The sequence below is a fragment of the Paenibacillus sp. FSL M7-0656 genome (assembly GCF_038003225.1).
In the GTDB taxonomy this organism is placed as follows: domain Bacteria; phylum Bacillota; class Bacilli; order Paenibacillales; family Paenibacillaceae; genus Paenibacillus; species Paenibacillus amylolyticus.
Window position 1 is genome coordinate 3,633,300 of the sequence record NZ_JBBOOT010000001.1, and the last position, 230,686, is coordinate 3,863,985.

Here is a 230,686-nt window from a genome sequence, read left to right on the forward strand (position 1 = left end):
ATAGACAACATTAGAAGTAATGCCAGTGACTTTTTAAGTGGTTTTCTCATGGCTTGCAAATACACGCTCCCGTTATGGTAAATTATTTTTTTGCTTCTGCATCTGCAAATGAGTAAGAAAGACTCTATACAGATGTCTGATCTGCCGTTACTGTAGCATTAGGGAGCGTTTCGCATCTATAGAACAAATTCCGTTTTATATCAAAATCGTACGTTCCGGAGCTTATATGCCAAGAAAAATGGAGCTAGATACTACATTTATCAATTAAAATACCTACTTTTGTAAACGCTTTATTAACTGAAAGTAAATTATGGAGTGGGAGTTTGTTAAATTTCGATCAACATGATTTCTAGTCCTCGGCCTGCTATATAATGATGAAGTTGTTTAGAAAAGAGACATGAAGGGGGAAAAAGAATGCATAAGCCATTTCAAACTGTAAGATCCAAGATGGTTCTTTCCTACCTTGCTGTTGTTCTTGTCATTGCACTTCTTTTCGGCTCCATTCTATACCTCTTCTTCTCCCATCAATACAGCAAAGAGATTCGAATCAATAATCAGCTGTCACTGAAAAGCACTGTCAATTATATTGAGAGCTCCGTTATCCAGAAGGTGAATCAGGTCTATCTGTCCCTGGCACTCGGTAACGCCGCTAGTATCGATTTAGATAGCTTAAAAGGAAACCATAGCAAAATCCTGGACATCGAACAGTCCCTCAAAAATATGGTGCAAAATTACTCCGATCTCATTGAAGCTATTCATGTGTACGATACGAAGAACAACTTCATCGTCTCATCTGTATATGGGCTATTGCTCTATGAGGACACGCCTTCGAGTGTGGATCATACGACGGATTGGATTGCTGCGATGAAAGAGACTCCAGAAAGCTCCTTATGGATGAAGACTCGCATGGTGCCTCAGGATGTCTATATCGAATCACGGGAACAAAGCAAGATGAGTCCTCTAATTTCCTATGTCCACAGTTACCCGTTTCAATCTTCTGGACAAGACAGTAAAGCCATGATTGCGATTGATATCAAAGAATCAGCGATCAGTCAGATCATTAAAAATATGCTCCCTGCTGACTATGCAAATACATTAATCATCGATCAGGATGGAACTGTCATATCTGCCGCGGACAAAACGTTGATAGGCAGCTCCACGGAGAAGAATCTGACGCAGTCGCTGCTCAGCTTTCATTCTTCAGATGAGAGCTTCACGCCTGTATTTAACTATGACTCTCATGTCGTTACCCAAGATCAATTTAAAGGAAATGCATGGAGAATCTACACAACCACACCTAATGAAAGCTTCTATTATAAATTGGATAGCTTGAAGGAGATTTCGGTTCTTCTGGGTTTATTGGCTGTTGCGGTTGGAATAGCGATGTCGTCCATCTTTACCAGGGCCAACTATAGTCCTCTTAAACGAATCATGAATAACATCAAGAGCCGGATGGATAGCCCAACCAGCTTAAAGCAGGACGAATATCGGTTCATCGATACAACGTTTAACAGTCTGTCCAATAAAGTTGATAGTCTTGAAGAAACTTTACAGGCCAATCACAGAATGATTAAGCATAGTATCATGCTCAATATGTTAAATAACCGATTTACACCCGAGGAACTTACGGAACAGCTCCAGTCTATTCACATTTCAATGGCCTACTCTCGCTTCCGTTGCATCGTCATTGACCCTGTTAATGAGAAGTGGAAGGATCTGCAGCCACGACAGTTGCAGCATACGTTGTATACGATGATCCAGCAACTGGAGATCGCAGAAATGGATGGAACTCAACTGCTGGCAGAGGAATTGCAGGATCACAAAATAGCAGTAATCATCTGTACCAACCAACCCGAAGAACCGCTCTCTGATCACATTGTAGACTTTATTCACGCTGAGGCGAGCAGCAGATTTGGTCTGGAATTTGTACTATCGTTAGGCGGATGGGTAGAGCACTTCACCAAGATTCACACAAGCTATCATCAGGCGAATACCCTGATTCGATACAGCTACTTCTTTCCCGAGCAATCTGCCATTCAGGATCTTGATCTTCTGAACAGGGAAGCCAGCAGTCTGGAGATCCCGGAGTCATACCTCGTAAACTTTGAAAAGAAATTGCAGACTCGGGATGTGCAAGGTACGGTTCAGGCCATTCAGGAATTGGTCGCGACAATAAAAGAAGGCCCCTATTCAGCCGAATACAGTCGGATCATCTTATTAAAAATGGTATCTATTTACGCTGAGTGTATTAATCAGGTGCGCCTGCAACCCACCGAGGCGAGTTCATTGAATATGTACAAGCAATTTTCATTGTTCTACAATATCAACCGATATTCGGAATGGATGATTCATCTCGTGACCGAATTTGTGATGCAGATGGAGAAGCGAAGCGAGGTACGAAGTGTGGATACCATCTCGGCTGTCAAAGCCTATATTCACGAGCACTTATCAGGCGATCTCACGCTGGATCATGTCTCAGAGCAAGTATTCATCAGCCCTAAATATCTGAGTAAACTTTTCAAGGAAGAAACCGGGATTGTTTATTCCGAATATGTTACGAATCAGAGAATGGAACGCGCACGGGAACTCATGACACAGCGTGAAATTACGGTTGAGCAGGTCGCAAGTACGGTTGGTTACCGTACCCCTGCCTATTTCATTAAAAAGTTCAAAGAAATTCACGGCTGTACGCCAAAAAACTTCATGCGCAATCTAATGGAGCAGGGATCTATATAGGATCAATTAGGAATATTTACACGGACACTCCGATGACAGAACAACCTTCCGATCGCTGTTATTCCCAGATTTCTTCGATCCCTTTTCTAAAAGGGAAAATCCGGGAATAGCGTATGCTTTCGAAGTAGTTTTCTTACAGAAAACTTGTAGCTTCGCTTCTTCAGGTTCTTTCTGTCCTCTCCGTTATTGTGTAAATGTTAAATTGAAGCTATATAGAATTTAAAATTAGTAAAGGAGCTGCTATGAACATCAACCATTTAAGAACGCTATGTCTATTGATTGCTACATCTATTCTTATAGGATTGATGAGCGGTTGTACCTTTCTAAACAGGGAAGGATCACAAGTGCAACAGCGAGACCATCTAGCAAGCGCTGAGAAGGATACAGCACCGCAGTACACGATATCCTGGACCATGCATCAAAATATCCCTGTTCCTGAAGACGCGGAGATGATTGCATATATTGAGGATAGGTTTGATGTCGATCTGAAGGTGTGGAATCTTGAGAACAAGCGGTACGAGGAACTGCTTGATCTGGAGCTTGCTCAAGGGAAAATACCCGATCTGTTCCGAATCAGACAACCGCATGATCTGCTTAAGTATCAAATGCAAGGGGTCTTAGCGGAAATCCCCCCGGAAGTCCTTGAACAATATGCGCCAAATATCGTACAGCGAATTCGCGATTATGATTCACGTTACCTAGAGTATGGAAAAATAAACGGCTCCTTATATGGAATTCCGGCCATTAATCAGACCAACATCTATCGAACCCCTGTTGTATACCGAGAGGACTGGCTTAAGCAGCTTGGTCTGGAGGTGCCAAAGACATTAGATGAATTTGAAACGGTTATGTATGCTTTTGCCAAAGATGATCCAGACGGAAATGGTAAACAAGATACGTATGGCCTATCCAGAGAGGGCTTAAATGTCGTGTTTGGTGCCTTTGGACAGGCCGTTTTCACCGAGCAACTGTATTTTAATGAAAAAAACAACCAACTCGTGATCGGTGCTTTGGAGCCTGAGATGAAAAAAGCCCTGACTTATATGCAAAAGTGGTATCGGGACGGGATTATCGACCCTGAGTTCATAACCGGTGAAAACAAAGGTGGCTATAAACATCTATCCCATGCTTTTATTAATGGAAAAATTGGGATGACCTCGATGGGCAACTATTATCATTGGAATCAAGAGGGAGACTATAGTGTCCTTAATGAAAATGGCCAAGAAACCCCTGTGGGAGCCTCGTTCAATGTCAGTGAGCTACTACAGAAGAACGCAACTGCAGAGGTTGTATTTGGTTCTCCTGTTATTGGTCCTGAAGGACATAGCGGTTCAAAAGGGAACAATCTGCTGATGAATTTTATTACTATAGGTGCTGAGGCTGCAAAGGAGCCGGGAAAACTGGAGAAAATTTTGGAGATACTCGATTATGTAAGTGCCAACCCCGATCCGGAGGAGCAGATCAAAATGGAGTATGGCCTTCCAGGAAAACACTGGAATTGGAGCGCTGAAGATTCAAACTCGTTCCATTTACTTTACCCATACAACAGAATGGAGAATTATATTAATATGATCGGCTCAAGTATCGGCATGACGGTTCCAGGTACACCCTCGGATAAACGTGAACAGTGGGCTGCATCTGCAGGGTTGACGGAGAATGGTATCTATAATCGCCTGGAGGTTGCAACCCCTGCCCTGATTCAATATTCATCTGAATTGATTCGCATGAGAGACAGAGCGTACATCTCCATCATCACTGGCGATCAGCCTGTGGGGTATTTCGATACCTTTGTGGAAGAATTCATGGATGCAGGTGGGCAACAGGTACTGCTCGAAGCGAATCATTGGTATAAGGAGCATATGGAGACAAGTCGTGCCCAATAGGTAGGATGGTTTGGAACATGCATTTCCCATGAGTTTCTGGATTTTACATGTGTTCCTATGCACCTATCTTCGCTTCCCTCACGTCACTCTCTATCCCTTCGCACTCGCATTTGATCCGCGTAGTGAACGGGCTGAACTGCTTCGTGCCGTGCTTCCGGATTTGGAGGCGCTGCCTGAGGGCGTGTTTTCAAAACGCTTACGTTCGGTCCGCTCCATCTGCACAATCTGACCTTCGTGCACCACGATATGCAATGAACCAAACTCCATGTCATTCAGCTGTCCGGCAATTCGGTCCAACCATACCTCATCCACTTTTAACGGCTTAGCCATAGAGCCGCCTCCTCTTCTCGGGCTACTGCCCGCCATATTCCTAAGTGCGCTGTCATCCAACGGATTTATAAATCATTCTTATCCAACCTATATACTTGGTTTATACATTAGCAGGGCTTCCAGTAGCTGTCAATCTGTATTTTCTTCTTCTCATAATCACTTTTCTGAAACGGCTTTGTGTCCAAGCCAGCTCTTGAGTAGCAACGTGGCAAGAGCCAGAATCAGGAGCAGGGAAGCTACGGCAAACGAAGCCGAAAATTGATATTCGTTATACAAAATCTCGACATGAAGTGGTAACGTATTGGTCTCCCCGCGGATATGCCCGGACACCACAGATACGGCTCCGAACTCGCCCATAGCGCGGGCATTACACAGAATAATACCGTACAGCAGTCCCCATTTGATGTTGGGCAAGGTTACACTCCAGAAGATTCGCCACCCGGAAGCACCTAGCGTAACCGCCGCTTCCTCTTCCCGGGTTCCCTGGTCCTCCATTAGTGGAATCAACTCCCTCGCTACGAACGGGAAGGTAATAAACAGCGTTGCAATGACAATGCCTGGCAGCGCAAAAATGATTTTAATATCATGTTCGGACAACCACGGCCCTAACCACCCATTCGAACCAAAGACCAATACAAAAATCAACCCGCCCACCACAGGCGAAATTGAAAAAGGAAGATCAATCAGGGTGATCATGAGTCCCTTACCCTTGAACTGGAACTTGGTAATGACCCATGCAGCGGCCACACCAAATATCGTATTCAGCGGTACGGTAATCGCCGCAACTAATAACGTGAGTTTCAGTGCAGACATGGCATCCGGCTCGGTAAGAGCCGCGATGTACACACCCCAGCCCTGCTTCAACGCCTCCATGAGCACAATGGCCAGTGGCAAAATAAGCAGCCATATGAGTACCAGGCTTGCCAGTCCAATCAACAACCATTTGACCCAGGGAGCTTCCGTTGTTGCACGGTTAGTTCCACGGCTGGTCTTAACGGGTGGAACAGGGCTCAGTGGAACAGAACCCGCCATATGCTGCACCTCCTTTGGTTTGGGTGAGTGACGTCTTTTAATATCCTTATTCCACCATGCTTCATTGTCATGCTCTGCCCGCCTTTCGGCTCCAACGCTGCAAGGAATTAATAATCAGCAGCAGGATGAAAGAAACTAGAAGAAGCAGCAAAGCTACAGCTGTAGCGCCTGCATAATCGAACTGCTCCAGCTTGGCCATGATCAGTAAGGGAGCAATCTCCGTTTTCATCGGCATATTGCCTGAGATAAATACAACCGAGCCATATTCGCCAATGCCTCGGGCAAATGCCAGAGCAAAACCCGTCAGCAGCGGTGGAATCAGATCTGGCAACAGAATCGTGCGGAATATCCGCCATCTTCCTGCCCCCAGTGTAGCAGCCGCCTCTTCCACCTCTGCCTCCAGCTCCTCCAACACCGGTTGCACCGTGCGAACTACAAATGGAATTCCGATAAACATCAGCGCCAGCGTAATCCCGGCCTGTGAATAAGCGAGCTTGATGCCCAAAGGCTCTACAAACTGCCCAATCCAGCCATTGCCGGCATAGATCGCCGTAAGAGCAACCCCTGCTACCGCTGTCGGCAAGGCAAAAGGCAGATCAATGACCGCATCAAACAACCTTTTGCCCGGAAATTCATACCGAACAAGCACCCATGCCAGGAGTAACCCCAGCACGAGATCAATCAGCGCCGCTGCACCTGCGGTCAGGAAGCTGACCTGGAAGGAAGCCAGCACCCTGGGATTGGTCGCAACCTCAATCATGGTTGCCCACGTCAGCCCTGTGGAGTTAAATAACAGCGCAGCCAGTGGAATAAGTACAACCAGGCTCAGGTAGAACACACTGTAACCCATCGTTAATCCAAATCCCGGCAATGTGCGTCTCCGCGCCACAACCACCTTGCTCATGCACGTTCATCCTCTCTGCCTTCAGCCGGTAAGGCTGGTTGGCCGCTCACAGCGCGATTGATCAGGTGTTCATTGAACAGAGCAACCTTAGCTGCCTGGAACATAGATCTGGTCGAAGATACCACCGTCATTAAAATGTTTGGCCTGAGTATCCCGCCATGTGCCGAATACATCTTTCAACGTGAACAGCTCAAGTGCCGGGAACTGATCTTTGAATTTTTCCTCCACGCTGTCCAGCGTTGGGCGGTAATAATTTTCAGCAGCAATCGTCTGTCCTTCTTCACTGTACAAATATTTCAGATAGGCATCCGCCACGTCGCGGCTTCCTTTTTTGTCTGCATTTTTGTCCACAATCGCAACGGGCGGCTCTGCCAAGATACTAACCGAAGGCACGACAATGTCGAATTTGTCCGGACCCAGCTCTTTTACCGATAAAAAAGCTTCATTCTCCCAGGCAAGCAGCACATCACCAATGCCACGTTCAACAAACGTCGTTGTAGATCCGCGAGCACCCGAATCCAGCACAGGCGCATGTTTGAACAATTCACCAACGAATTCCTTCGCCTTCTCTTCATCATTGTTATTATGCTTAAGGGCATATCCCCATGCCGCCAAGTAATTCCAACGCGCCCCGCCGGACGTTTTAGGATTTGGGGTGATGACTTGCGTATCCCCTTTGATCAGATCATCCCAGTCCTTGATGCCCTTTGGATTACCCTTACGTACAAGGAAGACAATCGTAGAGGTATACGGAGAGCTGTTATGCTCGTATTTATCCTGCCAGCCTTCATTAATCAGACCTTTATCTTCAATCGCATCAATATCGTATCCCAATGCCAGCGTCACCACGTCTGCATCCAGTCCGTCAATAACAGAACGACTCTGTTTGCCCGATCCCCCATGGGATTGCTTGATGGTTACTTCCTGGCCCTTCTCTTTCAACCAATGCGCCGCAAACGCTTTGTTATATTGTTCATAGAGTTCCCGCGTTGGATCGTAAGAAACATTCAGCAGTTCAATGGCCTTGGCCCCTTCTGTGCCGCCTTCCGCTCCCCCCGATGTTCCTGCTGCACTGGACCCGCCGCTATCCGATCCGCATGCTGCCAGTACCCCTGTTAACACCAGTGCCAGACCAACCAAAATACCCTTATGAATTCTCTTTTTCATAAATAACACTCCCCCCGATATAGATCTGCATGACTACCTCAGGCCGGCTGAACAGGATCAAACGCCCCGTAAAAAACAAGAAGACGGAGGAACCCCCGCGCACTTCTCCCCATAAAGTCATGCCGGCTTAAAGGCCGTGCATGCTCCATCTGGAAAGGATGCGCTGCGGTGTTCCTCCGTTTATACGGTGAGAACGTTATTCTGTTCAGGTTGTATGGTTGCATCTGTCTGTAAAATGACCGTTTTCACAATGAAAACAGATTCATTTTTATTATTCCTACCTGTTTAGTAAGTTATATACGTATAATAAAGGCAGTCTATATACCTGTCAAACGTTTTTTCCGATTTTTACCGAATTTCTGGCCTATTGGTAAAAAAAAGAGGAACAACGAACCAGCGTCCGTTGCTCCCTTCAGCGAATCCCATACTTCGCTGGCTATTGAAAACATGAACGGAATTGGACAGCCACACCTTGTCCACTCCTCATCTGCCTGCATACCGGATATTGGGTACCGGCGGTGTGCTCATGCCTTCTCCCAGATAAAAACCGGTGTGTGGCGGTTGATTGTAGGCTACATTTTGCCAAGCGACGCCAAGACGGTACACTGGATCATGCATCAGCGTATAGATGCGTTTGTCCGTAACTGCTGTTGTGGTATAGATCCGCAGTGCTGAACTGTCATTCGTCCGCCATACCACTTCCTCTCTCCAGTCCCCGAACAGATCGGCCTGCAGATTCGGCGTAGACTTGGTTCCGTTGTTGGAAGATACGCCGGAAGCGGTGAGCAGGTTCATCGTTGTGCTGTTAGCATAGTTCCACTTATCGATTCGGTTGCTGTCCAGCAGTTCACGGAGCAGATCCCCATCCCACCAGATGCCAAAATTCGTGGAGGAAGGCAGGGTTGTCCCGAGTTTCTGCCCTTTGGCTGTGTACAGACTGCCGTCTGCCCATACTTCGGCACCTTTATATCTTGGATCGATATCTGCCGCCATGCCACGTCCAATATCCTTTGTTGTTTTGACTCCCCAGATTAACTGGCCTGTACCTGCATCCCGGAACTCCACTCCGGCATTGGATGGCGTCTCATGAACCTGAAATACCTCAAGTCCAGGGCGGTCCGGGTCGAGGTCACTCAAATGCATGGCATCGCCATGATGAAGCCCTGTTGTGTACAATCCTTTGCCGTTATCATCCACCGCCATGGCACCATAAACGATCTCGTCTTTCCCATCTCCGTCTACGTCCGCCACACTCAGATTATGATTGCCCTGCCCGGCATAACCCGAGTTACCGGAGGTATTGGAATCAAATGTCCATTGTTTGGTCAGCTGTCCATTCCGCCAGTTATAAGCCACGAGCACTGTGCGGGTGTAGTACCCACGCGCCATGACCAGACTTGGGCGCTCTCCATCCAGATAAGCAATGGCGGCAAGGAATCGGTCCACCCGATTGCCGTAGTTATCTCCCCAACTGGATACATTGCCACGCGCCGGTTCGTAGTTCACCGTGGAGAGCGCTTTGCCAGTCTGTCCATTGAAAACCGTCAGGAATTCGGGACCAGACAACACATAACCGCTAGAATTACGGTAATCCTTGCTTGCATCCCCGATGACCACGCCAGTGCCATCCTTGGTGCCATCGGCTGTTTTCATCGCAACTTCGGCTTTGCCATCACCGTCGAGATCGTACACCATGAACTGGGTGTAGTGAGCACCCGCTCGGATATTTTTGCCCAGACTAATCCGCCAGAGGCGTGTTCCGTTTAATTTGTAGGCATCGATAAACACTTCCCCGGTATAACCACTCTGGGAGTTATCCTTAGAGTTGGAAGGGTCCCACTTCACAATCAATTCATACTCACCATCACCATCCAGGTCACCTGCACTGGCATCATTGGCACTGTAGGTGTAGGCTACTCCATCGGGCGTTGTCCCACCTGCGGGTACACTAAGAGGAACAGACAGATAGTTGTTGCCCCACACGCTCGCTGCCGCTGAAGCAGCCTGCTCCGTTCCACTGACGACAGCGCGAACCGTATATTTGGAACTGCTTGTCCCGCTTGCATCCTGAAGGTTGGTGCTGTTTGTTATGGGCGTAGGGTTCACCTTGGTTCCATCCCGGTATACGTTAAACGATACATTCGATCCTTCCGTTCCCAGAAGCCGCCAACTGACAAACACACCTGTCCCGGTCTTCACAGCCACCACACCGCGATCCAGATATTCCATCTGCCTTGCTCCCGCTGCATGTGTTACCGGCGTGTTGCCAAGGCCAAGCGAAGTGACCAGTAACGCGGAACTTAGCAGTGATACTCCGGCTGTACGTAATGTGCGCTTCCACAGTGATGATCGATTCCCCATAAACAATTGCCTCCCCAATTGGTTTGGTAAGCCCGATGCCCTTGTAGCGCCATCTTTTTATGTAAGCGCTTTAATATATTCATTTTAAATTAAACATATAATTCCATCTATAGGTCTAATTTAGTAATTGGTTGGTGGTACATGAAAAAAACCAAAGGATTTCTCCTTCGGTTAGCCGTTGCCCATTCTTCGAATTGCTTCAGTCGACTGGAGTCGCAATCAACTGACTCACGGATATGGGACGATTCCCATGTTCGCATAAAAAGCCTAAAAAAGCTGTAAAACCATGTGTGCCTCCATGATTTTACAGCTTATAGACCACTTTTTAGATGTAATATTCCACGTTTACTTCACCGTATTACAACTTTTATACCAGAGGAGCAATACATACCGGACGAGGCAGTTCCAGCTTGAACCCGTTATGCGTCAGACGTCCGTCTTCTTCACTGATCTGGAAACCTACGAGGTTATTGCTGTCCTGATTCGCCACGACCAGAATCCCGCCTGGCAAAATATTAAAGTTACGTGGTGTCTGCCCAATCGTGGACGTCCACTCTACAGCTTCCAACTCACCGCTCTCCTGGTCAATATGATAAAGTACGATGCTGTCATCTCCCCGATTGGATGCATACAGGAAACGTCCACATGGAGATACACGGATGTCTGCAGCCGTACCCTCTCCTTTATGCCCTTCTGGAAGTGTGGAAATGTGCTGTACCGTAGTGAACTCCCCTCTGCGCTCATCGTACAGGAATGCCGTAACCGTGTTGTCCAATTCGTTGATTACATATGCCCACTTCGAGTTGGGATGGAACACAAGATGCCTTGGCCCTGCGCCCGGTGGCTGATCCATCTCACGATGGGTAACCAGACGTCCCTCTTCCAAGCGATACACAATGATCTGATCCAGACCGAGGTCACATACGACAGCATACTGCCCGGACGGATCGGGTTGAATGGAGTGTGCATGCGGCCCTTCCTGGCGTTCTTCGTTGATTCCACTTCCCGTGTGCTCCACCCATGCACTCATCTCACCAAGCGTCCCCTGATCGCCAACCGGGTATACATTTACACTGCCGCTGCTATAGTTGGATGAGAACACCCACTGACCATCCTTGGAGACAGACACATAACATGGAGAAGCCCCTCTGGTCTGTTTTCGATCCATCAGGTGCAGCTCACTCGTTGCCGCATCTCTCCGATAGACCAACACCTCTCCCTCGTCCGTCTCACTCGCCACATACAGACAGTCTCCATCCGGGCTTAGCGCCAGATAAGACGGATTATCCACACCATCCATGTGATTGACGGTTCGCATCTCTCCTGTATCCGCATTCAACGCACATAGGAATATTCCGGGTTCATCCGCTGAAGCGTACGTACCTGTATAGAAAAGCGTTTCCTGTGTTTTGACTGGTTCCATATCTAAATCTCTCCCTTTTCCTGTATATTCACTGTTCTGATTCTTCCCACTGGTATGTACTTACCCAATTCACGGGCAACTGCTTCACTTCCTGTAACGTGGCTTTCTAAATCGAGAACACCTCCGGTGAGCGCTCTCATATCTGTCATTGACTCCCTTATCGTCTCTCACCATAATACAAAGTATGAGACCTAACAACAGACCACCCCTACTGCGTAAATCTGACGGATTTCGTATGCAAAAACTCATTGTGCTGCCGGACTCCCTGTTGCAAGAAACCGCAGCTTATCCGGTCACGTCCGGATTATATGTTACCGATATCGGTTACTTTCACGAAGCGGAGCATCATTACCGTGATCGTCCCGATGGTTGTGAATCACACATTCTGATGTACTGTGCCCAAGGCACAGGCTGGTATACGATGGATGGCAGCAAGACTTATGATGTCAGCCCGGGAAACCTTGTTATATTACCTGCACATGTCCCTCATGTGTATGGTGCCAACGCAGCTGAACCTTGGAGCATCTTCTGGATTCATCTGCGCGGGAAACACGCTTTATCCTACATAGAACCCTTGTTAACTCATCATATTACTACCATGCCACCGGCCAAGGCTCAGAAATGGCTTGAGCTGTTCCATGAATGTTACGGCGCGTTAGAGACGGGTTACTCCATGCAGACGATGACATATGCCTCCCAGATTATCGGTTATATGCTGGGCATGCTCGCTTATGGACCGGAGACGACAGGAACAGATGGTGGGATCGTGAGCAGCAAACGTGCGGCCGAACAATCCGTCCAATATATGTTGGAGCACCTGGAGAATGGAATCACCCTCAAGGAACTGGCGGCTCACGCGCGGTTGTCTGTCCCTCATTACTCTCAGTTATTCAAGCAAGCTACAGGGCATTCGCCCATCGATTATTTCCTGCGGCTGAAGATTCAGCATTCCTGCCGCTATCTGGATTTTACCGATTGGACCGTGAAGCAGATCAGCTCCGAGCTTGGATTCAAAGACCCGTACTACTTCTCCCGTCTGTTCAGCAAAATGATGGGACGTTCACCCACGGATTATCGAAATAAATCCAAAGGTTAGAGGCAGTGCCTTCACTTAGCCCTATCTGAATGATTATGAATTCAGTTGGAAAATTCCAGCAACCTTTTGAACAGAAGGGTCGTCTATAGGGCAAATAACTTTTATATAAAGGGATCATCCCTGGAAAAGTGAGGCGAACCTATCATGAAAAAAAATATACTTGCTACATTAACTGCAGGAGCTCTGCTCACGCTGTCTCTAAGTGCAGGCCCGATCAACGCTGCGCAGGCCCAATTCACGGATATTCAAGGTATCGCAGGAGCAGACAAAATCGAATCTCTCCATAAAGATGGATTCATCAAAGGTGTGAGTGACAGCTTGTTCAAACCTGAACTGGAGTTAAATACCGCTCAGGGCATTCAACTGATTGCGGACGGCCTGAATCTGAATCTGGACACGATTCGTTTTATCAAAATGCCGGTACCAAGTGACTACTTCTCTGCTGTAAAAGATGGCGTATGGTACAGTGATGCATTTATCCGCGCACAATATAATGGCATTCAGATGTCACAGAATATCGATCCGTCCAAACCGCTTACTCGTGAACAATTCACACTGTTCCTGATGCAAGGCATCGAGGCCAAAGGCGGTCTGCCGATGATTAATATCAAACCTGTGGACATTACCGACGAAAAGGAACTTACGCCAGAGTATCAAGGTGCCATTCAGCGTTCACTCGTTCTTAAAATCAATGAACTGGATGCCGACGGAAACTTCAATCCCAAACAAACGATTACTCGCGCCGAAGCAGCAGTGCTGATGTATAACGCAATCGAGTACATGGAATCGTTCCATGCACCACAAATCCCGGAAACACCTGAGAAGTAATCATTTCATTGTGGAAGCTAAGAACTCACTTGAGTGGTGAACCCGCTCGATTGGAGTCACCGTGAGTGGGCTTTTCCATACAACCCCAATATGCCAAACAGCCGCACCTTCCCTCAACAGGAAAGTGCGGCCGTTTGTATTATACCTATATCACTGATGCAATCATCAGATTTAACTTTCTAACTTAGAAAGAACCTTTAACAACTACCTCAGACAACGGTAAACGTCCTGACGGGCGAGCTGGCTGTGCAGCTTTACCTACAGTAATCAACAATGTTGGCACAAATCGTGCAGGAATGTTGAATGTTTCGATCAGTTTTTGTGGATTATATCCACCGATTGGACATGTATCGTAACCCAGGGAGCGTGCAGCAATCATAATATTTTGGGAAGCAAAAGATGCATTGCGGATCGCTTCATCGCGAGCGATTTGCGGGCTTTGGTAAGCACCGTTGATCTGTCCAACCAATGCGTCACGAACCTCAGCAGTCAGTGCGCCTGCTTCAACAGCTTGATCGTAGATTACGGTGTTACGGTTTGCTTCCAAATCTCCGAGAACAGCAATCGTAACCGAACTTTCCACGATCTGACTTTGACCGTAAGCAACTGGCAGCAATTTCGCTTTGTCTGCTTCGGATTCAATCACGAGGAATCTCCAGTGTTGCAGGTTCCATGAAGATGGTGCTTCCGCAGCTGCTGTCAGAATCGCATTGAGATCAGCTTCAGGCAATTCAAACCCTTTTTCGTACTTTTTGACAGCATGGCGTTCGCTAATAACGCGAAGTGTTTCATTTTTTTCAATGCCTGACATGTGTTCCACTCCCCAGAATCTAGTTTGTTTATACTTCTTTTACTTTCGCAAGGTGATCTCGAAGTTTACTCTACCAGGGATTTTCCTTCCGAAAATAACATCAGCGCAGACGATCTCTCCTCATCTGTGTTCAGGTTATGCCCGGAATCGCTTGAGAACATCAATGGATCTTTCACCGGAGCATACGCCCATGCCGTAACTTGTCCACCATGCCTGACTAAACCAAGACCATATTCATGGAGGACCATTCGTTGTGGACTCCGTCAGGACTTCTCCTTTGCAGATAATCTCTTCAGCGATAAGTTCAACGTTTCCCCATGACCTATGCGTTCTTTCACATCCTGAATGGATATACGATCAAAATAAGCGCTGAGCGCCTCTTCGCCACCATTATAAATGTTCCCCATCACATCCTGCATATTGGAAGATACCACGCATGATGAACCGGACTCCCCTGAGCACCAGCTGGGACCGAGTGAACCACCAGCTACCAGTCTGTACAATTCTCCAAGCTTGATCTCTTCACTCGGACGGCTAAGCAAGTACCCACCATGAGCACCTTCCTTGGTCGTCAGGTAACCATGCTTGCGCAGAACACTAAGTACCTTACGGACTCTGGCCGGGTGTGTACCCACACTCTGGGACAAATCTTCACTATTGGCCATACACTCATCTCTCATCGACAGAAAAACAAGACAATGCACCGCTATGGTAAATTCGCTGTTCATAACTTACTCCTTCCCGGCTTACAACACCGATGAACTCCAACTCAAGGTAAGTATAACTGTCATTATATGAATAACAGTTATGTTTGTCAACTTTCACCCAGCGTGGAGATCAAACGTGATTTTTCCTGTTATACCAATACTTACAGCTCATCAACACAATTAAGCTAGGATGAACATCCCGTCTTCATTTTAATCCAAAAAGAACAAAAAAGTGAGCCTTCCGCTACGCGAAGGGCTCCAATAAGATAGACATATGAAAGGGCTTACGTGATTATTATAATCGGTAATCTCCAATTTGAAAACGCTTTTTTTGTAAAGTGCATCATTATTTTAAATTTTTTTTATTTGAATAAATTAAACAACAGGTATTACTAAAACTAATCCCATTAGTTATTATACTAATACCATTAGTTTTAAGGAGGGTTTAACGATGCGTATTACCCGAGAATTTGATGTCGTTCAAGTTACGTTTTTCCCAAGACTCTTCCCTGTGAACGTATACCTGGTTGAAGAGGAAGATGGTTTAACCCTGATTGATGCCGGAATACCGGTCAGTCTTAAGGGGATTTTGGCAACTGCCCAGTCTCTTGGAAAACCCATTACCAAGATCATTCTGACTCACGCGCATAGCGACCATATTGGTGCGTTGGATCGTCTCACAGAGGCACTGCCCCAAGCCGAGGTCTTCATCTCCAGACGAGATGCACGTCTATTGACGGGTGATACTTCCCTTCTTCCCGGTGAGCCACAAACCCCGGTACGCGGCGGCGTGCCTAAGCCCAAAGCGGTGCGCACCCAGCCAAACCACTTGCTGGATGACGGTGACCAGATTGGTTCACTGGTCGCCGTTGCCTCACCAGGACATACGCCGGGGCATATGTCCTTCATGGATACGCGCAGCCGCGTGCTCATCGCTGGCGACGCGTACCAGCTGCAAGGCGGCCTTGCCGTATCCGGCCGCGTGCGCCCGCTCTTCCCGTTCCCCGCGCTGGCGACGTGGAACCGCGAAGCGGCTCTGGCCAGCGCGAAGCGCCTGGCGGAGCTGAAACCGTCCGTGCTGGCTGTAGGCCACGGACGGATGCTACGCCAGCCCGCGGCCGCCATGCGCGCGGCAACCGCTGATGCACAGCAGCGGTTTGATCTTGCCGGGGGGCAACTATGAGCCCCCGGCAAGGGCTGGATCGCGGCGCCCTGCTCAGCACCGCAGCCCAGCTTGCTGACAGCGACGGCTTTCAGGCGCTGACACTCGCCGCGTTGGCACAGCGGCTGGATGTGCGCTCGCCGTCGCTCTACAACCACATCAGCGGACTTCCCGGGCTTCGCCAGGAAATGGCGCTGATGTCCGTACAACAGCTTAGCCGCGCATTAACCGCGGCTATCGCTGACCACACTGGCGATGATGCCATTCAGGCCATCGCTGCGGCATACATTGGCTTCGTCCGCGAGCACCCCGGGCTCTACGAAGCCTCATTTCATGCCCCGGACCGCGAGGAGCCACAGCTCGCCGCGGCCAGCACAGCCACGCTGGAGTTGCTGCTGCACAGCTTGCAGCCCTACCCGCTAACCGAAGCGGAAGCATTGCACGCCGTTCGTGGTTTGCGCAGCCTCTGCCATGGATTTGCCTCCATTGAGGCACAGGGCGGCTTCGGCATGGACTTTGATCCGGACGAAAGTCTGCGTCTGACCGTATCCGCCTTCATGCACGGACTCCGGCATCTTCACCAGGACTAGTAAGGCACGCATTGCATCATGAAAAAGGACTGCAGAGGATCTGCAGTCCTTTTTCATTGCCGTATACTGGTACATCCCACAGATTTGACAGTAATAATGCTATAGTTGCGCCAATGAATTTTTAACACATTAACATCCACTTTGAATTCATCTTTCATCGGCTTGTATTCTTTATAATTTCTTTCTTTATAATTTCATTTAATACAGAAGAAAAAGGGCGCCTCGGTTGCGTGATGCCATGATCGGTACCCTCTGACCAAAATCTAACGAACCGAGGACACGCTATAACGGCAATTAAAGCGAATAACAACAACTAACAAACTCCACACGTCCTATTTCGCAGAAAACTGGCTGCGGGACAGGAATAATGAGTATATTCCGTCATTTAACGTGTCTGTTGGACCTATGTCAAAAAAGTAGACACTACGCTGCGGATTTGTCCGTAAATTTCATCGCAAAACGAGCAGGGGAAAGATACCCTAGCGCGCCATGCATTCGCTTGCGGTTGTAATAGAACTCGATGTACTGGTAGATGGCAGTATAAGCCTCTTCCGGTGTCTTAAAACGAGGGGTGCAGTAAATGAGTTCCTTCTTTAAAATACTGTGCCATGACTCAATACAGGCGTTATCATAACAGTTTCCTCGGCGGCTCATGCTTGATTCCATTCCGTATGATTTTAGTTGCTCCACGTATTCTTTGGACGTGTATTGAGAGCCGCGATCCGAGTGATGGAGTAATCCCGGAGCGGGGCGTTTGGCCTTGTATGCTTCCTCCAGTGCACCCATCACCAAACTGGTTTCCATATGGTTATATAGACGCCAGCCTACAATTTCACGTGTGCACAAATCCAGAACGCTGGCGAGATATAGACGACCTCCTCGGCAAGGAATGTAGGTGATGTCGGTAACCCATACCGTATTCGGTTTGGACGTTTTAAATTGCTGATTCAGCGTATTTGGTGCAAGGGGATGGTTGTGTTTGGAATCCGTCGTCTGAACGCGATATTTGGGCATGACCACAGAACGTAGATTCATTTGACGCATGTATATACTGACGGTACGTGAAGAGATTCGCAACCCTTCTAAATGGAGCAGATACGTAATTTTAGGACTTCCACACCGCATCTGGTGGTCGTAAAAATGATAGCGAATACGCTTCATGACCTCGCCTTTGCGGTCCTGCCGCTTGCTGGTTCGGTCCATTCGCCATTTGTAATATCCGCTCCGTGATACTTGAAAGGTTCTGCACATCTTCTCCAAAGAAAACTCGGAGCGATGGTCTTCCACAAACTGAAATCTTAGCTCTTTGGTTTGCTGAAGATGTGCACTGCTTTTTTTACAATCGCCAGTTCTTCTTGTGTATCCGCAAGCGTGTGCTCTTTCTCTTGAAGCAACCGGCGCATCTCTTGGAGCTCTGCTTCCAGTTCCTTCACTCGATCTACGCTTGCAACAGGCTCATGTTTTAGTTCGCGGTACTTACTCATCCATTGGTGCAACGTACTTTTTGGAATGTTGAGTTCTTCTGCCAAATCTCCAAGTGTCTTCGTCTGCTCTTGAATAAATTTGACCGTTTGTTTCTTGAATTCTTCGTTATATCGTTGCCGCTGTTCTCCCATGTGGACACCTCCGTTAGTCTTATTATCCTTCCGTCCGTTAACGGGTGTCCACTTTTTATTCTAGCTCCATGTGATTCGTTACATTTACCAACGTACCAAATTAGGACAAATAAGATGTGCTCAGTTCGTTAGAACGTGCTATGTACGGTGCTTCAGATCACGATGCCATAGACACTCGTCCACTCATCATATTGACGCATAAGTCCAGACACACATTGTGTTATGGAGCTAAATACGGAGCGTTCATGCTCCAAATTGTATTGATCAAGCGGATGCGGGTACATGACTAGATAAGGATCTTACCTTGCTCGTAATGCACATGGTAGTACATGCTTTATTAATATTCATGTATAGATCACGCTATAGTTCAGTACACACATTAGGGCGATTCTAGATACGAAGCTTACCCTGGTAGTGATGCACACTTTAGTACTTGTTTTAATTCGTGTCCTAATACGAATCATTTAATAGATCACACTACATCTACGCCGCAGCGGGATGATTCTTGTTTTGGATCTAGCTACAACTCCCATTGTTCAGGGCGGTAAGAGTCTGAAACATATTCGATCTACCCAGTCCCAGTCCCATTTCACCTGGCATTCTGATCCTTACTTGATACGCCCTGTCTCTCAACCGCACTTTTGCCTTTCACATCTACGCGCTTCTCTAATATGTACATCTCCCGTTCCTCTCGCAAGGTGGAATGGACTTTGGCTTCCCTTTTTCCATCGAAACGGTTCTCGATAACCTATCTATGGCCATTGCTGCCGTCCATCCTGCACTTCATTCAAAATATGCTTCATCACGGGCACATACACCTTCCAGTAGAACATGTCCGGAATATCTTTTTGATCTGGCGTAAGCTTGGACCGGACGACCTCCCATCCACGGATTCGGCGCCAGAAGGAATAATGCTTCATCTCTCCAAAGGACCCTGCCATGTAATACGACCGATTATAGTCGTCGTACCGGACCAGTGCAGCAAATTCCGCAGGAATTCCTGCATCCACCAGCTTCTGCTCACCTGTCTCCGTCAGATCCGTCTTATACCAGGCCAGTATGGAGTTCTTCTGTTGCGGCACAATGATATCGAACCAGCCACTATAATGTATATCCTGGGTTATGCCGCTCCAATCACTGCCTTCCGGTGTAAATGCAATCTGTAGATTGCCTGTCTTCACATCCGGACCTTTCTCCAGTACCATGACCTGTCCATCCATATGTATCAGCAGCATACCCGCTCCGTGATAAGACCATTTCTTCTTCTCCTGCTGCTCATAGTGCGCCCTAACCCAGCGAGGTACTTCTTCTATACTTTGCAGATTAGATACCGATTTCCCTTGCCATCCACTGCTGTTCACTCCCAAAATGGGATACAGTTGCTCCCTGGTCATCTTCGAAGCCGTATTTGCCAATGCACTGTATTCGGCGACAATCGTTACACCTTTATACGCAGCCTCGCGGATTTTCTGCACATCGTATATCGTTAATCCTTCATAGATTCCGCCTTGTTTCCCTTCACTCTTCTGTGCAGACAGACTACTCCGATTCGCCGTCAGATAGATCAGATCTGTATCTGTCACCTCATCAGGCAGCAGTTGCTTCATCCGTGGAAGCCCGTTCTGAAGATCATAACCGTAATAATCCTCTTCATACGAGTAGTATTCCCCTGTGTGCTGTACAATCTTCTGTTGATTCAGAAGCCAAACCAACCCCTTGTGCCCCTGATAGGACAAGTCCGGTCTGCTCTTGTCAATAATCATGATGTTCAGTGAAACCGGGGCCTGGGATTGCCACATAATCCATGGGACAACCAGCACCACCGATACCACTGTAAAACAAGCCAACGTCCACATCGTGGCTGGCCTGTAACTTTTTTTCATGAAGCGTATTCCTCCTTGCTCTGTTCCAAGGTATTGTCAGGATCGATCGTTAGATTACCCTAATCCATGTCTGCTGTCCTTTTCCTCTGCCTTCCGCAATCCCATAGCCTGCAACATGCCATATATACGGGATATGTTATTCAGCGGTCTGAACCAGAACGTCTCCGTACATGCATACAACAGCAGACGTGTCACCTCTCGGGACGTATATGCCTTGCGTGAACACCATATTTCGAACATCACCACACTTGCGGACAACAAGGAACCATAGAGGGTCAGTAGCAGAACGAGAATGATGCATAGGTTAATATCCACCCACTGTAGCCCTATGCCTGCAATGAACAGCACGATCGCTCCCAGTTCCAACACAGGCCCCAACAATTCGATCAAAATAAAATAAGGGATGGATACCATCCCCATCCAGCCATAGGCCGGATTGAAGATCATGCTCCGCTGAGTCCATAGACTGCTTGCAAGCTGCATGTGCCAACCGATACGCTGTCTGCACAGCTGACGCCATGTACCGGGTACTTCTACCCTGCAGATCGGATCGGGAATATATATAATACGGCCACGTTTCCGAATCTGCTTCATATGTTTCTGCAACCGCATCACCAGTTCCATGTGAGCGACCTGGTCATCGCGCTTGTATCCTCCAACTTCCAACACCCGGTTCTTTTTGAATATACCGAATACTTCAGACGTAAATAAAAGCACATTAATATTATAACGAACAAGTCCCACGCCGCTAATCAGAAAAGCACGCACGTATTCAATGGTCTGCATTACATACAACGTACTGCCTCTCCTTCTTGCGCCGTTGTCGGTTAAATCCGTTTGATTCGTATTTCTGGGGGCCATGAGATCTACTCGTCCACTACAAGCAACGACCTCTTCTCCTGGGAGAGCATCCATAACGGGTTTCATAATCTTCACCAATGCATCTCGTTCCAGAACTGTCCTGGGTCCAACAGAGGCGATATAAGGATATTGCGAGATATTCAAACCTGCATTCAGGGAGTCCATTCGTCCCCCATACGCCTTGTCGATCACAACCAGACGATGATGTAATCTGGATTGGTAGACACATTTAATCTGAGCTATCCTCTGGCCGAGTCCCGAATAATGAACTTTACTCCGAATGGGCATCAGGTCATAGGTTTCTTTTAGACGCCGTATGGTCTCGTCCTCTGATCCATCATTAATGATAATAACCTCATAACGTGCATACTGAATATCCAGCAGACAGCTGATTCGCTGTACGATCGTATCCTCGCTATTCCGCACCGGAACAAGCAGGGATACCGCAGGAGCCAGTTCTTCATCCAGCATCTCATGATATTGCAGCGGGTCCAGATCCCTCCGGCGGATCATTGTGCGAGCGGCAGCAACTACCAGAACACTACACATCACAATCGCTAACACCAGATAGATAAATATCCCCTCGTAACATGCCAAAACAAAACTCCGCAGCATCTCAATCCATCTTTCGTCCATACTGCATCCTTTCCAGCGTTTCCTCCGCTATCTGCCTTGCATATCTATCCGGATGGTTTACAGCCGTATCCCGGAGTTCTTCAAGTCCCTGCTCGTACCGGGCAAGACAGTTCGCCGCTTCCTGTCGGATCTGAAAAGAAGGATCACCCATCATTACCTTCAGTCTAGGAATAAAAGCATCCGCATGAACAGTACCCATAAGCTGGGTCACTGTTAGTCTTTCAAAGCGTTGCCTCTCCTCACCAGATTCGTTCCATACCAGCAATAGCCCCTTCAGCAAATCTTCACGACCTCTGCTCACTTGAGCCAATGCCTGATACGCATGGGTACGGAGCAATGCATCCTCTCCAAGAATGAGCTTCTCCAGTAGGACAACAGCACCCTCCGTCTGATCATCTCGAATACGAATGGCATGGACGATATTAGACTGGACCTGGTAAGGTACATCCTTGAAATGATCCTTCAGACGAGTCCAGGATGAATCGGTAAGCAACAGCAGAATCTGCAGATACTGTGAATCGGACCATACATATTGCTCACGCATCAATTCCTTCACGATTCTGAAATAACCGGTTCTGGCATATATGCGCAATATGATGAAGCGTTCAAGCGGCGTACAGGAAGTAACCCGCAGCATATCCTCTAACCTGGGCAGAAGCTCTATCATATGAAACTGTTCAATATATAACAACGTGTTGACCCGTTCACTCCACTTTCCCGTCTTCAGAACCGACCGGTATGAACTTCCAAAGACTTGCCAGGATAACAGACGAATTCGCAGAGTCTCGTGCTCTTCCGGACTTTGAGCAAGCCGTTGCAATAACAGCTGCTGCAAAACACTCTGTTGATCTCCACTCATGTTCAGTAAGTCAGCTTTCACTTCTCCTTGGCCCAGATACTGCTGTAACACTGAATCTTCGGAAAGTAATTCCTGCATCAGTACCGTCTTAACCTTTTCCCTGCGTCTACTGCTATATTTCATCCATAAGATGTAACTGTAGATAACCAGCAAAAAAGCTAGTACACTTGCACATATGAGGCTGACCACATGTACTAACCAATCTGTATTACCTGCAAGCCATCCTCTATGATGTGAGCCGATAAGCTTGATATACATCCATTGTTGTCCAATCATTGCATGATTTCCCCTTAATCGAATAAACAGCCTTACAACGGGCACAATAATACAAAATTTTCAAATACACCCTGTGAATACATATCGGGTATATGATACACTAAGCTTTCTATCGGCTTTCTGCGTTTGTGATATAATAGGAACTGAAAATTCCGGCAATTCGTATTGGGTTCCGGATCTCCGGATAACATATTATTCCAGAAAGAGGGAGTTCTACGTGGCTCAAATCAGTCCGTACTACCTGCAAATCGGAGCAACCGTGGGCATGCTCGTCATGGCACTGCTTGCCATCTTCATCCGCATGAAAGCCAGTCACAGACCGGTGACCATTCGTAAAATCCTTATTCCTCCGCTCGGCATGAGCACAGGATTTCTCATGTTTGTTGTACCGGCAACACATGTTCCTCTACTCTGGGCATTCTTTGCGTTTCTGGTGGGCTGGTTCCTCTTCTCCTATCCCCTCATTCGCAGTACACGGTTTGAACGAGTAGGTGAAGAAATTTTTGCCACACGTTCTCGCAGCTTTGCTTTTATCTTGCTTGGATTGCTGGCCGTACGCCTGATCCTGCATGAAGTCATTCAGCGATATGTAAGTATTCCGCAAACAGGCGGATTGTTCTTCCTGCTGGCTTTTGGCATGATTGTACGCTGGCGTGTATATATGTACAAACACTACAAAGAAGTGCTGGTCGCCGAACACTAGTCACCCTACATAGACCACGCACAGATTTACAGATAAAAAAGACACGTTCTGCTGCACCCTCGGTGTGCAGAACGTGTCTTTTCGTTTTCAACCTAATTGTACATGTAAACCATTCAATATCTATTCAGGATCTGCAACCTTAACCAGTTGCTTGCCCAGATTATCTCCCGAGAAGAGACCCAGGAATGCTTCCGGCGTCTGTTCGAACCCGTCCACAATGTTTTCTTCATACTGGATATGACCTTCCTTGATCCATTTCGCCAACTTGGCGCGGCCTTCCTTGAAGGATTTCGTATAGTCACCCAGCAGGAAACCTTTCATTAATGCTGTATTTGTTAACAGCAACGTCTGTGGTCGCATCCCGATATCCGGCTTCTCCAGATTATAGGACGAGATCTGACCGCATAACGGAATACGTGCATTCCGATTGATGTGGCGCAAGACTGCATCCGAGATGTCACCGCCAACATTGTCAAAGTAGACATCTACGCCGTCCGGGCAAGCCCGTTCAATGGCCGCTGACATATCCTGCTCCTTCTTGTAGTTCAACACCACGTCGAAGCCCAGCTTTTCTTTCAAATAAGCGCATTTCTCATCAGAGCCTGCAATACCAACCACGCGTGCTCCCACAATTTTACCAATCTGACCTGCAATCATGCCTACCGCTCCGGCTGCTCCCGATACAACAACCGTTTCGCCGTCCTTCGGTTTGCCGATGTCCTCCATACCAAAATAAGCCGTCAGACCCGTCAGGCCCAGCGCACCCAGGTAAGCCGTGATTGGTGCTTCTTCGGTATCAATTAGCGAAAGATCAGCCGTATTCACTGCGGCATATTGTTGCCAGCCCCACATACCGGATACGAGGTCACCTTTGCGCAGATTCGGTTCCGAAGATTCCACAACCTGTCCAATGGCTCCACCCTTAATCACTTCATTTAACGCGTACGGTGCAGCATAGGATTTTGTATCTTTCATGCGGCCCCGCATGTATGGATCAACCGACAAATATAATGTACGTACCAGGACTTGCCCAGCTTCCGGTTCAGGAAGAGGTGCATCAATGAAGTTGAAATTCTCTCTGGATGGGGCACCTTCGGGACGAGAAGCAAGTACGATCTGTTTATTTAAAGACACCAAAATTACCTCCTTGTTGCCAAGTGGACGCAAGGTTAACCCTTGTCAGCTGAGATCACTTACCACTGGCTCTGTGTTATCACTTCTTAATAGTTTAAACCGAAACAGGCGGTTCACAAACGTGGGCCGCCTTGAAATATGCAAATATCGTCACATTGTAGCTGCTTTTGGCTATTATTGTGCTGTCAAAATCACTGGACCATCCGCCGTAATCGCAATCGTATGTTCATACTGGGCAGACAGACTTCCATCCAAAGTACGAGCAGTCCATCCATCTGAATCCAGCTTACTTCGGAACGTACCAATATTCAGCATCGGTTCGATCGTAATAACCATGCCTTCCTTGAGACGCGGACCCCGATGAGGCGGACCGTAGTGAGGGACTTGTGGTTCCTCATGCATCTTCTCACCAATGCCGTGTCCGATAAACTCACGCACAACCGATAGGCCTTCACCTTCTGCATACACTTGAATCGCATTGGAGATATCTCCGATCCGGTTGCCCACCACGGCAAGTTCAATGCCTTTGTACAGAGAGTTTTTCGTTACATCCAGCAGATGTTGTGCTTCCGGAGTCACTTCACCTACGGCATATGACCAAGCCGAATCCGCCAGCCAGCCATTCAGATTAACGACCATGTCGATTGTAACGATATCGCCGTCTTTCAATGCATATTTTCCCGGAAACCCGTGACAGATCACATCATTAACCGACGCACATGTCGCATATTGGTATCCGTTATATCCCTTTTGTTCCGGCGTAGCGCCATTTTTCTTCATAAAAGCTTCTGCAAACTGGTCGATCTCCTGTGTCGTAATGCCTGGACGAATCATCTTTGCAATTTCTCTATGGCATGCGGCGAGAATTTCTCCGGCTTTTTTCATATATTCAATCTGTTCTTTGGTCTTTATTGTAATCATAACAACTACTCCTGTCCGTTAAAATCTTATCCTGTCCTCTATTGTAACGCTAAACACTCAAAATAAAAAATTCCGTGCGATCAGCAACATCCTATTATACGCCAAGCTCCTGTCCAATGAATACAATTATCCATGAAAAAATCGAAACCCCTTCTGATTTAGCTGCGTATATGCTTAAAACAGTTGAAGTCGAAAGGGTGAAAGCTCATGTTCAAAAAGATTATCGGCAAACTTATCGATTCCAAATCTTCATCTCACCGCAAACGTCATAGCTCCTCCGACAGGCGCTCATATAAACGTCACAGCAGTTCCTCAGGCAAGCGCTCATACAAGCGCTATTCTTCTTCAGATGTGAAATACCGGGATAGCCGCAGTGGCTCGGGGTATTACAAAAGCAGAAAATACAGCTCCAGCTAAGCGGCTTCCACGACTGCTTTTAAAGAGCAATGATCACACCAGCTTATTGGACCCTACAATAAATGAATATGTAAAGGGGTGTTCGCCAGCCATACTTACGGCCAGCAGAACACCCCTGTATTGTTTCTATATAAGTATGTATCAATTTTCCTGAGTAAAACGAACACTTCTGATTTGAGCGAGAGCCTGTCTTGCTGAAGGTGTCCACTGGATCAACATCTATAAATTCCCTTTTTCAATTGCGTCAATTATATCATCTGTAGAGTAGACCCTACCCGAAGAAATATCTTTTTTGGCTTGCATAATTAAAGTTTTGAGCTCCAGATCACTTTCTATTTCTTCCTGAACCACGTTTTCCAGCGGCTTGATTAAATAATGCTTACCTTCAATATCCACAATGGTGTCTTTTTTGCTATGAAACCATGTTTTGAATAATTCGGCATGATCGCCTTCCAGTTTTTTAAGCATATGATGAATCGCCTCCTTCAACGTATAATTGTTATTCATTATATCATTCAACCCACTGTTTTGATACGTTTTGCATTTATCAGCAAAAAGGAAAAAGACCCCTATAGATATCATACGAAGAGGTCACGGATAACAAATATAGGTCCGCCTACAGAGCTATTTCATTGTAATCTCAGCAACACTTTCTCGATCTCTGCCTGTAACTCTGTAGCCCCACCCTCATAACTTGGCCGGAGTCCAAGGAGTCGCTCCAGCATCTGGTGCAATTCCGGCGTAAGCTTAAGTTCCTCCTGCCAACTGGCGGGTTCACGGCCCTTCTCTGGCTCATAAGCCGAATACAGCATAAAGAGAAGAAAGTGGCCGATATCCTGCAAATCATGATCCGGTGTAGCCGGCTCATCTTCAGGCTCAGGGACTTCACGCATACGTCGCTTTAGCTCCGGCAACAACGGCTCCCCCAAGCGTCTCGCCAGGCCAAAGTCAATCAGATGCACCGTCCCTCCACGTAAAATAACATTGGGAATCCGCACATCTCCATGAATATATCCCTGCTCATGCACATGAGCCACCGGAGCCAGCAGTTGACCTGCTAATTTCAGACATTCCCGCTCCGTATATCGAAGACCCTGCTCAAATATACAATCTTCCAGCGTCTGTCCACGAATATACTCGGTAACGATATAACTTCGTCTCCCGGATGTGAACACATCCAATAGATCAGGGATCGCCGGATGATGCAGACGTCTCATCACGTCCGCCTCCCGCTCTAACAGGTGCGCAGAGAGTCTGCCCTTGCTAGGTTTGGACTCCTTCAATGCCACTTCCCTGCCGTTCTGGTCATCTGTACACAGGTATGTCAGCCCATAGCTCCCCATACCCAGCAATTCCTGTATTTTATAACGCTCAGCAATGGTCGTGCCTTCCCGCCGAGGACGATCCGTCCATAGTCCGAGCAATCTTTGCCAACTTCGTCGCAGCTCCACAGATCCTCCCACGCCAGCTTCCTGATCCACTCAGTCTTTATCTATACTGAGCAGTTCGTTGCCAGTCTTCATGTTGTATGGAGCTTATTATATCAGGCCCATAATGCAAAATCACGATGGGTAAATGCCTGTTGCTCAAGCTTCCTTATGCTTCTTGGGCAGGAACCCAAACAACATACGTAGGGATACTCCTTTGGGTTTGCGTTTTCTTCCCTGAAAACTGCGCAGATTGGTTACGAGTTCACGATCCCGCTCCTCTTCCAGCTTCTCGTTCATCCATAGACGCTGTTTTTCCATCTGTTCCTGAAGCGCCATATGTGTATCAGCCAGATGCTGAAGGGTCAGCTCCAGTTCATCAACCCGCTGTTGCAGCAGCTGTACCCGATCATCCTGCTGTTGTTCTACAGCACCATAAGTCACCTCACTTACCAGTTGCCCCAGACCTTCATAGGATCTCAGATTACCCATTATTTCAGGTTCTTGAGGGAGTACAGATGACATGACTGTCGCTGCACATTCCGTCTCTGACAGACCTTCAATTCCCATCACCGGGACATCTACTTCTACTACAACTACAGGTACTTCTGGAGCCAATACAGTCACCACAGCATCAGCCAGGGGTAGATTATGCTCTCTGAGTTCAGTCATCAGGCGTTCAATGCACTCGATGTCGTCGGACTTGAATAGTCTGGATTTGTTGGCGGACCGTTCGAACCGGTATCCCTGTTCTTCCAGTGCCGCCGCATATTTACGAAGAGTACTGGCACCTATGCCCAGGCTCTTGGCCGTTTCCGTCGTTGCTCCTGCTTCTTCAATCATCATTAATTCCCTCCCGGAATGAAGTCTTTTGGGAATCAATTTCATAATACCTTTAGTGAGTTATGAAATTGATTCTTGAATAAAAACATTATGGCTTCAGCGTTCCTTTATGGAACCGTCATCGGATCGGGGCAACCTGTCTCATGGATCAAGTATGCTTATCTTTTGCTTGTCCGTATGTATTCGTCAGCTTCTCGGCAGATCCCTTTGGCGGTTTTGTTCTGTTTCTGCGGATTCCTAAGAAGTTTTGTCAGGTATATGATCCGCACAAATAACCCCCCATCCGACAACAAGCATGAATGCTGTCATGTCGAATGACACAGGTGCAAACGCCGTCAAATCTTATGATTATGGATTATTCATGTCAATTTTGTTAACTCCGTTACTCCAATACGCTCCCGCGATAGCGGATATCATTGCTGCACAGCTTTTTCATGTGTTATCTTATGTAACGTAGAAGTGGATTACAGCATAAAATAAAGGACTATACTTAACATAGGACGCATGAGTAACGGATAAATATCAACCTAAATGGGGGCTGAACGGCAGTGTTAGGCAAATCAGGCAAAGTAGCGGTGATCGGGGCGGGTCTTGTCGGTTCGAGTTGTGCGTATTCCATGATTAATCAATCGATATGCAGGGAAATTATGATGGTGGACCGGACGTATGACCGTGCTGTAGCACAGGCACTGGATTTTTCCCATTGTATGGACTTCACACATAACCGAACCAAGGTATATGCAGGCACGTACGCCGATTGTGGCAATATGGATGTTATTATCTTAACTGCCGGGGCAAATCCCAAGCCAGGACAGACACGGCTGGATATTCTGGAGGAAGCGGAGTCGATTGCCAAAGACATCGTGGTCCCGATCATGAACAGTGGATTTAACGGGATTTTTGTCGTCGCTGCCAATCCGGTTGACATAGTAACTTATATGGTATGGAAATTATCCGGCCTCCCGCGCGAACACGTCATCGGTACAGGCACGTCCATTGACTCTTCACGACTCAAAACACTGCTGTCTGAAGTCTTCTCCATCGATCCACGCAGTGTGCATGGTTATGCTCTCGGAGAGCATGGAGAATCCCAGTTCGTGGCCTGGTCGCATGTGACCATCGGTGGCAAACCGATTATGCACATCATGGATCAGCACAAGGAGCGCTTCAAACATCTGGATCTGGAGGATATTGCACGCAAAACAAAGGATGCCGGCTGGGAAATCTTTACCCGTAAAGGTTCTACCCAATTCGGAATCGGCAATGCCCTCGCGCATATCACTCGTTCCATCCTCAATGACGAACACAAGATCATCGCCGTATCAGCTATCCTGGATGGAGAGTATGAGCAACATAACGTCTGCGTCGGTGTTCCTGCAATCATCGGTGGCAATGGTATTCAAGAGATTATCGAATTGAATCTGGATGCAACGGAACGTGAGAAATTCAACAATTCCTGTGAAATCCTATCAGGTAACATCAATCGTCTGACATTGGTATAAGCCATTCGTATACAACTCCACTTTGTATGCTTCGGCTCAACTTCAAAAGCCTGCCGACACAAACATGCCAATAACACTCCATCCGAGGAGTTTTATTGGCATGTTTGTGTTTATTATTTTTCACAGCCAGATGAATCAATTTCATAATTGATTTGAGTAGTTGTTCAATTCGGTGCAAGTTGAGGTTCGTCCCTTGGTCCCCATTGCTGTAACACTCGCTTCAACTCACTCAGCATAACCGGTTTGCTAATGAAGTCACGCATACCCATCTCCAGACAAGCTTCCTTGTCTTCACGTTTGGCATTGCCTGTAACTGCGATGATTGGAGGTATGCGATCCTGTGGAATTAGGCGGCGTAACAGGTCTGTCGCCTTCAGTCCATCCATCACAGGCATATGAATATCCATCAGGACAATATCATAAGCATTCTGAGAGATGGCATCAATTGCCTCTACACCATTAGTACATACATCTGCGTGGTATCCGAGCTTCTCCAGATATTCTCGCAAAATCTTCCGGTTTACCGGATGATCCTCCGCCACCAGAATACGCATGGCGACCTTGTCACTTTGACGTGTGCGATCATGATGGAACTGACTTGCTGTCTGTTCTGCTGAAGCATCTACACTCGCCGCAGGAACAGCAAACCGGAAGGTTGAGCCTTCCCCTTCTATACTCTCGACACTGATACTGCCTCCCATGATCTCCACGAGTCGCTTGGAGATGACCAGTCCCAGTCCGGTACCACCATACTTCCGGTTAATCACCGGGTGTAGTTGAGAGAAGGACTGAAACAACTGATCCAGCTTGTCAGCCGGGATGCCAATTCCCGTATCTTGTACCGCAAAATCAAGAACGCTGTCTTCAGGCTTTCTGCCCTTGATAATATCCACGGCAACCTCAATGCTTCCCTGATCTGTGAACTTGAGCGCATTGCCAACCAAGTTCACCAGAATCTGCCGGATACGTATTGCGTCACCGACCATGAACTCAGGAATGCTTGGATTGAGACGATATCTGATCTCCAGATGTTTCTCATCTGCACGCGGTTTAAACAGTTCGGCAACCTGTTCCAGCATCTTACGTAATGCAAATGGTTCATAAGCCAGTGCCATTTTCCCGGATTCCAGCTTACTGAAGTCCAAAATATCATTAAGGATGTTCAGCAGAGCATCGCCGCTGTCTCGAATAATCTCGGCATATTCACGCTGCTCTTCCGATAAATCGGTACCGATCAACAATTCTGTCATCCCCACGATCCCGTTCATCGGTGTCCTGATCTCATGGCTAACCATCGACAGAAATTCCGACTTGGCCTGAGCTGCCAGCTCAGCTGTCTCTTTGGCACGTACAATTTCACGTTCGCCAGTCACATCATTAAATACAACCACCGCGCCCTGAATCTGTCCCTGTTCAATAATCGGCGTCACCTGATACTGCACCAGAAAGCTGCTTCCATCTTTACGCCAGAACACATCTTCCTTGATTGAACGTATCTGTCCATCCAACACGGTCATGTGGATCGGGCATTCTTCTTGTGGCAAATGACTTCCGTCTGCACGGGTGTGATGGATGATGGGATGTGAGTTTTTGCCAATGAATTCTTTCGCCTCATAACCGAACATTGAAGCTGCTGCTGGATTCATAAACATGGTGATTCCATCCGCATCCAAACCAAATATTCCTTCCGTAACCGTGTTGAGAATCAGCTCATGTTGCTTGCTGAGCTCCTGAATCCGTTCCGTGTATTCCTTGCGCTCGGTAATATCGGACACGATCCCATAAACGCCCACCATTTCCTTATCCACAATAATGGGCACATTCGTAACAGATACTTCAATCTTCCGACCACTTGAATTGACAACTCGGGTCTCATAATATTGCGGTTCGCCTTGCTTCACCATGTCAAAATAATGTTTGCCATGTTGCACTTCGCATTTATCCAGATTGGATAAAAAAGATTGGCCAATAAGCTTATTGCGTGGAATATCCAACATTTGCACCAGTTTGCTGTTTACTGCACTGTATTTACCTTCCAGATTCAATGAATACACAGCTGCCGGGTTATGTTCGAACAACGATCTGTATCGCTGACGACTTTCTCGAAGACGTCGGTCCGCATCCTTATGTTGGGTAATATCCCTGCTGATGCTTACAATCTGGACACTCTTTCCAGACTCTCCAGCCACAGGTTTCGCCAATGTCTCCATCCAGATATAATGTCCCTTCTTGTGCAACACACGCATCTTGCAGCCATTGCCGATCTTGGAAAGATCCATAGGGTCTGGATAATCTCCCGAATAACAATAATCCTTGAAGGAATTTCCTATGACTTCCTCCGGCTTATAACCCAGTAAGGTGTACACGGAAGGGGAAACGTATAACAACTCGCCATCCGTAGCACAAGTTGTAATCAGATCTTGTGCATGGTCAGCCAGCACCTGATATTTCTCCTGTGCCTCCTTAAGCTCACGTTGCACTTCCAGGATATCGGTAACATCTTTGGCAATGCCATAGATTCCTACAACTTCTTTTTCCTCCGTTATAGGCACATACGTTACCTCTGCCTGTTTCAGGGATCCATCTTTATGATAAAAAGTAATGGGATTACTGACTGAACGTCCAGCCAGTACCTCTTTAATGTATTGTTTACGTGAATTTTCACTGTCCGGAGGACAGATCTCCCTCTGATTCATACGAATCAAGTCATCCAGTGTATACCCAGATATCCGCTCTACCGAGGGATTAGCATCAATATAGTTTCCATGGATGTCCATTACATAAATGGCATCCGGATGGTTAAAAAACAGTGATTGGTAAGAACTTCCCTCAGAAATAATGCGCTTCAGGGTTTCCGTTTTATTAATATCCAAGGCTTACCCCTCTTTTCTCAGCCAATATCTTCATCTAACAGCAGGGATTAATTATCCCTTACAAAAATGGGCCTACCCTCGAATAACCATGTAAGCCTGCCTAGAAACAGCTTTTTTTATTTTACCAGATTCTCGTCTCATTTTGCTTGTAATCTATGATTCAATTCACGTGATGTGTGAGGTAATACTTGGAATTTTGATTTACTTAGGAGGTGCCTGCAAAGGCAGACATTTTATACAAAGATCAAATTAAGCCTCTAACAAGCTTGAAGTTCAATTCCACGTCAGCTGATTCTGGCGGATGGCTAAACGATTTTCTAAAGAACCCAGGACATCTTATTTAGCGTCCATGTGCTCTTTTTATATTTTAAGGAACATCAGACACGTTAATCCCCATAATCTCCTGTCATATACGCTTCCAACGGTTGTTTCATTGGATATAACATGTCTCAGGTTCCTTAGATTGCTGAGATCACTTCAAATCCATGATTAAGACTCCTCAGGTTCGTTAGCGAGCTAACCATTCATGATGGGTGGGTCAGACATTAGAAAAAATCCTCCTGAAGCCTACATACAATGGAGTTTGCATGTTTTGCTTAAAGAGGATTTTGATCTACGATAACCAAGGGTGTAACGGATTATTCAGATTTCTTTTTTTGCAAAATACATCATGCCGATTCCAATGAAAATAACAGCACTGCCTCCAACAACCGCCAGCATTGTGACCAGTGGAACATTGTAGGCTCCGAAACCTGTGCCGTCCACGGGTGTCATCAGAATCATCGGTTGTGCCCATGGATAATACGGCCCATATGTCGCCGAGTTTACAATGAGAATATTCGGTATGGTCAGTGCAAAATTCAGTGCGAGCGGTGCGGCAAAGCTGCTCCACACCAATGAAACGAACATCTGCAGGGCAGCCAGGGGTACACAGGCCAGCAAGCCAAGCAGCATTTTGCCTACCAAGAATCCCCAAGGTACTGGCATCGTAATGCCGTGAAACATGCCTGCCAGCAGAATGGACATCAGCAATAATACTTGTGTACCCGCCAGAAGCATGAGTACAATCGTCAGTTTACCTGCATATACACCTGAACGTGTGAGCGGTAAAACCAGCATCTGCTTCCACCCTCCACCTGCATGTTCAAAACGGCAGACAAAGGACGTAAACACGCCAGTCAGCATCGGTAACAATAACAATCCGTGCAGGAAAACCATCGTGGTCATCAATACCTGCCAATTTCCCGATGGCGTGGACAACAGCCCGATGAGCAGCGCAATGAGTGGACTCAGCAGAATCAGGAGCCATATGGGCGATTTGCTCATTTTCAATCGTTCAGCGGACAAAATTCGGAAGTACGTTGTCGCAAAGCTCATATCAGGCCACATCCTTCCGGCTAAAATGCACCATACCCAGCAACAGGATTAATAACCCTAGACCTGCCCCCATGCCTGCATACAGGTATGGATTAGGCCCATTCCAGGCCATCTGTGCCCATGCGAGCGGAAAGCTCGGTGAGATACTGAGTGAGAACATACCCGTTATCGCGAGAAAGATGCCCAGGGTGACGGGAAGCGCCTGATTTTTGTTAACCATCGTGAGCCACAACTCCAGTGACAACACCGGAAGTGCACCAGCCAAAGGCAATAGCCCCAGCTTGATTGCATGTGTCCAAGGTATTTCGCTGGCATGGAATCCGAGGATCAGACCCAGACCTACAATGCCTGCGGTTAAGAGCAGGCAGGAGATCACCAGTAGCACACAAGCAAGCAGGAACTTGGCTAAATACACGGCTGATCTGGGAATGGGCATCGCGAGCAACTGTTTCCAAGATCCCTGTTCATGCTCAACATTAGCGATCATGGAGCTGAGAATGGTTGCTCCCAGCATCAGAGACAAGGGCACAAAGACAACCACATTGCCGAGCAATCCGCCCCACAGGTTATCTGCATATTGCTCTTTCAGATAGTCTAGCCGTAAGCCAAAATTAAGCGCCTGCATTGCTGTCAATCCAAGAGGGGCCAGAAAGACAAGAAACCAGATCCCTTTCCCCCGAATCTTGAGCCAGTCTGACGATAATGCTCGCCCGGTCATATGGAAGCCCCCTCGCCAATGACCCGCATGAACAGATCTTCCAGCGACTGACGCTGTTCCTCTACACGATACACATCATGATCCTGCTCAATTAATCGGCGTACAAGCAGTGCCACTGAACTGTTATCCATATAAGGGAACGTTAATGCAGCACCTTGTTGCTGACCAAATTGTCCCTGTTCTCTCGCCAGCTTCATAGCCTCTTCCGGCTCGGAAACCGTTAACCGGATAGAGCTACCCGTCTGACTATGCAGACTTGCGATAGTATCCTGAAGCACCATCTTGCCTTCACGGATAATACCAACACGACTTGCCATCTGTTCGACTTCACTCAGCAAGTGGCTGGAAACCAGAACGGTAATGCCATGTTCCAGCGGCATGCGTTTGATCAGTTCCCGAATCTCCTGAATACCGGCCGGATCAAGCCCATTCGTTGGTTCGTCCAGAATCAGCAGCTCTGGTTCACCCAGCAAAGCGCTGGCAATACCCAGACGTTGCTTCATCCCAAGGGAATACCCCTTCACTGAACGTTTGGCATCCTTGGTCAGATCTACAATGGACAGCACTTCAGCAATTCTTGATTTTGGTACATTGATGATGCGGCGCAAAGTTTCCAGATTCTCTACTGCGTTCAGATGTCCGTAATAGGACGGATATTCGACCAAGGAACCCACACGGCGCAAAATATCCATGCGATCCTTGCGGATGTCCTTGTCGAAGACACGGATCACGCCTTTGGTTGGTTTAATCAAGCCGAGAAGCATGCGAATCGTTGTTGTTTTGCCGGCACCGTTGGGACCGAGGAAGCCATAGATATCTCCCTTTTTAATATGCAGATCAAGTTCACGGACCGCTGCACGGTCCCGGTATGTTTTCCATAAATTCGCCGTTTGAATAATATTTTCACTCACTGTATGATCACCTCGGAACTATCGTAACCTTCCAAGGTTAAAGCCAAAGTAGTCTCTAGTTTAAGTTTAGTTTAAAAAAGCTAATTCAGCGGTTTATTGTTTCCCTGTTTCCCTTACCACTGTAGATATATGTCTGGACACCCGTATCGGAACTGTCTACCCGCTTGCGCAGACCCATCTCACGAATCAACAGGTCTACAATGGATAAGCCTAGACCTGTGCCTTTTGTGTCGGAATTCGGTTGCATTCCCGGACCCCGATCCTGAATAACGATGGCCGTCTCACCCTGAATCTCCTGAGTAGATATACCAATATATTTCCCGTTGGCGGCATGACGGATCACGTTTTGGAACAAATTATCAAGAATACGGCGCATGCCCTGTTCATCCATATGCCAAATCAACGGTTCCTCTGGCAGGTCAATATCAATATCGAATTGCTCTTTCTCCCAGACCGGGTACCAGGCGGCCGCCGTTTCCCTGACGATCCGCAGTATATCTTTCTCTTCCAGCTTCAGTGTATATTTCCCACTTGTGAGCAAATTGTAGGATAACATGTTGTCAATGAGCCCACCGAGGTCCTCCATCTTTGCTTCCATGCGATGTAATGAACGGTCACCTTGCTCGCTCAGCTCTTCCTTGTGCAAAGCATGCATATGTCCACGAATCACCGTTAGCGGGGTACGCAGATCGTGGGAAAGCCCTGCAATGAGACGTTTGCGCAATTGTTCTTCCTCGCGTTCACGGTGGCGGCTGTCGGACAGTTGATGCACCATCTGATTGAAGGATTCTTCCAGTTGACCAATCTCGTCTGTCCGGCGGATATCTACCGGAAGCGGGAGACCTTCCTTGCCTGTGGTCATCATGGCCGTCTGCAACCGAATAAGTCGTTTGCGAATGCGTGCGAAGAAGAGAATCGACATAATGATAAAGATCAGAAAGATGAGGGTCATTACGATACCAAGATACAAGAGTTCCATCGGCCAGTTACTCTGATTCATTTGCAGAAGTGACCGTGGCACTTCAATGATCATGAATCCCTGTCCTTTGTCCTGCTCAGCTCCTCCAATATATGCAACTACGGTCAGTGGATCGCGAAAGGAAGCTACTTTCATGAATTGCACCGTATTGTTTACATTCCATAAGGCTGGAATATAAGTCTCTGTCGTTTGCCCGGAATCCAGTGACCATCTCAATGTCGTGTCTGTCCTCCCGTCCGGCGACGTGGATTTCAGAAGCGTTACATCTTCACCCCCAAGAATAAAGAGGGTCTCACCGCTCACACTCACACGATACATGGAAGATTTGGGATACGAGCCATGTAATTGCTCCAACCGGGCCTTAATCTCTTCATCCGAAGCACCATCCAGGTTCTTCGCTTCATGTGACCAGAGGTTACTGATCTTAGTAACATCACCGTAAGGCGCGGCGCGGTTCATATTCGTGTCCGTGTTATTCACTACAACAATATATATAACGGATATGATCGGAAGTACAACGGGCACAAATAATACAGCCGCCAAGATCAGGAGGATGTATCTGGACATCAAGGACCGCCCAAAGCGAAGCTTGCGCCGCCCGGATTGTTTTTTATTCATGGCTTCTTCACACGATATCCCACACCACGGACCGTCTGAATAACTACAGGATTGGCCGGATCAAGCTCCAGCTTTTCGCGTAGATGTCGAATATGTACCATTAAAGTTTTGTCCCCATCCAGATAGGGCTCGTTCCAGACGGCTTCATAGATCTGCTCTTTGGTTCGAATCATGCCCATATGTCGTAGCAGGTAGGCGAAGATGTGGAACTGTTTTCCCGATAAAATAATCTCATCTCCCGTCTCCTCATTGACGATCCGGTTGTCCTTCTCATAGATGGAGAGATGATCCAGCTTCAGGGCTGTATCCGATGAGACCGCTGTTCCTGCCTTACGCAGTTGTACTTCAATCCGGGCAGCCAGTTCATCGGGGTGAAATGGTTTGGTCACATAGTCATCGGCAAAATCAAGACCGTGCAACTTATCGTCAATGGACGTTCTGGCCGAGAGCATGACAATGGGCACGGCGGGATGTTCTTTTTTCAGTCGCTGGCCCACCGTAAATCCATCCAGCCCAGGCAGCATGACATCAAGAATAATGAGTGAACAACCGACAGCAGCCTCCGCTGCACCTTCACCACTGCCGAGCCATACCACCTCATAACCGCGCTCCTCCAGATCGGCTCTGACCCAAGTCGCAATTTCCGTATCATCTTCAATATATAACAGTTTGGTTTTCATCCGAATATTCGTTTCCTTTCTGCCCCCAATGGGTTAATGATATATCTGAGCATCATCATGATAAAAGCTGTCTATATCATATGGATTCATGTCTTGTTGAGCAAATGTTGAAGTCCTTTACGTTACCATACATGCTAATTATAGCTTATCCATTAACGTGGGGAATGTCATATTAATCAAGTCTACCAAGTACATATCAGTGCTACACCTGACGGGAGGAAATCATTATGTTGCTGGAAGCTATTTATCATCAACCGAAACGAAACTGGGCCTATGCCTATGACCAAGATACAATCCATCTGCGCCTGCGTGCCAAAAAGAATGATCTGACCGAGGTACATGCCCTGACCGGGGATAAATATGCGTGGGATGCAACCAAAGCGCTGGTTCCCTTAACAAAGTTCACCTCTGACTCCATGTTCGATTACTTCGAGGGTGAGGTGAAACCTCCCTACCACCGACTGAAGTACTCTTTTCTGCTCAAAAACGGAGACGAACAGATCTGGATGACCGAGACGGACTTCCAGGAAAAAGAACCAGACGATCCGGGTCGTATGTTCCAGTTCCCTTATATTCATGCTGGAGCTGTATTCACACCCCCTGCATGGGTTAAGGATGCAGTGTTCTATCAGATTTTCCCTGAACGATTCGCCAACGGCAACCCGGATATTAGTCCGGAAAAGGTAGAGCCGTGGGGTGGTGAGCCGACACCTTTCAATTTCTTCGGCGGTGACCTTCAGGGCGTGATCGACCATCTGGATTACATCAGCGATCTTGGCATTAATGCGATCTACTTCACACCCATCTTCGAAGCCACTACCAATCACAAATACGATACCGAAGACTACCTGCAGGTAGACCGGCACTTTGGTGACGCAGATACCGTGAAACGATTGGTCGAGCTGTGCCACGCACGTGGAATTCGCGTACTGCTGGATGCCGTGTTCAACCATTCCGGGAAGACATTTGCTCCGTTTGTTGATGTGCAGAAGAACGGAGAACAATCCAAATACAAGGACTGGTTCCATGTACATGAATACCCGCTGGACGTGAAGGACGGCATTCCAACGTATGAGACATTCGGATTCGAAGCGCATATGCCAAAGCTGAATACGGAGAATGCTGAGGTTAAGGCCTATCTGCTGGAGGTTGCCGAGTACTGGATCAAGGAAGTGGGTGCGGACGGATGGCGGCTGGATGTGGCAGACGAAGTGGACGATGCATTCTGGCGTGATTTCCGCCGTGTAGTCAAAGCGGCTAATCCGGATGCCTATATTCTGGGCGAAGTATGGAACGAGTCTTCCTCCTGGCTGCAAGGTGACCAGTTCGATGCGTCCATGAACTATCCGTTTACCGATGCCGTGAATGCTTTCTTTGTGAAAAATACGATGCACGCCGAACAGTTCGCAAACTCCATCGGGCGACAGTTATCCCGTTATCCGCTTCAGGCCAGCGAAGTGGCGTTCAACTTGCTGGACAGCCACGATACCCCGCGGCTGCTCACACTGTGTGAAGGCGACCAGCGCAAGATGAAGCTGGCTGCGTTATTCCAGTTCAGTTATATGGGTGCTCCGTGCATCTATTACGGAGACGAGATTGGCATGGACGGCGAACATGATCCGGGCTGCCGTAAATGCATGGAATGGGATGAAGCAAAGCAGGACCGAGAGCTGTTTAACTTTTATCAGAAACTGATCTCCCTGCGTCATGCTCATCCTGCCCTGCGTGCAGAAGGCACCGTTCGTTTCTTGCAGGCTCGTCCCGATGGCAGCCAACTGGTATTTGAGCGACAAAATGAGGAGGAACGCATTCTGGTTCTGTTCAATCGATCAGAAGAGACGGCTATTGTCGAGCTGGAGGCTGGTGACGAGGAATGGACCGAGTTATTCGGCGGAAACCATCGTACTGCCAAGGAAGATGGCATACTCGCCATTGAACTGCCCGCGTATGGATATGCCGTACTGAGTACGGCTGTGAGCCAGAACTAGAGTCATAATACACATTCATCTGAAGTCAAATATAAGTATCCTAACTTCGCTTCATCTGGCAGCATAAAACAAGCGTCCTGCATAACCCGGATTCGGGTTCGCGGACGCTTGTTTTGTAATTTTGTATTCGCCGTTATACATCATAATGTCACTGATTTATATATCGGTGGTCCCGGTTCAGCTTAAACCTGAGTACCCTTGTCCACTTGAGCATTGTCCGCCCCACTTGTAGTTGTGTCAGAATCCGCTGGTTTCGACTCCTGCTCAGGCTCGGCACGCTTTGCCTTTGGTTTAGCCAGCTTTTGCATCATTTTGCGGCCTGTTGGCGTCTGGGCCAACCCGCCTTGGGCTGTCTCCCGATGGCGGCTCGGCATCGCACTGCCTACTTCCAGCATGACATCGATGACTTCATCTGACGGAATGGCACTACGCACTCCGGCCAGGGCCATGTCAGCCGCAGCCAGCGCCGTAACTGCACCCAGTCCATTACGGACGATGCACGGGATTTCAACAAGGCCTGCGACCGGATCGCAGATAAGGCCCAGTGTATTTTTTAACGCCAAACCAACGGCATGAACGACCTGTTCCGGTGTACCTCCACGCAGTTCAACCATGGCACCCGCAGCCATGCCGATCGCGGAACCCACTTCCGCCTGGCAGCCACCTTCGGCCCCGGAGATAAATGAATTGTTGGCAATAACATAACCAATCGCTCCCGCACAGAACAACCCGTTCACCAAATGTTCGTCCGTCCAGCCAAATCGCTCCTGTGAGCTAATAAACACACCGGGGATGATGCCGCAGGAACCGGCTGTTGGTGTTGCCACGATCCGACCCATGGAGGCATTCACTTCAGATACACACAGGGCATACGCCATGGCAAGTGCGGAAGCATCTCCCGAGCAAGTCTCGCCCTTGCGAATGTACTCAGCCATTTTTTTGCCGTCTCCACCTGTTAATCCACTGCGTGATGTCGTATCTTCCGTTAACCCTTTGCGTACCGCTTCCTTCATCACCTGATAATATTCAGACATCTGCTTCACAACATCCGCTTCCGGTGTATTGGTCTCCTGAACTTGCTCCTCAATCATTAGCTGAGCAATGGTTTTGGATTCCGCTGTACAGATCGTATTCAGTTCGTGTAAATGTTTAAATCGCATCCGAATCAACTCCTCTCTTCAAATCAATAACACGAATGTCTAGCACATGGTCCAGCTCCCTTAGACGCTTGAGCATATCGGGATTAGGCAAACCATCCATTTCCATCGCGGTAAGTGCCTCGCCATCACGGGCTTTCCGGTCCACCTGCATATACCCGATGTTAACCCCGGATGAACTGATCGTGGACGTTACCGATGCAAGCACCCCTGCTTTGTCCGCATGTCGCAGAACGAGTGTTGGAAACTCACCACTAATCTGAACACGAAAATCATTCATCGAATGCACCGATACGCTTCCACCACCAATGGATGCACCGATTAAGGAGCAGGCACGTTCTCCATGCCACAACTCAATTTTGACCGTATTTGGATGAGGAGCAGGCAGGCCACTTGTATAAAACTCAACCTCCATGCCCGCTTCCTCTGCGTATTGCTCTGCATCCGGGATACGCGGATCGTCTGTGACATAATCCAGCAGACCGCCGATCAGTGCCAGATCTGTTCCGTGCCCCTGATACGTATCTGCAAATGAACCGTACAGTGTCAGCCGGGCACGATCTGGCGTACATCCTAGCCACTGTCGAGCAATTCTCCCTAACCTTGCCGCTCCAGCTGTATGTGAACTTGAAGGCCCCGTCATCGACGGACCAATAATTGAGAAAACATCTTTAAATCGCACTTGTAAACCTCCATTATTAATCATGATTCATATTTGTAAAATGTATTCGTCATTTCGATCCAGGAGTTTCATCCACAATGTCCCTTATTTAGATATGATGACATCAAAAAAGGACAGAAGAAGGCCTTAGGCCCTCTCTCTGTCCTCGATACCTGAGAGTTTCACGATCAGCAGTGTCTCACGACAAGGGTGCACTGCCTGCGATTACAGACAAGTTCACCGGGCTGACTGATCATATACCCCTTGGGTGGCGCAGTTCGCGCACTCTCCAGAGTTGCGTCCAACGATGGTACATTTACCTGAGAGATTAACCACTGCGCCGGGTGCGCAGCAGCTTGCTCCTTCGGTGCCTGAACACTAGCCATATTGCTCGGCTAACCCAGGTCTCTCCCGCTCGTTATCATCCGCTGTATTATCTTAATTCGATTCGAATTGGTACATTTCTAAGTTTTTGATCATGATCAAGCATACCCATAGAGTAATGTACAACATCATATATGTCAACAAAAGTAACGTGTAATTATCATAAGTTCGATGTCTATTTTAACTGAAGCGAATAGCATTAATATTTCTCACTTCCGCTGAGGCACTAGTGACGCTTGTAGTGGTTGTAAATTGGATGCTTATCGTGTATGCGTTAGTCGTTGTAGCAGGGGCAGTATCCACGTAAGTGTTGGAGGAAAGAAACCTTAACGTTCCCGCAGCATTACCGCTCCTTGAGAGTTGCAATTGATTAATTAGAACTCCGTTACGTCTCAGATTAATGTTATATGCGATAGTCCAGTTAGAACCTACTACTACTGCTACTTGTGTACTGTTGTCTATTTTCACGCGTTGACCTGCCACTACAGGTACATTAAGTGTCTGAATCGTCGTTTCAGCTACTAATGAAAGACCCAACGCTGCGGTCTGGCTATCAGCAAACAAGGAAGAGTCTGCCGGAGCCGAAGCTGCAGTTGATCCGGTCGCACCTGTAGCCCCAGTAACTCCGGTCGTCCCCGTTACGCCTGTCGCACCTGTAACCCCAGTGGCTCCGGTCGTTCCCGTTACGCCTGTTGCGCCTGTAACACCAGTGGATCCCGTCGTTCCCGTCAGTCCTGTTGCTCCTGTAACACCAGTGGCTCCCGTCGTTCCCGTCACGCCTGTCGCGCCTGTATCTCCAGTGATTCCGGTGGATCCCGTCACTCCTGTCGCTCCTGTAACACCAGTGACTCCCGTCGTTCCCGTCACGCCTGTCGCACCCGTATCACCAGTGGATCCGGTGGATCCCGTTATACCTGTTGCACCTGTATCCCCAGTAACTCCAGTCGCTCCCGTTACTCCTGTTGTACCTGTGTCACCAGTAACTCCAGTAATTCCAGTGGATCCCGTCACACCTGTCGAACCTGTATCTCCAGCGACTCCAGTCGTTCCCGTCACGCCTGTTGCACCTGTAACGCCAGTAACTCCCGTAGCGCCTGTGACGCCTATCGCACCTGTATCGCCAGTAACTCCCGTAGCGCCTGTTACCCCTGTAGCACCAGTAGCTCCGGTGGATCCCGTCACACCTGTCGCGCCTGTATCTCCAGTAATTCCAGTCGTTCCCGTCACGCCTGTCGAACCTGTATCTCCAGCGACTCCAGTCGTTCCCGTCACGCCTGTTGCACCTGTAACGCCAGTGACTCCAGTGGATCCCGTGACACCTGTCGCACCTGTATCTCCAGTAATTCCGGTTGCTCCTGTCACGCCTGTCGCGCCCGTATCTCCAGTAACTCCAGTCGTTCCCGTAACTCCTGTTGCACCTGTATCCCCAGTAACTCCAGTCGCTCCCGTCAGTCCTGTCACACCCGTATCTCCAATAACTCCCGTAGCGCCTGTATCTCCAGTGACTCCTGTTGCTCCCGTCAATCCGGTTGCACCTGTAACACCAGTATCTCCGGTCGTCCCCGTTACGCCTGTCACTCCCGTATCTCCAGTAACTCCGGTGGCACCCGTTACGCCTGTCGCACCTGTAACACCAGTATCTCCGGTCGTCCCCGTTACGCCTGTTGCGCCTGTAACACCAGTGACTCCGGTCGTCCCCGTCAGTCCTGTCGCACCTGTATCCCCAGTGACCCCAGTCGTTCCTGTTATTCCCGTACTACCGGTGACACCTGTGGCTCCAGTAGACCCTGTCTCCCCTGTGCTCCCGGTGACTCCAGTCGTTCCTGTTATTCCTGTACTCCCAGTAACACCCGTCACTCCGGTAAGCCCTGTCTCTCCTGTGGTCCCCGTACTTCCAGTAGCGCCCGTGACTCCTGTCACTCCGGTAGATCCTGTCTCCCCCGTGGTCCCAGTGACACCGGTCTCTCCCGTCGATCCCGTAGTTCCTCCAGGAGGACCAGTAACTCCTGTCAGTCCTGTAACACCTGTAGCCCCTGTAGGACCAGTTGTTCCCGCAACCCCTGCTGTCCCTGTAGCTCCAGTCGCACCCGTTACCCCGACTAGACCGGGGTTCGCTCCTAACAATTCCTCAGACACCAAACGATGTGCCGTTACCAGTTGACCGTTCTCGTTTTTCCCCCATACGGAAATCTGAACTTCATCCTCCGCATCATCACCTGTGGTAAATATAAACTCAAATGCATCCAAATCTGCATAATAGTCTTTTGTTATAACCTGGTTAGGCAAAACATTAAACAATTCCTCAACGTATAGTGTGCGAACGCCATTCAAATAATAGCCTTGAACCAGAACGGTAGAGAAACTAGTGAGACTCCGATTGTCTAATTTCACTGTAATTCTCTGTGTAGGACGCTCGCCGCTTCCCACCACTATATTATTTTCAATTGGCCCTGTTGATAAAACAGCCATCCTGCGATGCCCCCTTCTCCTGCCTCCATCACCAAATCAAGATTGTCTCCTATAAATATGCATATTGAACTGTAAACGTGAAGTTGCCCTCTTGCCTTTTTGGAATGGACTGAAAGGAGATCGAATAGATATCCACCACACCAAAAGGAGAATATACAAAAAAAGCTGCCGCTTCGTTTCTGCGGCAACCTTATTATTATTCTTTAGCTCATCTAGACGGATTGGGAAGGGTCAGTTCTTCCGCCCAAGCTTGCAGCTTTGCCTTTGTCCATCCTTCGTTTTCACCCATGATGGAGTACCGTAAGTCATTCTCACTCCATGATATGTTCCGAATGCTCTTCATATATGAACCCTCGGTGTTACGAACCTTAATCTCGGCTTCATCCGGTATTAGTGTATCGTCCACATTTTCTTCCGGCATCTTGAATACCGTCAGGCTGACTTCTACCTTGTCGTTACTTACATAATACAAGGTTACTTCATCTCTGCTCAGCTCACCGCGCGATGTAGACATTTCGATCCGTGATAGTTCGAATTCTCCACTCATGTCCTGTAGGAACGGCTGTTCCAACGCTTTTTCCGCTTCATCTAGGGTCACTTCGGAATTCTGCATCATATCGTTCAAGTCCTTCACATCGACCTCCTTAGGGATATCAATCACGAAAGTATCCTTTGTGAATTCAGGGTCATACTGAATCGGATCATAGACCATTTCTGATTTTCCATCCCCATACGCGCTGTTTACTTTGACAATCATCCACGTTTTGGGATCTACCCAATACTCTGAAGATATGGAGAATGCGCCTTCTTCTTTTGGTGTCAATTCAATATGAATGACGTCCTGTCCATGAAGTTTCTCCTGTCCCATCATATTCACATCATGCGTAGTACGTAACCGCTCTAGTTGATCGAGCAATATTTGCTTCTGGGTTTGATTAGGTTGTTGTGACACGGATGATGCATCCATGGAATATGCTGCCCCTGTTTCTTTTTCATATATGATGATCTTCTTTCCATCATTAACTGCGTAACTGACATTGCCATTCTCTGATGTTTCCGTGCGCTTTCGTCCGGTTTCACCATCTACCCATTCCTTTATTTGCATCGTGTTAGTCAGCTTGTCATCCGCCCATATCTTCATCACACCTTCCGCATAATACGAGGCGGGTTCTGTTTCTGCTGAGACAACCTTCTCAATCATCTCATCTCCTGACATAGCCAGCATATCCTTCTCCGCGCAACCTCCAAGCAGGGCGCCTGCCAACACAGCAGTACCCAGCATCATCCATCCTTTTTTCATCATCTTATCCACCCTCTCTGCATTTACATTCTCCATGTTCAGGCAATCGGCATGCTGCCAGCGTTCCATATCCTTCGTATGACCACATGCGCATATCCCCTCCGTGCTTTATTGCAACCCGTTTGGCTATACTCAATCCCAATCCCGAACCACCTGCATATGTCTTCTCCTCCTGATTCTGGTGTTGAACATAGGGTTCGAAGATACGAATGAGCTGTTCCTCAGGAATAGCAGGACCTTCGTTTTGTACTAAGATCAATGTTGCTCCCGCCCTGTAGTTATCCAATTCAGCTCTAAGCGAAGGAATAATCCATTCAGGAAGCTCCCAATCTGAAGCAATAACCCCTAGTCCCATTACACCGTTCGTCCTTGTGTGGCGTAGTGCATTATTTATCAGATTATCTGTCAGGCGCATCAGTTGTTCGGGATGAACTCGGTACAGTTGATCTGTGCGGACATCCATCTTCACGTCAATCTGACCACGCTCGGCAAGTCCCTCATAGCTCCCAAGCAGCATATCAAAAAACTCTTCACCTTCCACCTTAACCATGGCCATCTCCGATTCACTGGAACCCAACGCCGTATACATCTCAAGTTCACTAATCATCTGTTTCATCCGCTCCACATTTCCGAGCAGCACATCCTGATATTCCTGCCTTTCAAGGCGTTTCAGTTGACGATCACCGTTAAGTACTTCCGTATAGGCACTAATGGACATCAACGGTGTTTTCAGATCATGGGATAACGAGGCGATCATGAGCTCTTTTTCTTTTTGCTCCCTCTCCACATCGGCCTGAGTATGTCTGATCTTGTCTTGCATTGCATCAAACTGTTGGAGCAAGATGCCCATTTCATCATGACGAACAGGTACCACATCCGTAGCAGCCTCTCCCCGTGCAAAAGCATCCATTCGTTCTATGAGATATTTCATCGGCCGAAAGAGCTTTCGGGATAGCAACCACAGCACTGTTCCGTATAACAGAATAAAGAAAGTAGCAGCGAGACCCATGACCCAGGTAGTCCGCAAGGATATGCCTTCCAGCCAATCTCCACGCAGCATGACGATTTCGTAAATGCCTACCAACTCACCTTTTTCCCATACGGGTTTCTTCAACGAGAATGTACGATGACGAATCTGTAAGTTGTACAAATTACGATACAGCTCCGCCCCCCCAACGGTGTAAGCTCCAGCAGACCATGTACTCCCCTCTGATGTGTACACCCGAATCCCTGTTGGTAAATACAGAGCAAAGTTCACCCGACCATTCTCCAATTCAGAGAGTGCAGCGAAAGCATCAGGCGAGTGCAGCTGGTACAGTCCCGGGTCAGATAAAGCCAGTTCAATAGGAGCCAATTGTCCGGACAACTCCACATATTCCGTTACGGCACGCTGATCATTGTAATAGTTATACAGGGAGTACAGCGCCCACCCAGCAGCGACAGGCAGCAGCATTACAATGAGGAAGGCAAGCATTAACCAGTACTTCAACTTCATTCCTCAGTCTCCCCCACGAACCGGTAACCACTGCCCCACACCGTCTGAATCCAGCGTGGATGATGGGGCTCGTCACCAAGCTTGGCCCGAAGGCTCTTCACATGAACTGTGACTGTACTCGAGTTCCCCGCCTCTGGCTGACTCCAGACATGTTCATACAGTTCCGCCTTGGTAAACACCCGGCCAGGATGAGAAGCAAGCAGTATGAGCAAAGCCCATTCCTTGTTGGTTAGTGCCACATGATCTCCATGAACCTGTGCGCGCTGATTCAAATAATCAATCGATAACCCATCGTTATACTGTCTATCTGTCGAATCCGGCTCTACGCCCTGATATCTGCGGTACCTATTCAGATGAGATTTAATGCGAGCTGTAAGTTCCGTTAGACTGAAGGGCTTCGTAATATAATCGTCAGCTCCCAGCCCAAGCCCCCTGACTTTGCTCTCTTCCTCGATTCGAGCACTCATCATGAGCAGCGGAACATCGCTGATCAGTCTAATGTTTTTGCATACCGTGAACCCATCCATTTCCGGTAGCATCAGATCCAACAAGACTAATTGATAGGTTCCCTCCCTAAAGTCTTCCCAGCTCTCCAAACCGCTTGATGCCCAAGTTACCCCATAACCCTCATGACGTAGATGATCTCTCAAAATACGGGCAATCTCCGGATCATCCTCCACCAGCAATATATTCTCGCTGTCTCTCATCGCTGCTTCATCCTCCCATGACTATATTGTAGCTAAGAAAAGTTGACTCTCCTCAGAGTTTATACTTTCTTCATAGGTGTCCATTAAGATCGTTATCTAATGCATGCAAAAAGAGCACCCCGATTGTTCAGGACGCCCAGGTAATATTCACAATCTTAATCCTAAGTTATAGCTCCTAGAAAAGGAAACACCTCATAACTCATAGAAGATGCTCTCGTTCTGTACATAGGGTCTACAATACTTGCTGCACAGCTGCGGCATGCGATCTTTCATCCATTCGTGCCTCGACTCATTCGCCATCTGAAAAGCATAATAACCCAGTGTAAAGATCAACATGAACCCTTCCATCAATCGAATATCACGATCCGTCAGTGGTGCGATCTGTTGGGTATAACCGGATAAAAATATGTCACGTTCCTCCCGATTGAACATAAGTGCTGCCCCTCCGGCATCAAAAAGATAATAACCATAACCGTGTAGACAAAAATCAATCATGGAAATCCCCTGCTCCGTTATCAGCAGATTGTTGCGAGTAATATCCCCATGAATGATCCCCCATGTCCCTGCGTAATGCGGGTATGTTTCTAACTGCTCATTAATGTTCTCAAACGTCTCACGAAGCAGATCAAAGTCTTCCGTTGTAAAAATCCCCAGTCGGACACCTTCCTCTAGCTGCCCTAGCATGACCAAGTTCTCATGGCTATTGCCATATGCCGGCCGCACCTTTGTTCGATCTGTCTGATTCTGCTCACGCCCATATTGATGAAGCATCTGCAGTTGTGCCCCCAGATCATAGATCTGCTCTGTTGTCAGGCGTTCTCCCTGCTGGATGTCCCTTCCCTCAATCCACTCCAGTACTGTACAGCAGATTTCTTTACCCGCTTCACTTTTCCATACCGTGACCCAGTCTCCCGATACATTCCGTACCGGATGCTGCACGCGCAATGCTGTCGTTGCGTTTAACTCATGAAGCAGGTTCATCTCTGCCTCCAGCGCATGAAGCGTATGCTGAATGCCTGTCATACTTGCATAGGCGGCTTGATGGATACGTAGCAGATACTTCTGCCCGCTTGCTTCATCAACGACATGATATGTCAGATTCTCATTATGACGAATATATGAAACGACAGGTTTCTCAATAGTGTAGTTCTGTATAATCTGAGCTGCCATATGGTCGTAAGACATCTGATCCGTAGTGATTATCAACATCTCCTTCGAAGTCATGTAAACGTTCTCTTCACACTAAATATCGTAGCATAATGTTTATCCCGCATACAGAAAATCCCACTAAAATATAAATTAAAAAAGCACAACCCCCGAACAACCGTCCAGGCATTGTGCTTTCTTTTGTCTCTATTATTTCTCTATCTCTCTGTCTGTTGCTCTATGTGACACTCCATGATCCAATTAACCGAAACGACCCATAATGTATTCTTGCGTCAGACGATTGTCCGGGTTCGTGAAAATATGCTCTGTATCCCCGTGCTCAATCATGCTTCCCAGATAGAAATAAGCTGTATAATCCGAGATGCGTGCCGCCTGCTGCATGTTATGGGTAACAATAACAATCCGCAGCTCCTTCTTGAGCTCGGTAATCAACTCTTCAACTTTACCCGTAGATACCGGGTCAAGTGCAGATGCCGGCTCATCGAGCAGCAGAATCTGTGGTTCAACAGACAAAGCGCGAGCGATACACAGGCGCTGCTGTTGTCCCCCAGAGAGAGACAGAGCTGACTCATGCAGTCTGTCTTTTACTTCGTCCCAGAGCGCAGCACGGCGCAAGCTTTTTTCCACAATTTCATCCAGTGCCTTCTTACTCTTCGTACCGCGGTAGCGGGGGCCAAACGCGATATTGTTGTAGATGGACTTATGAAAAGGATTTGGCTTCTGCCACACCATGCCAATCTTCTGGCGAAGCTTGATTACATCGGTTCCAGGCTCATTCAGGTCGTTACCGTCCATCCAGATATGTCCCTCTGTACGGGAACCGGCAATCTCGTCGTTCATTCGGTTCAGCGACCGGAGGAACGTGGATTTACCGCAACCAGACGGTCCAATAAGAGCCGTTACGCTTGCTTCAGGAAACGTCAGGCTAATCTGCTTGACCGCCTGGAAATGTCCATAATATATGCTTAACTGTTCCGTACCAAAAGGTATGGCCATGTTGGTTCCTCCTTATTTCGAAGCTGTCATGCGGCGGAATACAACCCGACCGATCCAGCGTGCACTTAGATTGAACGCCAGCACGAGAATGACAAGCACGGCGGATGCCCCTGCTGCCACTTCTTTGGAATCTGGCCCAATACCTTCACTATTTACTTTCCAGATATGGACAGCAAGTGTCTCTGCCGGACGGAAAGGATTAAGCGGTGATCTTGGACTCGTCGGATTCCAATCTGTAAAGTCCAAAGGTGGACTGCTCATACCTGCGGTGAACATCAGCGCGGCTGCTTCACCGAAGATCCGGCCCGATGCCAGGATCGTACCCGTAATCAAGCTCGGTAATGCCACAGGCAACAGAATGGAAGTAATGATTTTCCACTTGGACAGCCCAAGCGCCAGACCTGCTTCCTTCTGCTCCTTCGGAACGGCACGGAAGGCCTGCTCCGTAGTCCGCACCATCAGTGGCAAGTTAAAGATCGCCAGAGCCAAGGCACCCGAGATCAGGGAGAAACCAAGACCAAATTGATTTACTAGCAGCAAGAGACCAAACAAACCGATAACGATGGATGGGAATGATGACAATACTTCAACGACCAGACGAATGAAGCTGGTAATCTTGCCTGGTTTGGCGTATTCCGCCATGTAAATCCCGCCGCCCCATCCGAGTGGAATGGTAACAAGCAAGGTCAGAACAAGCAAGAATACGGAGTTGAAGAGCTGTGGACCAATCCCGCCGCCACCCTTAAGCAACTGTGGTGCACTTGTAAGGAAGTTCCAGCTAATATGTCCAATGCCTCTATACATGATGAAGCCAAGCAGACCGAGCAATAGAATAACAATGAACAGGGCTAGTACAACGATAACGGATGTTGCAATTTTATCTACCGTCTTTGCCTTCATTTTCATACCCGGTTTCTCCTTTCAAGCAGGCGAACCAGAATGACGAAGACAAATGTCATCACCAACAGGACAAGCGCCATACTCCACAGTGCATTGTTATGAACAGAACCCATCGTGGTGTTACCCATGCTGAGTGTAATTACACTTGTTAATGTTGAAGCTGATTCGAGCAAGGATGTTGGAACATGCGGTGCATTACCGATAACCATCTGTACAGCAAGAGCCTCACCAAAGGCACGGGCCATACCCAAAACGACACCTGTCAACAAAGCTGGCAAAGTTGTTGGAATAATGACACGGTAGATGGTTTGCCAGCGAGTGGCACCCAGTGCATAGGAGGATTCACGCAATCCTTTTGGCAACGCGGACAATGCATCTGCCATAATACTTGTCACCGTAGGAAGAATCATTACCGCGAGAACAAGACATCCGGCTGCAATCCCGACGCCTGTTCCACCAAAGATACTGCGCAACAAAGGTACGATGACGCTCAGACCGATAAATCCGTATACAACGGATGGAATTCCGGACAAGAGTTCAATCGCAGGCTGCAAGATCTTTTTGCCTTTACCCGGAACAATCTCTGTCATGAAGAGCGCTGCACACAGGCCAAGCGGACTTGCGATCAATGCTGCAAGCAAGGTTGTAATGAAAGAACCTGTGATGAACGGTAATGCCCCGTAGAACGCAGGTTCTCCGGTCGGATTCCACGTTTTTCCACCAAGGAATTCGCTGATGCTTATTCCATTTTGGAAAAATGTGGACAGTCCCTTGGACGCTACAAAATAAACAATGGAAAACATGACAACGATCAGGAAAACGACACAAATCGACGTATAGATCCGTCCCGTCCACTCTTCCCAATAATGTTTCTCTTTTAAGGGCCGGCGCGGTTTCAACTTGTTATTCATTACCGTTCCCCCTTCGGTCTGTTCCATAACAACCATCCTTCTATAGTAGAATTAATGCAAAATATGGGATTATTTTAGAGCAAACCGCGTAAAGAGGCGGGACCTAAGTCCGCCTCTTTCGCTGTATGCGCAAGTTCAAAGATTACTCAACCACATTACCTGCTGCATCGCGTTTTACTTTCATACCTGACATTGGAATGTATCCCAGTTCTGTCACGTCATTTTGTTGAATTTCGTCACTCAAGATGTAGTCCAGGAATGCTTGTGTTGCTGCATCTGGCTTACCTTTCGTGTACATGTGCTCGTAAGCCCACACTGGATAAGTTCCTGCTTCTACGTTCTCAACTGTTGCTTCTACACCTTCGTATTTCAACACTTGCAAGCTGTCATCCAAGTAAGACAAGGCGAGGTAACCAATAGCACCTGGCGTTTCAGATACCAATTTTTTTACGTTACCAGAAGAATCTTCTTGAATCGAACCTTGGATATCACCCATTTTTGCACCCAATGCATACTTCTCAAAAGTTGCACGAGTACCGGAACTGCTCGGACGGTTTACAATAACAATTGCTTTATCCGCGCCGCCAACGTCTTTCCAGTTTGTTACTTTACCGGAGAAGATGTCGATCAGTTGTTGCTTCGTCAAATCTTCTACACCTGCATCTTTGTTGCTAACTGGTGCCATAGCTACTACTGCTACTTGATGATCAACCAGTTCTTTTACTTTGGCTTCGTCCTCCAGTTTCTCTTCTGCAAATACATCAGAGTTACCGATTGTAGCTTGTCCGTCAGATACTTGTGTCAAACCAGTACCACTACCGCCACCTTGAACTTGAACCGTTACGTTCTTATATTCATCAACTGCCATAAATTTCTGTCCAGCTTGTTCTACCAGAGGTAGCAATGCTGTCGATCCGACTGCCAGAATGTTACCGCTAAGCTCAGTAGCAGCTTCTCCTGATCCATTGCTTGCGGCACCCTCTGTACCAGCGTCATTTTTCGATCCGCATGCTGCGAGTACCAGTACGAACGTTAAGGTCATCAAAATAAACGGCAACTTTTTAAACATGTTTTGTTTTCCTCCCCCAATGTAGTGATGGCGTTTTGTGAATTTGTTTGTTCACCATCAACTCTTTACTCATTGTAGTTTCGGTATGTCATCTTAAAATCAGTGTTTTGTAAACGCAATGTTAAAAATATCGGCTGTATATTGAAAATCATCCGAGACAAATTGCGCTGAAGTGCCGCTTCGGGAACGGACGTTGTTACAATCGCTGTTATCCCCGGATTTATATGATTTACTTTTTCTATGGAATACATCCGGGGATAAAGGCGAACGCTTCGCTTTTCCACAATCGTTCCGTTCCCTTCGCTGTGTCAGCGCTCGTTGGATCTCAGGCATTTCAATCTCCTGCCTGGGAAGTAGGCAAAAAAGGCCAGCCCTATAAAAGGCTGGCCTTGTGTAAATACTTAATGTAGATATTGAATCAATCCGTTATATAGAACAATCAACTGCCTCACAGCCAGTGCATGGCACCAGGTGGTTAGAGAATTTATGCAGATTTCATAGTTGTTAAGGCTTTTTTATCTGACGGGTCGCTTGAATTACTTTTTGGTTGATATACAGGTTTCTTTAACAATCCAATCATACAAGCTGTAATGATGGAACCAACTAAAATACAGACAATATACAATAATGGATTACTTGCCGCAATGGGAATAACAAAGATTCCACCGTGAGGAGCTTGTAACGAAATGCCTAGAGCCATGCACATTCCTCCACCAATCGCTGCACCTACAATATTGGATGGAATAACTCGCAAGGGATCATTTGCGGCAAACGGAATCGCGGCTTCTGTAATAAACGATGCACCCATAATATAAGCGGCTTTGCCTGCATTACGTTCTTCGATTGAAAATTTATTCTTAAATAATGTTGTAGCTAATGCAATACCCAGTGGCGGAACCATACCTCCAACCATCAGAGCAGCAGAAGGTTCAAAGATTTGATTGGCGAACATCGCCAGTCCAAATGCAGATGCTGTTTTGTTAATCGGCCCTCCCATATCAGATGCCATCATTCCTGCCAGAAGTGCTCCTAATAAAATAGCATTAGAACCTGTTAAACCATTTAGCCAACCTTGTAACGACTCATTGATCCAAGCCATCGGACTGTTGATGACAAAATACATAATCAAGGCGGTTATAAATGAACCTACTAATGGCAAGATCAGCACAGGTGACAGGCTTTGCAGTGAGTCAGGAATGCCTTTGACTAATTTTTTCAGAGCTATGATCGTATAACCGGCGATAAATCCAGCCAGCATACCTCCCAAAAAGCCGGAACCTCCAATAGTTGCCAGCATCCCACCAATCATACCAGGTGCCAATCCTGGACGGTCAGCAATACTATATGCAATATACCCTGCTAATACAGGAACCATCAATGCAAAAGCAGCACTACCCCCTGCTGTACTTAAAAAAGCGGCGAAAGCATTATAGTCCGGGCTATTTGGGTCAGCCGCATGAATACCAAACATAAACGAAAGCGCAATCAATATACCGCCTGCCACTACAAAAGGAATCATAAAGGATACACCATTCATAATATGGCTGTATATTTTAGGCTGCTTTAAACGTGTTTTTTCTTTTGCTTCTTTAAGAGTACTGTTGCCTTGATTCAAAACGACACCTTTTCCAGCAATCGCATCTTCAATTAACTCTTGTGCATGATGGACTCCATTTTTGACAGAGGTTTTGATCACTGGACGATCGCCAAAAACATCCATATCGACTTTGACATCTGCCGCCACAATAATACCATCAGCTTCAGCAATATCTTCAGGAGTCAATTGATTTCCAACACCTGTTGATCCATTGGTTTGCACTTTAATGTGTACACCGAGTTCCTTGGCCGCATTTTTCAATGCTTCCGCGGCCATAAACGTATGGGCAATTCCTGTAGGACAGCCTGTAACTCCAACCACTTTTTTGCCATCATACTTTTTAGGACGTTGAAGTGCCTGCGCATCCTGCTCTTCTGCCTGTTCAAATAAACGGACAATCTCTTCTTGATCTCGAGCAAGGATAAGTTTAGCTCTAAATAGTTCATCCATCAAAAAGGTCGAAATTTTGGATAATGTTTGCAAATGCTCTGATGAAGAGCTTTGATCGACTGCAATCATAAAAAATAAATTACATGATTCGGTACTATATTCAATACCGCTTAATGATCTGCCCATAATAATGGCAGGGGACTGTACTCCAGTAGACTTGGCATGTGGAATGGCTATTCCGAATCCCACTTCTGTAGGAACCTGTTCTTCACGTGCCCAGATATCTTTTTTAAATTGCTCAATATCGCTTAAATAGCCGTTATCGTTTAACTTTTGCGACAATTCATCTATTAATTCGGCTTTGGTCGTAGCGGTGACATCTAATATGATATTTTCTGGTTTTAAGACATTAGAAATCTTCATGATGGATCTCTCCTCTTAAATTTCTCCCAGTTTATAAAGGGATGCTTTACCTGTAGAACCGAACAGATCCATTTTTTTCTTCACCAGTTCTGTTGCCGCTTTGGTCGCCTCAGGCATCAGTTGATCCGGTTCATATGCTTTCGGATTCGCATCGAGTGTCGCTCTTAATTGGTTGTAGAATGCTCGCTTCATATCGGTTGATAAATTGATCTTCGCTATCCCATGCTTTACTGCTTCTCTAATCTCTTCATCAGGATTATCTGATCCACCATGCAGCACTAACGGAATTTTTACTTTTTCATGAATTTGTTTCAAACGATCGATTTTGATCGAATGATCTTTGGATTGAGGATAAATACCATGTGAAGTACCTACAGCAACAGCAAGTGTATCGATACCTGTTTGTTCTACAAAAATCGCCGCTTCTTCTGGATTCGTATACAAAATCTCGTCAGCCCCACCTTCCGAGCTGCCTTCATTACTCCCAATCGTGCCTAGTTCACCTTCTACAGATACATCGACCAGATGAGCCAGTTCAACCGCTTCCTTGGTTGCCGCAATATTCTCCTCAAAAGGTAAATGAGATGCATCCATCATGACTGATGTATACCCATTGCGAATCGAACGCGTAATATCTTTGATCGTCGCTCCATGATCCAGATGAATAACAAACGGTACTTTGGACTTGGATGCCGCTTCTCGCACATAAGCTATAAACCCATCAGTGACTAGATCAATTTCATTCGGGTGAATCTGCATAATTGCAGGCGAATTCTGCTCCTCTGCGGCTGTAATGACCACTTTGACGAACTCGCTATTGGCTACATTAAATGATCCGACTGCAAATTTATTTTCATACGCTACTTTAAGTAAATCCTTCATATTAATTAACATTTGAATTCCTCCTAGATTTATTTGGAAGACCAGACTTCCAAAAATTCATCGTAATTGGTGATATGGAGTAGTTTTTCTGTCATATTGGTCTGTTTAAACACATCGTAAATTTCTTCGAAAAATTTGGTGTTATTCACCTTCTGATTTTTCGGCGGAATAAACAGAAAAATGATCTGCGCCATCTGATCACCCCATAGCATTTTCTGCTTATTAATCGCTACCAGTACACGTAGTTTTTTGTTATCTCCACAATCAAATGGATGGGGCATCGCGACCAAATTCCCAATATTGGTACTCGACATTTTTTCTCTTTCCACAATACTGGTATATAAATGCTGAATATCGCCTAGTTCTGTAAGTTTTTTTAACAAATCAATTGGATTGTCTTCATTTAGGAAAAAAACATCATCTGGTGATAAATAATATTTGAGTAGTCCACGATTTAACTGAATCGAAATATTCTTCATATCATCACTTGTAATCATTTCACTTACCAGAATGATATTTTGTACATTTAACTGCTGTTGTTCCGCAATCTCGCTCGTTGTGATAATCGTTTCAATTCCTTCGGGAAGAAGATGTATTTCATGATTAGCTAATAGACTATCGATTCTAATATTCGGAAAATAGAGATTAATCTTACGCTCCAATAGCTTGCCGACTAATAGATTTTTGCCATAAATAATAGCAATCCGTTTTCTGTTATCTTGAGAGTTCTCAATAATGCCCATAATGTGTAACGTCAAGTAACCGATTTCATTTTCGGGTATTTTGATATTTAAGCAAAATTGCAATTCTTTTGCCAACACAACTGCGACATTATAAGCATTGGTATATTCTGATTTTATTTGAGCAATAAAAGGATTTTCGACAGGGAAATAATACTTTAATGGGTATAATGATTTGGTAATATGAGCTAATAATCGATCAAGTAACTCTTGGTTTTTGTAGCTGATGAATCCATATTGCTCTCCAACTTTTTGGATCACTGATTTGATTTTTTGTTCCATTTCATTCACGTGTTCATGCCCGATTTCTTCATTCTTTTTAGGTAAGATCTGCAATGCGATCAGCAGGTAACCTAAATACTGATACTCATATTCATCAAAAGGGATATCCATTTCTTGAGCCAGACGGATCAGAATAGATTGGGCTATTTTTAATTCTTCAAAGCTTGTATGATCCAACCTCATATCCTGTTCAGTTATTTTTTGTGTAAGACTTACTCGTTTAAGACTGATCAAAACATTCACACAGATCGAGAATAATTCTTGAAAACTTAGCAATAAATTATACTTGGCAACCTCTTCTTCAATACAAGCGTAGATAAAATGAATAGAAGATTCGTTGAACCAATCGCCAAAATAGTATTGCAGTGCTTCGTCTATCGGCATGTGTTTGAGACAATCGGTAGTGACTAGTTTTTTGAGCAAAATCCGTTTCTCAACTTCGCTTCCTTTAAGCCGGATACCTTGGAAGATAATCGCTTCAATTTCGATGTTCTGCTTTTCTGCTTGAATCGTTTGCACTAATTTTTGCACGTCTTTACGGATCGTTTGAGTCGAAAAATAAAGCGTTCTAGCCAGATCCTCATACGTAATAAAATCAGTCTGCGATAACAGTGCTTTGATAATATGAAATGCTCTTTCTTCGTCATCATCTTCATTTTTATACAGGCTGGATAAATCCCCGACTAATTTGTATCCTTTGCGAGTATTTCCAATAATCATTGCTTTATCTAAATAATTTTCATTCATTTCTTTGATGTCATTGCGAATCGTTCTAGTCGTTACATCAAATAGATTAGCTAATTCGCTTCCACTCACAAAATCATGCTCAGATTGTTTTAAATGCTCTAATAGCTTAATGTAACGTTTTCTCATTTGGCTTTCCTCCTTACACACATACTAATGCAAGCGCTTTATATCCACCAAGCCTATACTCTTTCCTAATAGTTAGGAAGTGATCGTGTATTCGTTTATGATACCCACTTTTTTTAAATTCTAAGTTAGTATTCTATTTAAGAATCGTTTGGGAAGGAAAACAGAACACAAAAAAACCAACCTTCTAAAAAGGTTGGTTTGTGTGTATAGTACCACTACATCCATAACAATAAACGCGATCCCTACAAACACTACCTACACTAGGCCCTTAACGGTTTGTTCTGGTTCCAAATGTAATTACGATTGTACTAACCTATAATCCATAGCCACAACGCCAATCCGGCCAACGTGATCAAAAGTGTCGGGATCGTCAGGATGATACCTGCTTTGAAATAATACCCCCATGTGATCTTCACACCTTTACGGGATAACACATGCAGCCACAGCAATGTGGCAAGTGATCCAATCGGGGTCATTTTGGGACCCAGGTCGGAACCAATGACATTGGCATAGATCAATGCTTCTTGAATGATACCTTCAGTATGTGCACCCTGGATGGCTAGCAGGTTAATCAACACGGTCGGCAGGTTGTTCATCACCGATGATAATACAGCAGCGATGATGCCCATCCCGAGTGAAGCAGCCAGCAGACCATGCTCTGCTATGGCATCCAGCCAGCGGCTCAGATGATCCGTTAACCCTGCATTACGCAGTCCATATACGACGATATACATGCCCACCGAGAACACCACAATCGACCATGGCGCTTCCTTAATTACCCGTTTCAGATCAACAGCCTCGCTCTTGCGTGCCAACAAAGCGAACAGCAACGCAACAGAGCCAACGATAACCGACACGGGAATCGGCAGAAACTCACTGGATGCATAGGCAACCAATAACAGCCCAAGCATGAACCAGGCGATTCGGAACATCCGTGGATCACGTATTGCTTCCTTCGGGTCACGTGCCGCGGAGATGTCGTAGCGAAGGGGTATGCTTTTGCGATAAAACAAGAACAACATCCCCGTACTCGCTACGATTGAGAACAGATTGGGCACAACCATGCGTACAGCATACTCCACAAATGTAATGCCAAAGAAATCGGCCGAAACAATGTTAACCAGATTGCTGACGACCAGCGGTAACGACGTTGTATCGGCAATAAACCCACTCGCCATCACAAAAGCCAACACCATGCGCTCATCAAACTTCAATGCACGCACCATGGCCAGCACAATTGGCGTCAGAATGAGCGCGGCACCGTCATTCGCGAACAAGGCAGACACCGCGGCTCCCAGCAGAATGGAGTAGAAGAACAGTCTGCGACCGTTTCCTCCAGCCAGCCTTGCCATATGAAGGGCAGCCCATTCGAAGAAACCCGTCTCGTCGAGAATGAGCGAAATCATAATAATGCCGACAAAGGCCAGAGTTGCATTCCATACAATAGATGCCACATCCGAGGCATCGTTTAAGCTGACGACTCCACACAACAGGGCAAGTAATGCCCCACCCGAGGCAGTCCAACCGATACCCAATCCACGAGGTTGCCAGATCACCAAGGTGATCGTTACTACAAAAATCAGTATTGCTACGTATACCATAGAGCCTCCTGCTGTACCCTGTATCAATATATTATTTCGTTAATTCAATCTTATACTGTAAGATTACACCGCTCTATGCGCGGAATGACCAGACGATATATTTATACAGGGCAACAGGAATATTGTCTATCTTTATTTTCTTTTAATATAAAATGTGTGGTAAGTTATGGTGTTCCTAATTTTAGAATTTATTCTTTACCCTTATCCTTCGGTGTATCCTCCACCATCTTGAACATGCCAAGCAGTCCTTGTAATTGTTCTGCCATGCTATTCAGATGTGCCGAGGATGATGCAATCTCTTCTACCGATGCCAGTTGTTCTTGCGAAGATGCCGACACGGATTCTGTATTCGCAGCCGATTCCTGGGTCACATTCGAAATATCACTCATCGCCTTGGCAACGTGGGATGCACCGCTCTCCAGTTGCTTCGTTGTTGCGGACAAGTCATCCAATGTATGAACAGCATCTTCCACCGCCTCCCGAATCTGAGCAAAGGATTGTCCTGACGTATTCACGGCCTGAATTCCTTCTCCTACCCGGGTCTGAGCCGCATTCATAGCGATTAGAGCGGCATCCATGTCCTGACGGATATTATGAACCACCTCACCGATCTGCGCTGCCGAACTTCCGGATTCTTCTGCCAGTTTGCGTACCTCACCAGCTACAACTGCAAACCCACGACCCGCATCCCCCGCTCTTGCTGCTTCAATAGAAGCATTTAATGCGAGCAAGTTAGTTTGCTTGGAGATGGATGCAATAACATCAACCATGCTACCAATCTCAACGGAACGGGCATTCAGAGATTGAACCACCGTTCCCAGCTGCTCCACCGTTTCCTGGATACTGTTCATCTGCTCCACAGCCTGTCCTGCTGCCTCATTCCCAGATGAAGCCGCTCCGGACGTATGCCGCATATTTGCCGTAATCGATTGTACACGCTCCGACATCATTCGAACATCTTCTGCCATTCGGCTCATCTGTCCCGATCCGTCTTTCACGCTGTTTACCTGCTGCTCTGCACCTTCAGCCAGTTCCTGAATGGCCAGTGTTGAATGTTCAATCGCTTTGGTAGTTTGTTCTGCACTGGCAGACAACTCTTGAGAAGAAGCAGATACCTGCTCTGTCGTTTCCTGTACGCCCAGAATCATCATCCGCAGGTTATCGACCATACGTTCAAAATACTTCGCCAGTTCTCCGACTTCATCTTTACGCCCTGTTTCCATTTTCACGGTCAAGTCACCTTTACTCACGGCTCTGGCAGATTCCTGCAGTCGTTTAATTGGACGCAGCATGGAGCGTGTAAACCATATAATAAAGAGGAGTGTAAGGAACGTAGCCGCCAGAATAACAATAAATGTGGCCATGCGAATATCCTTACTTGCATTAGTTACTTCACTCTTGAGCATCGTGCCGGCAATTTTCCAGCCTGTTGCTTCATTTGTTGAAAAAATCATCATCTTCGGCTGATCGTTGAACACGTAATCGAATTGACCTTCTGGACCTTCATACATCTCATCCAGCAAGCCACTCGTTTCCGGCGTACCTGCATCTGCTACAGGGGATACGACATAGTTTTTGTTTGCATCCATAATAATGACGTAGCCTTCTTTGCCCACCTTAATGGATGTCTGCTCTTGCAGGTCTGTCAGGTCCAGAGATAACCCGATGACACCGGATTGATCCTTTAATGTTTTGGAGATAAACACAACGGCAACACCATCGGTATTAACAGACACCGCTGATACAACAGCTGTACCTGGTTTTTCCATCGCTAGTTTGTACCATTCCCGCTCCCTAGGATCATAAGCATCTCCCCGTGTGCTGCTCGCTGTTGGTTTACCTCGAACCATAACTCCGTCTGTTGTTCCTACAAAAATGTTCATGGCATCGGGATGCAAGCCCAGATATTGCTCCAGCTTCAACTGAAGCTCGGGACTATCGTTCTCCCCTTTGATCAGGCTCGGATCAAGAGCATCCGCGAAATAGTTAATGTCATGAATCTTGTAATTCACTTGGCTTTCTACAATGGTATTGGCAGTGCTCACACTTTGCATGGCACTATCCACTAATTGTCCTTGTACGCCATCTTCAGCCATCGTTAGTGTGATTAAGCCGACTGCCAAGCTTGGCAGGAGTAGAACGGCCAGGAAGGAGACCAATAGTTTGTTCCTTATATTCCAGACAAAACCTTTCTTTTTCTTCTTTTTATTTTGACTATGTTTTGGTTTGGTAGGTTTCGCTGCTTTCATTGGTTTATTATCCTGAGTTTCACTCATGTCTTTCTCCCCCTCAAAATGTAAAAATGCCCTCTTTCTTTGTATGTATGGATCAATCTAAAAGGCTTATCTTATATATCGGCTAAATGAGGGTATTTATTTGAGAGAAAAATGTGCAGGCACGCCAAACAAGCCACCTCTGATCAGAAGCGACTTGTACAAGGTACAGGTTACTAATTATTCCATGAATTAGATGAAGTATTAGAGTAAGGACCGCCTGGGGGTTGCGCAGAGGGTTTACCAAAATAGTAGCCCTGTGCAAGCTCAATACCTATGGAACGACAGAATTCAAACTCTTCCATTCGTTCGATCCCCTCGGCAAGGACTTGCCCTCCAAATCGACTCGACATCTCAACAATATGAAGAATTTTCTCTTGTTTGGTCGAATCCTGATCACAACGATCAATAAGACTTCGATCTATTTTGACAAAATCCGGTTCTAACCGATTCATCAACTCTATTGTCGAATATCCGGCACCCACATCATCCAGTGCAACCGACATTCCACGGGAACGATATACCTCAAAGATTTGCTGCAAGATAGGCATATGCTGAATCTGCTCTGTTTCCACGACTTCAAACACAAAATCTTTGGGGTCCAGCGAAAGGCGTTCAATCGCTTCAAACGTATGTGTCAGACAATATTCGGGATTGTATATGGAGGAAGGCAGGAAATTTACGAAGCGTTTGACACCATGCGGCAAAAAAAGGGCACTGGTCTCAATAGCAGTAATACGCGCCAATCGATCCAGAAAAGAATGTAGTCCGGTCTCACGCGCAACTTCAAATAATTCATAGGAACTGAAGGATTTTCCATTCTCCGCAGGACGAAGCAAAAACTCATATCCGATAATCTGCTCCGATGCATCAACGATGGGTTGCATATGACTGCTGAATTGATGCTCCAGAATAATGGAAACAAGCTCCGCATGTTTGAAACGGGACTCCTGCATGGTTAGACTAATCCAGCTTTCTTCATTAGCCTGTTCGTAAATAGGCATAATCTGAACGGTTAGGGAATCACGTAATGTCGGATCAATTTCGCCGATCTCTTTTATTAAATTTTGAACCGTCTCAAGATTCGAAAAATCCATCCACATCATGTCATCCGACGTCTCGATAAGTCTTCCCGGCGTTTGTAGCGCTTCCAGCAAAGCGGGGGAAATGGGACGCAAGTACAAGGTACCTTGGCCCTCTATAGGATAGATTGGACTGCAGCCACTGCAATTCATGTAGGACCCCCCTTGCCAATTTAGATTCCATGTCCATTAATGTTCACTTGTATATACCCAAAGTTTGTAAATATTATATCATGGGTCTTAAAATTAATCTCTACTGTTTTGATGACTTCCTGTATGACGGTTCTTGGAACAAATATATTCAAATTTGCAGAAAAAAAGACCGACAGTCTGATGACTGTCGGTCTCCCTCAACTTATTAAACTTTAAGAAGCGGGAATCACGATTTTCTGTCCAACTTTCAGGTTATGCACATTTGAGATTTGGTTAGCTGTCGCAAGCTTGCGCCAGTCTACACCATATTTCAAACCTATGCGGTACAAGTTATCGCCTTTTTTCACCACATATACCACTTTGCCGCCCGCTGGTTTCTCAGGCTGTGGCTTGGTCGTTGGTTTGGTTGGAGTAGTCGGCTCCATAGGTTTAGTTGGCTTTGTAGGCGTAGGAGCAGGCTCCGTACCTGGTTTCGGAGTTGTTGTTGCTTCTCCAGTCAATTTCATGCCGTATTCAGCAAAACCATCATCATTTGTACCAATGAAAGACATCGCCGGGTTTGCTTCAACCAGATCTTTTGCATCCGGGGAAGAAGCAAACACAACTTCAAGATCGTTCAGCGCTGCTGCGGTTAACCCAGCAGATGGCTTAATTGGTGCCAGGGACCAGTTGCCGTCCGCTGCCGGATTAATCGTTTTATTCTCACGGATGTAGTCGATGATCACTTGACGGTTCTCATCCGGTGCAGCCAGAACGATACGTTTACCGTCCGGGTTAGCCAGCTTGGACGAAGAAGCACGGTAGTTATTCGTCGCTACGATGAATTTTTGCGCTGGGTCAATCGGTTTACCGTTAAAGCTCAGATCCTTGATCCGGCTTGCCGATGCATTTACAACGGTTGCTTTGCCGTCATACTTGGCTGGTTGTGTCACATCAATCTGATACGTTACACCATCGATAACATCGAAGTTGTACGTTGGGAAGTCATTGTTGATCAGTTGTTGTTGTCCACCTTTAGCCGGGTCGATCTGGTTGAACTGGCCTGCAGACCATTCCAGCCATTCTTTCAGTTCTGCGCCGTTAACCATTACAGCATGTACCGTATTTGGATACACGTACAGGTCAGCAACGTTTTTGATGGCAATGGTGCCTTTAGGAATATTCGTGTAATACGAAGCGCCTGAACGTCCACCGGCTTTGAACGGTGCACCTGCGGACAATACAGGGATTTTCTCATATTCCGTACCTTGCATATGTTTTTCGACATACCATTTCTGTGCATTCGTTACGATCTGAATGGATGGATCATCCTGAACCAGAGCGAAGAAGCTGTTGATGGGTGCAGTCGTTTCGCCCACCGGACCACGAACATACTCCAATGTACCTTCATGCTCTTCATGAACCGCATCAATGATATCCTGATCAGCCTCTACCAGTGGTTTTTTGTTGGCTGTGTCATAGATTGGGCGTGCTTCCGTTTTGGAATCGACCACTTTCCATTTGCCATCCACTTGTTCTAGATCCAGATCAATAATCCCCAGGTGATCCCCCCAGAATCCTGGCTCTACAGCAGGAACGCCGTTAATGGTGCCCTTCTCCAGGTCTACCCCTTTTTTGCCGGCAAAATCAGCACTTGGGAACACTTTGTGGGCATGTCCAAACAGAATAGCATTAATGCCTTCAACTTGGCTCAGATACAGAACGGAGTTCTCCATCAGATCCGTTTGAGGAATTTCCTCAAATCCGGAGTGAGGAATAGCTACAATAATGTCGGCACCTTTGGCTTTCATTTCAGGAATGAATTTTTTCGCGGTAGCAATAATGTCTTTGGCGATTACTTTACCTTCAAGATTAGCGCTGTCCCATTGCATGATTTGTGGCGGTACAAATCCGATCACACCTACTTTGATCGTATGTTCTTTGCCAGTCTCATCCGTTACTTTTTTATCCAAAATCTCATACGGTGTGAAATAGTTCTTGTCATTTGTCTCATCATCATCACCATCGTCTACATAAACATTGGCATTAATGTAAGGGAAGTTCGCTCCCTCCAGCGTCATGTCCAGGAAGTCCAGACCATAGTTGAACTCATGGTTACCGATGTTACCTGCATCATAATCGAGCAGATTCATCGCTTTATATACAGGGTGAGTCTCACCCTTTTTCAGTGGATCAATTTTGGCAGTGTAGTCTCCCAGCGGATTCCCCTGAATTAGATCCCCGTTATCAAACAGCAGGCTGTTCTTCGCTTCGTCACGGGCTTTCTTAATCAGTGTTGCTGTTTTAGCGAGTCCATATTGGTCTGTCTCTTTGTCGGAATAATAATCATAGTTAACCAGATTGGTATGAATGTCTGTGGTCTCCATGATCCGCAGTTTAACTTTGGCAGCATCCGCAGCCGACACAGGTACCGGAAATACCGCAAGCACGTTTAATGCAACCAAAGCGGCAGTCAGGCTTGATAATACTTTTTTTCTCATTTTCAAAATAACCCCTCCCGGTTATGTACATTGAATCATGTATTAATGGGCAAACGAAGAGCGCAGAAAAAAGATAGATTTCATGGGTTGTGCGTACTGACGCTCTGATGACATGCATCGGAATTTCAGGTAAGTTTATCTCACATGAACATCTATTTATGTCTGTGCTTGTCGTTTACATTCCAAATCATAACGCAATGTTCAGTCATTGAAAAGCATTATTTTTTACATTACCCGCACATACCTAGGTAAGTTTACATTATCATGCGTGATTTCGACATTTTTTTCAACATTTTAGTAGGTATTTAGTGCTTATTATCTTTAAAATACGTATATTACATGTGCCTTACATGTATATCCAATTCAGCGTTATTCATCCATACCAAAAACCGTGAAACCTTAATGGCTTTCACGGTTGGATTAAACTCTGCGCGTATTTTCGCATAAGGACGCTACTTTGCAGAGGTTATGTTCATATTCGGATTATTGTTCCCACACATGATGTTCATGATCTTTCCCTGTATATTCGATACGAGCCGGGGTGATGTCCAGAATGACATAGTTCGGATCATTAGGTCCATCGAACCACGCCTTCAGTTCATCGTTCCACACTTGCTCACGCAAGCCTTCGTTCTTTGTCACTTCACAGGTTCCTTCAATCTCAACTACTTCCTTGGAACCACCAGCCTCATAACCTAGTAGCAGGCTAACATTCGGATTATTCTCCAGTTCCTCTACTTTGTGTGTACGGCGGTTCGTTGCCAGATGAATGTTCAGTCCATCGTTGAAAAGCGCCATATAGCGGGATTTCGGTTTACCATTCTCCACAGTGGAGAAACTGCAAAAAGGGTTGTTTTCCAATGCTTTTACAATGTTTTGTTCCAATTCAGTCTGGTTCATGGGAAGTGCTCCTTTCGGTTTGGGGGAATGTTGGAAGGACTATGTAGGCCGTTGCGGGTACGGATCGTTCTTTGGATCGCTGTTATCCCCGGATTTTTTTGATTCCCTTTTCTCAAAGGGAAAATCCGGGGATAAAGGCGAACGCTTTGCTTCCTCAGAATCGATTCCGTCCCCTCCACTACGTCTACTGTTCTCCCAATTTGAGGAGTGGGTAAGCTAAAGTTCAAACAGAAACCTGTACTTAACTTTGCAGGTTTCATTTCTTTAGGTTTTATCCGCTCCGTTGCTGTGTATAAGTACAGTCAACTTACGTTAGGTGTAATAAGCCTGTACTTATAGTGTACCCACCTCACCTATGGTGAATCCATGAACCGATACGCTAACGTGACAAAATTGGAAAAGTTCTTTATAAAAATGTTTACATAAAGGGGTTAGCACGATATTTCTTCATGGTTAATTTAATTCAGATCTCCAAGATAGATTGAAGAAGAGCCTGATTTAAGAAGCAATTCGCCAATTGTTTTTGGATATAAACGAATGTTGGACAGGTCTTCAAGTGCAATCCATTCCACGGCGACTTGGTGGTCATCTGGATTGGAGCCTTCAAAAACGGTTGCCTCCGGATCGATCAGGCTGCACGCAAAATAAAATTCAACCTGATGGATATCTGCATCCCACTCGGCGAATTCATGATTTTTTCCGATATACTCCCGGATATGTAACAGCTCTCCCACATTCACGGCCTGACCAATCTCCTCCAGACATTCACGTGCGACCGCCTCCTTGAGTTCTTCACCTTTCTCCTGTCCTCCACCTGGGAACACATAAGCGGTACCATATTGGTCTTCCAGCCGGATGACCAGCAATCGTCCATCCTGTACAATGACAGCTTTCGCCGAGTTGCGTATGGGTTTCATTCTGTTGATCCACTCCTTGTCATTCTAAAATTTCAAAGTTCAATATGAACAACCTGATACTACTATTGTTCTGCTGAACATTCGTATCATCCCGTGGTATGCGCGGATAACTTAATGCCTTCCGATTCCAACACACGACGAATCTCTTGAGCAAATGCGAGAGCATATGCTCCGTCACCATGGATACAGACCGTCTCTGCCTTAATGGGAACCAACGTACCATCCGTGGATACAACGACTTCGTCTTTCACCATCCGAAACACTTGAGCAATCGCTTTTCCCGATTCTTCAATGAGGGCTCCAGCTTGGCTGCGAGGAGTTAACTTTCCGTCCGTCCCATAGGTTCGATCCGCAAACACTTCGCTCACACTACGCAGACCGATGCGATCCGCGGCATGAATCAGCTCACTGCCCGCCAGACCATACAGATACAGTTCAGGCTGTACTTGATAGATCGCCTCGGTGATGGCTTCAGCAAGCTTCGCATCTTCTGCGGCCATATTGTATAAGGCACCATGTGGTTTTACGTGATGCATTCGCCCTCCGCTTGCCCGGACAAAGGCATCCAGCGCACCAATCTGATACACCACCATGTCATATGCTTCCCGTGGCGTAATGTCCATACGTCTTCTGCCAAACCCTTGCAAATCCGGCAACCCGGGGTGGGCTCCAATTGCCACCTGATGCTCCAATGCCCTCTCTACCGTCAGCCGCATTGTAGCCGGGTCTCCTGCATGAAACCCGCAGGCAATATTGGCTGATGTAATCAAGGGTAGAATGGACTCATCGGATAGCGTGCGATATATACCATAACTTTCGCCCAGATCACAATTGATATCCAAGGTTTTCGAGGTATTCATTAAGCGCCCCCCATTCCTGCCATTCTCCTGCGTATCAGTTTATCGATGAGCTGCATGTTGCGTTCCTGTTCCATGTACAACTGACGGGCTTGATCATGCGTAACCTTTTTAAAAGAAATTCGGGTTCCTGGCCTAGTCTGAGCCAGGATTGGCATATCCACCCGAGCTACCTGTGCAATGACAGGATAACCTCCGATCGTCTGATGGTCTGCCATCAAGATGATGGGCTGTCCATCCGGTGGCACCTGCACCGTGCCATAGGTAACGGCTTCAGACAGCCGATCCAGGGGCTGATCCAGCTCCAGTCTGGAGCCTTGCAAGCGATAGCCCATCCGATCGGATTGTGAAGAGATCACGTATTTTTCGGCATAGAATTGTCCCAGACTTTCTTGGCTGAACAGCGAACTATCCTTGCTCTCCATCACACGAATAACAGGTTGCCCATAATAGTCAGGTCTTTCACGTTCAGATAAAAGCCACGCAGGCGCCAATATTCGGTGGTCCCGCTCACTCTGCTTTACCTGCTGCTCCATACGCTGCATCCAACCTTGCGCTTCACCAGAAGGTTCACCTATGGATAACAGATCCCCCACGCGCAAGGCTCGGCCCTCCACACCACCAAGACCTGTCTTGAGGTCTGTACTTCGACTGCCCATCACTTCAGGCACAGCTATTCCACCCGCAATCGCCAGATATCCACGCAAGCCATGACGACAGTGGCCAAACTTCAGTACACTTCCAGCCCGCACCAGCACCGGACGCCACAAGGGTACAGGCAGATGATCCACCGTTGCCGTCAAATCAGCTCCACATAATGAGACTAGCTGGCTCTCCCGAAATCGAAGCTCTGGCCCCGTCATCGTCATCTCCAGCACTGCCGCATGTCGGGAGTTGCCCACAAGCATATTGGCTGCTCTGGCTGCAAAGGTGTCCATGACTCCCCCAGGATGAATACCATACCGGCGATAACCGGTTCTGCCTTCATCCTGAACGGTAGATAACAGGCCAGGGCGAATCACTTCAATACTCATCGTTCGCCCTCCTTCTGCTTCAACGCCAGATACTCCTGCATCGTAATCTGTTCAAATCGAACCCGATCACCTGCTGCCAGCAAACTCGGCACGTTCTCTTCCGGCCGAAACAACCGGAGTGGCGTTTGTCCAATACATTGCCATCCTCCGGGTGTGTCCACCGGATAGATTCCCGTCTGTTTGCCACCGATACCTACTGTGCCCGCCTCAACCCGAAGCCTTGGCGTTGCCCGTCTGGGCGTAGCAATCTGTTCAGACAACCCGCCGAGATACGGAAAACCCGGTGCAAATCCAATCATATGTACGAGATACTCCCCGGATGTATGAATCGCAATAACGTCCTCTGCGGTCAGTCCATGTTCACTGGCAACATAGTCCAGATCAGGGCCCCACTCACCACCATAACATACGGGAATCGTGACCGTTCTGGGTTTGTATTGTACGGATTCCTTCATTTGATTCAACTGCTGAAGCAGAATCTTGCTTAACTGAGGGTAAGAGGAGATGAACGGATCATAAAATACTGTAACGGACGTATATGAAGGCACCCATTCGATCATGGCCGGCAGAGTGCTTTTTTCCAGCAAAGCACATACAGACATCACTCTGCGCTGCACAGGGTCAGACAATTGATCTCCACACTGGATGATAACCGCTGTCTCACCCAGCGGAGATAAGATCTCTTCCGTCCATGAATACGGCTGTTTGGTCATGCGCCATCTCCCCTTTTTCCAAACGTTTAGCGTATCGTTATTTATCTCTCTCCAATGCCTGCAATACCAGTGAACAAACTGCCGGAAACGGCTCATCTTCTTCTGTACGTATCGCAAGATACAGTGTCTGCAAAAACAGACGCACATTCAGGTTCCTATGACTGGTTTCCAGAAGTGATCTGTTCACCGCCTGGTCTCCTTGATGAAGGGAATCGATCCACGTCGTAATATCCTTTGGCTCCAACAGATTGCGACGCAGAATGGTAATCACAGCATGCGCTATTCGCTGATCTTCATCATGGATGTAAACCACACTTGATTCCGTTATTTTTACAGCGAGTGCATGCAGAAGTTCCAGCAGATCCGTTCGCTCCAGATATGGTGATTGTGCCAAGTCTTCAACCGCATCCGCCGCGTGTGCAGGGGCATGCGCCCAGCCCTTGTTATCGGCGTAGCCGCGAACATCTTTTTCACGTTCCAGATATGTAGTCAACCGATGATGAATCCCTGCGATATCCTCTTTGTCCAGGAAAGGACGCTGACGATCCACATTCAGAATGGGAGGCAGTAACAATACGGAGAACGTCCGCGTAAACACACTATCCGTCCCCTGCTCTCCGATCCCATAGAACAGGTGCTGATCGTCCAGCGCCAACTGCAACATATGCCTTAGCTGATCTTCCGAAAATACACCCTGTCCAATCCATGTTGCAAACGCAACATAGATCAATTCATCCCGCAGGACAGGATCAGTACTACCAATATGCTTCATCATATGCAGTGCCAATTCGTAAGGCTGTTCCTCGTGATCAATGGAATGATTAGACGACTGAATATGCTGTAATTTTTGTTTTAACGTCAGAGCATCCATCTATTAAGACTCCCTGGACGAATCCAAATGTACGCTGCAATTGTACAGTTCGCATTGCCACACATTCTCATTCTTGGCGATCCGGGTAATGGATGTGTTGGACAGCTTCACACTGATATCCAGTTCAGGCACCAGACCTCGCAGTGTATTCCGCAGAACGGCTCCGTGACTGACAACGATCACTCTTCCATCGGGGTGCTGCTGTACAATATCTTCAAGCACCGCACTGCCTCGAACAGTCCCTGCATCTGCAAGCTCCCGTCCAAGATCCAGAGTACTCCAATCCGCTCCCCACTTGGCTAACCGTTCCTCTTCCGTCGTTCCTTCGACCTGTCCTCCGCCCATCTCGCGAAGTCTAGGGTCCAGATGAATCTCCTGAATGCCCAAGCGATCACCAATGATGCGAGCTGTCTCACTTGCACGTTCCAAGTCACTTGCATAGATGGCATCCCAGGATTCGTCGGCCAGTCTCGCGGCAAGTAATACCGCCTGTTCCCTGCCTTCCTGATCCAGCGGATTATCCGTCTGTCCCTGCGAACGTTTTTCCTTATTCCACGCTGTACTTCCATGGCGAATCAATGCAATTTGAGTCATTGTTGTTCCTCACCTTTTTCTATATGAAGTTCATCTTCTGTAAAATGTTTGCGTGCCTTCGGTTTGGCAAATTTGCCGCCGTTATATTGATCTGACCCATTTCTCGGAATCGAGAGACTGTCCCAAGCTGTTTCTTTAAGCATTTTCGCGGCAAATACAATCTGCCCAACATGATACGGATAATGCGCCAATTGCCGAATAATGGCCTCCATGACGGTATGACCTTCATTCCGAATATATATGATATGAGACAATTGTTCCGGGGTAAATGAACGAATGGATTCGAGTAGACAATTCCAGCCTTCTTCCCATTTGGAGAGCAACTCTTCCCGGGAAGAAATATCATTCACGAATTCGGCGTCCCGTTCACGCCACGGTTTCTCACCATCTGTTGTCAGTACATCCGTCCAACGGGACAGCATATTGCCCCATAGATGTTTTACGATTACCGCAATGCTGTTCGCGTCTTCATTCCAAGATTGAAACAATTGCTCGGACTCCAGTTGCGCCATGGCTTTTTCCCCGAGCTGCTTGTAATACAAGAATTGCTTCTCCACTGTCTCCAGAAAAACCTGATTCATATCCATCCGTTAACCACCCTTCGGAAAAGTAATATGACCCCTGATCACGTTCAGAAAGATACGTCACATGTTATTTTATTCAGGAAATGAGAATGTACCGTCTGCATTCGGTTCTAATGGAATGACTTTGCGAACCGCATCCAGATTGAGCTCACCATAGATATGTGGATATAGTTCATTCAATTCGTAGAGATCCTCATACACCAGTTCCGGCTTCAACGCCTTCTCATCAATACTAAGTAATAACAGATCTGTACGGCCTGCATAATATTGCCCGGCTACCCATGGGATCTGTTCCTTAGTGGAACAATGAATGAATCCGTCTGTCTCCAGGCTATCTGGTGCATACTCAGTCCCTTTTGACACTTGCTCCCACAACGAACGGGAAATAATACTATAGATCATGGTTCCGCCTCCTTCAATTTCTGCGATGTACCCTATGTGTCATTGGAAGTATTATAGATCATCCCGGATACGGGAGTACAATTTTTGATCCGTAAATACACCTTTGATCTTCAACTGTTTGCGTAACAAACCTTCGTACGACATGCCCAGCTTCTCCATTACGCGTGCAGAGCCTATGTTGCCTGCATTACATTTCCCATCCAACCGATTGCAGTCCAATTCCTGAAAGCAATAATCCACGATGGGTTGCATCGCTTCTGCTGCGAGCCCCTTACCCCAGTGACTGCTGGCTATCGCGTACCCTAGTTCAGCACTCTGCATGGGTTCGTTGAGATGAAAAATGCCACCCCTCCCGATCAAGGTCCCTGTTTCCTTTAAAACAAAAGCCCAGATATGTACCGTTTTCTGTTCATAATTATCCAGCACCCGCTGAATATATTGAATTGAATCCTCCACCGTCTCATGGCAGTTCCACAAGCTTTGCTGACTCACTCGGGGATCAGAGGCAAATGCATAATATTCATCGAGATCATCCATCGCAAGGCGTCGCAGCTTTAACCGCTGTGTTTCGAATTCCGGCGATTCGGCAAAAAGTTTTTCTACATTCATTCAGCACACCTCCATGATTCACTTGAGTTCATGATCCAGCCATCTTATTTCTCAGGAAATAACGATCTATCATAACCATGCACAGAATACCGACCGTATATCGAATCAGATCGATCACCAGAAAACCATGTCCCAAAATAAGAGCACCTAATACGGTAAAGCGTATCTCAATCAGCCAAGGCGTCTGAATCAACTGCGAGAACTCAATCGTCCAGCTGAATACACAGCTCAAACACATCGCCCATACAAGGCTGCGATGAGGCCACACCATGCGTACTCCGAAATAAATCATGCCCGCCCAACATGCATCTCCGAAATGTTCATGCACCCAATCCGGCAATCGATTACCAAAGTGTCTGGATGCGAGTCCTGCCGCCATGGTCATCATGACTGCGAAGAAATAGATCAGCCTGTCTTTGATAAGTACGCTTTTCAATCAATCACACGCCTTCATCAAGCACTTGTAAAATAAATTGCGTTTTGGCAGCGGTATACGATTCCCTATCTTCCTTGTTCTCATCAGCAAGCTTTGTCTTCAGGACGGCGTAAGCTTCCACCAGATCTGGGCGTGTTCTCAGTACATCCCGAAACCGAATTTGACGATCCCAGCGTTCTTCTCCCGGGCGCATCAGATGAAGGTGTACAGCTCTCTTGCCATCCTTAACCCTGACCCAGAATCGTCTGTACTCCCGTCCATCCAGTTCAGGCGGAACGTAGTTCCAGCCCAACGGATTCAGCTGATCCGCAATCAGATCCATGTCATCCCATGACTGTACCTCTGCCATCAGATCAATAATGGGCTTGGCGGGTAACCCTGGAATGGACGTGCTTCCGATATGTTCGAATTGATGAATATTAAACTGCTCTAGAAGACGTTTGAGTTGGCCGATTTCATCCTGAGCCTGCGCATCCCAATTGGGGTTGGCCGGAGCAATCTCTACCGACTCTGTCGCCCAGGCAGGCCAATTTTCCGGTTGCATTGGATCTTTCATTCAGGTATCTCCTCTTCACCATGACATTTTAAATGGTAGCCTTCTCTGTATTTTTCATAGGTGCGTTGCTTCATGCGCTTAATCGTAGTACTCCGTTGAAATGTAAGTATGGAACTTAGGGATAGAAAAAGATATTTCAGGTAAGCCAGATCACTAGAGTTAGAGTCTGAGCTTATAATCGAAGCTTTCATATTCATCCCATCCAATCCCCTTATATAGTTGTTGAAGCAGAAGGCATTTCAGATACATATTTCTATATATCCAAAAAAGGAGCGTATGTCTACGCCCCTTGGTTGTCTGTTACCTTGATGATATTGATGATTTTAACGATGTCATGTACTGAAACTAATTTTTGGATCATGCAAGATGCTTTATTATATGAAGATTTATTTTACCGTAACAGGGATCGTCACTTTTTTGTTGCCCCATTTGGCCGTGATGGACGTTTTCCCTTTGCTTACAGCCACGATCTTGCCATTTGTTACTGTCGCTACGCCCGGCTTTGTGCTACTCCATACCGCGCTGTTCGTCACAACAGTGGTTTTACCCGTATCATACTGGGCCATCACACTCAACGTTGTACTTCCCTGTGGGGACAAAACCAGTTTTTTCTGGCCTGTAATCAGCTTTTTGAGCAAAGGTACAACGGTAACCTCTGCCTTTATTGTCTGATTTTGATAAGTTCCTGTCAAGGTGGCTTGTCCTTCTGTCAGTGTCTTAACGGCTCCATTTTTCACGATAGCTACATTTGTGTTGGAAGAGGTCCATATGATTTGTTTCGAAAGGTTGATCGTTTTGCCATTCGCGTAGGTGCCGATAACCTTCAACGCTTTGGACTTCTTGATATTCAGCTGCATAGTTGCAGGGGTAACCTCGACTTTGGTAATCTCGTCCGTCACAGCAACGGGGACTTTCACGATCGTTGTTCCATATTTGCCTTGCAGCAATACTCTGCCAGGTGTAACGCCTTTGATTTTACCGTTTTCCAGCACAGCCGAAGAAGTGGATACGGACCACACAATCTCAGATGTCACATCCTCTTCCTTACCATTCGCACGGGTAATGCTTACTTTCGGAAGGGTGCTTTCACTGCCTTTAACAAAACTGTAGGATTTCGGTGAAGCTTTGATGCTTTTGATCTTCTCCTGAACTTGGACAACCAACTGAGCTTTAGCCCCGTCTACCTGTGCAAAAATGGTTGCTTCGCCCGCGGCCACGGCCTTGACTTTACCTTTCACCATCGTCGCAACCGCTGCATTACTGGTGGACCAAGTCACGCCTTGGGTAACATCCTGCTTGTTATCAAAACCTTCTACCGTTGCCATCACCTGAAGCGCAGCTGTTTCGGAGACACTCATCTTCTGCGGGCTGCTATTGGTAATTTCAATCGATGTCACGTCACCGGTAGCCGCCAAAGCCAACGAAGGGACCAGTACGGTCAATGCAATCATTAGAGCAAGTGTGCCTCGAAGCGCCAGTTTGATTCTATTCATTTTTAATTTCCAACTCCCATAATCCAATATTTTACTTCTATTATATTATATCGGATACGAATTGCATAAAGTTGAATAACATAAGTGAGAGTCTTGGAACAATTCATGATTTTCATTGTATAATATGGGAAGGTCGCGTAATACTGTTTTAATAAACCTAAAAAATGGGGTGGGATATTGTATGATCGAAAAGAATTTGCTTGATATGGTTTCACCTAAAAATAACCGTAAACGTATGAAAGCTATCGTCACTTCGACATCCACCAAGATTCGTCCTGAAGACGAAATGGTTCTATTGATGAAAACAGCCCGCAATCGTTTCAAAAAAGCCCTTGAATCTGGACAAATTGAAATCATTAACGAGCGTGAATGGAAGCTGCGTTGACATTTAAGAAATAATTTTATTTACTTACATAAACGAAGAAATTTTAATCAAAGAAGCAAGCTATATCTGAGGTTCAAGCACTTACCGGATCAGTTCAGCACAACATAGTAGGAAATTGGCTCGTTAAATAGTGTTACCATTGAAAATGGGATGCCCATCGTCACATGCAACATGACGTTTGGAACATCCCCTTTTTGAATTACTAAAGTGTTACCTAACCTCTCTACTTCACTTCATCCTGCTCTGGCAAAATCAAGCTCTCGGCGCCGCCCATATATGGCCGCAGGGCTACCGGAATGCGAATGCTTCCATCCTCCTGCTGATGATTCTCAAGCAACGGAATCAGGATACGCGGCGATGCCACCGCCGTATTATTGAGCGTGTGACAATACGCCAACTTGCCTTCGGCATCGAGGCAACGAATATTTGATCGGCGAGCCTGAAAATCATGCAGATTCGACGACGAATGTGTTTCTCCATATGCACCGCGGCTTGGCATCCAGGTCTCGATGTCATACTGTTTGTACGTTTTCTGCGACATATCTCCGGTACATACAGCGACAACACGATACGGCAGTTCCAGTAATTGCAGCAATTCTTCGGCGTGTCCTGTAATCTCTTGCAACATGCGCTCCGATTCTTCCGCATCAGGAGCACAGAGAATGACCTGCTCAACTTTGGCAAATTGGTGCACACGGTATAATCCGCGTACATCCCGTCCGCCGGAGCCAACTTCACTGCGGAAACACGTCGATACCGCAGCCAGCTTCACAGGCTCTTGAACATCAACAATCTCATCCGCATAATACGAGACCAGCGGCACTTCAGAAGTTCCCACCAGCCACTTGTTCTCCCCTTCGAGTTCATAGACCTGATCTCGACCAGTTGGGAAGAATCCGGTGTTCACCAGTGCATCCTCCCTGACCATCAGCGGAACCTCCATCGGTGTGAAGCCGTGCTTCAGAAGCAAATCAAGCGCAAGTTGCTGTACTGCTCGATGTAATAACAGGCCAGCGCCTTTTAATACATAGCTTCGCGTACCGCCAATCTTAACTCCACGGGGAATATCGATGAGATCATGCAACTCCCCAAGTTCCACGTGATCTTTGGTGTTATACTCGAACGTTGGCACCTCTCCCACACGTCGTAGCTCTACATTGTCTACGTCCGACAAGCCATTGGGGGTATCCGGGGACACGATATTGGGTACCAGCCATTGTAGCTTGGTTACTTCCTCCTGCACAGGGGCGAGCCTCGCTTCCACCTGTTCCAACTGTTCATTGATCTGTTTCACCTGAGCCCGCAAACCCTCGGCCTGTTCCCGATTCCCGGCCTGCATGAGTCTGCCAATGTCCGCGGATAACGTATTGCGCAATCTGCGTCCTTCTTCCGATTCCTGCAAAAGTGCCCTGCGTTCCTCATCCCGCTCTAACAATGTGCGAATGTTGATCTTGATTTTTTTCGCGTCTGCCGCTGCCTGAACCTCTTCTGCATGTGCCCGAATCCATTTCATTTCTAACATGGTCACCGTCTCCTTTGGCTGTAAAAATACAAAGAGCGCCCTCATCCCTTGGGACGAGGAGCGCTCTGCTCGCGGTGCCACCCAACTTGCTGAATCAGGATATCCTGCTTCCAGCCTCTTGGTCCGCGATAACGGGCGGTTCCGGTTAACTTGGGGAAATATCGCTCCCCTGGCGAAAACGCCTCCGAGTTGGATGCTCTTCAACGGCATGGTCCGATCTGTAATTGTTGGTCTCAGTATATACGAACGCCGGACCAGATTGCAACCTTCTGTATCGATCAGGAATTCATGGTACAACTTAACATGTCCTGTTATGATAGACTTTGTCTTCAAGATTGCGCTTTATTGTGATCCTCAATTTATGTATATAAGTAGAAGGAGTTCTTTATGAAAAAATTACTTTGGATCGGATGTCTGTCCTATTTCCTGATTGGACTTGCCCACGTTGTGCTCGGTTCCATTCTACCGGTTGCACTTGAACATTACGGCAAAGATTATAGCCAAGGCGGAACGCTGATCTTTGCCCAATTTGCCGGATTCCTGGGTGGTGTATTGTTATCTCCATGGCTGAACAGACGCTTTGGTAAACGGGGAGGCCTGTTAATCGCCACAGCGTTGCTCTGTATTGCAGAATTATCCTACATGCTGCTGCCACCATGGGGCTGGATGTTCGTCATTGCACCCGCTGCCGGCTTTGGATTCGGAATGGTTGAAGCTGTTATTGGCACCATTATCATCGCTGCAATCAAAGACAATACAGCCGTTGCTATGAGTCGACTGGAAGTGTTATTCGGGATTGGGGCGATGGTCATGCCGCTCATTGCCAGCGGTCTGATTGCTGCCGGATACTGGCGTCTCTCCTTTCTCGTTGTTGCGATCTGCGCAGCGCTGACCTTTGTTTTCTGGGCGAAAGGATCATTCGGTGAACTCGATAAGTTTCTGGAGCGACAGAGTTCAAATCATGCTTCCGTAAATACGCACTCTGCTGGGACATCGGGTGAGATGCATCCCGCATCTGCAAGTACATCCAGTCCAACCTATCGTGGCCGTAACAGGACTCTTCTGGTATTATTCGTCCTGTTCTTCTTCCTCTATGTTGGCACAGAGATGAGTCTTGCGAACTTCATGCCGGCGATCCTGATTGAGAAAATGAACATGAAGGAAGCCGGAGCAGCCCTTAGTGTCACCTGTTTCTGGATTGCCATGTCCGTGGGACGGCTCTTCGCCGGTTATATCGCAGAGAAATTCCAATACCGCGTATATGTCCTGTACAGTTGTCTTGCATCTGTTCTCTTGTTAATGATATTTCCATTTACAAACCAAATCTGGTCTGCATTTCTCATCATCTTACTGCTTGGACTTGCGATGTCAGGGATATTCTCCATTGCCCTTGTCTTCGCCAGTAAACTGCTGCCCGGAACAGAAGAATCCACACCCAGCATTTTGATTGCCTCAGGTGGGGTTGGCGGTGCCATTCTGCCTTTGACTACGGGATGGAGTCTTGATCATCTGGCGGTTAATCAGTCTGCATGGATGCTTGCGATCTTTGCAGTTGGCCTGCTTGTCATTAGCGTAATCACGTTTCAATGGCAGAACAAACATATAGCCAATTCTGCGACTTAACAGTTCTGTGTTGATCCAGTCCTGAGGATTAGAAATACCTATTAAAGAAATTGAAATGTCCACCGCCATGACCTGACGGTGGACATTTTTTTGTAGCGTTACTCTGTTGTAACGAACCTAACACACGCTATCCCCCTCCATTTCCGCATGTTTGAAATCTAACGAATCCTAGAGACGTTATTATAGATAATTAGCTTCAATTAAATGTCTCGTTGGAGGTTTTTTGCATAATAACACCGCTGAGATTCGTTAGATTTTCATTCCCTTAGAAACTGGCCTAATAAGGTGTCCTCGATTCGTTAGCGCTGTAATATGGCGGCAAGTACCCTATCTTTGCCTCTCTCATCTCCTTTCATTAAAGGTGAGAATAATATCTATTCATTTGCACAAGATTGCCCAGGAAATACTTATGGTCAACCAAATCACACACTTTTATTAACGACAGGCAATACAGGCCCGTTATCCTTGATGAATTTACCGAATACATATCGGACGAGTGGTCCCAGAACGATCAACTGATATGGAAGCGCAAGGCTGAAGTTACGAGCAATGGTATGGAGATACGTACGGAGTACGGATGACCCACTTAATTGATCAGCGAGATATGCCGAGATCATTCCATACATGGACATGATCAGAACCATGCCAATCACCATGAAAAATGAAATGACGAGCACACCTAAAATCTTATTGGACTTGTCGAAGGGCAAGGAGAATGCAATCTTTCTCGCCACAGGACCAACAATGAAAGACTCCACCAGAAACGCGATGACAAAACATAATATGAATTGAAGCAGTATTTCAAGCGGGGACATCTTGCCGAGTAACCCACTGTGCCATAGATTGAAGAACATCATGACCAAGACCATTCCTATACACATCATTAATCCGAAAATAATTTGTTCCTTCTTGCTGGTTGGCAATTCTCTCATCCTCTCTGTTTACCTTCGTAATTATAGAGATGAGGAAACCCTTCACATAAGTGAACATTTTGTGAACAATTATGATTTTTCCAATTTAAAATTGGATTTGACAACCATGTAGTACAGCTCTATGATATCCCTTAAAATGGTAGAACCATTCACTACATAAGGAGGTTTTTGATTGTGAGTTTTCAAAAGCGCATTGACCACGTCGGCATTGCCGTTCGTGATCTGGAGACCACGCTGCGTTTCTACACGGAGATCGTTGGTCTTGAATTGAAAGACCGGGTGACCCATACCAACGGTATCATTCAGCTCGCCTTCCTTGGCTTCAATGGAAGTAATGAGACTGAGATTGAGTTAATTCAAGGATACAGCGACAAGCTGCCTTCTGAAGGTACGGTGCACCATTTTGCGATCCACGTGGATGATCTTGATTCTGAGTACAAACGCATTCAAGCCACCGAAGCCGAATTTATCGACGGAGAGATTATCACACTGCCTAACGGTTACCGCTATTTCTTCATCTATGGACCTGAAAAGGAATGGATTGAGTTCTTCCAGCGCTAAGAATTGGAGCTGATTTCATGAACATTTTAATTACTGGCGCAGGCGGAAAAATTGGACGTGACTTGTCCCAACACTTGTCAGAGACATTTCACCTGCGACTAACGGATTTGAATATCGACAGACTGCATACGTATCAAGGGACAGGCCATGAGATCATGACACTGGATGTGACAGACCCCGAAGCCTGTCAGCATGCTTGCGAAGGCATGGATGTGGTTGTACATCTGGCGGGAGATCCTTCCCCGCATGCCGGATTTTATGAATCGTTGTTGGACATCAATATCAAAGGCACATTTAATGTATTCCGTGCAGCCAAGGACCAAGGTGTACGAAGAGTCATTCTGGCAAGCAGTGCACAGACGATCGAGGGGTATCCCATTGATGCTCAGGTCTATCCGGACATGCCGACACGCCCACGGAATTTGTACGGGGTTAGCAAATGTTTTGGAGAATCGCTCGCTTCCTATTTTGCGTATACCGAAGGTTTACAAAGTGTAGCAATACGTATAGGTGCATATGATGATTTTCAACCGGACGGACCCGTGCTGGAGGCAAGGGATATGAGCGCGTATATTAGTCCGGCTGACTTGTGTGATTTGATGTTCAAAGCAATTACAACTACCGATCTGGAACCCTTCACCATACTGCATGGGATCTCGAATAATCGGTTTAAACGATTAAATCTGGAAACCACTCAGAAACAGGTAGGTTATGACCCAAAATCCGATGCTTTTGCACTCAGTCAGATTGCCTTATATGATTCCCCACGATAATTATTGAAAATAACACATCCAAACAGGCTGTTATACATATGTATAACGGCCTGTTTATAACTTATACGTGTCCCTATCCAGTTCATGACTGGACAGGTCCTACCCTCTGGCCTATAATTACACCTAGTAATGCCCGTAACTTCATAGTTTCCCAGGGGAGTCGGAATTGGCCGGCTGAGAGTGTATCCCACCAAGATACTAACCCTTAGACCTGATCTGGATCATGCCAGCGTAGGAATCGGAGTATATCGAAATGGCACAGCCCTATGGCTGAACGCCACCTCTCTAACGCCTGCACGCGTCCCGGAATACGGGGCGCTTTTTTAATGTTCTTTTATATAGCCAGAGAGCTAAAAAAAGTGACGTTATCCAGATCTCAACTGGTATAAATCAGTCGATTTATGCAAGATGATTGGATATGAAGCCAAGGAGTACCCCGTGCCAACCGGCCGGACATACCGAAGGAGAGAACCACAGATGAAATGGCGTAAAACGATGGGATTGTTGCTCTTATGCGTGCTTATGGTGACTGTAGCCGCATGTGGTGGCAAAGAAGCTGCCCCAGCTGGGCAGAACGGCAACACAAATACGGAAAGCAGCAACGAAGGTGACACTGCCGCCCTGAAAGATATTAAAGTGGTGCTCGACTGGACACCAAATACGAATCATACAGGCCTGTATGCAGCTGTAGATCAAGGTTTTTATAAAGCCGAAGGCTTGAACGTGGAGATTGTACAACCAGGTGCCGGTGGCGCAGATACAATGGTTGCCTCCAATGAAGTGCCTTTTGGCGTAAGTTATCAGGAGAGTGTAACTCAAGCCCGCACACAGGGTGTTCCATTGGTCTCCATCGCAGCAGTTATTCAGCATAATACATCTGGTTTCGCTGCTCCGGCGGATCGGAATATCAAGTCACCGAAAGATTTTGAAGGTAAAACTTATGGCGGTTGGGGTTCCCCAGTCGAAGAAGCCGTGATGCAATCCATTATGGAAGGCGACGGAGCCGATGTATCCAAAGTGAAAAACATTAACATGGGTGACGCCGACTTTTTCACCGCAGTGAAACGAGACATTGATTTTGCATGGATTTTCTACGCTTGGACGGGTATTGAAGCCGAACTGCGCGGGGAACCGATCGACATGTTATATGTGAAGGATTATTCAGATGCATTGGATTACTACACGCCTGTCCTCGTAACAAACGAGCAAACGATCCAAAACGACCCTGAGTTGGTGAAAGCATTCCTGAAAGCCACCTCCGAAGGGTATCAATACGCAATTGATCATCCCGAAGACGTAGCCAACATTCTGATCAAGGCCGTACCGGATCTGGACAAAGACCTCGTACTGGCAAGCCAGAAATGGCTCAGTCCGAAATACACGGATGACGCCCCGCGCTGGGGTGAGCAAAAACAGGAAGTGTGGCAGAACTACACCGACTGGATGTTTAGCAAAAAACTGCTTGATGAACAGATCGATGTGAGCAAAGCATATACAAACGAGTTTTTACCCCAATAAAATTTCTCATATAAAACGAACTTAAATTTTACACGAGGACGGAGAGGACAGAAATAACGTGAAAAAGCGAAGCGGTCGCCTTTATCACCGGATTTTCCCTTTAGAGAAAGGGAATCAAAAAAATCTGGGGATAACAGCGATTGGAAGGTTATTCTGTCGTCGAAGTGGCAAGTGTAACAGTCATTAGTTCATTTTATATATCACGAAAGGAGCCGTGATCTCTCATGGCAAGCACACTACTTAGTATTCAGGTTATCCCGAAAACGCCAAATGGCGAGAACTCTTATCCTTACGTTGATCGCGCCATTGAAGTTATTCAGCAATCCGGCCTAAAATATCAGGTGAACGCGCTCGACACAACGATGGAAGGTGAACTGGAGGAACTGCTGGAAGTTGTCCGTAAAATGCACGAGGTACTTGTGGAGGCTGGCAGCCCAAGCATCATCTCCCAGATCAAAATCGCCCATAGCCCTGCTGGCTTCAGCATGGATACCCTGACGGAGAAGTATCGCTAATGCCTGCCTATTTCAAAAGTGTATGGCCGCCCATTGTGGCGGTTATTCTCTTTATAGCGATATGGCAGGGAGCCGTCTCCCTCTTCCATATTGAGAAATGGATGCTGCCTGCACCGTCCGACATCGCCCGCGAAGCGGCAACCCAGGCCGAACGACTTGGCATGCACGCTTCCGCAACCATTCAGTTAACGCTGATTGGATTCGCCGCTGGAACAGCGGTTGGATTACTGATCGCGATGGTGCTGCATTTGGTCCCTTTTCTCAAGTCAGCCCTGTATCCTTTACTTATTCTTAGTCAAAATATCCCAACCATCGCGCTCGCGCCGCTCCTGTTAATCTGGTTCGGATTCGGGCTGTTGCCCAAGCTGATTACCATCATCCTCGTCTGTTTCTTCCCCGTTGCAGTGGCGGCCATGGACGGCTTGACCCGTACAGATGCAGCGATGATGAACTATATGCGCATGGCTGGTGCGAAACGTCATCAGATCTTCTGGAAGCTGGAGCTTCCCCATGCACTGCCATCCGTGTTCTCCGGTGTCAAAATCGCCGCTACCTATAGCGTGATGGGCGCCATCATCGCCGAATGGATTGGTGCAGACAAGGGTATTGGTTATTATATGATGTTGCAAAAGTCGGCTTATCGTACGGACCGCCTATTCGTGGCGATCATGATTATTGTCGCGCTCAGCTTGCTGCTCTTCCTGTTCATTGCCCTGCTGGAGAAGCTGCTCGTGCGCTGGCGGCCACAAAAGCGGTAGTAAAGAAGTAATCTGTATATTAGGAAGTGATGACCATATGAATCGGCAACAGGATGAACAAGTCCAGCCTGGACGAGGAGCAAGTGTAATGGAGCCAACGCACGGTGAAAAGTTTAACTCGGCTACGCCTGATCGACCTGCCAACACGACTCCTGCTCCGGTTCCACCTGCACTGGACGTTGTTAATGTTCATGCATCATTCCGTGAACGGCGTAGCAAGCTACCGGTTCTGAACGACCTGTCCCTGACTGTGGAGCAAGGCGAGTTTGTTGCTATCGTTGGACCTTCTGGCTGTGGCAAGAGCACCCTGTTCCATATCATCGGCGGTCTGCTTAAGCCACAGGAAGGCCAAGTGCTTATGAACGGTCAGAATGTAACGGGACAGCGTGGCAAGATTAGTTATATGCCGCAACAGCCCGCCCTTTTCCCGTGGCGTACCATTGAAGATAATGTACTGCTTGCTGGTGAAGTAGCTTCAAGTGCTCCACCTCGGGCCGAAGCACTTGCAGAGGCTCGAAAGTGGTTAAGCAGCGTGGGTCTTGCCGGGTTCGAGCAGGCCTATCCTCATATGCTGTCGGGCGGAATGCAGCAGCGTGCTGCATTTCTGCGTGCCCTGCTCAGTCCGCAGGAACTCATGCTGCTGGACGAACCTTTCAGCGCACTGGATGCACTGACACGTAGCGACATGCAACGCTGGCTGCTCGATATCTGGGAACAGAACCGCCGCTCGGTGCTGTTCATCACCCACAATATCGAAGAAGCATTGCTACTTGCAGATCGGGTCTATGTATTATCCAACCGACCTGCAACGGTGTTGCACGAGGTACATGTTCCTTTTGATCGCCCAAGACGAGAAGAAATTACGGAGGAATCCGCTTTCCTGGAGCGTAAACGGCAGATTGCACAGTGGATGCGAGAAGAACAGCAGAAAGCCCGCCTATCTTGATAGTGCGGGTTTTTAAGTTATTTATTTCCTTTAATGGGTGATCCGCCATAAGAAATTCTGCGTAACATAGTTAGAATATAACTGAACACAAGGAGGAATTCCCTCGTGCATTCTCAAGCTTTTGCACCATTAATTGATGCTCATATTCACTTCGATCAGTATACCCCTGACGAACAACGCGAGATGCTGCTATCGTTTCCGTCTCAGCAGGTCGAAGCAGTCATTGCCGTGTCCATGAATCTCGCTTCTGCCAAGACCAATCTGGAGCTTGCAAAACAACATCCACGTAATATCTATCCGGCCTTCGGTTTCCATCCGGAACAGGAACTGCCGTCCATTGCAGAAATGGACCTCTTCTTCCAATGGATCGAGAAGCATATGGGACAAGCCACAGCCATAGGAGAAGTTGGCCTTCCCTATTACAATCGTCAGGAAGCGGAGCAGGCAGGGCAACGCTTCGATCAGAGCGGGTACATTGAACTGCTTGAACGTTTCATCCAACTTGCCAAAAAGCATAACAAACCACTTGTCCTTCATGCGGTATACGATGATGCGGATATCGTCTGTGATTTGCTGGAGCAATATCAGTTCCGACGTGCTCATTTCCACTGGTTCAAAGGTTCTCGCCAAACCGTAAGGCGCATGGCGGACAACGGTTATTTCATTTCCTTCACGCCGGATATTCGGTATGAAGAAGAGATTCGTGAACTCGCCCGGCAATATCCATCGGAACAAGTGATGGCCGAGACCGACGGACCGTGGCCCTTCGAAGGACCATTTCAGGGACGAATGACACACCCGGCCATGACCAGACAGGTCATCCAGGCATGGAGCGAAATCACTGGCATGGGAACCGAGCGGGCCGCCCGGCTCTTTTATCAGAACACAAAGCGTTTCTATAGCTTAACTTGAGTACAATCAGGTAACAGCAAGTACTATCGCTTGTCCTGCCAGCACAACACAAAGAAGCCAGTCGGCTTCGCCCCGACTGACTTCTAGTCTACTATTATATATCAGTTGAACTAAATTTTTACACAGGAACGTAGAGGACAGAAATAACCTGAGGAAGCAGAGCGGTCGCCTAAAAGCTTTCTGAAAGAAAGCTACTTCGGAAGCATACACTATCACTAGATTTTCACCTTCACAAAAATTGGATCAAAAAATCTGGGGATAACAGCGATCGGAAGGTTGTTCTGTCATCGGAGTGGCAAGTGTAACTACCTTCAGTTCAACTTAACGCTTCAAGAATCCTTTGCCTTCCAGGAACGGTCTCACTTGCAACCGTGTCGGCTCAGTCAGGCGCTTCGCCATCAGTTCGGACCATGGAGTCGTTCGTTCACCATTAGTCCGTGCTTTCATGTACGCCGTCGTTGTCTCATCATACTGCTCAACACCTTTGATGCTCTGCTCGGCATTATAACGATTACGATGCAGAACTGCATTAAGTGGCAGACGCGGGCGAATTCCAGTTTCCTGATCTGCAACACCAATACACATGCCATACACCGGATATACCCCTTCCGGCAATTCCAACAGCTCAGCAACTTCCTCAATCCGGGTACGAAGCCCGCCAATATATACGATTCCGAACCCTAGTGACTCCGCTGCAAGAGCGGCGTTCTGGGAAGCCAGAGCAGCATCAATCGTGGCTACCATGAAATTCTCGGTTGAATCGGCATACGATTCCTTCTCAGGAAGATGACGTTTCGCAGCATCACTCAGCCGATACAGATCAGCACACCATACGAGAAACACCGGACATTCATTGACATAGGCCTGGTTGCCTGCCAATTCAGCCAGCTTGGCTTTTTGCTCTAAGTCAGTCACAGCAATTACGGTATAGGCTTGCACACTACTTGAAGAAGAAGCCATCTGCCCTGCAGATACAATGGCTGCAAGCTGCTCATCACTTACCGGGTCTGGCTTGAATTTGCGTACAGAGCGGTGTTTCATCATCAACTCAATGGTTTCATTCATAGCTGTTCACTCCCAATCCTCGTAGTACGAACTCAATTGTCTGCTCAGCAAGCTCGTCTGTATTCATATCCTGATAATCAAAGCCAAATCGTGAATTCTTGGCCCGTTTGTGCGCCAAAGCCACACCCATAACCTGAAGCATCGCATAAGATACGGACTCGACCTGGAACAATCCCTGGTCTTTTCCTTCTTGCAACAGGTCCCTCACTCGGGTCCATACAGGGTCTAGAAAACGAAATACGGTTGCTGTACGATGTGTACGCAGTGTAATTTCAAGCTGCACAATATCGCTCATCTCCCGATCCGTCATCGTGAACTTCACAACTTCACCAATAATTCGTCGGATACCTTCCACAGGCGAGGACATGGACTCTTCAGCCAGCGCGTTCATCATATGCCCAGGGAAGAAATGCTCAAATAATGCTTCGAACACCTTTTCTTTGCCGCCAAAATGATAAGACACCAGCGACACATTGGCACCTGCCTCATCACATATTTGACGAACACTCGTCCCGTCATACCCCTGCTGTGCAAAAAGCTTCTTGGCTGCAAGCAATATCCTCGTTTTGATATCCAACTCCGGTTCAGTCATTCCGTCCCGCTCCCTCTTGTCCGTTCATCTCATTCGCTCCAGCTCAAGGACTGCAGCCAGCGAATCATTTGTCTATTATATTACACCAAGCCCCCCGATGAAAATCATCGGGGGGCTTGTCCTATCCTATGATGCAATGGTATACATCTGCTGTATTAGTTGTTTGCTTGAGCAGGGCTTGGAGCCATAGCTGGCATGCGTTGTTTTTTCAACAACGTCACGACCAGTGACAACGCAACGGCAACCAACAGCACAATCACGATAGAGCCCGCAGCAGACTGAACTCCTGGGCCTCCCAACTGCACGCTCAGAATACCCTGAACGGCGTATGTTGCAGGCAGGTACTGCCCAATGCCGCTATAGAAGCTGTTCAGCAATTCACGCGGTACCATTGCACCGGAAGATACCAGTTGCAAGGACAGTGAGATGATGTTGAACAGACTTCCTGCAGGTCCGAAGCAGATCAGGAAGAACTGGGAGAAGAACATGAACGTGCACAGGAAGAGCGCCTGGAACAACCAGAATGCAACGAATCCTTGTGCAATCTGTCCTCCCAGTGCCACAATCAGTGAAGATCCCAGCAAGGAAACGACCAATGCAGAACCCACGTTAATGACTACTCTCGCGCCAAACAAAGTCAATCGGGAATAGGTAGATGACAGCATACCCATGGCTGTCTGGAGGTTCATCCCCATGATCATGGCACCTACATAGGAAGCCAGTACCATCATCATCGGCACCATCTGATTATTCATCCCGTTAACCGGGTTGATGGACGTTGTCGTTCCTTCCACTCGGGTAGTCAGGTTTGTAGCGGCTTCAGCAGCCTGATCGGCAGGCGCACCTGAAGCGGTTAACACCGTCTGTACTCCTTGTGCTGTAGCTTGTTTGTTAATCGTGTTTGTCACACTTTGTGATACACCTTGCATCATGCTTTTGATCGTAACCGGGTTCGCTTCATTAATGGTGTATTTAATCTCGGCGGTTGAGCTAGCCGTCTGAAGCAATTCGTTAAACCCAGCCGGGATATCCAGCACCATGTGTACTTGGTGATGATTCAGCTGATCCAAAGCTTCAGCCGCACTTAGATTGGATACGGTATGGAAAGGCAGTGTTCCTGCGAGCGAATCTGCGATTCCTTTGGACATTTCTCCGTCCTCGTTCACAATCGCAACCGTCAATTCTTTCGCACGGTCATTTACTCCAGAATATGCGGTCATCCAGATCACGCTAAAGATCACTTGGAACATAAGTGCTGTTACGATCCCTACAATCACTGGCGGTTTTTTAAACAATGTACGTAAAGCCTGTAACATAAAAGGTGTCCTCCATTACTCAAATAGTTCTAATTTGATTTAAACAGTTGTTTGAATCAAACGATCGTTTAAATTTTATGTGAATATGTCCATATTGTCAACTCATTTTTTGAAAAATTCAGAAAATATAAGCTATATTCATGAATGCAATTGATCCATTTTCACAAAAGAGCATTATGCTTTCCTTTCTCCGTAGAAAAGAACATCTAATACCAACGATTCAGGCTTATTTTCTGGCGACTCAACTGTATTTTTCTCAACAAAAAACACGGTCCGCCGCAGCGAACCGCGTATTTATTCATCCTCACTTCATTGACAATGAGGCGTTGAATATATCTCCAAACAAAGGTCGGTCAGTCATTTCTCTTCAGCTTCATGCGTTGCAGACGCAGCGAATTCAGTACAACCGACACGGAGCTGAACGCCATCGCCGCCCCTGCCAGCCATGGAGCCAAGAAGCCAACTGCCGCAATGGGAATACCAATCACGTTGTATCCGAGTGCCCAGAACAGGTTTTGTTTGATGTTACCCATCGTGCGCCGGCTCATCTCAATCGCATCTGCAATGCTGTTCAGATCACCACGCATCAACGTAATATCCGCCGCTTCCATCGCTACATCCGTTCCTGTTCCGATCGCCATCCCAATATCCGCTGTAGCGAGTGCCGGAGCATCATTAATGCCGTCACCTACCATCGCGACTTTCAGACCACTCTCCTGAAGTTTCTTCACTTCCGCAGCCTTGCCTTCCGGCAGAACCTCAGCCAGAACTTTACCGATCCCTGCCTGTTCTGCTACAGCACGAGCTGTTCGCTCATTGTCTCCCGTGATCATGATGACATCGATCCCCATCGCCTGAAGACGACCGATGGCTTCACGAGAGGTATCCTTGATGGTGTCAGCCACAGCCACGATCCCTGCCCACTGACCATCCACCGCTACCAGCATCGCTGTACGCCCTTGTTCCTCCAGACGGTTCATCTGCTGAACGGTTTCCTCAGAGACATTCACCTGTGCATCTGCAAGCAAACGACGCGTGCCGACCAGGATCTCCTGCCCTTTTACTGAAGCTCGCACGCCGTATCCCGGTATGTTCTCGAACTTCTCTGTTGGGGTTAGCTCCAGACCCTTCGCACGAATACCTGCAACAATCGCCTCTGCCAGCGGATGCTCGGAACTCTGTTCGGCCGCTCCCACGCGCTCAAGCAGATCAGATTCCGTCCAATTCGGAGCCGTGACAACATCGGTAAGGACCGGTTTACCTTGGGTTACTGTACCTGTTTTGTCGAGCACCACGGTCTGAATCTGTTGTGCCGACTCCAGATGTTCTCCCCCCTTGAACAGAATGCCATATTCAGCCGCACGTCCTGATCCAGCCATGACAGAAGTCGGCGTTGCCAGCCCTAGTGCACATGGACAAGCAATGACAAGCACGGCAATCGCTTTTTCAAGGGAACCGGCGAAGTCACCCGGACTTGCAAACAGATACCAGATCAGGAATGTCAGCGCAGCTATGCCGACAACAATCGGAACAAAAATGCCTGAAATGACATCTGCGATCCGCTGGATCGGTGCTTTGGAGCCCTGAGCTTGCTCGACTACTTTAATAATCTGGGACAAAGCCGTATCCGATCCCACTCGGGTCGCACGCAGTCGTAATACCCCGTTTTTGTTCAGCGTAGCACCTGTAACGGGATCTCCTGGCTTTTTATCCACGGGAAGGCTCTCTCCACTAAGCATGGATTCATCTACTGAGGATTGCCCTTCTTCAACAATACCATCCACCGGGATGCTATCACCCGGCTTCACCAGAACCAAGTCACCCACCGCGACATATGCGGCAGGAACCAACACTTCCTGTCCGTCCCGGATGACACGGGCTTCACGTGGAGCCAGTTCAATCAGGCTTTTGATCGCCTGTGATGAGCGGCCTTTCGCCACAGCTTCGAACCATTTTCCCAGTAGAATTAACGTAATAAGAATTGCACTTGTCTCATAATAGAGTTCTACCGAAGGCATGACGGCTGTACTCGTTCCCATTGCACCATGATCCATGGTTGTAGAAGGTAAGTACCCACTGGATAACGTCAGATAGAGACTGTAGAAAAACGCTGCACTGGTCCCCAATGCGACGAGAACGTCCATATTGGCACTGCGGTTACGTAGGGCTTTGTACGCCCCCACATAGAACTGCCATCCAATCACGAACTGTACCGGCGTTGCCAGCAGTAGCTGGAACCAAGGGTTCATGAATAGTTCGGGGACATAGATTCCGGATGTGAACGAGAAATGCCCGACCATTGCCCACAGCAACGGAATCGATAACAAAGCAGATATCATCCATTTCCACTTTTTGCGTTGCAGCTCACGTTCACGAACCGATGTGGTCTCTTCTTGCGTCAATTGTAGTTCAGCACCGTAGCCCATCTGCTTGATCTTGGCGGTAATATCCGAAGGTTTCAATGCACCAGCGGCATATTCGATATGCCCTGTTTCCAGCGCCAGATTCACATTCGCCTGAGATACCCCCGGTAGTCGGGAAAGACCTTTTTCAATCCGGGCAGAACAGGCAGCACACGTCATACCCGTAATGTTCAGATCAACCGATTCGGACACCGTACCGTAGCCCAATGCTTCCACCTTATCTCGCAAGGCACTCACGTTGGTTATCTTCGGATCATAGGAAACAGTCGCCTGTTCAATGGCAAGATTCACATTGGCCTGCTGCACGCCTTCCATACGAGACAAGCCCTTCTCCACTCGCGTTGAACATGCGGCACAGGTCATCCCCGTGATGTGCAGTGTTGTCTTTAATCCTGTTGCATCTGCCATAGGTGGCATGGGTGTGGGTTCGGATGATCTATCCATTGGTTTATTCGTTGCATTATCCATCATGTCAGCTCCTTTCATATCGATTCATTTCATTATATCTCTTATCAACATACCCCTCAGGGGTATATACCAGACAGAAAATTAGGCTTAAACCTGACTCTTGGGAAAAGGTACTCTGACCTCTTTTTCGCCCATGAGCATGTTCGGTTTAAGCCTGTGATCCCTTTAGACTACATCGTACCCCTGATCTTCAATCGCAGCTTTGATCTGATCCACGTTCACCGTCTGCTCATCATATTCCACAGCTACTGTTCCCGCTGCCAGATCAACCTTACCACTCGCACCGGTATTCTTCACAGCTTCTTCAACTGATTTCACGCAGTGATTGCAAGACATTCCCGTAACGTTCAATGTAACATTAGACATTGTAAATTCCTCCTTGGGGTATATTAAAATGATAACTTTATTTGGTAAATAATTTCAGATTACTTCATTAACTTCCGCATCGTAACCAGCAGTTCATCCACAACCTCATGTTCACCAGCCTGAATACGCTCAACGATACAGCTCTTCATATGGCCTTCAAGCAAAAGTTTACCTACTGAATTAAGAGCAGACTGAGCCGCCGCAATCTGCGTCAGCACATCATCACAGTACGTATCCTTCTCGATCAATCCCTTGATCCCGCGAATCTGACCTTCCACACGGTTCAAACGAGAAACCAGGTTACTCTTCATCTCCTGCGAATGGTGACTCTTGCGCACATGCTTCCCATCACTGCCCTCGGCATGACAGGATACTGCTTCATGGACTGTAGCCAAAGCTTCCGTTGAATCTGACTTGGAGGATTGCAAAGGTTCCTCGGGATGGCTCTGATGATCCATCATGAACACCCCTTTTCTTTCGTTCTTTTCTAAGAGTAACATACCCCATGGGGGTATTCAAGAGGATTCTGATATTTTATTAAAAATGATGAATCCTTACTAATTAAATAGAGCGATGTATCTTACAAGGTATACTCCATCCTGCTGCTGCGGACGACCAGACCCATCTGTTCATAGAAAGCCTGTGCCCCAGAGTTAAACGTTGACACGGACAATTCCATGCTGTCTGCCTGAAGCTCTCTCCCTAACTCGATGAATGCTTGTAGTAACTGTTTACCTGTTCCTTGGCCCCGATGTTTGGTATCCACTACAAGTTCATGGATGTACAACATCTTGCGATCCACCATCAATGGGTTATCCTGAATTACACTTAACTGCGCGCTCCCGTAACCCAGAATCAAGCCCGTTTCGGAAGACTCGGCAACATATAGGTAACGCTTGTCCGTTTCCAGCAGTTCGATGAACTCCTTTTTCTCCATTCTGGTCTCCAACGCTCTGTATAGATCCGGCCGCGCCTCGACATGCATCTGGTGCAGCTCATCCATCAACAATGACACGCCAGAGTAGTCCCTCATTTCTGCCTTTCGGATGTTAATCGTACCTGTACTCATCCCAATCACTCTTTCGTCTACTGAATTTTACATTATTATACAACCAAAAAGCAGATACCATAAGGGTACCTGCTTCGCTAAATTTATCTTCATTCCATCTAGCCCATATGATGCTCATGTTGTTTATTTTTTCGAAGAAGGATTTCCTTCATTAAAAGCAACAGGTGATGGCTTCGCTGCCCATTCGTCCGCCTGCGGCTCAATGTCTACTCCGCTCAAAATCTTCTTTTTCTCCATCAAGGAATCCCCGTCTTCATCCAGCTTGTTGCGAATTTCCGCCTCGTCCTGAGGTTGATTGTTCTGTGTCATCATAGAGTCCTCCCTTTTTTCGTATTCATGTTGATGTTCCTTTATATAACGTGCCCACTTTCTGCATTATCATTCTCAGCAAGGGACAGGCCGTCCCCAAGTTAAGCTAAATCCATCTCTAAACCCTTTCGTTAATCGAAATCAACCTGTTTATCCAAAATGATTTCCTCTACTTTGTATTCCATCTCTGGTATTGAGGGAATCAAGGAGAATCGAACGTTTTCCAGAGAAGAAGGAAGAGCAGGAATCACTCGGAAACTAATTTGCGTCTCCCCACCTCCTCCACGACTGCCATGTCTCATGGTGATATGTCTCTGTTCGCTGAATATTTCCAGAGCCAAATGTGGAACCATTTGTATACGCTCAGCTTCATTCCCCTTATATTGAATCTCCACATAAACGAGGCTTTCGCCTTCATATTGCATCGAATGCGTGATCATATACTCACACGAATCTTTGATCATTTTCTTCATAATCGGCACCACACTCGTCAATTGAAGAGGTTCACTTGGAAAGTAGTGTCTTTGCGGCATCGGTTGCACGCTACGGAGAACATATCGGATATCTTCCTCCTTCATATCCAGTAAGCTCACCCATTCATCGATGGTATTTTGAGGGGGTTGGTATTGGACTGCTCCGGTTATGTCCTTTCTGGCTGCAACCAGTTTCAAAAGTTGCTCATCAATCCGCTGTACCTCATCGCTGTATTCATTAGGAATTTCACGTAATTCACTCCAGCCCATATTTAATCACTCTCCTAATTTAATGACATGCCATGCAAATACAATTCGCCACTGTACCTGCATCCCCCTCTTAAAAAGGAAAGGACGCCCCTTGGGTCATATTCATGACCTTACGGGACGCCCTTTTTATATTGTCCACCTCAAATGGACATCATCTACTGTTTTGCTTGTAACAATGAGCAAAAATGTATACTTGCCTTAACCAACCTACGCCTGATCTTGGCGAGCAAGCGCGGCTAGTGCGCGTAGCGCTGCATTAATCTCGCGCTCCACCGCTTGTCCAACCGCATCCGTATGCGGATCATACTCGGCTGCCAGGTCACTGTCCGCGAATCCATCGATCGCGACAATGGCTCCGGCGCGAGCGCCACGCAAGGTACTGACGATGTAGAGCGCCGCAATTTCCATCTCAGCCGCAAGTGCTCCAGCCTGCTTGTACTTGCGGTGTGGAATCTCTTCCACGCCTGCAAAGAATGCATCCAGTGTTACGGTAATACCAACGCCCACTTTGCCTGCAAAGGTTGCAGCATCCGCGCTTTCTTGCTCACGAGCAGCTTCGATCAACGCTTGTGTCACCCCAATGTCCGCTACCGCTGGAAAACCATCCGGCACCAGTTGGCGAGTCAACCCGTCCGTACGAACAGCGGCTGTACTCACAAGCACACTGCCTGCCGGATAATCCGCTGTATACGATCCCGCTGTACCTACACGAATCAGAGTTGTTACACCCGCCCGAATCAGTTCCTCGAAACACACAGCTGCTCCAGGCGAACCTACACCATGACTGACCACAGCGATCTGTACCCCTTCATACAATCCAACAAATGTACGATACTCCCGACTGAACGCCAGTTCTCTCGCCTGCTCCAGTTTACAGGAAATCTTCTCCGCACGTGCCGGATCACCACAGACGATGGCATATGCCGGCATGTCTTCCGAATGAATCTGCAAAATAGGCATCAACATATCAATCAAACTCCTTCTTCGTCCACTCGTCTTCCGGAATCGGCAGATCTTCACCCGAGAAGCGTTGTTCCTTGAACGGATCGGCAAAATGGTGGAAACCATTCACTTCCCAGAATCCGTTACGGTCTTCTGTCATAAACTCCAGACCACGTATCCACTTGGCACTCTTCCAGAAGTAAAGTTGTGGCACAACCATACGCAGTGGAAAACCATGCTTGGGAGTAAGTGGCTCACCGTTATATTTGAATGCAAGCAATACATCATCATGCATCAATTCTTCGAGCGGTACATTTGTTTCATAATCATGATCTGCATGGATCATGACGTATTTTGCCTCTGGCTTAACCCCCAGAAGTTTCACAAAATCGGAGAAGCGTATACCTTCCCAGGGCGTATCGAATTTCGACCAACGGGTAACACAGTGAATATCACTCACCGTGTTCACCTGTGGCATCGCCTGCAACTCAGCCAGGGAGAACACCTTTTCCTCTTCCACTTCGCCGAATACCTTCAGGTCCCAGGTGGACAGGTCATATTCCGGCACTTCCCCTTCATGCAGAATCGGGAATTTCTCCGTCAGCATCTGTCCTGGCGGCAGCCGATCTCCGTGATCGTTACCTGTTTTGGGTGCCGGGGTTTTACTTTTTTTCAAACGTTCAGCCTTGTTATGCAAGTGGAATTCCTCCTTCTTTTACTGTCTCTAACATAGACATTCAGAATTAACGCGAGCTTCCGCCCGCTTTCAGTGCATCCTGTGCATAGGTACGGTCTTTGAAAAAGAACATCGCGACCAGCGTCACAATATACGGCAGCATCAACGTGAAATGCGTTGGCAGGGAGAATCCTTGCAGACGAATACTCAATGCTTCCATGAAACCAAACAGTACACTGGAGCCCATCACGCCAAGCGGATTCGCTTGTCCTAACATTGTTGCCACCAGCGCTATAAAACCACGACCAGCAGTCATGCCTTCGGTAAACATCGTCACCTGACCGAGCGACAACTGTGCTCCAGCCAGAGCGCACAACACACCGCACATCAGAACGGCACCATACTGGATGCCACGTACCTTGATCCCGATGCTCTGTGCTGCAATCGGGTTCTCACCGACGGAGCGCAGGCGGAAGCCGGATACACTTTTGAACAGATAAAATTGTAGTGCAATCACGAGCACAATACCGAGGTAAACCAGCGGACTATGTCCCGATATTACATCGCCCACCCACGGGATGTCCTTAATCAGCGGAATATCCCACTTGGGAAGTCCCACCATGTCTTTGTCGTAGTATGCACCTTTTACATCAAAAATCGCACGCAGTGCAAAGGTCGTCACCCCCGCAGCCAGGAAGTTAAGCGAGATCCCGACCACGATGGCGTTGGCTTTCAGATTAATGCTTATAAAGGCAAAGAGCGCCGAGAATAACATCACAATTATAATGGAAAAGAGTACCGCCAGCAGCACATTGCCAAACAGATAATTACCGACAATAGCGGAGAACGCACCTATCAGCACCAGTCCTTCGAGACCCACGTTAAACAGACCGACACGAGAACATAAAGCCCCACCGAGCGCTGCAAGCAGGATTGGAGTCATAATCCGCAAGGTTGAGCCAAACATGGCTGCATCAAACAGTTGTTGCATTGGACTTTTTCTCCTTTCTCCGCTTCAGGAATGAATAACCGATCTGAGCTGATACAAATAACGTCAATACAGCTTGGATGACACTGCCAACTTCCAGCGGTACATCCGTGTTCCGTTCCATCCCCATGGCACCCGTCTGTAGCGCAGCCAGCAAAATAGCTGCTACAGCTGTACCGAGTGGATGCGAGCGGGCAAGCAACGTGGCCATAATGCCGCTCCATGCGTAACTTGCCGATGACAATGAGCCATCAAGGAAACGGTACTGTGTACCGAGCACTTCCCCCGCACCCGCGAGTCCAGCAAGTCCACCACTGATGACCATGGACAGCATCATCATGCGAATGCGGCGAACACCACCGTAGGTTGCAAAGGACGGGTTGCTTCCGAGCATGCGGATCTCGTAACCGGTCACCGTTTTATGTGTGAACCAGTAGATCAGAATGGCCGCTACAATGGCAATAATGAAGCCTGCATGCAGCCCCATGCCCTGGAACAACTTCGGCAACCAGATACTCTGGTCAATCATGGGTGTCTGAGCCATTGCTGCAGATCCTGTGCGGTCCTTAAATGGATAGGAGACCATGTAGCCCCCGAAATAAATGGCAATATAGTTAAGTAGTAAGGTTGTGATCAACAAGTTCATCCCGAAGCGTGCATCCAGCCAGCCTGCAAACAGGGACCAGATTCCCCCGGCAATAATACCTGCCACAATCGCAGCAATACACACAAACCAGCCTGGTCCTGGCAGATAGAGCGCCGTGAGCGCGGCACTAAGCCCGCCAAGAATCATCTGGCCTTCGGCTCCCATATTGAAGAATCCGGCACGGAATGCCAATGCTACGCCAAGTCCCGCCAAGATGATTGGTGTGGAACGAGCCAACGTATTGGTGAAGAAGTAGAAGTTACCGAAGGCCCCTTTCCACATCTCCGCATACGTATCCACCACATTACCGCCAACGATCAGAATCGCCACAGCCCCTGCAATCAGACCGATGAATACGGCAAGCAGCGGCTGTACGAGTCCGCGAAGTGTTTCTTTTACCCGATTCATATCCGCTCTTTCCCTCCTGCCATTAACAAACTGATCTGTTCCTCAGTCGCTTCTTCTGCTCTCAGTTCTCCGGCAATTTCGCCTTCATACATGACAATAATCCGATCAGATAATTGCAAAATCTCCGACAACTCGGATGAAATGAGCAGAATACCCGCGCCCTCACTGCGTTTACGCAACAATTCGGCATGTATCGTCTCCATCGCTCCGATATCCACACCACGTGTTGGTTCGGCTGCAATCAGAAACGGTGTATCCTGTGCAAATTCACGGGCAGCAATCAACTTCTGCAAGTTTCCTCCGGACAGAAACTGTGCCTTGGTTTCCGCAGAACCCGTCTTGATGCTGAACTGTTGGATCCAACTCTCTACCATTGTTCTTGCTGCTTTGGCTTTGATAATACCGCGTGACTGCAAGCGATGATGGTGTCCCATCAGCCCGTTTTCGCGAACACTCGCATCCTTGGCCGCTCCCCACATATAACGATCTTCCGGGATATGAGCAAGTCCATGCTCCCGAATGCGCCGTACCGGCCAGTTGGTTGTATCCTGCCCGGAGAGTACAACGCGACCACTATCCGCCTTACGCAGTCCAGCAATGACCTGAATCAGTTCCGACTGGCCGTTACCTGAGATGCCTGCTATGCCCACGACCTCACCTTTACGAACTTCCATATGGATGTCCTTGAGCGCCGAACGATCCTTCGCTCCGGACAGATTAACCCCTTCCACCTGAAGCACCGCTTCTGCTGGTACCGATGGCTGCTTGTCCATACGCACAAGTTCACGACCAACCATCAGACGGGATAACTCCTCCACATGTGTATCCTTGGCTTCCAACGTACCTGTCACCTGACCATCCCGAAGCACCGTGATTCGGTCGGCTACATCCATGACTTCTTGCAGCTTGTGCGTGATCAGTACAAAGGTTTTGCCCAGCTTGGCGAGAGATTTCATGTTCGCCAGCAGTTCCTTCACTTCAAGCGGTGTTAGTACCGCCGAAGGTTCATCCAATATAATGATGTCTGCGCCCTGATGCAGCACCTTGAGAATTTCAACTCGCTGCTGCATGCCAAGCGGGCACTCGGACACTTTTTTCCACGGGTCAACCGGCATGCCATATTGTCTGCCAAGCTCGTTCACCTGAGCCGCTGCTTTTTTGCGGTCAAATGCGCCTGCCTTAGCCGGTTCGCGTCCAATCACGATGTTCTCCGCCACCGTAAAGGAAGGGAACAGCATGAAATGCTGATGCACCATACCGATGCCACTTGCCATCGCCTGGGACGGGGTGGCAAAGCTCACCTCACGTCCACGGACTTTGATTGTGCCTGACGTGGGCTGTTCCATACCATACAGCATACGCATCAAGGTTGTTTTACCGGCCCCGTTCTCACCGACAAGGGCATGAATCTCTCCCTCACGCAAATTAAAACGGATGTCACGATTAGCGGTGAAGCCGCCGTACTTCTTCGTAATCTGCTCCATCTCCAACAGCATATCTCGCGTTCGCTCCCCTCAGTTCAACTTAAAAAGGTTACACTCGCCACTACGATGACAGAACAACCTTCCGATCGCCGTTATCCCCAGATTTTTTTGATTCCCTTTTGACACGGGAAAATCCGGGGATAAATGCGAACGCGTTGCTTCTTCAGGTTATTTCTGTCCTCTTCGTTATCGTGTAAACGATAAGTTGAACATATACTGGTCATTTAATAGCAGCAAAACCGGCTGCCTGATCGGGCAGCCGGCTGATCATTTCCATCACTCATTCATTGAAAAGAACATTCAAAACTATTGTTGCAATGGATCTTTGACTACGATTTTGCCGGATACGATATCATCCTTGATTGCTTTAACCTTGTCGATCACTTCTTGTCCGACAAAAGCATTCAATGGAGATTCGCTGTCACGTGTAACGTACGTCAGGCCTACACCGTCTTCTTTCAAACCGTAGTTAACAGCGCCAGCTTTGAAGTTGCCTTCTACGAAATCTTTCACGGTCTCATAAGCAACCGTATCCGTTGACTTCAATTGAGACAATACGATATGTTCCGGGTCTTCAACCGTACGGTCCGTATCCTGACCGGAAGTGTAGAAGCCTTTTTCCTTGGCTGCTTCGAACACGCCGAGATCACCTACAGCGGATGCGCCAGCGATGAAGTCAGCGCCTTTGCCGAATTGTACCAGCGCCAATTCTTTTGCTTTGGCCGGGTCATTAAATCCACCTACATAGTTCACGAGGAATTCTGCACCCGGATTCACGGATTCCAATCCAGCTTTGAAACCTTCCGTATATTTCTTGATCAATGGTACATCCATTGCTGCGATCATGCCGACTTTGTCTGTTTTGGTGGACAATCCAGCAGCTGCACCGAGCAGGTACGCCCCTTCATATTCACGGAAACCAACGCTACGAACGTTAGGAAGATCAACGGTTGTATCTACAATTGCAAAGGACTTTTCCGGATTCTCTGCTGCGACTTTCTTCAATGCATCTTCTGCCTGGAAAGTTGCTGTAATAATCAGATCATAATTCTCGGCAACCGCAGCACGCAGATTTTGTTCAAATGCTGCCGGGTCTGTCGATTCAATCGTCTTGGTATCTACTTTGAATTCTTCGCCTGCTTTTTTGAAACCTTCATCCATCTGTACAAAGAAAGGGTTAACCCCTATTTTTTCGGGAAGAACGAGGGCCATCCGAAGAGATTTCTCCGAATCACTGCCTTGGGCGGATTGTTCGTCTTTGGAAGCCGAATTCCCACAAGCTGCCAACAAAATAGCCAACATGATGATCGATAAGACGAACGATAAACCTCTTTTCATTTTGAAAATACCCCTTTTCAACATTCTTTTTTCTTATCCTAGCGGATACTGTCGATCCTTGTCAATAAATCTTTGAGCGTATACACTCAAATAGAATATAATTGACAATTCGCTTTCTACCAAGCTTTGGAAACCGTTCTGTATCAAGCTTTTTTTCGTTGACATCCAGCGCGTCTCCGTGCTAAAGTCAATCCAATTATTCTATTCTGATAGGAATTGTCAGAATTATAACCCAAAGCTGATTATTTTCCAACCCATTTTAAGGAGGCTATTCATTTGAAAAAAATCACCCAGATCACGTTGGCGGCCCTACTCGCCGCTCCGGTAACACTCGGCAGCCTTAGCTTGCCCGCTTCCACTTCTGCAGCATCTGCAACTCCGGCTAAACCCGCCACCTCACAAAGTGTCAAAGGACCGGTAGCTCAGGCGCCAGTTGCCTATACGGAAAGCGCAGCGGATTTTGCTCAATTCTTGCAAGCGAAATACAACATTCAATTGCCGCAACAGATTACCAAAGGTGATTTCATTCAAGCCATTGCAGCCATCACGGAAGCAACTCAAGCAAGTGACAGTGAAGCCAAAGCTCCTGTCTTTACCGATCTGTCTTCTGGTGATTCTTCATATGATGCTGCCGTATCCTTATACAATAATGGGGTTCTTACGGGTACAGAAGTACGTGCCAAGGATCAACTGAGCACTTATGCAGCGGTCTTCATCGCGGTGAAAGCAACCGGATTCAAGGAACTGGCTTATACTTATCCTGCAGAGAAAACAGCCAAAGCGCTTGCCAAAGCTGGCATTAGCCCAAACCGTGTTCAGGGACAAGCCGCACAGGAGCTGGCTGCTGCGATCGATACAGGCCTGATTCCTGAAAGCCTATACCCCGCTCTCCTTAAGGGTGGCGTAGCAAGTAAAGATTTCGCTGATACTTTGCTTGGACGCGTATTGGTCAGTCAAGGGAAATACAAACATGAGATTGGGCGTTCCGGCGATGCGGACATCTATTCCAAACTGTATGCTGCATATCGCACAGCGGATCTGATCGAATCACCTGAGCTGAGAAAGATTGTGGATCAGGCGCTGCGAGATGATCTCGTAACAGGTTACAATCTGAAGGATAGCCGCTTTGATTCCAACTTTATCGATGAACTGACACTTACCTACGGCCACGATAATATTCAACATGCTGTACAGTTGGTTGGTTTGCTGCGTAGCGAAGGTATTGATGCTGATGTGCAATTCCAGCCGAAGACATCTGCCTTCATTTATTTGAAGGAATGGGGCGAGCCGAAGGAAACGCCAGACTATAGAGTGACACAGATCGAGAACGGTAACTATATTGCTTCTGCGAAGGAATATGATATTCAGTTCGAGTTCAACAATGTGGCAGACAAAGTTCGCTTCAACGACATTGTGCTGAAATATGCCAAAAAGAATAGTGACAGTACATCTCCACTGATTCTCAGCTCCTGGTGGCAACCGCTGTATTATTCACCAACCGCATTGGCGAACTACCCTGTCATTTCCAATAATAAGATCGCGCTTGGCAATTACTATGCTCAGTCCTTCTCTCTGAAAGAAAATGCCAAATCCATTCGGGAAGGTTTCCTGAAACTGGCACCTGATGCGGACATTACGACGTATGACTTCTGGGTGGACCAGCCTTTCTTCAACTATCTGAACGGTGGATCTGAATAAAATAAATTCCGTCTTCAACCGAATTAAAGCTCGTATTTTGGCACCATAAGTAGCCGTCCTTACCGAATTTTACAGGGGTTTCGACCCCTAGATTCGTAAAGGCGGTTTTTTGTTCAGCATTTTGCAAATTTCTTCTACAAAATCATTTTTCTCATGCAGGAATTACCAATATAAGGTCGAATCCTTTATGTACACAAACACGCAATCATATTGCATATCTCCGCACGAACAGGAGTTACTCCATGGTATATGACGGTATTCTACTAGGCTTGATCGTTGGATTTTTTCGGGGCGGGTTGCGGCATGGGCTCAACCAGTTTGCAGCACTCAAGCTGCGAAGTGGCTGGATTTTCCCTGTATTGCTGCTAATCCAGTTCTTTATTTTCTATCTCCAGGAACGATTCGAATGGGTGGCATCCATTAATGGATATCTCTTTGCTGCCGTCTACATTACAGGGCTCGCTTTCCTGTGGCTCAACAGACACCATACCGGTTTCATGCTCATCTGGATTGGGGTATTTCTCAATTTTGCCGTTATGGCTGTAAACGGTGGGCGCATGCCTGTTTCTGTAGAAGCCTCCGCTGTACTGGGCCCCTACTATGTAGACATGCTCAGGGAAGGCGGCGCCGTATCAAAGCATTTTATGATGGATGCATCTACAAATCTGCCTTTTCTCGGTGATATCATCCCACTCTCCAGCCCTTATCCACGGACTCAGGTCATCAGCATCGGTGATGTGGTCATGAATATTGGCATATTCCTTTTTATTCAATACATGATGGTGAATCGGGACAAAAAGGCTGTGCAACCTGCTAAAACTCATCAGGCTTGAAGAAAACAGGTAGACTCCAAGGAAGGGAGGTCTTCTCCATGAAAAAATTTGAAGGTGTGAAATATTCCCGCATTGTCATCAACGCAATCATCGTGGCTTCTGTCGTTGTAGCATTAACTTCGGGATACAAGCTGGGCGGCTAGTATCCATACCGCCAAACAAGACAAACAGGCTGCCAGCGGCCTGTTTTTTCTGTCTGGATTTTTGACAGGCAACTTGGTATGTTATACATCTATATAGTATATCCCTATAGAAGAAAACCAACTATATACACATCAAGAGTAGACTAAACTCAAGCAGGAGATTTTTTATGAACTTTATTCGTAACCTTATCCATAAGGCAGATCGAAGCAGTATGTATGTTATTTTGCTTAGTTGTACCGGGATCGGTGTTTTTCTATACATGAATAAGTGGTCTTACCTTCATCTAACCACGGCGGATTGGGTTATGGTCTATACCATGCTGGGTGCGGCGTTAATTCTGGATTATTTCACGTTCCAGATTCCACCCAAAGGTAATCAGCAATCCATGGATTCATCGGTATACCTTGCCTGTATATTCATGTTTGGCGGAGCTTTCAGTTTATCTGTACTGCTACCTGTCTCCATCATTTTGTTAATCAAAGAGCGCAAACTCACTTGGTGGAAACACATTGTCAATTTCAGCATCTACAGTATCATGATTACGGGAGCAGCTGCCGTGTTTGAGTGGACTGGCGGGCAATCGGGAACTCTGGACGACTATAACTTGATTCCTTATTTTGCAGCACTCGCAGCTTACTTCATCATCAACACGATCACACTTGGCTTATTCTTTCATTTCTCAACAAAGGATGCATTACAGCAGATGAAGCGGGCATTCGTTACCGAATCCCTGCTGGTTTATCTGTGTACGCTGATTCTGGCGCTGGTCCTGACAATTCTGGTTGTGCACAATGGCGTACTTGGCCTGTTGTTGTATCTAAGTCTTAGCATTCTGCTCTCCCATGCATTCAGGCAGTTGTTCGTGATGTATCAGACGATTGAGGAAAAGGCCAACACGGATCAACGTACGGGTCTGTTCAACCATAGTTATTTCGAAAGCATGTTAGAAAGCGAACTGACTAACGCTCGAACGCAGGGAACCCAGCTCTGTCTGGGGCTTATTGATATTGATGATTTCAAAAAGTATAACGATCGGTTTGGCCACCTTCAAGGTGACAGTCTGCTAGCCCTGCTGGGGGATTTTCTAATGCGAAAGACGGAAGGCACACCTGTTACCGCCTTTCGTTATGGAGGAGAAGAGTTCACTTTGCTCATGCCAGGCATGGAGTTGGACGAATCCTACAGGTTTATGAACAAGCTGCGTAAACAACTGAACGACACGCCGTTTGAAGGCGTTGAAGTGTTTCCACACGGTTGTCTCTCCTTCTCTGCTGGCGTCGCGCCCTATCAGGTGGATATGTATAACAAATCCCAGCTTGTGGATCAGGCGGATAAAGCACTATATTATGCGAAGAAACAGGGCAAGAACAACGTGCACCGCCACGGCAGCAATGATGGCATGGAACACGAGATTGATCTGGTACAGGACGTTCGTGACATCGAGCAGCAACTCAATCTGTTCAGATACAAGGATATGGATACGTTTAAACATTCCAAACGGGTCTACAAATATGCACTGGATATCAGTGAATTGCTCGCACTGGACAATGCGGAAAAACGTCGTTTCGTCCTGGGAGCACTGATTCATGACATCGGCAAACTGGAGATTCCTTGGTCCATTTTGAACAAAAAGGACAAGCTCACCGCAGAAGAATGGGAAACGATCAAAGGACATGTCACCTGGGGCAAAAAAATGGTGATCACGAACGATCGCTTCGCCGATCTGATTCCTTATATTGAACTTCACCACGAGCGCTATGATGGCAAAGGCTATCCTTACGGCCTGAAGGGTAACGAGATTCCCCGGCTCTGCCGGATGCTGACCGTGATTGACTCCTTTGATGCCATGACGACAGAGCGGCCGTATCAGGAAACCAAGAACGTGGAAGAAGCCATTCGGGAGCTACGCTCATGTTCGGGTTCACAGTTTGATCCGGAGCTTGCCGAGTTGTTCATTCAATATATTGAGAAAAGAACCGCTCAGCAACAGTTGCAGTAAAATAAACAGAACTTCTTCTATAAGCCCAGAAAAAGTAAAAGCGCTATCCCCGGTCTGATCGGAGATAGCGCCATTTTCATTTTCATGGAATGAATCGTACACCAGACAACTTCATTCTCGTGCAGATTCTACATTAAGATTTGGTATTCAGCTCATGTGAGGTCTGATGCAGCTCTTTAATCATCTGCTGCAAAAACATGTTGTCTTGGCGACTGATACCGTGCTGATTGTCTTGAACAAGCATCTGATGAATGTTCTTTTTGAGCAATTCACTGCGACGTTCCAATACTTCTTGACTCATGTTGTTGCTTCACTCCTTAACATGTTTTGTAATGAATTCACGTTCTATATTAAGTATAGAGGACCTTCTCCGATAGGGAAAACGGACTCAGCCTTCCTCAGCTGGTCACACCAACCCTCACCTAGCGTGACAACATTTCACCCCTTGTCGTTCTTAGATATCCTTCTAAATACTCCCTGATCCTCCCCAGCTTTCTCCAAAGACACAGACTAGGGTCTTGGACAAGCTTGGGTTATAATGATCCCATCCCTGTATAAATTAAAGTACCTAAATAAGCTAATCCTAGATCAAAGGAGTTCTGCATTCATGTCCTATAAACAAATTAAATGGATGATTCTGCTGATCCCCACATTCACGGTTGGCATCTGGGAATACATTCGCCATCAGTTTCTGATGCCATACCTTTCGATGGATGCTGGAAACTGGTTAACACCCGTCATCGTTTACCTCGTCAGCGTGACACTGCTCAGCCGATTGTTCCACATGCTCGAAGGTGCCAGGGCTGCTCTGGAGCAGGAACGTGCAGCAAAAGCAGCGCTGGAAGCTCGTGACCAATTGGCAAGAGAACTTCACGACGGCATATCTCAGTCTCTTTTCCTGCTCTCAGTGAAGACCGATAAAGCAGGCCGTAGTTTGGCAGGCAGCGGACATGAGCATGAGATCCAGGAGATTCAAAAAACCGTGCATGAAGTCAATACATATGTAAGGCAAGCTATTGCCCAGTTGCGTTTTGTTCCTGCCTCTACGGTAACATCAGAAATTATTTCACTGCATGCGCAGGTCGAAGTGCTTGTCAAGGAAACGGTACCTGGTGCACAGATTCATTGGGACCTCAAGGGTGTAACGTTCTCTGCCAAGGAACAAGTGGAACTGCTCGCTTGTATCCGGGAGGGACTACTGAATGTACGCAAACATGCGCAGGCTACCCGCGTTCAGGTTCACGCGGAAGGTAACCCAATTGCCTGGTTCATTTATATTCAGGATAATGGGAATGGACTAAGTGGAGATCCTCTTCATCTGAAGGATCGGTACGGACTGCGAATTACGAAGGAGCGTGCTGCCGAGATGGGTTGGTCTTTCACCCTCGATTCAAGACCGGGGCATACACGAATGACGATAGGAAAGGAGCATGCTTAATATGGAACATGTACGTGTATTGGTTGTTGATGATCATGCGCATGCGCGTGAAGCGATCTGTAGCATTTTATCCGAGGACAGCCTGTTTGAAGTGATTGGTACAGCTTCGAATGGACAGGAAGCGCTGGAGCTCACCGGACAATGGATGCCCGACCTGATCCTGATGGACGTGCAGATGCCGGGCATGGATGGGCTGGAAGCCACCCGTCAGATCAAGCTGCGATTCCCTTATGTTATTGTTGTTATGGTCACGGTATCGGATGATGTGACGTTTCTGTTCGAAGCACTGAAACAAGGCGCTCAAGGCTATTTGCTCAAAAATCTAACGCCTTCCACCTGGCTTGAATACCTGCGCGCCATCGTCAGTGACGACGCACCGCTCAGTAAAGAACTGGCCTACCGGATTTTGCAGGAGTTCCCCGCACCACGCAGTGAAGATGTGCAAGATAACCCGCTAACGGCGCGGGAACTTGAGATTCTGCAATGGGTATCTGCGGGATATACCAATCGGGAGATTGCCGATCAACTCGGTATTTCAGACCAGACGGTGAAGAATCATCTCAAAAACATTTTGCAGAAGCTCCAGCTTGAAAACCGGGTACAACTCACCCGCTACGCACTAGAAAGCGGGCTTGCAGGACGTAAACTTCGCAAATAAACATTGTTAATTCGGAGTCAATGATGCTTCCGACATAGGTGAGAAATGACATAGCATTCATGCTTTTGTCACAATTATGTAGACCAAACCGTTTTTTTATAGCCCAATGTAGTCATACGCAGTCATTTTGGACAAAGTTATAATGGGTTAGATTGTGTTTAAGGACCATGAATGACTACAAATCTATAACCTGAGGGTGATGATTTTTTGATTTTTACACGCTTTACCCTGAAATGGGGCAAACGGCACTGGGCATTGGTCACCTGTCTGTTGCTCGTATGTTGCCTTGTTATGCCACAGTGGGCATCTGCCCATGCTTATATTGTTAAGGCTTCGCCAGGAGAAAATGAGATCCTCGTAGCTGCTCCGGAGCGGCTGACGCTGGAGTTCAACGAATCCTTGCAGACGGCCTTTTATGATATCAAAATAACCGGCCCTGACGGCAATCAGGCAGACGATGGAAATGTAAAGATTGATGTGGATCGCCCTCATATTCTGGAGACTGGCCTGCAAGCTGGACTCGGGAACGGGACTTATGCCGTTAACTGGAAAGCTGTATCTGCCGATGGACACCCAATTCAAGGGGCGTATGTTTTCCATATCGGTGAACCATCCGGTTCTCCTGCCGGACTGAGTGATCTTACATCCGGTTCCGGTTCAACAGGTGGGCCGCTGAAATGGATTGTATCCCTGACAGACTGGATTCAGTATCTCGGATTGTCTGTCATTCTGGGGACACTTGCATTCTTACTGCTGCGAATCGCACCGACATCCATGACAAGAGAACCTATGGACGTTCCGGGCAGCTACAGATTGTTATGGATCAGTTATGCTGCTGCTTCCTTTGCCGCTCTGGTCAGCCTGCCACTGAATACGTTATATGAATCTGGTGTGGCTCTGAACGAACTAAGCTGGGCACTGATCGGAAGTGCGCTCAAGCTGACATCCTTTGGTCAGATCTGGATGTTACAGATACTCATTGTAATGCTGCTGGCCGTCACGATTCTCTCCGGATATGATCGCGATCGATCCATCCGTGCTCGCATCTGGTCTTCCTATGGCTCACTTGTGCTCGTGCTTGGATGGCTGTTCACGCATGCCATGACGGGACATCCGGCTGCGGCGGATCAACGTGCTCTCGCGATTGCCATGGACTTCGTGCATCTGATCGGTGCCGCTTTCTGGATTGGCGCACTAACCGCCATGGCGATATGTTTGCCTCCACTGGCGGATAAGCTACCATCGAAGGTGCGAGGAGAGGTCTACTGGGTTGCTATTCGCAGGTTTACCGCCTGGGGAATTGGCGCCGTAGCCGCTCTGGTTGCTACAGGGATATACAGCAGTCTGATTATTCTACCAGCACCTGTGCTGACTTCCCTGTTCACTACAGCTTATGGCCTTGTCCTGATCGGCAAGATCGTCCTGCTTATTGTAATGCTTGTCTTCGCCTGGCGTCATGCCAGATTGGCAAGAGCAGCAACAGGAAGCAGATTATCCGGTAGCCTGAAAGCGGAACTTGCCACCGGTGCTGTCATTCTCGCTCTTGCTGCCGTACTGACACACCTGTCTCCAGGACAACCCGCTGCGGTCGGACCGTATCAGGAGACAAAGACTACAGAAGACGGCTCGGCGATCACACTTCAGGTGAGTCCCAATATAACGGGAGAGAACCAATTCGAAGTTGATGTGAAACGGGCAGATGGAAGTATCGTTAATGATCTGGAACAGATCACACTGTCACTCACACATCTGGACATGGATATGGGGATCTATGAGATTACCATTCCGAAAAACGACACCGGTGTGTACAAGGCTGAAGATTACATCTCCATGCCTGGACGTTGGAATATCAAGGTACATCTCCTGACCAAGACGTTGGATGCACTGGATGCCGAATTTGAGATCGACACCGCCAAGCCATAGTTACACAAAGATCAAATTGAAAAGTGACCCAATCTAAAATTAGTGTTTCTACAAACTGCAAATGTAGTGAAGGGAAAGAAATTGATTCTGGAGAAGCGAAGCTAAAAGCTTTCTGATCTACACGAGAACGGAGAGGACAGAAATAGCGTGAAGAAGCGAAGCGTTCGCCTAAAAGCTTTCTGAAAGAAAGCTGCTTCGGAAGCATATGCTATCCCCGGATTTTACCCTTTAAGAAAAGGGAATCAAAAAATCTGGGGATAACAGCGATCGGAAGGTTATTCTGTCATCGAAGTAGCAAGTGTAACCTGCTTTTAATCACTCGAAAGAACAATTCGTAACCGAAACGGCCTTTGCAGAACGTAGACACTCATTTAAGAAAATGGGCCGAATCTATATGATAAGAACTGAGAGGGGTTATTTATTTTGAAGAACACATCATGGATTTCCAAACTAACATCCACTATCGCAACAGGTACCGCAGCATTCATGTTATTCGCCGGATTCGCTAGCGCTCACGTTACCGTTAGCCCATCCGTTGCACAGACAAGTGCATGGCAGACGTACACCATTAAGATTCCATCCGAGAAAGAACTGCCTACAACCAAAATCACGATGAAAGTTCCAGAAGGTGTTGCATTCAAGCAATATCAACCACTGGCAGGCTGGAAAATCACTACAGAGAAGAACGATTCCAATGAAGTAACATCGATTACGTGGGAGATTGACGGCGATAACGAAGGCATTCTGGCAGGACAATTCCAGCAGTTCAACTTCGTTGCACAGAACCCTAAGGCGGAAGCTGAAGTAGCTTGGGATGCATTCCAATACTACAGCGATGGCAGCATCGTAGAATGGACAGGCCAACCAAGTGATGCCAACCCGCACAGTATCACAACGATTAGCGAAGATCCGGCTGCTGCTGGTAATGCTGCGGCAGGTGGAGGTCATGCCAACGATGGACATGATAGTGCAGGTACAGAAGGCGCCACTGGAGATAATGCAGCTACCGACGATAGCAAAGCAAACGATGACACCACGCTGGGCGATGCACTCAATGACACCGTTACAGGTGAACCAAACAACACGGATACAGACCCGGGTACGCTGAAGCTTCAACAAGCAACATTGATCGTATCCATTCTGGCCCTGATCCTGTCCTTCTTGGGGATTGCATTGGCTACGCGTCGCAAAAAACGTTAAGAACTAACTTACAGTTTTACGATAACTTGAGACAATTTCAGATAACAAAAAGCCTATGGCATACGGGTTCAAACCCGATATGCCGTAGGCTTTTTAGCTATCATCATTTTGATTGGCTACCCATGTTCTTTACAATCCGTGGTTAAGGCACTAATCATGCCGCTCCACGGTCACACTCTTATCCACGCTGATTACCATCCGCAATTTGGCATCAGCCTTACCACCCTTTAGCGTTCCTGATCCGTCTGGATCATGATCTCAATGTATTGCAGCAAGCTTTTCTTCTGCTGTTCAATGGATTGAATACGTCTGGACAGGCCCGCAAAAAACTCTTCAATCTGCTGTCTTGTATGATCTGCGGACTGGCCTTTCCAATCGTTCAAGCGACTATATAGCGCCCGCGCTTCCTGTTCATCGGCTTGCAGACGGGCAAGCAGCTGTGTCAGTTCTTTTTCCGCAATCCGAAGATCATTCAATTCCACCAGCAATTGTCCACCCACTCGTGTTCCCCTCCCCTATGTACGTGATATCAACGCTAGCCACCCAGAAATCCTAATTAAAAATGAACCGGACTCTCGTCAGCCTGCCGGAAAGCATCCGCCTTCTCATCAATAAAGTTCAGGAACTGGCTGGTGTGTTTCATATGCCATGTGCCAAGTTCATGAATGGATGCGTCCAATTGGGTGACAATTGGCTCCAGTCTGCGACTGCGGCTCGTATGCAGATATTGGGCCATGCGGGTTCGCACCTGATTCAGCTCCGCATTGCACTGTTGTGCATTTTGCTTCCACCGTGAAGCGACACTTTTCAGTTCTTCCGGCGTTACCTGAATTAGTCCGGAAGCTCCCCCCACTGAGCCAACACCTGCAACCATCTTGTTAGTCTGCACACCAAAGCTACGCATAACATCCGAAAGCTCCGTCATGATATTGGAAGGTTCACGGGGAGTTTTATTGATTTTCTCACCAGTGGTAGGGTCGTATAGATCATTGGAAATATAACCATTCTCGAACTGATACTGCTTCAGGTCGTGGTATTCCTTCCCACCAAAGGTGTTACCCATCTTATCTCCCATGCTCATGTTGTCATTCATGTCCTTGTAATTAGAGTTGATGTAATACATGGAACCAACATGACGATCATAGCCACCAAAGAATCCACTGGCAACAAAGTCACCCGGGTGACCAAAGTTTACGATCTGATTATCGAATCCACCCTCTTCTGCCTTGCGTTTCAGTGATGGAGTCAAGCTGGATATTACAGATGGCGCACTAAAGGTTACTGCCGTCATTCCCGTATGCGCTGCTGCATACTGAGCATTTCCGCCGCCTAATGAATGCCCTGTCAGAGAGAAGTCCAAATTCTTGTATTTGTTCTGCATATCCTTCGCGTAGTCTTCTGCTTCGTACATTTGATTTGGAAAAGGATTCAGCTTTTTATCAATCTGTCTATCCAGCTCACCCACCGCATTATCCAAATGAGTCAGTCCGGTGACGTCTTTTACCTTTTGAATTCCACCTGATAACCAATCGGGTGTGAAATCGGTAGATTGTTCAATTTTTCTGCCCAGTTCGGGGATCGCAATCTGACCATCCGCCAGAAAATCAGGCCCTTTACGATCCCATCCGGCACTTCCTTCTGTTCCTCGGTAAGAAATGACCGCCTGCCCCGTTTCCGGATTGTAAAAAGTCACTGCGTCAAACCCGGAATAACCGTTGCCATGCGTATCCTCAAGCACTTGCCAGCCTGGTAGATTCGCATATTCAGTACCTGCTTTGGCATTTTCATAAGCCAGTTCCGACATCAGACGGTATGTTTCATCATCAATTCTTGGTGTATCCCCCATGTTATGTTCACCTCCCAAAATTCAATACAATCTACTTGGCAAAAGGATCGTAGCCTTTCTCAATGATGGCTGCCTTGATGGCAGGGCTCATTCCAAAATTTTTGATTTTTTTATCATTATAGTCATAGGAAATAGTGAACTCCTGATCCTCCTGCTCTACTACATGCCCTTCCATTGCAATCGAGTCCAGTGCCATTTCGGGTAGCAACTCCTTGCTTGTAATGACAACGTTCATCTCATACTTGTCTTTGAAATATTTGACCGCTTTTGCTTCTGCTTCTTGAAAAAGTGCCTGTTTCTCACTTTCTTTCATGTTCTGACAGCCTCCCAAAATAAAGATAGATAGCACAATTAGTAAGAATACACATACCTTTTTTTGTATTGGCCTCATACCAATCACCTTCTTCTTATGATTTCAATGTATATGTGCACCCAATGAATCAGGATCATTCACCCATGCCTTCTGCTTCTGTTAACTGAATCATAGTACAAAATCAACATGACCACATCGGCTGAGAGCATCGTTTTTATGTATCTTTCTTCCTAATATGATTCATACGCGTGTTCGCGTGTATATTACCCGATTTCCTGAATTTTGCATCAGTTTAGCTTCTCGGATTTTCCATATATAACAAAAAAGCATTCTCTTCAACACATATTGTGTAGAAAAGAAAGCCTTTTGTCTTCCGTCAACATCATCCTCACTAGCCTCATCCATACTGTCTGGCCCCGGTTTCGTCCAGTTGTTCACACACGAGATCATTGTAGGATTTACACCGTCCAATCAATTCATCATGTGTTCCAGCATCCACGAGTACACCCTGATCCAGTACATATATGGTGTCCGCGCTTCGAATGGTACTGAGTCTGTGAGCATGATAATCTGGGTGCATTTCAACATATTCAGATTATGGGCAATCGTCGCTTCTGTAACAGTATCCAAAGCACTAGTTGCCTCATCCAACAGAAGAACTTTGGGTCTGCTTACCAATGCTCGCGCGAGAGCGACACGTTGCTTCTGCCCTCCAGACAGATTCGAACCCGCTTCAGAGATCAGTGTGTTATACTTCATTGGCATCTTCTCAATATCGTCATGAATATCCGCCAGCTTCGCTGCGAACATTACATCCTCCAGCGTTGAACCCTCTGCATGTAGCCTGATGTTGTCATACACGGTGTTGTTAAACACAAAGTTATCCTGAAGCACGATACTGATCTGGCTGCGAATATCCTGCTGCTCCAGTTCTTATACAACCACGCCGTCAAAATAGATATTACCCTGTGTGGGCGTATACAGCCCTACCAGCAATTTCGCCAAGGTACTCTTTCCTGAGCCTGATTTGCCAACCAAAGCGACCCTTTGCCCTGCTTTAATCGTAATATTAATATTTTTCAGCACATCTTCCCCGTAGTCGGTATACCTGAAACTGACCTGATCAATTGTAATATCCCCATTCAGCTTTACATCTCGGAGGGTCGGTGTTTTCTTCTTGAATTTATTACTTTCCTCGGCTTGAATGACATCATAGATTCGATCCAGCAGCGCATCCGCCATCACGAACTCGTTCAGCATCAAAGCAAGCGAGTTCAGCGGCCCCAGAAACAGCGCGGCCAGGGACTGGAATGAAACGAGCATACCAAGTGTCATATTCCCCTGCATAATCTGATATAGTCCCACCAGCAGAATGAGCATCGGAGTCATAAAACTCAGCGTATTCGTCACGGTATTTACTCTTGTCTGAAAAATAGCTTTTTCCTTGACCGTTGCAAGCTGACGCATGAATAGTGCTCTCCATTTTTCCCCGGTACGCTCTTCAATCCCAAGTGATTTGATGGTCGAGATGCCTTCCAACACTTCCGTCATGAATGATCCAGCCAAACTTTGGGCAACAATTTGGGTCTGTGTCAGTTTCTTGAATCTGCTGCGTGTGTATACAAAAACAAGAATTTGAACCAGTCCAACACCAAGCAGTGTAAAAGCGATCAAACGGGACTGGATTACAATATACGTGAAGGTCACAACAATTAAAAATAGATTGATTAGCGTAGAGATCATCTTCTGGGATAATATCTCTCGAATGGTCGTATTGCTATTAATCCGCAGCATCAAATCCCCGCGCGAACGAATTTCAAAATATTGATAAGGCAGTTTGAGCATATGAGAGACAAAGTTTGTCGTCAGTTGGGAATCCAACAATTCCTGAAGCCGTACGATGCACATATCCTTCATATAACTGAAACCGATCTGAAATAGGGTTAACAGCACAATGCTGGTGATCAGGACAGGAAATAACGAGTAGCCCTCACCGCTAGTGGCCGCATCAATCGAAACCTGCATCAAGAACGGAAAGGCCACCGAAACCAATTGCAGCCCCAGAGCAAGTAGAACGGTCCAACCAAAATATTTTTTGTTACTGCGAATCAAATCCTTGAAGTACGCCACTTTACTAATCTTTTTCTCGGACAAGGGTACAAAGCCCTCATCCGGATATACGAGCAAAAAAATACCTGAATATTTCTCCGCAAACTCCTGCGTACTGATAACCAGCCTTCCCAAAGCCGGATCAACAATAATGAAGTGCCCACTCGTCTTGATCCGCTCAAGCACGACAAAATGATTGTCCTCCCAGAAACAAATGACTGGCAGAAAATCATTGTTAAGTGATTCAACAGGCGCTTTTTTGGCTATCCCTTTCAAGTGATAGGTCTGAGCAACCTCTTTCATTTTGAGCATGGAGCTACCATCCCTGCCGTTTCCCAGCATTGCAAAACGTTCCCTCAGATCGGTGAAATCAGCTTCATAGCCATGATATGCGAGTAACATGTGCAAGCAACTGGGACCACAATCATATTGATTCATTTGCAGTTTGACAGGGATTTTGCGTTGTCTCTTCCGGCGCAGACGGAATACAGGCCGTTCAGGCATGATGCTGCCCCATATGGGATGACTGCTCCATAGTAGTCATCTGCTGCTGAGCGGACGCCGTTTCCATAGCGTATGTCTGAGCCATATCCCTTATCCCCTTGCCCTTTGGTCCTTCCATCATCAGTACTGAAGGCAGGTCACGATTGTACAGTCGGAGCAATTGATATCCAATTCCTGCAAGCCCTAGCATCAGTCCTGGGATTTGCTGACGACCCGGAATGCCGCATCTCCAATGATGGTTATCACGTCTCACCTGTGTCACAATGTAATTTGCCATCTGAACCGAGAACTCTTTCAACTCTTCATCCTGCAAGTAATCGGCTGCGAGAAGGAACAGCTCCAGATTGCCCATATCCCCATGGCAGAGCGAATAGCTAACTTCTGTAAACCCTTCTTCCATCGTCTTGGCTAACGCCCTGCGGATATCTGTCTCTATCGTATCCATAGCTCCCAATGACCTCAATTGCTGCGCTATCCCTACGCGGGCGATCCCTAGACCGGGTGCGCCATTACACCAGTACATAACATAGTGTTCTTCCGGCATGTTGCCATCGGTGAACCGCAGATCTTTCCAATTGTTTACTTCAGGGCTGTAGAGGGCTTCCTCATACTTCAGTCCTTCCATACAAGTTTCAAGATAGGCTTTGTTGCCTGTAGCACTGTATAGACGAGCCAGACTCAGACAGATACCTGCGTTGCCATGTGCAATACCGCTAAGTGGCGTTTTATTGATCGCTGACGTCACCCAAGCCATACCTTGATCCATCGGCTGGGCAAGATCCAGCAATCGGTCTGCGCATCGCACAGCCACATCCAGCGCTTTTTGCGATTGGAAGCTCGTATACATGTCTACACATGCCATCAATGTGCCCGCACAACCTGAGATCACATCCAATTGCTGATCACTATCAATCATATCGTCCAAGATATCGAGTAATTCCAGCGTATCCGGGTTGATCCCCGGCTCGGAACATACGTTAGCTTTATGCACCAGCAGATAGAGAAGCGACCCGTAGCCAGTGAACAATGAGATGTTTTTGTCGATGTTTTTGCTAATCATTTCCCAGGCAGTCTGAATGCACAGATTAACCATCTGCATATATTTGTGGTCACCTGTCTCCTGACTCAGATACAGATAGAAATAGGCAATACCGGTTACCCCGTTATATAACCCCAACTCGGAAGATTTGTAGATCAGCTTCTCGTCTGCATCCATACCCATACTGATCCATGACACCGAAAGACCTTCATCTCCCATAATAGCAATATCTTTTATGTACTCCCCAATCCTCACGGCTTCTTGCAAATATTCTTCTTTGGTCATGTGTATTTGATGTTCATTCAATATTTCCGGTCGGACGCTTTCCGTGCTTTTCTCCATGGCGAATGAGCGTTCCAGGACATATTTAGTCTGAATTGTACGCTCGGTAAACTCCCATTGCATATCCATGTCTTTGGGATTCATCGCCTGCACTTTATCCGCGGTCTGCGTTAAAATATCGGAGGAAAACACGCCGTCAATCGCTTGGTTGTCGTAGTGGTGGAACAACATTTGCTCACCGATAAACGTCTGGAACATGGGTACATCGCCGTGCAATAGATCATGGCACTCATATCTCACCAGTTTTTCACGATCACGATCCTGCCGCACAATCATCCACATCATGTCGAACAACAGATTCTTATCCAACCCGTCTCTGAGATATTTCGGATGGGAACTGGCTTCAATCAGCGTAAAATACGTAACGGTCGGACGAACAATGGTACGTACAGCACAACCATGGAAGTCATTGCGGACTGTTGAGATAAATGACTCCTTTTGCTCCATAATAGCACTGTATATGCGATAGAAACCCTCCTTCAAACTTTGGATATATCGCTCAGGTTTAATGGGTGTATGTTCATATGAAGGCAAATGACTAAATCGACTCACACTCACCTTGCTTCGTTGGATTCTCATGGTATCGGTGTTTTTATCATGAATCTCATACGTATTGAGTACCTGATCCACATCCCCTGCAAGTCCGCTCAGATCACTGTGATACAAAGCGTTGGAATCCAACGTTGGTAACATGCTCGTTTTTAACACGGAATCATTCAATATCGAAAGGGTCTTCTCCAGTGCTGTATAGTGTGCCTTCTCCTCCTCATATTTGAAAGGTTGATTATGCAACAGTGATTCCAGATCGACGAAGAAGGGATGCTCGCCCTGAGCAACAATGTTCTCCATATGCATGTCTGTTGCATTAACGGCATACAAAATAGCGAGATACTGCCCCTGCCGTTCAAAAAAGCGTTCCGCTCCCTCCAGACTGGTGACTTCCTCATAGGGAATGAATTGCTGCCAGCCATATTCGGTGCGATCCAGCGATTTGGCAATACGGAAGGGTAATCCTATTCGCTGATCGTTAAACCATTGCAACAGACTGGCAAAAGCGGTGTCGATGGCCATGTTCCTAGGTTTGTACATGACATTGACCCCTTCGGCAAATGCCAACCGCAATACACTAGCTCCACCGTTATGGGAATCCCCGAGAAATACGATATCCTCCAGCTTATCTAGCTTGAAATCAAAAAAAGATTCCAGTTCACGACGATCTCTTGTCAGCCGCTCCAGAACACGCATCATATTCAGACTGATCCGAAGAGTGTGCTCGACAAGTCCTCGTGCAAGAACAGGATATTCCAGTAGTAAGGAGAGAATCTGATCTCTGGACTGCATGTTCTGGTTCACAAAGTGCAGATACCGCTGCCGGGAATCCTCACCTCTCAATTCATCTTGCAATCTCGCTTTATTTAATTCATAGATTAGTGTCTTGGCAGACATGTGGAACACTTTATCCGAGACGGTCTTCAGAACAAGCCCAGTAACACGTCGTTTGTCCAGCCATTCATATCCATCATTCAAGCCGTCCGTCATGATCTGAATGGATCGTTGCAGGAAGGGTCTAGAAAACTCAAAGAACGGGATTTCTTCCGTATTCCCCTCAATAAAATATTCGATCTCCAAATGCTCATTCTCCAGAAATGTGCTGCAGAGTTCCTGATGCCAAGGCATCTGCACAAAGTCGTACATGAAGCCTGTATCGTTAAACATAGCCTGCACCGTCTCCATATTCATGGATTCAGCCCGGAAGCGATTGGACAATAGCTCCTGGTCCTGAAAAAACTTTTCAAGCCATTTCTGCATCCTTTCCGACTCGGAAGTGTGCTCCACAGGCATGTCCCCATGCTGAACGTCAGCAGTTATATTTTTTTCATTTATATCAACAGCAATTTCCTCGCTAAATAAGAGATCATTGGGAACTTGGGCAGCATATCGCTGCACAAACTGCTTGTATTTCTCCGTTAAGTAGAGTGCATCACTCCACCGGGAGTCATGTAACCGCTCCTGTATGCTCATCGTTTTATCTCCCCTTCTATTGGATGGTTCGTGCCCAAAACCTCATATAACAAAATCAAGCACATAACTGAAATCAGCTATGTGCCCGAAGATAAGAGTAAAAATTAACAACAAGTCAGCCAAGAAGAAGGCGAAACCGAATTATAATGACATTCATGACTTACCGTACAGAATACACCGCCGCTTGCTTCAACATCAATTACAGATACCGCACCTGTAATGACCATCAGCTCATCATCACTGATGTCCTCGATTGCTCCCAATGCTTCGAGATTGAATTGTTTCATTGAAAAAACCTCCATTCAATTTTTTTTATATGTATAGCTTAAAAAAAGCTAAACACCAAGGTTGAATTCAAGTCTTTACAATCCCAAAATATTTAATTTATGTAATTATTTCCTATATTCATCCTAGCACAATTTGCTATTTTTTTGTAAATCCATTCTTTGGATTTTCGCGTCATTTTGACAAGAAACATTACTTTTACTATGACGATGACAAAATTGCGATAGTTCGTTGTTACATGTATAAAGTTTTAAACACCTGTCCAAGGCAGGTGTTTTTCTAAGTAGCAGGCAACTGCAATACAGCTCTAAACCCTTCCCCACTGTCACTCGTGAGAATAAGCCTTCCCCGATGAGCCTTTGCAATCCTTGATACCATTGGAAGCCCCAAGCCATGTCCCTGGCGGGAGGGCCGTACACGTCCTGCGGCATAAGGGAGTACCACCACATCGTCCAGATACTCTTTTGGAATTCCTATCCCATCATCAGATACCACAAATTCACAACATAAATCCTCCGCTGAACGGCTCGTTTCCAGCACAATTGCACATCCATCCGGGTTATGCCTGATACTGTTATGTATCAGGTTCGTTACTGCACGATACAGTAATCGCTCATCCCCCATAACCTGAAGACTTTCGTCCTGAACATGAAGCGAGATCGGATAACGTTCATCCAGGCCATTGTTCAAAAAATCCGACACGACCTGTCTTGCCAGAACAGAGAGTCGAATCGACTTCAACTGCAAGGGCTGCATCTCATACTCCAGCATGGACACCAAATTCAGATCACTGACCAGTGACCGCAGACGTTCACCCTGGCGACGAATAATGGATGCCTGCTGTTTTTGCTCAGCTGGCAAATCCACTTGCTCTTCCAACTCGCTCGCGTAACCCAGAATCATGGACAATGGCGTCCGTATATCGTGAGAAATGCCTGCGATCCAGTTGGATCGAGCTTCATCTCTCGCTTTAAGAGCATCATCCTTATCCTGAAGCATGCGAGATGTTGAATTGATGCTTTGAGACAGATCATTAAATATACCCTTGGTCTCGACATGAACAGGCTCTTCCTTTGCCAGCGCATGAATGCCATTGATCAACGGTCGAATACTACGGATTACCCGTGTTCCAATTAATACGGAGACCAGAAGAGCAAGAGCCACATTACACACCAATAATAGGATGATCCGAACAGGTAATGACTTAAGCCACTCTGCCAAAAAGTCGAACTGGTATTTTCCGTACGTATTCTTGGGGTAGCCTACGACCAATAATCCGTCTTTACGCTCCCAAACATACACTGGGTATTCCATAAGATAATATCGGGAGAACTTCGCAACATCCGTCACGTTATAAGAGCGCGGGATTTCAGCCGGAAGCTGTTCGCTCCACTGTACCTTGCCTTGGGGATCAAGCAACATAGCCCAAGCCTGATATGTATCCAGCAATTGCATTCCATCGCTGTCCAGCGCATATTCCCCCTGCTCTCCCTTGCTCAGGCCACTAGCCATCTGCTTCACAACCGCACCAGGGGAAGGCCCTTCATGAATTTCCTTGAAGATCAGCGAACCTAGCAGAATCAGATTGAATAGTAATAGCACCACAGATACCAGAATGGTTGATCCGACGAACCTTCTTAGAATTCGAACAACGCCATCCATTACCTAGACTCCTGAACCATCAATTTATAACCAAGTCCCCGTACCGTCAGCAGAAATATCGGTTTGGATGGATCTTCCTCAATCTTCTCCCGGATTCGCCGAACATGCACCATCAGGGTATTCTCATACCCATAACTCTCGTCTCCCCAGACGGCTTGACACAGGGCATCACTGGTTACAATTCGGCCCTGATTCTCATACAACTTGATCAGTATGGCATGCTCCTTAGCTGTCAATGGAAGCTCCCTGTCTGTCCTCTGTACAACAGCGCTCTCCAGATCAATGGTTTGTCCACCCAAACGAAATACAGGCAATCTCTCCACTGTGTTGGAAGCATATACCCGCTTCAGGATAGCCATAAGCCGGAGAATCAACTCTCTTGGCAGAAAGGGCTTGACCATATAATCATCTGCTCCAAGCCCCAGACCGAGCAGTCGATCCTCATCTTCACCACGTGCAGACAAGAACAGAACAGGCATGTCCGAGAATGACCGGATCGAAGAGAGCAGAGAGAACCCATCTCCATCCGGAAGCATCACGTCCAGAATAGCTGCATCCGGCTTTTCAAGTCTGCATACCGCCAAGGCATTCACGAAGTTACCAGCCGTATAGATCCGGAAAAAACCTTCTTTCCGTAAAAAACGTTCAATCATTTCCCGTATTTCGGGCTCATCATCTACGATCAATATTTTCTTATTCTTCAATAATTCCATTGATATCACCCTTTTTATTATACATCATAAAGGCAATCATCCGATATTTTCCATTTCCATTTAAGGTAATTGTAAGGTTATCTTCAGCTACGAGCAAGAAGCCTGATCTATATTTAGAGCAACAGAGACATTAGTGAAATGGAGTTGAGATCAATGATAAACAGTTCCCCCATCGTGGAAACGCATAACCTGTCCAAATCTTATGGCGGTACTAACCGCGTACATCAGGTCAATCTGGCAGTTGAGACGGGACAGATTTTTGGCTTCCTGGGTCCTAACGGAGCAGGCAAAACAACCACATTAAAAATGCTGTTGGGTTTGATCAAACCTACCGAAGGCACTGTAAAGGTGTTTGGCAAAGATCTGAATAAACATCGCCCTTCCATTCTGAATCAGACAGGTTCACTGATCGAATCTCCATCTTATTACGGCCACTTGACTGGACTTGAGAATATGAAAGTCATGCAGCGACTACGGAACGTGCCGAATAAAAATATTGATGAAGCTCTCAAAATTGTTCGACTTGAAAATCAAAAACATAAACAGGCCGATCAGTATTCGCTGGGGATGAAGCAAAGACTCGGTATTGCCATGGCCCTGCTTGCCTTTCCAAGCCTGCTTATTCTGGATGAACCTACGAACGGACTTGATCCGTCCGGGATCGGTGAGATCAGGGAATTGATCAAGTCCCTTCCAGGTCAATACGGCATAACAGTCCTGCTATCCAGCCACCTGTTATCAGAGATCGAACAGATTGCTACCTCAGTCGGCATTATCAGTGATGGCAAACTTCTGTTTCAGGGAAGCATGCAGAGTCTTCAGGCCAATAACAAGGCTACCATTCGTTTTCAGACGACGGATACGGCAAGGGCAGAGAAAATCCTTTTGACTCAAGGCTACATGCCTACAGTCCAGGGCAAACAACTGGTGTTCGACTACCTTCGTGACGAAGAAGTCTCGCAGATGAATAAGGTGCTAGTACAACACGATATTCCTGTGATTCGTATCGAGGAATACAAGAAAAGTCTGGAAGGTATATTCCTGGATCTGACCGGAAAGGAGCGGAGCCTGTAATGAAAGCTCTATCCTTAGAGTATTTTAAAATCCGCCGCAAAAAGATCTGGGTCATGTTATCTCTTTTTCTGGCCGCTGAGATGATCTGGGCCTCCATGTCCATGAGTATCTCCATCTCCCGAAGTGCAGCCAATGCAAGCTGGGAAGCCTTGATCTTCAGCATCGCTTCCATGAACGGTCTGTTTCTGCCCATTATATCGGCTATCGTTGTATCCCGCATCTGTGATATGGAGCATAAGGGGAACACCTGGAAGATGCTAATGACGACCAACACCGGACGTAATCATGTCTACACAGCCAAATACATATGTGCGAACAGCCTGATCCTTTATGGTATCCTTGCGCAAGCTGTGTTCATTGTCGGTTTCGGTTTATCCAAAAATATTTCCGGTCCGCTGCCACTTTCCCTGCTTGTGCAGTTCGCTATAGGCACAATGCTAACTACACTCGCCATCACCGCTCTTCAGCAATGGTTGTCTCTTACAGTACGCAATCAGGCTTTTGCGTTATGTCTGGGTATGCTGGGCGGATTCATTGGAACAACATCCGGGTTGTTTCCAGCAGGTGTACGTCACCTTTTCATCTGGTCTTACTACATGGATCTGAATCCAGTCACTTATATTTACAGCGCATCTTCGGGTACCTATGTATCGGGTATGCTGCCTGTCGGTCTTTTCTTAACCGCCTTGTTGATGGCTGCTATCTTCTATTTTGCAGGGAATATTCATGCTTCAAGACAAGAGATTTGAGGAGGGGAACACATGCTGAGGAGCATTTCCGCAGAATGGCTTAAACTTCGGCATTCCCGGATCAGCCTGGTACTGGCCATTCTGCCTATTATCAGTCTGCTTATCGGATGCTTTAACTTTTATTTCAATCAAGCGGCTTTACAAAACGGGTGGTACAGCCTGTGGACACAGGTCAGTTTGTTTTACGGAGAATTCTTCCTGCCCATCCTGATCGCTATCTGTTGTGCCTTTGTATGCCGCCTGGAACACAGCAATCGCAACTGGAATATGATTCTGGCTTCTCCTGTGTCAGTCACCAGCCTATTTGTTGCCAAGTTGGTCATTGTTGGCATATTGATCTTCTCGGCTCAAGCCTTCTTCATGCTCATGTACTGGGCAGCAGGCAAACTGTTCGTCATTCCGGGTCCGTTCCCGATGGAGACCGTCGTATGGAGCCTGCGAGGATGGTTTGCCGCTATCTCTATTGCTGCACTGCAACTAGGGTTGTCGATCCGGATAAGAAGCTTTGCGACGCCAATTGGCATCAGCCTTTGTGCAGTCTTTCTGGGACTAGGCATGTACGTGCTGAAAATCGGCATGTTATTCCCCTACTCCTTGTTAACTATAGGCATGGGCGTTCTGAGTCAAAAGGGACTGACATCCTCGGAGAATATCGTTTTTCTTTTCATGAACAGTCTCTTTATCCTTCTGTTTGCTACCTGGTCGATCCGCCGCCTGAAATATAAAGACATCGCATCGTCCTAAATTTACCGAGATCAAAGGAGGACAAGAACATGAAAAAAGCATTCACTATTCTCGCATTGGTACTCGTTATTCTGACTTGCCTGTGGCTCTTCTTCATGGACCCTGCTAAATTGACTCCCGATAACCCTGCCGGCAAAACAACCTACTATACCACTGTGAATCAGACTACAGTCAACAAGGATGACAATGGCAGATATGCTTATGAACTGATCGGCTATACAAACGAAGGAAAATCAAAAACACTAAGCTTCTCCACCAGTAAGCTACTCAAAAATGGGGCCTATCTGAAACTATATGTATCCACGCTGCGTGGTGTTACACACTGGGAAGAGGTCACAGCGGACGATCTGCCGGGGCAAGCCAAGCAGTTAACCTCTAAATAGAAAAAAGATGCGTATCTATATCTCCATTGATATTTGCATAACAAAGAGAGCCTTGCCCCATTACTTCAAGGGTGGCTCTTTTAGGTTATGCCAATGCCATCTGCAGCGCAGTCAGCGCAATCCCGATAACAAATCCGGTAACAGCTCCGTTGATCCGAATCCATTGCAGATCCTGTCCAACCTTATCCTCAATCATCGAAACCAAAGTGGCATTGTCCATTTTGTCCACATTTTCGCGTACCAGTTTACCGATTTTAGAATGATTTTTCTCCAGCAGTGTTGTGACGCCATTTACGATCTTGGCATTCATGCCTGTCATCAACGCGTCATCTGCCCGCAGATCAACCAATACCCGCTCAATGGCAGGCAGTGCATACGTATCTACATACTGTCCATCTTCCATCGCGGCGAGCGCCTTGTCTCTCAGTTCGGTGAGTTTGTTCAGCACCGTTTCCTCTGCGTTCCAGCCCTCCAACATATTGTTCTTCCAGCTGTTGATTCCATCTTGCATAGCCTCGCTCATTGCCAAACGCACCGTCTGGGTACGTACCATATCAAGCACCTTGTACCTTAGAGCGCTGCCTTCACGTTTCATATCCTCTACCCGATCGAAGAGATATCCTTGTAAAATGCCACCCAGACGCTCCTCGTTCATATAACCCAGGAACGCATTCATCGCAAACTGCATCAATCCGTTCATCTGAATGCCGCTGATGGCTTTCATGCCGCTTTCACCCAAAAACATGATCGTCTCGGGTTTAACCAGCCACTCCTCGGCTTGCTTCAGTCCATAGTCCAGCGCTTTGGCGTCGTAACCCCGCTCTGTCATCTGGTGGGCAGCCCGTTCCAGAATCGGACCCAGATCAAAGGCGCCCGCTTGTGACTTGATCTCACGTGCCACGAGCGGAGCAATCTGCTCTAACGGCAGACCAGCCAGAATTCGCTTGCAGAGCGTATCAATCATCGTCTTGATCCCGTCACTGTGAAGCTCACGTGTCAACGTATCGAGCACTGTCTCTGCTGCTTTGAAATCTGCAATTTTCTCGGTAATGCTGTCTTTGTTGAGCAAGTTATTCTCTACTGCGGAGACCAGACCTTCCGTCATTTTATCGCGATTTTTCGGCAGCAATGCCGTGTGTGGAATTGGAATGCCGAGCGGGTGACGGAATAGTGCGGTAACTGCGAACCAGTCCGCAAGTCCACCCACGAGTCCCGCTTCAAATGATCCTACTAGCAACTTGCCCACCGGAACGCCTTGGAACGGCAAGGATGCAGCAAATCCTGCTCCCATGACCACGAGAGACCAGGCAGCAGCTTTTTTGGTTTGTTTAGGTTTAGCCATTATATTCTTGCTCCTTTATCGTTAATCGTACGGTCTGGTCTATACCCGATCCGTACTTCGTCTGTTCTTATGTAAACTCTCCAATTACAAAGTCTTGACTTCCATATTTCGTATACTTCATCTTATCACCCACAAGCGTCAAAACCAAACCTCTGGTTGAAGAAAAAGGATAATAGCGGCGTTTACTTCGTAAAATGAATCACTCCATTTTCCAAGACCAGACAGATTTTAGTATAATCATTCAAGACGGCCCTTCGATATCGATTGGCTGCTGAACAGCAGGGTAATTACATAGTGGAACAATGAATCAATAAGAGGAGGAATTTCGGACCATGAAACACGTGCAGGACACAACCACGCTCTATAACGGAGTCAAAATGCCATGGCTGGGTTTTGGGGTATTCAAAGTTAAAGACGGAGACGAAGTCGTTCATGCTGTCAAAACAGCCATTCAAGCTGGTTATCGCAGCATCGACACTGCCAAAGCGTATAACAACGAAACAGGTGTCGCTCAGGGTATTCGTGAATCTGGAGTAGCTCGTGAGGATCTGTTCATTACCACTAAAGTATGGAATAGTGATCAGGGATATGAATCCACGCTGGCAGCCTTCGAAGCCAGCATGGAAAGACTCGAGCTGGAGTACCTGGATCTCTATCTTATCCACTGGCCGGTTAAGGGCAAGTACAAAGACACATGGCGAGCGCTGGAGAAACTCCATAAAGAAGGACGCATCCGGGCGATCGGTGTGAGCAACTTCCAGATTCACCATCTGGAAGACTTGATGATCGATGCCACGATCAAACCGGCAGTTAATCAGGTGGAGCTTCACCCACTATTGATTCAGTCAGAGCTTCGTGAGTACTGCAACAAACATCAGATTCAGATCGAAGCCTGGTCTCCGCTCGGACAAGGTCATCTGATGGATCATCCGTTGCTGAAGGATATCGCCGCCAAATACAGCAAGTCCCCCGCACAAGTAATTCTGCGCTGGGATCTGCAGAACGGCATCGTGACGATACCGAAATCCGTTACTCCTGAGCGTATTCACGCGAATGCCGATCTCTACGATTTTGAGCTAACTTCGGAAGAAATAGAGCAGATTAACGGCCTGAACGAGAACAAACGCTTTGGTTCTGATCCAGACAACTTTAACTTCTAATATAAGCAAATTAATTCGATTACACCCGCCTTCGATCTTAGAAGAGCGGGTGTTTTGGTATGTGATGTTATAGGCAAACTATTCGTTGTTAAGAATGGAGGCGAGGCTCGTTATCCTATTCAGGGCCGAAAGAAAAAAAATTCTTGACCGTTTAGAACTATTTCTTCTCCTCACCAGTCTAACGAGTGTCAAACGAACTCAAGCACTTATATAGGATCCAGGCCTGGAACGAGCGGTGACTTGAATATTTAGGTTGATCAGGGGGGATCAGGAGTGATTAGACTGAACCATAAAAAGACAAAAGAAGAACAGTTCAGCGAAAAAATAACAGTGATTCAAAATAAATTATATCGACTGGCATACTGCTATGTTAAAAATGAACAAGAAGCGCTGGATATCGTATCCGAAGCGGTCTATAAAGGGTACATCGCTTATGGGAAGATGGAGTCCATGACGTATTTTGATTCCTGGATGTCACGAATTGTGATTAACACAGCGATAGATCATATTCGACGCAACCAGCGAGTGACCTATATGGAGGATCATGTGCAGGAGTTTGTAGCTCCAGAGCGAGGGGCGTCGCTAGAAGAAAAAATGGATCTATATGACGCACTGGATCGACTCGTGCCCGAAGATAGAGCCTATATTATATTAAAGTTCTTTGGTAATATGCGTTTCCGGGAGATCGCTGAAGTGCTCTCCCTGTCGGAGAATACCGTTAAATCAAAATTCTATCGGATTATCAACAAATTAAAAATGGATTTAATTGAAGGAGAGGTTGAGAACGTATGACAGGAAAAGATCGTTACGAAGATATTGAAATCCCTGCTCAACTTACTGACGTTATTCATCATGCACAGAAAAGAGCCACTGCTCGCAAGAATTCATCTCGAATGATTCATTATGCTTCAGTCATAGCGGCATGTGCTGCTTTTCTCTTTGTGGTAAACATCCCTTCCGTAGCAAACGCCATGTCCAAAATACCTGTGGTCGGCTCTATTGTTCAGGTGTTGCAATTTGGCGATGGAGGCAAAGTTACAGATGGAGTAACTGTGGGATCAGAAGCAACCGAAAATACGCTTAAAATCAATTTTAGCACCGACGATCAAAATCAGACTAATGATGCGCCCCATTATAATGTGGTACACAAAGAAGCACCGAATCGTATCCTCTTCACTTTTAGCGGTGCACGTTACATGGATATAAAGAAAGTCAAAGCCGACTTCATGACCCAGCCTTTAGTGAAAGATGTTTATGGTTCCATGATTTTAGACGACTCTTCCGTCGGATTCGTAGTTGTTTTAAAAGAAGGGGTACAGTATGCCGTAACGGAATTCAAGAACCCTGGATACCTGGAAGTGAAACTCACTTCCGACGGCAAACCGGTCACACCTCGGAAGGTATACTCTCTCCGCACAGAATCAATGCCTTTTGGAGAATCGATGGGTATAATTAAAGAATCCTATCCGGATGAGGACATCTCTTTCCTCAAAACGTCCACTGGTGAGTTTACAGCAGTTATTGGAGAATATCTTACCGCTGAAGAAGCTGAACAGAAGCTCAAAGAACTCGCTCAGCAACCGGATTATCATGAGGAGTTTTATGTGGACAGCTGGATGAGTAACGAGAATCCGAAGTGATTAGTCATTGCCAAAAGTGATGCCTATTCAAAAGGGAATGATCTATCCCTGAACTAGGCATAGACCTCAGCATATTTAATACGCTCGATCCAAAAAAATCCCGATTCGGATGCCCTGAGCATCTCGGATCGGGATTTTCACATATTAAAACCTATTCGCTTTTGGATACCAGCTTGAAATCATCAAAGTGGAAACCTGGCGCTACTACGCAAGTTACCAGTACAGGCTCATCGCCCAGCGGACGCGCTGTCTGCCATACGCCGGCAGGAACGAGCACCTGTGGTGATTGCCCCGCAGCAATATCCATCCCCAGAACAAGAACTTCCTCGTTCTCCGGGTTCTCCCCGTTGCCGCCCAGCTTCAGTTCAACCGCACTACCGCTGTGCCACAGCCAAAGTTCATCAGACAGAACCGTATGCCACTCGGAGATTTCATGTGCGTGCAGCAGGAAATACGTGGAACTTGCCGAGAATCGTGGGCCGGAGTATGTATCCGGCAGAACGGACTGTGGAATCTGATAAGATGCCTTCCATTCTTCCTTATACCAACCGCCTTCAACGTGAGGCTGCATATTGAGCGCAGCAACCAATGGCGATAATTCATGTGTCGTCATAACCTGTTTCCTTCCTTCCAAATCATATTGAAGGCACTCCTTAACCAGAGTTTCGCCTCTCTCCCCCTACTCTAAAACATCATTCAAGTTTTGTCACCTTGACAGCACATAAGTGCCATGCCGAATTCATTCTCTCGGTATTTAACGATAGGATTAAAGAAATATTTCATTTCCAATGATAGCGTTTACAAAAAGATGGATGTTCCGTTATGATATGGATATCGTTGTTAATCCGTGAAGCAGAGGGGAGCTGTACCATGAGTCTCATAGAGGACCGGATTGGACCCAAATACCGAATCGGTGAACATTCATTTACCATTGAACATATGCGCAGACATGATGGGAATGGTATGCCACAACCTCACGCTCATCCATTCTACGAACTGTATTACTTACTTGAAGGTGAACGAGTGTATTCCATGAATGGTCAGATTCTGTCCGCCCGCAAGGGTGATTTTATTCTGATTAATCCACACGATGTACATACCACCTCCAAAGGAAGTATTCCCGGCTTCGAACGGATATTAATCGGTTTTTCGCCTGCTTTTGCAACGGGGATGGAACTTGGCATATGTGGTCTGCTGCCTTTTAATTGTTCAAGACTCCTTCGCCTGCCTGAAGCGGAACAGCCCGAGATGGAACGTATATTGTGGCAGATGCTGCAAGAATGCAAAGAGCGACGCCCTCACTATGAGATCGCCGTAAGAAGTCTGCTTGCCCAACTTTTGATCCGTATTCATCGGGTAGAGGAGGACATCCGGCAGTCATGCCCCGGTCCCTTGCATCCAATGCAGGACAAAATCAGTGAAATTGTCACTTATGTGAATAAAAACTATACCGAACCACTTACACTGGAGGGTGCAGCCAATCGTTTTTATATCAGTCCATCCTATCTGAGCCGAATGTTCAGCCGGTTTACCGGGTTTCGATTTAGCGAATATTTGCGGGTTGTTCGTGTCCGGGAAGCACAACGAAGATTACTGTCCACACAAGAGCGTGTCCAGATGATCGCTGAGAAGGTAGGATTTGAACATACGGCTCATTTTAACAAAACATTCAAACAGGTTACCGGTACAACACCGCTGCGCTATCGTAAGGAACACCGGTAGATCATCAGATAACTTCATATAAAAGCCGAGTGGGTAGCCTCGCTCCAGAGATTACGCATTCCTTATATCAAAAGGCATCACGATTACTGGATCATGGCTGCACCACTACGGCTGAATTGGACCAAATTGTATAACCCTACTACATACTTTTTATCTGCGAATGATCACACCACTTCGTACCTCGGGACCCACAGAGATCTGACGACCGTCTGTGTCTGCATCGCCTTCACGACATACAATGCCTGCGGACTCGTGTCCGGTCACCATCAGAAGTCGGCCATCCGCACCTTTTCCCTGAATGCTCTCTAGCTCCGCCCCTTTGCACTGGTGCAAATGAACCAATGGACCTTCGGTGATCTGCGCTTGCAATTCAGCGATATGCAGATGTTTCGCATGAGCACATTGGATACCACTGCGAGCTTGCACGTTGTAACGCTGGATGATCACCCCATCCAAAGGCTGTTCCGGCAATCCACTCACAAGCAACGCAGTGTCGGCACCGGCACAGATCACATCCGATATTCGAATATCTCGGAACACTGGCGTCTCTTCGCTAATCTCCTGAGATAGATCACTGCCCCGGGCAGACCCTTCCTGATTTGCATAGAAAAAGGAAAACGAGATCGCTTCCATAATGATATCTTTCATATATATGCGCTCAATCTGAATGTCCTCAACCACTCCGCCGCGCCCACGTGCGCTTTTGAAGCGAAGTCCAATGTCCGTTCCGATAAACGTACAATCCGACACACGCACATGCCGCACTCCACCGGACATTTCACTGCCAATTACAAACCCGCCATGACCGTGATACACCGTGCAATCCCGAATGGTGATGTACTCCGATGGAAGACCCAGTTCACGGCCTTCGGCATCCTTGCCTGATTTCAGACAGATCGCATCATCACCGACATCGAATACACTATTCTCCACCACCACATGACGGCAGGATTCAACGTCCAGCCCATCTCCATTCTGAGAAAACCACGGATTCCGCACACTCACGTTACGAATGGTGACATGCTCAGATGCCCAGGGGTGCAGATTCCATGCAGGCGAGTTCTGGAAGGTTGGACCGTCCAGCAGTACCCGTTTGCATCTCCGTAAACTGACCATGTTGGGACGTAAAAAGTCTCTGACTTCTTCATAGGCAGCGACATCACGCACCTGCTCCTGATGCAATCGATTCGCGATGGTGCCACCCTCAAGTGCAGCTGCGGTAGGCCACCAGATTTCTTCATCTCCGCCGGATTGCTCTACAACACCACCGGAAGCGACCAATTGGTTCCATTGTGAAGTGGTCATTTTGGAGCGTTTCACCGGACGCCATGCCTCCCCGCCCCCATCCCATATCCCCTCACCAGTAATCGCAATATCCTCCAGTTGATCACCATCGATCGGGGATTGGCAACGTACCACCTGCCAGCCTTCGAAGCTTGATGCAATTAATGGGTATTGATCAAAATCTCGGCTAAACGTAACCAGTGCCCCTTCTTCCACATGTAGTTCGATCCGGCTGCGCATTACAATCGGACCTGTGAGCCATACCCCGGCAGGAATTACGATTCTCCCACCTCCTGCTTCAGCACATGAAGCGATGGCAAGTCGGAACATCTCCGTATTATCTGTTACGCCGTCTCCAACAGCTCCATAGTCTGTAAGCTGAAAATCCTGTACAGGAATGACAGGCAAATTGGCTTCATAAGCTCGAACATCGGACTGGGCACTTGCTCCTGTCGACATTGGGGAGTGATATGTATTCATCGTGCAGAATCATCCTCTCTACATGTAATGGAATTGTTATAGGGTCAATACATCGCTTTTACTTTCCTTACTTACGTTCAAACGGACGCTCTCTCGCTCCATCATATCAATGGCATGACGTGTAGGGTTGAGCTTTCTTGCCATGTACACGTGGAACTTGATGCTATTTGTTTTGTTAATCAGAGTCATAAATCAAACATCACTTTCAGTATACTCTATACAACTATTCCAAAGGTTGGAAAGCAACTAGGAGAATAGATTCATTTTTCTGTCAGGATTCGTCACAAGGAGTTTAATAACATGACAGATATATAACATATTTTCTGGCTATAGCCCTAGGGAACCCATTACTTATGTCATGTTTTATCACAAACCAATTGCCATAAGCAGGATGACTATGTATGATTAAATAACTAGTTTCAATTTATTCCTTATTATTCCTTTTACACACAGACGTTGCAGAAAGGATGGGGTGTACTCTTGATTGAATTTAGGGGTGTCCAGAAACATTTCGGTCATTTTCATGTCCTCAAGGATATCCATCTTCACATTGAAGAAGGAGAAGTCGTCGTCATTATCGGACCTTCCGGCTCCGGCAAAAGCACGTTACTCCGCTGTATTAACCGCCTGGAGACCATTACCGAAGGTGAACTTGTCGTCAGTGGGATTCCTCTACATCAGAAAAAGGTGGACATTAACCTCTTCCGCCGTGACATCGGCATGGTATTTCAACACTTCAATCTTTATCCTCACAAAAAAGTCATCGATAACATTACCCTTGCACCCATGAAGGTGCGCAAACAACCCAAAGAACAAGCAGCCGCAACAGCAATGAAGTATCTGACCCGAGTGGGCATTGCCGACAAAGCAGACAGTTATCCCTCCCAGTTGTCCGGTGGACAGCAACAAAGGGTAGCCATCGCCAGAGGACTCGCCATGGAGCCCAAAATCATGCTTTTTGACGAACCTACCTCTGCTCTCGATCCCGAGATGATCGGGGAAGTCCTCGATGTTATGCGTTCCCTTGCCCATAATGGCATGACCATGGTCGTCGTTACCCATGAGATGGGATTCGCCCGTGAAGTTGCGGACCGGGTCATCTTCATGGACGAAGGCCGAATTGTAGAAGAGGCCAACGCTACTGAATTTTTTGACAACCCCAGAGAAGAACGAGCACAGCAATTCCTGAGCCGTCTGATTCATCATTGAGAATAATCCACTATTCCATTTTGAAAGGGGTCTTTTATTCATGAAGAAATTATTGAAATGGCCATCATTTATGCTTGTCCTCATTCTCTCCCTTGTATTGTCAGGTTGTAGTACAGGTACAGATACACCTTCGACGAGCGGCGGTGTTGACGCCGAGGCGAAAGGCACGATTGAGCGGATTAAGGAACGCGGCAAGCTCATTGCCGGTGTGAAATACGATACGAAGCTGTTTGGCTTGAAAGATCCTGCAAGTGGCAACGTTGAAGGATTCGATATTGATATCTCCAAAGCACTCGCCAAACAAATCCTTGGAGATGAGACCAAGATCGAACTGAAAGAGGTCACTTCCAAGACACGTATTCCGATGCTGCAAAATGGAGACATCGACATCATCATCGCCACGATGACAATTACGGATGAGCGTAAGGAACAGGTAGATTTCAGTGATGTTTATTTCGAGGCAGGCCAATCCCTGCTGGTGAAAAACGACAGTGCGATTACCGGCCTGGAAAGCCTCAGCGGGGTGAAAGTACTCGCGGTGAAAGGCTCCACATCCGCTCAGAACATTCGCGAGAAAGCCCCGGATGCTGAGGTGCTTGAATTCGATAACTATCAGGATGCATTCACTGCTCTCAAAGCAGGTAAAGGCGAAGCGCTGACCACAGATAACATCATCCTCATCGGTATGCAACAGACGGATAACAGCTTCCAATTGGTTGGTGGCAATTTCACAAGCGAACCTTATGGTATGGCCATTCGCAAAGGCGACACTGCCTTCGTGGAGGAAGTCAACACGCTGCTCAAAAGCATGAAAGACAGCGGGGAATATGACACATTACATGAGAAATGGCTCGGCTCCAAGCCCGAGTAACCCGAATTAAGATAGGTAAGCGGCGAATTCGTCTGCTGGATGCGAAGCATGAGCAGACGTAATCGCCGTTTCTACATCTGGAGAACGGAGGCTTCGCCTATATGGGCACATTGGATTTCAGCGTACTGATGCGACACTCGGATCGTTTTCTGGAAGGGTTCCTGAATACGATTCAAGTGAGCATTATGGCTCTCATTGGCAGTTTTATCCTTGGCGCGATCCTGGCTATCTTTCGGATATCCCCTGTGAAACCCCTGAACTGGATCGGCACGGCTTTTGTGGAATTTATCCGAAACATCCCATTGTTGCTGGTTGTGTTTTTCTTCTATCTTGGACTGCCTGCACTAGGCATCTCGCTGGATGGATTTGTCTCCGGTACTCTGGGTTTGACCATCTACACCGCCGCTTTCATTGCCGAAGCAATCCGAGCGGGCATTCAGACCGTGCCGCGTGGACAACTGGAAGCAGCAAGGTCTTCCGGCTTGTCCTATGTACAGGCCATGAATCTGATCATTCTGCCCCAGGCCATCAAGATTGTACTGCCGTCCATCGGCAACCAGTTCATCAATTTGGTCAAAAACTCATCCATTCTTGCCGTTGTCGCCGGTATGGATCTTATGTATTTTGCCGACTTAATTAACTCGGATACGTTCCAGCCGCTAAGTGTGTACACCATTGTTGCGCTGTTCTATCTGGTGCTGACACTACCACTTAGCTTCCTGGTGCATTATATGGAGCGCAGGTTTGGACAGAGCGATGCAGAAGCGCGCAGCACCAAAGGCAAACCGAAAAAGAACAAACCGGCAGGTCAGGTTACCATGTAACAGATTGACTTGTACCTGCGCAGATTTTTAGGGAAATATATCGGCTTGTCCATGCCCCATCTATTGATCTTCGATATTCCATTCCTGCATACAGAAGGAGGCTAATAAAATATGGACTTTAGCGGGGCCTATGCGTGGCCCAACCTTCGTTTCCTGCTTCATGGATTCCTGATTACCCTGCAGGTAGCAGGGCTATCCATTATATTCAGCTTTGTGCTTGGCACTGTGCTGGGTACGATCCGATTTACCCGTATCCCTGTTCTGTCACAGATCGTGGCAGTGATCGTGGACACGATCCGAAATCTGCCGCTGTTGCTCATCATTTTCTTCATCCACATGGTACTTCCACAGCTCGGGATTAAAATGTCCGTCTTCTGGTCCACAGTTGTTGGACTGAGTCTGTTTGAAGGCGCGATGATCGCCGAGATCGTCCGTAGCGGTCTGAAATCCGTTGAGCGCGGTCAGGTGGAAGCTGCCCGCTCCTCGGGCCTCAGCTACATGCAGACCCTCGGTGGCATCATCATGCCACAGGCGCTACGCCGCATGTCCCCGCCGATGGTCAGCCAGTTCATCTCACTCCTGAAGGATACTTCACTGGCGATCATCATCTCTCTGCCGGAGCTGATGCACAACGTGCAGATCCTTGGCGGTCAAAGTTTTGATTACATTATCCCGGCCCTGCTGCTCGCAGCCGTATTGTATTTTGCCATCAACTACGCGCTATCCATTGTCGCAAGACGACTTGAGGCACGGATGAATTGAATGACTGAATGAATGAAGCGCTGAGAATAAGGCATGAGATAATACGAAACATGAAGGAGCATGACGGAACCGAGACCCCATGATTGATCAGATATGAAGAAATGAACTTGAAGGAAAGAACCTAATAGATGAAAAGAATGAGAACGCCCCAAAAACTCTAAATTCACCTATGCTATGTAGTGGATTTGGAGTCTTTGGGGCTACAGTTATGCTCATCAATTCACGAGCTTCCCACCAATTTCTAACGAACTGTGGGAAGCTTATTTAGCTATTTTGGGGATAGTTTCTAATCTAACGAATCGTAGACGCTCTATTCTTCCGATTCACCCGATTCGCCCAATTCGTCCACAATCAGCTCATCCGCTAGATCGCTGCTCCGTTGCGACGTAATTCCGCCTGTAACAGCGCGATCGGCAGTTCCACCGGGTCCAGCTTCATCTTCACTGTGAGTCCAGCCGCTGTTCCCGCGGCCTCCCCGGTAGCCATACAGCTTGGAGTCAACCTTGTCGTTGCATGCGCCTCATGTGTGGTGGAGATGCAGCGTCCTGCCGCCAGCAGATTGCGGATATTGCGAGAGATCAGACAGCGATACGGAATATCGTACGCCCCATCCCCCTCTATAAAGGCAGCCACAACACCTTGACCCGAAGGGTCATGAATATCAATCGGATAACCACTTCTGGCAATCACATCTTCAAATTTTTGTCCTGCAACCACATCCACCTGGGTCAAAGCGTAATGACCTATGATTCGCCTGGATTCACGGATACCAATCTGCGTTGCTACTGCCGAGATCGAAGCCCGTTTGAATCCAGGCACATCACGCTGCAAAAACTCAGCGATCATCAGCACCTGCTTCCGGCCTTCCTGTTCCGCAGAGGTCAGATCCTCGGCATCTGTCGCATCAAGTCCCTGCACCCGGGTACAATTAATCAGCACTTCATCCTCTGCCGGTCCGGTAAAAAACAACACCTGGTCGCGATTAATCGGCACACCTGCTTTTTTCCACTGGGAATAGAAACCACTCACCCCGGTTAACGGAATGCTGTCCAGTTCAGCAAAGGGAGTTTTCACATAGAAATCCTCCGGATGCTCCTGCATGTATTGTTTCACTCGTCCAAGATCCACACCACGCATGCGGAATTTCATGGTCATCGGCTGTGACTGATGGTCGCCGTCTCTTCCCTTTGCCACAGAAGCCCCCGCAAGATAAGCCAGATCCGCATCCCCGCTTGAATCCACAAATACATTCGCCTGGAATTCCATTCTTCCAGATTTGTTGGTCACTCGCACCGCTTCCACCCGATCCTCTACAACGACCACCTCGTCCACAAAGCTGTGCAACAGAAGCCGGACACCTGCCTCCCGCAACATCTCTGCCGCAACCACCTGAAAGATGGCCGGATGGTACGGCGTGACGGTATGAACAAATCCAACCGTATCGCGCAGATGCCCCGGAGAGCCGCCACGTGCCTGCAAACGATCCACAATCTCCTGCGCAATACCTTTAATAACCTGCTCACCGCGCTCCGTATGGAAAGTCATCCAGGGATAGACCATAGCGGCGGTTGACATCCCGCCAACGAATCCGTATCGCTCCACCAGCACTGTTCGTATACCCTGCCGTCCAGCCGCAATGGCTGCCGCTATACCCGCAGGACCCCCTCCCACAATAACGACATCTGCTTCTTCCTTTTTCATGCTCATCCGTTCACGCAAATGTTGTCCCTCCTTCCGTTCTATTGCACGTATTACACGGCTTACTCTTTCAGTCCCGTCATGGCAACCCCCTCAATGAAGCGCCGTTGTGCCAGGAAAAAAACAATTAACAGTGGCAAGGTTGCCATGACGGTGGCGCTCATCAGATATTGCCAGGCTGTACCCACTTCATCTGTAAACAGGGATAATCCAAGCGGCAGCGTCATTAGATCACGCGAGTTAATGAAGATTAACGGATCAAAAAACTCATTCCAGATCGTCACAAACGTGAAGATCGTCAGCGTAGCCATACCCGGCTTGGCAATGGGCAGCATAATTCGCGCATATATCCGGAATCGGTTGCAACCATCAATCATCGCCGCTTCTTCCAGTTCCGTTGGCACCGTAATGAAGAACTGCCGCATCACAAAGATGCCAAACACACCACCCGCCCCAAAGATCGGCAGTAAAATCAACGGAAGATGGGTATCAATCCACCCCAGTTGTCGCATGAATAGAAACATCGGAATCGCCGTGACCTCATGGGGAATCATCATCGCACTCAGCAGGATGAGAAATACCACATTACGTCCTTTAAACGGAATTTTGGCAAAGGCATACCCGGCGAGGGAGGAAAAAAATACCGTTCCCAACACAACCAAAGCAGAAATGTAGATACTGTTCCAATAAAAACGGTGAAACGGAATCAATCGAAAGACATCGATATAGTTCTGAAATCGGAATGGTTCCGGTATCCACTGCGGTGGATAGGTGAATATGCTCTGGGGTTCCTTGAATGATGTCGATATCATCCAGATAAATGGCACAATCATAATGAGGGAAATCAGGGTCAGCAACAAATACGTCCCCAGAGTACTTCCTATCTTCCGCCCCGAAGGACTAGGCATCGCCTTCATTGAATACCCACCTCTTTCGGAGCTGCCATTGAAGCAGCGTCAGAATTAGCACGATAAAGAACAGTACATATGCGAGAGCAGAAGCATAGCCAAACTGAAATAATTTGAATGCTTTTTCCCAGATATAATAAACCAATACCTTGGTGCTGTTGCTCGGCCCGCCCTGTGTCATCACATAGATCTGCCCGAATACTTTGAGTGAACCAATCACAGTCATGACTACGGTCAAAAACACGGTTGGCGTGATCATGGGCAGTGTGACGTGAAAGAAAGTTCCCCTCTTGCCCGCCCCGTCTAATGTTGCCGCTTCGTACAGCGAACGCGGTACCTGCTGAATGGCTGTTATGAACAGCACCATGTTCAGACCGACATTTTTCAGCACACTTGTCACGATAATCGCTGGCATTGCCAGATCCTGATTGTAAAGCCAAGCCGGACCCTTGATGCCCAGCATCAACAGAAGCTGATTAATCAATCCAGACTCTGTCGCATACATCAGCTTCCACACGATGGCCCATACGATCAACGAGGTCATGACCGGAACAAAGATCGCTGTTCGGAAAATTCCGATGCCCCGCAGATTTCTGGACAGCAACAACGCGAGCAACAGGGCGAGCACAATATTAAGCGGCACCAGCCCCGCTGTGAAATAAACTGTATTGGCGAGCACTTTCCAGAACATCGCGTCTGTCATAATATTCCGGTAATTCTCCAATCCAATAAAATGATGATCTCCCAGCAGCGGCCAATCGGTCAGGCTCATGTATAACGCGAGACCCATGGGAAATAACAGCAGCAGGGTAAACCCAAGCACCATCGGCGATACAAACAGCCACCCCGCGATCTGGGCCTCTCTGGCGAGCGGCCCCCCTCTTTTGCGCTTGCGTGAATGGGTCAATCAGGCCTCCCCCTTTTAATCAAATTTCCTCCGAAGCTGAACTCTGCGACGATTCTATATAAGGTGAACTATACATTTACACAAGAACGTAGAGGACAGAAAAAACCTGAAGAAGCGAAGTGGTCGCCTTTATCCCCGGATTTCCCCTTTATATATGGGATTCAAAAAAAATCTGGGGATAACAGCGATCGGAAGGTTGTTCTGGCATCGGAGTGGCAAGTGTAAATATTCTTTAGTTCAACTTATATAGTCCGAACGGTTCAGACTGTCCACCGCATTGCGGAACCCGTTCACAGCCCTTCGCAGCTGTTCTTCCGTGTTGCCTGTCACGACCGCCCCAAGCATGATCGCTTTTACCCCGGTATCGCGCAGCACCCGAACATCCTCCGGCACCAGCTTTCGCTGGGAAGGAACTAATACCGGAACCCGGGCTTGCAAGACCAGACGGCGATACTTGAGTACATCCGCGAAGCTCAGCGGTGTACCATATTCTTTTCCAGGTACAATGGATGCCTCCAGAGCGGTGAAGCCGAAGTGCGCTGCCGATGTTACGAGGGAAGCATCATATTCCTCATTGATCGCAAACGTTGGGTCCAGCCCCAAGTCACTCAGCATGAAAGATGGCAAGTGATGTGCATAGATGGAATAGAAATCAAAGCCCAGCCCACCAAGACGCTCCACATCCTCCCTTTGTGCTCCATCAATACTGCCAGAAGGTACAACCCCAAGCGGGCCACCAAACTCACTGCGGATCGCCCGAAACACCTCGGCGTACATGTCCAATGGACCAAAATGATTCCCGCTGGCGCGATGACCGACATTATAATGTACCTTCAGTGCATCAGCGCCCTCTTCCATAGCTGCCCGTGCCAAAGCAATATCATTCTCAGGCAGGCTGACCACCAGCGACAGCGGTTTCCGTTCAAGTAATTCTTTGAAATTGCCCATTGTTCTCACCTCCGGTTTCGATCAAATGACTTAGGGTTGCAACACGCTTTGGATCTCTTCCTGCATTTGTTTCAGGTTATCCTCAGCTGTCGCTGTCTTTGCAAATAGTCGGTCAAATCCCTGCAATACCGCATTGTCGATATCCTGCCAACGGATATGACCGGGGATTAAGCGCGCTTTGGGCATTTCATCAATGACCGCCTGCACGATATGCTCTTTGCTCGGGTTATTCGGCTGAAGAATGAATGCATCTGAGTTCAGAACAGAGGTACGCGGAGGCACAAAGTAGGTGGCTGTCGCCTGAATCCCCTGCTCACTGGCAAAATACTTCAACAGTTTCTTCGTTTCCTCTGGATGTTTGCTGTCGTTGAACATGGCATATCCGGCCTGCCCCAGCATCGGCACACTGCCTTGAGAACCGGAAGGCATAGGAGCGATGCTCCATTCAAAATCCGTAATTTCTCTTGCTTTGGAAACATAGCTGTAATTATCAAAGAACATGCCCACATTGCCCGCATCAAAGCTGACCTGTTCGCCCGCCTTCGGGTGTGATTCATCGGTGAACATCATGCGTTCCAGCAATTCAAAGGTCTGTACGCCATAGGCATCGTTCCAGGTGAACGTTGTCATGCCTTCGTCGAATGGACCGCTTCCATTGGACCAGGAGTAGGAGGAAAGCACCGCCCAGGTCTTCCAGTCGCGAAAAAAGTTGGCACCATAGATTCGGTTGGTCGCATCCTTACTGGTAATGGCTTTGGCGGACTCTTCGAACTGTTCCCATGTCCATTTTCCTTGGGTGGCAAGTCTGTTTGGATCAGTCAGACCGGCTTGGTCAAACAGCGTTTTATTGTAAAACATGACCACCGGAGGTGTAGAGAAAGGTAGCCCTAGCAGTTGATCGCCATCACGGAACAAATCCAATGTACTTGGAATATAATCATCCAGCTTAAACTGTGCATCTTCCTTGAACTCGGATACATCGGCCAGAATGTGGTTGGACTTGAATTGTGGCACCATTCGCTCCGATACCCAGGCGAGATCGGGAAGAGAGCCTCCGGCGGCAAGCACCGAAATTTTTTGCTGGTATTCTGCGAAAGGTACGGATTCCATCGTTACTTTGATGCCTGGATTTTCCTTTGTGAAGTCATCAATCAACTTGTTGTACACATCCATATGCGCCTGATTGCCCCACATCATGAACTTCAGCTCGACCTCTCCATTCTCTCCGCTTGCACTGCCAGATTCACTGCCGGAATTGGAGCTTGCGCACGCGATTGAAGCCATCATCATGAGTACAAACACCAGTATCAGTCCTGCTTTTTTCATGTAAATCCCCCTTATGGACGTCGTGGTATACATGTGCAACCAAAGTATAACGAAAGCATCGTTCCCCCTTAAATCACGTCAACTACAGAAATGGTATGGTTTTTCAAGAGATACTGAATCGGTCTCGATATTCTCCTGCGGTCCATCCCACCTGCTGCTTGAACACCAGCATGAAGTGTTTGGGGCTCTGATGCCCGGATAACCGTGCCACATCATAGATTTTGAGACCCGTGTTGATCAGCAACCACTTGGCCCGCTCCATACGTGCCTCAGTGATGTATTCGGAATAATTGATGCCTATTTCGTTCTTGAACAATTGGCTTAAATAAGTAGGGTTCAAGTTAACAAGATCGGCTATCGTCTGAAGTCGCAGATCTCCATCGGGATGTTGCTTGATGTGCTCCTTCACATCTCGGATAATCTTCCGTGTATCTCCACCAGCGTGTTCTGTTTTGCCAGATGGCTCAGGGATAGAAAGAGTTGTAATACCGTATCTGCGATCCAGCAGCAATTGAATCTTTTGTATGCATAATGCCAGTTCATAACGATCGATGGGCTTCAACAGGTAGTTCAACACCCCGAACTCCATCGCTCTGCGTGCATATTCAAACTCGCCGTAGCCGCTAATGATGAGCATTAGCAATTCAGGGTACATGTCTCTTGCTTTGCTTACCAAAGTTAGTCCGTCCATTTCACGCATGCGGATATCCGTGATTAACACGTCCGGCACCTCACATCTCAGAAAATCCAGCGCCTCGGTACCGCTCGATGCTTCGCCCGTTACCTGAAACTGAGAAGACACTTGTACGATCAGTTCCCTCAGTCCCTGACGGATGACCGTCTCATCCTCTACAAGCAATACTTTATACATGCGCTTCAATCCCCTTTCGGTAGAAGTTGAATGGATATCGTGACCACCAGGCCCTGCCCGGGACTCCCATCAATGCTTAGGCTGCCGCCTTCTCCATACATGAGGCGAAGCCTCTGAGCGATATTGTTAAGCCCCAGACTGTCCCCGGCATGGCAACGTAATACCTCATTGGAAGGCTGTTTTAATATGGACTCATTCAACTCGTCAATCTTTGTCTGAGTCATACCCTTACCGTTGTCTCGTACACTAATCAGCAGCTCATGGTCGAATTTCAAGGCAGATACCCAGATTACTCCTCCATTTTCCTGCCCTTCAATGCCATGGTAGACTGCATTCTCCACCAGCGGTTGCAGTACCAGCTTGGGAATCAAATACTCGGTTATTGCTTCTTCGATGTCATAGATAATCTCTAACTTGCCGTTGTAACGGACCTGCTGAATGCGTACATAGGATTGTACAAAAGCAAGTTCTTCCCCAAGTGGAACCTTCCGGTCCACCTTATCAATCGTATAACGCAGCAGCTTGCCAAGCGCCGTCACCATGTCCGATACCTCAGCATGCTTCTGGCGAATGGCCATCATGTTAATGGACTCCAGCGTGTTGTATATAAAATGGGGATTCATCTGGCTTTGCAACGCTGACAACTCTGCCTCCCGCTCTTGAATGCCCAGCAGAAACACCTCATTGAACAGCCGATGAATCTCTTCCATCATTCGGTTAAAGCCCCGGCTAATCTGTCCAAATTCATCACTGCTAAAGTGTGCTACACGCTGGCTAAAATCTCCCTGTTCCACCCGAATCATGTGGTGCTTCAGTCGAATCAGTGGCCGGGTGATACGATAGGATAACAGAACCGCCAGAATCGCTATACCCGCCATACATAACACTGCGAACCATATTGTGAAAGTGAGCATCTCACCCGACTCCTTTTGAATCACAGCAATAGGTGTAAGATTGATCACCGAAAGCCCGGAATAGCTGGAATGGTGTTGTACATAGAGATAGGGCTTCCCATCCAGAACAACTTTTTGGTTTCCTGCATAGCTTTGAAGCTGTCCCTGCATTAGCAACTGGTCGTACGCAGACATTCCTCCGATTGAGGTCCGTTCGAACAGCAGACGCTGCTTGCTGTCTACAATCATCAGACTTGCATCTTGCTCATAATTCAGATTGGATAACAGTTGACCGAAGGCCTCCAGACGGATATCAATCAGAATGTAACCCAATCGTTGGAGCGTTCCCGGATCTCGAAGCACTCTGCCCACCGATATATACGATTCATGCTGACCGCCCGTGTAATAACCGGGTTGATGCGGAGGAAGCAGGCGCCATGTCCCTTCCGAGCCTTCAAGCTCTGCAAACCAATCATCCCGCCTGCTGTCCCATACTGGCTTGACCGCCAGCGAATCGAGATTGGAGAACAGGATGCCGCTATTGCTGATCAGATGTATTCCCCGAATCTCGGGCCGGTCATATGCTTGACCCGATGTGTAAAGCTTCATTTTCAGATAATCCTCAGACCTCGCCCATGTTCCCGACCCCATTGAAGCGTTGTATTTCCCTAGAATGCCAAGCACCATCTGATCGTAAAGCGGCAAGAGCGACAGCCGCTCAAAGTCCTTCAGCAGCCGATTCAGATTGGCGTTAATCTGGCGAACCAGTTCAATGGTGAACTGCTCGGTCTTGCGATCCATCGTCTGCGAGAAATGCTTGTAGTTCATCACTCCCTGTAAACTTAGCGGCAGCAACGTCAGCGCCAGGAACAACAGGAGCAACTTGGTGCGCAGGTTTACGTTTTTCCCGAAATAACTGTGTACCTTGTCCATCATTTCCGTTCATCCCTCCCTCTCCCGATCATTGTATGAGCCCCCTTCACAGATCAATCTGGATATAACTGGGGTCATCATATCCAGTTTTAATGATCATTCGCTATCCTGCCAATCCTGGAATTGGTACGGAATTTCAAGTTATCCGCATAGGTTTCAGGGTGAACGCCAAAAAGCCGACTGTATCGCTACAGTCGACTACGCTATTTCTATAGAACACTAATTAGACAAAAATACCGACTGCATTATGCAATCGGTTGTCTGTTCCTGAGATGGCTTTTATATTTGAATCGATTATATTCATTAATCAGCTCGTCCAGTACCATGGACTGTCGGAGGACTTTGTTGTCCTGCATGCCATGATTCTCCGCCAAACGACTCAACTCTTGCCTGTTCCGTTCGATTTTATCTGTGATCTGTATCGGTTCACTCACAGCATGCACCCCCTCTTTGTATAACATTTTAGGATACATTGCCAAAAAATTCATATTTTATTCCTTTGCAGAATAAAATATTTATTTACATAGAGATACTTTCAACATCAAGCAATTTGCATAGAGAGTTGACGTCTCTTCTTTTCTACAAGATGTGGGCAAAGAAAATTATAACATGTCTACATATCGTATTCGAGAATACGCGAATCCTTTACCGTTAAAGTGCGTTATGGACATATTATCCATTTTACCCTAAGTATCTCTCGCACCTTTCTCTCACGAGAAGTTAATAAATTTATCGAAAAGTAATCTATTTGTATAGGTAATTTTCATCACCGTTCTGCATACCAAAATAACGAAGTCTGTAGCCCTCTCGATAACGAGCACGTAATGGATTAATGAAGGAGTCATTCTCAAACTCAATGTAACCTGTTAAATAGAGCAGGATCAGATATTCCTCAAAACATTGATTGCCAAGAGTCATCTCACTCTCTTCCATCCCATAAAATACATCGATCTCAAGAGTTAATAGAAGAGAAAATCCTCGCACAGTGGATCTGATTATCCATGCAAATTCCAGTGGCTCATGGATATCTTCATCCTTGTTCAAGCTAATTAATTGCTTGGTTCCCCTCTCATCCTTAAATACATAAGCTGCAACCGCCTGATCAAATCCGGCGTATGGGTCGTTGCGTAAGTCGGAGAACTCTTCTAAATCCACCTTCTCAGCGTAGTATTTCTTGGTTAGTCGATCATGAATTTGCTCTAAAGTGAATGGATTAGGAAGGTCCAACGTTATATATTTGTCGTAAAGCTTCTGAATATCAATCTGCAATGATAAATCCTCTTTTCGTTATGTATAATAGAATTTTCAACTACGTTATCAATACAAAAAGGCTTACTTCCAATCTCGGAAATAAACCATTTTTAAACCTGATAATTCCCCTTAAAGACTATAAATTACCACCACCATGTGTAGTCGTAAGGGATGTTTCAAAAGGAATTCCATGATCAAATAAACCCAACTGGCTGACATTAACGACTAACAAACTAAGCAAGATGAAATAAACGATTTTCTTTTTTATCATAATTACGCTCTACCCCCATCATTATCTTTTTATACTGTTGTGCATGATCTGGAGTAGATATGTGTCTATATCTCTCATATAACGCTGCACAATGTATAGTCTCTTTTTGGTTATTAATTTTAACTGCTTCGTTCAAACAATATAAAAGTTGATTCATACCCTCAAGGTACTGACCACGATTAAGGTGATAAACACTTTGTCCAAGTAAAAATGTGATATAGATATCCGACCTGACCTGATCGGTGTAACCTTTTAATTTATCAATTTCCGAATAGATTTGGACACTGAATTTATGAAGTATTTCATTGATATCTTGGTTGAATTTATTAGCCACTTCCAAAATATTTGTCATAGCAGGGAGCACTTCTGATTCGTTTATTTCGATAAAATCAACGTATGCTGGCAAAATACTCAGATCACCCATCATTAATTTATAGACATATGTGTTCGCTTCTGCCCAAATCTTAAACTTAGATATATACATTCGATCTTCTTCATTAGAATTATGAATATTCACTACATCTGTATAAACCCCTGTATAGTAAAGTGCTTCTTCATATTTTCCCAGCCCCTCACAAGCAGCAGATTTAAGTAGATTTGAGTATGCTCTATATACAAATAAGGGGTATGCGGTTAACCGTTCACTTTTATCAATTTTTTTCTTTGTATATAATTGTAAAATTTTAGTTTTCTGATCCAACTCATCCGAAAGGGAAAATAACTTGTCCCAGTATCTTAGAGCCAAGTATGTATTCGCCAGGTCTTTTATCGCATCCAGTTGTCGTTCCTCATCCAGCCGGTTAATATATGGTTCAAAATGTACGGCCGCACGAAGATTCTCATGCTGGTCCTGACCGAGAGATAACGTGAAGATGCGATACTGGCACAGAGCCAGACGTTCCGAGTGCTGATACTTCTCACATTCCGCCACACATTCGTACAACATCCGTGCAGCCTTCGTCTGTCCACGTTCAAGCATGCCTTCCGCCATCTCAAACAACTCCGAGATATACGAGCGATCATCCGTCACTTCCTGGATAACCTTATGAATACATTCCAGCTTGTCCAATTCAGCACAGCGTTGCAGGAATGGTTCCAGTCTCCTCCAATGAGGTGCCGATTCCACGAAACATTCAGCCCCATAAATCTCGTAGAAATACCCCTCTTCCAGCTTCATGCCTTGGGTAATCAGATCCAGTTGCGCCATAGCGATGGGCCGAGTCCCCTTAATAATTGCGCTAAGCGTTCCAGCGTTAACTCCCGATATATCGGCAAAATACTGCAGGGTGTACCCCTGTTTCCTGATGTAGTCCTCAATATATGAGCGTATCGTAGTTGTAGGTTCCATGTATCCCACCTCCACAATGAAAATCCATAATTTTGAATTTATATGATAAGCACAATTTTAATCCTAAATTTTACAGCGGTCAATAAAAATCGTGGCAATTCCCTTCACATTTATGCAAGGAGGCCTCGCTGTTCCTGCTTATAGAAAAAATCCATTAGAAGAATCCGTGAGAACGTGATACATTTAATCCAACTTACATATCCTACTATTTCAATAGGATTATACGACACAGATACTATCAATTCAGTTCGAGGAGAAGGTCAGATGAAATTTGCCTTGTTTAGTCTCATGATGAATCTGCCTAATGCCGTAACCGGGGAAGCTCTGACAACTCAGCAGAAATTCCACAATATATTAGAGCAAGCAAAGCTGGCTGAACGACTGGGTTTCGATGCCTATGGGATCGGTGAACGACACGGTGCGCCTTTTCTATCTTCCTCGCCACCTGTCGTATTAACCGCAATAGCCGCAGCAACCACACGCATTCGGTTACTAACCACCGTTACTGTTCTTAGTATACTTGATCCAGTCCGGGTTGCCGAGGATTATGCCACGTTGGATCAATTATCGGGCGGACGGCTGGAGATGATCATCGGGAAAGGCAATGACCCTCGGCACTATCCGCTGTTTGGCATAAGCGAAGAGGAACAATGGGACTCACTCGATGAACGCTACCATCTGCTAAGACGGCTGTGGTCTGAAGAGAATGTAACCTGGCAGGGAACGTATCGCCCTCCGCTTGATGGAGTGACCACGTGGCCCAGGCCGCTTCAGCAATCCATCCCAATCTGGCATGGTAGCGCGTCCAGCACGGTCTCGACGGAACTCGCTGCCAAATATGGCGAGCCGCTCTTCACGTCGAACTCTTTTCACCCGCAAGCCAAATACAAAGCGTTGATTGATCATTATCGGGAACGCCTCGATTATTATGGTCATGATCCGCAGCAAGCAGTGATTGGCTCTGGTGCCGGCAGCCTCTATCTTGCGGATACGGGCGAAGAAGCCATTCGCCGCTATAAGCCATATTATGAAGCGTTCCATGCCACTGCCGCCGCACAGCATAACCAGTCCCCCTTCACCGATCTGGAGGATAACATTGCACGAGGCCCTGTGTTAATCGGCAGTTCGGAGCAGGTCATTGAGAAAATTCTGGACTATCATGCCGCTTACGGACATCAGGTGCTGAGTATCAGCGTAGATGGACTGACGCATAGCGAGCAGCTGGAGCAAGTGGAGCGTTTTGCCAAGGAAGTTGCCCCTGTATTACGCCGCGAACTGCCCAGTTCGGTATGGAATGAACCCCCGGTGTTAACCCAGCACTCATCCTTCCTTTCCTCTAATGTTACAGATTCATGGCCCACAGCCATCTCACCTATATTCCAGGTCTAACAATCTCCCACGTACAATATACATGTGCTCCTTCCAGGGTGATTCCTACGAATCGCCCTCTTCCCTCTTCCTCCCACTTGTATCGCGACTATCCCTATATCTACTTGGACTGAATGCCTTCCAACAATGAACGAAGCATCAGATCTACAAACGCATCATCCATCGCTTCCCCCGTCACTAACATACGATAGAACACCGGCCCATAGATCAGATCAATGTATAATCCAATGTCCGTCCCACTCTTTAATTCGCCGCGCTCTACACCCTTCTCCAGAATTCCCCGAGCTTCACGCCGACGCGGTTGGATGTACCTTGTACGATATTCTTCAGCAAGCCCTGCATCCGACTGCCCTTCCCCAATAATCTGTGTAATCACTTTTCCTTCCCGACTGGTCAAAAAACGAACCAGATTACTCGCATGTATGCGTATATCCTCCAATACCGAGCCTGTATCCGGCACTGGCAATCTTGCCGTTGCCGCAGACATATATCCGTCCATGATGACAGCGCCTTTATTCGGCCACCATTTGTAGATAGTGGCTTTGCTCACCTGTGCACGTTCAGCAATCTTTTCGATTGTAACCGCCCCGAATCCGTGCTCCAACAACAACTCATACGATGCTGTAAGAATGGCATTCTGGGTTTCCATGTTACGCGGACGTCCTCTTTTGGCAGTCATCTTGAGCCCTCCTGGATGTATAAAATATATTTAATCATCAGTATTTTTCATAAAAACGATACGTTCATTATACTAAACTGCCATGAGTACACACAATTCCATCCTACGCTCACCTTTTCATCCTCATTAACTTTCTCATTAAAATATGTAGAGCCTATTTACAATACTATACGTTTAGTTTATTATATATTTGTAATTAGTGAACACACCGTTTAGTAATTAACGTTTTTAAATATCACCTGTTTATTGGGAATACCAATTTAGAACTGTGGAGGATGATTATGATGGATATGAGACAACAAGTGAAGAAGGCACCTGTACCCACCTGGATTATTTTTTTGCTGGCATCCGCTTGTGGATTGATCGTGGCAAACCTGTATTACGCTCAGACCGTTATCGGTCCGATCAGCATGACAACGGGTCTGTCTTCTGCCGCTGCCGGATTGATCGTAACGTTGACTCAGATTGGTTATGTCATTGGTTTGCTGTTTATCGTGCCGCTCAGTGACATTACCGAGAATCGACGCCTGGTCGTTCTTTTCCTCATCGTACTGGTTGTTGCCCTGATTGCTGCGGCTTTCTCGCCCACTGCTGTTGTATTTCTGACTGCCTCTCTGTTCATTGGTATAGGTTCTGTGGTCGCTCAAATTCTGGTGCCCTATGCGACATATCTTACTTCCGAGGAACAGCGCGGACGGGTTGTTGGCAATGTAATGAGTGGTCTGCTGCTGGGCATCATGCTGGCTCGTCCTGTCGCAAGCTTTATCACCAGCCTCTTCGGATGGCAGACGGTCTTTGTATTCTCCGCCATTGTCATAACACTTCTCATGTTGCTCCTATCACGCGCTCTTCCTGCTCGCCAGCCTGAACCCACCTTGAAATACGGGCAATTAATCGTGTCCTTGGGCACACTGTTCAGAACGATGCCGCTGCTGCGCCGCCGGGCGTTCTATCAGGCCAGTCTGTTTGGTGCTTTCAGCTTGTTCTGGACTACGGTTCCGCTCAGGCTCGCTAACGATTTTGATATGTCACAGCAAGGGATTGCCTGGTTCGCACTGGCTGGTGTCGGTGGTGCTATTGCCGCTCCCATTGCCGGGAGACTGGCTGATCGCGGACTAACACGTATTCTGACAGGTGCTGCCATGGTGATCGCTGCTGCTTCGTTTGGTCTTGCTTATGCGTTCCAGAGTCACTCCACGTTAGCACTGATACTGCTTGTGATCGTGGCGATCACACTGGATATGGCTGTCTCGGGAAATCTGGTGCTGGGTCAACGCATCATCTATTCGCTAGGAAATGAAGCGAGAGGGCGCGTGAATGGCATATTCATGTCGATCTTTTTTGTCGGCGGTGCGATTGGCTCATCCCTTGGAAGCTGGTCTTATGCTAACGGAGGCTGGAGTCTCACAACGCTGATTGGCCTGATTATGCCGCTGCTCGCTTTGGTGTATTACTTTACGGAAAAGAAAGCTGCCGTTATCAGCAATCATCTATAAATGCGATGCCTTCAGGCATCCTTCATAATCAAAAGCGGACTTTTGAACAACCTCTATAACAATTCTTTCATATATAAAGAAGGGCAGAGTGATCTCTAAAGATCCGCTTCTGCCCTTTTCCCTTATTTCATGACACTGAATTTTTTGGTCGCTGCCCTAACTTGATCATCCTCGCCCCATACAATGACACCTACCACTTTGGTAGCTTCCAATTCCATCGAAGCAATCTCAACTGCATATTGTTCAAAGGCATTGTTGAGCGACTGGCCTGTCTGTGAAAAAACAACATGGCTCAGTCCCCCGCTGTCATCTGAGCAGAGTTTGGCCAGATTGATCAATTGATTCTCGCCGGCCTTCAGAATGACAGTGCTATATCGGATGCCGGCATGCTGAACGCCGCTATGATCCAGCACAGGTTGATCAGAATATAACTCCGGCTCATTCAGCGATGCTTGTCCCATTAACAGGGCAGCCACATTAGCGGCGGCGCCAGGTTCCAGATTTTTATCTAGTATAATAGCAATTCTTTTCATATGACTGTATTCACCCTCTGTGTATTTTGTGTAAAACATACCCATGGCATATTGATTCCCTCGCGCAATACTTTGTAGGTCACAAGCCCGTAATGATCAGCGCATAGCTGATTCGTGAGCGCAATGGACTTCTCCGTGTTGTGCATGACCTTCCTGCAAGCTTCAGGGTTGGACGATACGGTGCTGTTCTCTCTATAGGTTGTATCAAGTTCAGATAACAAGTATGTGGTTGCTGGATGATGATAGATAATATCGATCTGATCGGGACATACCGCATGGAAGCCGGATAGAACCAGCGCAGGAATTTTCTCCACAAAGCTCTCAGACACCGCTAGTTCAGAATCCATGATGAAGCTGTTGAGCTTGGGATACGCCCCGGGGACCAGCAAGCAGGATATGATCCCTGATCTCAAGTCTTCCGCAGCCGCTTCAAATTCAGGGTATGGCTTGATACGTTCCGAGTTGCCTAATTTCTTCGCGATATGCATGCTGCAAGTCAGGAATCCTTCATCGTCTCCTAGCGTTCCCAGTATGGCATATTTCTCTTTAACGATCTCCATTTATTTCTATTTCCTCCTTTTTATTTCTAATCCGCTAAAGATCGTATACCAAAAATTCCCTATTGTCAATTAACACTTTAACGCAACATAAATATGTATTTTGGTTCATATTTTTAACCAAAAGGTGTATTCAAAATGGAAAATATTGAGCTATAATGTTATTAAATGAATTTTTACTATTTATAGTAACTTGTTGAAAGGGGATATACGAGAACGCATGAACACCATTGTATACATATCTGATTTCAGGCTTCCAACTGGATTAAACTTCGTTAAACCTTTGCAGAAATTGGCTGATCACAAGAAAATTCTGATTATTGAACGGCATAATTTGCATCATGATGAGGTCCTCAGGGACTTCTTTGATGAAATTAGATATGTCGATCATCTGGAGTCCGTAGATGCCATCCGGGAGCATATGATGCAGATCCGAGAATCCCATTCCATCTCTGCTCTGTTAACGCCGGGTGAGAATGCGATTGAGATCGGTGGTCAGCTCCGTTCCGAGTTCGGGATCCCCGGTATGCAGCGCAATCAGGCTGAGGCTGTTCGCAACAAATGGATCATGAAACAAATGCTGCATCAACGGGGAATTCGGACATCCGAAATTGCAATTGCTCTACATGAACAGGACTATATTCGTTTCACTGCTATACACGGGTTTCCGATTATTGTGAAGCCACTCAGCGGATATGGAAGTATCAATACGTTCAAATTATCCAGCATGGATGAACTGGTACATTATCTACACCATACAAGACAAGCACAGCAAAGGGATTTGCTGGAGGAATTCATCCACGGTACGGAGTTTCATTGTGATTCCATTGTGTCCAAGGGCAAAGTTGTATTTGCATCTGTTTCCCAATACCTGTATAACTGCCTGGATATTGCGACGAAGCAGAAACCTCCAGCCAGTATTACGTTCCCTGAAGGCACGGAAGCTGATTTTATCCATCACATCAAAGAACTCAATGAACAGGTCATTGCTGCCTTGGGTATCAATCAATCCGTAACACATGCCGAACTTTTTCTGACTCCGGAAGGAGAAGTGGTGTTTGGAGAAATTGGTGCAAGAATCGGGGGATCACATGTTATGCCTCCTTGTATCAAGAACACTCATGGCGTTGATTTCTTCGAAGCTGTCACTGATCTGGAAGTTGGAATATATGAATTTAAGCAACAGCAGACGCGCCATAAATTCACAGGCATGATCTGCTTCCCTTCACGCGCAGGGGTAATTCAACACATATCCGGGATAGAGGATTATGCCGATATCCCTGGTATCGTTGAGTTCAATGTATCCTATCAAGTGGGACAGCGCGCCGGGGACGTCAACGATACCATGACCCGATCAGGATTTGCCATCGTGGAGGGTGATTCGTTTGATGGATTGCGTCAAACCCTGCTGGATATGTACGATCGTTTCAAGATTGAAGTGACGGTTGCTGAAACCGTATAAGATGTACGGATGATCCTCACCGTTTTTGGTCTGGAGTGACGGTTATCTTGGGGAGGGCTGGAATTATTGTCGTTATTCAAAACCTACGCGGGTCTGAGCCGCGATATCTATTATCTCTGTTTAGCCAGAACGATTAACAGCACGGGAGATTTTGTATTCTCCCTGATTACCTTGGTGCTTACGTTGCAAATGGGCATGAATGTGGTCAGTGCAGGGATCTTTGTGTCCATGGCAGCCCTGATTAGCGGACCCGGTGTACTTCTCGGCGGCTATTTAAGCGATGTTATGGGCAAAAAAACAATTATTGTCATCGGCCAACTGTTATCTGCCATCCTGATTATAAGCTGCTCTTTTTGGTCAGGCACCCTTATCGTTGGTTATCTTCTGATTGCAGTCATGTTCTTCATCAGTATTACCCGGCCTGCTTATAATGCACTGATTATTCAACTGTGCACGGAGGAGAAAGAGCGAAAGTCCGCCTTTTCCCTCATGTATCTGGGGGCCAATCTGGGTATAGCCATCGGACCACTGATCGCTGGTTTCTTCATCAAGGATCATGTCAACATTGTCTTTATAAGTATCGGTACCGTGTTTCTGATATCTACCTTTATCATCATCAACCAAGTTAAGATCGGCACACGCAAGGAATTGGCATCAACAAACAGCGAACATGCTGGACAACAAGAACAACAACGATTGAGCCAACCGCCTTCGCCATTATTCAGACTACTGCTGAAAAACCCACTCGTTGCCTTTTTCATCGTTGTGTCATTTCTTAACTATTTTATCTATATGCAATACTCATTTAGCCTCCCACTTCAGATGAATCATTCATTTGGCGAGAACGGGGCAGCATATTACGGCTCTGTCATGACCATCAATGCCATTAGCGTCATTATTCTTACCACCGTGATCCTGTCCGCTACACGCAAATTAACTGCCCTAAACTCCATAGCTACAGGCGCACTCTTCTATGGAATCGGATTTGGAGCCTTGAACCTGCTCGGAACCTTCCCCCATTTTTCCATCGTCGCCTTATCCACGGTGCTGTGGACCATTGGAGAGATTCTCGTGCAGACCAATATCAACCTGTATATTGCTTCGCGTGTACCCGATACACATCAGGGGCGGTTTAATGGCTTGCTGTTATTCGTAGGTTGCCTGGGTTATACACTTAGTCCATATTTGACAGGCATTTTCATCAAAAGCATGGACATGGAAAGTGTATGGATCATTATTCTGGCTGTCAGTTTGTTCTATGCGTTGTCTATGATTATTCTCTGGTATATCGAAAAAAGCTCAACAAGAAGAAACGAAATGAAACCGCTGGATCACTCAAAAAGTATCTGAACCTCAGGGCAGCCCGTTCTGCCCTTTTTTCCACTTTATTTTCACACCAAAATAGGCAAATGTGCATTCGCATTATACTCGACCAATTGCTGACCCGCATGCAGTCTCTGTACCAGATCTGGATTGGCGATAAACGGTCTGCCGAACGCAGCCAGATCTATGCTTCCCTTACCAATCGCGTGCTCCGCGGTTTGAACATCCAACTCCCCCACACCAATGATGATTCCATCCCACCGACTTCGAATCCGCTCGTGAAAGGACTGCTCCTCTTCCCACGCTTTTGTATATTGATCTGTTGAGGGATGCAAGATCGTAATTCCCGTCTCACGGAACAAGTTCAGATATGCATCGATCATTCCAGCTTTGTCTGCCCAAGCATAGGATGCATCATCATCCTTTTTCTCTGAAAATCGTACCGATATGCGATCCACAGGGATCTCTTTTTTCACAGCCACAATAATATCCCGCAAGAACCGCAATCTGCCCGCTGTGTCTCCTCCGTATTTGTCTGTTCTGTGGTTGGTCTTCTCATTGATAAACTGGTCGATCAGATACCCATGCGCAGCATGCAGCTCGATCCCGTCGAACCCCGCCAGAACCGCATTGCGGGTAGCCGTCTGAAAATGCTGAATCGTATCCTCTATATCCTGTGTACTCATCGCTTGGGGAACCTGATACGGCTTATGCAGCTTATGCACTCTTCCCTCTGCCGCAAGGCTGGAAGGTGCAAGTGGAGCCGTTCCGATCAGATCGGAGTGGGACAACCTGCCAACATGCCACAGTTGAGCAATAATGGTGCCGCCATGTCTGTGAACAGCATCCGTTACCCTTTTCCAAGAAGTCGTCTGTTCATCTGTATATAAACCGGGGATGCCGTAAGTGCCTTTGCCTGCCAGATTGGGGTTAATGCCCTCGGTAATGATCAGTCCCACACCATCTCGCGCACGCTGCTCATAATACGCCACCATCTCATCCGTCACGGTCCCCTCCCGATCATCAGCAAATCCCCGGGTCAACGGTGCCATCACAATTCGGTTCCTTAATTGCCACTGATGAATCGTTACCGGGCTTAATAATGTTGAACGTGTATTCGTGTTATCCATGTCATATCCCTACTCTCTTTGTCATTAAGGATATTGTACGGCGGCTCCGATATATCGTAAAATGATTTAAATATATAGTTGTATCTCTAAGAGAGATACCTAACATCACCATTTGCCGAATTAATTGAAGTTAATCCACGTTCAGGAGGATACAGCATGGAACTTTCCGATATCGATATTGTTCTCGCGGTGGCGCGTTCAGGCAAAATCTCACAGGCCGCCAAAGAACTGAATTACGCGCAATCCAATGTCACTACGCGCATCAAAAAACTGGAGCAGGAATATCAAATCCAGTTGTTCAACCGATTTCCCAAAGGTGTTGTACTGACCTCCAAAGGAGAACAGTTTATTGAGTACGCCACACGAATTCACAATCTTTTGCACGATCTGAAGCAGGATATGACCGATCCCGGGGAGCCTTCTGGCACGCTGAAAATCGGCATTGTGGAAACGGCGGCATCCAGCCGCTTTATGGAGATTCTGAATGAATATCAGATAACCTACCCGAAGGTGTCCATCTCACTCGTCAACGCCACTTCACCCAAAGTACTGCGCAAGAAAATACAGGACGATGAGATTGATGGTGCTTTTATCAGCGGGGCTTGTGTGAAAGAGGGTCTGAAGGTGGAATATGAGATGCAGGACACGGTTCATATCATCTCCAAGAAGATGGATACACCACCCGAAAGTCTGTGCCAAGTATCATGGGTTGTTTTCCCCGAGGGCTGTCCTTATCGTGAAATGACCGAAGAATTTTTGCAGGAAGAAGGGTTGTCCGCAAGTAATATCATCGAAGTGAGTACGATGGAAAACCTGCTGAGCTGTGTGGAGTCTGGAATTGCTTTTACCATTATGCCGTGCAACGTTATTCACAAGAAACCGGATGAATTCTCCGTATTTGATCTGGCAGATCGTTTTACCCATACCACGACAACCTTTGTCCGCGGTGAGGATCGGTATGTCAGTAGTGCGCTGGATCAATTCATAAAGCTACTGAACCAGAAGTGCATCACGTTTTGATATAGATAACTTTTATAAGCAGCAGTATAGTATGTACATTCACAGCAGTCAGGAGAAGATCAGATGAAACTCATGAATCTTTTATATAGGCTCATTGATGCCCGGCGTGTCGACAACAATGCTGAACAAGTGTCCTTTCCATCCCGTCCACATCATACGCTGCTTATTGTGATCAAAGGGATCTTAACCGTCAAAGTCGAAGACAAAGTCATCTCCCTATGCGCTCCTCAAGTCCTTTCCGTCCCGCCTTCTCACACCTGTATCGCAACCACCGAGGTACAGCATGATTTTGAATGTGTCACCTTAACCTACAATGTCTACAACGAAGAACTAGATGGCAACATGCAACAAGTTATTGATCCACATCTTGAATTCATTGCCGCTGTTGTTCCCTCAGCTCCCGTTCTCGCCATTCAAATCCATGAAGGTGGGCAGAAGGAAGATCCATGGGCTGGAATGGCACGTCAGATCCTCTTTCAGGAACTTTGTCTTGTCCTATTGAAGCAAAAGAAGCAAAAATCCCAGGAAGGTACCGCCATGGAAGCGGTAAGGCAGAGCCAAAAATATATCAATACACATTATCAGGATAACTTCACACGCGAAAAACTGGCTGAAATGGCTGGACTGAGTGTCAACCGTTATTCCAGATTGTTCAAAAAAATGATTGGACAAGGCCCCATTGAATACTTGAACGCCGTACGCATCCGGGAAGCCGGTGATCTGCTACTGGCCTCGGACAACACGATCAAACAAACAGCCCGTCAGGTCGGGTATGAAGATGAATTCTATTTTAGCCGAAAATTCAAGGCAACCACCGGATTGTCTCCCATGGTCTATATTAAAAAGCATCGCTCCGTAACACGTATCGCTTCACTTGCCCATCCCTATACGGGACATCTGCTTGCCCTTGGTATTGAGCCTTATGCGGCACTGATTAATCCGGTCCATAGGACATCATATGAATTCAAAAATGTGATTCAAGTGGGCAGAGATCAGCCTGATCTGGAACTATTAATGAACGCACACCCGGAACTGATCATTGGGTATGAAGGAACCGACTATGAAGAGCCCAAAAAAGCCGAATTATTTCGGCATATTGCCTCCACTTGCACCATATCTTTTGCAGGAGATTGGCGTAAACAGTTGTACTCCATTGCACAATCCGTGGGCAAAATAACAGCTGGTGAAGAATGGCTGGAACGTTATGATCTATCGGTCAAACAAAAAATCTCCAGTATACAGCATGCCATCGATGACCACCCTGTGGCTGTGGCGCAATACGAAGATGGACAGTTCCGGGTCTACGGCAACCGTAATCTGGGTACGGTACTCTATGATGATTTGCAGTTATCCGTACCCCAAGCCCTACACCACGTATCCCATTCCCGTATAATGTCACTGGAACAGCTGGTTCAGTCGGATATTGAACACTTCATTCTGTTTACAAGTGGTTATGCAGAAGAGCGTGCGCACATTGTAGCGTCACTTATGCAAAATTCAATTTGGCAGCAATGGAAGGCGGTTCGTATGAATCAAATCTATGAATTGGGCGATTCCTCCCCCTACTCCTGTTATACTTCCTTGGCCCATAATCTGTTTCTGAATCGGGTTAGTCAATTGTTCCTGAGCCAAACGTCCATGCATTAAACAGGAATATCCATGGATTACGATTTGGAATGCACCTATAATTATTTTGATAATGATAATCAAAATCAATTAAAGGGTGTGTACAACGTGTCTTTACCTAATAACCAACGCTTCTCTACCTTTTTCAAATCAGGACGATTCCTTATAACCGTTCTTGTTCTATGCAGCATGCTTGCGGGCTGTGGGACTTCCCAGAACAGTGAGAACTCCCCTTCACCCGAATCCAGTAGGGCAGAGCCATCAACCGCTGAACAGGGAAGTGAGAATACACGCACCATTTCTACGATTAAAGGGGATATCGAAATTCCTGCCGAACCCCAAAAAATTGCGGGTATGCTCTACGTCTTTGCTGACCAGTTACTCGCTCTCGGCATTGAACCAACAGCCATGGTAACGTATAACGATCTCGGATTCCCTGAATATCTGGCAGATCAGATGAAAGATACCACTGCCGTAGGTTCCGGCGAGTCTCCCAATTTTGAAGCATTGCTCCAGGCTGAGCCGGATCTCATTCTGGCCTCCAAAACGTTAAATGAAGCAAACTATGAGCAACTCTCCAAGATTGCTCCAACGATCCTTTTTGATAATGAAGAAAAAGGAGACTGGGAGCGATTCATGGAAACGGCAACCGTTCTTGGCAAAGAAAAAGAAGCGCAAGCGGTCAAAGATGCCTATGATGCCAAAGTGACCCAAACCCATGATGAGCTTGCCGTAAAAGCCAAAGACGAAACGGTGGCCTACATGCGTGTACAGGATAAACAGCTTCAGTTGATTAAACCTGATGATAACTTCACTCTGTTTGGTGCTCTGGGATTAACCCCTGCTTCAGTAGACAGTGTAGATTTCCAGGGATCATGGAATGTGGCAATTTCCGAGGAAATTCTGCCTGAGCTGAACCCGGATCGACTGTTTATCATTCTGCGTCCAGGGGAAGAAAACAAGGTTGTGCTTAATAACATCATGGATACATCCATCTGGGCCAATCTGAATGCAGTTAAGAACGATCATGTATATATCGGTGATGCCAACCTGTGGTTTGCAGGATACGGCCCCATCGGTCTTAGCAAAATTATTGATGAGATCGCTGCTTCCTTCGAGTTATAGAGGGACATGATGAAACCCAAAACAAGTCTTAGGCAGACCGTGATCGAACGACGTACGATTCAGGAATTTAATGGCCTACCCATTCCCTTGGAAACGATTCATGAGATTCTGGAGGACGCGATATGGGCTCCTTTTCACTCCAAAAAGGAACCTTGGCGCTTCATTCTGTTTATGAATGAGGGCAGAGAAACATTCGCAAGCGCTGTATTGAGTACACGCAATCCTGAATTTATAGCAAAGTATGGACAACAAATCAGAGCGGCCTATTGTGCACAGACACCTGTGCATCTGGTTGTGGTTATGACAGCCAACCTGCCCTCCAAGGCGTGGGAAGAGGCTTTTGCTGCAACCTCGGCACTGATCCAGAACATACAGTTGCTGGCCTGGGAACAACACATTGGCGTCGTATGGAAGACAAGCCCTTTCAACGAAAATCCGCTATTCTGTGAAGCCATTGGTGTGACATCAGAGGAAAAAATAGTAGGTACACTACACATGGGGTATTTTAACGCTGAAGATCAGCCTATGCCCAAGCCTCGCACACCTCTCCCTCAACTGTTGCATCTCATTGATCACTAAATGAACTAGAGCACATTGATCGAGAGCACAAAAAAAGGGATGTCCTATAAGTCATGAATATGACAGGGGACATCCCTTGTTCGTGTTATTTTGTTTTAATGAAGCTGAGACCCTTACTCCACCTTGAATCGCGCAGCCGATTCGGCCAGCTTTTGCGTCAATTGATCGATCGTATCAACCATGTTGGCCAACTGCTGTACTGTTGAAGATTGCTCCATCATGGTTGCTGTTACCTCTTCAACCGAAGCGGATACCTGCTCTCCTGAAGCCGACAAACTATGGGCAGACTCCAGTACGTCATCCTTGTTCTGTAACATCTCCTGCATCTGTCCTGCCATCGTAGCGATCTGTTGATTAATGACCGTTACCTTCTCCAAAATCAAATCAAATGCCTGACGAGTCTGCAAGACAAGCTCATCCTGTCTGGACGAGATGGTGTGAATTTCGGCAACACTTTGGTTGTTCTCGGCGACATCGGCCAGATTCTGCTCGATAATGCTGGAGATTTCCTTGGACTGGCGGGAACTCTGCTCTGCCAGGTTGCGGATCTCCTCGGCTACAACTGCAAATCCTCTGCCATGCTCACCTGCCCGTGATGCTTCAATGGAAGCATTCAATGCAAGCAGATTGGTCTGCTTCGCAATCTGGCTGATGGCTTCCGTGATCTGACTAATACTGCCCGAACTGGTTTGAAGTTTGACGGTAATCTCCGAGATTTTCTCCACTTCCCGTTCGTTCACCTCGTTGATACGCATCAGTTCATTCACGACTTCATTCCCATTGTGGAATACCGTTTCGATCTCATCTGCTCTTGCCTTCACATCCTGTGCACTGTTGTTCATGGCAGCCACTTTATCGCCAAAGCTGTTGAATTTGCCTGCAATCTGCTCGGTATCTTCCGATTGAGCCTCCATGGCTTTGGCAATCCCCATGGACGTTGCCGATGTCTCATCAATGGATCTTGCCGTCTGTCTGGATGTCTCCTCCAACTCCTGAGTGCTGGCCTGAAGGACATGAATCGAACTGTTCATATCGGTAATAAGGTTCCTGTTCTGCTCCACCATACCATTGAAGCTCTCCGCCAGATCCTTGAATTCGCTGTTATACTTGCCATTGGCCTTAACGGTCAGATTGCCTTGAGCAAGCTGTTGGAACAGACCGCTCAGACGTATGATAGGTCTTGTAATACTGCGAGAAATCAGCAATCCCACACCAATAGCCAGAGCAATCCCGATCAATATCACGATAACCATCTGGCGCTGCATATCCTCTATCGGACGCTTGATATCGTCATAATCGTCAATAATGAGCACAGAGAGATCTGCACCCGGAATCTGATTAATACGATAGTAGGTATCTTCTCGATCCATCGAAGTGATTTTCACTTTGTCGGTGGCTCTAGCCTCGATAATTCCCATCGCGTCCTTATCTTCTTCCAGCGTTTGTCCCACAACGGAAGGGTCCAGTGAATCATACATAATGATGCCGCTCCGACTCAGTACTTCAACTCTGCCTTGACCATTGATTTTAATGTCTCCGAGTTGCCCCAGGAAGAAGTTGCTGTCCACCGACATAGCAAGCACACCCAGGTTATTCCCCTCTTCATCGGTGATAGGCTCCGAGAATACAATAATGAGCTTCTTGCCAGTCTTAGAGACGACCGCGTCACTGATGAAGGATTTCCCCTGTATAGATTCCTTAAAATATTCCCGATCTCCCCGTGACTGACCAATGACTTCTGGCATGGTTCCTGCCACCATGATTCCTTCCTTATCAAAAACGAACAGATCTGGCTTACTTCCTTCCGTTTCCGATATACTGTCGGTCAAGATCGTATTGGCCTTATTGAAATACGGGTTCTCATCCGATAAAAATTCTTCATCCGTCATGTCAGTTGTATCACGCAACTTTAAGAGTTCTTTAAAAGTACTATGTACGGATATCGAATGACTCAATTGTTGTTGAAGTTGCATAGCTGTCCAAAGCCCTTCCCCAAGGCGGTCAGCCATCACATTCATTTCATCCTTGCTTTTCTTGACCACAACATCAGATGAAATCATATAACTTGTGGTCGTTGCACCAAGCAGAACCAAAACAACCAATACACTGATCATGAAAGGCAGCTTGATTTTAAGCGACATATTTTTGATCTTATGTCCTACACCTTTTCTTTTCCCCATTTCCTTCTCCCCACTTCCCTGAACCATCTGCATCTGAACGATGTACATACATTATCGGAAAAATCCATAATAAAATTGATCAATTAGGGAAATATTGCCACTGTTTTTCTTTTTTTGAAATTCTGATAGCAACATAAAAAAATGGCCTGTCAGATCGACTATCCATCTTGGAAATGGATGTTGCCGTTATCTAACAGACCGTTTTAAGTTTTTTTATGAATCTATTAAGTTTACTTGCGTAATCTCCGGGAACTCAATGAGTGATGACCATTCTGCAAGAATGTACTGCGCGTATTCTTCATCTGTTCAATCCGTCGCTCAGCCAGACGATCTGCGGCAACATAGGTTGCGATGCCCTCGGTACGTGAGCTTTCGAATATTTTCTCCAGAGTGGAATAGATCTCTCCGATCTTGCTCCACGCCCGATCCGCGTTATAACCGTTCAACTCATCCGCAATGTTAATTACGCCACCTGCATTGATAACATAGTCAGGCGCATATACGATGCCCATATCATACAGCTGATCCCCATGACGGGTCTCCAGCAGCTGATTATTGGCACAGCCCGCTACAACCTTTGCCTTGAGCGTTCTGAGCGTATCGTCATTAATCGTGCCGCCCAGTGCACATGGTGCATAGATATCACATTCCACACTCGTGATGTCTGCGGGATCAACTGCTGTTGCGCCGAAGCGGTCCACAGCCTGTTTCACCGAGTCCTTATGGATATCCGTAACGATCAGATGTGCACCTTCCTCATACAGATATTTGCACAGATGCATCGCCACATTGCCGACACCTTGGACCGCTATCGTTTTACCCTCCAGCAGATCGGTACCAAATGCTTCTTTGGCCGCTGCCTTGATCCCCCGATATACACCCCAAGCCGTTGCAGGCGATGGGTTACCGGATGAACCATAACTCGCGGAGATGCCTGTCACATAATCGGTTTCCTGATAGATCAAGTTCATGTCCTCTTCCGTTGTTCCCACATCTTCGGCCGTGATATAACGTCCGTTCAACCCTTGAATATATCGTCCAAACGCCCGAAACATCGCTTCGTTTTTGTCGCGCCGCGGATCTCCGATGATAACGGTTTTGCCACCGCCCAGATTCAGGCCAGATACCGCATTCTTATATGTCATACCACGGGCAAGGCGCAGGGCATCTTCAATGGCGGCTTCTTCTGAAGCGTAAGTCCACATCCGTGTGCCTCCCAGCGCAGGGCCGAGTGTTGTGTCGTGTATGGCGATAATTGCTTTTAACCCTGAATTTCGATCCTGGCACAGAACCAGTTCCTCATAATCGTGATCCTCCATTGCTTCAAACCAACTCATGTGCTAACCGTCTCCTCCAACCATTTTTGCGATCCAATCGCATTGTTCTCTATTCATTGACCATCCTCTATTGTACCCATGAATACCCAGTTTGTGCAAAATCACATCGCAATGTCAGAGAAGCATCGATCGATGTTTCTCATATGGCGGGAGCAAAGCTGTCGAATTTCAGATTATAATTTTATCGTCTATCCATAGAAAAACCTCTCTCCCTTACAGGAGAAAGGTACAATTCTCTCAACTACATCAACCTATTCGCCCCGAGTAGACCAATTAATCGTTCACATTTAAGGGAGCGTCTCAACCACATTGATTGGATGCAAATCGCCATCTACAGCAAATGAAGCCTGTCCTGTCTCCTCGGAGACAACTAATACAACCGCATCCGTCAATTCACTGAGTCCCAGTGCTGCCCGATGACGAGTGCCTATTTTTCGTTCATGCACTTCCGCTTGCGACAATGGTAGCACATTACCAGCGGATACAATCTGATTGCCACGAATCAACACAGCCCCGTCATGTAATGGCGCACCAGGAATGAATAGCGATTCCAACAACGCATGCGTCACTCTTGCATCCACAGTCACGCCTGAGTGAATGATCGACTCCAACGGAATCTCCCGTTCAATCACAATCAACGCCCCATATCTCCGGTCAGATAGATGCTGCACGCTCGATGTTAATTCGGCAAACTTCTCGGTAAAGGGTGACAGATAACAATCCAGATAAAACGAAGAGGCGAGCACCTCGATCTGCTTGATCTCCGCTCGAATCTCTGCAAATTGCCCCAGCAGACAGGCACTGTCATTGTCAAATCGGGATAACGTCAGATTCATACGCTCTGCTACACGATGGAGGTCTGCCTTAAGCTTCTGCCTCATCGAGGAACTGTCACAGTCTGCTTGCTGAGTCATCATTCGCCGCCTCCTTGGTTGGGTTGGGCTTCACGCCGCATCATTAGTACCCATACCTTCCCCTCTGGAGCACATATTTATGCAATGGCAGGGCTGTAGGAGCTAATCACGATCTTCATTGTAACTGATATAACAAGCAAAAAAAGAGCCTGTCCGCAAAACTCCACGGTCAGACCCTATTCGCATAATAATTTGATGTTTGTCTACTTTACTTATTGCGCTTTGCCGTATGAACCTGTCTTAAATGTAGTTGGATCATACCATTTGTACCCTGCCGCTGGTGCAGCCCATGGCTCAAGTTGCGGCTCGGTTGATGCGGCTGGAGCTTCGATAGGAAGCAGGCTTGTTGCCGTATCCAATGTCAATCCTGGCACTTGTGCCAGACTGGTGTAGCTCTCTTTGACCGCGAGCCATTTCACAGTATTCACAAGGAACGTTGCATCATCCACTTCTTTGAATCCATCATAGGTCTTCTTGGTAGTACCGGTCTCTTCACGCAAATATTTCGGAGTCACGTCTTCTACAGGTGAAGAGTCACCGATAAATGCGGCTTTGCCTGCACCAACCTTTGCAATGGCAGCATAGGCTCCTTCAGCTCGTCCACCACCATTATATACGCCCTGGTCCACGGCATTGCCCCACTTGGATACACCACTTGGTACATACACCAAGCCTTTGGCTTTGTTCGGGTCTATAATCGCAATGGTCGATCCCGCATGCATGGCTACAGAATTAACACCAGTCGTAATGCCAAAGGATTGTGCAGGTGCAACGATATCCGATGCGTTCACATCTCCAAGGGCATTGTAGCGGAAACGGACACCAAAGTTCGTCGCGAGCCAGTCTGAACTCGTCACACTCTGCATCGCTGGTGATTCGGCTTCAGCCGAAGACATGCCTTTGGCCGGATTCAGGAAGGCACCGCGGCGATAGCCATTGAATACTTCGGAAGAATCCCAGCGGTTTTTGTTGCGGTCTGCATTATAGTGGTCGGAGATGAAGAAGATACTTCCTCCGTTCTGCACGTACTGCACCAGCGCTGCCTGCTCAGTCGCTTTGAACGGCACGTTGGCTTCGCCGATGACAAAGACGTCGTAATCTTTCAATTTATTATAGGTGATGGCTTGCTCACCGAATGTATACGGGATGCTGCGTTCCAGCTGATCCACGGCAAAGCCTGCGTTTCGCAAACCATTGGCAAAATCCGAAAATGCCCCGTCAATAATCCAGTCGGCAGCACCTGCTGTCTGGGCGTGGGTATTATCGAACAATACTTTCTTGCCGGTACCGTCCGGCAGTGTTGTGCCCGGGTTCGGTTCTGGATCAGGATTGGTTGTTCCGGAGGAAAGTGTGATGGACGTTGGGTTTTTGACGCCTGCATAGCTGTTGTAGGCACCTAAGGTTCCGGTTACGATGATCTTTTTGCCTACAAGACTGGGGTTGGACGCCAATCCATATTGCGAACGGAAAGATGAGGGAATCTGTACATCCAATAATCTGGCGTTGGTCCGCTCTGACGCTGAATCCGCAATCAGAACATTAAAATCATTGGCATACGGAGATGTAAACTTCGCGGTAAGCGACCCGGTAGCATGTCCAACAATGATTCCTTCAACCGTTGCTGTTCCTCCACCGCTCTGGGCAGCGATGGCCTGAGATACCGTAAGTGGTGCTGCAGCTTGTACCGGACTTTGCGAACCCGGCCCCAGCAGTGCGGTTGCCATCATGATAAAGACCAGGAATGCCCCGATCCAGTGCTGCCATAACGCCTTCTTCATATTCCCTTTCTCCTCCTCCAAATTACCTGATAATGGGTTATCCTCCTTTAATTTAATTGTTCATATGCTGAATTCCTCTTTCTTTTTGTAAAGTTTATGAAAAAGTTTAGAAGTTGAGTCTATTGGCCCATACTGATTATCATTAGAATTCCATTTACCGAAGGAGTAAAACGATGATGAAGTTAATATTTTTGTTGCTCTTGTTGATTGTTCCGCTGATTATGGCTTATGTTGCTCTTCGTTCCCGCATGGTTACCCGAGTATTCCATATTCTTGCGCTACTCTGTTTCTACAGTGCGGCAACCGTCATCGCTGGTGATGTGTATGCGACGAATGCTCATATGACCACATTCACCACCGAAATTCACCATTTCCTGCTGAATGGCTGGTTCCTGTATCCGTCTGCATATCTCGGTGTATACATTCCCTATGTGCTGTGGATGAGCCTATTTTCAGAAAAAAGTTAAATTCGATGCGGACTTGGGATTGCATTTTGCCAGCGTTCATTGCATAATGAATATATAAACATGATAATGATTATCATTCTTGAACTTGTCTCTTTGTAACTTTCTACTGCATATGATTTTACGATTTTATAGATAAAGGGGAACGAACATCGAATGAATACAACTCTGCAAAAGGCTGATCTGCAGCTTGACGATTATTTGGATCTTCTGAACCTGGCAACCAATCTGGGTGATACGAGATGGCAAAAGGAAATTATCCGCAAGTTGGCTTATACTTATCCCGCAGTTCAATGTAAACAACCACAATAGCATTCCACATACATCATAGATCTACATTATGGCTCATGACCGATTCATTCTTTGAATCTGTTATGAGCTATTTTTGTTGTACAATGTACAGTAAAGTTATTCAAACGTGAAGGAGTGAACAACGATGCAACTGGAGACCGAACGACTCATCATCAGGGATATTCTGGATACAGACTGGAAAAGTATACATAACTACACATCCATGACAGAAGTTACTCAGCACACGGCATGGGGACCAAATACCGAAGAGGATACTCGAGCTTATGTGCAGTTTGTGTTGGACATGCAGCAAACACAACCACGAGAGAGCTTTGAACTGGCGATATGTTTGAAAAAGGAGGGCATACTGATCGGTGGTATTGGCCTTCACATCGAAAACACGAACGCTGAGATCGGTTATGTGCTCAATCCCGTTTATCAGGGAAAAGGGTATGCTGCCGAAGTAGCCGGAGCCATGCTTGGCTTTGGCTTCAATACACTTGGTGTACACCGAATTTATGCGAAATGCCGCCCGAACAACAAGGCTTCAGAGAACGTTATGCAAAAGATTGGTATGCAGCGTGAAGGTCTGATGCGAGAGCATTGGTTTTACAAAGGGGAATATCATGATTCGTATCTATATTCGATTCTTGCAAAGGAATATGCACATGAACAATTTCACGGAAACTCAAAAAGCTGACTCCCATATATGGGACGCCAGCTTTTCTTTTCTTTTTCTCCGTAACGACCCCAATCGCCAATGGAGGTGAAGCCTTGAAGCCTCATTTGGAATCCAAATCAAATTTGTTCCTCGGGAATGCAACCGTTGTGCTTCCCTCAACTCGGAACACCGGAACAAGTTATTTTACAGTCGGCACAGCTCTACCGGACAGCTCGGGAATGTAGGACATCCACACATACAACGCAGGGCTGCCAGGTCACGAATCATCAGTTTGCCGTCCATCATATCCAGCGTACCTTGTTCCTTCCATGCCCCCAGCATCCGCGTTACGCTCTCCCGGGTAGCTCCAATCATCTCGGCAAGATCGGTATGGTTCAGCTTCATGTCCAGCACAATACCATCCGGTGTAACCCTACCATACGAATTGCTGGCACGGATCAGTGTCGAAGCGAGCGCACCCGCCTTGCCATAGAGCAGCAAATCACGGAATCTCGACTGGGTGATCCGCTGCGACAGTGCCATCCATTGCAAGAATTTCAAGGCAAGGTCGCCATGTTTGCTGAGTATACTTTCCAGATCGCTAAGCGAGATAATGGCCAGTTCCCCTTTTTCCGCCATCTCTGCACTGTAGCTATGATTCAATCCGCCGATGCCACCGAATTCACCGATGAGATCGCCGCTTTGCTGAATGGATAAAATAATTTCCTTGCCATCCTCCGTCGACTTGGTCATTTTCACTCGTCCCGAACGAATGTAGTACAGATATCCGGCTTCATCGCCTTCGAGAAAGAGACTATATCCCGACTTCACCCGTTTGGGTTGCATTTTTGCTTCAATCAGGTCCCATTGCTCAGATGTAACGAACGAAAGGATTCCGCCTGTTTCCCGTGTCATTTTGCCCGCCTCCGCTTGTTTCTGCTCTGCTCTTTGGGTTGTTCTTTCTACAAATACTGTACCCATAACCTTCGTCCCCCTCGGTGATTCCTTATGTATCCATCATACCGCGAAAGTAGCGCGAGGGTTATCGGGGGATTACCTGATCATTAACGAGAAACTCCCTGAATTTGCTGTGAGAAAAGTCACATTTCACCGATATGCCTCATCCTTCGCATTTCTTCAATCCCTTGGTGCACCTGATTCAGGAGTCTTCCACTGCCTAAGTTCAGTAGATTATAGAACGGAAATAGGGGTTTTCCCTGAATTACAACGTACGAGAAAGGGTCTACAATAGAATTAACATTGTAATACCCTTACTTTAAGATGATCCTGTTCAAAAAGAGCGGTTTTCAGTACCGAGAAGATGGGATGAAGCTAGAAATGGAGTAGCAGAGCGTAGGCAAAACTACGTGAGCAACGGACATTTCGGCTGAATTCCATATTCGATGCTGATGATGCCGATAGGCATCCTTCGTAATCAAAAGCGGACTTTTTGAACTACCTCTTTAAGATGATCCTGTTCAAAGGTTAATGATAATAATTACACGTCACGTACGTTATAATTTCGAAAAAGGAAGTGTCCTCTCATGCATGATGAACTGCCATCTGGCATTCAGGAGATGATCGACGGCCTGCGCCTGAACACATCCAGCGACTTCTGTGGACTTGCCTGTCTGAATGGGACGATGCTACGCTGGAAGTACACCTCTGGGGCTAGTAATGAACGGGTGAAACGCATGGAAATGCGCCCCGGACAAGATCTGGTGGGCACAGCCCTTCGGACTGGACGCACAGCTCGATCTGATACCCAATCCGCCGGGGAGCATACACCCGGTCGTTGCCCGTTAATGCTTGCTGAGCGGTTGGTAAGTGCCATAGCGGTACCTGTGTTCCAGGAAGGAAGCGTGCCTGGCGCCGTGCTGCTCGTTGGCAGCAGACTGCCTTGCACCTTCTCATCGGACATGATCCGGCAGACGGAGCAAATCGCTCTACATCTTCAGCCGAAGGTGTTTGGATAAAAGTATGAACTAGAGCGTGAGAGAAGCTATTCGGAGATTAAAGCTCTGAATGGCTTCTTTTTTTGTTATGATATAGATAGAACTAAGGAAGCGGACAGGGGGAAATCATGTGATTCAACTATTAGTTGTAGACGACCATGTTGTCGTGCGTTCCGGGCTGATCGCCTTACTTGAAGGAAAGAATGATATACATATCGTTGGAGATGCCGCAGATGGCGATGAAGCCATTGCCAAGGCTCAAGAGTTGAAACCAGATGTGGTCTTGATGGATTTCAGCATGCCGCCAGGCAAAGACGGTCTGACCGCTACGGCTGAATTGAAGAAATTGATGCCAGATGTCTCCATTTTGATACTAACCATGCATGACGATGAAGAATATCTGTTCCGCGCCATCCACGCGGGAGCATCCGGATATATACTCAAAAGTGCGCCGCATGAAGAATTGCTTGCTGCGATTCGTTCCGTAGCAGAGGGTAGCGCCTATCTGTACCCCAGTGCAACCAAGCGGCTGATGAGTGAATACCTGGACAAAGCCAAACAGGAAAACGCCGGACCGTATGACACGTTATCCGAGCGGGAGAAAGAGATTTTGTCCTGGATTGCCAAGGGTTACGCCAACAAGGAAATCGCCGAACATCTGATCATCAGTGTCAAAACGGTCGAATCCCACAAAAGCAATCTGATGGAGAAGCTTGGCCTGCGCACACGACCGGAACTGGTGAAGTTCGCTATGAAAAAGGGGTTGCTGAACTTTGAGTAGTGCACGCAAGAACAGATTAAGTGGACTCGCAGACCAGCCCGTACGCCTCCTGCTGGACGAAATCGATAATCACATTATGGATAATGAATTTCGCAGCAGGTTGAAGGGTTCCCTGCATCAACTGAGTGATCTGAAATTTGCCTTGGATGAATCCTCCATTGTAGCCCTGACAGACCGCAAGGGTAAAATCCAGTATGTGAATGATAAATTCTGTGAAATCTCACAGTATGAGCGCGAGGAACTGATCGGTAAGGATCATCGAATTATTAATTCCGGATACCATGGCAAAAGCTTTATGAAAAACCTGTGGGACACGATATCCTCAGGTAAGGTATGGAACGGGGAAATTCTCAATCGTGCCAGAGATGGCAGTCATTATTGGGTCAACACCACCATCGTACCTTTCCTTGATAACGACGGGGAGCCCTATCAATACCTGGCTGTACGCAGCGAGGTCACCAAGCTGAAATCCGTCGAAGCCGAATTGCAAAAGATGATGTCCCAAGTGATGAATATTCAGGAAGAGGAACGACGCCGGATCTCGCGTGAACTGCATGACGGGATTGGACAGAGTCTCTTCTCTCTGGTGATTCAGATGGATCGCCTGCTGGCAGACCAGCCTCACCCCGGGGTTGAAGCACTTCGTAAGCAGGTCACGGGTATCATGGAAGATGTACGCGGTATGGCATGGGAGCTGAGACCATCTGTTCTGGATGACCTGGGTGTTGTTCCGGCAATTCGTACGTATATCGAGAATTACACCCGTCACTACGGGATCGAAGTTGATCTGGAATGTAATTTGCGCAAACGACTGGAGATGAACCGGGAGATAGCCATCTACCGAATTATTCAGGAAGCCTTAACCAATGTCGCAAAGTATGCCGATGTTGCCGAGGCACGTGTTACTATAGAAGACGCTGAGAATATGACGATGGTTATTATTGAAGACCAGGGTGCTGGATTCAGCGAAGCAACCGCTGGCAATGGCGTTGGATTGTTTAGTATGGAAGAGCGTGCCCGTGGTGCAGGAGGAACGTTGAGAGTTTCTTCCGAGCCTGGCGAAGGGACTACCGTTACCCTTTTATTGCCCAAGACAGCACAGGGATAACCGTACATGCTTCGTATCACACTTTGCGCTTTACTCCAGCTTATCTATTATTTAACGGCTGCTCGCTATTGGACTATGCGAGTGGTCTTTTTATTTCCGATTGGTCAAAATGACAAAATGAAGGCTCAAAATCGGTTAAATTCAATAATCATGATAAATAGATTGACTCCAGTTACGATTCGTCATTAAACTATGAATGCCACATACACATTGTATGTTTAGTAAAATTTTATTGTTTATTTCATATAGCGAGAGAAAAGGATGGTCAACATGTCAGAGAAACGCTCCTCCAAAGGAGGAGAAATTCCACAAATGTACAATCTGGACGAGATGGATCGCAAAATCATCGCCGCGCTTCACCACAACAGCCGAATATCCTATACGGATCTGGGTACACAGATCGGGTTGTCACGTGTAGCCGTTCAGGCGCGCATCAATGCGTTATCCGAAAAAGGAATCATCGAACGCTTCACCGTTGTGATCAACCCTGGCAAAGTTGGGCTTCAAGTCTCGGCCTTTTTCAATGTCGATGTCGAACCGCCCTTCCTGGATGAAGTCGCTGAGAAACTGGATGAAGAGCCAGCCGTCACCAGCCTTTATCATATGACAGGCCCGAGTACACTGCACATGCACGGTATTTTTGCGGATATGGAAGAGATGGAGCAGTTTTTGCTGGAGAAGCTCTATAAGATGCCGGGTATCGTCAAAGTGGAATCACAGCTATTGTTGAAACGTTATAAAAGCCGGATGGGCATGAGACTCTAGGAGGAAATCAGCATGGGTTGGAAAGATTACAACGGTCTCGTCATCGGAATGGTACGAACCGGAATTCTCGGATATGGCGGCGGCCCTTCGGTGATCCCGTTAATCCGTTACGAAGCCGTTACGCGTTACAAATGGGTCAGTGATGAGGAGTTCGGCGAGATTTTGGCTATCGCCAACGCCTTGCCGGGTCCCATCGCGACCAAGATGGCCGCATATCTCGGTTATAAAACCAAAGGTGTGCTGGGCGCGATCGTGTCTGTACTCGCTCACATTTTACCGACAAGCATTGCCATTATCGCGCTGCTCGGTTCCATGTACGCGCTACGCGAGTCGAAAGTGGTAGCAGGCATGGTAGCCGCCGTAAGGCCAGTCATTTTTGTCATGCTGGGCATGATGGCTTATGAATTTGCCATGAAAGCCTGGAAGGGACTTGGTAAAGTTTTTGCCGCCCTATTCGGCGTAATTGCCTTTGTACTATTGCAGCTGCTGGATATCCATCCGGGGATTGTGATCGCAGTTTTCCTTGGATATGGTGTCTTCCATCTGGATCTGGTTCAGCGCTTCAAGTCCAAAGGCGAGTCCGATAAGGGGGTGTCCTAAGGATGCTCCAGACCTGGTGGGAATTATTTTGGGGATTTTTCGTAGCAAACATCTTGGGATATGGGGGCGGTCCGGCTTCCATTCCGCTCATGCAGGAAGAGATTGTGAACCATTACCAATGGATGACCACCGAGCAATTCGGTGATGTACTGGCGATTGGTAACGCCCTTCCCGGCCCGATTGCAACCAAAATTGCTGCATTTGTCGGGTACCACGTAGCAGGCTGGTTTGGGGCATTTATCGCAAGTTTTGCCACAATCGTGCCTTCCGCAACCGCATTAATTATATTACTTCGTCTGTTGAACAAACATCGCACTTCACCAAAAGTCAAAGGTATGACTCTACTCGTACAGCCTGTTATCGCCGTACTCATGATTCTGCTCACATGGGAATTTGGGCAGCTGTCCACTGATTCCATCGGCATCTGGCAGACGTTGATCATTGCAGGCATCTCGCTCTGGGTCATGACCAAAACCAAGCTGCATCCGGCCATTCTGATCGTGATCGCTTTTGCCTATGGTGCGCTGGTACTGTCTCACACGATGTAGTAGTAGAACATACAGGGAACGTCACAGAATCACTTGGTTATATATCTGTAATAGGGTGGTGTATGCAAGGGTTCTGGACGTTGGCGAATGGCTAGATTATTTTCATTTTCTAAGGAACTCAGGACGTCTTATTTGGTCTTTAGGTCCTCGTTATAAATTGTAAGGAATCTCAGACACGTTATATACCAAAATAACCTGACAAAAGCGCTATAAAAGACTGTACTTTCCGATATAACGTGTCTCAGATTCGTTAGCGCTTGAAGACACGCTTAGTTTATAGACCAAAAAACGGTGATGCCAGCTACTAGCTGGCATCACCGTTTTATTTGCGCGTTTCACGCTCACATTTAGAAAAGCAATTACTTCGCTTCAACCACTACCGTTACTTTGGTTTTCACACCTGCAAATGTTACTGTAATCGTTGCTTTACCTTTGCCGTTCGCCTGAATGATTCCATCTTTCACCGATGCTGTTGCAATACGGGAAGATTTCCAGAGAGCCGGTTTGGATACATCAGCTTCACTGCCATCGGCATACGTTGCAGTTGCAGCCACGGTTACCTTTTCACCAGGTTTCATGGTCAACGTTACTTTATCCGTCTGCAAATATTTCAGTGTATCCACATCTAGAGCAATCGTTACAGACTTGCTGCCGTATTTTGCTGTGATTTTGGCTTTACCTGAACCTGTAGCTTTGACTTTACCTTTGGTCACTTGAGCTACTTTGTAGCTGTTCGTTTTCCATTCAGCTTTGTCCGTAACATCACGCTCGCTACCGTCGCTCAAGAAGGCAGTTACCGTCAGATCAGCTGTATCGCCTGATTTCAGGGAAAGAACCGGCTCGGAAGCTTCAATACGTGTGATGACATCCACTTCAACTTGGATCGTCACTTTTTTGGAGCCGTATTCTGCTGTGATGTTGGCTTTACCACTGCTGTTACCTGTGATCACGCCTTTTTTCACATCCGCTACACGTGCATTGCTGGATTTCCAGGTTGCTTCGGATGTTACATCCAACGTGTTGCCGTCCTCATCCGTACCTGTTAGAAGGATCATCTGAGTTTCTTTGGCAGACAGAACAACGAAGTTCACATCTGCTTCCAGTCCACTAGCCATACCTACTTCAACAGGCAGAGTCAGTGTTTTGCCTTCAATCTTCGCGGTAATGGTTACTTTACCTGTAGCAACACCTGTGATAACCCCTTTGCTATCTACCTCAGCGATTTTGTCGCTGCTGCTGCTCCAAGTTGCATCTTCAGATACATCTTTGGATGTTTCACCATACAACGCCAGTACTTTGGCAGAAGTCGTTCCACCAACGGCTACCGATGCTTTTTTCTTGTCCATCTCATACTTGTCTGCTACGTCTACATTCACTGTGAATTTAACCGTTTTACCGCCATAAGCTACAGTGATCGTAGCCGTACCGGATTTGTATGCAATCAGATCGCCGTTTGATACATATACGACATCTGGATTGCTTGAAGTCCATGTTGCTTTGGAAGTTACATTTTCTGTACTGGCATCAATATATTCGGCATTGGCTACCAATGTCTTAGACTTGTTATCACCGGTAACACTCATGGCGAGCTTGTCATTTACATCTTTGATATCCAGATATCTTGCCGTATCTACATCTACAGCAATTTCTACAGTTTTTCCACTATAGGTTGCTTTGATCGTTGTTGAACCTGCGCTAATGGCTGTAATCTGCCCCTTGAATACCGTTGCAACTTTCTCGTTGCTGGATGTCCATGTCGCCTGATCCGTTACATTCACATCGCTGCTGGTTGGATAAGAAGCCGTTAATACGATATTGGCTGTATTCTTGTCCCCATCCAAACGGAAGAAAATACTTTGTTTCTCCACACTCAGCTTGCTGGTCAGATCCACATCCACGTCAACGGATACAGATTTCGTACCGTATTTGGCTGTGATCTTGGCAGAACCTGCCGAGTATCCTGTAATTTCGCCTTTGAGAACATCTGCGACCTTCTCATTGCTGGATGTCCACTCCGCCAGATCGGTTACATCTTTGGTTGTACCATCTGGATACGTAGCCGTCACTTTCACACTTTCACTTTTGTTCAACAGCAAGTTAACTTGCTGTTTATCTACATCTACACGTTTAACCACTTCAACGTTAACATCCACCGTCACGCTTTGGCTGCCAACTTTGGCTGTGATCACAGCTGTACCCGCGCTTTGTCCAGTTACTTTACCATTCACCACGGTAGCAACCTTCTCATCACTGGTAGACCATTCTGCAGTACTTGCTGCTTCATTATTTGTTTCATTGTCACTATACGTTGCTGTCAAAATAATTTCTTTTGTATCTCCCGTGCGTAAATCCAGACTTTGCACGTTTTTCGAAAGGGCTTTGACCTTCTTCGTTACTTTCACTTGAACGGTCTGACTCTGACCCTGGTAAGCTGCGGTAATCGTCGCTTTACCTTCTTTTTTGGCCGTGATTGCACCATTATATACAGTTGCTATCGAAGTATCTTCGCTACTCCAGGTTGTACTAATCGTTACATTAGCCGAGGTATTGTCTGAATATACCCCTGTCACCGTAACAGACCCAGAATCACCAACTTCGAGCGACATCTCATTCTTGGAAACCACAATTTTGGACAGTTCTTTATCTGCCGCAGCGGCCAAGCCTACGTTGGAAATACTCAGCATCAACACCAGCATCATCACCATGTACTTGGTCAATCTTGGCTTTAACATCATTTCCCCCCGATTATCATCATTTTTTTCCTTATGTTTTATGTCGGCAAGTTCTTTCCAGATGTTTAGACTTTCAGGAAATTTTCAGGGAATTCTATGGAAATTAATTTATCTTCTATTCCTGTTTCAACCGATCATACCTGCGAATATTGCGCATACCTATGTATATTGGCAGTCTTGAACTTCTTTTAACAGGATTGGAGGAAACATAATGCATCAGCCTTTTGATTACATCGGGTATTGGGAGGAAACATATCGTTCGGGTGAGACTTCTGGGAGGGGTTCATACGGGGTTTTGGCTGAATTCAAGGCCGAGGTCGTGAACGGACTGATTCAACGTGAAGGGATTCATCGTGTCATTGAGTTTGGATGTGGGGATGGCAACCAGTTGCAATACATGAATTATGAGGACTACCTGGGCGTGGATGTAGCGGCTTCTTCAGTAAAGCGTTGTGCTTCCCAATTTGCCAAGGATTCGTCCAAGAGTTTCATGCTGTATACACCAGGCCTATGGATTAACCGTGGTTTCCTGCAAGCCGATCTGACGGTCTGTCTGGATGTGTTATATCACATCACGGATGAAACAGATTTTCGCAATACCCTCTATGATATTCTGCACTCCTCAACAGCATGGGTGGTGCTTTACACCCGTTTGAAAGAAAACGGCAACCCGGGGATTGATACAATCCAGGACCGTAATCTGTTCGAATATCTCTTCGACTACCCTGATTTCAAAGTTCATGAGATTATTCCGCAGCGCTATCCAGATCAATCTTCTGCCGACTTTGTCATCCTGAGACGTACACCTTCGAAGTGAAAATCGATTTTTTCAGTAAAGCATAGCTAATTCTGCACCCCAACTGGACCCGTAAGAATGAATATTCATAGGCCAGATACTTCTTTTGTCTTCCTTCGATTACGTACACCATCCGCCTGTCCGCTCACCTTGATTTGTCTATTCAAAGCTCAAGCTTAAGTATACTCCTTCTCCAGTAGAGGGAATATCGTTCCTAATCCTGGAGACAGCCTTATGCGGACAGGTGATGATGGTTTGCTACTGATGCTACTGACAATAAATACTGAATATATAACTGGTTATCTAGTTGAATCTAATGAAATAATTCGAAGGCTCATAACACGACAACCTTACTAATCCGTTCTCACTTTCGGTTCTTCCTGCCCGTAGTTCTCAATTCTTCTTTTAAAATAACCCCGCATGTCCACGCAGCTTCGCCAGCGCTTCCATATAGAAATAATCGCCGTATATAATCGGCACATTCAGCCCTCGCCCTTCCGGGTAATGCACCGTTCCCTGCATGATCAGACCTTCTTCCGCTGCCGAGTCGCCAGAGCTATAGTGCTCATGCAACCCGCGGACGATACGTTCTCCCGCGGCAGCATAGGTCTCCCCGCGTGGCGACAGCTTCGCCAGCTCAAGCAACCCGCTCGCGGCAATCGCCGCAGCGGACGAGTCCCACGCCACCTGATGCTCCGCAGGTGCGCGGAAATCCCACACCGGCACGATCTCTTCGCCAAGCATGGCGAGGAAGAAATCGGCCGCACGCTCCGCTGTCTCCAGATATCGGGCTTCGCCCGTATACCGGAAAGACAGCGCAAACCCGTGCAACGCCCAGGCGGTGCCCCGCGCCCAGGCGGAACCTGGAGCATGGCCCTGTCCGCCATGCTCTCGCAGCTTCTGCCCCGTGTGTGGATCAAACTCCACCACGTGGCAGATGGACCCGTCCGCGCGGATGAATTCGCGCGCGACGGTGTCCGCATGTGCTTCCGCCAGCCAGCGGAAGCGAGGATCGCCGCTCTGCTCGGATGCCCAGTAGAGCAGCGGCAGGTTCATCATGCTGTCAATGATGGCTACGCCGCGCGTATCCATTGCTGACGAGCTGAAGTTCCAGGCGCGGATGAACTCACCGCGCACGTGGAACCGGGCAGCGAGCAGGTTGGCGGCAAGCATTCCGCGCCGCCGTCCATCCATGCTACCCGTCTGGCGGTAGTTGGCTACGCCACTAAGCAGCCAGATGAACCCCAGATCGTGATCCACCGATTCGGGATCACGCAGACAACCTTCCAGTTGCCGCTCACAGCTTTCGGCAATGCGATGTAACGGAGCGACCGCTTCACTTTCCGGCGCATCCCCATAGACCAGCCATAACAATCCAGGCCAGAAACCTGCTGTCCACCATTCCGGATCATTCCGGTCATACGTCCCCTGCGGGGCAGTGTGTGGAAATGTATCCTTGATCCGCTTTGCATTCCGAATTGTCTTGGCAGCGCCCTGTTGCCACGCTTCCTCGAGCCATTTTACCGACGTTGATGTGTTCATGAACATAATCCCTCCTCGATTCAATACCAGACATCTATGCTTGATGCTCCAGCTCATCCTCAACTTATCTATAGCGTCATATGCCGTAACTGCAATAGCTATCCGATAAATATCACTAATCATCCACGAATAACACTTTTAACTATGCTTCGAGCTGTTTTGAGATGTTTGAAGATCTAATGATCCTCAACCTGAACACCTTCAGTTAACCTCGCCCAATCGGATCGTAAATGACAACCTACGTGCTCCGCCCAATTCAATCCGTGCTTCCTTCAGCAACCCATTACGGGAGACCACGGCCTGCTCTTCCAGATGAATTATGGCTCCCTGATCCAGCGCTGTGGATTCTACATAGGCCCCCCGATACTCCGTTCGTACGCTATGATCCGTATGGGTAATCACCGCCTGTTCACGGCCATCATGGAACATCAACGGAATGAGTGCCCCTGTTGCCGCGATCTCTCCTTCGAATTCATACGTTATAGTCAGCACATCCGCCTGTTGCACATAATGGGTACGCAATGTTTCAATTCCGGGTAATGGACCGACCCATGTCACGGCAAAAGCATTCTCCAAGGCGTTCACGCCATCTTCTGCCGCTCTTTCCTCCAGATGCTGCTCCACTTGGTTCCGTGTATCAGGGTCCACCTTCTCATACACAATGGAACCACCTCCCTGAGCAGGGTCTAATCCAACATCCCGATCATATGCACCACCGGATGGAATCCCCTCTGCAAGACTGTGCCATACCCCATCTGGTGTCTTCCAGGCAGGACAGTAACTGAGCGGACGAACCGCCCCTTCGGCAAATTCCGTGAACCCGGCCTGCACATGGCTGGCAGCCGACGGACCAATCAGACCAGGTAACCCCGTCTGTTGAATCCGTACCAAACCAGGAATCGTATACGGATCATTCATCGCCGTGTGTAATACCAGTTGCTGACCAGGTATGGAAGCAATCACAGTTTCAAACCACCCATCGGTCTGCAGAACCCTGTTGCCTAACTCGGAAGGAAGGTATACTTCGCTCACATCGTCTCCCGGATCACTGAGACAAGCGTGAGCAAGCGCTGCTGCCGTCCACAGGTTGTAACAGGTGTGGTTGGTATATATCTCGTACCCGTGCCGATCTTCTGGCGCGTATTCATTGCGTACGATTTTCAAACGTCCATCTTCCATCTTCCAGCGCTCAACAGCAGCAAAACACCGATTAGCCGCACGTGCAAAAGCACCCGCCATCACCCGATCTCCCGCCTCCAGAGCCTGCGTTGCATGTGTAGAACATACATAAGCCGCCGCCGCTTCATTCCACTGATGCTGGGAGCTGCGACCACGCGGTGGAATCTCACCTAGCGGCGAGAGCATCAGTAACGAGCTGAAGGCACCATGGCGCAGCTGCTCACGTAACGTATCGGCAGTGGTTCCCTCGTAACCAGCTTCAAGCATCACCCCAAGGTGATAACGGGTGGCAATATCATAGGAAAATGGACAATTTGGACGGTCCAGCGGTCCATCCTGATACAAGCCAAGGGCCGTAAACCGGGGTAGATGATAGGCTTCCAGATATCGATCCATCCACGCAGTACCCTCATTCGCCAGCTGTTCATGCCACCGCAGATATTCGCCAGAGATCATAATGGCGTTCCAGTTAATCATGCGATTGGGATTGTTCATCTTGCTCATCGTAAATACATAATCTTGTTCAGGACTGATTGTCTTGAGTGCCTCAGCCCAGATCTGTGCATGTTCAGGCAGGTGTGATTTCAACAACATATAGGCTCTCATCATGAGCACCGGAAAAAAATCAGGGTGATTGTCTGGTGCGCTACCATTGACCACGGCATCAATGCTCTGTGACAGGGCTATTGCTGCCGATTGGAGCAAATCTGTACGCCCTGCATCAACCAGAACTGCCGCAGCCATCGCATAGGCCGGTGTAGAATAATATCTCTCCACACCCGAGAACGGGTCGATAATTGCACCCTGGCTGTCCTGATATGGTGTGTAAGCGCGAACAACACTTTCAACAAGTGCCAACTTGCGCTCCCTATTCCAGCCGTCTGCCGGAGGGGGACCCGCTTGTTCTGCCAATGTACGGTAATGTTCGAGTTCGTCTTTCCATGGATACGTGGACGCAGATGTATATTCACTCAATCATGCTCACCTCGGTTTCTCCCATTTTCGGATTAATGATGAAGCGTACCTCACATACTGTTTCAAGCGGATTAGGGCGTTCTATCCGAACATCCGTCTCATCAATCACACCTGTCCATGATAGTGACGTTCGATAGAATGTGACGGGGACATTGTCATGATCAACTGTGTTCATAACCTCCGTAAAGACCTGCCACTGGTTCGCATCATACGTCATATGAACCGTTCCATGTACACCTTGCCAGCGAAGGTCACCGCTCTTCACCACCTCAGGTTGTACTCTGCTCATCCATCGCTCCACAACGCTTGAACACCCTGCATCTGGATCATCCACCGAAGAGAATCGTTCTGCCGAAGACACCATCCTGCTCTTCCATTGAAAACGGTCAATGAGACGCAATTCTGCTCTATTCCTGCTACCGCCAGAAGCCATCTTCCAATGAAATTGGCGCGTATAACGAGCCAGTGAAGAAGCTCCAGAGTATGCGGATGTCAGATCCAATGTAGTATCCAGCTCACCGCCACCCTCTGCCAGCTTTGCCTCTAACACATGGGCTTGCGCTTGCCGACCGGAGCATTGCTCCTGGCCTTCAATGAGCGGAACGTTATGCCCGGATGACGAGATGTGGAACAGTTGCTCTCTGCCTGGCGCAAAATACGCTTGGGTATACAACCCTGCTCCTGGATCACACAGAATATTCTCACCACCGCAATGGATAATGAACTGCCCCAGATCATTATGGTTGTGAGGTTCATCGTTATGTCCACCTTTAACGGAAATAGCCACCTGAAGGGGTGCGCCGTTCGCTTGTTTTGTATCCGGAGAATCGAACGATCCTTTTGCAATCATCCATCCCAGATTTTGAAAAATAAATCCTCGTTCAGCCTGCCCAGAGGCACCTTCATCACCGTACACTGGCGGATCGCTCCACATCACGTTCCGCAACAGATGAGCCCAGCGATGACAGGAATCATCAGTAAGCAGTGGGATATGAAGCGGCAAATCCACCTGCAACCCAAATCGGGATGCGAGCAGGGAAAGCAATCCGGAAGGGATCTCTTCCTGCTCGGCACTGTCCGAATAATTTACGAATGTTCCACCTGACAAATGAACTCGCAGCGGGAAGGCTGCGATGGCTGCTATTTTGGTACCCGCTAGCAGATCTAGTTCGCCCTCACTGTACTCACGAAGCATCTCGGCATAATAGGTGAAATAACCAAATCCATATACCCAATATCCAATGCCTTCGGCACAGCCACCATCCTCGCCATATCCGCTCAAGAATGCGTTCATACAGCTGACCGTATGGGAGATCGATTCCTGTAGTGTGGACTCATCCTCAAGCAGCAACAATGCGGCCATGCCACAGCACCCACCACAGACCGCCGACCAGTTGTGATCCGCTGTCTGCCAGTGGAACTTCCGTTGCTCCCGGTAAAGCGGAGTGAAGATTCGCCGTTCTGCTTCAGACCTGATCCGTTCTATGACAAGGCGATCCAGCCGCTCGGCGTGAATGGTCACAATCTCGGCCAGCATATGTACCGTCTCTGCTGCGAACAGATCGATGTTCCCATTCACCTGGTTGACCTCTCCCGTACCCAGATGCGCGGGCAAACACCACGTATACTCACCACACACGTCCCACAACATTTCTTCCAGCGCTTGAAGGGCATCCGGCCTAGCCGTGTCCAAGGCGAGCATCGCCGTAGCAGCAAGTCTGCCCCTTCGATCGAAATAAACCTCTTCATAGGCTTTTCGCTCACCCCTATCGCTGAACTGTCGATATAGACGGAACGACAAGGAAGGCATGGGTTCTTTCAAGGCACGTTCACCGTAAGCCTTCAAGTCTGTGTATAACGTAGCCAATTCAGGCCGGGATAACTTCTCCAAGAGTCTGTCGGCACTTAAGGAACTCAATGCTCTGCTCTCAGTACCACGTTGGTTTATATTTTCATTTTCGACTTCGTGAATGGAATCTTCCACTGGATTCACCACTCTTCGTTAATGGATTGTCATGCCCATATTATAATGTAATCGATTTCATTTTACCGGATATGATAGCATTTTTGAAGAATTATCCATTAGAACCCTTTCCACGACGTTACTTCCTTCTCCTTCCTAACCAAAAAAACGAAGAACCTTCGCCAGGTTCTCCGTTCCATTCTGCCTGTCACCACAGGCTTTTTATGGTTATCTCATATTCTTAACTATCTTATATCCTCATCCTCAATTAATCCTGAATACCTATAATGCTGCTGCCCATATCCTAGCTGTCCGCTGTTGTTATCACACAATCGCAAGCGAAGAATTCTGTACAACAGACAACCATTGGCGTGCAATCAGCTCATGACCTGCTGCGGTTGGGTGTACGCCATCCCACAACCAGTACGCTGCATCCGCCTGTTTCAGAGCGTCATTAAACGTCTGCTGCAATGGTACCCACACAGCTCCAAATTCTTCAGCAAGACCTTGGGCCAGTTTCTGATATTGACCGACATACTCTTCCCAGGCTTCCCATTTCTCCGCAGTCGCTCCGGTTCTCAGAATAAACGGCTCCATCAAAATCAGCCCCGTATCTGGCATCACTTCCCGAGTTTCTTCGAGCAAATGGCGATACGCCCGTCCGAAACGATCCGTTACCCCGCTAGGTTCACCATTCATCGTGCGCCAGGCATCATTAACCCCAATCAGGATGCTGATCAGGTCCGGTTTTAGACTAATGGTATCCTCATTCCAGCGTGCGTACAGGTCCGATGCCCGATCCCCGCTGATGCCTCTGTTATAGAAGGTCTTTTGCTTACCCGCCAGTTCCATACCCAGTTTGCTGGAGATCAGATACGCATACCCGTGTCCGAGAAAATGATTTGGATCATCATTGCGTGATCTTCCCCCATCTGTAATCGAGTCTCCCTGAAACAATATAACGGATGGACTTGTACTCATGATTGAAATCGTTCCTTCCTCTTGTGCAAAATGGAAACACTGTACACCTCAGTCTTCATTTTATCCCTTTCGGCTACAATAGAAAATAGCGTTTTCATCACTGAGGGTCGCCATCTTATGAATCTCCTAGCAATTATCCGATCCAATATCGCAGTATCATCATAGCCACAATACCGACCAATACGGTTCCCAGCAGACTGCGTGTCCAGATAGCTACTGCAATCGTAGGCAGGGATGCCCACAGAGCTGCATTTTGCGTAATCGGCACCAACTGGTTGTCCGACATGAACAGTTCCTGACCAATCAGCGCTGCCATGACCGCTACGGGTACATACTCCAGCCAGCGTAATAACCACATTGGAATCTGTATCTTGCTGAACAGCATCAGTGGCAGTACACGCGGAATAAATGTTAACAACGCTGAGCCCATAATAATCCAGAAAACATCCCATCTTACTTCCATCGTTCCATGAACACTCCCATCGTTGCCGCAATGACCGCAGCCACAATGACACTCATGCTGCCAAGTGAAGCCATGCTGGCGAAGATTACACAGACAACGGCGATAATAGCCACATTAATGTGTATTTTTTTGTTTTTGCGATGCACCAACTGGAGTACAACCAGTCCAATAAACATCGCTGGCAGGGCATAATCCAGACCCAGTCGTTCCGGGTTAGTGATCCAGCGTCCAAAGTACGCTCCCGCCATATTAGCCACGAACCAGTTCAGATATGCGGTAATATTCAGACCGTGCATCCAGCGTTCACTGAGCCTTTCTCTGCCAATTGCACGTGTCATCGCCACGCCGAAAGACTCATCGGTAAGCAATGAACCAATCCACATATTTTTAAGCGGGGTCAGATGCCGAAAATACGGTGATACAGCTGCACTGAGCAGCAAATGGCGAAGATTCACAAAAAATATGGTGAACATGATGGCTACTGCTGATCCATTCGATGCGAGCATGCCTGCTGCAATGAACTGAGCTGATCCTGCATATAAAATCAGGCTGAGCAGTGCCGTTTCCGCCAGACTCAGACCCGCGGTCATTTCAATAACACCCGCCGCAAAGCCAATACTCAAATAACCAAGCAGGGTTGGGATACAATCTTTGACCCCCTGCATGAATGTAGCTTGATCCTGGACCTCTTCCATGTTCTCCTGTCCAGATATCTGTAGTGTACTTTGGTCCAACTGCCTTACAACCCCTCTCCAATTTCAGTCCCCATAAACCGATATATATGGATGTAGATCCATCAAGGTCCACTCTTCATGAAAACAACTTCTTTGTGTATTCAACATGACCAGTTACATGTCTTATGGATTTCACATTTTGCAGAATTCACTTCACATTAATTCAGAAATATACCACAAGATGTGCACTAAGGGAGAGACAGATTACTTTTTATAGAACAGATGTACTCCTAAATACCTACAAAATCGAAAAATATTTTCGCGAAACTCATAAATTATGTTGAATAAACGCGAAATTTGTCATACGATAGCACCAGAAACTTCTGGAAAGGATGGAATGAAATATCTTTTACCAGATGGGCTTGTCCACTAGACATGGGGATGGGTTACACAGAGGGGGAATGTGTATGAAAAAAATTCGTAAACAAGGGGTCAAAAGAACAATGCAGATGAGAGAGAAACTGATTTTGTCATTTGCCATTGTATTGCTCATTCCAACCATTAGTCTGGGCATTATCTCGTTCCAAACAGCTGATGCCAAGGTTGAAGAGAAAATGTATGAGAACGCGATCAGCAGTGTTACTGTGCTCAACCAAACTATTGACCAGATCATTGGTGCAACACGCAAAAATGTTGATTTCCTGGCAAGTCAGCTGGATGCAGGCAATGTCGGACCCAATCAGGGTGACGAAACCGATACCATCCGTACCTTGCTCGACGCGTATAAGGAAACGCATGATGACGTGGAACTTGCCTCCATCGGTACCGATCAGGGCGTGTATATTAACTCCCCTGTAACTGCGGTGAACAAAGAAGGATATGACCCGCGCGAACGCCCGTGGTATCAGGCTGCTACGCAGAACAAAGATGTCCCTACCGTAATCACCCCCTACTTATCAAGCAATACCGGCAATGTTGTTGCTTCGGTAGCTCAGACCTCAGCGGATGGCCACGGTGTCGTCTCTGTCAGCCTGTCGCTTGAAGCCCTCTCGAAGACGGTTAACTCCACCAAGATTGGCGAGAAGGGTTATATCTATATCATTGATAATGCCAATAAAATCATTGTACATCCTACCGAAAAACCGGGGACCGAAGGAACCATGGCACCCTATAAAGATATTTTTGCACAGAAAAACGGAAGTCTGACCTATACACTAAATGGAAACCAGGAACACGCCTTTTTCTCCACCAATGAAACGACGGGCTGGACCGTGGTTGGTGTCATTGACAGTGGGGAAGTGACGGCTTCTGTCCGTCCGATCCTATATACCACACTTATTGTTGTCGCGATTGCAATTGCGGTAAGCTCCATCATTATTTTCTGGATTGTGCAATCAATCACCAAACCTCTGAACCGCTTGGTGAAGGCATCTGACGAAATTAGTAATGGTAATCTGACCATCGAGGTTGCTGTATTGGGACAGGATGAATTCGGCAAGCTGAGCACCAGCTTCAATAAGATGAGCGAATCCTTGCGAACCGTTATTCAGGACGTGCGACATACAGCTGACGAGTTAACCGCCTCATCCACACAATTGGCAGTCAACTCATCGGAGACAACCAAAGCAACAGAGCAAGTCGCCCTAATCACGGAAGAATCCGCAGCTGGACTTGAGAAACAAACAAGCAACCTGAAACATACGGCACTGCAGATGAATGAACTTGCTGGAGGTGTGGGACAGGTAACGAACAGCACACAGCAAGTATCCGAAGCTGCCATGCAAGCAAGTGAGCTCGCGGATAAAGGGAATGCTACCATGCAGACGGCCGTATCCGAGATGAGTTCCGTGAGTCGCTTTGTGCAAGGTATGGCAGATACTGCTGGACGACTTGAACAGCATTCCACATCCATTGGTGAGATGGTATCTGTCATTACAGATATCGCTGCACAGACCAATTTGCTTGCTCTCAATGCTTCTATTGAAGCAGCACGTGCAGGTGAGCATGGACGTGGTTTCTCCGTTGTTGCCAGCGAAGTCCGCAAGCTGGCGGAACAATCGAGCCTGTCCGGCCAGAAGATTGTAGAGATGGTCGGAGCGATTCAACAGGAGATTTCAATGGCCAATCACAATGTACAGATCGGGCAACAGGATGTAAGCAACGGCATTCGTGCCGTTCAGTTTGCAGATGAAGCTTTTGCCCAGATTAGTGAGGCTGTTGGGGTCGTCAATCATCAGCTCGAGAACATTGCAGCCGCCTCACAACAGATGTCTGCAAGTACAGCCGAAGTGGTGCAATCCATTGATCAGATCCACGCCATATCGGAAACCAATGCCGATGGAACGGAGAACATCTCTGCTGCTACGGAGGAGCAAGTGGCTTCCATGCAGGAGATATCATCCTCTGCTGATTCCCTTGCCCATCTGGCTCACAAGCTGCAGAAGCTGGTGGAACAATTCAAGCTGTAGTCGTTGAACTAAAGATTAGTTACACTGACACTACGATGACAGAACAACCTTCCAATCGCTGTTATCCCCAGATTTTTCGATTCCCTTTTCCATAGGGGAAAATCCGGGGATAAAGGCGCACGCTTCGCTTTTTCAGGTTTTTTCTATCCTCTCCGTTATCGTGTAAAAGACTGGTTCAACTTATATAACAAGTAGTCTCTACACACCAAAAGCCCCTTTGCCATCATATTGGCAAAGGGGCTTTTGGGTTAATTTGAGTTATAAGGAACGGGCATTTCAGAAAGGAAATGCCTCTCCTATTCAGCAGATTGCTTTTTATCTCCGTGGTAACCTTGATCTCCGTAGGGCTCTAACTGTTCAAACCAGCGATTCAGACATTTGGCGAGTGCATCTTTGGAATCGTAATACGGGTTATCGTCTTGTTTCAATGTCTCCAGCACCTCGATCACAAACGCATTCTCTCCATATTCATTCCATTCAGCCTGCAATCTTCGATTCAGATGGCTACCCATCTGTAACATAAACCGTTGTCCGTTAATGGTTTTCAGGTTAAGTGTGCTGTCGATATAAACTTTGCCGTTACGTTCATTCCGAATCTGGTAGACGCCCGCTTCCGTTTTGACTTCTTTGGCCTGTTCCTGTAATTCTTTGCGACGATCCATCTTCTCCTGCTCCCCCTTTGCTTTGCGCTCCGGTTTTCCAACTTCGGCGCTCTGTTGATCTGCGTGGCTTCCCAGCCAATACTGACTGCCGTCTGGCTCACGTTCCAGCAAACCATAGTCTACGAGATACCTCCGTATTTCCACGTAATCATCATGAACTTCCTTCAGTAGCTCATTGACCTGTTTCTCGGAATATTTGCGCTCTGTCTCGAATCGTTTGGCAATTTCGGTGAGCACAATATATTTATGCTTTTGCTGCATATGAAACGTCGTCAGCCGACCGCCAGTACCCTCTGGAAAATACTTGTTTAGCACCTTTTCCCGATCCTGTTCTGTGATATCAAATGAGTTCGGATGGATCGTATGTTCATGTCTTGTCACCGGCGATACCCATTCGGCTGGAGCCTGTGTATCCTTACTTTTGAGAAGTTCCATTAATGCCAGGAATATTTTGGCCTGCCGTTCCTTCTCCTTCAATACAAACCGATGATTCCGGATCGTGGAAGCACTCCCGATACCAAGGGTCTTCTGTACTTCAGCATCCTTCTTGCCTTCATAGAATTGTGACAACAAGCCCCGCTGGACATCAGACAATCCGGTTACGCTTTTATCCAGCTCCAGCAAATATTCAAATACCGATCCATGAACCTTCTCAATGTGCACTCGCATATAACGGGCTGCCTCATAGAGCACTCCATCTTCAGGATAGATAATCCCCGATTCCGTCCTGTATCCGCAGCAGACACATATATAGGCGGGACCCTCCTCCATGTAACCACGCTTGATCTCTTCCAATGAAGCTGTTTGCAACCAGGATTCCGATGATTTCATGTAAAAGCTCCTTTTTATCATTGTTATAGTCATTACAATCGTATATCAATCAAATATTTTATAATTATGTTTGTTTATTTATAGATATAATATATTTTTGTTTGTTATATGTCAATATAACGGAAAAGAATGCTGTGTTTAAAGACATAACGGATGCCCCTTGTTCAACAGAAAAAAGACCGCAGGGTCGCAACCCTGCAGTCTCATCGCAGAAAGGGCATTTCAGCACCTTCCATAAGCATTTATCCTCAATCATTATCATTTCAATCTCTGTTACAACTTAAACCGTTCAATCATGCTTTGCAGATCTTCAGCCATACGTGACAATGCTGCCGAAGAAGCTGCAACCTCTTCCATTGTAGCCAACTGCTCTTGAGCCGCCGCTGATCCATCTTCCGTTCCAGAGGCAATTCTGTCCGACAGAACCATTGTATCACTTACTGCCTTGTTGATATGACTCATGCCCCCATCAATTTGACGGGAAGCCGTGGATACTTCTCCAGCTTGTGCAGCCACCAACTGTACCGCAGTACGAATGTTATTGAATGCTTCGCCTGCTTCTGTAACCATCTGCGAACTCTTCACCATACCTTCTCCCGTACGGGCAAAAGTGGATTGCACCGCATTGGTTTTCTCCTGCATCTCATGCATAAGCTCATTAATCCGCTCGGCTGAAGCGCCTGAACTGTGAGCCAGTGTCTTCACTTCGTTGGCTACAACCGCGAATCCGCGCCCTTGCTCGCCAGCTCTTGAAGCTTCAATGGATGCATTCAATGCAAGAATGTTCGTCTGCTTGGCAATGGCCGTAATCTCGGCCACAATCACAAGAATCTCTTCATTTTTCGCGCGCAGATCCTCAATGACCACAGACATGGCTTTGCTCTCATCATTCACCTGCTGAATATGGGTAACCGCTTCTTCTACTGTAACCATACCTGCTTCCGACTTAGTGGATGCATCCAGAGCGATACGAGCGGTATCTTCAGCACTTGATGAGATCTCTTTGACTCCAATGGACATTTCGCCCACGAGTTGACCTGTAGCAGCAAGACTATTGTTCTGCAAAGTCGTTCCCGCAGCTGCATCCTGCATCAGTTCAGCCACCTGTTCTGTGGCTTTGGATGTCTGCTCGGAACTCGCCATCAGTTCTTCAGAAGATGCTGCCAACTGGCTGGACGTATCATGCACCTCTCCAAGCACACTACGTAGTGAAGTCGTCATCGTGTCGAAGCTTTCCCCGAGCTGTCCGAACTCATCCCGGCGCTGTAAACCTACCCTTACGGTGAGGTCCCCGGCGCTTACTTTGGATGCTGCCTGCGTTAATTGTAGCAATGGCCGGTGAATGCTGCGGATAATGAATATAAGCAGAATCAACCCGATAACCAATGCAGATGCCACAATTGTAATTGCACGGATCAAAATAGGCATTACCGCTTCACTTGCTTCGGAAGGAACCATCTCGCCAACAATTTTCCAACCTGTCACCGGATTGGTGAAATACACAGCTTCCACTTCGTGACCATCATATGTATACTTCACCGTTCCACTTTCCTTCGTATACATCTCATTAATGTAGCTTTCATCCGACTGTGTACCGGATTCAATATTGTAGTGGAACAGGAATTTACCCCCGTTATCCAGCATGTACAGTTTGCCTTCTTTACCAATACGTATCTGATCAACGGATTCTTTCAGATGATTGAGACTAACATTGGCCCCGAATACGCCTTTGCCATCAGCCAGCTTGGCAGCTGCCGTTACAACCCATTCACCTGTCGTGACTGACTGGAACGTATCCGAGATTACAGGTTCGTCCTGGGACATGCCCATCGTATACCATGAACGTTCACGTGGATCATAGATCTGTTCCCCGGGATCAGGAGATTTCATCCAGCTGCCATCTTCCGCACCTGCGGTGAGTACACCCAGTTCCTTATGATTCTGAGACATCCGATCCATCTGCCTTTGCAGTGCAGGGGATTTATTAATAATATCGTTTGAAGTAATACCCGCAGCCATCTGCGCTGCGTTATCCTTCTCCATATCCAGCATTTGATTTATCTGCAGACTAAGCATTTCTGTTTTGGCTTGTGCGGAACGAATAATTTCCATTTTAACCTGGTCAGCAGCTTTTTGATAAGACAACCAACCAACAGTAATGCTCGGTACAATCAGGAACAGGAGCAATGCAGCGATCAGGCGTTTTTTTACGGTTAAAGTAAACCAATTTCGAATCCTTTTCTTCATATAACTATCCCCCATCATAATCTTCACCCATCCTTTTATCGGACAATCGCTGTAAAAATATTATGTATAGATACTAAATTAGAATAAATTTAATCTTTTCGATCAGTTTAGATGGATTCACCTAATCCTTCTATTCGTTTTGACCCCCTTAGCGAGATCGTTTACAATGCTCATAAGCTGGTTATTCATGAAACGATTGGAAGGAGAGGATTCAAATCTTACGCAAGGCAAATGAAAGGCAACATGTTTCCACTGTATATTCATCCATGTTCCGCATTCTGTTAGCGCTCATCCTGTGTGCAGGCCCGATTCTGGGACAAGCTGGTATTACGGCATCCGTAGCGCAGGCGACGCAAGCAGTTCACATTGAAGTGAATGGTGAGCAACAATCCTGGAAGAACGCACCACTTATCATCAAAGGTTCAACGTTTGTTCCACTGCGGGATGTGGTCACATCGGTTAAAGGCACGTTGAAATGGGATAATCGCACCAAGACGGCTACCATTACCGTTGGCAGAGACAAGCTGATCCATCAGGCTGGCAGCAATTCCATTAAAGTAAACAAGGTCGATCTAGCTACAGGTGTGAATTCACGTACCGTTAACGGTACGTTGATGGTACCTGTCCGGGCCATGGCTAATGCAATCAAAGCAGACATCAAGGTCCAACGTACAGCCACGGGGCAGATGAGTGTAAGTATGGTCACTGATCAAGTCAGCCTGCTGAACAGCGAGGTTGCCAGCGTTGATACGTATCTGCGCGAGATCAACTATCCAGGTATGGCTCTGATCGCCCGCGATGGTGAAGTACTTCTAAAGCAAGGCTACGGACTTGCCGATGAACAGACGCTGAACCGCCCGGATCAGAAGACTCGAATCGCATCGCTGAGCAAATCCTTCACGGCCGCGTCCATTCTGAGTCTGGTTGAGGATGGTAAGATTAATGTGCAAGATCCAATCTCCAAGTATATCTCCGGTATACCAAAGGGAGATCAGATCACGCTGCATATGCTGTTATCCCAGACTTCAGGTCTGCCATCTGCATTTGGTCGGGGTGAAGGAACTTCTATGGAAGAGACTGTAGAGGAGATTCGCCACAAAACGCTGAAGTTTGAACCAGGAAGTGCCTATCTGTACAGCAACAGCGGGTATGTTTTACTTGCATACGTCGTTGAACAGGTCTCTGGCATGAGTTATGCCGACTACGTGCAACAAACGATACTGAAACCACTTGGTATGAAAAATTCGGGAGAGGCCTCCCGTAAAGTGCACACGATTAGTGGTTTTGTTCAAGAAGATAACGCATGGGTAACTGCGCCTTACTATGTGTCTCAATCCGGATCAGGAACCATCTATTCCACGGTGGACGATATGCTGAAATGGGATCGTGCGCTGTATACGGACAAGATTCTAAGCCAGGATACGATTGAACAGATGTATGAGCCTTATTCTGATAAAAACTATGGCTACGCCTGGATTCTCAAAGAGAATGGCGCAAACCGTACCGTCTTCCACAACGGTAGTGGTGGCGGGTTTGCCACAGCCTTTTCACGTAATCTGTCCGATGATATCACGATTATCCTGCTTGGCAACCACGCAGGTATGGACATGACTTCACTTTTGGATGAAGTTGAGGCACAGACAGCCAAAGCCCTGCAATTGCAATAATCTATAATTAATAGCTTATAATGAGCAAAGAGACGGTCCTTTAAAGGATCGTCTCTTTGTGTTGTATATGTTCTCATTTTAACGACTCACACTTCCGTTTCGCTCAACCCACAATCCATCTCTTCTCCATCCTGCAAAAGGTAGTTTTACTCATATTCTTATTAATGCCTAGGAGACATCCGCTCTTCATCATCTGTTTGCTTTAATGTTACAGGAAGTTTCCCCGCAAAAGGAATGCGCCCCATCAGCGCCTGAGCGACGCTATCCATGGCAAGTGGCCGGCTCTCGTAAGCCGCTACATAGACCTGGGCATCCGAAAGCGCCAGCAGATCATAGGGGCTTCGCAATGCCACAACAGCCAGTGGTTTACCCAATTGCTGTATCCAACCAATCAGCCTGCACTGTGGATCGCCGGAGGGACTTCCCGCATTGTAGGTTCCCACCACAATCTGCCGAATGTCATCTGCTTCCGCTGCCTGAAGCAGACGGGCGGAACGAATGGCAACTTCCTCGGGCGTGACCGTCAGATCGACAACATCCAGACCATACATGGATAAGGCTGAGCCCAAGGTGAACGTCTGAGTCAACTGTTCGTCGGCAATTGTCGTCACGGACGTGGCAACCGTTATGACCAGCGTGCGTTCCGGCTTCAAGGGCAACATATTCAGCTGATCGCGCACCAGTGTGATACTGTTCTCGCTAATACGGCGAGCAACCTCTTGGTGTAAAGAATTGTTGCGCTCCGACCAACTGGATAGAGCAGGAGCGTTTGATGCCTTTGGCAATGATGCATTCGATACTACGCCATACACTTCCTCATCACCTGCACCACCCGTTTCACTCTCTAACAAACCACGTTTCGCCTTGTACATCAGCAAGCGATTCACCGACTCATCAATACGTCTCTCGCTAATCCGCCCGCTCCTCACAGCTGCTAACAAAGCATCAAATGCCTCTGCCTGAAGCTTAGCCGTATGGCTAATTAACACCAGATCTGCCCCGGCCTCTACCGCCATTACGGCTGCATCGACAGTGCCATAGTTCACGGCAATGGCATCCATCTCCATGCAATCTGTCACGATCATGCCCTGATAACCCAGTTCCTGGCGAAGCAGACCGCTTAATACGGTTTGCGATAGCGTTACGGGCAGACGCTCTGGCTCCAGTGCAGGGAAATAAATATGCGCCGACATCATGGCATCGACACCTTCGGCGATAGCGGCTCGGAATGGAATCAACTCCAGGCACTCTACCCGTTCCCGATCATGAGTGATGATTGGGAGGTCCAGATGGGAATCGGTATCCGTATCCCCATGCCCCGGGAAGTGCTTGGCTGTCGCTGCAATTCCAGCGTCCTGTATTCCCGCAATGGTTCTGGCTCCATATTCTGCAACGGATTGTGGAGATTCGCCGAATGATCGTACACCGATGACCGGATTGGCCGCGTTATTGTTTACATCCAATACCGGAGCAAAGTTCATGTTAATGCCCATGGACTTCAGCTCCAACCCACTGATATATGCAGCCTGATATGCATCGTCAATGGAACCGGCAGCGGCAATGGCCATTGGTCCAGGCATCAAGGCGATTCCTTCGGTAATTCGTGCAACCATGCCGCCCTCCTGATCAATGGATATCCAGAGCGGCACATTACCGCTGCTTTTGGCAATCTGTTGTAACCCTGACGATAACCGCTCTACCTGCTCTGGCGACTCAACGTTGCGAGCAAAGTAGATTACGCCACCGATTGGATACTTTCGTAGAAAGGGTTCCACATCGCCAGCAGCTTCGGTGCCATGAAAGCCACAAAGCAGCATTTGCCCGATTTTCTCACGCAAGGTCATCTGTTTCAGCTTCGACTGGTATAACTCTTTTGGCCCACTCATTTCATGCCTCCCTCCGCTAACAAACATCCGTTCATTGATATAACAAAAACGGCTTTCGCCGCTCCTTCCATTCCGCTGCCTGTACATTCCACGCGTCCATTAAACGAATGAATTCCGCGCGGTCATGAATCGTTTCCCTGACTTCCTTCCCCCCTGCCAGCAGGTCGATAAAGTACCTTGAACCCGGCTCTGGTGGCTCCAGCCAGCAGAATTGCTCCGGATAGAGCGACACTAGTTCATGCAAAAGCACTAACCCTGTCTCTACCGCCCGAAATTTCCTGCTGTCCGTTACAAAAATCCTTACGCCACCACACAGCTCACCTTTGTGTTTGGAGAATGTTGGGGACATGTACACTGGATGCACATGTACACCTTCCAGCTTGTATTCCCGAAATCGTTCCGCCAAACGTTCACCATCAACCCAGGGTGCCCCAATCCACTCGAATGGGCGGGTCGTGCCCCTGCCCTCCGATACATTAGTGCCTTCGAACAGGCACGTACCCGCATATACCCGCACACTGTCCAGCGTGGGCATATTGGGAGAGGGTAACATCCAGGGAAGCCCACAATCCGCAAACTCCATGGAGCGCTGCCATCCTTCCATGGCAACCACGTCCAATTCGCAAGGTACATCCATCTCGCTGTTGACCATCAGGGCGAGTTCACCTATCGTCAATCCGGTACGTACAGGTACACGCCAAGCGCCAACGAGTGATTCATACCCCGCGTTCAGCACACCGCCTTCCACAACGTTTCCACCCAGCGGATTGGGACGGTCCAGAATCAGCATACGTTTGCCTGCTCCAGCACAGGCATCCATCATATGGAACAAGGTTGAGGCATACGTGTAATAACGGATGCCCACATCCTGAATGTCGAACAGCACCGTATCCACTCCAGCCAGCATTGCAGGCGTAGGTTTCTTGTAATCTCCATACAGGCTGAACACCGGAATGTCCAGACGTGGATGAAGCATGTCTCCGAATCTGACACCCGCCTGAAGCTCTCCATACAGTCCGTGCTCACAGGCATAGAGCGCTGTAAGCTCGGTATTAGCCAGTCCGGCGCACACATCTATTGTCGATACAAAATCCGCTGTAATACCAGTCGGGTTTGTAATTAGACCGATTCGGTTACCTGTTATCCATGGATGCGATAACCCTCTGGACAGAAGATCAACTCCCGTTTTTACAGCCGGGATCTGCTCGGTCCCATTCAACTGACCCATCACACATTCCCCTGGCTGACCCAGCCTGTATGCTGGTGATCATTACCGCCTGTTACGACAGGCTCTTCTTCAGGCTCCAGCACATTAAGAGCAACCTTATGCTGATAGATGGCAAACATTCCTCCAAACAACGCTCCGAAACCAACGACAGTCAGCATCAGCAGAGCCGTCAGGCACATGGCCTGAAAACAAGCGCCCATCGTGTACCCCGGATGACGGAAGAACAGCTTTACACTTTCCCCCATCGCCTGAACGATGCCCATGTTTTTTTGTAAAACAAGCTGCCAGGTATAGAACTGTGACATCAGCGCCATGAGAACAAAGAACGTCTGGAATACACCCACTGCTGTACCTGTAATTCCACCCTGTCCACCGTAATACCACCAAGTTGACCATAGAATGAAGCCAAGCACCGCGAAAAGCACACCCACCGATCCTCCCGGGATTATTCCCTTCAATGTTCCGACCCAGATATCCTTAAGTCCATTACGCCGTTCCTTACGTTCCAATCTGTGATGTACGGCATAACAAACACCGAACAGGATGGGCATATACATCAAAGCCAGAAGCAGTATAGCGATCGGCAACGGAGCAAACATCAGAATGGGAACCAATACGATGGAACTAACGACACTGTACAAGGCCACCGAAATAATATCCCGATAGATTTCCGCACCCGACTTGATCAATACTTCACTCAGTTTACGCATTTTTATTCTCCCCTTTCTCACCGTTCCTTCTTCACCAGGCATCGTCTCTTACTCCCGTCCAATCGCAAGCTCCGTCTCTGGATCAAAAAAGTGCGCCTTACGTAGGTCCAGCACAAAATTTTTGTCCATACCTACATAAGCATGTGTTTCCGGGTGGACCTTGGCCGTAACAGTACGGGTACCGGAATGGAAATACACCAAATTCTCGGAGCCCAGATGTTCTACAACCTGAACTCGTGCCTGCAGCATATGGTCTGTTGGGATATTCGGAGCGACATCATCACCAAAAATATGCTCTGGACGCAGACCCATAATCACCGGCTTGCCTTGATGACTCTGAAGACGAGCGAGTACATCTTCTGGCAAGGTGAATGATGCACCGTCCACGACAACCTGCGTGCCTTCAATCCGGGCATCAATGAAGTTCATCGCCGGAGAACCGATAAATCCGGCAACAAACATATTCCGCGGACTCGCATACAGTTCTTTTGGTGAAGCCACCTGCTGAATGTCTCCATGATTCATGACCACGATGCGTTCCCCAAGTGTCATGGCTTCTACCTGATCATGCGTCACGTACACAATCGTGGCACCGAGACGTTTATGCAGCTCACCCAACTCCACCCGCATCTGTACCCGCAACTTGGCATCCAGATTGGACAGTGGTTCATCGAATAAAAACACCTGCGGATCACGGACGATCGCCCGTCCCACCGCAACACGCTGGCGCTGACCACCAGACAGCTCGCGTGGTTTGCGCTCCAGCATCGCTTCCAGTCCCAGAATGGAGGCCGCATTCTGCACCTGTTCATCAATGTAGGACTTTGGCTTTTTCAGGTTTTTCAGTCCAAAGGAAAGATTCTCACGGATGGTCATATGCGGATAGAGTGCATAATCCTGAAACACCATCGCGATATCCCGATCCTTCGGATGCAGATCGTTAACAAGCCGGTCACCGATCACAATATCACCGCTTGTTTGCTTTTCAAGTCCGGCAATCATCCGCAGTGACGTTGTCTTGCCACAGCCCGAAGGACCCACAAACACTACGAATTCCTTATCTTCTATAACAAAGTCCGAGCCGGCCACAGCCGTGAACGTTCCTTTATGATCGTCTTTGAATTCTTTGCGCACTTGGCGAAACTCCACGCGTGCCATAGGTAGATCCCCCTTTACGTTGTCGCTTGTCCTGAACTAACAGTTAACCTTTAACTGCACCGATCGTAATGCCTTGTAGGAAATAACGTTGCAGTGAGAAAAACAGAATGATCATGGGCAGCGCACCTATTGTAGCCCCAGCCATCATTGCGCCGAAGTCCGTTGATTCGGCAAATACAAACGAGGCCAGCCCCACCTGAATGGTACGCATCTCGTTGGAATTGGTAATGAGGAACGGCCAGAAGAATTCGTTCCACGAAGCTACAAACGTGAATATCGCCAGCACCGCGATTCCCGGCTTTGCCATCGGCAGAATGACTTTCCAGAAGATACCGAATTCACTACATGCATCGATACGTGCCGCATGTATCAGCGATGTGGGCAGCGTAGACATGAACTGTTTCATCAAGAAAATGTTGCCCACACTAACGGCAGCAGGCAGAATAATGGCCGTATACGTGTCCCCTAGGTCAAACACGTTGACCATCAGAATGTACAAAGGAATCAGCGTCACCTGCGCCGGGATCATCATTGTCCCAAGCAAAGTCCAGAATACCGCCTGACTACCCGGAAACTTCAGTTTGGCAAACGCATATCCCGCCAGGGAGGCAAAGAATACATTCGTTACGGTCAGAATAATCGAGATGAGCAGCGAATTGTATAACCAGCGCCAGGCATCGGTTTTGGCAAAAAAGCGCTCATATGGTGATAACGATAACTGCTCCGGAATCATCTGTGGTTTAAACGAAGCCGACATCGCACTATCCTGCACCGAACCAACGAGCATCCAATACATCGGAATGACCGTCACCAGCGCCCAGACCACCAGCAGAATGGATGCAACAACGAGCAGTATCTTTTTCTGTGTTGATTTCATGGATTTCATTCACCCCCGGATGCTTAATGCAACGTGCTCTAATAGTCCGTGTTTTGAACTACCTCTAATACTCAATATCGCTGGAGAAATATTTGAACTGTATGACGGAGATGACAATGATGATAATCGCCAGTACAAACGACTGAGCCGAAGCCAAACCGAACTCATAGAACTTGAATGCCGTTTCATAGATCAGATAAGCGATTGTTGTTGTCGCAAAGTTTGGTCCACCCTGTGTCATTAGATAAACCGAGATAAACACCTGGAAGGATGTAATGACACCCGTGACGAGCAGATACAGCGTCGTTGGTTTGAGCAGCGGCCATGTAATCTTGCTGAACTGGGTCCAGCCGCTGGCATGATCAATATCCGCCGCTTCGTACAGCGATTTCGGAATACCACCCATGGCTGCCAGATACAGAATAATGCCCGCTCCGTGCGATCCAAGCCAGTTCATCAGAATGAGGGAAAAGAGTGCCGTTCCCGACTGGCCCAGCCAGATCACCGGATCCAAGCCGAACAGACCTAGGAAACGGTTGAGCAGTCCTGAATTCGTCGGGTCAAAGATCGCCAGCCATACAATGGAGATGGTCACCCCGGAGGCTACCGCAGGCAGATACATGGTAGCTTTGAAAAATGTCTGCCATTTGCTTTTCATCTGATAGATGAAATAGGACAGTACAAATGTAATGAGAATATTGACCGGGACTGTGCCTACGGTGAAGATGACTGTATTTTTAATCGACTTCCAGAATGTCTCATCCTTCACCAAACGCTCGTAGTTATCCAATCCAACCCACGTCGAGTTCATAATATTGTATTTCTGGAAGCTCATCACAAGAGCCGTCAGAACGGGATACAGTGTGAAAATGAGAAACAGCAGGACAGGCGCCAAAATAAACAAATACGCCCACCCGTAGTCTCGCCAAAACCGGGCAACCCGGGAAGTCCGGGGCACTGACGATTTTGGCGCATGGGCGGTCTGCATGGCGAATCCTCCTCTCCTAATCAGTGTGGTTTTACGTTATGTTTGATTGTCCGAGTTATTGTCCAAACATCTGCTGGCCTTTGCTCTTGAAGTCTTCTGCGATCTGCTCCGGTGATTTTTCACCCGAGAACAGCGCCTGAATATTAGGCTTCACAACCTGTTCCTTGAATTGTTTTTGCTGAGATGCTTTGTCGATATCCAGTTCAAGTACAACCGGCATCGCGATATTCTCTGCCATGACTTTTGCAGCAGCCAGATTATCCGGTTGACCAAGCTCTTTTCCTTTAAACAGATCCACCTGGGACTGTCTTACGAATGGAAGCGCCAGTTCATTGGCCGAGTTCCCTGCTTTGGCACCACTAAGCGCCTCCATCACCAGGAACGTATTTTTGGCATGCTGTTCGCCCTTGTCCTTTTTCTGTTTGAAGGCTACATACCCTTCGCCGCCCATCGTTGTGGCCGCAGGTTGATCATCATTATGTGGTACAGGCAACAGGACAAAATCAATCTTTTCTCCCTGCACCTTGCCATCATCGATGTCCTTGTTGCGATTCTGAATCATCACATCATAATAAGGAATCGCTTTGGAAATAATCGCCGTTTCCCCCGCGTAGAACATATCCGTCCGTTTCGCTGGAGCGAGAGCCGCCGTTTCCTTCGGCATATACCCTTGATCCATCAGGTTTTTGATAAAAGAGAGGGTATCCAGAATGCGACCATCATTCCATTGGAACGTGCCGTCTTTATCAAGAACATCGATCATCCCGTTGTTACGAGACAGCATTTCAATGAAGTCAAGCGAGGTTCCATCGGTAACCAGTGCATATTGCTTGGCCCCGCCATCCAGCGTTTTGGTCAGCTTGGCAGCAGCATCGTTGAATTCGGACCAGGTCCAGCCATTTTGTTGAATGGACTTCCAATCAATGCCCGCTTCCTCCAGAATGCGTTTGTTACCACCCCATGCCCATTGGAATTGATACAACGGTAGTCCGTACTGTTTCCCCTGAATCTGGCCTAAATCAAGCGTACCTGGCAGGTAGTCGTCCTTGATCTCAGGTGTCAGGTAGCTGTCCAGCTCAAGTGCCAATCCCGTATTCACATATGTGCCGTCTACGCTATGAAAGTAAAGATCCGGCGGATTACCTGCGTTCAGAGCGACATCGAATTTTTTGGGCCCTTCCGCCCAGGAAAGCATTTCCGTCTTCACGGTAATGTTCGGGTGTTCTTTATTGAAATCAGAGATTAGATCCTTCAGTTCATCTTCATATGTGCCATGTACAGGATAGGTCCATACCGTTACCGTATCATCGGCATTCGGGTCATCCGAAGCAGCACCTCCGCTATTCCCACAGGCTGTAACCCAGACCATCATCAACAACATTGCCCATACCAGACCCTTTTTTTTCATCCCTTCATCTCCTTTGCATGTCATCATCCGATTCTTTCATTGCCTAACCATGCTACCCCTTTGTGATCGTTCGGCCTTCAAACGCAATCCACCTATACACGCGGCAGTAAGGAAAAGCACCTCCCCTGTAGATTGGGCCTGCCAGTCGCAGGCTAAATCTCTTAAATGCAATACTAACGTCAACTTAATTGACATTAACAGTATTAATTCCTTCCAAAATTGTAGATTGAATTCATTATATGAGTTGTAAAATAAAAATTCAACATTATTTTTTATTATAAAATTTAATTTTACTTTTTCTTTTCATGCAACTATACTATGTAAAAAGAAAACCCAAGCAAGCGAGGTGAGCCACTTTGCGAGTATATGTAGGCGTAGATGGAGGCGGTACCAATACTGATGCATCAATCATTTCTGAATCTGGTGAAATTCTTGCCCGACTCAGCGGCGGTCCCACGAATCCTCACAGCGTATCCACTGAACAGGCCATTTCCGAACTGCAACGAGTGCTGGAACAGCTATTTAATCTAATAAGTGATTTATCGACAAATTGTGAGGGTATATGCCTCGGTATGTCAGGTGTAGATACGATCCAAGAACGGCAACTTATAGCCGAAGCAGTAAATAACTATATGAAGAGTCTTAATCGACAGGCATCAGAAGGTTGTCAAGTCTGGGTTGTATCCGAAGGAGAGATTGCTCTGATGGCCTCTCTCGGACATACGCACGGTGTATTGTGTATCTCTGGAACAGGTTCCATCGTGTACGGATTTACGCGGGAAGGCGAGCGATACCGTGCAGGAGGCTGGGGTCATCTGCTCGGAGATGAGGGGAGCGGCTATCGTATTGGGCAGCGTGCACTCCAAGTGGTTATGCAGAGTTATGACGGTGTTCTTCCTCCAACCCGTTTAACCCCGCTTCTTCTAAATAATCTGAGCCTTCGGGATATATCGGAACTAAAGACGCGAGTGTATCAGACGGATTGGGGCAAAACCGAGACCGCATCCATCGCCCGCTTAGCTATGGAAGCTGCTGAACTCGGAGATGAGGCCGCCCGCGCACTGATCATTGACGAAGCCTCACAATTGGCGGATACCGCCAAGGCACTGATTGCCCGTCATCCCGAATTTGCATCCACTCCGGTTGTCCTGTCCGGATCACTGTTTCGATACGCTGCACTTTTCCGAAGTACATTTATTCAGAAGTTATCGGAATATTATGGAGAGTTGGACTTTGTATATCGTGAAGATGCCCCCGCTCCAGCGGTTGGTGCAGCACAACTGGCAAGAATACGCTGTTCCCTGAATGAATCATTTTAAAAGAGAGAAGGAGGCCATACGGATGAATCACATGCTGAATTCACTACTAACAGAACAACCCAATCCACTAACGGATCATATAGATGAATTGCCTTCGGCAGAAATTATGGAACTCATTAATAAGGAAGATCAACGGATTGCGGAGCTCATTCAGCCCCTCATTCCGGTCATTGCTCAAGCTGCGGATCGGATCTTGGAGGCGTTTCAGTCTGGCGGCAGGCTTTTTTATGTAGGCGCAGGTACCAGTGGACGATTAGGAATACTTGACGCTTCGGAATGCCCGCCTACCTACGGAACCCCGCCATCCATGGTGCAGGGTATTATTGCAGGGGGATTCCGGGCAGTGAAGGACCCGGTTGAAGGTGCTGAAGATAATGAGGAGTTGGGAGCTGCGGACCTTGATGAACATGGCTTAGACAAAAACGATGTTGTGGTTGGAATTGCAGCCAGTGGACGAACGCCGTATGTGCTGGGTGCGATGAGACACGCCAAGGAGATCGGGGCTACGGTGATCAGCCTGAGTAATAATGCAGGCACGCCGATGACCCTGTTGGCTGATGTGAGCATTGAGGCTGTTGTCGGCCCAGAGGTTGTCATGGGTTCAACACGTATGAAAGCAGGCAGCGCACAGAAAATGATTCTGAACATGCTCACCACTACCGCCATGATTCGTCTGGGCAAGGTTTACCGTAATTTCATGGTTGATCTGAACCCTTCGAATGAGAAGCTTGTCCATCGTGCCAAACGCATGATCCATCTAGCAACCGGAGCAAATGAAGCGGATATTGAAGAGGCTTTTACCGGTGCAGACGGTCATGTAAAAACGGCAATCGTCATGCTGATGGCAGGTGTAGACGCAACGGAAGCCCAGCACAGGCTTGATCTGGCTGACGGATTTGTCCGCAGCGCCATTGCGGGGCCTTCCTGAGCCGTACAAGGGGTATTATTAGAGGTGGTAAGAGAGGAGCCCAACATTAGTCTGGGCTCTTTTTTTTATTTTTTTATTCTAAAAGCGGATATAATCCGTCAAAAAATCCCCTCCTGCATAAACAGAAAGGGATTCATATGGTTCTACTTCACTTGTGCTCCAGAATAGCCTGTCGGCTCTTCTCCAAATATTCCACCGACTGGTTATAATCCCGACTGGCAATCGCCAGATACAAAATATCGATCACGTTCAACTGTGCAATCCGTGACGAAGTTGCTCCGCTCCGAATATCACTTTCGGTAGAAGTAATCATCAGGGGCACATCCGCCATACTACTGAGTGTATTGCTGCCCCACTTGGTAATGCTGATTGTCGCTGCACCACCATCATGAGCATGTTTGAGACAGGAGATTACGTTCGACGTCTCCCCTGAATACGAGATACATACCACCGCATCATCCTCACGAAGCGTCGTTGCGGACGAAATCTGCATATGCGGATCGGCGAACGAAAAGCTTGTGCGATTGATTCGCATGAACTTGTAATGTGCATCCAGCGCAATCAGGTTGGAGGCCCCTACTCCATAGAAAAAGATCCGGTTTGCCTGATGAAGCACGTCCACAGCTTTTTCCACCAGACGTGGGTCCAGAATATGAACCGTATCCTTCACCGACTGAATATTGTTTGCGGACACATGCTGAATAATGCTCTCCATGGAGTCCTGGGGACGAATCTCCGTATATTGATATGGCTCACTCGTCTGCAAATCTCCGGCGATCTTCAGCTTCAGCTCCTGAAAACCCGTTACACCTAGTGATTTGCAGAGACGGATAATGGCAGCTGGGCTGCCTCCACTCCGTTCAGACAACTGGGCCACCGAGGATTGAACAGTTTCTTGCGGGTGATCGAGAATATAAGCTCCGATCTTCCGTTCGGACGGGGTCAAGTCATCCATTAATGCGCGTAAACGTACAAGTCCACCTTTCATGCCTTCCATTCGCTCCTCCTTTCCGTACTGCATTCATGTACAAGCATTTTATCTTATAATTCCACTCGCGTCTAATCGAATTCCTCGCCCTTCCATAACTGAACTCATATTAAATTCAGGGCTCACTAAAGTGTGAGATTGCCCGAGATTACGGCGTGTTTCGCGCCGGTTACTGCCGGGAGTGTATTGGTTCTTCCCATAAGTGCCTCATGGCCAAGTAAAGCAAATCCAATGGCTTCCCGAGCATCATCGGGTATACCATAATCTGCCGTTCGCTCCAAACGGATATCCTTCGGTAGTCTCTGACGGATCATCTCCATTAACGTGGCATTGGAAGTGCCACCACCGCACGCGAGCATGGCCGATATTTGCACCTTGGGCAGGATAAAATCCTTCACTGCACGCACGATGGTTTCCGCGGTCAGACAGGTGGCAGTAGCCAGCGTATCTTCAAGAGATAAGGAACGCTTTGCGGCCATCTCCATCAGTCTCACTGCATACGCGGCTCCATATACTTCTCGCCCGGTACTTTTCGGTGGAAGTCTTTTGAAATACTCATCCTCCAAACACAGGTCTACCAGACCCTGATCGACCTTCCCCTGTGCGGCAATACTTCCATTCGGATCATAATGCTGCCGCCCATCCGTTGCCTGCCGCACAATGGCGTCCATCACCATATTCCCTGGTCCCGTATCAAATGCCGAAATACCTTCGGTAGAAGACTCGGAGGGAAGCACCGTCACATTGCCAATGCCACCGATATTCTGCACCAGCCGTCCTTCCGTCGGGCTACGGAACATCAGAGCATCCGCATAAGGCGTAAGCGGGGCACCTTCCCCACCAGCGGCCATATCCCTTGCCCGCAGGTTGCCAATCACTGGCAGTCCTGTCCGTTCTCGAACGACAGCACATTCACCGATCTGCAATGTCGATACCACATCAATACTTGCTCCCGTTGGCCCTGGAAATGCAGATGCTACAGGAGCATGCCATACCGTCTGCCCATGCATGCTAATCATATCCACCTGCTGCGTTGAGATACCGGCAGACTGCATCAGTTCCGTAACGCTATGCGCATACCACTCCGATACACCAAAATGCGCGGCTGTCAGCTCGTCGACACGCGCCGTCCTCGGTGAACATAACCGGATCAGTACGTCTCTCAATCCATTCGAATACGGCACACAGACGAAATCAACCAGCTCTATCTGCTGTAATGCCCCGCTCATATCGGTTTGAATACGCACCAGTGCCGCGTCAGTTCCATCAAGTGACGTTCCTGACATTAGTCCGATGACCAGATGCTCCTGCTTCAAACGATACTTCTCCCACATTGGATAGCTGCCTGTATCCATCCACTTCCAACCTCCTGCAAGACCCGATGAACACATCATCCTGCCATAATTTCACCCAGTATATGATATTAAATTTCACAAGTCAAACATTATATGAAATTTAATTACATCATTAAAAATAAAAAGAGAGAGATTCACCCCATTTGCGATCACACATCATGTTTTCTTCCATCAATTGATAATTAGATATCAGAAGAGAAACATTTTTACATTTTTACCGTTTATATTATGTAGGGATATTTTGGATTTAAGAAAATGATCTAATATTAGTCGAGGTGCATAATGAAGAAAACCATTTTACTACTGTTTTTGAGTCTATTCTTACTCGTTTTGCTCCCTAATCAGGGAAATGCCGCTGCAAGCACGTCGAAAATCTTTATGGATGGAGAGGAATTAGTCCTCCCAAGTGATGTACAGGTGACGATTATCAATAAAAACGTGATGATCCCAATTCGTGTCGTTGCCGAAAATTTGAAATTCAAAGTCGATTGGAACCAACAAGCACGCACTGTAAAAATTCAGCAAGATCAACAGACGATTTCCCTAACCGTCGATCAAAAGCAAGCCATGGTTGCTGACAAACAAGTCACTTTGAACACAGCACCGCAGATTTTGAATAAAACGCTGGTGGTTCCCATTCGATTTGTCAGTGAACAGATGGGGCTTAAGGTGAGATGGAACAATCAAGACAAGATCGTATACTTAACGAACACTAGTAAAGAACCTGCAATTGAACCAGGAAATAGTCCTGGAAAAGGGGATTCAAGCTCTACCGCTCAGGTTACCGATATCCAATTTGCCAATAATCAGCTCATTTTATCCACCGATGGGGCCGTTCAGCCGATAGTAACGACCCTCAAGTACCCTGATCGTCTGGTTGTGGACTTGCCCGGAGCCACCTTTGGCGATATCTCCCAGCCGCTGGATCAAGGACTCAATGGCAAGTTGGATGTGAGCGCTTATCCCAATGTGACAGAAGTGAGATATTCACTGTTCAAACGAGAACCGGCACAAGTTCGCATTGTCGTAGAATTGAATAATGTGAAGAATGTCCAGTACAGCCACAATGTGATTGCCGACAAACTGATTATTGATCTGAATGTTGCGGGTGACAATGTCTCACCTGCTCCAGTCACTCCAGTAGGCGACTCAGGACTCAAGGTTGTGGTCATCGATCCAGGACACGGTGGCAGTGATCCAGGGACGATCAGCATCACGAACAAACCCGAAAAGGAATACAATCTGGTATTAGCTCACAAAGTACAAGCCCTGTTGCTCAATGAACCCAATATCGAATTGGTGATGACTCGTGAAGGTGATACCTATCCGACCCGCCCTGAGCGTGTTCAACTCGCCAATCAATTAAATGCAGATGTATTTGTATCTATCCATGGCAATAGCGTGAAGTCCGCCCCCCAAGCCACAGGTACGGAGACATATTATTATCAACGCAGTAACAGCAAGGAATTAGCTACTATCATTCATCAACGTTTGGTGAAAGCCATGGGTCTCAGAGATCGTGGTGTGAAGAATGGCAACTTGGAAGTAATCCGAGACACGACCATGCCTGCAGTGCTTTTGGAAGTAGGATTCTTGAGTAATGTAATCGATGAAGAACTGATGTCGTCCGAAGTTGTTCAGATGAAAACCGCTCAAGCGATAGCCGATGGAATCAAGGAGTATTTGGGCCTATAAATCATCAAATAAATCAGATAAAGGAAGTGTTTCTTTGAATAAGAAGCTAGGTTGTGCACTTATATTAACATGCTTGATCCTTATCGGAGTTGGATGTGCCCAGAAGCCAGTGAGCCAATCCGGTTCGAATGAACCTGCTGTTCAGGGAGGACAGGTGCAGGCACCAAACCCATCCGAAACGGAGGTGGATCTGGGCACAATGAATACACAAGTCGTTAATGTATATTTGGCAGACTCTCAGGTACTTGAGCTAGAGAAAACAGAGCAGGAAATTGAGTACAAGGATGACTCCGAAAAATATGAAAAAACATTTGCAGCGTTGCAAACAAACACCGATTCAGAGCTTGTTTCCCTCTGGGAGCAGGTGGAATTGCTCTCTGTCCAATATGCTGAGGGTACGGTGACTTTGGATGTTCATATCCCCGCTGAAGCGAACCTCGGTACCAGTGGAGAATTGCTCGCATTGGAAGCTTTAACAACAACGATGTTTCAATTTGATGAAGTGAAGAGTCTGGATATACTGGTGGATGGTGAAGCCGTTGATAGTTTGATGGGTCATGCCGAACTGGAGCACCCCATTCATCGCGAACCCTAAATGATCAGACAACAATGGAAAAAGAACGTCCCCAGGGACGTTCCAATCTGACGCATCAATTCGATTCATGCACAATTCACACATATAGCTCGTCACCAGCAGACAGTGAATGTATCACTGTTCCCGGTGACGGGCTATTTCTGAGCAAACCTTCTTTTAATCGGTCCGTCTCTGCCCGGTCAGCATGCACAAGGACCGTATGCCTTGCTGGAACCTGATGCAGCATCCCTTCAACATCCTTCCAGCCCTGATGTACTTTATAACGTATTTTCCGCACATCACACACTCCATACTTGTCAGGAACCCGTAGCAACTTATCAGCAAATGTACCATGAGCAACATGCCCAGTGAGCAGAATCAGATTCTCCTTCCTTTCCGATAATTGACTATAGTACCAACGGGCAAGCGAGGACTGCATCATGCCGTCCGGAATGAACCATAGCGAAGCAGCATGATGTTCCAACAGTTGTTCCCGCTCTTGGGTGGTTGTAGGTAGATCCCATCCTCGTCCGGTCAGAAAGCAATCAATTTTGTCTTTCAACGAACTTCCGATGACATGCTCTCCCTTCTCCCTCAACCAATACGGAACATGCATAAGCTGCTTCATACCGTCCACCAGCCCTTGTTCCACTACGATTGGAATAGCCGGGAATTGTTGCTGTGCCCACAGTATGATCTCCTGTCCACGCCCTACGATAGGCATAGGTAAGAGCACCTTTCCACCTTGAGCAATCGTCTGGCGAATGGCTCGTTCAAGCTGTTCCAGTTTGTCGGCCTGTGTATCCTGGTCCGTACCGTAGGCCGCATCAACGATCGCCAGATCTACCAGCCCGCCTGAAGATATTGGCGCAGCGTCTGCTACGTTTGCTCTGCCTGCTCTGACTGCTCCATCTGCTCCATTGGATGTGAAATTTCTCTGCTTCATGGGTATCTCCATGGATACAAGTGTTCTTGACGACGCTTCTGATGCAACAGATGTCTGATCTGGTGACGTTATGAGTTCTCCAGCCTTTTGCCCACTGTTTATAGCAATTAGTTCCTCCGCGCCCCACTGTTCACTGCTCGGAGTATCGAACAACGTATCTTCACGAATCATGTTTTCCCGTAAGAACGCCTCCGCTGGATAATCCTCCTGTAAAAGCATCGATTCTGACGTGTAGTCCCCGGAATAAAAAATCCGCTTACCTTCCATTTCAACCCCAAACCACACCGATCCAGCCAGATGTCCACTCCGTCCCCACATCACTTTTACTTCGGGAATCGGTTGGAACCAGGTTTGGGATACGACCTCATCTTCCAGATACCGATAACGAATAGCCTGCTCATCTGCTTCATCGTAAGGGAGCTTCTCTCCGACACGTTCTGCAAACCTTCGCCAGTTGGCAAAATACGTACGCAGTTGCGCCCTCGTCTCTCTCGTCGTCCACACTTCACCCTGGTAGCCCATCTTGTACAGCAAAGGGATGGCGACCGAATGATCCTCATGGGCGTGGGACAACAGGACCGCATCCAGTTGCGGGACAATCTCCGGGTCAATCATCGGATACTCGCCCGTTCCTTCTTTTTTCACACCACAATCCAGCAAAAGGTGGAACTGGCTCCCGCTCAGGAGATAGGCGGAACGTCCGTGTTCCCCTGCACCGCCCCATACGTTCAGTTTGATCATGATGCATTCCACTTTCTCTTTGAATTCAGCAGTTCGATTCCCAGCAGCATCAGCACAGTCATACCTACAGTCACCACGGCCATCGCCATGCCGAGGGATACCTGACCTTGTTCAAACTGGGCAAAAATATACGTAGCCGACGTCTGCATCGACGGCGGAAGAATCAATAACGAACCTACCAGCTCCCGGGTAGCAATCGTAAAGGTCATCATCCAGCCGGCCAGCATGCCGGGCAGGATCAGCGGGATCAGGATTCGCCGCAGAATATACAGTGGCTTCCCGCCAAACACTTGCCCAGCTTGGAACAATGTTCCGTCAATCTGGGTAAAGCTCGATTTTACATACTGCACGGTGTAAGGCAAGAAGAGCACAACGTACGTGAGCACAACCATGCCGTAGGTGTTATACAACGTAACTGGCATCCAGGGTGAGTTCCAGAACAGAATCAGACCCACGACCATCACGATACCCGGCACCGTATTAGGCAACAGACTGAACAAGTCAATCACACGCTGCATGAATGAAGATGATCGGCCGATCGCCAGCGCAAATCCAGTTCCGATAATAACAGCAACGGTTGAAGCCGCGAGGGATAATCCCAGACTGTTCCCGATGGCCTTCATACTCACCGATCCCCAAGATAACAGCTCTTTGTAATGATCCAAGGTCAGATTATCAAATGCAATTCCCGATCCCCGTAACTTCATGGTCGAAGCGGCGATGATGGAGAAATACGGGATACCTATCGACAGGATCAACAGGATTGCAAGATACACCCCGCATAACCATCCTGCTCCGCCACGAAGAGAATATCGCTTCGAACGTTGCCCTTTGCCACCGACCAGACGATACGTGAACTTCCGGCTCATGGCAGACTGCATATACCACATCACCAGACAGACGGACAACAGCACCGATGCCAGCGAAGTCGCCTTGCCGAAGTCAATCGGCCAACTGGAGATGTACTTATGAATTTCGGAGGTCATGACATAATAGCCAATCTTGCGCCCGAAGGTTGCCGGTGTTCCGAATTCTGCAATCGTTTTGACAAAGACCAGCATGATTCCCATGCCGTAAGACGACAACAACAGGGGTAAAATAATACGTCTGAAACGGTATCCTGCACGTGCACCGTGCACGGCTCCCGCTTCTTCCAGATTGCCACCGATGCGGATCAATGCATCCCGAAGCAGCAGATACAGGAACGGGAACAGGTGTAAGCTCATGATGAGCACCATGCCCCAGAAGCTGAAGAACAGCTCACTCCAGCCCGCAGATGAGGGCACCCATTGCTGCAGATATCCCCCTTTTTGCATAAACAGAATCCAGCCCATCGAACCGATATACGGCGGGGTCATGAACGGAATCATCAGGATTACATCGACCCAGCGATGCTCGCCCATTCGGGTCTTCGCCATCATCCAAGCCAGCGGTAGCGCCAGCAGCGTAGTTACCGCTACAACGCATATGCCAAGCCAGACGGAATTCAGCAATACACCTGATAGATGATGACCTGTAATCGTGCGAATCGGAGCCATCCAATCCCACTGCCCGTCCGGATACACACTTTGCCAGAAGATCAGCAAGAGCGGCACGCCAATACTTATGGTCAGCAGAAAGAGGGCTAGAATCACGCCCACTCTCCGAAAAATTCGGTTGTTGTCCATTCCAACAGGTTTCACTACGTTCACCTCACATGACTTTCCACAGACAGCAGGTATTCCTTTTGCCTAGTTGTCTCTATCCTTGTTCTTCTTATTTAAAAGTCTCGGAAAAACGCGCCGCTGTCTCTTCGCCATGTTCACTCATCCAGTTCCAATCCACTTTAAGTTGTGGAATATCCTTCACATTGGCACGGTTAGTCGCTTCAATGTCTTCGCGGCCTGGGATCAGATAGGCATCTGAAACGAGCTTCTGTGCTTCATCAGACAACAAGTAGTCAATGAACGCTTTGGCGTTCTCTACATTTGGACTGGATTTCAGAATCGCTGCCGGTCTTGGGCTGATTACCGTGCCTTCCTCAGGATATACGATATCCAGTGGTTCGCCTTTTGCCTTGGAGGAATACGCCATGTAGTCCACACCTGCTGCTACGATGCTTTTGGCACCCGTAATGACTGGATCAAGTGCTTCCTGATTGGCGCCTGCCATCGCTACACCATTGGCTTTATAGGCGCTCAGCAGATCCCATCCTTTTTCACCATTCGCACTCAGGTAGCCTGTGATGAAGTCGAGTGCTGAACCTGATAATGTAGGGTCGGGAATGTTCACTGCATCTTTCCACGCAGGCGTAGCCAGCTCTGCCCAACTTGTTGGTGGTGTAGATACCAGTTTGGTGTTATACACAATGCCCAGTGCGGAAGCACTGCTGCTAAAATAGTTGCCCTCTGCATCCGACCAGTCCTTGTTCAACTTGTCTGCATTGGCTGCTTCAGGGTATGGCATAGTCAGTCCATCCGCTTTCAGAGCCTGTGCTGAAGGTAAAGAGGCCAGGATCACAACGTCTGCAACCGGATTGGATTTCTCAGCTTCCATACGAGCCAGAATTTTTCCTGTCGTTCCCTGAAACATCTCAACTTCGATCCCTGTTTTGTCTGTAAATCCGCTCACGATGTTATCTGCCAGCTTCTGTGGGCCAGCACTGTACAAGACCAACTTGCCACCAGCTGGTTTCGTTGTTTCCGCCGCTGCTGCCGTGTTTCCTTCGCCCGCGGGTTGTGCCGCGTTGCCTGTGGTCGAGTTCCCTGTACTACATCCGAACAAACTGATACTCATTACCGCTGTCAATAACAGCATTGCGCTCTTTTTTCGTCTGTTCATACCCAACATATTCGTCCATCTCCCCTGGTTTCTTATAAAATGTGTACTTCTGCTTCCAACTGCGTGCTTGTTCAACAATTTAATATGCCACTGCGATCGCTTCGTTCTGCTGCTTCACACTCGGGTGGTCATAACCGTCCATTCGGCATATCCGCTCAGGGGTTACATAGAGTTGCACTCGCTCCCCTACGCGCGCCCTTTGGTTCATATAGGCTGTCCATATGCCCAGCCCTTCCATCTGCACTCGTACTTCATATCGTTCACCTACATAGCTGACACTAAGTACCGTCCCCGGATAACACAGATCGTCATGACCTGTTTTGTTCCAGGTGACATGCTCTGGACGCACCATCGATTGATTAGGCGTGAGCCAGTTGGACTTTCCGATAAACGAAGCGACATACGGATCACTTGGCGCCGAGTAGATCGTTTCCGGGCTTCCCTTTTGCAATATCCGCCCCTTCTGCATCACCACAATCTCATCCGACATCGACATCGCTTCAATCTGATCATGTGTGACGTACAGCGCAGTCAATCCCATGTCCCGAACCAGTGACATCATCTCAATCCGCATCTCTTCCCGGAGTACAGCATCCAGTGCACTCAGTGGCTCATCGAACAGGATCACACCAGGTCTAACCGCTACGGCTCTGGCAAAAGCAACCCGTTGCTGCTGTCCACCAGACAGCTGATGAGGATATCGGTCTTCCATGCCTTGCAGGCGAACCATGCCAAGCGCTTCGTTCACCTTTTGCCGCAGATCAGATTTCTGTTTTCCGGCCTTCAGGCCAAACGCTACATTTTCGTATACGGTCATATGCGGCCATAATGCAAAATCCTGAAACACCATGCCCAGATTACGCTTGTGTGTTGGTATATCAATCCGCTTCGCCGCAGAGTAGATACACTGACCATCTGCACGAATCTCCCCCGCGTCCGGCTGTTCCAGCCCGGCCAACATGCGGAGCAGTGTTGTTTTGCCACAGCCGGATGGGCCGAGCAGGGTCGTGAACTTTCCATGTTCAAGCGTTAGATCTGTCGGCAACAGTGCGGGTGTTTGATTAAATGATTTTTGAATTCCTGTTATCTCTAATTTCATAAGCATCCCTGCCTGTCTTCTGTTACTTGATCTCTTGCACTGTTCTCAGTCTAACGTCCGCTTTCGCGAGTTGTATGTCTTGTATGTAAAATTGGAATTAACTTTTTAGATGAATTCTGTTGATGTTCATAGATTAAATCTATAGTAGGTGAACTAAATTAATTTTCATGTTGTCGCTTCGATTACAGCACCATCTTCCGATCGCTGTTATCCCCAGATTTCTTATATTCCCTTTATGAAGGGAGAAATCCGGGGATAAAGGCGAAGCTTATGCTTCCGAAGCAGCTTTCTTCCAGAAAGCTTTTGGCTTCGCTTCTTCAGATTGGTTCTGTACTCTCCGTCTTTATGAAAAACATTAGATCATCTTATATATTGGGGCTAGTAGAAGTGAGAGGAGTGTCGGGACATTGAATCTGATCAAATTGCAAATTGTTGAACTGATCGACAAGCATCATCACATGACAAGCGTGGCCAAGTTACTGGGGATCAAGCAACCCACCGTTACATTTCATATGAAGTCATTGGAGGAAGAGATGGGCGTGCGATTATTCGAATCGCGTAGTGGAAAGACCTTTTTAACCGAAGCCGGACAGGCTTTGCTCCACTATTCTGTCAAAATCAATGCTCTGACCCAAGAGGCAAGGCGGGTAGTGAAGGAATATGACAGTCTCTATCGGGGCACCCTGCACATTGGAGCAAGCTATGTACCGGCTACATATTTGCTGCCTACCATACTCAACACCTTTTCTCAGGAATTCCCGGGCATCCGTATTGTCTTATCCGTCAAACCATCACCTGTTATTCGCGAGATGTTAATTCGTCATCAGATTGATCTGGGGGTGATCTCTTCCGAGCCATTTGTTGGACCCGCCCTGCAAGCTGAGACGCTGTGTGAAGATGACTTGGTATTGATCTGTTCTCCACAACATGAATTGGCCCAGAAGGATGCATTAACACCTGATCATATCGCACAGATTCCTTTTGCCTTACATGGCAATGAATCCAGTACACGGCGGCTAACCAATCAATGGCTTGCGCAACATGATATTCGTTTGCGGAGTACCGTGGAGATGGATTCCCTGGAAGCGATCAAACAGCTCGTGTTAATCGGGGGGCATGTCTCATTCATGTCTCGGATGGCGGTACAGTGGGAGGAACAGCACGGGCTCATTCAAGTTCTTCCAATTCCGGGAGAGCAGGCACCGCGCCATATCTATACGGTACATAACAAGGATCGCCACCCTTCCGTTCAGGTAAACCGCTTCAAAGAAGTGCTGCGAGAGGTGAGTCACGGCTTCCCCATTTTCCATGGCTGATTGCCCTGATCCGCTATAAACTATCGTTTACCATTCATCAAATCTATACAGGGTTAACGCAATGTGCGCTTCCCTTTAATCGCTTTCATATATTCAGGCGATAAAGTGAGTCTGTACGTTAATCCAGATTAGGAGAGTGATTGGTTTTGAAAAAGTGGAAAAAGGTAACCGCCTCATTGATGTTGAGCATCGTAACATTGGGAAGTGGAATGACATTTCTGGGAGCACCCCAGGCTTCAGCTGCTGCCAATGCCGTTCCTGCTTATGAAGTAAAGTTTCTGGCCAAGCCGGAACTTGTATTGAATACAGATGGGACACCACGCAGTGAAGTGATCCAGACACTCGGCCTAAATTCCACGCCAAGAAATATTAACGTAGAGTACTTCGACACCAATGCTCTCGGATTGGATCAACAAGGATGGAATGTTCGTTTTCGCAAAAAGGATGATAAAAATAACTACGAATTGACTTATAAAAAACGCTACCCTGTGATCAATGGCGATATCAACGCAGCGCTGACTCTGGCTAACCAAGAGGGATTTGACAAATCAGATGATAACTACGAGGCTGAGATTGATTGGGGATACGGCAAACAGACGCTGAGCTTCTCCAACACCAAAAAAGTCGATACCAAAGCGACAGGAGTCCAACTTCCTTCGCAGCAAGAAGCCTTGAACATGTTACTGGACAAGCTTCCGGGCAAATTGAAAAACTGGTCTGCCTCCAACTGGGGCAAGCAGCAATTGACTCAATCCCGTGCATATGGTCCAATCATATTCCAACGTTATGAAGGTACATGGAGTGGTCAAGAGCTTACACTCGAAGTATGGCCGATCCGTGACGCAGCAGGTACAGGTATTGAGAATATCGTAGAGGTTTCTTTCAAAACCGATGATGCTGTAGCCGTATCCGGACTGCGTACCCAACTGCTGCAGTTGCTGGAGAACAACAACTGGCTGATTCCTGCAGATGGCTTGAAAACACAGACGATTCTGGAAAGATACTAATCGCAAGCTCTAATTAAAAAGACAAGTTCCTCTTCCTGCGGACATCGTAGGAGAGGGGCTTGTCTTTTTTTGCGTAGTGAATTAAATGATCTGTTATTTAAGTAATTCTACGATTAACATCAGTTAAGATTTTCACTAATTATTCGCTCAACGGTTTAGATGATGGGAACTATGTATTGGCTATTTTCCAACTCGGTAACCTATTTCAATTCAAGTTATAGTGGAAAGTTACGCGGTTCAATGATCAGATTTCGCTATTTCATTTTCATATTATCATATGGACTTCTTATTTGAATGACAATATGCGATAATTGATAATTATTCTCAAATACATCATATGTAATGTTACTATCGTAAGTTAAGGAGGGATTCTGGTGACTTTGCAAGTCTTTCCACTGATATCTAACGGTGACCATACCCGTGACCTATATGCAAGATTCAAGACATCCGAAGTTCTCGATCAAGCGTCTTTTCTTGCCCCATTCGTATTAGCGGACTCACATCTTCTGCTCATCTGTACTGGTGGTGAAGCTGATATTCGTATTGGGCACAGGCTGAATCATGCCACACTCGGCAAGATGTATCTGATCCTGCCAGGAACAGCGATAGAATATACAACGGATGAGGTTCATCCTTTACAGGGCATCGCGATATATTTTGATATGTTGAAACCTCTCTCCGATATCAATAAAGCTACTTCCGGCTCTACTGTAAGGGAGATTTACCAAAAAGGGTTACTTCGTTCGTCTTATGCCGATGAGTTACCGCATGAACTTTTTCAGGAATGTACCAAAATTGCTTCACAGCTCCATGAGTGTATCTCTGTACCTCAAGAAAATCGTCCATTTCGTATTCAGACTTTGATGCATGAATTGTTAACCCATGTGTATGCTCCTCCCAAAGAAAGTGCAATAGGAGATTCCGAACACATCTCTGCTTTGGATCAAACGCTTGAACTTATTGAGCTTGGATATGCTGAGCATCTTTCTCGGGAAGTTCTTGCCGGAGTGGCAGGCATGAGTGTATGGCACTATTCGCGGGTATTCAAAAACAGCACTGGCATCAGTCCCATGGAATACGTGAATAGCATCCGCATGGACCGGGCCAAAGAGATGCTGCTCGTCCCCGGCCAAACCATCAAACATATCGCCTCACAGGTTGGTTTTCAGGACGAGTTTTACTTTAGTCGCAAATTCAAAAAATATGTTGGCGTGTCTCCCTCTACCTATCAACGACAGAAACGCAGTAAAATTGCCGCTCTCTCCTTCGGAACCACTGGCCATCTGCTAGCATTACAGATCATCCCCCATGCGGCATTGATCGATAACCGACGGGATCAACACAGGAATCTTTTTTTCTCCAATATCCCTTATCATCTGGGGCGTAGCAAACGAATGAATCCTCATATCTGGCAAACCAACGTTGAGTTGTTGATGCAAGCGAGCCCTGACCTCATACTCTGTAATGAGTACGAAGCCCATACGTTAAAAAGAACGCTGCAGCGAATTGCGCCTACCATCGTTATCCCATGGAAAGGATTGAGCTGGCGGGAACACTTCATACAAGTTGCCTCCATTGTGGGACAGCAACAAGATGCTCAGCATTGGTTGGAGCAGTACGATGACAAGGTAATCCAAGCCAAAGAGCAGCTTACTCATTTAATCGGTAAGGACACGGTCTCCATTATTCATATCATGATGGGTCATCTGTTAATCTACGGGCGACGCAATGGGGGCGCTGTTCTATATAACGACCTGGGCGTGGCGCCTTCACATGATCTGCTTCCAGGGCAAGTCTATCGTGCATTGGATGAACAGGAGTTGCCTCAAATGGTTGGAGATCGCATGTTACTGATTGTGGACCAGGACTCAGAATCCCAGCAACGTTGGCATAAACTACAACATACTCAGCAATGGCAAGATTTGATGCCTGTGCAGAACCAACATGTATATCTGCTAGATGAAATGCCGTGGTTGGATTATTCACCATATGCTCATGATCAGATCATCGATGAAACCCTGAAACTTTTTGGTGGAACTCAGCACATTAATCCATGACCGGATAGCACAGAAGGCTATGTCTCCCCCAACATGAGACCGCTACAATATAAAGTGTACTGAGAATCAATATCATTAGAAACACAGGGGGATTATGATGTACAAACAGCAATATGTCAAAATAACGGGGATCCTGTTCATACTCGCGATGTTACTTGTTGCGTGTGGACAGACACCTGCAAGCACTTCGCAGCCATCTGCAGATGGCGTAAAATCAGCTGCGGGGACAGATGGGGACTCATCCACTGAATCAGCTACTAAGACCGTGGAAAGCGCCAGTGGCAGCAAAGAAATCCCGGCACATCCCGAACGGATTGTGTCCATTAATATGGAGGACATTCTCCTCTCCTTGGAGGTACCACTGGTACTTGCTACACCTATTGGTCGGCAAGATTACCTGAATGAGCAACTTGAAGCTCAAGGCGTGGATGTCGAACCCATCAATGAAAGTGTCAATTTTGAAGCTGTAGTCAGCGCCAATCCGGACCTCATTATTGCCAATGCCAGTTTGGATGCCAAAATTCTCGAACAACTCGAGAAGATCGCGCCTACGATCACTTATGATCGCCGTAATTGGCAGGAATCTATCGTGCAGGTAGCTACTGCGCTGGATATTGAAGAGCGGGCTGAACAGCTTTTACAAAAAAATAAAGACCAAGTAACTGAAGCTCAGCAGCTCGCAGCCGATATCACCAAGACCAAACCTACAGCTGCATTCCTGCGCCTGGAAGAGAAGGATATGCGTTTGTTCTTCTCTTCCATTCCATCCACGCCATTTCCAGCTTCCAGTTATGTAGGAGCGGGTTATGAGGTTGGATTCACTCCCGATGCTCTCGTTACCAAACTCGAGGCAGAGAATCCGGATCGGATGAATGCCAGTATCTCGGTAGAGCTTTTGCCTGAAATCAAAGCAGGCTATCTGTTTATCGTGTCCATTAGCTCAGATGGGTCAGCTGAAGCGTTGCAAAAAACAAAAGATGAACTCAATGAAATCCAGCAACTCCAAGTATGGAAAAGCCTACCCGCTGTCCAAAATGGTCATGTCTATGTCCTCAATGCTAAGAAATGGCTCATTGACGGCCCCATTGCCGAATCGCTCAAACGTAATGAAATGCTCGAAGTTCTTGGGCTACCTGCTCCATAATAGTCAATATACCTCTGTTTCATCCACAACAAACAAAAGGAGATTCACCGGATTTTCGGTGGATCTCCTTTTTATTTAATATTTCAAATGGCCTCATTCAGTTCTGTTTCATGAAAAATCATTCTACATGCTTAACAGCTAAATGTATTTCATGTACACCTTTCTCATCCTGCAATTAATTAGGGATAGGTAATCATCAAAATCATATATAACTTTCCGACTTTTAATATATTTTGAAATTTTGGGCTGTTTCAATCCCAAGTGCACTCTGGATAAACGTATTAGCCACTTTTTCTACAGGTACAGGATTAAATCCAATAAAGAAATTCTTATATTTCTCCGCAGACTCTACAAACAGATTAGGACTAACCGAATTCAAACGAATGCCTCTTGGTAACTCAAACGCTGCCGCTTTGGCAAACGAATCAATAGCCCCATTGACCATAGCACTTGATGCACCTTGCTCAATAGGGTGGTCTTGTATAATGCCACTGACCAGCGTGAAACTCCCCTTATCGTTAATATAGTGCTGTCCAATCAATACGATATTGACCTGTCCAAGCAGTTTACCCTGCACACTAATCATATTGTTCTCAGGTGTCAGTTCTTCAAGTTTCGCATAATGGGTCTGGCCCGCCGCCACAATGACGTAATCAATATTTCTCACCGTTTCGAAGAGGGTAGTAATACTCTCTGTCGACGTCATATCCACCTGAGCATCCCCGGATTGTCTACCTGCTGTAATAACCTCAACGGAATAATCTCTCAGTTTCGCAACAACGGCTTCACCTAATGTTCCGTTTCCACCAATGACCAGAGCTCTTTTCATTACTGTTTGTCCTCCTTTATAAATAAATACGGTTAATCAGATAAGAATTGTTCTATTTATTTAAACAAAGATTCCATCCTTAATCAAATGACAATTGACCCTATTTTAAATAAATTACACTTATTCTTTTTAACACAAAAAAAGCCTTTGCTATAAGCAAAGACTCTTCTATATGTTACTCGGAAGCGGGTGATGGGAATCGAACCCACGCTATTAGCTTGGAAGGCTAAAGTTCTACCATTGAACTACACCCGCAAATAAAAAAAATCGGGATGACACGATTTGAACATGCGACCCCCTGGTCCCAAACCAGGTGCTCTACCAAGCTGAGCTACATCCCGATACTTATGAGAATAATGGCGCGCCCTGAGAGATTCGAACTCCCGGCCTTTTGATTCGTAGTCAAACGCTCTATCCAGCTGAGCTAAGGGCGCAAATATTGGAGCGGAAGACGGGAATCGAACCCGCGACCCTCGCCTTGGCAAGGCGATGCTCTACCGCTGAGCCACTTCCGCAAAACATATGGTGCGGTCGAGAGGACTCGAACCTCCACGGGGGTTAGCCCACACGGACCTGAACCGTGCGCGTCTGCCAATTCCGCCACGACCGCAAAATATAATGGTGAGTCATGAAGGGCTCGAACCTTCGACACCCTGATTAAAAGTCAGGTGCTCTACCAACTGAGCTAATGACTCGTAATGAAATGGCTGGGGATATAGGATTTGAACCTATGCATGACGGAGTCAAAGTCCGTTGCCTTACCGCTTGGCTAATCCCCATTAAAAAATCATGGGGCGATCGAGGGGAATTGAACCCCCGAATGCCGGATCCACAAACCGGTGCGTTAACCACTTCGCCACGACCGCCATAGAGTAAGCCATTCATCCACTAAGAGAATCTTAGTATTAACAATTTTACTTGTAATATACATTCTATCACAAATTCAGATGTAAATACTAAAAATGGTGCCGGCGAGAGGACTTGAACCCCCAACCTACTGATTACAAGTCAGTTGCTCTACCAGTTGAGCTACACCGGCACGGTGTATATTTAATTAAAAAATGGCGGAACCGACGGGATTCGAACCCGCGATCTCCTGCGTGACAGGCAGGCATGTTAGGCCAACTACACCACGGTTCCAGATCACTTTCTCAAGGAAAGTATAATTGCGGGGGCAGGATTTGAACCTGCGGCCTTCGGGTTATGAGCCCGACGAGCTACCGGGCTGCTCCACCCCGCGTCGTTATAAAGTTATATGGTGGAGGCTGAGGGGATCGAACCCCCGACCCTCTGCTTGTAAGGCAGATGCTCTCCCAGCTGAGCTAAGCCTCCATAATATGACCCGTAGGGGATTCGAACCCCTGTTACCTCCGTGAAAGGGAGGTGTCTTAACCCCTTGACCAACGGGCCTTGCTAAAAAATATCTGGCGGAGAGAGAGGGATTCGAACCCTCGAGACGCTTGTGACGCCTACACGATTTCCAATCGTGCTCCTTCGGCCAGCTCGGACACCTCTCCATATGGCTCCCCGAACAGGGCTCGAACCTGTGACAACTCGATTAACAGTCGAGTGCTCTACCAACTGAGCTATCAGGGAATGGTGGAGCCAAGCGGGATCGAACCGCTGACCTCCTGCTTGCAAGGCAGGCGCTCTCCCAGCTGAGCTATGGCCCCATACACTGTGTATTTCTTGTTGTGGTCTTGCTATGGGCCCTGGTGGACTCGAACCACCGGCCTCACCCTTATCAGAGGTGCGCTCTAACCAACTGAGCTAAGGGCCCTAATATATATCCCTTATTCCTTGGCAAGGGGGGCAAAAAAAATACCCCAAAGGGAAATCGCTTGGCGGCGTCCTACTCTCCCAGGACCCTGCGGTCCAAGTACCATCGGCGCTAGAGGGCTTAACGGTCGTGTTCGGGATGGGTACGTGTGGAACCCCTCCGCCATCGCCACCAAACGCGTAGCTTAGCTTACATTCAGAGATCATTCTCTGAAAACTAGATTCGAAACGAAACATGCGATTTACAACTTGCTATTGGATAAGCCCTCGACCGATTAGTACTGGTCAGCTCCATGCATTGCTGCACTTCCACCCCCAGCCTATCTACCTCGTCGTCTTCAAGGGGTCTTACATACTGGGAAATCTCATCTTGAGGGGGGCTTCACGCTTAGATGCTTTCAGCGTTTATCCCGTCCGTACATAGCTACCCAGCGGTGCTCCTGGCGGAACAACTGGTACACCAGCGGTACGTCCATCCCGGTCCTCTCGTACTAAGGACAGCTCCTCTCAAATTTCCTACGCCCACGACAGATAGGGACCGAACTGTCTCACGACGTTCTGAACCCAGCTCGCGTACCGCTTTAATGGGCGAACAGCCCAACCCTTGGGACCTACTTCAGCCCCAGGATGCGATGAGCCGACATCGAGGTGCCAAACCTCCCCGTCGATGTGGACTCTTGGGGGAGATAAGCCTGTTATCCCCAGGGTAGCTTTTATCCGTTGAGCGATGGCCCTTCCATGCGGTACCACCGGATCACTAAGCCCGACTTTCGTCCCTGCTCGACTTGTAGGTCTCGCAGTCAAGCTCCCTTATGCCTTTGCACTCTTCGAATGATTTCCAACCATTCTGAGGGAACCTTTGGGCGCCTCCGTTACTCTTTAGGAGGCGACCGCCCCAGTCAAACTGCCCACCTGACACTGTCCCCGCACCGGATTACGGTACCAGGTTAGAACCTAGATACGATCAGGGTGGTATCCCAACGTTGCCTCCATGCAAGCTGGCGCTCACACTTCAAAGGCTCCCACCTATCCTGTACAGATCGTACCCAAATTCAATATCAAGCTGCAGTAAAGCTCCATGGGGTCTTTCCGTCTTGTCGCGGGTAACCTGCATCTTCACAGGTATTAAAATTTCACCGGATCTCTCGTTGAGACAGCGCCCAAGTCGTTACGCCATTCGTGCGGGTCAGAATTTACCTGACAAGGAATTTCGCTACCTTAGGACCGTTATAGTTACGGCCGCCGTTTACTGGGGCTTCGGTTCACAGCTTCGGATTGCTCCTAACCACTCCCCTTAACCTTCCAGCACCGGGCAGGCGTCAGCCCGTATACTTCGCCTTACGGCTTCGCACAGACCTGTGTTTTTGCTAAACAGTCGCTTGGGCCTTTTCACTGCGGCCCCCTCGTGCTATTCACACTACCGGGGCACCCCTTCTCCCGAAGTTACGGGGTCATTTTGCCGAGTTCCTTAACGAGAGTTCTTCCGCGCGCCTTAGAATACTCTTCTCGCCTACCTGTGTCGGTTTGCGGTACGGGCACCATCACCTGGCTAGAGGCTTTTCTTGGCAGTGTGAGATCATGACCTTCGCTACTATAATTTTCGCTCCCCATCACAGCTCAGCCTTACAATGTGCGGATTTGCCTACACATCAGCCTTACTGCTTAGACGGACATCCATCAGTCCGCGTCACTACCCTACTGCGTCCCCCCATTGCTCATAACGGCTTACGGTGGTACAGGAATTTCGACCTGTTGTCCTTCGACTACGCCTTTCGGCCTCGCCTTAGGTCCCGACTTACCCTGAGCGGACGAGCCTTCCTCAGGAACCCTTAGGCTTTCGGCGGATCAGATTCTCACTGATCTTTTCGTTACTCATACCGGCATTCTCACTTGTATAATGTCCAGCGCTCCTTACGGTACACCTTCAACCCTTATACAACGCTCCCCTACCCCTGATGCAAAGCATCAAGCCATAGCTTCGGTGGTGTGTTTAGCCCCGTTACATTTTCGGCGCAGAGTCACTCGACCAGTGAGCTATTACGCACTCTTTCAATGATGGCTGCTTCTAAGCCAACATCCTGGTTGTCTGTGCAACTCCACATCCTTTCCCACTTAACACACACTTGGGGACCTTAGCTGATGGTCTGGGCTGTTTCCCTTTTGACAATGGATCTTAGCACTCACTGTCTGACTCCCGGAAGTAAGTCTATGGCATTCGGAGTTTGACTGAGCTTGGTAACCCTTGCGGGCCCCGCACCCAATCAGTGCTCTACCTCCACGACTCTGTTTTCCGAGGCTAGCCCTAAAGCTATTTCGGGGAGAACCAGCTATCTCCGAGTTCGATTGGAATTTCTCCGCTACCCCCACCTCATCCCCGCATTTTTCAACATGCGTGGGTTCGGGCCTCCAGTGCGTGTTACCGCACCTTCACCCTGGACAGGGGTAGATCACCCGGTTTCGGGTCTACGTCCACGTACTCAGTCGCCCTATTCAGACTCGCTTTCGCTGCGGCTCCGGCTCTTCACCTTAACCTTGCACGGGAACGTAACTCGCCGGTTCATTCTACAAAAGGCACGCCATCACCCCTAAAACGGGCTCTGACTTTTTGTAAGCACACGGTTTCAGGTTCTATTTCACTCCCCTTCCGGGGTGCTTTTCACCTTTCCCTCACGGTACTGCTTCACTATCGGTCGCTAGGAAGTATTTAGCCTTGGCAGATGGTCCTGCCGGATTCATACGGGGTTTCACGTGCCCCGCACTACTCGGGATCCGTCTCGGAGGGAACCAACTTTCAACTACAGGGCTTTTACCTTCTTTGGCGGGCCTTTCCAGACCTCTTCGCTTAACCGGTTCCTTTGTAACTCCATGTGAGACGTCCCACAACCCCAAAGAGCAAGCTCTCTGGTTTGGGCTTCTCCGCGTTCGCTCGCCGCTACTGACGGAATCACTATTGTTTTCTCTTCCTCAGGGTACTTAGATGTTTCAGTTCCCCTGGTATGCCTCTGCATAACCTATGTATTCAGTTATGAGTAACTGGAAATTACCCCAGCTGGGTTTCCCCATTCGGACACCCCCGGATCAAAGCTTGCTTACAGCTCCCCGAGGCAGTTTCGTTGTTCGCCACGTCCTTCATCGGCTCCTAGCGCCTAGGCATCCTCCGTGTGCTCTTAGTAGCTTAACCATTTTGTTCCGGTTTCGGTCGCTCGCTTCCCTTGTTTTGCTTGCGCAAAGCCAAAAGTCGCTCTCACCCGATACCATCACAAAAGCAATTTGACTACCGTTTTTATTGAAACTTGTTTAACACAAGTTCAGCTAAAAAGGAATGTTCTAATTCGCGTTTGTTTCGTTTCGATATCTAGTTTTCAAAGAACAAGCTCCATGCAAAAGCAAGCTGTTTGAGAGTTTGAGCTCTCAAAACTGAGCAACGAGTGAGTAGTTTGTGCAGATCTAGTCTGCTATTTGAATGTTTCCGTTGCAGGAAACGATTCTCCATAGAAAGGAGGTGATCCAGCCGCACCTTCCGATACGGCTACCTTGTTACGACTTCACCCCAATCATCTATCCCACCTTCGGCGGCTGGCTCCTTGCGGTTACCCCACCGACTTCGGGTGTTATAAACTCTCGTGGTGTGACGGGCGGTGTGTACAAGACCCGGGAACGTATTCACCGCGGCATGCTGATCCGCGATTACTAGCAATTCCGACTTCATGCAGGCGAGTTGCAGCCTGCAATCCGAACTGAGACCGGCTTTGTTGGGATTGGCTCCATCTCGCGATTTCGCAGCCCGTTGTACCGGCCATTGTAGTACGTGTGTAGCCCAGGTCATAAGGGGCATGATGATTTGACGTCATCCCCACCTTCCTCCGGTTTGTCACCGGCAGTCTATCTAGAGTGCCCACCCGAAGTGCTGGCAACTAAATATAAGGGTTGCGCTCGTTGCGGGACTTAACCCAACATCTCACGACACGAGCTGACGACAACCATGCACCACCTGTCTCCTCTGTCCCGAAGGAAAGATACATCTCTGCATCGATCAGAGGGATGTCAAGACCTGGTAAGGTTCTTCGCGTTGCTTCGAATTAAACCACATACTCCACTGCTTGTGCGGGTCCCCGTCAATTCCTTTGAGTTTCAGTCTTGCGACCGTACTCCCCAGGCGGAGTGCTTAATGTGTTAACTTCGGCACCAAGGGTATCGAAACCCCTAACACCTAGCACTCATCGTTTACGGCGTGGACTACCAGGGTATCTAATCCTGTTTGCTCCCCACGCTTTCGCGCCTCAGCGTCAGTTACAGCCCAGAGAGTCGCCTTCGCCACTGGTGTTCCTCCACATATCTACGCATTTCACCGCTACACGTGGAATTCCACTCTCCTCTTCTGCACTCAAGTCACCCAGTTTCCAGTGCGATCCGGGGTTGAGCCCCGGGATTAAACACCAGACTTAAATGACCGCCTGCGCGCGCTTTACGCCCAATAATTCCGGACAACGCTTGCCCCCTACGTATTACCGCGGCTGCTGGCACGTAGTTAGCCGGGGCTTTCTTCTCAGGTACCGTCACCTTGAGAGCAGTTACTCTCCCAAGCGTTCTTCCCTGGCAACAGAGCTTTACGATCCGAAAACCTTCATCACTCACGCGGCATTGCTCCGTCAGGCTTTCGCCCATTGCGGAAGATTCCCTACTGCTGCCTCCCGTAGGAGTCTGGGCCGTGTCTCAGTCCCAGTGTGGCCGATCACCCTCTCAGGTCGGCTACGCATCGTCGCCTTGGTGAGCCGTTACCTCACCAACTAGCTAATGCGCCGCAGGCCCATCCCCAAGTGACAGATTGCTCCGTCTTTCCAGTTTCCTTCAGGCGAAGAAAACAACTATTCGGTATTAGCTACCGTTTCCGGTAGTTGTCCCAAACTTGAGGGCAGGTTGCCTACGTGTTACTCACCCGTCCGCCGCTAACCATCCGAGAAGCAAGCTTCTCTTCAAGTCCGCTCGACTTGCATGTATTAGGCATGCCGCCAGCGTTCGTCCTGAGCCAGGATCAAACTCTCCAATAAAGTATTGAAAAGAGCGATAAGCTCATTTTGAATCTGACGAGATTAAAAATCTCATTTGTGCTCCAGTCGATCCAAGCCAAGGCTTGTCTCAAACTTTTGCGTTCATTCTGCAAGCAGAATGTTCACTCACTCGTTGTTCAGTTTTCAAAGATCAAACTCGTTTCGTTACCGAATGTTTTTCTCTTCAGCAACTCTTATATAATATCATGTCCGAACCAACTTTGCAAGCTCTTTTTTTAAGTTTCTTTCGAAGCTTATTTCAATCGCTTGCCGCACCATGTAAACCGTGTTTTCTTGGCCGGAATTAGAATATATCATGTACAGATTTCAATTGCAAGTCTTTTTTCAAAAATGATAATCAACCCACATCATCAGCACAATATGTAATCTGACGCTCCTGTATTATAGAAATCACTCTCAGCATCCTTATTACGGCGCTTCTAATATACATATCCATTAAACATAACCAGGGAAGCCACTTCCACTGCGATTGCAGTGAACAATTGATTGTGACTAGCCCTAGTTTTCGGAGATCTCAGTTTTCTTTCCTTCTATAATAGATAAGAAAGTATATTCCTTGGGCACAGCTTACACATTCCGTTTCACTTCTCAGTGATTACAATATGCGCTTACCAAGTAACGAAGCGATCAGTTCCACACCAAGTCGTGCCGTATGTCTATTATGATCAAACAACGGATTCACCTCAACCAGTTCCATCGACGTAACTTGATTTGTGGAAGCAAGTATCTCCAATGCATAATGTGCCTCTCGGTAATTCAGACCACCAGGTACTGGGGTTCCCACACCCGGAGCTTCCCGCGGATCCAGACAATCCATGTCGAAGCTGACATGAATACCATCTGTCCCTTTTCCCGCTGTAGCTATTGCTTCCTCAATAACTTTCTTTATTCCCATCCGGTCAATATCATGCATCGTAAATGCTCGGATTCCCAGCCCCTTAATCTGCTCTTTCTCATACTCATCCAGATCACGCAAACCAATATAGACTAAGTTGGAAGGATCAATAAACGCGCCTGCTCCAGTAATGTGCGACAGATTGAATGCAGTATGCCCCAATGATGCAGCCACACTCATCCCATGCATATTACCGGACAAGCTGCGTTCTTCCGTATTCAAGTCTGCATGCGCATCAAACCAGATCACACCCAAATTCGAATAATGTGCTGTTAGCCCGGCAAAAGTACCAATCGCTACACTATGATCTCCCCCAAGCACAAGTGGGAATGCACCCTCCTCTACTGCGCCTGATACTTCACTACACACCTTCTGACTGACCTGACGTACCTCATTTAAATGTTTTACACGATTTCGCTCAATAGGGGCAGCCGGTTCAGAAGGACAATCTACCCGCACTTCTTTGGAAAGCACTAGCCCAAGACTCGTAATCTCCCGCTTCAGTCCAGCTGTAATCAATTCATCAGGCCCCAACTCTGCTCCACCTCTTGCTCCACCAAGTCCAAAAGGAACCTTAATGATAGCAATATTACGTTGCACAGATGTTTGACTTGTATCAATAGAAGTATCTTTTATTCCACCGTGTACATCATCATCATTTTTCATGTAGGTCAGCTCCCTCATTGGTGATCAATACCTGCTCAATTCTCTCCAGTGCCCAGTCAATCTCGGACTCTTTAATCGTCAGTGGTGGAGCAAATCGAATGGTTGTCTCATGGGTTTCTTTACACAGCAGTCCAGTAGACATCAACCGCTCACAATAAGGACGGGCTGGTTCATGCAGTTCAACACCAATAAATAAACCTTTCCCCCGAATATCCCGTATGGCTGAACTGCGAATATCTCGAAGTCTTTTCATAAAATAGTTCCCTAGACGCTCCGACCGCTCGGCAAGCTTCTCATCTTCAAGAACTTTCAGAGCTGCTATAGCTACGGCGCAGGCGAGTGGGTTACCCCCAAACGTAGAACCATGAGACCCCGGCTCAAACAAATCAAGTATCTGCGCATCAGCAGCGATAGCCGAGATGGGCATGACTCCTCCCCCCAGCGCTTTGCCCATAACCCAGATGTCTGGTTCAACCCCTTCCCAGTCGGAGGCAAAACGGCGACCTGTTCTGCCAAATCCGGTCTGGATCTCATCAGATACAGTCAACACCTGCTGGCTCTTACACAGAGCAAAAGCTTCTGCCAAATATCCATCAGGCGGGATAACGATTCCAGCTTCGCCCTGAATAGGCTCTATAAGAAAACCAGCCGTATTTGGTGTAATGGCCTTTTTCAGCGCTTCTATATCTCCATAGGGAATAATCCGGAATCCAGGTGTGAACGGTCCAAAATCTTTTTTATACTCCGCTGAAGAAGAAAAGGACGTAACCGTCAGAGTTCTTCCATGAAAGTTACCAGAGCATACGATGATTTCGGCTTGATTTTCCGGTACACCTTTGCAACGATAAGCCCATCTACGTACCGCCTTCACCGCAGTCTCCACCGCTTCCGCTCCTGTATTCATGGCGAGAATCTTCGATTTCCCCGTGAATTGTGAGAGTTTCTGATAAAAAAGAGAAGCGGAGCTGCTGTGGAATGCCCGTGATGTCAGCGTAACCTGATCTGCCTGATCCTTGAGCGCCTGTATGATCAAAGGATGTCTATGACCATGATTCAATGCAGAGTATGCACTTAACATATCCATATAACGGCGGCCTTCAGGGTCTTCCACCCATACCCCTTCCGCCTGTTCAATAACAATAGGGAGCGGATGATAATTAGGTGCAGCATAACGCTCCGACCAATCAATTAACATTTTGGAATCTGACATACACACCCAACACCTTTCCAAAATATTGTATACAAAATACAATAACAATGTATGCGATGCCATCGCCATTTACGACTACATCTCTCTTTTTCCACTCCAGCCTAATCCAAGCCTTTCTCGAATCCAATCCTTTATCCATAGTTAGCGAGAAGTAGAAAGTCTACGTTCCAACCAAGAGAGTAAATTAGCCAGTGTAAATGTGATTATAAAATAGAGGCCGGCGGCAATAAGCAACGGAGCAAGCGGCTGGAACGTAACACCCTGAATCGTTCTGGCCGTGTATATAATCTCGGCTATGCCGATCATGGAGACAAGCGAAGAATCTTTAATGATAATAATGAATTCATTACCGATGGCTGGAAGCATGTTACGAAAAGCCTGCGGCAGTATAATATAACGAAGTGTCATACCATTTGTCATACCAAGGGAGCGCGAAGCTTCGGTCTGTCCTTTATCAATCGCTTGAATCCCGGCCCTGAACACCTCTGCCATATAAGCCGAGCTATTCATCGTCAGAGCTACCACCCCCGACATAAATGCCGGCAAGTTCACACCTACAACCGTCAGACCATAATGAATAATAAGAATCTGTACGAGCATTGGCGTTCCTCGAATGAGTTCAATATACGCCGATGCCACAAATTTAATTGGCCATATTCGGGATATTCGTATTAGCGCCATGATTACACCCAGCAACGT

General features: G+C 47.4%; 195 protein-coding genes, 17 tRNA genes, 3 rRNA genes, 1 pseudogene and 3 riboswitches (2 of these 219 only partly in view). Of the genes and pseudogenes, 65 read left to right on the forward strand and 151 right to left on the reverse strand.

All coding sequences use genetic code 11. The features are described from left to right. Nucleotides 1–50: the 5' end (the start) of an S-layer homology domain-containing protein gene (locus MHI01_RS16000; RefSeq protein ID WP_340983595.1), read on the reverse strand. The gene continues 2,662 nt to the left of window position 1, outside the view; the window shows 50 of its 2,712 coding nt (coding positions 1–50); it begins with the start codon at nucleotides 48–50; its stop codon lies off the left edge, out of view. 364 nt (nucleotides 51–414) lie between these two features. Between MHI01_RS16000 and MHI01_RS16005 the strand changes: the two genes are divergently transcribed. Both MHI01_RS16005 and MHI01_RS16010 read left to right on the forward strand, forming a co-directional pair. Further along, nucleotides 415–2,736: a helix-turn-helix domain-containing protein gene (locus tag MHI01_RS16005; RefSeq protein ID WP_340983596.1), complete on the forward strand. Its 2,322-nt coding sequence runs from the start codon at nucleotides 415–417 to the stop codon at nucleotides 2,734–2,736. 242 nt (nucleotides 2,737–2,978) lie between these two features. Continuing rightward, nucleotides 2,979–4,619, forward strand: coding sequence for an extracellular solute-binding protein (locus tag MHI01_RS16010; protein WP_340983597.1), 1,641 nt, complete (start codon nucleotides 2,979–2,981; stop codon nucleotides 4,617–4,619). A 90-nt stretch (nucleotides 4,620–4,709) separates the two neighbouring features. Here the strand turns inward: MHI01_RS16010 and MHI01_RS16015 are convergent, their stop codons facing one another. The 6 genes from MHI01_RS16015 to MHI01_RS16040 form a co-directional block, all read right to left on the reverse strand. Further along, nucleotides 4,710–4,949, reverse strand: coding sequence for a YezD family protein (locus MHI01_RS16015; protein WP_036607453.1), 240 nt, complete (start codon nucleotides 4,947–4,949; stop codon nucleotides 4,710–4,712). A 156-nt stretch (nucleotides 4,950–5,105) separates the two neighbouring features. Beyond that, nucleotides 5,106–5,981: a sulfate ABC transporter permease subunit CysW gene (gene cysW, locus MHI01_RS16020; protein WP_192135517.1), complete on the reverse strand. Its 876-nt coding sequence runs from the start codon at nucleotides 5,979–5,981 to the stop codon at nucleotides 5,106–5,108. 67 nt (nucleotides 5,982–6,048) lie between these two features. Further along, complete coding sequence (gene cysT / locus MHI01_RS16025; RefSeq protein WP_127547780.1) at nucleotides 6,049–6,885, reverse strand: sulfate ABC transporter permease subunit CysT; 837 nt, start codon at nucleotides 6,883–6,885, stop codon at nucleotides 6,049–6,051. 87 nt (nucleotides 6,886–6,972) lie between these two features. Further along, on the reverse strand, nucleotides 6,973–8,052 hold the full coding sequence (locus MHI01_RS16030) for a sulfate ABC transporter substrate-binding protein (protein ID WP_036607530.1): 1,080 nt from the start codon (nucleotides 8,050–8,052) through the stop codon (nucleotides 6,973–6,975). A gap of 483 nt (nucleotides 8,053–8,535) precedes the next feature. Beyond that, a complete protein-coding gene (locus tag MHI01_RS16035; protein WP_127547782.1) occupies nucleotides 8,536–10,413 on the reverse strand; it encodes a rhamnogalacturonan lyase in 1,878 nt (625 codons plus the stop codon). Between the two features lie 367 nt (nucleotides 10,414–10,780). Then, nucleotides 10,781–11,836, reverse strand: coding sequence for a lactonase family protein (locus MHI01_RS16040; protein WP_340983599.1), 1,056 nt, complete (start codon nucleotides 11,834–11,836; stop codon nucleotides 10,781–10,783). A gap of 235 nt (nucleotides 11,837–12,071) precedes the next feature. On the opposite strand from MHI01_RS16040, the gene MHI01_RS16045 reads away from it, so the two are divergent. Both MHI01_RS16045 and MHI01_RS16050 read left to right on the forward strand, forming a co-directional pair. Beyond that, on the forward strand, nucleotides 12,072–12,932 hold the full coding sequence (locus tag MHI01_RS16045; RefSeq protein WP_315372615.1) for an AraC family transcriptional regulator: 861 nt from the start codon (nucleotides 12,072–12,074) through the stop codon (nucleotides 12,930–12,932). 144 nt (nucleotides 12,933–13,076) lie between these two features. Then, nucleotides 13,077–13,760: an S-layer homology domain-containing protein gene (locus MHI01_RS16050; protein ID WP_315372616.1), complete on the forward strand. Its 684-nt coding sequence runs from the start codon at nucleotides 13,077–13,079 to the stop codon at nucleotides 13,758–13,760. Between the two features lie 184 nt (nucleotides 13,761–13,944). On the opposite strand, the gene MHI01_RS16055 is transcribed toward MHI01_RS16050, so the two are convergent. From MHI01_RS16055 to MHI01_RS16065, 3 genes are all read right to left on the reverse strand, one after another. Beyond that, nucleotides 13,945–14,571: a nitroreductase family protein gene (locus MHI01_RS16055; RefSeq protein ID WP_074093278.1), complete on the reverse strand. Its 627-nt coding sequence runs from the start codon at nucleotides 14,569–14,571 to the stop codon at nucleotides 13,945–13,947. Between the two features lie 65 nt (nucleotides 14,572–14,636). Beyond that, nucleotides 14,637–14,819 carry a hypothetical protein gene (locus tag MHI01_RS16060; protein WP_047840337.1) on the reverse strand — a complete coding sequence of 61 codons (183 nt, stop codon included), beginning with the start codon at nucleotides 14,817–14,819 and terminating at the stop codon, nucleotides 14,637–14,639. Between the two features lie 15 nt (nucleotides 14,820–14,834). After that, a complete protein-coding gene (locus MHI01_RS16065; RefSeq protein WP_340983602.1) occupies nucleotides 14,835–15,299 on the reverse strand; it encodes an Rrf2 family transcriptional regulator in 465 nt (154 codons plus the stop codon). 430 nt (nucleotides 15,300–15,729) lie between these two features. Here MHI01_RS16065 and MHI01_RS16070 point away from each other — a divergent pair, with 430 nt between their 5' ends. Both MHI01_RS16070 and MHI01_RS16075 read left to right on the forward strand, forming a co-directional pair. Beyond that, entirely contained in the window at nucleotides 15,730–16,461 is a 732-nt protein-coding gene (locus MHI01_RS16070) for an MBL fold metallo-hydrolase (protein ID WP_340983603.1), read from the forward strand. Continuing rightward, nucleotides 16,458–17,030, forward strand: a complete 573-nt coding sequence (locus tag MHI01_RS16075; protein ID WP_340983604.1) for a TetR/AcrR family transcriptional regulator — start codon at nucleotides 16,458–16,460, stop codon at nucleotides 17,028–17,030. Before MHI01_RS16070 ends, MHI01_RS16075 begins: the two co-directional genes overlap by 4 nt. 423 nt (nucleotides 17,031–17,453) lie before the next feature. On the opposite strand, the gene MHI01_RS16080 is transcribed toward MHI01_RS16075, so the two are convergent. From MHI01_RS16080 to MHI01_RS16100, 5 genes are all read right to left on the reverse strand, one after another. Beyond that, on the reverse strand, nucleotides 17,454–18,317 hold the full coding sequence (locus MHI01_RS16080) for an IS3 family transposase (RefSeq protein WP_340983605.1): 864 nt from the start codon (nucleotides 18,315–18,317) through the stop codon (nucleotides 17,454–17,456). 11 nt (nucleotides 18,318–18,328) lie between these two features. Continuing rightward, nucleotides 18,329–18,646, reverse strand: coding sequence for a transposase (locus MHI01_RS16085; protein ID WP_036673079.1), 318 nt, complete (start codon nucleotides 18,644–18,646; stop codon nucleotides 18,329–18,331). 752 nt (nucleotides 18,647–19,398) lie between these two features. Then, complete coding sequence (locus MHI01_RS16090) at nucleotides 19,399–20,529, reverse strand: hypothetical protein (protein WP_340983606.1); 1,131 nt, start codon at nucleotides 20,527–20,529, stop codon at nucleotides 19,399–19,401. A 54-nt stretch (nucleotides 20,530–20,583) separates the two neighbouring features. Further along, nucleotides 20,584–22,026, reverse strand: a complete 1,443-nt coding sequence (locus MHI01_RS16095; RefSeq protein ID WP_339190075.1) for a glycosyltransferase family 2 protein — start codon at nucleotides 22,024–22,026, stop codon at nucleotides 20,584–20,586. Beyond that, nucleotides 22,007–23,161: a HEAT repeat domain-containing protein gene (locus MHI01_RS16100; RefSeq protein ID WP_340901743.1), complete on the reverse strand. Its 1,155-nt coding sequence runs from the start codon at nucleotides 23,159–23,161 to the stop codon at nucleotides 22,007–22,009. Before MHI01_RS16100 ends, MHI01_RS16095 begins: the two co-directional genes overlap by 20 nt. A gap of 217 nt (nucleotides 23,162–23,378) precedes the next feature. On the opposite strand from MHI01_RS16100, the gene MHI01_RS16105 reads away from it, so the two are divergent. Further along, nucleotides 23,379–23,864, forward strand: coding sequence for a CcdC family protein (locus MHI01_RS16105; RefSeq protein ID WP_036607484.1), 486 nt, complete (start codon nucleotides 23,379–23,381; stop codon nucleotides 23,862–23,864). 120 nt (nucleotides 23,865–23,984) lie between these two features. On the opposite strand, the gene MHI01_RS16110 is transcribed toward MHI01_RS16105, so the two are convergent. From MHI01_RS16110 to MHI01_RS16130, 5 genes are all read right to left on the reverse strand, one after another. Beyond that, the gene (locus tag MHI01_RS16110; protein WP_340983608.1) at nucleotides 23,985–24,998 is read right to left on the reverse strand and encodes an NADP-dependent oxidoreductase; all 1,014 of its coding nucleotides are present in this window, start codon (nucleotides 24,996–24,998) and stop codon (nucleotides 23,985–23,987) included. Nucleotides 24,999–25,172: 174 nt separating this feature from the next. Next, nucleotides 25,173–25,919: a type I methionyl aminopeptidase gene (gene map / locus MHI01_RS16115; RefSeq protein ID WP_036607489.1), complete on the reverse strand. Its 747-nt coding sequence runs from the start codon at nucleotides 25,917–25,919 to the stop codon at nucleotides 25,173–25,175. Between the two features lie 636 nt (nucleotides 25,920–26,555). Beyond that, entirely contained in the window at nucleotides 26,556–26,804 is a 249-nt protein-coding gene (locus MHI01_RS16120; RefSeq protein WP_017690948.1) for a hypothetical protein, read from the reverse strand. A gap of 161 nt (nucleotides 26,805–26,965) precedes the next feature. Next, on the reverse strand, nucleotides 26,966–27,817 hold the full coding sequence (locus tag MHI01_RS16125) for a serine/threonine protein kinase (RefSeq protein WP_253505338.1): 852 nt from the start codon (nucleotides 27,815–27,817) through the stop codon (nucleotides 26,966–26,968). Between the two features lie 105 nt (nucleotides 27,818–27,922). Continuing rightward, nucleotides 27,923–28,609, reverse strand: coding sequence for a hypothetical protein (locus MHI01_RS16130; protein WP_340983609.1), 687 nt, complete (start codon nucleotides 28,607–28,609; stop codon nucleotides 27,923–27,925). Between the two features lie 545 nt (nucleotides 28,610–29,154). On the opposite strand from MHI01_RS16130, the gene MHI01_RS16135 reads away from it, so the two are divergent. Continuing rightward, nucleotides 29,155–30,108 (forward strand): L-lactate dehydrogenase, encoded by a 954-nt coding sequence (locus tag MHI01_RS16135; RefSeq protein ID WP_036607494.1) that lies wholly within the window; start codon nucleotides 29,155–29,157, stop codon nucleotides 30,106–30,108. A gap of 164 nt (nucleotides 30,109–30,272) precedes the next feature. On the opposite strand, the gene MHI01_RS16140 is transcribed toward MHI01_RS16135, so the two are convergent. The 6 genes from MHI01_RS16140 to MHI01_RS16165 all read right to left on the reverse strand — a co-directional run bounded on the left by MHI01_RS16140 (nucleotide 30,273) and on the right by MHI01_RS16165 (nucleotide 38,264). Further along, complete coding sequence (locus tag MHI01_RS16140) at nucleotides 30,273–32,981, reverse strand: PAS domain-containing hybrid sensor histidine kinase/response regulator (protein ID WP_340983610.1); 2,709 nt, start codon at nucleotides 32,979–32,981, stop codon at nucleotides 30,273–30,275. Between the two features lie 642 nt (nucleotides 32,982–33,623). After that, nucleotides 33,624–34,358 carry an ABC transporter permease gene (locus MHI01_RS16145; protein WP_340983611.1) on the reverse strand — a complete coding sequence of 245 codons (735 nt, stop codon included), beginning with the start codon at nucleotides 34,356–34,358 and terminating at the stop codon, nucleotides 33,624–33,626. A 1-nt stretch (nucleotide 34,359) separates the two neighbouring features. Then, complete coding sequence (locus MHI01_RS16150) at nucleotides 34,360–35,076, reverse strand: ABC transporter permease (RefSeq protein ID WP_340983612.1); 717 nt, start codon at nucleotides 35,074–35,076, stop codon at nucleotides 34,360–34,362. Then, nucleotides 35,073–35,987: an ABC transporter ATP-binding protein gene (locus MHI01_RS16155; protein WP_047840345.1), complete on the reverse strand. Its 915-nt coding sequence runs from the start codon at nucleotides 35,985–35,987 to the stop codon at nucleotides 35,073–35,075. The genes MHI01_RS16150 and MHI01_RS16155 overlap by 4 nt, the downstream gene beginning before the upstream one ends. A gap of 85 nt (nucleotides 35,988–36,072) precedes the next feature. Further along, nucleotides 36,073–37,584: a HAMP domain-containing sensor histidine kinase gene (locus tag MHI01_RS16160; RefSeq protein ID WP_340983613.1), complete on the reverse strand. Its 1,512-nt coding sequence runs from the start codon at nucleotides 37,582–37,584 to the stop codon at nucleotides 36,073–36,075. Next, nucleotides 37,581–38,264, reverse strand: a complete 684-nt coding sequence (locus tag MHI01_RS16165; RefSeq protein ID WP_017690959.1) for a response regulator transcription factor — start codon at nucleotides 38,262–38,264, stop codon at nucleotides 37,581–37,583. The genes MHI01_RS16160 and MHI01_RS16165 overlap by 4 nt, the downstream gene beginning before the upstream one ends. A gap of 227 nt (nucleotides 38,265–38,491) precedes the next feature. Here MHI01_RS16165 and MHI01_RS16170 point away from each other — a divergent pair, with 227 nt between their 5' ends. After that, nucleotides 38,492–40,252, forward strand: a complete 1,761-nt coding sequence (locus tag MHI01_RS16170; protein ID WP_340983615.1) for an alpha-glycosidase — start codon at nucleotides 38,492–38,494, stop codon at nucleotides 40,250–40,252. A gap of 182 nt (nucleotides 40,253–40,434) precedes the next feature. On the opposite strand, the gene sdaAA is transcribed toward MHI01_RS16170, so the two are convergent. The 31 genes from sdaAA to MHI01_RS16325 form a co-directional block, all read right to left on the reverse strand. Further along, on the reverse strand, nucleotides 40,435–41,412 hold the full coding sequence (gene sdaAA / locus MHI01_RS16175) for an L-serine ammonia-lyase, iron-sulfur-dependent, subunit alpha (protein WP_100528607.1): 978 nt from the start codon (nucleotides 41,410–41,412) through the stop codon (nucleotides 40,435–40,437). Continuing rightward, nucleotides 41,402–42,091 (reverse strand): L-serine ammonia-lyase, iron-sulfur-dependent subunit beta, encoded by a 690-nt coding sequence (gene sdaAB, locus MHI01_RS16180; protein WP_253509364.1) that lies wholly within the window; start codon nucleotides 42,089–42,091, stop codon nucleotides 41,402–41,404. Before sdaAB ends, sdaAA begins: the two co-directional genes overlap by 11 nt. A gap of 137 nt (nucleotides 42,092–42,228) precedes the next feature. Beyond that, nucleotides 42,229–42,365, reverse strand: a riboswitch (glycine riboswitch). 4 nt (nucleotides 42,366–42,369) lie between these two features. Further along, a riboswitch (glycine riboswitch) is annotated at nucleotides 42,370–42,494 on the reverse strand. Between the two features lie 140 nt (nucleotides 42,495–42,634). Beyond that, nucleotides 42,635–44,923, reverse strand: a complete 2,289-nt coding sequence (locus tag MHI01_RS16185; RefSeq protein ID WP_340983616.1) for a collagen-like triple helix repeat-containing protein — start codon at nucleotides 44,921–44,923, stop codon at nucleotides 42,635–42,637. 208 nt (nucleotides 44,924–45,131) lie between these two features. Continuing rightward, nucleotides 45,132–46,292: a LolA family protein gene (locus MHI01_RS16190; RefSeq protein WP_340983617.1), complete on the reverse strand. Its 1,161-nt coding sequence runs from the start codon at nucleotides 46,290–46,292 to the stop codon at nucleotides 45,132–45,134. Then, nucleotides 46,228–47,718 (reverse strand): sensor histidine kinase, encoded by a 1,491-nt coding sequence (locus MHI01_RS16195; RefSeq protein ID WP_340983618.1) that lies wholly within the window; start codon nucleotides 47,716–47,718, stop codon nucleotides 46,228–46,230. The genes MHI01_RS16190 and MHI01_RS16195 overlap by 65 nt, the downstream gene beginning before the upstream one ends. Beyond that, nucleotides 47,715–48,425 (reverse strand): response regulator transcription factor, encoded by a 711-nt coding sequence (locus tag MHI01_RS16200; RefSeq protein WP_340983619.1) that lies wholly within the window; start codon nucleotides 48,423–48,425, stop codon nucleotides 47,715–47,717. Before MHI01_RS16200 ends, MHI01_RS16195 begins: the two co-directional genes overlap by 4 nt. A gap of 192 nt (nucleotides 48,426–48,617) precedes the next feature. Then, nucleotides 48,618–49,649, reverse strand: a complete 1,032-nt coding sequence (locus MHI01_RS16205) for a phosphotransferase enzyme family protein (RefSeq protein ID WP_340983620.1) — start codon at nucleotides 49,647–49,649, stop codon at nucleotides 48,618–48,620. 183 nt (nucleotides 49,650–49,832) lie between these two features. Further along, on the reverse strand, nucleotides 49,833–50,588 hold the full coding sequence (pstB, locus tag MHI01_RS16210; RefSeq protein ID WP_036616781.1) for a phosphate ABC transporter ATP-binding protein PstB: 756 nt from the start codon (nucleotides 50,586–50,588) through the stop codon (nucleotides 49,833–49,835). 12 nt (nucleotides 50,589–50,600) lie between these two features. After that, nucleotides 50,601–51,488, reverse strand: coding sequence for a phosphate ABC transporter permease PstA (pstA, locus tag MHI01_RS16215; RefSeq protein ID WP_036616846.1), 888 nt, complete (start codon nucleotides 51,486–51,488; stop codon nucleotides 50,601–50,603). A gap of 2 nt (nucleotides 51,489–51,490) precedes the next feature. Next, on the reverse strand, nucleotides 51,491–52,426 hold the full coding sequence (gene pstC, locus MHI01_RS16220; protein WP_017690972.1) for a phosphate ABC transporter permease subunit PstC: 936 nt from the start codon (nucleotides 52,424–52,426) through the stop codon (nucleotides 51,491–51,493). 115 nt (nucleotides 52,427–52,541) lie between these two features. Continuing rightward, entirely contained in the window at nucleotides 52,542–53,468 is a 927-nt protein-coding gene (locus tag MHI01_RS16225; protein ID WP_036673206.1) for a phosphate ABC transporter substrate-binding protein PstS family protein, read from the reverse strand. Nucleotides 53,469–53,952: 484 nt separating this feature from the next. Further along, nucleotides 53,953–55,878, reverse strand: a complete 1,926-nt coding sequence (locus tag MHI01_RS16230) for a PTS fructose transporter subunit IIABC (RefSeq protein WP_340983621.1) — start codon at nucleotides 55,876–55,878, stop codon at nucleotides 53,953–53,955. 15 nt (nucleotides 55,879–55,893) lie between these two features. After that, nucleotides 55,894–56,772 (reverse strand): ketose-bisphosphate aldolase, encoded by an 879-nt coding sequence (locus tag MHI01_RS16235; RefSeq protein WP_036616777.1) that lies wholly within the window; start codon nucleotides 56,770–56,772, stop codon nucleotides 55,894–55,896. Between the two features lie 17 nt (nucleotides 56,773–56,789). Further along, nucleotides 56,790–58,655: a BglG family transcription antiterminator gene (locus MHI01_RS16240; protein ID WP_340983622.1), complete on the reverse strand. Its 1,866-nt coding sequence runs from the start codon at nucleotides 58,653–58,655 to the stop codon at nucleotides 56,790–56,792. 308 nt (nucleotides 58,656–58,963) lie between these two features. Continuing rightward, nucleotides 58,964–60,256 (reverse strand): arsenic transporter, encoded by a 1,293-nt coding sequence (locus tag MHI01_RS16245; protein WP_340983623.1) that lies wholly within the window; start codon nucleotides 60,254–60,256, stop codon nucleotides 58,964–58,966. 188 nt (nucleotides 60,257–60,444) lie between these two features. Then, on the reverse strand, nucleotides 60,445–62,532 hold the full coding sequence (locus MHI01_RS16250; RefSeq protein ID WP_340031737.1) for a methyl-accepting chemotaxis protein: 2,088 nt from the start codon (nucleotides 62,530–62,532) through the stop codon (nucleotides 60,445–60,447). 173 nt (nucleotides 62,533–62,705) lie between these two features. Next, nucleotides 62,706–63,764, reverse strand: coding sequence for an EAL domain-containing protein (locus tag MHI01_RS16255; protein WP_076253863.1), 1,059 nt, complete (start codon nucleotides 63,762–63,764; stop codon nucleotides 62,706–62,708). 212 nt (nucleotides 63,765–63,976) lie between these two features. Continuing rightward, nucleotides 63,977–66,250, reverse strand: a complete 2,274-nt coding sequence (locus tag MHI01_RS16260) for a bifunctional 2',3'-cyclic-nucleotide 2'-phosphodiesterase/3'-nucleotidase (RefSeq protein WP_445744901.1) — start codon at nucleotides 66,248–66,250, stop codon at nucleotides 63,977–63,979. A 477-nt stretch (nucleotides 66,251–66,727) separates the two neighbouring features. Beyond that, nucleotides 66,728–67,144: a pyridoxamine 5'-phosphate oxidase family protein gene (locus MHI01_RS16265; protein ID WP_017690978.1), complete on the reverse strand. Its 417-nt coding sequence runs from the start codon at nucleotides 67,142–67,144 to the stop codon at nucleotides 66,728–66,730. Between the two features lie 458 nt (nucleotides 67,145–67,602). Continuing rightward, entirely contained in the window at nucleotides 67,603–68,061 is a 459-nt protein-coding gene (locus MHI01_RS16270; RefSeq protein WP_340983624.1) for an NUDIX domain-containing protein, read from the reverse strand. Between the two features lie 86 nt (nucleotides 68,062–68,147). After that, on the reverse strand, nucleotides 68,148–68,921 hold the full coding sequence (locus MHI01_RS16275) for a LamB/YcsF family protein (RefSeq protein ID WP_340983625.1): 774 nt from the start codon (nucleotides 68,919–68,921) through the stop codon (nucleotides 68,148–68,150). After that, the gene (locus MHI01_RS16280; protein WP_340983627.1) at nucleotides 68,921–69,952 is read right to left on the reverse strand and encodes a 5-oxoprolinase subunit C family protein; all 1,032 of its coding nucleotides are present in this window, start codon (nucleotides 69,950–69,952) and stop codon (nucleotides 68,921–68,923) included. The genes MHI01_RS16275 and MHI01_RS16280 overlap by 1 nt, the downstream gene beginning before the upstream one ends. Then, complete coding sequence (gene pxpB / locus MHI01_RS16285) at nucleotides 69,949–70,665, reverse strand: 5-oxoprolinase subunit PxpB (protein ID WP_315372434.1); 717 nt, start codon at nucleotides 70,663–70,665, stop codon at nucleotides 69,949–69,951. Before pxpB ends, MHI01_RS16280 begins: the two co-directional genes overlap by 4 nt. A 37-nt stretch (nucleotides 70,666–70,702) precedes the next feature. Beyond that, nucleotides 70,703–71,536 (reverse strand): DUF2785 domain-containing protein, encoded by an 834-nt coding sequence (locus tag MHI01_RS16290; RefSeq protein ID WP_340983628.1) that lies wholly within the window; start codon nucleotides 71,534–71,536, stop codon nucleotides 70,703–70,705. Between the two features lie 3 nt (nucleotides 71,537–71,539). Further along, nucleotides 71,540–72,130, reverse strand: coding sequence for a histidine phosphatase family protein (locus tag MHI01_RS16295; protein WP_036616758.1), 591 nt, complete (start codon nucleotides 72,128–72,130; stop codon nucleotides 71,540–71,542). After that, on the reverse strand, nucleotides 72,127–72,717 hold the full coding sequence (locus MHI01_RS16300) for a DUF1572 family protein (protein WP_340983629.1): 591 nt from the start codon (nucleotides 72,715–72,717) through the stop codon (nucleotides 72,127–72,129). The genes MHI01_RS16295 and MHI01_RS16300 overlap by 4 nt, the downstream gene beginning before the upstream one ends. A gap of 69 nt (nucleotides 72,718–72,786) precedes the next feature. Continuing rightward, the gene (locus MHI01_RS16305) at nucleotides 72,787–73,116 is read right to left on the reverse strand and encodes a DUF952 domain-containing protein (RefSeq protein WP_339190107.1); all 330 of its coding nucleotides are present in this window, start codon (nucleotides 73,114–73,116) and stop codon (nucleotides 72,787–72,789) included. Between the two features lie 51 nt (nucleotides 73,117–73,167). Then, nucleotides 73,168–73,725 carry a GNAT family N-acetyltransferase gene (locus MHI01_RS16310; RefSeq protein ID WP_340983630.1) on the reverse strand — a complete coding sequence of 186 codons (558 nt, stop codon included), beginning with the start codon at nucleotides 73,723–73,725 and terminating at the stop codon, nucleotides 73,168–73,170. 28 nt (nucleotides 73,726–73,753) lie between these two features. Then, a complete protein-coding gene (locus MHI01_RS16315) occupies nucleotides 73,754–74,161 on the reverse strand; it encodes a ribosomal maturation YjgA family protein (protein ID WP_315372439.1) in 408 nt (135 codons plus the stop codon). Between the two features lie 4 nt (nucleotides 74,162–74,165). Further along, nucleotides 74,166–74,717: a GrpB family protein gene (locus MHI01_RS16320; RefSeq protein WP_340983631.1), complete on the reverse strand. Its 552-nt coding sequence runs from the start codon at nucleotides 74,715–74,717 to the stop codon at nucleotides 74,166–74,168. Nucleotides 74,718–75,103: 386 nt separating this feature from the next. After that, nucleotides 75,104–76,210 (reverse strand): Ig-like domain-containing protein, encoded by a 1,107-nt coding sequence (locus tag MHI01_RS16325; RefSeq protein WP_340983632.1) that lies wholly within the window; start codon nucleotides 76,208–76,210, stop codon nucleotides 75,104–75,106. A gap of 181 nt (nucleotides 76,211–76,391) precedes the next feature. On the opposite strand from MHI01_RS16325, the gene MHI01_RS16330 reads away from it, so the two are divergent. Beyond that, on the forward strand, nucleotides 76,392–76,595 hold the full coding sequence (locus MHI01_RS16330; protein ID WP_076253873.1) for a hypothetical protein: 204 nt from the start codon (nucleotides 76,392–76,394) through the stop codon (nucleotides 76,593–76,595). Nucleotides 76,596–76,818: 223 nt separating this feature from the next. Here MHI01_RS16330 and serS read toward each other — a convergent pair whose 3' ends face one another. After that, nucleotides 76,819–78,117, reverse strand: coding sequence for a serine--tRNA ligase (gene serS / locus MHI01_RS16335; protein WP_340984866.1), 1,299 nt, complete (start codon nucleotides 78,115–78,117; stop codon nucleotides 76,819–76,821). Between the two features lie 387 nt (nucleotides 78,118–78,504). Between serS and MHI01_RS16340 the strand changes: the two genes are divergently transcribed. Further along, the gene (locus MHI01_RS16340) at nucleotides 78,505–79,740 is read left to right on the forward strand and encodes an MFS transporter (protein ID WP_076253875.1); all 1,236 of its coding nucleotides are present in this window, start codon (nucleotides 78,505–78,507) and stop codon (nucleotides 79,738–79,740) included. Between the two features lie 422 nt (nucleotides 79,741–80,162). On the opposite strand, the gene MHI01_RS16345 is transcribed toward MHI01_RS16340, so the two are convergent. Then, entirely contained in the window at nucleotides 80,163–80,672 is a 510-nt protein-coding gene (locus tag MHI01_RS16345; protein ID WP_340983634.1) for a hypothetical protein, read from the reverse strand. Nucleotides 80,673–80,846: 174 nt separating this feature from the next. Between MHI01_RS16345 and MHI01_RS16350 the strand changes: the two genes are divergently transcribed. The 7 genes from MHI01_RS16350 (at nucleotide 80,847) to MHI01_RS16380 (ending at nucleotide 86,655) form a co-directional block, all read left to right on the forward strand. Beyond that, entirely contained in the window at nucleotides 80,847–81,233 is a 387-nt protein-coding gene (locus MHI01_RS16350) for a VOC family protein (RefSeq protein ID WP_076329743.1), read from the forward strand. 17 nt (nucleotides 81,234–81,250) lie between these two features. Next, a complete protein-coding gene (locus MHI01_RS16355) occupies nucleotides 81,251–82,006 on the forward strand; it encodes an NAD-dependent epimerase/dehydratase family protein (RefSeq protein ID WP_340983635.1) in 756 nt (251 codons plus the stop codon). Nucleotides 82,007–82,149: 143 nt separating this feature from the next. After that, nucleotides 82,150–82,262, forward strand: a riboswitch (TPP riboswitch). A gap of 221 nt (nucleotides 82,263–82,483) precedes the next feature. Continuing rightward, nucleotides 82,484–83,524 carry an ABC transporter substrate-binding protein gene (locus MHI01_RS16360; RefSeq protein WP_340983636.1) on the forward strand — a complete coding sequence of 347 codons (1,041 nt, stop codon included), beginning with the start codon at nucleotides 82,484–82,486 and terminating at the stop codon, nucleotides 83,522–83,524. Nucleotides 83,525–83,748: 224 nt separating this feature from the next. Next, on the forward strand, nucleotides 83,749–84,039 hold the full coding sequence (locus MHI01_RS16365) for a thiamine-binding protein (protein WP_127551654.1): 291 nt from the start codon (nucleotides 83,749–83,751) through the stop codon (nucleotides 84,037–84,039). Beyond that, the gene (locus MHI01_RS16370; RefSeq protein WP_036616724.1) at nucleotides 84,039–84,797 is read left to right on the forward strand and encodes an ABC transporter permease; all 759 of its coding nucleotides are present in this window, start codon (nucleotides 84,039–84,041) and stop codon (nucleotides 84,795–84,797) included. The genes MHI01_RS16365 and MHI01_RS16370 overlap by 1 nt, the downstream gene beginning before the upstream one ends. A gap of 37 nt (nucleotides 84,798–84,834) precedes the next feature. After that, on the forward strand, nucleotides 84,835–85,743 hold the full coding sequence (locus tag MHI01_RS16375) for an ABC transporter ATP-binding protein (RefSeq protein ID WP_340983637.1): 909 nt from the start codon (nucleotides 84,835–84,837) through the stop codon (nucleotides 85,741–85,743). Nucleotides 85,744–85,848: 105 nt separating this feature from the next. Then, on the forward strand, nucleotides 85,849–86,655 hold the full coding sequence (locus tag MHI01_RS16380) for a TatD family hydrolase (RefSeq protein WP_340983638.1): 807 nt from the start codon (nucleotides 85,849–85,851) through the stop codon (nucleotides 86,653–86,655). A 321-nt stretch (nucleotides 86,656–86,976) separates the two neighbouring features. Here MHI01_RS16380 and nfsA read toward each other — a convergent pair whose 3' ends face one another. The 15 genes from nfsA to MHI01_RS16455 form a co-directional block, all read right to left on the reverse strand. Then, nucleotides 86,977–87,720, reverse strand: coding sequence for an oxygen-insensitive NADPH nitroreductase (gene nfsA / locus MHI01_RS16385; protein ID WP_127551658.1), 744 nt, complete (start codon nucleotides 87,718–87,720; stop codon nucleotides 86,977–86,979). Further along, the gene (locus MHI01_RS16390; RefSeq protein ID WP_340983639.1) at nucleotides 87,713–88,312 is read right to left on the reverse strand and encodes a TetR family transcriptional regulator; all 600 of its coding nucleotides are present in this window, start codon (nucleotides 88,310–88,312) and stop codon (nucleotides 87,713–87,715) included. The genes nfsA and MHI01_RS16390 overlap by 8 nt, the downstream gene beginning before the upstream one ends. Nucleotides 88,313–88,467: 155 nt before the next feature. Continuing rightward, on the reverse strand, nucleotides 88,468–89,628 hold the full coding sequence (locus MHI01_RS16395) for a YhgE/Pip domain-containing protein (RefSeq protein WP_340983641.1): 1,161 nt from the start codon (nucleotides 89,626–89,628) through the stop codon (nucleotides 88,468–88,470). Between the two features lie 353 nt (nucleotides 89,629–89,981). Then, nucleotides 89,982–92,495, reverse strand: a complete 2,514-nt coding sequence (locus MHI01_RS16400; RefSeq protein WP_445744902.1) for a heavy metal translocating P-type ATPase — start codon at nucleotides 92,493–92,495, stop codon at nucleotides 89,982–89,984. 189 nt (nucleotides 92,496–92,684) lie between these two features. After that, entirely contained in the window at nucleotides 92,685–92,885 is a 201-nt protein-coding gene (locus tag MHI01_RS16405; protein ID WP_017691004.1) for a copper ion binding protein, read from the reverse strand. Nucleotides 92,886–92,944: 59 nt separating this feature from the next. Further along, on the reverse strand, nucleotides 92,945–93,343 hold the full coding sequence (locus MHI01_RS16410; protein ID WP_340019018.1) for a metal-sensitive transcriptional regulator: 399 nt from the start codon (nucleotides 93,341–93,343) through the stop codon (nucleotides 92,945–92,947). Between the two features lie 122 nt (nucleotides 93,344–93,465). Then, the gene (locus tag MHI01_RS16415; protein ID WP_340983642.1) at nucleotides 93,466–93,954 is read right to left on the reverse strand and encodes a GNAT family N-acetyltransferase; all 489 of its coding nucleotides are present in this window, start codon (nucleotides 93,952–93,954) and stop codon (nucleotides 93,466–93,468) included. A 123-nt stretch (nucleotides 93,955–94,077) separates the two neighbouring features. Further along, nucleotides 94,078–94,263: a hypothetical protein gene (locus MHI01_RS16420; RefSeq protein WP_340983643.1), complete on the reverse strand. Its 186-nt coding sequence runs from the start codon at nucleotides 94,261–94,263 to the stop codon at nucleotides 94,078–94,080. 131 nt (nucleotides 94,264–94,394) lie between these two features. Next, nucleotides 94,395–95,006, reverse strand: a complete 612-nt coding sequence (locus MHI01_RS16425; RefSeq protein ID WP_076253885.1) for a hypothetical protein — start codon at nucleotides 95,004–95,006, stop codon at nucleotides 94,395–94,397. A gap of 207 nt (nucleotides 95,007–95,213) precedes the next feature. After that, entirely contained in the window at nucleotides 95,214–95,972 is a 759-nt protein-coding gene (locus MHI01_RS16430) for a nucleoside phosphorylase (protein WP_340983644.1), read from the reverse strand. Between the two features lies 1 nt (nucleotide 95,973). After that, the gene (locus MHI01_RS16435; RefSeq protein ID WP_017691010.1) at nucleotides 95,974–96,645 is read right to left on the reverse strand and encodes a sulfite oxidase-like oxidoreductase; all 672 of its coding nucleotides are present in this window, start codon (nucleotides 96,643–96,645) and stop codon (nucleotides 95,974–95,976) included. A 46-nt stretch (nucleotides 96,646–96,691) separates the two neighbouring features. Then, a complete protein-coding gene (locus MHI01_RS16440) occupies nucleotides 96,692–97,615 on the reverse strand; it encodes an ABC transporter permease (protein WP_017691011.1) in 924 nt (307 codons plus the stop codon). Then, a complete protein-coding gene (locus MHI01_RS16445; RefSeq protein ID WP_036616697.1) occupies nucleotides 97,599–98,666 on the reverse strand; it encodes an ABC transporter permease in 1,068 nt (355 codons plus the stop codon). The genes MHI01_RS16440 and MHI01_RS16445 overlap by 17 nt, the downstream gene beginning before the upstream one ends. Further along, the gene (locus MHI01_RS16450; protein ID WP_127551676.1) at nucleotides 98,663–100,162 is read right to left on the reverse strand and encodes an ABC transporter ATP-binding protein; all 1,500 of its coding nucleotides are present in this window, start codon (nucleotides 100,160–100,162) and stop codon (nucleotides 98,663–98,665) included. Before MHI01_RS16450 ends, MHI01_RS16445 begins: the two co-directional genes overlap by 4 nt. A gap of 294 nt (nucleotides 100,163–100,456) precedes the next feature. After that, nucleotides 100,457–101,488, reverse strand: coding sequence for a BMP family lipoprotein (locus MHI01_RS16455; RefSeq protein ID WP_340983645.1), 1,032 nt, complete (start codon nucleotides 101,486–101,488; stop codon nucleotides 100,457–100,459). Nucleotides 101,489–101,764: 276 nt separating this feature from the next. On the opposite strand from MHI01_RS16455, the gene MHI01_RS16460 reads away from it, so the two are divergent. The 3 genes from MHI01_RS16460 (at nucleotide 101,765) to MHI01_RS16470 (ending at nucleotide 106,162) form a co-directional block, all read left to right on the forward strand. Then, nucleotides 101,765–103,186, forward strand: coding sequence for a hypothetical protein (locus tag MHI01_RS16460; protein ID WP_340983647.1), 1,422 nt, complete (start codon nucleotides 101,765–101,767; stop codon nucleotides 103,184–103,186). 242 nt (nucleotides 103,187–103,428) lie between these two features. Further along, a complete protein-coding gene (locus MHI01_RS16465) occupies nucleotides 103,429–104,019 on the forward strand; it encodes a DUF5317 domain-containing protein (RefSeq protein WP_036616686.1) in 591 nt (196 codons plus the stop codon). 310 nt (nucleotides 104,020–104,329) lie between these two features. Further along, a complete protein-coding gene (locus MHI01_RS16470; protein WP_076253889.1) occupies nucleotides 104,330–106,162 on the forward strand; it encodes a bifunctional diguanylate cyclase/phosphohydrolase in 1,833 nt (610 codons plus the stop codon). A 133-nt stretch (nucleotides 106,163–106,295) separates the two neighbouring features. Here the strand turns inward: MHI01_RS16470 and MHI01_RS16475 are convergent, their stop codons facing one another. Beyond that, nucleotides 106,296–106,463 (reverse strand): hypothetical protein, encoded by a 168-nt coding sequence (locus MHI01_RS16475; RefSeq protein WP_017691019.1) that lies wholly within the window; start codon nucleotides 106,461–106,463, stop codon nucleotides 106,296–106,298. 306 nt (nucleotides 106,464–106,769) lie between these two features. Between MHI01_RS16475 and MHI01_RS16480 the strand changes: the two genes are divergently transcribed. The 4 genes from MHI01_RS16480 to MHI01_RS16495 all read left to right on the forward strand — a co-directional run bounded on the left by MHI01_RS16480 (nucleotide 106,770) and on the right by MHI01_RS16495 (nucleotide 111,381). Continuing rightward, the gene (locus tag MHI01_RS16480; RefSeq protein ID WP_076253890.1) at nucleotides 106,770–107,600 is read left to right on the forward strand and encodes a sensor histidine kinase; all 831 of its coding nucleotides are present in this window, start codon (nucleotides 106,770–106,772) and stop codon (nucleotides 107,598–107,600) included. A gap of 1 nt (nucleotide 107,601) precedes the next feature. After that, nucleotides 107,602–108,258, forward strand: coding sequence for a response regulator (locus MHI01_RS16485; RefSeq protein WP_036616682.1), 657 nt, complete (start codon nucleotides 107,602–107,604; stop codon nucleotides 108,256–108,258). Nucleotides 108,259–108,465: 207 nt separating this feature from the next. Then, nucleotides 108,466–110,181, forward strand: a complete 1,716-nt coding sequence (locus tag MHI01_RS16490; protein WP_340983648.1) for a copper resistance CopC/CopD family protein — start codon at nucleotides 108,466–108,468, stop codon at nucleotides 110,179–110,181. 423 nt (nucleotides 110,182–110,604) lie between these two features. Then, nucleotides 110,605–111,381 carry a YcnI family copper-binding membrane protein gene (locus MHI01_RS16495; protein ID WP_340983649.1) on the forward strand — a complete coding sequence of 259 codons (777 nt, stop codon included), beginning with the start codon at nucleotides 110,605–110,607 and terminating at the stop codon, nucleotides 111,379–111,381. Between the two features lie 227 nt (nucleotides 111,382–111,608). On the opposite strand, the gene MHI01_RS16500 is transcribed toward MHI01_RS16495, so the two are convergent. The 8 genes and pseudogenes from MHI01_RS16500 to MHI01_RS16535 form a co-directional block, all read right to left on the reverse strand. Continuing rightward, nucleotides 111,609–111,881 carry a hypothetical protein gene (locus tag MHI01_RS16500; RefSeq protein ID WP_017691024.1) on the reverse strand — a complete coding sequence of 91 codons (273 nt, stop codon included), beginning with the start codon at nucleotides 111,879–111,881 and terminating at the stop codon, nucleotides 111,609–111,611. A gap of 56 nt (nucleotides 111,882–111,937) precedes the next feature. Next, nucleotides 111,938–113,227, reverse strand: a complete 1,290-nt coding sequence (locus MHI01_RS16505; protein ID WP_340983650.1) for a lipase family protein — start codon at nucleotides 113,225–113,227, stop codon at nucleotides 111,938–111,940. Nucleotides 113,228–113,258: 31 nt separating this feature from the next. Further along, nucleotides 113,259–113,540, reverse strand: coding sequence for a hypothetical protein (locus tag MHI01_RS16510; protein WP_017691026.1), 282 nt, complete (start codon nucleotides 113,538–113,540; stop codon nucleotides 113,259–113,261). A 471-nt stretch (nucleotides 113,541–114,011) separates the two neighbouring features. Next, nucleotides 114,012–116,153: pseudogene (locus MHI01_RS16515) on the reverse strand (peptidase domain-containing ABC transporter). Further along, the gene (locus MHI01_RS16520; protein ID WP_340983651.1) at nucleotides 116,146–119,556 is read right to left on the reverse strand and encodes a type 2 lanthipeptide synthetase LanM family protein; all 3,411 of its coding nucleotides are present in this window, start codon (nucleotides 119,554–119,556) and stop codon (nucleotides 116,146–116,148) included. The pseudogene MHI01_RS16515 and the gene MHI01_RS16520 overlap by 8 nt, the downstream one beginning before the upstream one ends. Before the next feature lie 104 nt (nucleotides 119,557–119,660). Further along, nucleotides 119,661–119,843, reverse strand: a complete 183-nt coding sequence (locus MHI01_RS16525; protein ID WP_036616672.1) for a type A2 lanthipeptide — start codon at nucleotides 119,841–119,843, stop codon at nucleotides 119,661–119,663. A 277-nt stretch (nucleotides 119,844–120,120) separates the two neighbouring features. Then, entirely contained in the window at nucleotides 120,121–121,503 is a 1,383-nt protein-coding gene (locus MHI01_RS16530; protein WP_036616670.1) for a sensor histidine kinase, read from the reverse strand. After that, on the reverse strand, nucleotides 121,503–122,216 hold the full coding sequence (locus MHI01_RS16535; protein WP_036616668.1) for a response regulator transcription factor: 714 nt from the start codon (nucleotides 122,214–122,216) through the stop codon (nucleotides 121,503–121,505). The genes MHI01_RS16530 and MHI01_RS16535 overlap by 1 nt, the downstream gene beginning before the upstream one ends. Before the next feature lie 153 nt (nucleotides 122,217–122,369). On the opposite strand from MHI01_RS16535, the gene MHI01_RS16540 reads away from it, so the two are divergent. The 4 genes from MHI01_RS16540 to MHI01_RS16555 are packed head-to-tail and all read left to right on the forward strand — an operon-like array spanning nucleotide 122,370 to nucleotide 125,166. Next, nucleotides 122,370–123,290, forward strand: coding sequence for an ABC transporter ATP-binding protein (locus MHI01_RS16540; RefSeq protein ID WP_370511453.1), 921 nt, complete (start codon nucleotides 122,370–122,372; stop codon nucleotides 123,288–123,290). Beyond that, nucleotides 123,290–124,039 (forward strand): ABC transporter permease, encoded by a 750-nt coding sequence (locus MHI01_RS16545; protein ID WP_127547992.1) that lies wholly within the window; start codon nucleotides 123,290–123,292, stop codon nucleotides 124,037–124,039. Before MHI01_RS16540 ends, MHI01_RS16545 begins: the two co-directional genes overlap by 1 nt. A gap of 12 nt (nucleotides 124,040–124,051) precedes the next feature. Beyond that, the gene (locus MHI01_RS16550) at nucleotides 124,052–124,783 is read left to right on the forward strand and encodes an ABC transporter permease (protein ID WP_036616664.1); all 732 of its coding nucleotides are present in this window, start codon (nucleotides 124,052–124,054) and stop codon (nucleotides 124,781–124,783) included. 29 nt (nucleotides 124,784–124,812) lie between these two features. After that, a complete protein-coding gene (locus MHI01_RS16555; RefSeq protein WP_340983652.1) occupies nucleotides 124,813–125,166 on the forward strand; it encodes a YxeA family protein in 354 nt (117 codons plus the stop codon). A gap of 85 nt (nucleotides 125,167–125,251) precedes the next feature. Here MHI01_RS16555 and MHI01_RS16560 read toward each other — a convergent pair whose 3' ends face one another. Then, on the reverse strand, nucleotides 125,252–126,508 hold the full coding sequence (locus MHI01_RS16560; RefSeq protein ID WP_340388633.1) for a DUF445 domain-containing protein: 1,257 nt from the start codon (nucleotides 126,506–126,508) through the stop codon (nucleotides 125,252–125,254). A gap of 332 nt (nucleotides 126,509–126,840) precedes the next feature. Between MHI01_RS16560 and MHI01_RS16565 the strand changes: the two genes are divergently transcribed. The 3 genes from MHI01_RS16565 (at nucleotide 126,841) to MHI01_RS16575 (ending at nucleotide 129,308) form a co-directional block, all read left to right on the forward strand. Further along, nucleotides 126,841–127,668, forward strand: coding sequence for an aldo/keto reductase (locus MHI01_RS16565; protein WP_047840390.1), 828 nt, complete (start codon nucleotides 126,841–126,843; stop codon nucleotides 127,666–127,668). Nucleotides 127,669–127,941: 273 nt separating this feature from the next. Further along, the gene (locus tag MHI01_RS16570) at nucleotides 127,942–128,460 is read left to right on the forward strand and encodes a sigma-70 family RNA polymerase sigma factor (protein ID WP_340983653.1); all 519 of its coding nucleotides are present in this window, start codon (nucleotides 127,942–127,944) and stop codon (nucleotides 128,458–128,460) included. Continuing rightward, nucleotides 128,457–129,308, forward strand: a complete 852-nt coding sequence (locus tag MHI01_RS16575) for a hypothetical protein (protein WP_340983655.1) — start codon at nucleotides 128,457–128,459, stop codon at nucleotides 129,306–129,308. The genes MHI01_RS16570 and MHI01_RS16575 overlap by 4 nt, the downstream gene beginning before the upstream one ends. Nucleotides 129,309–129,459: 151 nt before the next feature. Here MHI01_RS16575 and MHI01_RS16580 read toward each other — a convergent pair whose 3' ends face one another. Then, entirely contained in the window at nucleotides 129,460–129,921 is a 462-nt protein-coding gene (locus MHI01_RS16580) for a cupin domain-containing protein (RefSeq protein WP_340983656.1), read from the reverse strand. Nucleotides 129,922–130,178: 257 nt separating this feature from the next. Between MHI01_RS16580 and MHI01_RS16585 the strand changes: the two genes are divergently transcribed. Next, nucleotides 130,179–131,030, forward strand: a complete 852-nt coding sequence (locus tag MHI01_RS16585) for an AraC family transcriptional regulator (RefSeq protein WP_036616653.1) — start codon at nucleotides 130,179–130,181, stop codon at nucleotides 131,028–131,030. 150 nt (nucleotides 131,031–131,180) lie between these two features. On the opposite strand, the gene MHI01_RS16590 is transcribed toward MHI01_RS16585, so the two are convergent. Next, entirely contained in the window at nucleotides 131,181–132,794 is a 1,614-nt protein-coding gene (locus tag MHI01_RS16590; protein WP_282319599.1) for a glycoside hydrolase family 28 protein, read from the reverse strand. A 480-nt stretch (nucleotides 132,795–133,274) separates the two neighbouring features. Between MHI01_RS16590 and MHI01_RS16595 the strand changes: the two genes are divergently transcribed. From MHI01_RS16595 to MHI01_RS16610, 4 genes are all read left to right on the forward strand, one after another. Next, nucleotides 133,275–134,003, forward strand: coding sequence for an amino acid ABC transporter ATP-binding protein (locus tag MHI01_RS16595; RefSeq protein WP_211084485.1), 729 nt, complete (start codon nucleotides 133,275–133,277; stop codon nucleotides 134,001–134,003). Between the two features lie 40 nt (nucleotides 134,004–134,043). Next, a complete protein-coding gene (locus MHI01_RS16600) occupies nucleotides 134,044–134,874 on the forward strand; it encodes a transporter substrate-binding domain-containing protein (RefSeq protein ID WP_340983657.1) in 831 nt (276 codons plus the stop codon). Nucleotides 134,875–134,975: 101 nt separating this feature from the next. Continuing rightward, nucleotides 134,976–135,698, forward strand: coding sequence for an amino acid ABC transporter permease (locus MHI01_RS16605; RefSeq protein ID WP_340983658.1), 723 nt, complete (start codon nucleotides 134,976–134,978; stop codon nucleotides 135,696–135,698). A 111-nt stretch (nucleotides 135,699–135,809) separates the two neighbouring features. Then, entirely contained in the window at nucleotides 135,810–136,460 is a 651-nt protein-coding gene (locus MHI01_RS16610) for an amino acid ABC transporter permease (protein ID WP_076253898.1), read from the forward strand. A gap of 363 nt (nucleotides 136,461–136,823) precedes the next feature. Here the strand turns inward: MHI01_RS16610 and MHI01_RS16615 are convergent, their stop codons facing one another. The 10 genes from MHI01_RS16615 to MHI01_RS16660 form a co-directional block, all read right to left on the reverse strand. Then, nucleotides 136,824–138,161, reverse strand: a complete 1,338-nt coding sequence (locus MHI01_RS16615; protein WP_340984868.1) for an FAD-dependent oxidoreductase — start codon at nucleotides 138,159–138,161, stop codon at nucleotides 136,824–136,826. 59 nt (nucleotides 138,162–138,220) lie between these two features. Next, nucleotides 138,221–139,075 carry a carbohydrate ABC transporter permease gene (locus tag MHI01_RS16620; RefSeq protein ID WP_340983659.1) on the reverse strand — a complete coding sequence of 285 codons (855 nt, stop codon included), beginning with the start codon at nucleotides 139,073–139,075 and terminating at the stop codon, nucleotides 138,221–138,223. Continuing rightward, nucleotides 139,059–139,973 carry a carbohydrate ABC transporter permease gene (locus tag MHI01_RS16625; RefSeq protein WP_340983660.1) on the reverse strand — a complete coding sequence of 305 codons (915 nt, stop codon included), beginning with the start codon at nucleotides 139,971–139,973 and terminating at the stop codon, nucleotides 139,059–139,061. Before MHI01_RS16625 ends, MHI01_RS16620 begins: the two co-directional genes overlap by 17 nt. Before the next feature lie 237 nt (nucleotides 139,974–140,210). After that, nucleotides 140,211–140,921 carry a hypothetical protein gene (locus tag MHI01_RS16630; protein ID WP_127548011.1) on the reverse strand — a complete coding sequence of 237 codons (711 nt, stop codon included), beginning with the start codon at nucleotides 140,919–140,921 and terminating at the stop codon, nucleotides 140,211–140,213. 30 nt (nucleotides 140,922–140,951) lie between these two features. Beyond that, a complete protein-coding gene (locus MHI01_RS16635) occupies nucleotides 140,952–142,247 on the reverse strand; it encodes an ABC transporter substrate-binding protein (protein ID WP_282319603.1) in 1,296 nt (431 codons plus the stop codon). Between the two features lie 103 nt (nucleotides 142,248–142,350). Then, a complete protein-coding gene (locus MHI01_RS16640) occupies nucleotides 142,351–143,118 on the reverse strand; it encodes a response regulator transcription factor (protein WP_074093192.1) in 768 nt (255 codons plus the stop codon). Between the two features lie 5 nt (nucleotides 143,119–143,123). Further along, entirely contained in the window at nucleotides 143,124–144,947 is a 1,824-nt protein-coding gene (locus MHI01_RS16645; protein WP_340983661.1) for a sensor histidine kinase, read from the reverse strand. A gap of 242 nt (nucleotides 144,948–145,189) precedes the next feature. Next, complete coding sequence (locus MHI01_RS16650; protein ID WP_315372307.1) at nucleotides 145,190–145,378, reverse strand: aspartyl-phosphate phosphatase Spo0E family protein; 189 nt, start codon at nucleotides 145,376–145,378, stop codon at nucleotides 145,190–145,192. Between the two features lie 310 nt (nucleotides 145,379–145,688). Next, entirely contained in the window at nucleotides 145,689–146,213 is a 525-nt protein-coding gene (locus tag MHI01_RS16655; protein WP_315372308.1) for a pyruvate kinase, read from the reverse strand. Between the two features lie 215 nt (nucleotides 146,214–146,428). After that, on the reverse strand, nucleotides 146,429–147,814 hold the full coding sequence (locus MHI01_RS16660) for a helix-turn-helix domain-containing protein (protein WP_340983662.1): 1,386 nt from the start codon (nucleotides 147,812–147,814) through the stop codon (nucleotides 146,429–146,431). Nucleotides 147,815–148,078: 264 nt separating this feature from the next. On the opposite strand from MHI01_RS16660, the gene MHI01_RS16665 reads away from it, so the two are divergent. Beyond that, nucleotides 148,079–149,203: an LLM class flavin-dependent oxidoreductase gene (locus MHI01_RS16665; RefSeq protein WP_340983663.1), complete on the forward strand. Its 1,125-nt coding sequence runs from the start codon at nucleotides 148,079–148,081 to the stop codon at nucleotides 149,201–149,203. Between the two features lie 100 nt (nucleotides 149,204–149,303). Here MHI01_RS16665 and MHI01_RS16670 read toward each other — a convergent pair whose 3' ends face one another. Beyond that, complete coding sequence (locus tag MHI01_RS16670) at nucleotides 149,304–149,882, reverse strand: TetR/AcrR family transcriptional regulator (protein ID WP_340983664.1); 579 nt, start codon at nucleotides 149,880–149,882, stop codon at nucleotides 149,304–149,306. Nucleotides 149,883–150,163: 281 nt separating this feature from the next. Here MHI01_RS16670 and MHI01_RS16675 point away from each other — a divergent pair, with 281 nt between their 5' ends. Then, nucleotides 150,164–151,378: an MFS transporter gene (locus MHI01_RS16675; RefSeq protein WP_036673093.1), complete on the forward strand. Its 1,215-nt coding sequence runs from the start codon at nucleotides 150,164–150,166 to the stop codon at nucleotides 151,376–151,378. A 122-nt stretch (nucleotides 151,379–151,500) separates the two neighbouring features. Here MHI01_RS16675 and MHI01_RS16680 read toward each other — a convergent pair whose 3' ends face one another. Both MHI01_RS16680 and MHI01_RS16685 read right to left on the reverse strand, forming a co-directional pair. Next, nucleotides 151,501–151,911 (reverse strand): DUF2000 family protein, encoded by a 411-nt coding sequence (locus MHI01_RS16680; RefSeq protein ID WP_340983665.1) that lies wholly within the window; start codon nucleotides 151,909–151,911, stop codon nucleotides 151,501–151,503. Beyond that, complete coding sequence (locus MHI01_RS16685; RefSeq protein WP_036673091.1) at nucleotides 151,908–152,471, reverse strand: hypothetical protein; 564 nt, start codon at nucleotides 152,469–152,471, stop codon at nucleotides 151,908–151,910. Before MHI01_RS16685 ends, MHI01_RS16680 begins: the two co-directional genes overlap by 4 nt. Before the next feature lie 217 nt (nucleotides 152,472–152,688). Here MHI01_RS16685 and MHI01_RS16690 point away from each other — a divergent pair, with 217 nt between their 5' ends. Both MHI01_RS16690 and MHI01_RS16695 read left to right on the forward strand, forming a co-directional pair. After that, nucleotides 152,689–153,930 carry an ATP-grasp domain-containing protein gene (locus MHI01_RS16690; protein WP_340983666.1) on the forward strand — a complete coding sequence of 414 codons (1,242 nt, stop codon included), beginning with the start codon at nucleotides 152,689–152,691 and terminating at the stop codon, nucleotides 153,928–153,930. A gap of 66 nt (nucleotides 153,931–153,996) precedes the next feature. After that, complete coding sequence (locus tag MHI01_RS16695; protein WP_340983667.1) at nucleotides 153,997–155,280, forward strand: MFS transporter; 1,284 nt, start codon at nucleotides 153,997–153,999, stop codon at nucleotides 155,278–155,280. Nucleotides 155,281–155,321: 41 nt separating this feature from the next. On the opposite strand, the gene MHI01_RS16700 is transcribed toward MHI01_RS16695, so the two are convergent. After that, on the reverse strand, nucleotides 155,322–156,383 hold the full coding sequence (locus MHI01_RS16700) for an oxidoreductase (RefSeq protein ID WP_340983669.1): 1,062 nt from the start codon (nucleotides 156,381–156,383) through the stop codon (nucleotides 155,322–155,324). Nucleotides 156,384–156,539: 156 nt separating this feature from the next. Between MHI01_RS16700 and MHI01_RS16705 the strand changes: the two genes are divergently transcribed. From MHI01_RS16705 to MHI01_RS16720, 4 genes are all read left to right on the forward strand, one after another. After that, nucleotides 156,540–157,403, forward strand: coding sequence for a LysR family transcriptional regulator (locus MHI01_RS16705; RefSeq protein WP_340983670.1), 864 nt, complete (start codon nucleotides 156,540–156,542; stop codon nucleotides 157,401–157,403). 63 nt (nucleotides 157,404–157,466) lie between these two features. Then, complete coding sequence (locus MHI01_RS16710; RefSeq protein WP_340983671.1) at nucleotides 157,467–159,050, forward strand: AraC family transcriptional regulator; 1,584 nt, start codon at nucleotides 157,467–157,469, stop codon at nucleotides 159,048–159,050. An 87-nt stretch (nucleotides 159,051–159,137) separates the two neighbouring features. Continuing rightward, nucleotides 159,138–160,154, forward strand: a complete 1,017-nt coding sequence (locus tag MHI01_RS16715) for an iron-siderophore ABC transporter substrate-binding protein (protein ID WP_340983672.1) — start codon at nucleotides 159,138–159,140, stop codon at nucleotides 160,152–160,154. 6 nt (nucleotides 160,155–160,160) lie between these two features. Continuing rightward, nucleotides 160,161–160,733: a nitroreductase family protein gene (locus MHI01_RS16720; protein WP_076253923.1), complete on the forward strand. Its 573-nt coding sequence runs from the start codon at nucleotides 160,161–160,163 to the stop codon at nucleotides 160,731–160,733. Nucleotides 160,734–160,846: 113 nt separating this feature from the next. Here MHI01_RS16720 and MHI01_RS16725 read toward each other — a convergent pair whose 3' ends face one another. The 4 genes from MHI01_RS16725 to MHI01_RS16740 all read right to left on the reverse strand — a co-directional run bounded on the left by MHI01_RS16725 (nucleotide 160,847) and on the right by MHI01_RS16740 (nucleotide 166,891). Then, complete coding sequence (locus MHI01_RS16725) at nucleotides 160,847–162,913, reverse strand: methyl-accepting chemotaxis protein (RefSeq protein WP_340983673.1); 2,067 nt, start codon at nucleotides 162,911–162,913, stop codon at nucleotides 160,847–160,849. Nucleotides 162,914–163,143: 230 nt separating this feature from the next. Then, nucleotides 163,144–164,250 (reverse strand): Leu/Phe/Val dehydrogenase, encoded by a 1,107-nt coding sequence (locus tag MHI01_RS16730; RefSeq protein WP_340983674.1) that lies wholly within the window; start codon nucleotides 164,248–164,250, stop codon nucleotides 163,144–163,146. Nucleotides 164,251–164,537: 287 nt separating this feature from the next. Beyond that, complete coding sequence (gene cdaS, locus MHI01_RS16735; protein ID WP_047840418.1) at nucleotides 164,538–165,167, reverse strand: sporulation-specific diadenylate cyclase CdaS; 630 nt, start codon at nucleotides 165,165–165,167, stop codon at nucleotides 164,538–164,540. A gap of 209 nt (nucleotides 165,168–165,376) precedes the next feature. Continuing rightward, entirely contained in the window at nucleotides 165,377–166,891 is a 1,515-nt protein-coding gene (locus tag MHI01_RS16740) for a DUF6359 domain-containing protein (protein ID WP_340984869.1), read from the reverse strand. Nucleotides 166,892–167,115: 224 nt separating this feature from the next. Between MHI01_RS16740 and MHI01_RS16745 the strand changes: the two genes are divergently transcribed. From MHI01_RS16745 to MHI01_RS16755, 3 genes are all read left to right on the forward strand, one after another. Further along, nucleotides 167,116–167,409, forward strand: a complete 294-nt coding sequence (locus MHI01_RS16745; protein WP_076329895.1) for a hypothetical protein — start codon at nucleotides 167,116–167,118, stop codon at nucleotides 167,407–167,409. 153 nt (nucleotides 167,410–167,562) lie between these two features. Then, complete coding sequence (locus MHI01_RS16750) at nucleotides 167,563–167,718, forward strand: hypothetical protein (protein ID WP_017691064.1); 156 nt, start codon at nucleotides 167,563–167,565, stop codon at nucleotides 167,716–167,718. A gap of 124 nt (nucleotides 167,719–167,842) precedes the next feature. Continuing rightward, nucleotides 167,843–168,397 carry a GNAT family N-acetyltransferase gene (locus MHI01_RS16755; protein WP_340983675.1) on the forward strand — a complete coding sequence of 185 codons (555 nt, stop codon included), beginning with the start codon at nucleotides 167,843–167,845 and terminating at the stop codon, nucleotides 168,395–168,397. 165 nt (nucleotides 168,398–168,562) lie between these two features. On the opposite strand, the gene MHI01_RS16760 is transcribed toward MHI01_RS16755, so the two are convergent. Then, nucleotides 168,563–169,339: a Crp/Fnr family transcriptional regulator gene (locus MHI01_RS16760; RefSeq protein ID WP_240768291.1), complete on the reverse strand. Its 777-nt coding sequence runs from the start codon at nucleotides 169,337–169,339 to the stop codon at nucleotides 168,563–168,565. Between the two features lie 563 nt (nucleotides 169,340–169,902). On the opposite strand from MHI01_RS16760, the gene MHI01_RS16765 reads away from it, so the two are divergent. The 6 genes from MHI01_RS16765 to MHI01_RS16790 all read left to right on the forward strand — a co-directional run bounded on the left by MHI01_RS16765 (nucleotide 169,903) and on the right by MHI01_RS16790 (nucleotide 174,115). Beyond that, nucleotides 169,903–170,334 carry a GAF domain-containing protein gene (locus MHI01_RS16765; RefSeq protein ID WP_340937247.1) on the forward strand — a complete coding sequence of 144 codons (432 nt, stop codon included), beginning with the start codon at nucleotides 169,903–169,905 and terminating at the stop codon, nucleotides 170,332–170,334. Between the two features lie 109 nt (nucleotides 170,335–170,443). Next, nucleotides 170,444–171,094, forward strand: coding sequence for a response regulator (locus MHI01_RS16770; protein ID WP_017691068.1), 651 nt, complete (start codon nucleotides 170,444–170,446; stop codon nucleotides 171,092–171,094). A gap of 76 nt (nucleotides 171,095–171,170) precedes the next feature. Next, on the forward strand, nucleotides 171,171–172,202 hold the full coding sequence (locus tag MHI01_RS16775) for a PAS domain-containing sensor histidine kinase (RefSeq protein ID WP_282322244.1): 1,032 nt from the start codon (nucleotides 171,171–171,173) through the stop codon (nucleotides 172,200–172,202). Nucleotides 172,203–172,472: 270 nt separating this feature from the next. Further along, complete coding sequence (locus tag MHI01_RS16780) at nucleotides 172,473–172,967, forward strand: Lrp/AsnC family transcriptional regulator (protein WP_036616550.1); 495 nt, start codon at nucleotides 172,473–172,475, stop codon at nucleotides 172,965–172,967. Between the two features lie 12 nt (nucleotides 172,968–172,979). Further along, complete coding sequence (locus MHI01_RS16785; RefSeq protein WP_017691071.1) at nucleotides 172,980–173,567, forward strand: chromate transporter; 588 nt, start codon at nucleotides 172,980–172,982, stop codon at nucleotides 173,565–173,567. Nucleotides 173,568–173,569: 2 nt separating this feature from the next. Further along, complete coding sequence (locus tag MHI01_RS16790; protein WP_017691072.1) at nucleotides 173,570–174,115, forward strand: chromate transporter; 546 nt, start codon at nucleotides 173,570–173,572, stop codon at nucleotides 174,113–174,115. A gap of 359 nt (nucleotides 174,116–174,474) precedes the next feature. On the opposite strand, the gene MHI01_RS16795 is transcribed toward MHI01_RS16790, so the two are convergent. Next, entirely contained in the window at nucleotides 174,475–176,847 is a 2,373-nt protein-coding gene (locus MHI01_RS16795; RefSeq protein ID WP_253505117.1) for an Ig-like domain-containing protein, read from the reverse strand. A gap of 211 nt (nucleotides 176,848–177,058) precedes the next feature. Between MHI01_RS16795 and MHI01_RS16800 the strand changes: the two genes are divergently transcribed. Continuing rightward, the gene (locus MHI01_RS16800) at nucleotides 177,059–177,664 is read left to right on the forward strand and encodes a methyltransferase domain-containing protein (RefSeq protein WP_036616541.1); all 606 of its coding nucleotides are present in this window, start codon (nucleotides 177,059–177,061) and stop codon (nucleotides 177,662–177,664) included. A gap of 384 nt (nucleotides 177,665–178,048) precedes the next feature. Here the strand turns inward: MHI01_RS16800 and MHI01_RS16805 are convergent, their stop codons facing one another. The 6 genes from MHI01_RS16805 to MHI01_RS16830 all read right to left on the reverse strand — a co-directional run bounded on the left by MHI01_RS16805 (nucleotide 178,049) and on the right by MHI01_RS16830 (nucleotide 185,441). Further along, nucleotides 178,049–179,185 (reverse strand): glycoside hydrolase family 88 protein, encoded by a 1,137-nt coding sequence (locus tag MHI01_RS16805; RefSeq protein ID WP_340983676.1) that lies wholly within the window; start codon nucleotides 179,183–179,185, stop codon nucleotides 178,049–178,051. Nucleotides 179,186–179,386: 201 nt separating this feature from the next. Then, nucleotides 179,387–181,339, reverse strand: a complete 1,953-nt coding sequence (locus tag MHI01_RS16810) for a glycosyl hydrolase (RefSeq protein WP_340983677.1) — start codon at nucleotides 181,337–181,339, stop codon at nucleotides 179,387–179,389. Then, on the reverse strand, nucleotides 181,332–183,323 hold the full coding sequence (locus MHI01_RS16815; RefSeq protein ID WP_340983679.1) for a heparinase II/III domain-containing protein: 1,992 nt from the start codon (nucleotides 183,321–183,323) through the stop codon (nucleotides 181,332–181,334). The genes MHI01_RS16810 and MHI01_RS16815 overlap by 8 nt, the downstream gene beginning before the upstream one ends. 303 nt (nucleotides 183,324–183,626) lie before the next feature. Next, on the reverse strand, nucleotides 183,627–184,283 hold the full coding sequence (locus MHI01_RS16820) for an SGNH/GDSL hydrolase family protein (protein ID WP_047840427.1): 657 nt from the start codon (nucleotides 184,281–184,283) through the stop codon (nucleotides 183,627–183,629). 133 nt (nucleotides 184,284–184,416) lie between these two features. Then, entirely contained in the window at nucleotides 184,417–184,746 is a 330-nt protein-coding gene (locus tag MHI01_RS16825; RefSeq protein WP_076319591.1) for an AzlD domain-containing protein, read from the reverse strand. Beyond that, nucleotides 184,737–185,441, reverse strand: coding sequence for an AzlC family ABC transporter permease (locus MHI01_RS16830; RefSeq protein ID WP_036616527.1), 705 nt, complete (start codon nucleotides 185,439–185,441; stop codon nucleotides 184,737–184,739). Before MHI01_RS16830 ends, MHI01_RS16825 begins: the two co-directional genes overlap by 10 nt. 446 nt (nucleotides 185,442–185,887) lie before the next feature. Here MHI01_RS16830 and MHI01_RS16835 point away from each other — a divergent pair, with 446 nt between their 5' ends. Next, complete coding sequence (locus MHI01_RS16835; RefSeq protein ID WP_076329889.1) at nucleotides 185,888–187,888, forward strand: methyl-accepting chemotaxis protein; 2,001 nt, start codon at nucleotides 185,888–185,890, stop codon at nucleotides 187,886–187,888. A gap of 296 nt (nucleotides 187,889–188,184) precedes the next feature. On the opposite strand, the gene MHI01_RS16840 is transcribed toward MHI01_RS16835, so the two are convergent. Continuing rightward, a complete protein-coding gene (locus tag MHI01_RS16840; protein ID WP_340983680.1) occupies nucleotides 188,185–189,381 on the reverse strand; it encodes a DUF2087 domain-containing protein in 1,197 nt (398 codons plus the stop codon). A 273-nt stretch (nucleotides 189,382–189,654) separates the two neighbouring features. Then, entirely contained in the window at nucleotides 189,655–191,628 is a 1,974-nt protein-coding gene (locus MHI01_RS16845; RefSeq protein ID WP_315372643.1) for a methyl-accepting chemotaxis protein, read from the reverse strand. Between the two features lie 266 nt (nucleotides 191,629–191,894). On the opposite strand from MHI01_RS16845, the gene MHI01_RS16850 reads away from it, so the two are divergent. Beyond that, nucleotides 191,895–193,295, forward strand: a complete 1,401-nt coding sequence (locus MHI01_RS16850) for a serine hydrolase (RefSeq protein WP_047840432.1) — start codon at nucleotides 191,895–191,897, stop codon at nucleotides 193,293–193,295. Between the two features lie 161 nt (nucleotides 193,296–193,456). Here MHI01_RS16850 and nagZ read toward each other — a convergent pair whose 3' ends face one another. The 7 genes from nagZ to MHI01_RS16885 all read right to left on the reverse strand — a co-directional run bounded on the left by nagZ (nucleotide 193,457) and on the right by MHI01_RS16885 (nucleotide 201,550). Beyond that, nucleotides 193,457–195,181, reverse strand: a complete 1,725-nt coding sequence (gene nagZ, locus MHI01_RS16855; RefSeq protein ID WP_340983681.1) for a beta-N-acetylhexosaminidase — start codon at nucleotides 195,179–195,181, stop codon at nucleotides 193,457–193,459. 31 nt (nucleotides 195,182–195,212) lie between these two features. Next, the gene (locus tag MHI01_RS16860; RefSeq protein WP_340983682.1) at nucleotides 195,213–196,409 is read right to left on the reverse strand and encodes a DUF1343 domain-containing protein; all 1,197 of its coding nucleotides are present in this window, start codon (nucleotides 196,407–196,409) and stop codon (nucleotides 195,213–195,215) included. Beyond that, nucleotides 196,409–197,161, reverse strand: a complete 753-nt coding sequence (locus MHI01_RS16865) for a hypothetical protein (RefSeq protein ID WP_340983683.1) — start codon at nucleotides 197,159–197,161, stop codon at nucleotides 196,409–196,411. The genes MHI01_RS16860 and MHI01_RS16865 overlap by 1 nt, the downstream gene beginning before the upstream one ends. Before the next feature lie 6 nt (nucleotides 197,162–197,167). After that, the gene (locus tag MHI01_RS16870) at nucleotides 197,168–198,277 is read right to left on the reverse strand and encodes an ABC transporter ATP-binding protein (protein WP_340901652.1); all 1,110 of its coding nucleotides are present in this window, start codon (nucleotides 198,275–198,277) and stop codon (nucleotides 197,168–197,170) included. A 43-nt stretch (nucleotides 198,278–198,320) separates the two neighbouring features. Continuing rightward, nucleotides 198,321–199,154 (reverse strand): carbohydrate ABC transporter permease, encoded by an 834-nt coding sequence (locus MHI01_RS16875; RefSeq protein WP_017691096.1) that lies wholly within the window; start codon nucleotides 199,152–199,154, stop codon nucleotides 198,321–198,323. 64 nt (nucleotides 199,155–199,218) lie between these two features. Further along, nucleotides 199,219–200,142 carry a carbohydrate ABC transporter permease gene (locus MHI01_RS16880; RefSeq protein ID WP_340983684.1) on the reverse strand — a complete coding sequence of 308 codons (924 nt, stop codon included), beginning with the start codon at nucleotides 200,140–200,142 and terminating at the stop codon, nucleotides 199,219–199,221. 55 nt (nucleotides 200,143–200,197) lie between these two features. Continuing rightward, nucleotides 200,198–201,550 (reverse strand): ABC transporter substrate-binding protein, encoded by a 1,353-nt coding sequence (locus MHI01_RS16885; protein WP_036673010.1) that lies wholly within the window; start codon nucleotides 201,548–201,550, stop codon nucleotides 200,198–200,200. Nucleotides 201,551–201,906: 356 nt separating this feature from the next. On the opposite strand from MHI01_RS16885, the gene MHI01_RS16890 reads away from it, so the two are divergent. Both MHI01_RS16890 and murQ read left to right on the forward strand, forming a co-directional pair. Then, a complete protein-coding gene (locus tag MHI01_RS16890; protein WP_340983685.1) occupies nucleotides 201,907–202,869 on the forward strand; it encodes an N-acetylglucosamine kinase in 963 nt (320 codons plus the stop codon). A gap of 22 nt (nucleotides 202,870–202,891) precedes the next feature. After that, the gene (gene murQ / locus MHI01_RS16895; RefSeq protein WP_047840439.1) at nucleotides 202,892–203,797 is read left to right on the forward strand and encodes an N-acetylmuramic acid 6-phosphate etherase; all 906 of its coding nucleotides are present in this window, start codon (nucleotides 202,892–202,894) and stop codon (nucleotides 203,795–203,797) included. Between the two features lie 148 nt (nucleotides 203,798–203,945). Here the strand turns inward: murQ and MHI01_RS16900 are convergent, their stop codons facing one another. Then, a complete protein-coding gene (locus tag MHI01_RS16900; protein ID WP_036616797.1) occupies nucleotides 203,946–204,785 on the reverse strand; it encodes a MurR/RpiR family transcriptional regulator in 840 nt (279 codons plus the stop codon). A 125-nt stretch (nucleotides 204,786–204,910) separates the two neighbouring features. Continuing rightward, on the reverse strand, nucleotides 204,911–206,140 hold the full coding sequence (locus MHI01_RS16905) for an anhydro-N-acetylmuramic acid kinase (RefSeq protein WP_339285121.1): 1,230 nt from the start codon (nucleotides 206,138–206,140) through the stop codon (nucleotides 204,911–204,913). A 282-nt stretch (nucleotides 206,141–206,422) separates the two neighbouring features. Here MHI01_RS16905 and MHI01_RS16910 point away from each other — a divergent pair, with 282 nt between their 5' ends. Continuing rightward, the gene (locus MHI01_RS16910; protein WP_340983686.1) at nucleotides 206,423–207,835 is read left to right on the forward strand and encodes an N-acetylmuramoyl-L-alanine amidase family protein; all 1,413 of its coding nucleotides are present in this window, start codon (nucleotides 206,423–206,425) and stop codon (nucleotides 207,833–207,835) included. Nucleotides 207,836–207,869: 34 nt separating this feature from the next. Then, nucleotides 207,870–208,430, forward strand: a complete 561-nt coding sequence (locus tag MHI01_RS16915) for a GerMN domain-containing protein (RefSeq protein WP_340983687.1) — start codon at nucleotides 207,870–207,872, stop codon at nucleotides 208,428–208,430. A gap of 76 nt (nucleotides 208,431–208,506) precedes the next feature. Here MHI01_RS16915 and MHI01_RS16920 read toward each other — a convergent pair whose 3' ends face one another. The 4 genes from MHI01_RS16920 to MHI01_RS16935 form a co-directional block, all read right to left on the reverse strand. Next, entirely contained in the window at nucleotides 208,507–210,096 is a 1,590-nt protein-coding gene (locus MHI01_RS16920) for an MBL fold metallo-hydrolase (protein ID WP_340983688.1), read from the reverse strand. Then, on the reverse strand, nucleotides 210,093–211,763 hold the full coding sequence (locus MHI01_RS16925; RefSeq protein ID WP_076319625.1) for an ABC transporter permease: 1,671 nt from the start codon (nucleotides 211,761–211,763) through the stop codon (nucleotides 210,093–210,095). Before MHI01_RS16925 ends, MHI01_RS16920 begins: the two co-directional genes overlap by 4 nt. Before the next feature lie 88 nt (nucleotides 211,764–211,851). Further along, nucleotides 211,852–212,925 (reverse strand): ABC transporter substrate-binding protein, encoded by a 1,074-nt coding sequence (locus MHI01_RS16930; protein ID WP_340983689.1) that lies wholly within the window; start codon nucleotides 212,923–212,925, stop codon nucleotides 211,852–211,854. Nucleotides 212,926–212,995: 70 nt separating this feature from the next. Beyond that, the gene (locus MHI01_RS16935) at nucleotides 212,996–214,015 is read right to left on the reverse strand and encodes an ABC transporter ATP-binding protein (protein WP_340983690.1); all 1,020 of its coding nucleotides are present in this window, start codon (nucleotides 214,013–214,015) and stop codon (nucleotides 212,996–212,998) included. Nucleotides 214,016–214,422: 407 nt separating this feature from the next. Between MHI01_RS16935 and MHI01_RS16940 the strand changes: the two genes are divergently transcribed. The 4 genes from MHI01_RS16940 (at nucleotide 214,423) to MHI01_RS16955 (ending at nucleotide 219,539) form a co-directional block, all read left to right on the forward strand. Further along, nucleotides 214,423–215,331 carry a LysR family transcriptional regulator gene (locus MHI01_RS16940; RefSeq protein WP_340983691.1) on the forward strand — a complete coding sequence of 303 codons (909 nt, stop codon included), beginning with the start codon at nucleotides 214,423–214,425 and terminating at the stop codon, nucleotides 215,329–215,331. 146 nt (nucleotides 215,332–215,477) lie between these two features. Then, complete coding sequence (locus tag MHI01_RS16945; RefSeq protein ID WP_340983692.1) at nucleotides 215,478–216,338, forward strand: hypothetical protein; 861 nt, start codon at nucleotides 215,478–215,480, stop codon at nucleotides 216,336–216,338. A gap of 374 nt (nucleotides 216,339–216,712) precedes the next feature. Continuing rightward, nucleotides 216,713–218,395, forward strand: coding sequence for an AraC family transcriptional regulator (locus MHI01_RS16950; RefSeq protein WP_340983693.1), 1,683 nt, complete (start codon nucleotides 216,713–216,715; stop codon nucleotides 218,393–218,395). Between the two features lie 97 nt (nucleotides 218,396–218,492). Then, on the forward strand, nucleotides 218,493–219,539 hold the full coding sequence (locus MHI01_RS16955; protein ID WP_340983694.1) for an ABC transporter substrate-binding protein: 1,047 nt from the start codon (nucleotides 218,493–218,495) through the stop codon (nucleotides 219,537–219,539). 223 nt (nucleotides 219,540–219,762) lie between these two features. On the opposite strand, the gene MHI01_RS16960 is transcribed toward MHI01_RS16955, so the two are convergent. From MHI01_RS16960 to MHI01_RS17075, 24 genes are all read right to left on the reverse strand, one after another. After that, nucleotides 219,763–220,368, reverse strand: a complete 606-nt coding sequence (locus MHI01_RS16960; RefSeq protein WP_340983695.1) for a short chain dehydrogenase — start codon at nucleotides 220,366–220,368, stop codon at nucleotides 219,763–219,765. Nucleotides 220,369–220,552: 184 nt separating this feature from the next. Continuing rightward, nucleotides 220,553–220,623, reverse strand: a tRNA-Gly gene (locus tag MHI01_RS16965). Between the two features lie 12 nt (nucleotides 220,624–220,635). Beyond that, nucleotides 220,636–220,709, reverse strand: a tRNA-Pro gene (locus MHI01_RS16970). A gap of 16 nt (nucleotides 220,710–220,725) precedes the next feature. After that, nucleotides 220,726–220,802, reverse strand: a tRNA-Arg gene (locus MHI01_RS16975). A 6-nt stretch (nucleotides 220,803–220,808) separates the two neighbouring features. Next, nucleotides 220,809–220,883 (reverse strand) — tRNA-Gly (locus tag MHI01_RS16980). Nucleotides 220,884–220,891: 8 nt separating this feature from the next. Next, nucleotides 220,892–220,978, reverse strand: a tRNA-Leu gene (locus MHI01_RS16985). 9 nt (nucleotides 220,979–220,987) lie between these two features. Further along, nucleotides 220,988–221,063, reverse strand: a tRNA-Lys gene (locus tag MHI01_RS16990). A gap of 9 nt (nucleotides 221,064–221,072) precedes the next feature. After that, a tRNA-Gln gene (locus MHI01_RS16995) sits at nucleotides 221,073–221,147 on the reverse strand. Between the two features lie 11 nt (nucleotides 221,148–221,158). After that, nucleotides 221,159–221,234, reverse strand: a tRNA-His gene (locus tag MHI01_RS17000). A 97-nt stretch (nucleotides 221,235–221,331) separates the two neighbouring features. Continuing rightward, a tRNA-Thr gene (locus MHI01_RS17005) sits at nucleotides 221,332–221,407 on the reverse strand. Between the two features lie 23 nt (nucleotides 221,408–221,430). Then, nucleotides 221,431–221,508, reverse strand: a tRNA-Asp gene (locus MHI01_RS17010). A gap of 26 nt (nucleotides 221,509–221,534) precedes the next feature. Next, nucleotides 221,535–221,608: transfer RNA gene (locus tag MHI01_RS17015), tRNA-Met, on the reverse strand. A 16-nt stretch (nucleotides 221,609–221,624) separates the two neighbouring features. Continuing rightward, a tRNA-Val gene (locus MHI01_RS17020) sits at nucleotides 221,625–221,700 on the reverse strand. Nucleotides 221,701–221,706: 6 nt separating this feature from the next. After that, nucleotides 221,707–221,778: transfer RNA gene (locus tag MHI01_RS17025), tRNA-Glu, on the reverse strand. A gap of 15 nt (nucleotides 221,779–221,793) precedes the next feature. After that, a tRNA-Ser gene (locus MHI01_RS17030) sits at nucleotides 221,794–221,885 on the reverse strand. Nucleotides 221,886–221,888: 3 nt separating this feature from the next. Then, a tRNA-Asn gene (locus MHI01_RS17035) sits at nucleotides 221,889–221,964 on the reverse strand. Nucleotide 221,965: 1 nt separating this feature from the next. Then, nucleotides 221,966–222,041: transfer RNA gene (locus tag MHI01_RS17040), tRNA-Ala, on the reverse strand. A gap of 33 nt (nucleotides 222,042–222,074) precedes the next feature. Then, nucleotides 222,075–222,148: transfer RNA gene (locus MHI01_RS17045), tRNA-Ile, on the reverse strand. 59 nt (nucleotides 222,149–222,207) lie between these two features. Beyond that, nucleotides 222,208–222,324, reverse strand: a 5S ribosomal RNA gene (rrf, locus tag MHI01_RS17050). A gap of 78 nt (nucleotides 222,325–222,402) precedes the next feature. Next, nucleotides 222,403–225,328, reverse strand: a 23S ribosomal RNA gene (locus MHI01_RS17055). 314 nt (nucleotides 225,329–225,642) lie between these two features. Then, nucleotides 225,643–227,195, reverse strand: a 16S ribosomal RNA gene (locus MHI01_RS17060). The 16S, 23S and 5S rRNA genes sit together here with 17 tRNA genes alongside, the layout of an rRNA operon. 616 nt (nucleotides 227,196–227,811) lie before the next feature. Then, the gene (gene rocF / locus MHI01_RS17065) at nucleotides 227,812–228,777 is read right to left on the reverse strand and encodes an arginase (protein ID WP_340983696.1); all 966 of its coding nucleotides are present in this window, start codon (nucleotides 228,775–228,777) and stop codon (nucleotides 227,812–227,814) included. Then, nucleotides 228,767–229,987 carry an ornithine--oxo-acid transaminase gene (locus tag MHI01_RS17070; protein ID WP_340983697.1) on the reverse strand — a complete coding sequence of 407 codons (1,221 nt, stop codon included), beginning with the start codon at nucleotides 229,985–229,987 and terminating at the stop codon, nucleotides 228,767–228,769. Before MHI01_RS17070 ends, rocF begins: the two co-directional genes overlap by 11 nt. 141 nt (nucleotides 229,988–230,128) lie before the next feature. Continuing rightward, on the reverse strand, nucleotides 230,129–230,686 hold the 3' portion of the coding sequence (locus MHI01_RS17075) for an amino acid ABC transporter permease (protein WP_340983698.1). The gene runs 99 nt beyond the window's last position; only the last 558 of its 657 coding nucleotides appear in the window; the start codon falls outside the window, past its right edge — the gene reads right to left on this strand; the stop codon is at nucleotides 230,129–230,131.

Bases quoted from the DNA above. Each gene is read 5' to 3' on its own strand.
- MHI01_RS16805 (WP_340983676.1), bottom strand. From the start codon at position 179,185: ATGAACACATCAACGTCGGTAAAATGGCTCGAGGAAGCGTGGCAACAG.
- MHI01_RS16305 (WP_339190107.1), bottom strand. From the start codon at position 73,116: ATGATCTATAGTATTATTTCCCGTTCGTTGTGGGAGCAAGTGTCAAAA.
- MHI01_RS16390 (WP_340983639.1), bottom strand. From the start codon at position 88,312: ATGACTGAACCGGAGTTGGATATCAAAACGAGGATATTGCTTGCAGCC.
- MHI01_RS16225 (WP_036673206.1), bottom strand. From the start codon at position 53,468: ATGTTTAAAAAGTTGCCGTTTATTTTGATGACCTTAACGTTCGTACTG.
- MHI01_RS16665 (WP_340983663.1), top strand. From the start codon at position 148,079: ATGAAATTTGCCTTGTTTAGTCTCATGATGAATCTGCCTAATGCCGTA.
- MHI01_RS17070 (WP_340983697.1), bottom strand. From the start codon at position 229,987: ATGTCAGATTCCAAAATGTTAATTGATTGGTCGGAGCGTTATGCTGCA.
- MHI01_RS16545 (WP_127547992.1), top strand. From the start codon at position 123,290: ATGAAAGCTCTATCCTTAGAGTATTTTAAAATCCGCCGCAAAAAGATC.
- MHI01_RS16450 (WP_127551676.1), bottom strand. From the start codon at position 100,162: ATGCTGTTGGAGATGGAGCAGATTACGAAGAAGTACGGCGGCTTCACC.
- MHI01_RS16410 (WP_340019018.1), bottom strand. From the start codon at position 93,343: ATGGATCATCAGAGCCATCCCGAGGAACCTTTGCAATCCTCCAAGTCA.
- serS (WP_340984866.1), bottom strand. From the start codon at position 78,117: ATGTTAGAAATGAAATGGATTCGGGCACATGCAGAAGAGGTTCAGGCA.
- MHI01_RS16290 (WP_340983628.1), bottom strand. From the start codon at position 71,536: ATGGATGCTCTGACGTTAAAACAAAAATTACAGCATATTCAGTCGTCT.
- MHI01_RS16760 (WP_240768291.1), bottom strand. From the start codon at position 169,339: ATGGGTACAGTATTTGTAGAAAGAACAACCCAAAGAGCAGAGCAGAAA.
- MHI01_RS16040 (WP_340983599.1), bottom strand. From the start codon at position 11,836: ATGGAACCAGTCAAAACACAGGAAACGCTTTTCTATACAGGTACGTAC.
- MHI01_RS16765 (WP_340937247.1), top strand. From the start codon at position 169,903: ATGCATGATGAACTGCCATCTGGCATTCAGGAGATGATCGACGGCCTG.
- MHI01_RS16130 (WP_340983609.1), bottom strand. From the start codon at position 28,609: ATGATGATTGAAGAAGCAGGAGCAACGACGGAAACGGCCAAGAGCCTG.
- MHI01_RS16240 (WP_340983622.1), bottom strand. From the start codon at position 58,655: ATGAGAAAACGTTACATTAAGCTATTAGAGCATTTAAAACAATCTGAG.
- MHI01_RS16010 (WP_340983597.1), top strand. From the start codon at position 2,979: ATGAACATCAACCATTTAAGAACGCTATGTCTATTGATTGCTACATCT.
- MHI01_RS16295 (WP_036616758.1), bottom strand. From the start codon at position 72,130: ATGACTCAAATTGCATTGATTCGCCATGGAAGTACAGCGTGGAATAAG.
- MHI01_RS16030 (WP_036607530.1), bottom strand. From the start codon at position 8,052: ATGAAAAAGAGAATTCATAAGGGTATTTTGGTTGGTCTGGCACTGGTG.
- MHI01_RS16575 (WP_340983655.1), top strand. From the start codon at position 128,457: ATGACAGGAAAAGATCGTTACGAAGATATTGAAATCCCTGCTCAACTT.
- MHI01_RS16730 (WP_340983674.1), bottom strand. From the start codon at position 164,250: ATGAGTTGGTTTGAAGCAATGGAGGATCACGATTATGAGGAACTGGTT.
- MHI01_RS16835 (WP_076329889.1), top strand. From the start codon at position 185,888: ATGAAAAAAATTCGTAAACAAGGGGTCAAAAGAACAATGCAGATGAGA.
- MHI01_RS16745 (WP_076329895.1), top strand. From the start codon at position 167,116: ATGATGAAGTTAATATTTTTGTTGCTCTTGTTGATTGTTCCGCTGATT.
- MHI01_RS16540 (WP_370511453.1), top strand. From the start codon at position 122,370: ATGATAAACAGTTCCCCCATCGTGGAAACGCATAACCTGTCCAAATCT.
- MHI01_RS16620 (WP_340983659.1), bottom strand. From the start codon at position 139,075: ATGAAGGCGATGCCTAGTCCTTCGGGGCGGAAGATAGGAAGTACTCTG.
- MHI01_RS16510 (WP_017691026.1), bottom strand. From the start codon at position 113,540: ATGAAAGAAAGTGAGAAACAGGCACTTTTTCAAGAAGCAGAAGCAAAA.
- MHI01_RS16370 (WP_036616724.1), top strand. From the start codon at position 84,039: ATGCCTGCCTATTTCAAAAGTGTATGGCCGCCCATTGTGGCGGTTATT.
- MHI01_RS16520 (WP_340983651.1), bottom strand. From the start codon at position 119,556: ATGAGCATACAGGAGCGGTTACATGACTCCCGGTGGAGTGATGCACTC.
- pxpB (WP_315372434.1), bottom strand. From the start codon at position 70,665: ATGACCAAACAGCCGTATTCATGGACGGAAGAGATCTTATCTCCGCTG.
- MHI01_RS16720 (WP_076253923.1), top strand. From the start codon at position 160,161: ATGATGAAACCCAAAACAAGTCTTAGGCAGACCGTGATCGAACGACGT.
- MHI01_RS16055 (WP_074093278.1), bottom strand. From the start codon at position 14,571: ATGTCAGGCATTGAAAAAAATGAAACACTTCGCGTTATTAGCGAACGC.
- MHI01_RS16885 (WP_036673010.1), bottom strand. From the start codon at position 201,550: ATGAAAAAAAAGGGTCTGGTATGGGCAATGTTGTTGATGATGGTCTGG.
- MHI01_RS16050 (WP_315372616.1), top strand. From the start codon at position 13,077: ATGAAAAAAAATATACTTGCTACATTAACTGCAGGAGCTCTGCTCACG.
- MHI01_RS16635 (WP_282319603.1), bottom strand. From the start codon at position 142,247: ATGAAAAAAGCAGGACTGATACTGGTGTTTGTACTCATGATGATGGCT.
- MHI01_RS16610 (WP_076253898.1), top strand. From the start codon at position 135,810: ATGGACTTTAGCGGGGCCTATGCGTGGCCCAACCTTCGTTTCCTGCTT.
- MHI01_RS16525 (WP_036616672.1), bottom strand. From the start codon at position 119,843: ATGAAACAATTCAATCTCGAAGCATTGGGAGCAATCGAGGACATCAGT.
- MHI01_RS16785 (WP_017691071.1), top strand. From the start codon at position 172,980: ATGGGTTGGAAAGATTACAACGGTCTCGTCATCGGAATGGTACGAACC.
- MHI01_RS16565 (WP_047840390.1), top strand. From the start codon at position 126,841: ATGAAACACGTGCAGGACACAACCACGCTCTATAACGGAGTCAAAATG.
- MHI01_RS16270 (WP_340983624.1), bottom strand. From the start codon at position 68,061: ATGAAACCCATACGCAACTCGGCGAAAGCTGTCATTGTACAGGATGGA.
- MHI01_RS16725 (WP_340983673.1), bottom strand. From the start codon at position 162,913: ATGGGGAAAAGAAAAGGTGTAGGACATAAGATCAAAAATATGTCGCTT.
- MHI01_RS16630 (WP_127548011.1), bottom strand. From the start codon at position 140,921: ATGGGCAATTTCAAAGAATTACTTGAACGGAAACCGCTGTCGCTGGTG.
- MHI01_RS16090 (WP_340983606.1), bottom strand. From the start codon at position 20,529: ATGAAAAAAAGTTACAGGCCAGCCACGATGTGGACGTTGGCTTGTTTT.
- rocF (WP_340983696.1), bottom strand. From the start codon at position 228,777: ATGAAAAATGATGATGATGTACACGGTGGAATAAAAGATACTTCTATT.
- MHI01_RS16480 (WP_076253890.1), top strand. From the start codon at position 106,770: ATGTCCTATAAACAAATTAAATGGATGATTCTGCTGATCCCCACATTC.
- MHI01_RS16145 (WP_340983611.1), bottom strand. From the start codon at position 34,358: ATGAGCTTTGCGACAACGTACTTCCGAATTTTGTCCGCTGAACGATTG.
- MHI01_RS16150 (WP_340983612.1), bottom strand. From the start codon at position 35,076: ATGACCGGGCGAGCATTATCGTCAGACTGGCTCAAGATTCGGGGGAAA.
- MHI01_RS16750 (WP_017691064.1), top strand. From the start codon at position 167,563: ATGAATACAACTCTGCAAAAGGCTGATCTGCAGCTTGACGATTATTTG.
- MHI01_RS16360 (WP_340983636.1), top strand. From the start codon at position 82,484: ATGAAATGGCGTAAAACGATGGGATTGTTGCTCTTATGCGTGCTTATG.
- MHI01_RS16690 (WP_340983666.1), top strand. From the start codon at position 152,689: ATGAACACCATTGTATACATATCTGATTTCAGGCTTCCAACTGGATTA.
- MHI01_RS16250 (WP_340031737.1), bottom strand. From the start codon at position 62,532: ATGAGTGAAACTCAGGATAATAAACCAATGAAAGCAGCGAAACCTACC.
- MHI01_RS16925 (WP_076319625.1), bottom strand. From the start codon at position 211,763: ATGGACAACAACCGAATTTTTCGGAGAGTGGGCGTGATTCTAGCCCTC.
- MHI01_RS16405 (WP_017691004.1), bottom strand. From the start codon at position 92,885: ATGTCTAATGTTACATTGAACGTTACGGGAATGTCTTGCAATCACTGC.
- MHI01_RS16905 (WP_339285121.1), bottom strand. From the start codon at position 206,140: ATGGATACAGGCAGCTATCCAATGTGGGAGAAGTATCGTTTGAAGCAG.
- MHI01_RS16830 (WP_036616527.1), bottom strand. From the start codon at position 185,441: ATGGAAGAGGTCCAGGATCAAGCTACATTCATGCAGGGGGTCAAAGAT.
- MHI01_RS16195 (WP_340983618.1), bottom strand. From the start codon at position 47,718: ATGAAGTTGAAGTACTGGTTAATGCTTGCCTTCCTCATTGTAATGCTG.
- MHI01_RS16780 (WP_036616550.1), top strand. From the start codon at position 172,473: ATGTCAGAGAAACGCTCCTCCAAAGGAGGAGAAATTCCACAAATGTAC.
- MHI01_RS16865 (WP_340983683.1), bottom strand. From the start codon at position 197,161: ATGCCTGGTGAAGAAGGAACGGTGAGAAAGGGGAGAATAAAAATGCGT.
- MHI01_RS16365 (WP_127551654.1), top strand. From the start codon at position 83,749: ATGGCAAGCACACTACTTAGTATTCAGGTTATCCCGAAAACGCCAAAT.
- MHI01_RS16310 (WP_340983630.1), bottom strand. From the start codon at position 73,725: ATGAATGTAGAAAAACTTTTTGCCGAATCGCCGGAATTCGAAACACAG.
- MHI01_RS16710 (WP_340983671.1), top strand. From the start codon at position 157,467: ATGAAACTCATGAATCTTTTATATAGGCTCATTGATGCCCGGCGTGTC.
- MHI01_RS16900 (WP_036616797.1), bottom strand. From the start codon at position 204,785: ATGAAAGGTGGACTTGTACGTTTACGCGCATTAATGGATGACTTGACC.
- MHI01_RS16035 (WP_127547782.1), bottom strand. From the start codon at position 10,413: ATGGGGAATCGATCATCACTGTGGAAGCGCACATTACGTACAGCCGGA.
- MHI01_RS16955 (WP_340983694.1), top strand. From the start codon at position 218,493: ATGTACAAACAGCAATATGTCAAAATAACGGGGATCCTGTTCATACTC.
- cdaS (WP_047840418.1), bottom strand. From the start codon at position 165,167: ATGATGACTCAGCAAGCAGACTGTGACAGTTCCTCGATGAGGCAGAAG.
- nfsA (WP_127551658.1), bottom strand. From the start codon at position 87,720: ATGAATGAAACCATTGAGTTGATGATGAAACACCGCTCTGTACGCAAA.
- MHI01_RS16300 (WP_340983629.1), bottom strand. From the start codon at position 72,717: ATGGATATGAATCAGGTTTTTCTGGAGACAGTGGAGAAGCAATTCTTG.
- MHI01_RS16850 (WP_047840432.1), top strand. From the start codon at position 191,895: ATGTTCCGCATTCTGTTAGCGCTCATCCTGTGTGCAGGCCCGATTCTG.
- MHI01_RS16255 (WP_076253863.1), bottom strand. From the start codon at position 63,764: ATGAATTGCAGTGGCTGCAGTCCAATCTATCCTATAGAGGGCCAAGGT.
- MHI01_RS16320 (WP_340983631.1), bottom strand. From the start codon at position 74,717: ATGAAAGATCCAATGCAACCGGAAAATTGGCCTGCCTGGGCGACAGAG.
- MHI01_RS16640 (WP_074093192.1), bottom strand. From the start codon at position 143,118: ATGTATAAAGTATTGCTTGTAGAGGATGAGACGGTCATCCGTCAGGGA.
- cysT (WP_127547780.1), bottom strand. From the start codon at position 6,885: ATGAGCAAGGTGGTTGTGGCGCGGAGACGCACATTGCCGGGATTTGGA.
- MHI01_RS16740 (WP_340984869.1), bottom strand. From the start codon at position 166,891: ATGATGGCAACCGCACTGCTGGGGCCGGGTTCGCAAAGTCCGGTACAA.
- MHI01_RS16120 (WP_017690948.1), bottom strand. From the start codon at position 26,804: ATGCTTAAAAAACTGGAAGGCGATCATGCCGAATTATTCAAAACATGG.
- MHI01_RS16185 (WP_340983616.1), bottom strand. From the start codon at position 44,923: ATGGCTGTTTTATCAACAGGGCCAATTGAAAATAATATAGTGGTGGGA.
- MHI01_RS16600 (WP_340983657.1), top strand. From the start codon at position 134,044: ATGAAGAAATTATTGAAATGGCCATCATTTATGCTTGTCCTCATTCTC.
- murQ (WP_047840439.1), top strand. From the start codon at position 202,892: ATGAATCACATGCTGAATTCACTACTAACAGAACAACCCAATCCACTA.
- MHI01_RS16530 (WP_036616670.1), bottom strand. From the start codon at position 121,503: ATGGATGGCGTTGTTCGAATTCTAAGAAGGTTCGTCGGATCAACCATT.
- MHI01_RS16535 (WP_036616668.1), bottom strand. From the start codon at position 122,216: ATGGAATTATTGAAGAATAAGAAAATATTGATCGTAGATGATGAGCCC.
- MHI01_RS16560 (WP_340388633.1), bottom strand. From the start codon at position 126,508: ATGGCTAAACCTAAACAAACCAAAAAAGCTGCTGCCTGGTCTCTCGTG.
- MHI01_RS16705 (WP_340983670.1), top strand. From the start codon at position 156,540: ATGGAACTTTCCGATATCGATATTGTTCTCGCGGTGGCGCGTTCAGGC.
- MHI01_RS16100 (WP_340901743.1), bottom strand. From the start codon at position 23,161: ATGATTGGACAACAATGGATGTATATCAAGCTTATCGGCTCACATCAT.
- MHI01_RS16795 (WP_253505117.1), bottom strand. From the start codon at position 176,847: ATGTTAAAGCCAAGATTGACCAAGTACATGGTGATGATGCTGGTGTTG.
- MHI01_RS16870 (WP_340901652.1), bottom strand. From the start codon at position 198,277: ATGGCACGCGTGGAGTTTCGCCAAGTGCGCAAAGAATTCAAAGACGAT.
- MHI01_RS16440 (WP_017691011.1), bottom strand. From the start codon at position 97,615: ATGCAACAACTGTTTGATGCAGCCATGTTTGGCTCAACCTTGCGGATT.
- MHI01_RS16555 (WP_340983652.1), top strand. From the start codon at position 124,813: ATGAAAAAAGCATTCACTATTCTCGCATTGGTACTCGTTATTCTGACT.
- cysW (WP_192135517.1), bottom strand. From the start codon at position 5,981: ATGGCGGGTTCTGTTCCACTGAGCCCTGTTCCACCCGTTAAGACCAGC.
- MHI01_RS16825 (WP_076319591.1), bottom strand. From the start codon at position 184,746: ATGGAAGTAAGATGGGATGTTTTCTGGATTATTATGGGCTCAGCGTTG.
- MHI01_RS16445 (WP_036616697.1), bottom strand. From the start codon at position 98,666: ATGAATCGGGTAAAAGAAACACTTCGCGGACTCGTACAGCCGCTGCTT.
- nagZ (WP_340983681.1), bottom strand. From the start codon at position 195,181: ATGAGTGGGCCAAAAGAGTTATACCAGTCGAAGCTGAAACAGATGACC.
- MHI01_RS16935 (WP_340983690.1), bottom strand. From the start codon at position 214,015: ATGAAATTAGAGATAACAGGAATTCAAAAATCATTTAATCAAACACCC.
- MHI01_RS16160 (WP_340983613.1), bottom strand. From the start codon at position 37,584: ATGAATAAAAAACAATCCGGGCGGCGCAAGCTTCGCTTTGGGCGGTCC.
- map (WP_036607489.1), bottom strand. From the start codon at position 25,919: ATGATTACAATAAAGACCAAAGAACAGATTGAATATATGAAAAAAGCC.
- MHI01_RS16355 (WP_340983635.1), top strand. From the start codon at position 81,251: ATGAACATTTTAATTACTGGCGCAGGCGGAAAAATTGGACGTGACTTG.
- MHI01_RS16425 (WP_076253885.1), bottom strand. From the start codon at position 95,006: ATGGGCTGGAGTGAATTACGTGAAATTCCTAATGAATACAGCGATGAG.
- pstC (WP_017690972.1), bottom strand. From the start codon at position 52,426: ATGGAACAGACCGAAGGGGGAACGGTAATGAATAACAAGTTGAAACCG.
- MHI01_RS16065 (WP_340983602.1), bottom strand. From the start codon at position 15,299: ATGAACAGCGAATTTACCATAGCGGTGCATTGTCTTGTTTTTCTGTCG.
- MHI01_RS16880 (WP_340983684.1), bottom strand. From the start codon at position 200,142: ATGCAGACCGCCCATGCGCCAAAATCGTCAGTGCCCCGGACTTCCCGG.
- MHI01_RS16235 (WP_036616777.1), bottom strand. From the start codon at position 56,772: ATGTTAATTAATATGAAGGATTTACTTAAAGTAGCGTATGAAAATAAA.
- MHI01_RS16485 (WP_036616682.1), top strand. From the start codon at position 107,602: ATGGAACATGTACGTGTATTGGTTGTTGATGATCATGCGCATGCGCGT.
- MHI01_RS16645 (WP_340983661.1), bottom strand. From the start codon at position 144,947: ATGATGGACAAGGTACACAGTTATTTCGGGAAAAACGTAAACCTGCGC.
- MHI01_RS16075 (WP_340983604.1), top strand. From the start codon at position 16,458: ATGAGCCCCCGGCAAGGGCTGGATCGCGGCGCCCTGCTCAGCACCGCA.
- MHI01_RS16910 (WP_340983686.1), top strand. From the start codon at position 206,423: ATGAAGAAAACCATTTTACTACTGTTTTTGAGTCTATTCTTACTCGTT.
- MHI01_RS16505 (WP_340983650.1), bottom strand. From the start codon at position 113,227: ATGGGGGATACACCAAGAATTGATGATGAAACATACCGTCTGATGTCG.
- pstA (WP_036616846.1), bottom strand. From the start codon at position 51,488: ATGAAGGCAAAGACGGTAGATAAAATTGCAACATCCGTTATCGTTGTA.
- MHI01_RS16165 (WP_017690959.1), bottom strand. From the start codon at position 38,264: ATGAAAACCAAACTGTTATATATTGAAGATGATACGGAAATTGCGACT.
- MHI01_RS16615 (WP_340984868.1), bottom strand. From the start codon at position 138,161: ATGAAAAAGGAAGAAGCAGATGTCGTTATTGTGGGAGGGGGTCCTGCG.
- MHI01_RS16400 (WP_445744902.1), bottom strand. From the start codon at position 92,495: ATGGATAGATCATCCGAACCCACACCCATGCCACCTATGGCAGATGCA.
- MHI01_RS16095 (WP_339190075.1), bottom strand. From the start codon at position 22,026: ATGGACGAAAGATGGATTGAGATGCTGCGGAGTTTTGTTTTGGCATGT.
- MHI01_RS16680 (WP_340983665.1), bottom strand. From the start codon at position 151,911: ATGAAAAGAATTGCTATTATACTAGATAAAAATCTGGAACCTGGCGCC.
- MHI01_RS16470 (WP_076253889.1), top strand. From the start codon at position 104,330: ATGAACTTTATTCGTAACCTTATCCATAAGGCAGATCGAAGCAGTATG.
- MHI01_RS16860 (WP_340983682.1), bottom strand. From the start codon at position 196,409: ATGGGTCAGTTGAATGGGACCGAGCAGATCCCGGCTGTAAAAACGGGA.
- MHI01_RS16775 (WP_282322244.1), top strand. From the start codon at position 171,171: ATGGATAATGAATTTCGCAGCAGGTTGAAGGGTTCCCTGCATCAACTG.
- MHI01_RS16685 (WP_036673091.1), bottom strand. From the start codon at position 152,471: ATGGAGATCGTTAAAGAGAAATATGCCATACTGGGAACGCTAGGAGAC.
- MHI01_RS16245 (WP_340983623.1), bottom strand. From the start codon at position 60,256: ATGGTATACGTAGCAATACTGATTTTTGTAGTAACGATCACCTTGGTG.
- MHI01_RS16700 (WP_340983669.1), bottom strand. From the start codon at position 156,383: ATGGATAACACGAATACACGTTCAACATTATTAAGCCCGGTAACGATT.
- MHI01_RS16060 (WP_047840337.1), bottom strand. From the start codon at position 14,819: ATGGTCCTCCATGAATATGGTCTTGGTTTAGTCAGGCATGGTGGACAA.
- MHI01_RS16415 (WP_340983642.1), bottom strand. From the start codon at position 93,954: ATGAGTACAGGTACGATTAACATCCGAAAGGCAGAAATGAGGGACTAC.
- MHI01_RS16280 (WP_340983627.1), bottom strand. From the start codon at position 69,952: ATGAGTATTGAAGTGATTCGCCCTGGCCTGTTATCTACCGTTCAGGAT.
- MHI01_RS16325 (WP_340983632.1), bottom strand. From the start codon at position 76,210: ATGAATAGAATCAAACTGGCGCTTCGAGGCACACTTGCTCTAATGATT.
- MHI01_RS16790 (WP_017691072.1), top strand. From the start codon at position 173,570: ATGCTCCAGACCTGGTGGGAATTATTTTGGGGATTTTTCGTAGCAAAC.
- MHI01_RS16475 (WP_017691019.1), bottom strand. From the start codon at position 106,463: ATGAGTCAAGAAGTATTGGAACGTCGCAGTGAATTGCTCAAAAAGAAC.
- MHI01_RS16590 (WP_282319599.1), bottom strand. From the start codon at position 132,794: ATGAATACATATCACTCCCCAATGTCGACAGGAGCAAGTGCCCAGTCC.
- MHI01_RS16960 (WP_340983695.1), bottom strand. From the start codon at position 220,368: ATGAAAAGAGCTCTGGTCATTGGTGGAAACGGAACATTAGGTGAAGCC.
- MHI01_RS16265 (WP_017690978.1), bottom strand. From the start codon at position 67,144: ATGAACCAGACTGAATTGGAACAAAACATTGTAAAAGCATTGGAAAAC.
- MHI01_RS16205 (WP_340983620.1), bottom strand. From the start codon at position 49,649: ATGACTTCGAAGGAGATGTTGATAATCACTACGGATCAGATGTCTTAC.
- MHI01_RS16840 (WP_340983680.1), bottom strand. From the start codon at position 189,381: ATGAAATCATCGGAATCCTGGTTGCAAACAGCTTCATTGGAAGAGATC.
- MHI01_RS16820 (WP_047840427.1), bottom strand. From the start codon at position 184,283: ATGAGTACAAGTCCATCCGTTATATTGTTTCAGGGAGACTCGATTACA.
- MHI01_RS16550 (WP_036616664.1), top strand. From the start codon at position 124,052: ATGCTGAGGAGCATTTCCGCAGAATGGCTTAAACTTCGGCATTCCCGG.
- MHI01_RS16430 (WP_340983644.1), bottom strand. From the start codon at position 95,972: ATGTTGATGCCTATTTTGCAGATTCATTCGGAAGACATGCCGGCATAT.
- MHI01_RS16920 (WP_340983688.1), bottom strand. From the start codon at position 210,096: ATGATCAAACTGAACGTATGGGGCGGTGCAGGGGAACACGGACGTTCC.
- MHI01_RS16670 (WP_340983664.1), bottom strand. From the start codon at position 149,882: ATGACTGCCAAAAGAGGACGTCCGCGTAACATGGAAACCCAGAATGCC.
- MHI01_RS16875 (WP_017691096.1), bottom strand. From the start codon at position 199,154: ATGAAATCAACACAGAAAAAGATACTGCTCGTTGTTGCATCCATTCTG.
- MHI01_RS16580 (WP_340983656.1), bottom strand. From the start codon at position 129,921: ATGACGACACATGAATTATCGCCATTGGTTGCTGCGCTCAATATGCAG.
- sdaAA (WP_100528607.1), bottom strand. From the start codon at position 41,412: ATGCGATTTAAACATTTACACGAACTGAATACGATCTGTACAGCGGAA.
- MHI01_RS16275 (WP_340983625.1), bottom strand. From the start codon at position 68,921: ATGAATACCTCGAAAACCTTGGATATCAATTGTGATCTGGGCGAAAGT.
- MHI01_RS16420 (WP_340983643.1), bottom strand. From the start codon at position 94,263: ATGACACAGAACAATCAACCTCAGGACGAGGCGGAAATTCGCAACAAG.
- MHI01_RS16930 (WP_340983689.1), bottom strand. From the start codon at position 212,925: ATGTTGGGTATGAACAGACGAAAAAAGAGCGCAATGCTGTTATTGACA.
- MHI01_RS16605 (WP_340983658.1), top strand. From the start codon at position 134,976: ATGGGCACATTGGATTTCAGCGTACTGATGCGACACTCGGATCGTTTT.
- MHI01_RS16660 (WP_340983662.1), bottom strand. From the start codon at position 147,814: ATGGAACCTACAACTACGATACGCTCATATATTGAGGACTACATCAGG.
- MHI01_RS16330 (WP_076253873.1), top strand. From the start codon at position 76,392: ATGATCGAAAAGAATTTGCTTGATATGGTTTCACCTAAAAATAACCGT.
- MHI01_RS16340 (WP_076253875.1), top strand. From the start codon at position 78,505: ATGAAAAAATTACTTTGGATCGGATGTCTGTCCTATTTCCTGATTGGA.
- MHI01_RS16845 (WP_315372643.1), bottom strand. From the start codon at position 191,628: ATGAAGAAAAGGATTCGAAATTGGTTTACTTTAACCGTAAAAAAACGC.
- MHI01_RS16015 (WP_036607453.1), bottom strand. From the start codon at position 4,949: ATGGCTAAGCCGTTAAAAGTGGATGAGGTATGGTTGGACCGAATTGCC.
- MHI01_RS16375 (WP_340983637.1), top strand. From the start codon at position 84,835: ATGAATCGGCAACAGGATGAACAAGTCCAGCCTGGACGAGGAGCAAGT.
- MHI01_RS16800 (WP_036616541.1), top strand. From the start codon at position 177,059: ATGCATCAGCCTTTTGATTACATCGGGTATTGGGAGGAAACATATCGT.
- pstB (WP_036616781.1), bottom strand. From the start codon at position 50,588: ATGGCCATACCTTTTGGTACGGAACAGTTAAGCATATATTATGGACAT.
- MHI01_RS16170 (WP_340983615.1), top strand. From the start codon at position 38,492: ATGTTGCTGGAAGCTATTTATCATCAACCGAAACGAAACTGGGCCTAT.
- MHI01_RS16755 (WP_340983675.1), top strand. From the start codon at position 167,843: ATGCAACTGGAGACCGAACGACTCATCATCAGGGATATTCTGGATACA.
- MHI01_RS16465 (WP_036616686.1), top strand. From the start codon at position 103,429: ATGGTATATGACGGTATTCTACTAGGCTTGATCGTTGGATTTTTTCGG.
- MHI01_RS16200 (WP_340983619.1), bottom strand. From the start codon at position 48,425: ATGAGAGACAGCGAGAATATATTGCTGGTGGAGGATGATCCGGAGATT.
- MHI01_RS16070 (WP_340983603.1), top strand. From the start codon at position 15,730: ATGCGTATTACCCGAGAATTTGATGTCGTTCAAGTTACGTTTTTCCCA.
- MHI01_RS16045 (WP_315372615.1), top strand. From the start codon at position 12,072: ATGCAAAAACTCATTGTGCTGCCGGACTCCCTGTTGCAAGAAACCGCA.
- MHI01_RS16455 (WP_340983645.1), bottom strand. From the start codon at position 101,488: ATGAAAAGAGGTTTATCGTTCGTCTTATCGATCATCATGTTGGCTATT.
- MHI01_RS16395 (WP_340983641.1), bottom strand. From the start codon at position 89,628: ATGTTACAGGCTTTACGTACATTGTTTAAAAAACCGCCAGTGATTGTA.
- MHI01_RS16005 (WP_340983596.1), top strand. From the start codon at position 415: ATGCATAAGCCATTTCAAACTGTAAGATCCAAGATGGTTCTTTCCTAC.
- MHI01_RS16190 (WP_340983617.1), bottom strand. From the start codon at position 46,292: ATGGAACGCTGGCAGCATGCCGATTGCCTGAACATGGAGAATGTAAAT.
- MHI01_RS16230 (WP_340983621.1), bottom strand. From the start codon at position 55,878: ATGAAGATTTCTAATGTCTTAAAACCAGAAAATATCATATTAGATGTC.
- MHI01_RS16085 (WP_036673079.1), bottom strand. From the start codon at position 18,646: ATGGGAGAACAGCGGCAACGATATAACGAAGAATTCAAGAAACAAACG.
- MHI01_RS16585 (WP_036616653.1), top strand. From the start codon at position 130,179: ATGAGTCTCATAGAGGACCGGATTGGACCCAAATACCGAATCGGTGAA.
- MHI01_RS16675 (WP_036673093.1), top strand. From the start codon at position 150,164: ATGATGGATATGAGACAACAAGTGAAGAAGGCACCTGTACCCACCTGG.
- MHI01_RS16345 (WP_340983634.1), bottom strand. From the start codon at position 80,672: ATGAGAGAATTGCCAACCAGCAAGAAGGAACAAATTATTTTCGGATTA.